The 225,649-nt window shown below is 60.8% G+C and carries 215 protein-coding genes, 1 tRNA gene, 1 pseudogene and 2 riboswitches (2 of these 219 running past the window's edge); of the genes and pseudogenes, 121 read left to right on the forward strand and 96 right to left on the reverse strand.

The window, feature by feature from the left end; all coding sequences use genetic code 11:
• Positions 1-1,408 carry the 5' portion of an ATP-binding protein gene (locus tag ACST81_RS11200; RefSeq protein WP_438747626.1) on the reverse strand. Its footprint begins 644 nt before the window's first position, so the window shows 1,408 of its 2,052 coding nt (coding positions 1-1,408); its start codon is at positions 1,406-1,408; its stop codon lies off the left edge, out of view.
• 324 nt (positions 1,409-1,732) lie between these two features.
• On the opposite strand from ACST81_RS11200, the gene ACST81_RS11205 reads away from it, so the two are divergent.
• Together ACST81_RS11205 and ilvN are read left to right on the forward strand one after the other, a co-directional pair.
• Positions 1,733-3,550: an acetolactate synthase 3 large subunit gene (locus tag ACST81_RS11205; protein WP_438747628.1), complete on the forward strand. Its 1,818-nt coding sequence runs from the start codon at positions 1,733-1,735 to the stop codon at positions 3,548-3,550.
• Positions 3,551-3,572: 22 nt separating this feature from the next.
• Positions 3,573-4,145 carry an acetolactate synthase small subunit gene (ilvN, locus tag ACST81_RS11210; protein ID WP_112407525.1) on the forward strand — a complete coding sequence of 191 codons (573 nt, stop codon included), beginning with the start codon at positions 3,573-3,575 and terminating at the stop codon, positions 4,143-4,145.
• A 50-nt stretch (positions 4,146-4,195) separates the two neighbouring features.
• Here ilvN and ACST81_RS11215 read toward each other — a convergent pair whose 3' ends face one another.
• Complete coding sequence (locus ACST81_RS11215) at positions 4,196-5,041, reverse strand: aldo/keto reductase (protein WP_438747631.1); 846 nt, start codon at positions 5,039-5,041, stop codon at positions 4,196-4,198.
• A gap of 192 nt (positions 5,042-5,233) precedes the next feature.
• On the opposite strand from ACST81_RS11215, the gene ACST81_RS11220 reads away from it, so the two are divergent.
• From ACST81_RS11220 to ACST81_RS11235, 4 genes are read left to right on the forward strand one after another with little or no spacing between them, the layout of a single operon-like run.
• Positions 5,234-5,827, forward strand: a complete 594-nt coding sequence (locus ACST81_RS11220; RefSeq protein ID WP_438747632.1) for a LysE family translocator — start codon at positions 5,234-5,236, stop codon at positions 5,825-5,827.
• Between the two features lie 16 nt (positions 5,828-5,843).
• The gene (gene nthA / locus ACST81_RS11225) at positions 5,844-6,482 is read left to right on the forward strand and encodes a nitrile hydratase subunit alpha (protein ID WP_438747634.1); all 639 of its coding nucleotides are present in this window, start codon (positions 5,844-5,846) and stop codon (positions 6,480-6,482) included.
• Positions 6,479-7,138 carry a nitrile hydratase subunit beta gene (nthB, locus tag ACST81_RS11230; RefSeq protein ID WP_438747636.1) on the forward strand — a complete coding sequence of 220 codons (660 nt, stop codon included), beginning with the start codon at positions 6,479-6,481 and terminating at the stop codon, positions 7,136-7,138. The genes nthA and nthB overlap by 4 nt, the downstream gene beginning before the upstream one ends.
• Positions 7,107-7,496, forward strand: a complete 390-nt coding sequence (locus ACST81_RS11235; protein WP_438747639.1) for a nitrile hydratase accessory protein — start codon at positions 7,107-7,109, stop codon at positions 7,494-7,496. Before nthB ends, ACST81_RS11235 begins: the two co-directional genes overlap by 32 nt.
• A 132-nt stretch (positions 7,497-7,628) precedes the next feature.
• Here the strand turns inward: ACST81_RS11235 and ACST81_RS11240 are convergent, their stop codons facing one another.
• The 5 genes from ACST81_RS11240 to ACST81_RS11260 all read right to left on the reverse strand — a co-directional run bounded on the left by ACST81_RS11240 (position 7,629) and on the right by ACST81_RS11260 (position 10,697).
• Positions 7,629-7,790: a hypothetical protein gene (locus ACST81_RS11240; protein WP_438747641.1), complete on the reverse strand. Its 162-nt coding sequence runs from the start codon at positions 7,788-7,790 to the stop codon at positions 7,629-7,631.
• 10 nt (positions 7,791-7,800) lie between these two features.
• Entirely contained in the window at positions 7,801-8,592 is a 792-nt protein-coding gene (locus ACST81_RS11245; RefSeq protein WP_438747642.1) for an anti-sigma factor family protein, read from the reverse strand.
• Complete coding sequence (locus ACST81_RS11250) at positions 8,589-9,143, reverse strand: RNA polymerase sigma factor (RefSeq protein WP_438747645.1); 555 nt, start codon at positions 9,141-9,143, stop codon at positions 8,589-8,591. The genes ACST81_RS11245 and ACST81_RS11250 overlap by 4 nt, the downstream gene beginning before the upstream one ends.
• Complete coding sequence (locus tag ACST81_RS11255; RefSeq protein WP_438747646.1) at positions 9,127-9,501, reverse strand: COG4315 family predicted lipoprotein; 375 nt, start codon at positions 9,499-9,501, stop codon at positions 9,127-9,129. Before ACST81_RS11255 ends, ACST81_RS11250 begins: the two co-directional genes overlap by 17 nt.
• A 95-nt stretch (positions 9,502-9,596) precedes the next feature.
• The gene (locus tag ACST81_RS11260; protein WP_438747648.1) at positions 9,597-10,697 is read right to left on the reverse strand and encodes an AbrB family transcriptional regulator; all 1,101 of its coding nucleotides are present in this window, start codon (positions 10,695-10,697) and stop codon (positions 9,597-9,599) included.
• Positions 10,698-10,908: 211 nt separating this feature from the next.
• Between ACST81_RS11260 and ACST81_RS11265 the strand changes: the two genes are divergently transcribed.
• Complete coding sequence (locus ACST81_RS11265; RefSeq protein ID WP_438747649.1) at positions 10,909-12,039, forward strand: ATP-dependent DNA helicase; 1,131 nt, start codon at positions 10,909-10,911, stop codon at positions 12,037-12,039.
• Here the strand turns inward: ACST81_RS11265 and ACST81_RS11270 are convergent.
• Both ACST81_RS11270 and ACST81_RS11275 read right to left on the reverse strand, forming a co-directional pair.
• On the reverse strand, positions 12,036-12,719 hold the full coding sequence (locus ACST81_RS11270; protein WP_438747652.1) for a MerR family transcriptional regulator: 684 nt from the start codon (positions 12,717-12,719) through the stop codon (positions 12,036-12,038). The genes ACST81_RS11265 and ACST81_RS11270 overlap by 4 nt on opposite strands.
• A 351-nt stretch (positions 12,720-13,070) precedes the next feature.
• Positions 13,071-14,186: a hypothetical protein gene (locus tag ACST81_RS11275; protein WP_438747655.1), complete on the reverse strand. Its 1,116-nt coding sequence runs from the start codon at positions 14,184-14,186 to the stop codon at positions 13,071-13,073.
• Positions 14,187-14,556: 370 nt separating this feature from the next.
• Here ACST81_RS11275 and ACST81_RS11280 point away from each other — a divergent pair, with 370 nt between their 5' ends.
• Positions 14,557-15,309: a pyridoxine 5'-phosphate synthase gene (locus tag ACST81_RS11280; RefSeq protein ID WP_438747658.1), complete on the forward strand. Its 753-nt coding sequence runs from the start codon at positions 14,557-14,559 to the stop codon at positions 15,307-15,309.
• A gap of 273 nt (positions 15,310-15,582) precedes the next feature.
• Complete coding sequence (locus tag ACST81_RS11285) at positions 15,583-15,810, forward strand: hypothetical protein (RefSeq protein ID WP_438747661.1); 228 nt, start codon at positions 15,583-15,585, stop codon at positions 15,808-15,810.
• 3 nt (positions 15,811-15,813) lie between these two features.
• Here ACST81_RS11285 and ACST81_RS11290 read toward each other — a convergent pair whose 3' ends face one another.
• Positions 15,814-16,092: a hypothetical protein gene (locus tag ACST81_RS11290; protein ID WP_438747663.1), complete on the reverse strand. Its 279-nt coding sequence runs from the start codon at positions 16,090-16,092 to the stop codon at positions 15,814-15,816.
• Between the two features lie 359 nt (positions 16,093-16,451).
• Entirely contained in the window at positions 16,452-17,339 is an 888-nt protein-coding gene (locus tag ACST81_RS11295) for an NmrA family NAD(P)-binding protein (RefSeq protein WP_438747665.1), read from the reverse strand.
• 157 nt (positions 17,340-17,496) lie between these two features.
• Here ACST81_RS11295 and ACST81_RS11300 point away from each other — a divergent pair, with 157 nt between their 5' ends.
• Both ACST81_RS11300 and ACST81_RS11305 read left to right on the forward strand, forming a co-directional pair.
• Positions 17,497-17,901, forward strand: a complete 405-nt coding sequence (locus tag ACST81_RS11300) for a winged helix-turn-helix transcriptional regulator (protein WP_438747668.1) — start codon at positions 17,497-17,499, stop codon at positions 17,899-17,901.
• Positions 17,902-17,985: 84 nt separating this feature from the next.
• Positions 17,986-19,230, forward strand: coding sequence for an FAD-dependent oxidoreductase (locus ACST81_RS11305; protein WP_438747671.1), 1,245 nt, complete (start codon positions 17,986-17,988; stop codon positions 19,228-19,230).
• Between the two features lie 250 nt (positions 19,231-19,480).
• Here ACST81_RS11305 and ACST81_RS11310 read toward each other — a convergent pair whose 3' ends face one another.
• A complete protein-coding gene (locus ACST81_RS11310) occupies positions 19,481-20,197 on the reverse strand; it encodes an aspartate/glutamate racemase family protein (protein ID WP_438747674.1) in 717 nt (238 codons plus the stop codon).
• Positions 20,198-20,363: 166 nt separating this feature from the next.
• Between ACST81_RS11310 and ACST81_RS11315 the strand changes: the two genes are divergently transcribed.
• Together ACST81_RS11315 and ACST81_RS11320 are read left to right on the forward strand one after the other, a co-directional pair.
• On the forward strand, positions 20,364-20,828 hold the full coding sequence (locus tag ACST81_RS11315) for an Lrp/AsnC family transcriptional regulator (protein WP_113564332.1): 465 nt from the start codon (positions 20,364-20,366) through the stop codon (positions 20,826-20,828).
• 111 nt (positions 20,829-20,939) lie between these two features.
• A complete protein-coding gene (locus ACST81_RS11320) occupies positions 20,940-22,229 on the forward strand; it encodes an NAD(P)/FAD-dependent oxidoreductase (RefSeq protein WP_438747676.1) in 1,290 nt (429 codons plus the stop codon).
• 21 nt (positions 22,230-22,250) lie between these two features.
• Here ACST81_RS11320 and ACST81_RS11325 read toward each other — a convergent pair whose 3' ends face one another.
• Both ACST81_RS11325 and ACST81_RS11330 read right to left on the reverse strand, forming a co-directional pair.
• On the reverse strand, positions 22,251-22,610 hold the full coding sequence (locus tag ACST81_RS11325; protein WP_438747679.1) for a DUF4087 domain-containing protein: 360 nt from the start codon (positions 22,608-22,610) through the stop codon (positions 22,251-22,253).
• A gap of 314 nt (positions 22,611-22,924) precedes the next feature.
• Positions 22,925-23,365 (reverse strand): annotated as a pseudogene (locus ACST81_RS11330) (hypothetical protein); the annotation flags it as partial.
• 264 nt (positions 23,366-23,629) lie between these two features.
• Here ACST81_RS11330 and ACST81_RS11335 point away from each other — a divergent pair.
• From ACST81_RS11335 to ACST81_RS11350, 4 genes are all read left to right on the forward strand, one after another.
• Positions 23,630-24,292: a TetR/AcrR family transcriptional regulator C-terminal domain-containing protein gene (locus ACST81_RS11335; RefSeq protein ID WP_438747682.1), complete on the forward strand. Its 663-nt coding sequence runs from the start codon at positions 23,630-23,632 to the stop codon at positions 24,290-24,292.
• Positions 24,293-24,340: 48 nt separating this feature from the next.
• A complete protein-coding gene (gene ilvC / locus ACST81_RS11340) occupies positions 24,341-25,360 on the forward strand; it encodes a ketol-acid reductoisomerase (protein ID WP_438747684.1) in 1,020 nt (339 codons plus the stop codon).
• Between the two features lie 374 nt (positions 25,361-25,734).
• Positions 25,735-26,028: a barstar family protein gene (locus tag ACST81_RS11345; protein ID WP_438747687.1), complete on the forward strand. Its 294-nt coding sequence runs from the start codon at positions 25,735-25,737 to the stop codon at positions 26,026-26,028.
• A gap of 203 nt (positions 26,029-26,231) precedes the next feature.
• Complete coding sequence (locus tag ACST81_RS11350; protein WP_438747690.1) at positions 26,232-27,455, forward strand: PLP-dependent aminotransferase family protein; 1,224 nt, start codon at positions 26,232-26,234, stop codon at positions 27,453-27,455.
• On the opposite strand, the gene ACST81_RS11355 is transcribed toward ACST81_RS11350, so the two are convergent.
• On the reverse strand, positions 27,452-29,119 hold the full coding sequence (locus tag ACST81_RS11355) for a M20/M25/M40 family metallo-hydrolase (protein ID WP_438747692.1): 1,668 nt from the start codon (positions 29,117-29,119) through the stop codon (positions 27,452-27,454). The two genes, ACST81_RS11350 and ACST81_RS11355, sit on opposite strands and share 4 nt — an antisense overlap.
• 158 nt (positions 29,120-29,277) lie before the next feature.
• On the opposite strand from ACST81_RS11355, the gene ACST81_RS11360 reads away from it, so the two are divergent.
• From ACST81_RS11360 to ACST81_RS11370, 3 genes are all read left to right on the forward strand, one after another.
• Entirely contained in the window at positions 29,278-29,694 is a 417-nt protein-coding gene (locus ACST81_RS11360; RefSeq protein ID WP_438747695.1) for an Lrp/AsnC family transcriptional regulator, read from the forward strand.
• A 64-nt stretch (positions 29,695-29,758) separates the two neighbouring features.
• Entirely contained in the window at positions 29,759-30,016 is a 258-nt protein-coding gene (locus tag ACST81_RS11365; protein ID WP_438747698.1) for a type II toxin-antitoxin system Phd/YefM family antitoxin, read from the forward strand.
• Positions 30,017-30,018: 2 nt separating this feature from the next.
• Positions 30,019-30,426 (forward strand): type II toxin-antitoxin system VapC family toxin, encoded by a 408-nt coding sequence (locus tag ACST81_RS11370; RefSeq protein ID WP_438747700.1) that lies wholly within the window; start codon positions 30,019-30,021, stop codon positions 30,424-30,426.
• 1 nt (position 30,427) lies between these two features.
• On the opposite strand, the gene ACST81_RS11375 is transcribed toward ACST81_RS11370, so the two are convergent.
• The 3 genes from ACST81_RS11375 to ACST81_RS11385 form a co-directional block, all read right to left on the reverse strand.
• Positions 30,428-31,483, reverse strand: a complete 1,056-nt coding sequence (locus ACST81_RS11375) for an aldo/keto reductase (RefSeq protein ID WP_438747703.1) — start codon at positions 31,481-31,483, stop codon at positions 30,428-30,430.
• 101 nt (positions 31,484-31,584) lie between these two features.
• Positions 31,585-33,486: a CASTOR/POLLUX-related putative ion channel gene (locus tag ACST81_RS11380; protein WP_438747706.1), complete on the reverse strand. Its 1,902-nt coding sequence runs from the start codon at positions 33,484-33,486 to the stop codon at positions 31,585-31,587.
• A 186-nt stretch (positions 33,487-33,672) separates the two neighbouring features.
• On the reverse strand, positions 33,673-34,056 hold the full coding sequence (locus ACST81_RS11385) for a DUF4189 domain-containing protein (RefSeq protein ID WP_438747709.1): 384 nt from the start codon (positions 34,054-34,056) through the stop codon (positions 33,673-33,675).
• A gap of 208 nt (positions 34,057-34,264) precedes the next feature.
• Here ACST81_RS11385 and ACST81_RS11390 point away from each other — a divergent pair, with 208 nt between their 5' ends.
• The 4 genes from ACST81_RS11390 to ACST81_RS11405 all read left to right on the forward strand — a co-directional run bounded on the left by ACST81_RS11390 (position 34,265) and on the right by ACST81_RS11405 (position 37,343).
• Entirely contained in the window at positions 34,265-35,371 is a 1,107-nt protein-coding gene (locus ACST81_RS11390; RefSeq protein ID WP_438747711.1) for an endonuclease/exonuclease/phosphatase family protein, read from the forward strand.
• Positions 35,372-35,380: 9 nt separating this feature from the next.
• A complete protein-coding gene (locus ACST81_RS11395; protein WP_438747714.1) occupies positions 35,381-36,130 on the forward strand; it encodes an NUDIX hydrolase in 750 nt (249 codons plus the stop codon).
• Between the two features lie 70 nt (positions 36,131-36,200).
• Positions 36,201-37,118: a PhzF family phenazine biosynthesis protein gene (locus ACST81_RS11400; protein ID WP_438753518.1), complete on the forward strand. Its 918-nt coding sequence runs from the start codon at positions 36,201-36,203 to the stop codon at positions 37,116-37,118.
• A 149-nt stretch (positions 37,119-37,267) separates the two neighbouring features.
• Positions 37,268-37,343: transfer RNA gene (locus ACST81_RS11405), tRNA-Lys, on the forward strand.
• Between the two features lie 135 nt (positions 37,344-37,478).
• Here the strand turns inward: ACST81_RS11405 and ACST81_RS11410 are convergent.
• Positions 37,479-37,691, reverse strand: coding sequence for a hypothetical protein (locus tag ACST81_RS11410; RefSeq protein WP_438747715.1), 213 nt, complete (start codon positions 37,689-37,691; stop codon positions 37,479-37,481).
• 470 nt (positions 37,692-38,161) lie between these two features.
• Between ACST81_RS11410 and ACST81_RS11415 the strand changes: the two genes are divergently transcribed.
• Both ACST81_RS11415 and ACST81_RS11420 read left to right on the forward strand, forming a co-directional pair.
• The gene (locus tag ACST81_RS11415; protein WP_438747717.1) at positions 38,162-39,883 is read left to right on the forward strand and encodes an ABC transporter ATP-binding protein; all 1,722 of its coding nucleotides are present in this window, start codon (positions 38,162-38,164) and stop codon (positions 39,881-39,883) included.
• Positions 39,884-39,985: 102 nt separating this feature from the next.
• A complete protein-coding gene (locus ACST81_RS11420) occupies positions 39,986-40,150 on the forward strand; it encodes a hypothetical protein (protein ID WP_438747719.1) in 165 nt (54 codons plus the stop codon).
• Positions 40,151-40,226: 76 nt separating this feature from the next.
• Here the strand turns inward: ACST81_RS11420 and ACST81_RS11425 are convergent, their stop codons facing one another.
• The 6 genes from ACST81_RS11425 to ACST81_RS11450 all read right to left on the reverse strand — a co-directional run bounded on the left by ACST81_RS11425 (position 40,227) and on the right by ACST81_RS11450 (position 45,136).
• A complete protein-coding gene (locus tag ACST81_RS11425; protein ID WP_438747721.1) occupies positions 40,227-40,460 on the reverse strand; it encodes a hypothetical protein in 234 nt (77 codons plus the stop codon).
• Between the two features lie 391 nt (positions 40,461-40,851).
• A complete protein-coding gene (locus tag ACST81_RS11430; RefSeq protein ID WP_438747723.1) occupies positions 40,852-41,895 on the reverse strand; it encodes a sulfate/molybdate ABC transporter ATP-binding protein in 1,044 nt (347 codons plus the stop codon).
• Between the two features lie 14 nt (positions 41,896-41,909).
• A complete protein-coding gene (cysW, locus tag ACST81_RS11435; RefSeq protein ID WP_438747725.1) occupies positions 41,910-42,794 on the reverse strand; it encodes a sulfate ABC transporter permease subunit CysW in 885 nt (294 codons plus the stop codon).
• Positions 42,784-43,641 carry a sulfate ABC transporter permease subunit CysT gene (cysT, locus tag ACST81_RS11440; RefSeq protein WP_438747728.1) on the reverse strand — a complete coding sequence of 286 codons (858 nt, stop codon included), beginning with the start codon at positions 43,639-43,641 and terminating at the stop codon, positions 42,784-42,786. The genes cysW and cysT overlap by 11 nt, the downstream gene beginning before the upstream one ends.
• Before the next feature lie 6 nt (positions 43,642-43,647).
• A complete protein-coding gene (locus ACST81_RS11445) occupies positions 43,648-44,673 on the reverse strand; it encodes a sulfate ABC transporter substrate-binding protein (RefSeq protein WP_438747730.1) in 1,026 nt (341 codons plus the stop codon).
• A gap of 190 nt (positions 44,674-44,863) precedes the next feature.
• Positions 44,864-45,136 carry a hypothetical protein gene (locus ACST81_RS11450; protein ID WP_438747731.1) on the reverse strand — a complete coding sequence of 91 codons (273 nt, stop codon included), beginning with the start codon at positions 45,134-45,136 and terminating at the stop codon, positions 44,864-44,866.
• Between the two features lie 198 nt (positions 45,137-45,334).
• On the opposite strand from ACST81_RS11450, the gene ACST81_RS11455 reads away from it, so the two are divergent.
• The 6 genes from ACST81_RS11455 to ACST81_RS11480 all read left to right on the forward strand — a co-directional run bounded on the left by ACST81_RS11455 (position 45,335) and on the right by ACST81_RS11480 (position 54,427).
• Entirely contained in the window at positions 45,335-45,895 is a 561-nt protein-coding gene (locus ACST81_RS11455; protein WP_438747733.1) for a DUF924 family protein, read from the forward strand.
• Between the two features lie 256 nt (positions 45,896-46,151).
• The gene (locus ACST81_RS11460; protein ID WP_438753520.1) at positions 46,152-48,644 is read left to right on the forward strand and encodes a mechanosensitive ion channel family protein; all 2,493 of its coding nucleotides are present in this window, start codon (positions 46,152-46,154) and stop codon (positions 48,642-48,644) included.
• A 164-nt stretch (positions 48,645-48,808) separates the two neighbouring features.
• Entirely contained in the window at positions 48,809-51,370 is a 2,562-nt protein-coding gene (locus ACST81_RS11465; protein ID WP_438747735.1) for a GcvT family protein, read from the forward strand.
• A gap of 259 nt (positions 51,371-51,629) precedes the next feature.
• The gene (locus ACST81_RS11470; protein ID WP_438747737.1) at positions 51,630-51,893 is read left to right on the forward strand and encodes a hypothetical protein; all 264 of its coding nucleotides are present in this window, start codon (positions 51,630-51,632) and stop codon (positions 51,891-51,893) included.
• Between the two features lie 119 nt (positions 51,894-52,012).
• Complete coding sequence (locus ACST81_RS11475; protein ID WP_438747738.1) at positions 52,013-52,846, forward strand: response regulator; 834 nt, start codon at positions 52,013-52,015, stop codon at positions 52,844-52,846.
• 336 nt (positions 52,847-53,182) lie between these two features.
• The gene (locus tag ACST81_RS11480; RefSeq protein WP_438747740.1) at positions 53,183-54,427 is read left to right on the forward strand and encodes a diguanylate cyclase; all 1,245 of its coding nucleotides are present in this window, start codon (positions 53,183-53,185) and stop codon (positions 54,425-54,427) included.
• Positions 54,428-54,492: 65 nt separating this feature from the next.
• On the opposite strand, the gene ACST81_RS11485 is transcribed toward ACST81_RS11480, so the two are convergent.
• On the reverse strand, positions 54,493-55,497 hold the full coding sequence (locus tag ACST81_RS11485; RefSeq protein WP_438747742.1) for a GlxA family transcriptional regulator: 1,005 nt from the start codon (positions 55,495-55,497) through the stop codon (positions 54,493-54,495).
• Between ACST81_RS11485 and ACST81_RS11490 the strand changes: the two genes are divergently transcribed.
• Positions 55,415-55,693, forward strand: coding sequence for a hypothetical protein (locus tag ACST81_RS11490; protein WP_438753789.1), 279 nt, complete (start codon positions 55,415-55,417; stop codon positions 55,691-55,693). The two genes, ACST81_RS11485 and ACST81_RS11490, sit on opposite strands and share 83 nt — an antisense overlap.
• A 259-nt stretch (positions 55,694-55,952) precedes the next feature.
• On the opposite strand, the gene ACST81_RS11495 is transcribed toward ACST81_RS11490, so the two are convergent.
• The 8 genes from ACST81_RS11495 to ACST81_RS11530 all read right to left on the reverse strand — a co-directional run bounded on the left by ACST81_RS11495 (position 55,953) and on the right by ACST81_RS11530 (position 63,663).
• On the reverse strand, positions 55,953-56,156 hold the full coding sequence (locus ACST81_RS11495; protein WP_438747743.1) for a hypothetical protein: 204 nt from the start codon (positions 56,154-56,156) through the stop codon (positions 55,953-55,955).
• 73 nt (positions 56,157-56,229) lie between these two features.
• Entirely contained in the window at positions 56,230-56,559 is a 330-nt protein-coding gene (locus ACST81_RS11500) for a hypothetical protein (protein ID WP_438747744.1), read from the reverse strand.
• Between the two features lie 312 nt (positions 56,560-56,871).
• Positions 56,872-58,377 carry a tripartite tricarboxylate transporter permease gene (locus ACST81_RS11505; RefSeq protein ID WP_438747745.1) on the reverse strand — a complete coding sequence of 502 codons (1,506 nt, stop codon included), beginning with the start codon at positions 58,375-58,377 and terminating at the stop codon, positions 56,872-56,874.
• A 10-nt stretch (positions 58,378-58,387) separates the two neighbouring features.
• The gene (locus ACST81_RS11510; protein WP_438747746.1) at positions 58,388-58,849 is read right to left on the reverse strand and encodes a tripartite tricarboxylate transporter TctB family protein; all 462 of its coding nucleotides are present in this window, start codon (positions 58,847-58,849) and stop codon (positions 58,388-58,390) included.
• A gap of 118 nt (positions 58,850-58,967) precedes the next feature.
• Positions 58,968-59,951 (reverse strand): tripartite tricarboxylate transporter substrate-binding protein, encoded by a 984-nt coding sequence (locus ACST81_RS11515; protein WP_438747747.1) that lies wholly within the window; start codon positions 59,949-59,951, stop codon positions 58,968-58,970.
• Positions 59,952-60,155: 204 nt separating this feature from the next.
• Complete coding sequence (locus ACST81_RS11520) at positions 60,156-61,511, reverse strand: sigma-54-dependent transcriptional regulator (RefSeq protein WP_438747749.1); 1,356 nt, start codon at positions 61,509-61,511, stop codon at positions 60,156-60,158.
• Complete coding sequence (locus ACST81_RS11525; RefSeq protein ID WP_438747750.1) at positions 61,508-63,334, reverse strand: sensor histidine kinase; 1,827 nt, start codon at positions 63,332-63,334, stop codon at positions 61,508-61,510. The genes ACST81_RS11520 and ACST81_RS11525 overlap by 4 nt, the downstream gene beginning before the upstream one ends.
• Before the next feature lie 101 nt (positions 63,335-63,435).
• Positions 63,436-63,663: a hypothetical protein gene (locus ACST81_RS11530; RefSeq protein WP_438747752.1), complete on the reverse strand. Its 228-nt coding sequence runs from the start codon at positions 63,661-63,663 to the stop codon at positions 63,436-63,438.
• A gap of 118 nt (positions 63,664-63,781) precedes the next feature.
• On the opposite strand from ACST81_RS11530, the gene ACST81_RS11535 reads away from it, so the two are divergent.
• Positions 63,782-64,666: a LysR family transcriptional regulator gene (locus ACST81_RS11535; RefSeq protein ID WP_438747754.1), complete on the forward strand. Its 885-nt coding sequence runs from the start codon at positions 63,782-63,784 to the stop codon at positions 64,664-64,666.
• Positions 64,667-64,688: 22 nt separating this feature from the next.
• On the opposite strand, the gene ACST81_RS11540 is transcribed toward ACST81_RS11535, so the two are convergent.
• The 10 genes from ACST81_RS11540 to ACST81_RS11585 all read right to left on the reverse strand — a co-directional run bounded on the left by ACST81_RS11540 (position 64,689) and on the right by ACST81_RS11585 (position 73,585).
• The gene (locus ACST81_RS11540; protein ID WP_438747755.1) at positions 64,689-65,768 is read right to left on the reverse strand and encodes a DNA topoisomerase IB; all 1,080 of its coding nucleotides are present in this window, start codon (positions 65,766-65,768) and stop codon (positions 64,689-64,691) included.
• Between the two features lie 61 nt (positions 65,769-65,829).
• On the reverse strand, positions 65,830-67,830 hold the full coding sequence (locus ACST81_RS11545; protein ID WP_438753522.1) for an ASKHA domain-containing protein: 2,001 nt from the start codon (positions 67,828-67,830) through the stop codon (positions 65,830-65,832).
• 58 nt (positions 67,831-67,888) lie between these two features.
• Positions 67,889-68,227, reverse strand: a complete 339-nt coding sequence (locus ACST81_RS11550) for a hypothetical protein (protein WP_438747758.1) — start codon at positions 68,225-68,227, stop codon at positions 67,889-67,891.
• A gap of 20 nt (positions 68,228-68,247) precedes the next feature.
• Positions 68,248-69,213, reverse strand: a complete 966-nt coding sequence (locus ACST81_RS11555; protein WP_438747759.1) for a methyltetrahydrofolate cobalamin methyltransferase — start codon at positions 69,211-69,213, stop codon at positions 68,248-68,250.
• A 102-nt stretch (positions 69,214-69,315) separates the two neighbouring features.
• Positions 69,316-70,410 (reverse strand): methylenetetrahydrofolate reductase, encoded by a 1,095-nt coding sequence (locus ACST81_RS11560; RefSeq protein ID WP_438747762.1) that lies wholly within the window; start codon positions 70,408-70,410, stop codon positions 69,316-69,318.
• A gap of 4 nt (positions 70,411-70,414) precedes the next feature.
• Positions 70,415-70,993 carry a methylenetetrahydrofolate reductase C-terminal domain-containing protein gene (locus ACST81_RS11565; protein ID WP_438747764.1) on the reverse strand — a complete coding sequence of 193 codons (579 nt, stop codon included), beginning with the start codon at positions 70,991-70,993 and terminating at the stop codon, positions 70,415-70,417.
• A complete protein-coding gene (locus ACST81_RS11570; protein ID WP_438747766.1) occupies positions 70,986-71,288 on the reverse strand; it encodes a virulence factor in 303 nt (100 codons plus the stop codon). Before ACST81_RS11570 ends, ACST81_RS11565 begins: the two co-directional genes overlap by 8 nt.
• A 112-nt stretch (positions 71,289-71,400) precedes the next feature.
• Positions 71,401-72,174 (reverse strand): formyl transferase, encoded by a 774-nt coding sequence (locus ACST81_RS11575; RefSeq protein ID WP_438753524.1) that lies wholly within the window; start codon positions 72,172-72,174, stop codon positions 71,401-71,403.
• Positions 72,175-72,196: 22 nt separating this feature from the next.
• Positions 72,197-72,838, reverse strand: a complete 642-nt coding sequence (locus tag ACST81_RS11580) for an exopolysaccharide biosynthesis protein (RefSeq protein ID WP_438747767.1) — start codon at positions 72,836-72,838, stop codon at positions 72,197-72,199.
• Positions 72,839-72,964: 126 nt separating this feature from the next.
• Positions 72,965-73,585, reverse strand: a complete 621-nt coding sequence (locus tag ACST81_RS11585) for a DUF1638 domain-containing protein (RefSeq protein WP_438747768.1) — start codon at positions 73,583-73,585, stop codon at positions 72,965-72,967.
• Between the two features lie 37 nt (positions 73,586-73,622).
• Here ACST81_RS11585 and ACST81_RS11590 point away from each other — a divergent pair, with 37 nt between their 5' ends.
• A complete protein-coding gene (locus tag ACST81_RS11590; RefSeq protein WP_209847838.1) occupies positions 73,623-73,781 on the forward strand; it encodes an entericidin in 159 nt (52 codons plus the stop codon).
• 79 nt (positions 73,782-73,860) lie between these two features.
• On the opposite strand, the gene ACST81_RS11595 is transcribed toward ACST81_RS11590, so the two are convergent.
• Positions 73,861-74,559 carry a corrinoid protein gene (locus ACST81_RS11595; RefSeq protein ID WP_438747771.1) on the reverse strand — a complete coding sequence of 233 codons (699 nt, stop codon included), beginning with the start codon at positions 74,557-74,559 and terminating at the stop codon, positions 73,861-73,863.
• Positions 74,560-74,948: 389 nt separating this feature from the next.
• Between ACST81_RS11595 and ACST81_RS11600 the strand changes: the two genes are divergently transcribed.
• The 5 genes from ACST81_RS11600 to ACST81_RS11620 all read left to right on the forward strand — a co-directional run bounded on the left by ACST81_RS11600 (position 74,949) and on the right by ACST81_RS11620 (position 80,871).
• Complete coding sequence (locus ACST81_RS11600) at positions 74,949-76,520, forward strand: trimethylamine methyltransferase family protein (protein ID WP_438747774.1); 1,572 nt, start codon at positions 74,949-74,951, stop codon at positions 76,518-76,520.
• Between the two features lie 107 nt (positions 76,521-76,627).
• Positions 76,628-77,329 carry a ferredoxin gene (locus ACST81_RS11605; protein WP_438747776.1) on the forward strand — a complete coding sequence of 234 codons (702 nt, stop codon included), beginning with the start codon at positions 76,628-76,630 and terminating at the stop codon, positions 77,327-77,329.
• Positions 77,330-77,423: 94 nt separating this feature from the next.
• Positions 77,424-78,143, forward strand: a complete 720-nt coding sequence (locus tag ACST81_RS11610; RefSeq protein ID WP_438747778.1) for a phosphodiester glycosidase family protein — start codon at positions 77,424-77,426, stop codon at positions 78,141-78,143.
• A gap of 77 nt (positions 78,144-78,220) precedes the next feature.
• Positions 78,221-78,742, forward strand: a complete 522-nt coding sequence (locus ACST81_RS11615) for an RNA polymerase sigma factor (RefSeq protein WP_438747779.1) — start codon at positions 78,221-78,223, stop codon at positions 78,740-78,742.
• Positions 78,742-80,871 carry a vWA domain-containing protein gene (locus ACST81_RS11620; protein ID WP_438747780.1) on the forward strand — a complete coding sequence of 710 codons (2,130 nt, stop codon included), beginning with the start codon at positions 78,742-78,744 and terminating at the stop codon, positions 80,869-80,871. Before ACST81_RS11615 ends, ACST81_RS11620 begins: the two co-directional genes overlap by 1 nt.
• A gap of 336 nt (positions 80,872-81,207) precedes the next feature.
• Here the strand turns inward: ACST81_RS11620 and ACST81_RS11625 are convergent, their stop codons facing one another.
• Positions 81,208-81,555: a hypothetical protein gene (locus ACST81_RS11625; protein ID WP_438747781.1), complete on the reverse strand. Its 348-nt coding sequence runs from the start codon at positions 81,553-81,555 to the stop codon at positions 81,208-81,210.
• A 189-nt stretch (positions 81,556-81,744) separates the two neighbouring features.
• Between ACST81_RS11625 and ACST81_RS11630 the strand changes: the two genes are divergently transcribed.
• Positions 81,745-82,770, forward strand: coding sequence for a hypothetical protein (locus ACST81_RS11630; RefSeq protein WP_438747783.1), 1,026 nt, complete (start codon positions 81,745-81,747; stop codon positions 82,768-82,770).
• Between the two features lie 59 nt (positions 82,771-82,829).
• On the opposite strand, the gene bmt is transcribed toward ACST81_RS11630, so the two are convergent.
• From bmt to ACST81_RS11655, 5 genes are all read right to left on the reverse strand, one after another.
• Positions 82,830-83,846: a betaine--homocysteine S-methyltransferase gene (bmt, locus tag ACST81_RS11635; protein WP_438747784.1), complete on the reverse strand. Its 1,017-nt coding sequence runs from the start codon at positions 83,844-83,846 to the stop codon at positions 82,830-82,832.
• A 75-nt stretch (positions 83,847-83,921) separates the two neighbouring features.
• Positions 83,922-85,271, reverse strand: coding sequence for an O-antigen ligase family protein (locus tag ACST81_RS11640; protein WP_438747785.1), 1,350 nt, complete (start codon positions 85,269-85,271; stop codon positions 83,922-83,924).
• Positions 85,272-85,426: 155 nt separating this feature from the next.
• Positions 85,427-86,479, reverse strand: coding sequence for a quaternary amine ABC transporter ATP-binding protein (locus ACST81_RS11645; protein WP_438747788.1), 1,053 nt, complete (start codon positions 86,477-86,479; stop codon positions 85,427-85,429).
• Entirely contained in the window at positions 86,472-87,383 is a 912-nt protein-coding gene (locus ACST81_RS11650; protein ID WP_438747791.1) for an ABC transporter permease, read from the reverse strand. The genes ACST81_RS11645 and ACST81_RS11650 overlap by 8 nt, the downstream gene beginning before the upstream one ends.
• 319 nt (positions 87,384-87,702) lie before the next feature.
• Positions 87,703-88,701, reverse strand: a complete 999-nt coding sequence (locus tag ACST81_RS11655) for a glycine betaine ABC transporter substrate-binding protein (RefSeq protein WP_438747792.1) — start codon at positions 88,699-88,701, stop codon at positions 87,703-87,705.
• 691 nt (positions 88,702-89,392) lie between these two features.
• On the opposite strand from ACST81_RS11655, the gene ACST81_RS11660 reads away from it, so the two are divergent.
• The 6 genes from ACST81_RS11660 (at position 89,393) to cobO (ending at position 98,403) form a co-directional block, all read left to right on the forward strand.
• Positions 89,393-89,623, forward strand: a complete 231-nt coding sequence (locus ACST81_RS11660) for a hypothetical protein (RefSeq protein WP_438753791.1) — start codon at positions 89,393-89,395, stop codon at positions 89,621-89,623.
• A gap of 235 nt (positions 89,624-89,858) precedes the next feature.
• Complete coding sequence (locus ACST81_RS11665; RefSeq protein ID WP_438747794.1) at positions 89,859-91,313, forward strand: cobyric acid synthase; 1,455 nt, start codon at positions 89,859-89,861, stop codon at positions 91,311-91,313.
• Positions 91,314-91,410: 97 nt separating this feature from the next.
• Positions 91,411-91,806, forward strand: a riboswitch (cobalamin riboswitch).
• Positions 91,807-91,966: 160 nt separating this feature from the next.
• Positions 91,967-92,491 (forward strand): bifunctional adenosylcobinamide kinase/adenosylcobinamide-phosphate guanylyltransferase, encoded by a 525-nt coding sequence (gene cobU / locus ACST81_RS11670; protein ID WP_438747795.1) that lies wholly within the window; start codon positions 91,967-91,969, stop codon positions 92,489-92,491.
• A 3-nt stretch (positions 92,492-92,494) separates the two neighbouring features.
• Entirely contained in the window at positions 92,495-93,559 is a 1,065-nt protein-coding gene (cobW, locus tag ACST81_RS11675) for a cobalamin biosynthesis protein CobW (protein WP_438747796.1), read from the forward strand.
• A 215-nt stretch (positions 93,560-93,774) separates the two neighbouring features.
• Positions 93,775-97,710, forward strand: a complete 3,936-nt coding sequence (cobN, locus tag ACST81_RS11680) for a cobaltochelatase subunit CobN (RefSeq protein WP_438747798.1) — start codon at positions 93,775-93,777, stop codon at positions 97,708-97,710.
• A gap of 48 nt (positions 97,711-97,758) precedes the next feature.
• Positions 97,759-98,403 (forward strand): cob(I)yrinic acid a,c-diamide adenosyltransferase, encoded by a 645-nt coding sequence (gene cobO, locus ACST81_RS11685; RefSeq protein ID WP_438747799.1) that lies wholly within the window; start codon positions 97,759-97,761, stop codon positions 98,401-98,403.
• Positions 98,404-98,486: 83 nt separating this feature from the next.
• Here the strand turns inward: cobO and ACST81_RS11690 are convergent, their stop codons facing one another.
• The gene (locus ACST81_RS11690) at positions 98,487-99,272 is read right to left on the reverse strand and encodes a TSUP family transporter (RefSeq protein WP_438747801.1); all 786 of its coding nucleotides are present in this window, start codon (positions 99,270-99,272) and stop codon (positions 98,487-98,489) included.
• Between the two features lie 362 nt (positions 99,273-99,634).
• Between ACST81_RS11690 and ACST81_RS11695 the strand changes: the two genes are divergently transcribed.
• From ACST81_RS11695 to ACST81_RS11755, 13 genes are all read left to right on the forward strand, one after another.
• A complete protein-coding gene (locus ACST81_RS11695; protein WP_438747802.1) occupies positions 99,635-100,162 on the forward strand; it encodes a cobalamin biosynthesis protein in 528 nt (175 codons plus the stop codon).
• Positions 100,162-101,001, forward strand: coding sequence for a uroporphyrinogen-III C-methyltransferase (gene cobA / locus ACST81_RS11700; RefSeq protein ID WP_438747804.1), 840 nt, complete (start codon positions 100,162-100,164; stop codon positions 100,999-101,001). The genes ACST81_RS11695 and cobA overlap by 1 nt, the downstream gene beginning before the upstream one ends.
• A complete protein-coding gene (locus tag ACST81_RS11705) occupies positions 100,998-102,302 on the forward strand; it encodes a cobyrinate a,c-diamide synthase (RefSeq protein ID WP_438747805.1) in 1,305 nt (434 codons plus the stop codon). Before cobA ends, ACST81_RS11705 begins: the two co-directional genes overlap by 4 nt.
• Complete coding sequence (gene cobD, locus ACST81_RS11710; RefSeq protein ID WP_438747806.1) at positions 102,299-103,303, forward strand: threonine-phosphate decarboxylase CobD; 1,005 nt, start codon at positions 102,299-102,301, stop codon at positions 103,301-103,303. The genes ACST81_RS11705 and cobD overlap by 4 nt, the downstream gene beginning before the upstream one ends.
• 11 nt (positions 103,304-103,314) lie before the next feature.
• Complete coding sequence (gene cbiB / locus ACST81_RS11715) at positions 103,315-104,298, forward strand: adenosylcobinamide-phosphate synthase CbiB (protein WP_438747808.1); 984 nt, start codon at positions 103,315-103,317, stop codon at positions 104,296-104,298.
• 147 nt (positions 104,299-104,445) lie between these two features.
• Positions 104,446-104,874, forward strand: a complete 429-nt coding sequence (locus ACST81_RS11720) for a L,D-transpeptidase (RefSeq protein WP_438747810.1) — start codon at positions 104,446-104,448, stop codon at positions 104,872-104,874.
• A 255-nt stretch (positions 104,875-105,129) separates the two neighbouring features.
• Entirely contained in the window at positions 105,130-105,414 is a 285-nt protein-coding gene (locus ACST81_RS11725) for an acyl carrier protein (protein ID WP_092662234.1), read from the forward strand.
• 222 nt (positions 105,415-105,636) lie between these two features.
• Entirely contained in the window at positions 105,637-106,122 is a 486-nt protein-coding gene (locus ACST81_RS11730; protein WP_438747812.1) for a 3-hydroxyacyl-ACP dehydratase FabZ family protein, read from the forward strand.
• A gap of 2 nt (positions 106,123-106,124) precedes the next feature.
• Positions 106,125-107,327 carry a beta-ketoacyl-ACP synthase gene (locus ACST81_RS11735; RefSeq protein ID WP_438747813.1) on the forward strand — a complete coding sequence of 401 codons (1,203 nt, stop codon included), beginning with the start codon at positions 106,125-106,127 and terminating at the stop codon, positions 107,325-107,327.
• Positions 107,328-107,339: 12 nt separating this feature from the next.
• On the forward strand, positions 107,340-108,623 hold the full coding sequence (locus ACST81_RS11740) for a beta-ketoacyl-ACP synthase (protein ID WP_438747815.1): 1,284 nt from the start codon (positions 107,340-107,342) through the stop codon (positions 108,621-108,623).
• Between the two features lie 55 nt (positions 108,624-108,678).
• The gene (locus ACST81_RS11745; RefSeq protein ID WP_438747817.1) at positions 108,679-109,707 is read left to right on the forward strand and encodes a zinc-binding dehydrogenase; all 1,029 of its coding nucleotides are present in this window, start codon (positions 108,679-108,681) and stop codon (positions 109,705-109,707) included.
• Positions 109,708-109,718: 11 nt separating this feature from the next.
• Complete coding sequence (locus ACST81_RS11750) at positions 109,719-110,651, forward strand: lipid A biosynthesis lauroyl acyltransferase (RefSeq protein ID WP_438753526.1); 933 nt, start codon at positions 109,719-109,721, stop codon at positions 110,649-110,651.
• A 390-nt stretch (positions 110,652-111,041) separates the two neighbouring features.
• On the forward strand, positions 111,042-111,755 hold the full coding sequence (locus ACST81_RS11755) for a PAS domain-containing protein (protein WP_438747818.1): 714 nt from the start codon (positions 111,042-111,044) through the stop codon (positions 111,753-111,755).
• A gap of 55 nt (positions 111,756-111,810) precedes the next feature.
• Here ACST81_RS11755 and ACST81_RS11760 read toward each other — a convergent pair whose 3' ends face one another.
• Complete coding sequence (locus ACST81_RS11760; protein WP_438747820.1) at positions 111,811-112,161, reverse strand: VOC family protein; 351 nt, start codon at positions 112,159-112,161, stop codon at positions 111,811-111,813.
• Between the two features lie 9 nt (positions 112,162-112,170).
• A complete protein-coding gene (locus ACST81_RS11765; protein ID WP_438747822.1) occupies positions 112,171-112,569 on the reverse strand; it encodes an SRPBCC family protein in 399 nt (132 codons plus the stop codon).
• A 250-nt stretch (positions 112,570-112,819) separates the two neighbouring features.
• On the opposite strand from ACST81_RS11765, the gene gndA reads away from it, so the two are divergent.
• On the forward strand, positions 112,820-114,250 hold the full coding sequence (gene gndA / locus ACST81_RS11770) for an NADP-dependent phosphogluconate dehydrogenase (RefSeq protein WP_438747823.1): 1,431 nt from the start codon (positions 112,820-112,822) through the stop codon (positions 114,248-114,250).
• Between the two features lie 94 nt (positions 114,251-114,344).
• On the opposite strand, the gene ACST81_RS11775 is transcribed toward gndA, so the two are convergent.
• Positions 114,345-115,382, reverse strand: a complete 1,038-nt coding sequence (locus tag ACST81_RS11775) for a LacI family transcriptional regulator (RefSeq protein WP_438747825.1) — start codon at positions 115,380-115,382, stop codon at positions 114,345-114,347.
• 497 nt (positions 115,383-115,879) lie between these two features.
• Between ACST81_RS11775 and ACST81_RS11780 the strand changes: the two genes are divergently transcribed.
• From ACST81_RS11780 to ACST81_RS11830, 11 genes are all read left to right on the forward strand, one after another.
• Positions 115,880-117,115, forward strand: coding sequence for an ABC transporter substrate-binding protein (locus tag ACST81_RS11780; protein WP_438747827.1), 1,236 nt, complete (start codon positions 115,880-115,882; stop codon positions 117,113-117,115).
• A 227-nt stretch (positions 117,116-117,342) separates the two neighbouring features.
• The gene (locus tag ACST81_RS11785; RefSeq protein ID WP_438747828.1) at positions 117,343-118,248 is read left to right on the forward strand and encodes a carbohydrate ABC transporter permease; all 906 of its coding nucleotides are present in this window, start codon (positions 117,343-117,345) and stop codon (positions 118,246-118,248) included.
• Between the two features lie 37 nt (positions 118,249-118,285).
• Positions 118,286-119,167: a carbohydrate ABC transporter permease gene (locus ACST81_RS11790; RefSeq protein ID WP_438753529.1), complete on the forward strand. Its 882-nt coding sequence runs from the start codon at positions 118,286-118,288 to the stop codon at positions 119,165-119,167.
• Positions 119,168-119,173: 6 nt separating this feature from the next.
• The gene (locus ACST81_RS11795) at positions 119,174-120,262 is read left to right on the forward strand and encodes an ABC transporter ATP-binding protein (protein ID WP_438747830.1); all 1,089 of its coding nucleotides are present in this window, start codon (positions 119,174-119,176) and stop codon (positions 120,260-120,262) included.
• Positions 120,263-120,353: 91 nt separating this feature from the next.
• Complete coding sequence (locus ACST81_RS11800) at positions 120,354-122,825, forward strand: beta-mannosidase (RefSeq protein WP_438747831.1); 2,472 nt, start codon at positions 120,354-120,356, stop codon at positions 122,823-122,825.
• 8 nt (positions 122,826-122,833) lie between these two features.
• Positions 122,834-123,523, forward strand: coding sequence for a D-lyxose/D-mannose family sugar isomerase (locus tag ACST81_RS11805; protein ID WP_438747832.1), 690 nt, complete (start codon positions 122,834-122,836; stop codon positions 123,521-123,523).
• Positions 123,524-123,545: 22 nt separating this feature from the next.
• A complete protein-coding gene (locus ACST81_RS11810; protein ID WP_438747834.1) occupies positions 123,546-124,307 on the forward strand; it encodes a sugar phosphate isomerase/epimerase family protein in 762 nt (253 codons plus the stop codon).
• A gap of 15 nt (positions 124,308-124,322) precedes the next feature.
• Positions 124,323-125,456 carry a Gfo/Idh/MocA family protein gene (locus ACST81_RS11815; protein WP_438747835.1) on the forward strand — a complete coding sequence of 378 codons (1,134 nt, stop codon included), beginning with the start codon at positions 124,323-124,325 and terminating at the stop codon, positions 125,454-125,456.
• 129 nt (positions 125,457-125,585) lie between these two features.
• Positions 125,586-126,617, forward strand: a complete 1,032-nt coding sequence (mgrA, locus tag ACST81_RS11820; protein ID WP_438747837.1) for an L-glyceraldehyde 3-phosphate reductase — start codon at positions 125,586-125,588, stop codon at positions 126,615-126,617.
• 344 nt (positions 126,618-126,961) lie between these two features.
• On the forward strand, positions 126,962-128,068 hold the full coding sequence (locus ACST81_RS11825; RefSeq protein WP_438747839.1) for a TRAP transporter substrate-binding protein: 1,107 nt from the start codon (positions 126,962-126,964) through the stop codon (positions 128,066-128,068).
• A 436-nt stretch (positions 128,069-128,504) separates the two neighbouring features.
• Positions 128,505-129,875, forward strand: a complete 1,371-nt coding sequence (locus ACST81_RS11830; RefSeq protein ID WP_438747840.1) for an IS1182 family transposase — start codon at positions 128,505-128,507, stop codon at positions 129,873-129,875.
• A 142-nt stretch (positions 129,876-130,017) separates the two neighbouring features.
• Here the strand turns inward: ACST81_RS11830 and ACST81_RS11835 are convergent, their stop codons facing one another.
• Together ACST81_RS11835 and ACST81_RS11840 are read right to left on the reverse strand one after the other, a co-directional pair.
• On the reverse strand, positions 130,018-131,808 hold the full coding sequence (locus ACST81_RS11835; RefSeq protein WP_438747841.1) for a TRAP transporter large permease: 1,791 nt from the start codon (positions 131,806-131,808) through the stop codon (positions 130,018-130,020).
• The gene (locus ACST81_RS11840) at positions 131,805-132,380 is read right to left on the reverse strand and encodes a TRAP transporter small permease subunit (RefSeq protein ID WP_438747843.1); all 576 of its coding nucleotides are present in this window, start codon (positions 132,378-132,380) and stop codon (positions 131,805-131,807) included. Before ACST81_RS11840 ends, ACST81_RS11835 begins: the two co-directional genes overlap by 4 nt.
• Positions 132,381-132,703: 323 nt before the next feature.
• On the opposite strand from ACST81_RS11840, the gene ACST81_RS11845 reads away from it, so the two are divergent.
• Positions 132,704-134,326 carry a glycoside hydrolase family 43 protein gene (locus ACST81_RS11845; RefSeq protein WP_438753531.1) on the forward strand — a complete coding sequence of 541 codons (1,623 nt, stop codon included), beginning with the start codon at positions 132,704-132,706 and terminating at the stop codon, positions 134,324-134,326.
• 129 nt (positions 134,327-134,455) lie between these two features.
• Positions 134,456-134,809 (forward strand): RcnB family protein, encoded by a 354-nt coding sequence (locus ACST81_RS11850; protein ID WP_438747844.1) that lies wholly within the window; start codon positions 134,456-134,458, stop codon positions 134,807-134,809.
• A gap of 54 nt (positions 134,810-134,863) precedes the next feature.
• On the opposite strand, the gene ACST81_RS11855 is transcribed toward ACST81_RS11850, so the two are convergent.
• Positions 134,864-135,850 (reverse strand): zinc ABC transporter substrate-binding protein, encoded by a 987-nt coding sequence (locus ACST81_RS11855; protein WP_438747846.1) that lies wholly within the window; start codon positions 135,848-135,850, stop codon positions 134,864-134,866.
• A 104-nt stretch (positions 135,851-135,954) separates the two neighbouring features.
• Between ACST81_RS11855 and ACST81_RS11860 the strand changes: the two genes are divergently transcribed.
• The 4 genes from ACST81_RS11860 (at position 135,955) to ACST81_RS11875 (ending at position 140,548) form a co-directional block, all read left to right on the forward strand.
• Complete coding sequence (locus tag ACST81_RS11860; protein ID WP_438747848.1) at positions 135,955-136,890, forward strand: ATP-binding cassette domain-containing protein; 936 nt, start codon at positions 135,955-135,957, stop codon at positions 136,888-136,890.
• The gene (znuB, locus tag ACST81_RS11865) at positions 136,883-137,716 is read left to right on the forward strand and encodes a zinc ABC transporter permease subunit ZnuB (RefSeq protein WP_438747850.1); all 834 of its coding nucleotides are present in this window, start codon (positions 136,883-136,885) and stop codon (positions 137,714-137,716) included. Before ACST81_RS11860 ends, znuB begins: the two co-directional genes overlap by 8 nt.
• On the forward strand, positions 137,713-138,114 hold the full coding sequence (locus tag ACST81_RS11870) for a Fur family transcriptional regulator (protein WP_438753533.1): 402 nt from the start codon (positions 137,713-137,715) through the stop codon (positions 138,112-138,114). The genes znuB and ACST81_RS11870 overlap by 4 nt, the downstream gene beginning before the upstream one ends.
• A gap of 136 nt (positions 138,115-138,250) precedes the next feature.
• Entirely contained in the window at positions 138,251-140,548 is a 2,298-nt protein-coding gene (locus tag ACST81_RS11875; protein ID WP_438753535.1) for a heavy metal translocating P-type ATPase, read from the forward strand.
• 6 nt (positions 140,549-140,554) lie between these two features.
• Here the strand turns inward: ACST81_RS11875 and ACST81_RS11880 are convergent, their stop codons facing one another.
• Both ACST81_RS11880 and ACST81_RS11885 read right to left on the reverse strand, forming a co-directional pair.
• On the reverse strand, positions 140,555-141,085 hold the full coding sequence (locus ACST81_RS11880) for a gamma carbonic anhydrase family protein (RefSeq protein WP_438747851.1): 531 nt from the start codon (positions 141,083-141,085) through the stop codon (positions 140,555-140,557).
• Positions 141,086-141,353: 268 nt separating this feature from the next.
• Positions 141,354-141,557, reverse strand: coding sequence for a hypothetical protein (locus tag ACST81_RS11885; protein WP_438747853.1), 204 nt, complete (start codon positions 141,555-141,557; stop codon positions 141,354-141,356).
• Positions 141,558-141,843: 286 nt separating this feature from the next.
• On the opposite strand from ACST81_RS11885, the gene ACST81_RS11890 reads away from it, so the two are divergent.
• The 3 genes from ACST81_RS11890 to dusA all read left to right on the forward strand — a co-directional run bounded on the left by ACST81_RS11890 (position 141,844) and on the right by dusA (position 143,969).
• Positions 141,844-142,089, forward strand: a complete 246-nt coding sequence (locus ACST81_RS11890) for a hypothetical protein (RefSeq protein ID WP_438747855.1) — start codon at positions 141,844-141,846, stop codon at positions 142,087-142,089.
• Between the two features lie 251 nt (positions 142,090-142,340).
• On the forward strand, positions 142,341-142,583 hold the full coding sequence (locus ACST81_RS11895; protein WP_438747857.1) for a DUF982 domain-containing protein: 243 nt from the start codon (positions 142,341-142,343) through the stop codon (positions 142,581-142,583).
• A 285-nt stretch (positions 142,584-142,868) separates the two neighbouring features.
• Positions 142,869-143,969 (forward strand): tRNA dihydrouridine(20/20a) synthase DusA, encoded by a 1,101-nt coding sequence (gene dusA / locus ACST81_RS11900; protein WP_438747858.1) that lies wholly within the window; start codon positions 142,869-142,871, stop codon positions 143,967-143,969.
• A 136-nt stretch (positions 143,970-144,105) separates the two neighbouring features.
• On the opposite strand, the gene ACST81_RS11905 is transcribed toward dusA, so the two are convergent.
• A complete protein-coding gene (locus ACST81_RS11905) occupies positions 144,106-144,318 on the reverse strand; it encodes a cold-shock protein (RefSeq protein ID WP_037095903.1) in 213 nt (70 codons plus the stop codon).
• Positions 144,319-144,788: 470 nt separating this feature from the next.
• On the opposite strand from ACST81_RS11905, the gene ACST81_RS11910 reads away from it, so the two are divergent.
• Entirely contained in the window at positions 144,789-145,367 is a 579-nt protein-coding gene (locus tag ACST81_RS11910; RefSeq protein WP_438747860.1) for a J domain-containing protein, read from the forward strand.
• Positions 145,368-145,374: 7 nt separating this feature from the next.
• Here ACST81_RS11910 and ACST81_RS11915 read toward each other — a convergent pair whose 3' ends face one another.
• The 3 genes from ACST81_RS11915 to uvrB form a co-directional block, all read right to left on the reverse strand.
• Positions 145,375-145,803 (reverse strand): hypothetical protein, encoded by a 429-nt coding sequence (locus ACST81_RS11915; protein ID WP_438747862.1) that lies wholly within the window; start codon positions 145,801-145,803, stop codon positions 145,375-145,377.
• A gap of 587 nt (positions 145,804-146,390) precedes the next feature.
• A complete protein-coding gene (locus tag ACST81_RS11920) occupies positions 146,391-148,796 on the reverse strand; it encodes a protein kinase domain-containing protein (RefSeq protein WP_438747863.1) in 2,406 nt (801 codons plus the stop codon).
• 148 nt (positions 148,797-148,944) lie between these two features.
• Positions 148,945-152,079: an excinuclease ABC subunit UvrB gene (gene uvrB / locus ACST81_RS11925; protein ID WP_438747865.1), complete on the reverse strand. Its 3,135-nt coding sequence runs from the start codon at positions 152,077-152,079 to the stop codon at positions 148,945-148,947.
• 246 nt (positions 152,080-152,325) lie between these two features.
• Between uvrB and ACST81_RS11930 the strand changes: the two genes are divergently transcribed.
• Positions 152,326-153,318: a hypothetical protein gene (locus tag ACST81_RS11930; RefSeq protein WP_438747866.1), complete on the forward strand. Its 993-nt coding sequence runs from the start codon at positions 152,326-152,328 to the stop codon at positions 153,316-153,318.
• Between the two features lie 81 nt (positions 153,319-153,399).
• Here ACST81_RS11930 and ACST81_RS11935 read toward each other — a convergent pair whose 3' ends face one another.
• Complete coding sequence (locus ACST81_RS11935; protein WP_438747867.1) at positions 153,400-154,677, reverse strand: GGDEF domain-containing protein; 1,278 nt, start codon at positions 154,675-154,677, stop codon at positions 153,400-153,402.
• A 310-nt stretch (positions 154,678-154,987) separates the two neighbouring features.
• On the opposite strand from ACST81_RS11935, the gene ACST81_RS11940 reads away from it, so the two are divergent.
• The 3 genes from ACST81_RS11940 (at position 154,988) to ACST81_RS11950 (ending at position 158,098) form a co-directional block, all read left to right on the forward strand.
• Positions 154,988-155,341, forward strand: a complete 354-nt coding sequence (locus tag ACST81_RS11940; protein WP_438747868.1) for a DMT family protein — start codon at positions 154,988-154,990, stop codon at positions 155,339-155,341.
• An 82-nt stretch (positions 155,342-155,423) separates the two neighbouring features.
• Positions 155,424-156,908, forward strand: coding sequence for a DUF1800 domain-containing protein (locus ACST81_RS11945; protein WP_438747870.1), 1,485 nt, complete (start codon positions 155,424-155,426; stop codon positions 156,906-156,908).
• Positions 156,909-156,913: 5 nt separating this feature from the next.
• Complete coding sequence (locus ACST81_RS11950) at positions 156,914-158,098, forward strand: DUF1501 domain-containing protein (protein ID WP_438747871.1); 1,185 nt, start codon at positions 156,914-156,916, stop codon at positions 158,096-158,098.
• Positions 158,099-158,110: 12 nt separating this feature from the next.
• Here ACST81_RS11950 and ACST81_RS11955 read toward each other — a convergent pair whose 3' ends face one another.
• The gene (locus ACST81_RS11955) at positions 158,111-158,698 is read right to left on the reverse strand and encodes a hypothetical protein (protein WP_438747874.1); all 588 of its coding nucleotides are present in this window, start codon (positions 158,696-158,698) and stop codon (positions 158,111-158,113) included.
• Positions 158,699-158,727: 29 nt separating this feature from the next.
• A complete protein-coding gene (locus ACST81_RS11960; protein ID WP_438747876.1) occupies positions 158,728-159,108 on the reverse strand; it encodes an acyl-CoA thioesterase in 381 nt (126 codons plus the stop codon).
• Between the two features lie 395 nt (positions 159,109-159,503).
• Here ACST81_RS11960 and ACST81_RS11965 point away from each other — a divergent pair, with 395 nt between their 5' ends.
• The 6 genes from ACST81_RS11965 (at position 159,504) to ACST81_RS11990 (ending at position 166,501) form a co-directional block, all read left to right on the forward strand.
• Positions 159,504-161,318 carry a methyl-accepting chemotaxis protein gene (locus tag ACST81_RS11965; protein ID WP_438747879.1) on the forward strand — a complete coding sequence of 605 codons (1,815 nt, stop codon included), beginning with the start codon at positions 159,504-159,506 and terminating at the stop codon, positions 161,316-161,318.
• Positions 161,319-161,536: 218 nt separating this feature from the next.
• The gene (locus tag ACST81_RS11970; RefSeq protein ID WP_438747881.1) at positions 161,537-162,178 is read left to right on the forward strand and encodes a Kazal-type serine protease inhibitor domain-containing protein; all 642 of its coding nucleotides are present in this window, start codon (positions 161,537-161,539) and stop codon (positions 162,176-162,178) included.
• A 77-nt stretch (positions 162,179-162,255) separates the two neighbouring features.
• Positions 162,256-163,059 (forward strand): endonuclease/exonuclease/phosphatase family protein, encoded by an 804-nt coding sequence (locus ACST81_RS11975; protein ID WP_438747884.1) that lies wholly within the window; start codon positions 162,256-162,258, stop codon positions 163,057-163,059.
• Positions 163,060-163,261: 202 nt separating this feature from the next.
• Positions 163,262-164,527, forward strand: coding sequence for an extensin-like domain-containing protein (locus ACST81_RS11980; RefSeq protein WP_438747886.1), 1,266 nt, complete (start codon positions 163,262-163,264; stop codon positions 164,525-164,527).
• Positions 164,528-164,816: 289 nt separating this feature from the next.
• Positions 164,817-165,743 (forward strand): ABC transporter ATP-binding protein, encoded by a 927-nt coding sequence (locus ACST81_RS11985; protein WP_438747888.1) that lies wholly within the window; start codon positions 164,817-164,819, stop codon positions 165,741-165,743.
• Positions 165,740-166,501 (forward strand): ABC transporter permease, encoded by a 762-nt coding sequence (locus tag ACST81_RS11990; protein ID WP_438747889.1) that lies wholly within the window; start codon positions 165,740-165,742, stop codon positions 166,499-166,501. The genes ACST81_RS11985 and ACST81_RS11990 overlap by 4 nt, the downstream gene beginning before the upstream one ends.
• Before the next feature lie 109 nt (positions 166,502-166,610).
• Here the strand turns inward: ACST81_RS11990 and ACST81_RS11995 are convergent, their stop codons facing one another.
• Genes ACST81_RS11995 through ACST81_RS12005 form a run of 3 tightly spaced genes read right to left on the reverse strand, consistent with a single transcriptional unit; the run spans position 166,611 to position 168,371 of the window.
• Positions 166,611-167,312, reverse strand: a complete 702-nt coding sequence (locus tag ACST81_RS11995; protein WP_438747892.1) for a TIGR02281 family clan AA aspartic protease — start codon at positions 167,310-167,312, stop codon at positions 166,611-166,613.
• Positions 167,309-167,533 (reverse strand): DUF1289 domain-containing protein, encoded by a 225-nt coding sequence (locus tag ACST81_RS12000; RefSeq protein WP_438747894.1) that lies wholly within the window; start codon positions 167,531-167,533, stop codon positions 167,309-167,311. Before ACST81_RS12000 ends, ACST81_RS11995 begins: the two co-directional genes overlap by 4 nt.
• 49 nt (positions 167,534-167,582) lie before the next feature.
• Positions 167,583-168,371 carry an adenosylcobinamide-GDP ribazoletransferase gene (locus ACST81_RS12005; RefSeq protein WP_438747896.1) on the reverse strand — a complete coding sequence of 263 codons (789 nt, stop codon included), beginning with the start codon at positions 168,369-168,371 and terminating at the stop codon, positions 167,583-167,585.
• A gap of 173 nt (positions 168,372-168,544) precedes the next feature.
• On the opposite strand from ACST81_RS12005, the gene cobT reads away from it, so the two are divergent.
• From cobT to ACST81_RS12030, 5 genes are all read left to right on the forward strand, one after another.
• Positions 168,545-169,561 (forward strand): nicotinate-nucleotide--dimethylbenzimidazole phosphoribosyltransferase, encoded by a 1,017-nt coding sequence (cobT, locus tag ACST81_RS12010; RefSeq protein ID WP_438747898.1) that lies wholly within the window; start codon positions 168,545-168,547, stop codon positions 169,559-169,561.
• Between the two features lie 233 nt (positions 169,562-169,794).
• On the forward strand, positions 169,795-170,211 hold the full coding sequence (locus ACST81_RS12015) for a diacylglycerol kinase (RefSeq protein ID WP_438747900.1): 417 nt from the start codon (positions 169,795-169,797) through the stop codon (positions 170,209-170,211).
• Positions 170,212-170,371: 160 nt separating this feature from the next.
• Positions 170,372-171,400: an iron ABC transporter substrate-binding protein gene (locus ACST81_RS12020; protein ID WP_438747903.1), complete on the forward strand. Its 1,029-nt coding sequence runs from the start codon at positions 170,372-170,374 to the stop codon at positions 171,398-171,400.
• Between the two features lie 105 nt (positions 171,401-171,505).
• A complete protein-coding gene (locus tag ACST81_RS12025; RefSeq protein WP_438747904.1) occupies positions 171,506-173,125 on the forward strand; it encodes an ABC transporter permease in 1,620 nt (539 codons plus the stop codon).
• Positions 173,122-174,180 (forward strand): ABC transporter ATP-binding protein, encoded by a 1,059-nt coding sequence (locus ACST81_RS12030; RefSeq protein WP_438747906.1) that lies wholly within the window; start codon positions 173,122-173,124, stop codon positions 174,178-174,180. Before ACST81_RS12025 ends, ACST81_RS12030 begins: the two co-directional genes overlap by 4 nt.
• 6 nt (positions 174,181-174,186) lie before the next feature.
• Here the strand turns inward: ACST81_RS12030 and ACST81_RS12035 are convergent, their stop codons facing one another.
• Positions 174,187-175,722: a sensor histidine kinase gene (locus tag ACST81_RS12035; protein ID WP_438747908.1), complete on the reverse strand. Its 1,536-nt coding sequence runs from the start codon at positions 175,720-175,722 to the stop codon at positions 174,187-174,189.
• A 126-nt stretch (positions 175,723-175,848) separates the two neighbouring features.
• Between ACST81_RS12035 and ACST81_RS12040 the strand changes: the two genes are divergently transcribed.
• From ACST81_RS12040 to ACST81_RS12050, 3 genes are all read left to right on the forward strand, one after another.
• On the forward strand, positions 175,849-176,436 hold the full coding sequence (locus tag ACST81_RS12040; RefSeq protein ID WP_438747911.1) for a thermonuclease family protein: 588 nt from the start codon (positions 175,849-175,851) through the stop codon (positions 176,434-176,436).
• Positions 176,429-177,067: a uracil-DNA glycosylase family protein gene (locus ACST81_RS12045; RefSeq protein ID WP_438747913.1), complete on the forward strand. Its 639-nt coding sequence runs from the start codon at positions 176,429-176,431 to the stop codon at positions 177,065-177,067. Before ACST81_RS12040 ends, ACST81_RS12045 begins: the two co-directional genes overlap by 8 nt.
• A gap of 66 nt (positions 177,068-177,133) precedes the next feature.
• Positions 177,134-177,622 carry an Lrp/AsnC family transcriptional regulator gene (locus tag ACST81_RS12050; RefSeq protein WP_438747916.1) on the forward strand — a complete coding sequence of 163 codons (489 nt, stop codon included), beginning with the start codon at positions 177,134-177,136 and terminating at the stop codon, positions 177,620-177,622.
• Between the two features lie 57 nt (positions 177,623-177,679).
• Here ACST81_RS12050 and ACST81_RS12055 read toward each other — a convergent pair whose 3' ends face one another.
• Together ACST81_RS12055 and ACST81_RS12060 are read right to left on the reverse strand one after the other, a co-directional pair.
• The gene (locus tag ACST81_RS12055; protein WP_438747918.1) at positions 177,680-178,549 is read right to left on the reverse strand and encodes an NAD(P)-dependent oxidoreductase; all 870 of its coding nucleotides are present in this window, start codon (positions 178,547-178,549) and stop codon (positions 177,680-177,682) included.
• A gap of 435 nt (positions 178,550-178,984) precedes the next feature.
• Complete coding sequence (locus ACST81_RS12060) at positions 178,985-180,760, reverse strand: hypothetical protein (RefSeq protein WP_438747920.1); 1,776 nt, start codon at positions 180,758-180,760, stop codon at positions 178,985-178,987.
• Between the two features lie 258 nt (positions 180,761-181,018).
• On the opposite strand from ACST81_RS12060, the gene ACST81_RS12065 reads away from it, so the two are divergent.
• Positions 181,019-181,399 (forward strand): GFA family protein, encoded by a 381-nt coding sequence (locus tag ACST81_RS12065; RefSeq protein ID WP_438747922.1) that lies wholly within the window; start codon positions 181,019-181,021, stop codon positions 181,397-181,399.
• 6 nt (positions 181,400-181,405) lie between these two features.
• On the opposite strand, the gene ACST81_RS12070 is transcribed toward ACST81_RS12065, so the two are convergent.
• Positions 181,406-182,221 carry a methyltransferase domain-containing protein gene (locus tag ACST81_RS12070; protein WP_438747923.1) on the reverse strand — a complete coding sequence of 272 codons (816 nt, stop codon included), beginning with the start codon at positions 182,219-182,221 and terminating at the stop codon, positions 181,406-181,408.
• A 137-nt stretch (positions 182,222-182,358) separates the two neighbouring features.
• Between ACST81_RS12070 and ACST81_RS12075 the strand changes: the two genes are divergently transcribed.
• Entirely contained in the window at positions 182,359-183,084 is a 726-nt protein-coding gene (locus ACST81_RS12075; RefSeq protein WP_438747926.1) for a DUF2270 domain-containing protein, read from the forward strand.
• A gap of 35 nt (positions 183,085-183,119) precedes the next feature.
• On the opposite strand, the gene ACST81_RS12080 is transcribed toward ACST81_RS12075, so the two are convergent.
• The 4 genes from ACST81_RS12080 to ACST81_RS12095 form a co-directional block, all read right to left on the reverse strand.
• Positions 183,120-183,386, reverse strand: coding sequence for an usg protein (locus ACST81_RS12080; protein ID WP_438747927.1), 267 nt, complete (start codon positions 183,384-183,386; stop codon positions 183,120-183,122).
• 147 nt (positions 183,387-183,533) lie between these two features.
• Positions 183,534-184,364, reverse strand: coding sequence for an ABC transporter permease (locus ACST81_RS12085; protein WP_438747928.1), 831 nt, complete (start codon positions 184,362-184,364; stop codon positions 183,534-183,536).
• Entirely contained in the window at positions 184,361-185,152 is a 792-nt protein-coding gene (locus ACST81_RS12090) for an ABC transporter permease (RefSeq protein ID WP_438747930.1), read from the reverse strand. Before ACST81_RS12090 ends, ACST81_RS12085 begins: the two co-directional genes overlap by 4 nt.
• A 113-nt stretch (positions 185,153-185,265) precedes the next feature.
• Positions 185,266-186,048: an ABC transporter substrate-binding protein gene (locus ACST81_RS12095; RefSeq protein WP_438747932.1), complete on the reverse strand. Its 783-nt coding sequence runs from the start codon at positions 186,046-186,048 to the stop codon at positions 185,266-185,268.
• Between the two features lie 380 nt (positions 186,049-186,428).
• On the opposite strand from ACST81_RS12095, the gene ACST81_RS12100 reads away from it, so the two are divergent.
• The gene (locus ACST81_RS12100) at positions 186,429-188,567 is read left to right on the forward strand and encodes an OmpA family protein (protein ID WP_438747934.1); all 2,139 of its coding nucleotides are present in this window, start codon (positions 186,429-186,431) and stop codon (positions 188,565-188,567) included.
• On the opposite strand, the gene ACST81_RS12105 is transcribed toward ACST81_RS12100, so the two are convergent.
• Positions 188,564-188,689 carry a hypothetical protein gene (locus tag ACST81_RS12105; protein WP_438747936.1) on the reverse strand — a complete coding sequence of 42 codons (126 nt, stop codon included), beginning with the start codon at positions 188,687-188,689 and terminating at the stop codon, positions 188,564-188,566. The genes ACST81_RS12100 and ACST81_RS12105 overlap by 4 nt on opposite strands.
• Here ACST81_RS12105 and ACST81_RS12110 point away from each other — a divergent pair.
• Positions 188,688-189,428, forward strand: a complete 741-nt coding sequence (locus ACST81_RS12110; protein WP_438747938.1) for a polysaccharide deacetylase family protein — start codon at positions 188,688-188,690, stop codon at positions 189,426-189,428. The genes ACST81_RS12105 and ACST81_RS12110 overlap by 2 nt on opposite strands.
• An 8-nt stretch (positions 189,429-189,436) precedes the next feature.
• Here the strand turns inward: ACST81_RS12110 and mobB are convergent, their stop codons facing one another.
• From mobB to ACST81_RS12125, 3 genes are read right to left on the reverse strand one after another with little or no spacing between them, the layout of a single operon-like run.
• Positions 189,437-189,973: a molybdopterin-guanine dinucleotide biosynthesis protein B gene (gene mobB, locus ACST81_RS12115; RefSeq protein WP_438747940.1), complete on the reverse strand. Its 537-nt coding sequence runs from the start codon at positions 189,971-189,973 to the stop codon at positions 189,437-189,439.
• Positions 189,970-190,635: a molybdenum cofactor guanylyltransferase MobA gene (mobA, locus tag ACST81_RS12120; protein WP_438747941.1), complete on the reverse strand. Its 666-nt coding sequence runs from the start codon at positions 190,633-190,635 to the stop codon at positions 189,970-189,972. The genes mobB and mobA overlap by 4 nt, the downstream gene beginning before the upstream one ends.
• Positions 190,632-191,537: a DMT family transporter gene (locus ACST81_RS12125; protein ID WP_438747942.1), complete on the reverse strand. Its 906-nt coding sequence runs from the start codon at positions 191,535-191,537 to the stop codon at positions 190,632-190,634. Before ACST81_RS12125 ends, mobA begins: the two co-directional genes overlap by 4 nt.
• 454 nt (positions 191,538-191,991) lie before the next feature.
• On the opposite strand from ACST81_RS12125, the gene ACST81_RS12130 reads away from it, so the two are divergent.
• On the forward strand, positions 191,992-194,544 hold the full coding sequence (locus ACST81_RS12130) for a methyl-accepting chemotaxis protein (protein ID WP_438747944.1): 2,553 nt from the start codon (positions 191,992-191,994) through the stop codon (positions 194,542-194,544).
• Between the two features lie 83 nt (positions 194,545-194,627).
• Here the strand turns inward: ACST81_RS12130 and ACST81_RS12135 are convergent, their stop codons facing one another.
• The 3 genes from ACST81_RS12135 to moaA are packed head-to-tail and all read right to left on the reverse strand — an operon-like array spanning position 194,628 to position 196,350.
• Positions 194,628-194,831, reverse strand: coding sequence for a DUF1176 domain-containing protein (locus ACST81_RS12135; RefSeq protein ID WP_438753538.1), 204 nt, complete (start codon positions 194,829-194,831; stop codon positions 194,628-194,630).
• A 5-nt stretch (positions 194,832-194,836) separates the two neighbouring features.
• Positions 194,837-195,277 carry a hypothetical protein gene (locus ACST81_RS12140; RefSeq protein ID WP_438747945.1) on the reverse strand — a complete coding sequence of 147 codons (441 nt, stop codon included), beginning with the start codon at positions 195,275-195,277 and terminating at the stop codon, positions 194,837-194,839.
• A gap of 23 nt (positions 195,278-195,300) precedes the next feature.
• On the reverse strand, positions 195,301-196,350 hold the full coding sequence (moaA, locus tag ACST81_RS12145; protein WP_438747947.1) for a GTP 3',8-cyclase MoaA: 1,050 nt from the start codon (positions 196,348-196,350) through the stop codon (positions 195,301-195,303).
• A 190-nt stretch (positions 196,351-196,540) separates the two neighbouring features.
• On the opposite strand from moaA, the gene ACST81_RS12150 reads away from it, so the two are divergent.
• Positions 196,541-196,915 (forward strand): gamma-butyrobetaine hydroxylase-like domain-containing protein, encoded by a 375-nt coding sequence (locus ACST81_RS12150; RefSeq protein ID WP_438747949.1) that lies wholly within the window; start codon positions 196,541-196,543, stop codon positions 196,913-196,915.
• 12 nt (positions 196,916-196,927) lie between these two features.
• Here the strand turns inward: ACST81_RS12150 and ACST81_RS12155 are convergent, their stop codons facing one another.
• Positions 196,928-197,413 (reverse strand): MarR family winged helix-turn-helix transcriptional regulator, encoded by a 486-nt coding sequence (locus ACST81_RS12155; protein WP_438747950.1) that lies wholly within the window; start codon positions 197,411-197,413, stop codon positions 196,928-196,930.
• Positions 197,414-197,462: 49 nt separating this feature from the next.
• On the opposite strand from ACST81_RS12155, the gene ACST81_RS12160 reads away from it, so the two are divergent.
• Together ACST81_RS12160 and ACST81_RS12165 are read left to right on the forward strand one after the other, a co-directional pair.
• Positions 197,463-198,371, forward strand: coding sequence for an alpha/beta fold hydrolase (locus ACST81_RS12160; protein ID WP_438747951.1), 909 nt, complete (start codon positions 197,463-197,465; stop codon positions 198,369-198,371).
• 78 nt (positions 198,372-198,449) lie between these two features.
• The gene (locus ACST81_RS12165) at positions 198,450-199,058 is read left to right on the forward strand and encodes a pyridoxamine 5'-phosphate oxidase family protein (RefSeq protein ID WP_438747953.1); all 609 of its coding nucleotides are present in this window, start codon (positions 198,450-198,452) and stop codon (positions 199,056-199,058) included.
• Between the two features lie 145 nt (positions 199,059-199,203).
• Here ACST81_RS12165 and ACST81_RS12170 read toward each other — a convergent pair whose 3' ends face one another.
• From ACST81_RS12170 to fumC, 3 genes are all read right to left on the reverse strand, one after another.
• The gene (locus ACST81_RS12170) at positions 199,204-199,842 is read right to left on the reverse strand and encodes a L,D-transpeptidase (protein ID WP_438747955.1); all 639 of its coding nucleotides are present in this window, start codon (positions 199,840-199,842) and stop codon (positions 199,204-199,206) included.
• 167 nt (positions 199,843-200,009) lie between these two features.
• Positions 200,010-201,077 carry a GGDEF domain-containing protein gene (locus tag ACST81_RS12175; protein WP_438747957.1) on the reverse strand — a complete coding sequence of 356 codons (1,068 nt, stop codon included), beginning with the start codon at positions 201,075-201,077 and terminating at the stop codon, positions 200,010-200,012.
• A gap of 180 nt (positions 201,078-201,257) precedes the next feature.
• The gene (gene fumC, locus ACST81_RS12180) at positions 201,258-202,670 is read right to left on the reverse strand and encodes a class II fumarate hydratase (protein ID WP_438747959.1); all 1,413 of its coding nucleotides are present in this window, start codon (positions 202,668-202,670) and stop codon (positions 201,258-201,260) included.
• Between the two features lie 512 nt (positions 202,671-203,182).
• On the opposite strand from fumC, the gene ACST81_RS12185 reads away from it, so the two are divergent.
• On the forward strand, positions 203,183-205,066 hold the full coding sequence (locus ACST81_RS12185; RefSeq protein ID WP_438747961.1) for a L,D-transpeptidase family protein: 1,884 nt from the start codon (positions 203,183-203,185) through the stop codon (positions 205,064-205,066).
• A 46-nt stretch (positions 205,067-205,112) separates the two neighbouring features.
• Here the strand turns inward: ACST81_RS12185 and ACST81_RS12190 are convergent, their stop codons facing one another.
• On the reverse strand, positions 205,113-205,790 hold the full coding sequence (locus ACST81_RS12190) for an HAD family hydrolase (protein WP_438747963.1): 678 nt from the start codon (positions 205,788-205,790) through the stop codon (positions 205,113-205,115).
• Between the two features lie 220 nt (positions 205,791-206,010).
• Between ACST81_RS12190 and rpiA the strand changes: the two genes are divergently transcribed.
• The 5 genes from rpiA (at position 206,011) to ACST81_RS12215 (ending at position 211,199) form a co-directional block, all read left to right on the forward strand.
• The gene (rpiA, locus tag ACST81_RS12195; RefSeq protein ID WP_438747965.1) at positions 206,011-206,706 is read left to right on the forward strand and encodes a ribose-5-phosphate isomerase RpiA; all 696 of its coding nucleotides are present in this window, start codon (positions 206,011-206,013) and stop codon (positions 206,704-206,706) included.
• 195 nt (positions 206,707-206,901) lie between these two features.
• Positions 206,902-207,453 carry a DUF2059 domain-containing protein gene (locus tag ACST81_RS12200; protein WP_438747967.1) on the forward strand — a complete coding sequence of 184 codons (552 nt, stop codon included), beginning with the start codon at positions 206,902-206,904 and terminating at the stop codon, positions 207,451-207,453.
• A 200-nt stretch (positions 207,454-207,653) separates the two neighbouring features.
• Positions 207,654-209,045, forward strand: coding sequence for a glutathione-disulfide reductase (gor, locus tag ACST81_RS12205; RefSeq protein ID WP_438747968.1), 1,392 nt, complete (start codon positions 207,654-207,656; stop codon positions 209,043-209,045).
• Positions 209,046-209,310: 265 nt separating this feature from the next.
• Positions 209,311-210,684: a class II 3-deoxy-7-phosphoheptulonate synthase gene (locus ACST81_RS12210; RefSeq protein WP_438747970.1), complete on the forward strand. Its 1,374-nt coding sequence runs from the start codon at positions 209,311-209,313 to the stop codon at positions 210,682-210,684.
• Positions 210,685-210,800: 116 nt separating this feature from the next.
• Positions 210,801-211,199 (forward strand): GFA family protein, encoded by a 399-nt coding sequence (locus tag ACST81_RS12215; RefSeq protein WP_438747972.1) that lies wholly within the window; start codon positions 210,801-210,803, stop codon positions 211,197-211,199.
• Between the two features lie 27 nt (positions 211,200-211,226).
• Here ACST81_RS12215 and ACST81_RS12220 read toward each other — a convergent pair whose 3' ends face one another.
• The 3 genes from ACST81_RS12220 to ACST81_RS12230 form a co-directional block, all read right to left on the reverse strand.
• Positions 211,227-212,144 (reverse strand): hypothetical protein, encoded by a 918-nt coding sequence (locus ACST81_RS12220; RefSeq protein WP_438747975.1) that lies wholly within the window; start codon positions 212,142-212,144, stop codon positions 211,227-211,229.
• A 207-nt stretch (positions 212,145-212,351) separates the two neighbouring features.
• Positions 212,352-212,876: a DUF1003 domain-containing protein gene (locus tag ACST81_RS12225; protein ID WP_438747976.1), complete on the reverse strand. Its 525-nt coding sequence runs from the start codon at positions 212,874-212,876 to the stop codon at positions 212,352-212,354.
• A 143-nt stretch (positions 212,877-213,019) separates the two neighbouring features.
• Positions 213,020-214,966, reverse strand: a complete 1,947-nt coding sequence (locus ACST81_RS12230) for an LTA synthase family protein (RefSeq protein ID WP_438747978.1) — start codon at positions 214,964-214,966, stop codon at positions 213,020-213,022.
• A 275-nt stretch (positions 214,967-215,241) separates the two neighbouring features.
• On the opposite strand from ACST81_RS12230, the gene ACST81_RS12235 reads away from it, so the two are divergent.
• The 3 genes from ACST81_RS12235 to ACST81_RS12245 all read left to right on the forward strand — a co-directional run bounded on the left by ACST81_RS12235 (position 215,242) and on the right by ACST81_RS12245 (position 218,621).
• Positions 215,242-216,921: an NAD+ synthase gene (locus tag ACST81_RS12235; protein ID WP_438747979.1), complete on the forward strand. Its 1,680-nt coding sequence runs from the start codon at positions 215,242-215,244 to the stop codon at positions 216,919-216,921.
• Between the two features lie 21 nt (positions 216,922-216,942).
• Positions 216,943-217,782 (forward strand): TolB family protein, encoded by an 840-nt coding sequence (locus ACST81_RS12240; RefSeq protein ID WP_438747980.1) that lies wholly within the window; start codon positions 216,943-216,945, stop codon positions 217,780-217,782.
• 107 nt (positions 217,783-217,889) lie between these two features.
• The gene (locus ACST81_RS12245; protein ID WP_438747982.1) at positions 217,890-218,621 is read left to right on the forward strand and encodes an NYN domain-containing protein; all 732 of its coding nucleotides are present in this window, start codon (positions 217,890-217,892) and stop codon (positions 218,619-218,621) included.
• Positions 218,622-218,977: 356 nt separating this feature from the next.
• On the opposite strand, the gene ACST81_RS12250 is transcribed toward ACST81_RS12245, so the two are convergent.
• Positions 218,978-220,006: a LacI family DNA-binding transcriptional regulator gene (locus tag ACST81_RS12250; protein WP_438747984.1), complete on the reverse strand. Its 1,029-nt coding sequence runs from the start codon at positions 220,004-220,006 to the stop codon at positions 218,978-218,980.
• A gap of 105 nt (positions 220,007-220,111) precedes the next feature.
• Between ACST81_RS12250 and ACST81_RS12255 the strand changes: the two genes are divergently transcribed.
• The 3 genes from ACST81_RS12255 to bluB all read left to right on the forward strand — a co-directional run bounded on the left by ACST81_RS12255 (position 220,112) and on the right by bluB (position 223,197).
• Positions 220,112-221,305: a phytanoyl-CoA dioxygenase family protein gene (locus ACST81_RS12255; RefSeq protein ID WP_438747986.1), complete on the forward strand. Its 1,194-nt coding sequence runs from the start codon at positions 220,112-220,114 to the stop codon at positions 221,303-221,305.
• 80 nt (positions 221,306-221,385) lie between these two features.
• The gene (locus ACST81_RS12260; protein ID WP_438747988.1) at positions 221,386-222,207 is read left to right on the forward strand and encodes an SDR family oxidoreductase; all 822 of its coding nucleotides are present in this window, start codon (positions 221,386-221,388) and stop codon (positions 222,205-222,207) included.
• 42 nt (positions 222,208-222,249) lie between these two features.
• Positions 222,250-222,461: riboswitch (cobalamin riboswitch) on the forward strand.
• Between the two features lie 43 nt (positions 222,462-222,504).
• Positions 222,505-223,197 (forward strand): 5,6-dimethylbenzimidazole synthase, encoded by a 693-nt coding sequence (gene bluB / locus ACST81_RS12265; RefSeq protein ID WP_438747990.1) that lies wholly within the window; start codon positions 222,505-222,507, stop codon positions 223,195-223,197.
• On the opposite strand, the gene ACST81_RS12270 is transcribed toward bluB, so the two are convergent.
• Together ACST81_RS12270 and ACST81_RS12275 are read right to left on the reverse strand one after the other, a co-directional pair.
• Entirely contained in the window at positions 223,198-224,319 is a 1,122-nt protein-coding gene (locus ACST81_RS12270; protein ID WP_438747992.1) for a DUF2865 domain-containing protein, read from the reverse strand.
• A 171-nt stretch (positions 224,320-224,490) separates the two neighbouring features.
• A complete protein-coding gene (locus ACST81_RS12275; protein ID WP_438747994.1) occupies positions 224,491-225,135 on the reverse strand; it encodes an acyl-homoserine-lactone synthase in 645 nt (214 codons plus the stop codon).
• 190 nt (positions 225,136-225,325) lie between these two features.
• On the opposite strand from ACST81_RS12275, the gene ACST81_RS12280 reads away from it, so the two are divergent.
• Positions 225,326-225,649, forward strand: partial view of an IS1182 family transposase gene (locus ACST81_RS12280; RefSeq protein WP_438747995.1) — the start only. 1,047 nt of this gene lie beyond the right edge of the window; the window shows 324 of its 1,371 coding nt (coding positions 1-324); its start codon is at positions 225,326-225,328; its stop codon lies off the right edge, out of view.

The following is a 225,649-nucleotide window of genomic DNA, read 5'->3' on the forward strand; positions in this document are numbered from 1 at the left end:
CGTTGGACAAGCGCATGGCGAACACGGTCGAGCACTGCGACAGGATCGTCGGATCGAGTTCACCCGGACGCTGGGTGATGATCCCGAGCGACACGCCGTATTTACGGCCTTCCTTGGCGATGCGGGCAATCGCCTGTCGCGTCGGGACGAAGCCGAGGCTGGCATCGGCCGGAACGTAACGGTGCGCTTCCTCGCAGACGACCAGCATGTGAACGCCGCCATTGCTCCACAAGCCGATTTCAAAGGCCATGCGGCAAAGGACCGAGGCGACCGAATTGACGACCTCGGAAGGTATGCCGGCCAGTTGAAAGGTCGTCACCGGCTTGCCATCACCGGGAATGCGGAAGATCTTGGCGATCGTCTCGAGGATCGTGTCGGTAATCGTGTTCGAGGAGAACATGAAGGTGTAGCGCGGATCGTTGATCGCGCCGATGACCTTGACTTTGAGCGAGCGCAGATGCGGCTTGTCGGTACGACCTTCGAGCCGGCCGATGCGCTCGTCGATCAGCGCCAGGAGATCGGCCATGCGGTAAGGCACCGGCGTGTCGGCGGTCATCGAGCTTTTTTCGCTGGTCCGGCGGGCAAGGCTCGAATCCGATCCCTTGAAGGCGCGCTTGGCTTCCGGAATGACGTCGCGCAGAATGTCCAGTTCTTCCGGCACCGGCGGCCGGCCGCGGAAGATCACCTCGGCGAATTCTTCCAGCTTCATCAGCCAGAAGGGCAGGTCGAGATTGTCGGTATCGATGACGACGGCGAGATCCGGAAAGGCGGCGGCAAATTCGTTGTGCGGATCGAGAATCAGCACGCGCAGCTTAGGGTCAGAGATGATGGCCTTGCGCAGGAGCAGGGCGACGGCGGTCGACTTGCCGACGCCGGTCGTGCCGACAATGGCGAAATGCTTCGACAGCATCGAGGGGACATGGATCAACGCATCAAGGGTGTCATCCTGTGTCAGCTTGCCGATGACGCAGGATTCGGATTTGCCGGTGTCGTAGATGCGCGCAAGGTCGGCGGCGCGGATGCGATGGGCGATAGCGCCGAGATGCGGATAGGCGCTGATACCGGCGGAGAACTCCTCGCGGCCGGACAAGCCGACATGGACCTCACCCATCAATTCCACTTCGATGCGGAAGACGTTGTCGATTTCCTCGCCCCATTCATTGGTGGCGGTCTGCATGGAATAGACGAGGGCGACGACACGGTTCTCGCCGACAGTGATCGAGATCAGCCGGCCAACGGACCAGAGTTCGCTCAGTGTCGTCTCGCCTTTTTCGGCGATCGCGGCGATCGTCGCGCGCGAACCGCTGCACGCGACAACGCGCCCGAGGAAGCGGTTACCCCTTTTCAGGGTGTCACGCCGCTCCTGCTCGCCCGCGCTGATCGATGAATGTAGATCGCTATTGAGCAATATGAAACCTCAAGTCCAGAAACCGCACAGTATCGGAAGGGATTTAATAAGTAGTTTCTAGGGGTTGGAGGGTCATGTGCCGTTTTGGACCCGTCCCGGTTGTTTTCCGAAAAGCGTTGACGGGGCAGGGATTTGTCGATAACACTCCCGATCATGATACAGATCGTAGCAATTCTTGTGGTGGGACGGCGCATGGGCAGGATGGTGTAACCATCCGGCGATAGCCACCCATGCGCGAAACACGAGGCCCTAACGGGGCCTTTTTTTATGCCTTCAAACACGATAATCACAGCCAAACTCAGAAACATGGACGGAAACAGGCCAATGAGCGGCACAGACAACCAGACGCAGGGCAACCAGACGCAGGGCAACCAGGATAATCGCATGACCGGGGCGGAGATTGTTCTTCAGGCATTGAGGGACAATGGCGTGGAGCACATCTTCGGTTATCCAGGCGGCGCCGTCCTGCCGATCTATGACGAAATCTTCCAGCAGGACGATATCCAGCACATCCTCGTTCGCCACGAGCAGGGCGCCGGCCACATGGCCGAAGGTTATGCCCGCTCGACCGGCAAGGTTGGCGTTTTGCTGGTCACCTCCGGCCCCGGCGCCACCAATGCTGTTACGCCGCTGCAAGATGCGCTGATGGACTCGATCCCGCTGGTCTGCCTGACCGGCCAGGTTCCGACATCGCTGATCGGCTCCGACGCTTTCCAGGAATGCGACACTGTCGGTATCACGCGGCCGTGCACCAAGCACAACTGGCTGGTCAAGGACGTCAACGAACTGGCCGGCATCATCCATGAAGCCTTCCGTATCGCCCAGTCCGGTCGTCCGGGTCCGGTCGTTGTCGATATCCCGAAGGATGTCCAGTTCGCCACCGGCACCTATACGCCTCCGTCCGTCGCTCCGGTCCAGGCGAGCTACCAGCCGAAGCTCCAGGGCGACGCCCGGCGGATCGCCGAAGCCGTCGAAATGATGAAGTCCGCTCGCCGGCCGGTCATCTATTCCGGTGGTGGCGTCATCAATTCCGGCCCGGAATCCTCGCAGTTGCTGCGCGAACTGGTCGAACTGACCAATTTCCCGATCACCTCGACCCTGATGGGGCTCGGCGCCTATCCGGCCTCCGGCAAGAACTGGTTGGGCATGCTGGGGATGCACGGCACCTACGAAGCCAACATGGCGATGCATGACTGCGACGTCATGGTCTGCATCGGCGCCCGCTTCGACGACCGCATCACCGGCCGCCTCAACGCCTTTTCGCCCAACTCCAAAAAGATCCACATCGATATCGATCCGTCCTCGATCAACAAGACCGTTCGCGTCGATGTTCCGATCATCGGCGATGTCGGCAATGTTCTCGAGGACATGGTTCGTCAGTGGCGGGCGTCGGCCAAGGACATCGACAAGAACCGGCTTGCCGATTGGTGGGAAGGCATTGTCCGGTGGCGCGGCCGCAATTCGCTCGCCTACAAGATGAACGACGACGTCATCATGCCGCAATATGCCATCCAGCGTCTCTACGAGCTGACCAAGCATCGCGACACCTACATCACCACGGAAGTCGGCCAGCACCAGATGTGGGCTGCCCAGTTCTATGGTTTCGAACACCCAAACCGCTGGATGACCTCGGGCGGTCTCGGCACGATGGGATACGGCTTCCCGGCCGCGATCGGCGTCCAGGTCGCCCATCCCGACAGCCTGGTCATCGATATCGCCGGCGATGCGTCAATCCAGATGTGCATCCAGGAAATGTCCTGCGCCGTGCAGCATAACCTGCCGGTCAAGATCTTCATCCTCAACAACCAGTATATGGGCATGGTCCGCCAGTGGCAGCAGCTGCTGCACGGCAACCGCCTGTCCAACTCCTACACCGAGGCCATGCCCGACTTCGTCAAGCTGGCCGAAGCCTATGGCGGTGTCGGCATCCGCTGCGACAAGCCGGACGATCTGGATGCGGCGATTCAAGCGATGATCGACAGCCCGGCGCCGGTGATCTTCGATTGCCGCGTCGCCAATCTCGCCAACTGCTTCCCGATGATCCCGTCGGGCAAGGCGCATAACGAGATGCTGTTGCCGGACGAAGCCACGGATGAAGCGGTCGCCAACGCGATCGACGCCAAGGGCCGCGCGCTGGTTTGATGAGATAGAAAGAGCAAAGACAATGAACGCACATCTTCAGCCGACCGGCTCCGCCTATTTCATCGCCAAGGAAACCGAGAAGGCGGAAAACCATACGCTTTCGGTTCTCGTCGACAACGAACCGGGCGTTCTCGCCCGGGTCATCGGCCTGTTTTCCGGCCGTGGCTACAACATCGAGAGCCTGACCGTCTCGGAAACCGAGCACCAGTCGCACCTCTCCCGCATCACCATCGTGACGCGCGGCACGCCGCATGTGCTGGAGCAGATCAAGGCGCAGCTGGAACGCATCGTTCCGGTTCACCGCGTCGTCGACCTGACGGTCCGCGCCGCCGAACTCGGTCATGACCGGCCGATCGAGCGCGAGGTGGCGCTGGTCAAGGTCAACGGGCAGGGCGAGAGCCGGGCGGAAACGCTGCGCCTCGCCGACGCTTTCCACGCCAAGGTGATCGACGCGACGCTGGAGCATTTCATCCTGGAAATCACCGGCAAGTCGTCCAAGATCGACCAATTCATCGCCATCATGAAGCCGCTCGGCGTCATCGAAGTCTGCCGCACCGGCATCGCGGCGATGAATCGCGGCCCGCAGGGGATGTAAGACAAAAGGGGCGCCTCAAGCGCCCCTTTCCAATTGTGAAGGCGATCGTCTCAGATCATCTCCAGAGGCATCTTGCTCACCGGTGGCGGGAATGTCCGGTCGAGAATCGCTAGGTCATCCTTGGTCAGGTGAACTTCCACCGCCGCCCGGTTTTCGCGGACGCGTTCAGGCATGCCGGTCTTGGGGATGACGATGACGCCGGGATTGCGAAGAAGAAAGGCGAGCGCCACCTGGGCGACGGTGGCCTGATGTGCCTTGGCGATATGCACCAGTTCCGGACGGCGCAGCAGGCGGCCTTCGTCGAGCGGCGAATAGGCCATGACTGGGATGCCGCTCTTCCGGCTGTCCTTCAGGAGATCATATTCGATGCCGCGGCGGTTGAGGTTGTAGAGCACCTGATTGGTGGCGACGTTTTTGCCGCCGGGCACATTGCGTAGTTCATCCATGTCGTCTGAATCGAAATTGGACACGCCCCAGGCGCCGATCTTGCCGGTTTGTTTCAGTGTCTCGAAGGCTTCAACGCTTTCGCTGAGCGGATAACGGCCGCGCCAATGGAGCAGATAGAGGTCGATCTGTTCGACGCCGAGCCGCTTCAGGCTGGCTTCGCAGGCCCGAACGGTACCCTCGCGGCTGGCGTTGGAAGGAAGGACCTTGCTGACGAGGAAGGCGTCGTCACGACGTCCCCGGATCGCTTCGGCGACCACGCGCTCGGCGCCTCCGTCAGCGTACATTTCGGCTGTATCAATCAGCGTCATGCCGAGATCCAACCCGTGCCGCAGGCTCTTGGCCTCATCAGTGGCGGTTTTCCTGTTCTCGCCCATATGCCATGTGCCTTGGCCGATGACCGGGACTGTCCTGCCGTCTGGAAACGCGGTCGTGGGAATGGCATCTGGCATGGGATCCTCTCTTGTCGGCATGACTGCCGATCCGTCCTATGGATGGTCGATGTCTCATTTAAGGCGTATCGTTCCGAGGCAAAGGGCAGCGCATGGAAAAACAATGCGCAAGGCTTCTTGTCACCCTGACAAGTTTCGGGTGGTTTGCGCCGATAGGTCAACTAAACTGACCTAAAATATCGGGAGGATTCCATGCAGGTCGACACGTTTTTCGCGTTGTTTCTGTTCGCGTTCACGACGTCGATCACGCCGGGACCGAACAATATGATGCTGTTCGCATCGGGCGTGAATTTCGGCTTTACCCGGACCATCCCGCATATGATCGGCATCGGCGCGGGGTTCCTGACGCTGCTGATTGCCGTCGGCCTTGGACTCGGCGCCATCCTGCATTCCGTGCCGTTGCTGTACACGGCGCTGAAGTTCGCCGGCGGTGCCTACCTGATCTGGATCGCCTGGAAGATCGGGACGTCGCGCAGCCTGTCGGATGGACAGACCGGCACGGCGCCGATGACATTCCTGCAGGCGGCAGCCTTTCAGTGGATCAATCCCAAGGCCTGGGTCATGGCGGTGACGGCGATGGCGACCTATACGAGCGAGCAGTCTTATCTGTTCAGCGTCATGATCGTCGGCATCATTTTTGCCATTGTCAACGTGCCGAGCGTGTCGACATGGGCCGGGTTCGGGTCGGCGCTACGGCAGTGGCTTTCGCATCCGGTGCGGCTGAAATGGTTTAATATTACGATGGCCGTCTTGCTGGTTCTCAGTCTTTGGCCGATGCTGAAATGAATGAGGGATCTACACCATGACGTCTCACGACCATGACCACCATGATGATCACCACCACCACGACAATCATTTCTCCGACATGCAAGCGCGGGTGAAGGCGCTAGAAACCGTTTTGACCCAGAAGGGGTTGATCGATCCCGCCGCCATCGATGCGATCGTCGAGACCTACGAGACCAAGATCGGCCCGCGCAATGGTGCTGTCGTCGTTGCCAAGGCCTGGAGCGAGCCGGATTTTGCCGATTGGCTGCGGCGCGATGCAACTGCTGCCATCGCCAGCCTCGGTTATATGGGCCGGCAGGGCGAGCATATGCGCGCCGTCTTCAACACGCCGGAGACACACAATCTCGTCGTCTGCACGCTCTGCTCTTGCTATCCTTGGGCGGTTCTCGGCCTGCCGCCGGTCTGGTACAAGGCGCCGCCTTATCGTTCGCGGGCGGTGATCGATCCGCGCGGTGTGCTGGCCGAGTTCGGGCTGACGCTGCCGGACGGCAGGAAGATCCGTGTCTGGGATTCGACGGCGGAACTGCGCTACATTGTTATTCCTGAACGTCCGGTCGGGACGGATGGTCTCGACCAAGGCGCGCTGGCTAAGTTGGTCACACGTGATTCCATGATCGGCACGGGCCTGGCGAAATCCTTGGCAGGTGCGGTATGAACGGTGCGCAGGACCTTGGCGGACAGCATGGCATGGGACCAGTCGCGCCGGAAAAGGATGAACCCTATTTCCATGCCGAATGGGAAAAGCGGGCGCTCGGCCTGACGCTCTCCTGCGGAGCCTTTGGCGCCTGGACGATCGATGAAAGCCGGCATGCGCGCGAAAGCTTACCCCCGGCAACATACCTTTCCGCCAGTTACTACGAAATCTGGATGCGGGCGCTGGAAACCCTGTTGAAACGCCATGGTTTCGTGTCGGACGCGGAGCTTGCCGCCGGGCAGATGCTGGAGAAGGACGCGGAGCCGAAGCGTATCCTGAAGGCCGACATGGTGCCGGCGGTCCTGGCCAAGGGCGGTCCGTGCGATCGTCCCGTTCCAGATGGCCCGGTCTTTGCCGTCGGGCAAAGGGTGCGCACCAAAAACTTCAACCCGGAAAGCCATACGCGGCTGCCGCGCTACGCCCGGGCCAAGACCGGTGTCATCGAGGCCGTGCAGGGTTCCTTCGTGTTTCCGGACGATAACGCCCATGGCAAGGGCGAAAATCCGCAATGGGTCTATACCATCGTGTTCGATGCACCGGAAATCTGGGGCGAGGGCGCCGATCCGACCCTGACCGTCTCGATCGATGCCTGGGAGAGCTACCTTGAACGCGCATGAGCCTTCTTCACTGCTGGCGGGATCGCCGGGGCTGCCGAAATCGAACGAAGGCGATCCGGTGTTTGCCGAACCGTGGCAGGCGGAAGCCTTTGCCATGACCGTTCGCCTGCACGAGAAGGGCGTGTTTTCCTGGAGCGAATGGGCCGAGGCCCTGTCGCATGAACTGGTCAAGCCCGGCCGCCGGGATGACGCCGGTGATTATTTCGACTGCTGGGTGGCGGCCCTGTCGCGGCTCGTGACGGAACTGTCGATCACGTCGGCCGATACGCTCGACAGCCTGACGCGGAGCTGGCAGCGGGCGGCGGAAGCGACGCCGCATGGGCAGCCGATCAGGCTGGAAAACGATCCAACTCGATGACGTCAGCGCCGGCGCGTCATCGCACTGGCCCCGAAGCCCGGCTAATTGACGAAGAAGCACCCCACTCTCCGTTATCCTCGCCCTCGTGGCGGGGATACAGCGACCCGACGTCCGTCGGGTCAAAAGACTCTTTCAGCTCAATGACTTGATCTGGCTGGATTCCTGTGGCGGCACAGGAATGAGGGAGGTTGTGGTGGCCGCAGGATGTTTCAGCCGACCTTCAAGGATGCCAGAAAGTACTTTGTTGGCAGTCTGTGCGGGCGCATCGCTGCGCCAGCCGGTCGGTTCGGGCATGTTCGGGTGCTCAACTCTCGAACTGGCGATAACATTCCTCGGCGATTGCCTGCAGTTCGGCGCGGCTGAGTTCGGCAGTCACGGCATAACCGATCGAGCCGTCGATCCAGTAGAAGGTTTCCACGGTCCCTGAGGATTCGAAGCGGAAGCTGGTTTCGGCATTTTCCGGATTTTTTCCGAGCAGCATGGTCAGCCGCTTTCCGGCTGCGTTTTCATACATCAGCATGGCGCCCGCCTTGCCGTTGACCGGTACCAGCCGGCCGCCCACAAGCGAATAGCCCTTAGGCCGAAGATCGGGAGCGACGAGCTTGTAGTCGAGGCGCTTTCCGAGCCAGGTCACCAGATGCTCCTGCTGGTCGGCGCCGACCTCGACCGGATGGCGCTTTTCGCTGGTATAGATGAGAAAAGCGGATTTCGACTGGGCCGGCAGGCTTTCGAGCGCGGAGGCCGTTTCGACCGAAAGAGTGCCGCCCAGGAACCTGTCGGCATAGATACCGGCGGCGGCACCCGACAGGAAGAGGACCAGTGACGCGGCGAGCAGAGCCACCTTGCGCCACGGCGTATTTTGGGTAAGCGAGGGGACGGGGCGCACCATCGTCTCGTCGAATTCATTCGACCGGGCGTAACTGGAAAAGGCTGCCTTGAGGTTCGCCGCCTGCGCCTGCCATGCGGCGACGTCCGCGGCTTCCTGCGGATGGTCCGTCAGAAAGGCCTCGACCGCGCGCCGGTGGTCTTCGTCAAGGAAGCCATCGACATAGGCATGCAGGTCGTCTTCGGTGACCGGTGGTCGTTCGTCTGTCATTTCGGTCTCCGCAGCGTAACGATGTTGTTCTGCGCCAGCTGTGATGCCATCTGGCGGCGCGCCCGCGACAGGCGCGACATGACGGTGCCGATCGGGATCGACATCATGTCGGCGACATCCTGGTATCCATATCCTTCGACCACGACGAGCATCAGCACGGTGCGGTGATCAGCCGAGAGCGCGTTGAGCGCCTGCTGCAGCCGTGTCTTTTCCAAAGGGTCGCCGGAGACGTCCTCGGCTGCCAGGCCGAGGGCATCGTCGAGTTCGACGGACGGGTGCTGGCTGGTGCGGCGATGCCGGTCGCGATAAAGATTGGTCATGATCGTGAAGGCCCAGGCGCGCAGGTTGATGCCGCGCCATTGGCTGCGCCGGACCAGAACTTTCTCGACGCAGTCCTGCAACAGGTCTTCGCCATCGGAATCGGATCTGGCGAGGCTGCGGGAATAGCGTCGCAGCGACGGCACGAGCGTCAGGACCTCGGTTTCGAACGTGTCCGCGGAAGGGGGAACTGCCCCCTTCGCGCGAAGACCGTCATCAGGGACGTGCGGCATCCCAGACCTTTCCGACGCCGTCACCGGTGGCGTCGCCCTGCTTGGTGTCCTTGACCCAGAAATAGAGCGGCATGCCTTTCAGAGCCCATTGCTTCTTGCCGTCCTTGCGCTCGACCAGCGTATAGTCGCCATCGGCGGTCGCGTCGTCGGCGGCCAGATAGGGCGGCCATTTCACGGCGCAGTCATCATAGCAATTGGACTTGCCGGATTCATCCTTCTTGAAGGTGTAGAGCGTCATGCCCTTTTCGTCGGCAATCACCTTGCCCTTGTCGGTATCGACAGTCTGGACGACCGGAGCGGCGAAGGCCGAGGCGGCGGATAGCGTGCAAAATGCGGTCACGAGCGGCAATAGTCTCATCTTGCGTCTCCTCTCTCGATGTTGGGAACCGCTTCGTTGGCGGTTCGGAGTTAAGACCGATGGAGACGGCAACTTATTCCCTGACCACCGAAAACTTATCGGCGGGAAACCGTTTTCGATGCGACGAAGCGGGCAAGCGAGGGGCCGACGGCCATTACCATCAGCAGCCGCGCGGTCTGCAGGGCCATGACGAAGGGCACGTCTACATTGCTTGAGGCGGCGATGATGGCGATCGAATCCATGCCGCCGGGGCTGGTGGCGAGATAGGCCGTCAGCGGATCGATGCCGAGCGTTCTCACCAGAACGAAGGCGAGCAGGCCGGAGAAGCTCATCAGGACAAGGATGGAAATGACCGTCGGCACGAGGGCGCGGCGGGCATGGGCAAGGATCGGGCGGGTGAAGCCGAGGCCGATATTCCAGCCGAGCAGTGCATAGCTGATGGCGAGCAGCCATTCGGGGATTTCTATCACGAGCATTCCCGTGACACTGAGAACGGAGCCGAGCAGGAAGGGCACGAGGAAGACGCCGGCGGGAACGCGCAGCCATTTGCCGAGACAGCCGCCAACGAGGACGACGGCGAGCGTTTCCAGGAACGGGACGACATGGATCGGGCCGAACCAGACGATGGCCGGCCCCGCCCCATCGATGCCGGCCCAGTAGCGCGCCACCAGCGAGGCGGCGGCCGCGACGAAGACCACGCGCAGATATTGCATGAAAGCGACGAGCCGCGTGTCGGCGCCATAGGCGTCGGCCATGACCAGCATGCTGGTGGCGGCCCCCGCCGACGAGCCCCAGATCGCCGTCGTGCCCGGCAGAATGTTGAGCCGGCTGATCGTGTAGCCGCTCAGCGTGCTCATGGCGATGACCGAGAAGACGATGGCGAGAAACAACGGCCAATTGCCGAAGAAGGTCACGAGGATGCCGGGGCTGATCGTCTCGGCGATCATCGTTCCGATCAGCGCCTGGGCGCCGAGAAAGGGCATGCGGGGCAGCCGGATCGTGCCGCCATTCATGCCGACGACGGCGCCGGCGACCATCGGCCCCATCAGAAGCGCCGCCGGAATGCCGGTGAGTTCAAGGAGAGCGGCGAGGATTAGCGACAGAAGAAGCAGACCGGCCCATTGCATGACGGGATGCCAACGCCCGACACCCGTGGCCACGGGTGCGGGCGGCTCTTCGGAATGTTCGGGCGTCACGACATAACTTTCGGATTGCGGATAAGCGCCTAGGAGGCGGCTGGCGGCGTTTTATCATGAGTATGAGCCCCGTGATACGCGCGTCGTGTGGCGGTTTCTTGCCGTTTCCGGCGGATCGTGGCTGAAGACCGGAGTGAGGAAAGCCGGGACGATCGCGCCGTTGCGGTCGCAGAGCGCGACAGGTCAGCGCGAATCGGGCAATAGAACAAACATGGAATTCGCACCGCAACAGGATGAGGCCCTCAAGGCCGTTTCGCGCTGGTTGAAGGAAGGGCGGTCGCCGCTGTTCCGGCTGTTCGGTTATGCCGGCACCGGCAAGACGACGCTGGCCCGCCATTTCGCCGAGCACGTGGATGGCGACGTGCTGTTTGCGGCCTTCACCGGCAAGGCGGCGCAGGTGCTGCGCTCCAAGGGGGCGAGCAACGCCAAGACCATCCATTCGCTGATCTACCGGCCGCGTGGCGAGGAGGAGGTGTCCGACGAGGAAACCGGCAAGACCTCGATCGCGCCGATGTTTTCGATCAACCGCCAGTCGCCCGTCGCCAAGGCGGCGCTGATCATCATCGACGAATGTTCGATGGTGGACGAGGCGCTCGGCCGCGACCTGATGAGCTTCGGCACGCCGATCCTGGTGCTGGGCGATCCCGGCCAGCTGCCGCCGGTTTCGGGCGGCGGATATTTCACCAATGAAGAGCCGGACTACCTGCTGACGGACATTCACCGCCAGGCCCGCGACAATCCGATCATCCAGCTCGCCATGCATGTGCGCGAGGGCAAGGAGATCATGCACGGTGACTACGGTTCGACGGCAAGGGTGATCTCGAAGAACGAAGTGACGCAGAGCCTGGTGCTGGAGGCCGACCAGGTGCTAGTCGGAACCAACAAGACGCGGCGGCGCTACAACATGCGGCTTCGTGAGCTGAAAGGCTTTAGCACCGATTATCCGCAGTCCGGCGACAAGCTTGTCTGCCTACGCAACGACCCGGCCAAGGGCCTGCTCAACGGCTCGCTCTGGCAGGTGATGACGTCGTCGAAGGAAACGGTGAAGCCCGGCATCAACCTGATGATCCGGCCGGAAGACGACGACATGGACCGCGGCGCGGCGAAGATCAAGCTGTTGAAGCAGGCCTTCGAGGATGTCGAGGGCGAGATCCCCTGGACGACGCGCAAGCGTTACGACGAGTTCGACTATGGCTATGCGCTGACCGTGCACAAAGCGCAGGGTTCGCAGTGGAACGATGTCGTGCTGTTCGACGAAAGCTGGGCCTTCCGCGATACCCGCGAACGCTGGCTTTATACCGCGATCACCCGCGCGGCGGAAACGCTGACCATCGTGCGTTAGTCGGCGGAGATGAAACCCATCAGAACGGCCTTGGCGACGGCCTGGAAGCGGTTGTGACCGTTGAACTTCCGGACGATATCGGATTCCAGCGTCAAAACGGCCGTCAAATCCATGTCCATCATCATGGCGATACGATTGGCCGGATAACCCTCGGCCATGAAGCCGAGGCATTTCGTTTCGATCGGTGAAAGGTGGATGGGCTGCAGGATCGAACGATTCTGCGCGTCGCCGTCGGCCGCCGATTCCAGCAATTCGCTGATCCGCTGCATCTGCCGTCTCAGGATCGATTGCTGGGCAGCGAGTTCGCGCTTGCGCGCATGCAGCGCGGTTTCGAATATCTGCGCCGCATCCTGCGGGCTTGTCGCAGCAGTCAGGGCTTCCATCAGGTCCTGGATATCGGCGATCGGCATGTCGATCTCGCGACAGGCATTGATGATCGTCATCCGGCGAATGTCCTCAACGCCATAGACGCGCATCGGACCCATGCGCTCGGCGGAGAGAAGCCCCTTTTCCTCGTAGAAATGCAGGGTGCGGTGCGTAACGCCGAAAGCATCCGCCATGTCGGCGATCCCGACCTGATTGTCCGGAATGGTGCCGGGCAGCGGTAGATGGGGCAGGAAGCCGGCAACCGCCGAACGTGCGCCTGATGCTGCCGATGTTGTCTTGAACTGTTCTGGCATGCTGTGTAATTGCCCTCGCTGCTTACGCCAGCGGGAGAAATATCCTGAAGACCGTCACAGGCCGCTCACGCAAAAACAGCGCTGCCTCATGTCTTGGGTTGCTCCTCGATGTCATGCACGTCATTCGAACAGGAATGGATACGCGTTACCATTGTGCTTGCCTGATGAGCGACCAGGCTTTTCTCCCAATTGCACCATCACGGTACACGTCAGGCGAGAAAATGGATAGTTAGTAACATTAGGGATAAAATCAGCGGGTTTTGATCGAATTTGCGCGTTGCCGATGGGGAAGTGCCATTTTTGATGACACTTTCTGACGGTTTCGAGCGGTTCACCCAAAAATGGTCTGTCTCAGCGGATGAGCGTTATCGGCAGCGCGCCAGCGCTGATCACGAATTTCAGCTTCTGGCGGTGATCGCCGGAAAGTTTCTCCTGGCAGTCCTTTGCTTCCTGAAACGCCTCGCGGGTCTGCAGGTGCCGGTAGCTGTCCGTCATCACCATGCATTTCATCAGCGGACTGTCGGTTTCCTCAGCACTTGCATAGGTGAAGATATGGCCCTGTGACGACAGGGTCTGGGACGCGATCGCGAGGCTTTCGTACAGGATGTCCGCCTCGTCTGCCAACTGCGCGTCCTCGATGAAAGTCTCGTGGACGACGTCGGAGGTGGCATCATTGGTGATGAGCACCCGCAAGCCAGACGGAGACTTCTGCGGAGAGACTTCGATCGTAAAGGCCAGCGGGTCGGCGGTCTTCGCGGGCGATTTCTGCCAAAGCACGGTGGCGGGAACCGGCGCGATCGTACGGTAGTGGGACGCGGCATTGCGCAACGCGTCGGCAAATCGGCCGGCCGTGCTGGTGCGCGGCCATTGCGCCCGCACCGTGATCCTCGGCAGGTCACCGGCAAACCTGCGCTCCAGCACGACGTCATGCAGGCGTGACTGCATGGGAATGTTGACGCTGAGCGCCGGCGACGACAAGGGCAGGAAGACCAGGAGCGGCAGTGCAGACAGGACGGCGATCGGCGAGGACAGGGGTGCCGGCAGCCAGGACAGGCGGCGGCTTAGCGGTTTCCGCGCGGTATAGGCAGAAGCCGGCGGTGAAGCCGATGAAGCGGGCGCAACCTGCTGGCTCCGGTATTCCGGAACATAGGTGCCCTTGGGAATATCGATCCGCCAGGGATCGCCGGCTCCTTCGCCGGCATAATAGGCGGTCAGCAGCTTGCGCAGCTTGCCGGCATGGACACGTACCAGCGGATCGCTATCAGCATTGAAGGCTTGCGGCCGGTCGAAGACGTCGATACCGATCGTATAGCCCTTCAACTGGTGGCCCGTTCCCTCCATCTCCTTTTCGACGACATATTTCAGGAAAGCACGCAGCCGCTCGGAGCGCGCGAAGAGCGCGCTCGACAGCACGGCATCAAGGGCCCGCTGGATGGTTTCATCGTTGGGCCGGATGGTCTGCTTCAACGCTTCTTCCTCTCCGGAAAGCAGACCAACGCCACCGTCCCTTGGTCGAGGGCGGTCGTCGATTCGGTCGGGTCGAGGCAAAAACGAGCGTTCATCGGTTCCGGTTTGCTTGGTTTCGTGGGGTTCGAGCAATGTAGCTCACCAGATGGGTGTACATTGTTCCTGCTTGAATATTCATTAAAGCTGACTTTTGCGGCTTTGTCAGGCCTGCTGACCCTTAAACTTGAGGTTTGGCTGAAATAAGCCCGTCGGGCAACTTTCCGGTTTATTGTCTCGGTTACGCTTTCATCCGGCGCGATTGATTGCGGGTGGTCGAGGGAACCGCTAGAAAGAACGCCAAATGACGGTCGGATTGGTGGAAAGTGCTGAAATGCCTGCGAAACTCTCGGTAAACCTGAATGCGATTGCCATGCTGAGGAATCGGCGCGACCTTCCCTGGCCGTCCGTGACGGGCTTAGGCGAAATTGCATTGAAGGCGGGGGCGAGCGGCCTGACGGTGCATCCGCGGCCCGACCAGCGGCATATCCGCTTCTCCGATCTGGCGCCGATTCGCGCGCTGATCGACGATCTCTACCCGAAGGCCGAGTTCAACATGGAAGGCTTTCCGAACGAGGAGTTCCTGAACCTCGTCGAACAGCACCAGCCGGAACAGGTGACGCTGGTGCCGGACGATCCCGCTCAGGCAACTTCGGACCATGGCTGGGATTTCCGTAATAACCACAACCTGCTCGGCAATGTCGTCGGCCGGCTGAAGAAGAAGGGTTTTCGCGTTTCGCTGTTTGCTGACGGCGATCCGAATCGCGAGGCGCTGACCATTGCCAAGGAAACCGGTGCCGACCGGATCGAGCTTTACACCGGCCCCTATGGCGGCTGCTACGACGATGCCGCGCGCGGCGCCGTGCTGCTGGAGGAACTCGGGCGAACGGCTGATCTGGCCGGAGAACTCGGTCTCGAGGTCAATGCCGGTCATGACCTGACCGTCGCCAACCTGCCGCCGCTCGCCGCCCGCATTTCCAATCTCGCCGAGGTTTCGATTGGTCATGGCCTGACGGCCGATGCGCTGGAATATGGCATGGCGGAAACCGTTCGCCGCTTCTGCCGCGCCTGCGGGCAGGATGTTTGAAGGGGCCATTGGTTAGGCTGTAAGGGCCGGTCAACCAGGGCTTCAGGTTACTGACAACCTCCAAAGTTAATCGCTTGACGAGGTCGCTCCCCATTCTCCATCATTCCTGTGCTCGTCACAGGTGAGAGAGGCTTTACGTCGAACACAGGTTGGCCAGCGGCGCGATAAGTTGCGATATCGGAATATATCCGGGATCTCCTGATTTGACCGCGATTGGTCGGTGAATTTCGATTTATGGAGTGATACGGTCGTGGCGATCGTTGGGAGACCGCCATGAAGTTATTGATTGCCGTAGCCTGCATCTCTGTCATTGCCTTGACGGTGTACGTCATCGGTGGCGACTACATCACCTGGATGGCACAATCCGACGCAGACATGGATCGTCAATGCAGGCAAATTGCTTCCGAGTCCGACACTGTTGATCCCTCGACAATGACGGAAGAAGAGAAGCGGGAGGCGTTGGATTTGGCCCAACGATGCATAGCCTGGCTGAAAAGCTGATCGCTACTTATAGACCGGCAATCCTTCGACCTGATCCGCGTCGCAGTCAAACAGGATGTTTGTGCATCCGTTGGACGTAGCGAATTGCATGACCGCGGATAGATCGGCGGGAATCGTGCCATCGTTCTCGTCGTGGGCGTAGACGAACCAACCATAGTCAGCATAAGGGCCGCCAACAAAAGACCATTGGGAAAAGGGCCTGTTATTCAGCGGGTCGGCGGTTTCCCAGGATACGTGGTATGTTCCCAGCACAAAGATGGTGCGCTTTTCGAGTTCAGCCATTGGCTAGGCCCTCCACCTTGGCGACTGCCACCTACGCGATTTCCCGCCAATTACCGTACCATTCGACCATGTCGTCGCCGTTGATGGGTTCATTGCTATCCCAGTCTGGCCAATCCTCGATTGGCCGCCTCAGCGCGGTCATGACATCGGGGAGAGCGGCGATACGTTGAAATTCTGCGCGTCGATCTTATTGCCGGGGCCGACTTTCTCGGAAGCTTGTTCTTTCACGCGACGGACGTCGCGTGACTGGATCCCCGCCACGAGGGCGAGGATGAGGGAGGATGGAGATGCCACATTCTCAAGCAATACCTTTGAGGAGGCGGTTTGAGGCCCGTGTTTTTTACGGAGCCCTTTCCGCCTCAGCCGGCGAGAGCGGCCTTGTTGGCCGTCAGAAAGTCGCCCAGCGTTGTCAGCGGCGCGCCGGACAGGGCCTTTGCATCGCCGGTGACGAGATCGATATGGCCTTCGCGTGTGTTGGTATCGAAGGAGACGACTAAGGGGATCAGCAAGCCGGGGACGCCGGCTGCCTGCAATCCGCTTGCCAACTGCTCGTCGGTCACGTGCACGACATCAAGGGGCTTGCCGGTCGCGACCGAAACCAGCGCGGCGATTTCGTCCGTCGTGTGGGTCGTCTCGCCGGTCAGCGTATAGGTCCGGCTGTCGGTCGAGCCGGAAGCAAGCGCCGCGGCGATCGCCTTGGCGATATCGGCGCGGGCGATATGGGCGAGCTTGCCCTGGCCCGAAGCGCTGTACCACTTGCCTTCGGAGAGGGCATGCGGCAGGGCCATGAACAGGTTTTCCATATACCAGCCGTTGCGCAGGATCGTGTAGGGGATGCCGGTTGCCTTGATGGCGTTTTCGGTGCCGAGATGATCCGGCGCGAAGGGAATGACCGAGGTTTCCGGGTTCGGCATGGAGGTGTAGAGGATATGCTTGGCGCCGACCTGCTTGGCGGCTGCCACTGCGGCAAGATGCTGGCGCAGGCGCTTGCCCGGCTCGTCCAGCGCATCGGTAGAAATAATCAGGATACGGTCGGCGCCCCCAAAGGCGGCTTGGAGCGAAGCGGCATCGTCGAAGCTGGCCGAGCGGGTCTGCACGCCCTTGGCGGCGGAAGCCGCGAGCTTGCTCGCGTCGCGGCTGGTGGCGATGATGCTGGACGGGGCGACCTTGCCAGACGCGAGGAGTTCGTCGAGCACGAGGCTACCGAGCTTGCCGGTGGCGCCGGTGACGAGAAGAGTTTCGGACATGACTGTTCCTTTGGTTGTCGAACGGCGCCGGTTGTTGCCGGAGCATCCGTCTTGAGATATGGTCTCAAAAAGAGAGCTTCTCTTATTTCGTTATCCCCTGACGAATGTAAAGGAGGCAGTTTTTAATGCGGTGGTTACCTGAAGGATACCAAGGCCCATGAACAAGATGACCGGCAAGATCAAAGGCGAGCAGGCGATCGTCGTGATGGGAATGGTGTTTTCGCGCGAGAATTGCCCGGTGCGCGATGTCATCGACAATATCGGCGGCAAGTGGAACACGCTGATCATTCTGGGGCTGGCCGAAGGGCCGATGCGCTTTTCGGCACTGCGGCGCTTTATCCCGGATATTTCCCAGCGCATGCTGACCCAGACGCTGCGCGACCTGCAGCGCGATGGCTATATCGGCCGCGAGGTGTTTCCGACGCAGCCGCCGAGCGTCGAATACAGCCTGACGCCGCTCGGGCAATCATTCCTCGTTCTGGTGCGAGGACTGGTGGACTGGTCGCTGATCCATCACGACCAGATCAAGGCCGCGCGCGCTTCTTACGATGCGGCCGCGTGACGATCGGTCGTAGGGCTGCATGGCTGGACGCCATGCGGTGACGGCTGTTACTGATGCCGGCGGGAATCAATCCGGAACGCATCAATGAAGCAGCTGAAGATCGGCGTCGCGGGTGCCGGGCCGGCAGGACTGGCGGTGGCGCTTTTCCTGTCGCGTGCCGGTCATTCGGTCGAAATCCTCGAACGTTTCGATACGCCGGCGCCGGTTGGTTCCGGCCTGCTGATGCAGCCGACGGGATTGACCGTACTTGCCGCGCTCGGCCTGTCAGATACCATTCATCGGCTCGGCAATCGCATCGACCGGCTGCATGGCGCGGACGCCGTCAGCGGCCGGACGGTCCTTGACGTCCGCTATGACGCCGGCAGCGGCGGGCGCTATGGTCTCGCGGTCCAGCGGGCGGCGCTTTTCAATACGCTGCACGACGCGGTGATCGCCGACGGGCTTCCGATCCGCACCGGTGTGATGCTCGCCAGCGCCGAGATGCTGCGTGAGCGCACCGTTCTCAAGGACGCCGACGGCGCCGAAATCGGCGATTACGATCTGGTGATCGATGCGACAGGCGCACGCTCCGCCCTGGTCGCGACATCCACGGCCGCGCCCAGTGTCCGGGACCTGACCTATGGCGCCTTCTGGGCAACGCTGGACGGGGCGGGCGCCGTCTATGACCGCAACGCCCTGTCGCAGCGTTATGACAAGGCGAAGGTGATGATCGGCCTTCTGCCGGCGGGGCGGGCGATGCCGGAAGACAAGGAGCAAGTGGCGTTCTTCTGGAGCCTGAAGGTCGCCGATGTCGAGGCTGTGAAAACTGCGGGACTGGACCGCTGGAAATCCGTCATTCGTGGCTATTGGCCGGATTGTCTGCCCTTTCTCGACCAGATCGAGGATTGGGACCAACTGACGCTTGCCCGCTATGCTCATAGGACAGCACGGCCGCCTTTCGCCGGCCGGCTCGTCTTCATCGGCGACAGCGCCCATTCGACCAGTCCGCAACTCGGCCAGGGCGCCAACATGGCGCTGCTCGATGCCGCGGTGCTGAGCCACGCTTTGGCGACATCGTCCGACATTCCCTCGGCGCTGTCAGCCTATGCCGCAGCCCGGCGCAACCATGTGCGGCTGTTCCAGTTCCTGTCGCTGGCGTTTACCCCCTTTTACCAATCGGATTCCCGCGCGATCGCCTGGGTGCGCGACCGCGTGGTGTCGACGATCGCCAGGGTGCCGCCGATGCCCGGACTTCTCGCATCCATCGTTGCCGGCACGCTGATTGATCCTTTTAAAGGTACTGGTCTCCAGGAATGCGATTGGCGTCCGAGCATCTTTCAAGCTGCCTGAACCTCCGGAAGCGTCAGATCCAGCGCCCAGATATGGCCGACCAGATCCTTGCCGAAGGCATGATGTGGCTCTCTCTTCTCCAGCGTGAAGCCGGCGGCAGCGTAGATCCGGCGCGCTCGGCAAAAGCGATTCACTCATCGATCAGCCGCGTGTCGAGGCCTTGGCCGCGCGCGGCGCTGTCGATATGCAGGAGACGCAGTTTTGCCGTCTCTTTCGCATCTTGACGAAGAAGATGCTGCCGAGCAGCCGATCAGGCCGCGCGGGATTCCAGTTTGGCGGCACCGAGCGCGAACTCGATGGCCGCATTGGCATGGATGGCGGTCGAATCGAAGCCCGGCAGCGGCAGGTTGGCGGGATCGAGGATCAGGCAGATTTCGGTGCAGCCGAGAATGATCGCATCCGCGCCTTCAGCCTTTGCCCGCTCGATGACGCCCATCAGGGCCGTGCGTGAACTGTCGAGGATAATGCCGGCGCAAAGTTCGTTGAAGATGATGTCGTGGACAAGCGTACGGTCTTCGGCGCCGGGAACCATGACATCGACGCCATCGGCGGCCATGCGGTTGACGTAGAAGCCGTGCTCCATCGTGTAACGCGTGGCCAGGAGCAGCGGCCGCTTGATGCCGGCCGCCTTCATGCTCGCCGCCGTCTCGTCGATGATGTTGATCAGCGGCACGGAAATCGCGGCCTGAACCTCGTCGGCGATCAGGTGCATGGTGTTGGTGCAGATCAAAACGCAGGCAGCACCAGCGGCCTGAAGGCCCTGCGCGACCTCGGACAGCCGCTTGGCGGCATCGTCCCAGCGTCCGGCCTTCTGCATGTCGACGATCGTCTGGAAATCAACGGAATGCAGCATGACTTCGGCGGAATGCAGGCGGCCGAGACGCGAGCGGACGGCCTCGTTGATCATCCGGTAATAGACCGCCGAACTTTCAAAACTCATTCCACCGATCAGGCCGATCTTGCGCATTATCTGGGCTCCGCTCCGTTGTTCGATAAGGATTGTCGCCGGGATACCGCTGAAAGTGTTCGCTTTGTTTCGTGACATTTGGCACATCGTCGCGTATTTTTTGCGAGATATGAGGCGGAGGCGCAAATTTTTATCGCTTCGCTCAAGACTCTCACGGAGGCAAGGCGTGCTGGACGAAAGAGACCGCAAGATTCTGTCGTTGCTGCAGGAGGATGCGAGCTTGTCGGTGAGCGACCTCGCCGAGAAGGTCAGCCTGTCGATTTCGGCCTGCTCGCGCCGGATCCAGCGGTTGGAGGAAACCGGCTATGTCGCCCGCCGCATCGCCGTGCTCGATCGCGAGCGGATGGGCGTGCCGACCACGGTGTTCGCCCTGATCAAGACGGCCCACCACGCCGACGACTGGATCGATACGTTCCGCAAGGTGATCAGTGACATCCCCGAAATCGTCGAGGCCCATAGGCTGACCGGCAATTACGACTATATCCTCAAAGTGGTGCTGCCGCGTGTCGAGCAATATGACGTCATCTACAAGCAGATCGTCCGCAAGGTCGAACTGTTCGACGTTTCCGCCTCGATTTCGATGGAAATCCTCAAGAGCGGCATGGCGGTGCCGGTTGGATATGCGACGTGAAACGCCGGTGTCTGTGAAACGAACAGCACGGACGCACGTTAGCCATGCCGAGATCGCAGTTGTCGATCATGCCTGAAGGGTAGAGGCTACTCCAAAACAGGAGAAACGGTCATGGCGTTTGAAAACGCTCATCATGTCGTCGTTGTCGGCGGCGGATTCGGTGGTCTTCAACTTGTGAAGGATCTCAAGGGACTGCCTGTCAGGATCACGTTGATCGACCGGCGCAACCATCATCTGTTCCAGCCATTGCTCTATCAGGTCGCGACGACGCTCCTGGCGACCTCCGAAATCGCCTGGCCGATCCGGCGTGTCTTTCGTGATCGGCCGGAGGTCACGACGCTGCTGGGAGAGGTCAGTGGTGTCGATACGGTCTCAAAGACCATCGCGCTCGAAGGTGGCGAAACGATTGTTTACGACACGCTGGTCCTAGCGACCGGTGCCACCCATGCCTATTTCGGCCGCGATGAATGGGCGCCGGTCGCACCGGGGCTGAAGACGCTGGAGGATGCCACGACCATCCGCCGGCGCATGCTTCTCGCCTTCGAACGGGCGGAACTGGAAAGTGACCCCGCTGTGCGGGATGCGCTTTTGACCTTCACCATTGTCGGAGCGGGACCGACGGGCGTCGAACTGGCGGGCGTCATCGCCGAGCTCGCGCATTTCACCCTGCCAAAGGAATTCCGCACTATCGATACGCGCAAGGCGCGGGTGATGCTCGTCGAGGCGGGGCCGCGCGTGCTGGCGAGTTTCGCCGAGGAGCTGTCCGCCTACGCCCGGACGTCGCTGGAAAAGCTCGGCGTCGAGATCCATACCGGCGAGCGGGTGACGGATTGCACGGCTGAAGGTGTGATGATCGGCGAAAAGTTTATTCCCAGCCGGACAATCGTCTGGGCAGCCGGGGTTCAGGCCTCACCTGCCGCGCAATGGCTGAACGTTGCGGCCGACAAGGCGGGGCGCGTTGTCGTGGAAAACAACCTCACTGCACCGGGTTTGCCGGATGTCTTCGTCATCGGGGATACGGCATCTTTCATTCAGGACGATGGAAAACCGGTGCCGGGCATCGCCCCCGCCGCCAAGCAGCAGGGCGCCTATGTCGCGAAGCTGCTTCGAAACCGGCTGGTTGGCAACACGGCGACGCCGCCCTTCCGCTACCGCCATCAGGGTAGCCTTGCAACGATCGGCAAGCGATCGGCGATCATCGATTTCGGCCGGATCAAGCTCACCGGCGCGCTTGCCTGGTGGATCTGGGGAATCGCCCATATCTACTTCCTGATCGGGACACGAACACGGTTCGCCGTCGCCTGGAGTTGGCTGTGGATCTATCTCACCGGCCAGCATTCGGCGCGGCTGATCACGCAGAAGGAGACGCTGGAGGCGGGAGACGGCAAGCCCGGCTTATAGCTGCTGTCTTGTCGGCAGAGCCTATTGTGGCGAGGTGAGATTGCCGTCGTTCTCGCATTTGGAAAGAGCCAGCTGCTTGAACGACAGGATCTGCGTGATGGTGCCGTCGGCGTCGTCGGTCTCGACCTTCATGCAGGCGCAGGCATAGCCGTAATTGCCATTGGTGGCGACATAGTCTCGCTCGGAAATATCCGGAATCAGGTCCATGCCTTCCGGCCCTTCGCCGCCGCCCTGTGACATGATCGTCCAGCTGCCTTCCGCATCGTCCAGCCACCAGTTTGCCGGTGTCGGGTTCTGCAGCCAGCCGCAACGATTTTCGGCGGCAAATACCGGCGTGGCGGCGAGGGCGGCGACAAGAAGGACGGCGAGGAGGAGTTTCATCGGATGGTCCTCGGGGTTGGTCGTGTGTGGGATCAGGGATGGACGCGCTTGCAGTCGAACATGTCGCCGCTCTCCATGGAAAGCCATTGCAACGACTTTGCTGTCACGCTTGAAAGGGCGATCTGGTAATTGTTGTCGAAGGACAGGATGTAGTTGCCGTCCTCCTTCTCGACCTTGCGGATCGGCTGCGATTCTCCGCCGGAATCGTAGGTCTTGTCGGTGAAGGTAAAGACGCCGACGCCACAATCCCAGCTGCCGATATAAGGCTGCGCACCCTGTTTTGCCGACGCCGGCTCGGCGGCGGTTTCCGCCGCATTGATGCTGGTGATCGCCCAATGCGCCTTGCTGCAATCATCGTTGTCGCAGACGGCGGCCATCCAGACTGCACCATCGGCCAGCATGACGCCGTCGCTGTTGACGAAGATGCTGCTGTATTCCTGATTGGCGACCGCGTCGCGCGGCTCCTGCGGCACCAGCGCATCGAAGTGCTTGCGCATGTCCTTGGCATCGCGAATGTCATAGCTCTCGCCGTTGACGTTGACCCGCAGCGGGTATTCGCCGAGCGCCGCGACCCCGGCCGCGTCGCCATCGCCCATTGCCTCCGTCAGCTTTTCCCAGGCCTTATCGAAGGCGTCGGCGTTGCCATGCAACTGCTCGATCCGGTCATAGACGGCATCCTCGGACTGGCCCGCCGCCGGCACGGCCAAGGTAAGCGGCAGGAGGAAGAGGGCGGCGGACAGGCGGGTGCGGATCATCGGGAACTCCAGCGCGGCGGGCAGGAAGGAGAGGGTAGTGGATGCGGTGCAAAAACAAAACCGGACATCCTTCAATGGCCCAATCCATTTTCGGGGGAGTGCGCGTTTTTGCGGGATTTTTTCTCTGTTCAGGCACGTGCGGAGGTCGGCTTTTATTCGTGCCAAAGCCCTCAAGAAAAAATATCCTTTCGGCCATCGCCGTCCTCCTTGACCGGGCAGCGGCTTTGCGGCATACACTACGTACCGTACCGTACGGTACTCTAGTTGGAGACGAAGTTGCAGCTTGCCGCCCACTCACATCAGCCGGATTATTCGCCGCGCCAGAACGACGTTCTGGACAGCGCGTTGCGGCTGCTGGTCGATGGCGGCGAAAAGGCGCTGACGACGGCGGGTGTTGCACGGGCGGCCAATTGTTCGAAGGAAAGCCTTTACAAGTGGTTCGGTGATCGCGATGGGCTTCTGTCGGCGATGATCGGCTTTCAGGCGAGCAAGGTCCGGACCTTCGATGACGATGCCAGGGCGCTGACGGCAGCGACGTTGCATGATCATCTCGTCGTGTTCGCGCGCGATCTGCTCGAGGTTCTGTCGGGCGACGTCTCGCTGGCGCTGAACCGGCTGGCGATCGGGCAGGCAAGCCGCGAAGGCTCCAAGCTCGGGATGATGCTGCAAGAGCGCGGCCGCCGGCAGATCGGCAAGCGTGCGGGCGCGCTGCTGGAAGCGGGTCGCAAGGCAGGACTTCTGGCATTCGACGACCGCGACGATGCCTATGAAACGCTTTACGGTCTGATCGTTTCCGATCTGCATCTGCGCATGCTGCTCGGCGAGGACAGCGTCAACATGGCGAAAGATTTCGGCCGCAGGGCGGAGAGGGCGGTGTCTGCTTTCCTTCGCCTCTACGGCAGTGAAAAGAGTTCGGCCAAGCCTTGAGGCGGCCGGAAGAGTTTTTAAGAGACAAGCAAAGGGAAGGAAATCAAAATGCGCGTCTATTACGATCGTGATGCCGATCTCAACCTCATCAAGTCCAAGAACGTCGTCATCGTCGGCTACGGCTCCCAGGGCCGCGCCCATGCGCTGAACCTCAAGGATTCGGGCGCCACCAACGTCGCCATCGCGCTGAAGGCCGGTTCACCGACCGTCAAGAAGGCCGAAGCCGATGGCTTCAAGGTCATGACCGTTACTGAGGCCGCCAAGTGGGGCGACCTCCTGATGATGGCAACCCCGGACGAACTGCAAGCCGACATCTACAAGGCCGAAATCGCTCCGAATATCCGTGACGGCGCTGCCATCGCTTTCGCGCACGGCCTCAACGTTCACTTCGGCCTCATCGAGCCGAAGGACACGCTCGACGTCGTCATGATCGCACCGAAGGGCCCGGGCCACACGGTTCGCGGTGAATACCAGAAGGGCGGCGGCGTTCCCTGCCTCGTTGCCGTTGACAAGAACGCATCCGGCAACGCACTCGACCTCGCTCTCTCCTACGCTTGCGGCGTCGGCGGCGGCCGTTCGGGCATCATCGAAACCAACTTCAAGGAAGAGTGCGAAACCGATCTGTTCGGCGAACAGGTCGTTCTGTGCGGCGGTCTCGTCGAGCTGATCCGCGCCGGTTTCGAAACGCTGGTCGAAGGCGGCTACGCGCCGGAAATGGCTTACTTCGAGTGCCTGCACGAAGTGAAGCTGATCGTCGACCTGATCTATGAAGGCGGCATCGCCAACATGAACTACTCGATCTCGAACACAGCCGAATGGGGCGAATACGTTTCCGGCCCGCGCATCATCACGGCCGAAACCAAGGCTGAAATGAAGCGCGTCCTCACCGACATCCAGACGGGCAAGTTCACTTCCGAGTGGATGCAGGAATGGAAGGCCGGTGGCGCTCGCTTCAAGGGTATCCGCCGTAACAACGACGCTCACCAGATCGAAGAAGTCGGCGCCAAGCTGCGCGCCATGATGCCCTGGATCGGCAAGAACAAGCTGGTCGACAAGGCCAAGAACTAATTCTTGCTGCACGGCAAAATTAGCGTGTTGCACTTGCGCAATACTGAAAAGGCCGGAGTTTTTCTCCGGCCTTTTTCGCATTTTTTAGTCTAGTTCCATCAATATTTGGAACTTTCGGCCTTTTGGAGTATTCTCTTCATCAGGAGGATACTGCCATGACAACGTTCTTCTACCATTTCGCCCTGTTCGACGCTTTCATTGTCGGCGCCATCGTCGTGCTCGTCGGGGTGAGCATGTTCGGACATCACGAGGCGTAATGGCCGAATTTCATCGAAAGATCGGGCGCCCGGTATTGGACCGGTGAAGTAGACTTCTGTGTCGATAATCTGCTGGCTTGGTTGACTGACTCGGCATCAACAGCATACCTTTGATGCATGCGAGAAGTTGTTGTCGATTGCTCAGGTATCAGATCGCCCGATGAATTTTGGCAACGCTATCTTGATGCCGCGCAGCCGGAAGATGCGGCGTTCTTTGGTCGAAATCTGGATGCATTCTGGGATGCGATCGGCGGCGGGCTGGGGTGGCCGGGTGATGTGACGCTTGTCCTCTTGCACTCCAACAAACTGTCGACGTTACGAACGATGAACCAAAGCGGGTCGTTTCTCGATGCGTTGAAAGAAATTGCCAAGGAAGCGACTCAGATCAACGTAAAGTTTATCGAAGACTAACGGTCTCATCCGCGATTGAGGCTTCTGCAGCAATGATTCGGCCAGTAGGTCGCTCCGAACTTGCTGCTGCACCACTCCAGTTGATTTGCCTCTCGACAACTGATCACAAAATGTGTTCGGAAGGTGAAATATAGGTCAGTATTATTGACTTATCTGGTGGTCCATGATGTGCTCCGGCAAAAGCATAATCTGAGGAAACGTTCATGCTCGATTGGGAAAACATCTTCGCAACGCGGTCTTCGCGGATGCGCGCTTCGGAAATCCGCGAACTGCTGAAATTGCTGGATCGTCCCGACATCATTTCCTTTGCTGGCGGCATTCCGGATCCGGCGCTATTTCCCGACGAAGCGTTCAAGTCTGCCTATTCCGATATTTTCGGCGGTCCGACCGTGAGCGCCGCCTTGCAATATTCCGTCAGCGAAGGTTACTTGCCGCTGCGCCAATGGCTGGCCGGCCGCATGGCCGCGATCGGCATTCCCTGTGAGCCGGAAAACGTCCTGATCACGTCTGGTTCGCAGCAGGCGCTCGATTATCTCGGCAAGCTGTTCCTCTCGCCAAACGATACCGCGCTGGTGACCTGGCCGACCTATCTCGGCGCACTGCAGGCGTTCAATGCCTATGAGCCGACCTATGACCAGCTGTCCGTGACGGGCAATCGCACGCCACAGGCCTATCGCGATGCGGCGTCGGACGCCGGCGGCCGGGTGAAGTTTGCCTATATGTCGGCCGAGTTCGCCAATCCGACCGGCGAGACGCTGGATTTGGCGGCGCGCGAAAAGGTGCTCGATCTCGCGGAAGAACTGGACATCGCGCTCATCGAGGATGCGGCCTACCAGTCGTTGCGGTATGACGGGGACGCGGTGCCGCCGGTCCTGGCGCTCGAAATCGCCCGCAAGGGCTCGATCAACGAGACCCGCACGATTTATTGCGGCAGTTTCTCTAAGACTCTGGCGCCGGGCCTGCGCGTCGGTTTCGTCGTTGCTGCAATGCCGATCATCCGCAAGCTGGTGCTGATGAAGCAGGCGGCCGACCTGCATTCCTCGACCATCAACCAGATGGCCATCTGCCATGTCGCCGAGCGCGGCTTTGACGCACAGGTCGAGAAGATCCGCGCCGTCTACAGCAAGCGCCGCGATGCGATGCTGGCCGCCTTGGCAAAATACATGCCGAAGGACGTCAGCTGGACGGTGCCGGAAGGCGGCATGTTCGTCTGGCTGACCCTGCCAGCCGGCATGGACGGGGCCGAACTGCTTGCCAAGTCTCTCGTCTCGGCCAAGGTCGCCTTCGTGCCCGGCAAGGCCTTCTTTGCCGATGGTTCCGGCGCCAATACCTGCCGCGTCAGCTTCTCCTGCGCCAACGAGGCGATGATCGATGAGGGCATTTCCCGTCTCGGTCGCCTGATCGGCGAGCAGGCACTGGCGGCCTAATCCTCCGCTGCAAGGCTGGCGAGAGCGGCCTCGTAGATCAGGTCGGGGAGCACGTCGAACGTATAAGGCATGTGAACGCGCTCCCATTTCTGATGATAGTCGCGGCCCCAGGGGCCGATATTGACCACCGGATAGGACAGGAGCCCGTCCGGTGCGTCATCGACAAAGGCGGCGCAGGGCGTGTTCTGCGCCAAAAGTTGCGTCTGTTCGGTCGCCGGGCGATGACCGAAGAAGCTCATGTCGGAAATGCCGGCGAAGAATTGCTTGGCCTTGATGCTCGTTTGATACCGATTCGCGCAGATTTCGGCGGCTGCCATCATGCTGCGCTCGAAGTCGGCACCTTGCTCGCCGGCGCTGTCCAAGTGTACGCGCGGATAGTGTAGGGTGGAAAACCCGATGATCACAAGCGGGCCTTCAAGCCCGGCTTCGGCGAGCGTCGCGGCAACGATCTGGCGCGTGACCGACAGCGGATCCTGACCGTTGGATAGGGAACGATCGAGCGCCGTTATCCGATCGAGCGCCGCTTGTCCGCCGCGTTCGAAGGTTAGCGCGCGAAGCTCGGCGTGGAGCAGGACCTGCCCCTCATGCCGGCGCGCCTCACCGCCGCCCTGCCGTGCGAAGAACGCCTTGGCGTTTTCGGTCTGGGCATCAAGCGCCGTCCGCATTGCGCTGGCGACGGTCGCGCGAAATTCACTGATGATGTCCTCGGGCGTGCGGCGGTGCGTCAGCCAGTTGAACGACATCCAGACATGGGCCGGGGTCGTTACTTCGTAGCCGTGGCGCACGTCCTTGGCTTCGAGGCAGACGGGGGCGGGCGAGAGTTCGCCATGCGCCTCGTCGCAAAGCGCGCTGTTGGTCTCCATTGCCCGCATGATTTCGGCACCGATCAGATGGGCGCTGATGCCGTCGTATGCGTAGCCGGCATGGGTTGGCCGGCCGGCGATGAAGGCGAAGGGCGAGAATTTGCCGACGGAACCCAGATAGACGGCGCGGCCTTCCTCGCCGTCCCCATCATCGCCGCTTGCGTCGAGATTGATGCCGCCGATGATGTCGAGACCGAATTTTTCCGCGACTGCGGGCAGGGCGTCGCGCAGGGCGCGCATGCCGCGTGAACGGTTTTCCTCGTCCGGCGTGGTGACGAAGAGCAGATTGCCGGGCGGCTCTTCCAATTCGGCAAAGCGCTCCAGCGCCGCGATGCCGGCCGCCAGACCGCTTTTCATGTCGAGCAGGCCACGGCCGGCGAGGAAGTCGCCACTCATCAGGTCGGCAAGCGCCTTGTCCTCGGACGGCCTGCGGCTTTTCGCCGACAACTCGTCGATCAGCGCCCTCGTCAGTGGCTCCGGATCGCAGGCAAGCGAGGCCAGTGAGCCGTAATTGGCGATTGAGACCGTATCGAAGTGGCCTGCCAACACCAGGCAGCGGCGGCCCTTTCCACGCACCAGCGCCAGCACGTTCTGCCGGGCCGGCGTGCCGTGGCTGTCGAGTGCCAGCAACTGGTCGGGATGGGCGGCGAAATAGGGCGTTTGCCCGAGAAGGTCCATCAGTCGGCCGGAAAAGGCCGCCTCGTCGTCGCTTTCCGTGACGCTCGGCCAACGGGTCATCTCGACCGATAGTTCGCCGGCGCGCGACAGGGAGTTGCGGAGGTTGGCGGTGCTGGATGGCATGGAATGAATCCTGATGGGCGGGAAGCGAGGCGTCTGCGGGAACGGTCACCGGACTGTAGAGGGTGGTTCGACAAGGCGAAATGGCAAAATCATGGAAATTTGCTTGATATTTCGAGCAAAGTGACAGCTAATGTTGGCGTATTGGATCAGAGGGCCACATGGACAGCACGGACCGGCGGCTGCTGGCGATTCTGAGGACGGACGGTCGCGCCTCCGTCTCGAAGCTGGCGGACATGCTGAAGATTTCGCGCGGCACGGTGCAGAACCGTATCGACAAGCTGACCGCCGACGGCGTCATCGTGGGGTTCACTGTTCGCATTGCTGCAGCCGAGGATCCTCACGCGGTGCGTGCCGTGATGCTGATCGAGATCACCGGCCACAAGACGGTTGCGGTGATCAAGACATTGCGTGGCGTTCCCGAGATCAGGGCGTTGCACACGACCAATGGCGCCTGGGACCTCGTTGCCGAAATCCAGACGGAGAATCTGGGGGAGTTCGATCGCGTTCTGCGCTATATCCGCGCGCTCGATGGCGTGTCGAAATCCGAAACCAGCCTGCTGTTGACGACGATATAGGCCCGAGTATTGCAGTCAATCACCGAAATGACTAGATTGCTGACTAGTCAAGAGGAGAAGCGCGATGCGCGAATGGCCGGTTCAGGACGCGAAAGCACATTTCAGCGAACTTCTTGATACATGCTTGAACGAAGGGCCGCAGGTCGTTTCCCGGCGAGGCGAGGCGAAAGCGGTCCTCGTTCCCTTGGAAGAATGGAATGACCTCAACAAGCGGGCAACTCCGAGCTTGAAAGATATCCTGTTGGCTGATGAGCCTCGGTTCGAGATGGATATCTCGTCGCGCACCAACTGGACATGGCGTTCAGTGTCAGTCGAGGAATAGGCGTGTATCTCCTCGATACCAATGTCATTTCCGAACTCCGCCGGCCGAAACCGCATGGCGCTGTTCTGGCGTGGATTGCTGCGACGGACGAACGCATGCTCGCCGTATCAGCAATCACCATAGGAGAAATTCAGCAAGGGATCGAAGCCGCCCGCGAGCAGGACGGCCAGCGGACTCAGATCATTGAGGCATGGCTCCGGCAGATGATGCAAAGCATGAGCGTCCTGCCGCTGGACGGTCCCTGCATGATCGAATGGGCCAAGCTCATGCATCGGCGTTCGCAACATCTCGTCGCCGATGCGATGATCGCCGCGACGGCAATCGTTCACGGTCGCACGGTCGTCACCCGTAACGTGCGGGATTTCGAGCATTTCCCGGTGCGATTGCTCAACCCGTTTGAGGCCCAATAGATTATCCGGGAATATGCGGTCCCAGCAGTGACAGGTCGGCTTCGCCCAGCCTGTCGGAGGCGGTGCGCAACTGGTGCCAGTAGGGATATATAACCGGTGGGGCGCTGACTTCGTCGAGGCGCCGGCGTTCTTCTGCCGAGAGCACGAGGTCGGCTGCAGCGAGATTGTCCCTGAACTGGGCCTCCGTGCGACCGCCGACGATCACCGAGGTGACGGCCTTGCGACCGATCAGCCAGGCAATCGCGACCTGCGCGGCCGAGACGTTGCGGCTCCCGGCAATGTCGCCCAACACATCGACGATCGCCCAGAGGCGGTCCTCGTTGCGGATCGGCGGTTCGTCCCAGCCGGCCAGTTGCCGCGAGCCTTCCGCTGTCTTGTCGCGCCGGTGTTTTCCCGAGAGCAGGCCGCCGGCAAGGGGGCTCCAGACGAGCACGGCGAGGCCTTGGTCGATCGAGATCGGCAGCAGTTCATATTCGGCGTCGCGCGATTCCAGCGTGTAATGAATCTGCTGGCTGACGAAGCGCTGCCGGTGCTCCTGTGTGCTGACGCCGAGCGCCTTCATGATGTGCCAGCCGGAAAAGTTGGAGCAGCCGATATAGCGGACCTTGCCGTGGCGCACGAGCGTGTCGAGTGCTTCCATGGTTTCCTCGACCGGCGTCTGGCCGTCCCATTCGTGCACCTGGTAGAGGTCGATCACATCGGTTTTCAGGCGCCGTAGGCTGTCTTCACAGGCACGGATGAGATGGTGGCGCGACAGGCCGCGATCGTTCGGCCCTTCGCCCATCGGAAAGCGGGCCTTGGTGGCGATGAGAACGCCGTTTTTGCGCTTGCCGCCGAGCGCTTCGCCAATGATCTCCTCGGAAACACCGGCGGAATAGGCGTCTGCGGTATCGATCAGGTTGACGCCGGCATCGAGGCAGATGTCGATCAGCCGACTCGCTTCATCCAGCCCCTGCGTTCCCACCATCGAGGCCCAGCCCTTGCCGCCGATCGTCATCGTGCCCATCGTCAGTGTTGAAACCTTGAGGCCGGAGCGGCCGAGGAGGCGATATTCCATGATGATGTCCTGCTGTTCGTGGCGGGGAGGGTACGCGACAATCTAAGGCAATCGGCCGAAACGGAAAGGGCAAAAGATGGCTTTTGCCCTTTCGCTATCGATTATTCCCTGGCAAGCACGATGACGCGGTCGCTTGCGCTGTAGAGCAGCTTTTCGGATTTCGAGGGATTGACGACGACGCCGCCGAGACGGCGCGGATCCGCGTCGCCCTCACGCTGGCGACGGTAACCGATCGCCACCTCGCCACGGCGCAGGGCGGCGAGGCAGAGCGTATAGAAGGTCACGGGCTCGCCGATCGTGACATATTCGCTGACCGGCCGCATGTAGATTTCCGATCCATCCTCATCAAGCAATTCGTCGAAGATCGCCGCCATGCGCTCGTTCTCGGAGGCCTGCGCCAGCATGAGGCTGACCAGCTTGTTGCTGACGACGAAATCATCGGCGCGAGTGACTTCCGCCAGTTCCCGGTTGCGCACATCCGTCATCTCGCTGACGACGCTGATATGGCGACCGGCCTTTTCGGCGATCTTGCGCAACTGCAGGAGTGTCACGAGGGTGCGGGTGTCGGCCGGCTGCGGCGCCATGTGGTCGCTGTAGCCCAAAACCAGCACATGGTCATAGCTCGGGATATCGAGCGCATCGAGTTCGGCGCGGTTGCTGGTGTCGATGATGTGATGATCGATCGCCATGTTGCCGTTGGCAATGCTGAGCGCGGCGATCTCCGCTTCCAGTTCCGGCGTATCGCCGGCAATGGTCAGCAGCGAGCCGGGCGCGACATAACGCGACAGCTCATAGGCGATGATTGGCCCGCGACGGTTCCAGCCGAGAATGAGGGTCCGTTCCGGCGCCTGTCCGCGCGCCGCGACGGGTAGGATGGCTTCCTTTTCGATGCGGATCTCATTGTTGCCGGATTTGATCGCGTCGTCATCCTCGGCAATGATGATGGCGCGCTCGCCATCCTTGAAGACGCGGCTCGGTGCCGGGTTGAGATGCACCTTGCCCTCTTCGTCGCACAGACCGATCAACGTCGATGTCTCATAGGCCATGACGGCGGCGGCAAAGCTCTTGCCGGTAAGGTCCGGCTGCGCCAGCGTGTAAATCTCGCATCCATCGAAATCGAGCAGTTCGGAATAGACGGCGCTGAGGCCCGACTGGCGGCTGGAATGTACGACGATGCGGGAGATGAGGTCGTCGGCGAGGATCAGCTGCAATTCGTTGCCGCCGACGATGCGGGCGACATCGGCATTGCTGCTGTCGCGGATTTCGGCGGCGATCTGATAGGGCTTCGCCCGCCTGTCCGGACCGTTGACCAGCGCAAGCACACTCTTGATGACCTGGGAATCCGGGTCGTCTCCCTCCGGCGACAAGACGATCACCGAACGCGACGTCTGGGGGTTGACGATGTTGAGGTCGTAGAGGTCGGTCGGGTCGCCGCTACGGCAGATGATCTTGGTGTTCTTCAGATCGGCCACCTTGGTGGCAATCTCGTCTTCCATTTCCACCTTGTCCCTGGAGGCCATGATGACGATGCGGGGTTTCCTGCGGCTGGTATTGGCGATCACAAGTTCTGAAATGACGTCGAAGATCGAGGGCGACCAGTTGAGAATGATGGTGTGGTCGCTCTCCAGCACCTGGGAACGGCCCTTGCGCAAGTCTTCCAGCTTGTTTTCAAGCCCGGCGCTGAGCACGCCGATCAGGGCGGAGAACACGAAGATGCCGGCGATGGTGACGAACAGCGAAACACCGCGGAAGCCCCAGCCGACGTCGCCGCCCATCGCTCCGGCATCCATGGTGCGCATCAGCGATTCCCAAGCGCCTTCGATGAAGCTGACCGGTTCTCCGCCTTCGGGCGCGATCTGGGTTATCGCCAGGAAGGCGCCGGCAAGGATGATGACAATGAGAGAAATGATTGCCAGCCAGCCGATCAGGGCGATCGGGCCTGCTGCCATGCTCCTGTCGAACGCATAGCGCAGCCGCGCCCCCCATGCCGTACCCTTGCTCATTGAAAGTCCCCCAGACGCCGCAATATGGCAGCCATTTTCGAATCGCAGACATTCCTAATGTAATCAATAGGTTTAGACAGCTGAAAAGCGAATCCGCAGGGGTTGTTTGCTGCGCATTTCGCTACAAACCTTCAAATCCGTTTTCGCCGGTCTGTTTCAGAGGGCGACTCCTGCCGGAAAAGCGTTTCAGTATCCGCCGGAGCATTGCCAGCGGATCACCTGGCAGTTGTAGGAGTGGCGCGCGCAGGCCGCGATTGCCGCGCGTTGCGCTCGGCGGCTGTTTTGCGCCCAGTCGGCGCCCCAGCCGCCGTCCGGTCCCCTTGCGACCGCGCCGCAACTGTTCTTGAACCAGATCGCCACGCGGCAGTCGCTGGCATTCTTGTAGCAATAGGATTGGGCGACGCCCTCGGCTTCCCAGCGGGAGCGGTAATCGTGCGACCATCCGGTCGCGCCCGTGGCGGGCGACAGCGAAATCGCCCCGAAACTGTCGGCGCGTGCAGTGGCGATACCGCCGGTCAGGCAAACGGCGGCCGTAAGAATGGTTTTCGTCGCCCAATGGAACGTTCGCATGTTCTCCCCCCGATGCTCCCGAAAAGGTCTTCGACCGATCATGTGCATCGGCAACGGTTGGACAAGAACCTTTATTCAGCCGGATGCGATGGCCCCAATTTTGGTGCAGATGTTGACGTCGCGAAGGCGTGATCGCGATGGGGAGAAAGACGTTCGACTTTTACCGGCGATTGGCTAAAGTCGCGCCAATCGCAGCCGGAATTCGCTGATGTCCCTTCGCCTCGCCACCTTCAATATCGAAAACCTGATGAGCAGGTTCGATTTTTCCGGCTTCCGCAACCAACTCAAGCAGGATCGCGTGCTGCGGCTGTTCGACGTAAAGAGCGAGGCGGAATATCAGCGACTGGAGGAAGCCCGCACGATCGCGCATACCGACGATACGCGGCAGATGTCGGCCTTGGCGATCGCCGACTGCGACGCCGATATCCTCTGCCTGCAGGAAGCCGACAACATGACGGCGCTGCAGGCGTTCGAATATGGCTATCTCTTCCGCATGGTCGGTAATGGCTACCGGCAGAAATACCTGATCGAAGGCAATGACAGCCGTGGCATCGACGTCGCGGTGCTGGTACGCGAGGAGACGCGCGATGGACAGAAGATCGAATGCGTCGAGGTCAAGTCCCATGCCAGCCTCACCTATGCCGATCTCGGTCTGTTCAATGACGCTCTGGCGGCCACCAATGTACCGGGCGACCGGATCTTCAAGCGGGACTGCCTGGAGCTCGACTTCCGCATCGGCGGACGGCCGTTCACGCTATTCGTCGTCCATTTCAAGTCGATGGGGCCGGCGCGAGACGGGGTGGACGGGCGCACCGCGACGATGCCGGTTAGAACGGCGGAAGCCGCCGCCGTCCGGCGCATCATCGAGAACCGGTTCGGGCCTGGCAATCTCGCGGGCAAGATGTTCGCCGTCTGTGGCGACATGAACGACTACCAGGAGCGCGTCGATGTGCTCGGCGACCGGCGCAACGGCTACAGTTTCGAGCCGAAGCAGGAAGCGGTCAGCGCGCTCGATGTGTTCAGCCATGACGGCTTCGTCGAAAACGCGCTGCGGCGGCGCCCGGAATTGGACCGCTGGACCCTGTTTCACAGCCGAGGCCCCGAGGAGCGGCATCTCTGCCAGCTCGATTACATCTGGCTGTCAAAGGCCTTGGCCGAGCGCAATCCGGCCAGCGTGCCGGAGATCATCCGCAGCGGCCAGCCTTACCGGACTATCTTTCCAAAGGGGCAGGAGGTCGAGCGCTATCCGAGAACCGGTTGGGACCGCCCGAAGGCATCCGACCATTGCCCCGTCGTCATTTCCATCAACGTGTGATTCCTCCCCATGCATGACCTGAAATCGAACCTGACCACCAACATGACCGAATGGCCGCCGGAGCGACGGATATTTCCCGTCACCGGCATCGAACTGCGCGTCATGGACGGGCCGCATCCCTATTGTGTGTCCGAACAGAACGCGATCTCGGCCAACTGGGCTGAGGAGATCGCTGCCAATCCCGCGCTTTATGACGGTCGCATGCTGCTGCCGCGTGCGATTGGCATCGAAAACGGTCGCATTCGCGGCGAAAGCCATATCGTGCCGTTCTCGGCCTTCCTGCTGTGGCGCAAGACGCGGCCTGTCGACTTGGCGCTGCACCTGTTCGGCCTGCCGGTGATCGTGTCTTCCGATGGAGCCGTCATTGCCATTCGCATGGGCAAGCACACGTCCAATCCCGGTCGCGTCTATTGTGCGGCGGGCTCGCTCGACCCCGAGGATATTCGCGACGGGATCTGCGACATGGACGGCAACATGGCGCGCGAAGTGCTCGAAGAGACCGGTGTAGCGCTTGCAGATGCCGAGAGCGTGTCGGATTTCCATGCCCTGCATGACCGGGGCGTCATCACGGTGCTGCGTGTCTACCGCTTTGCCGAGACCGCGGACGAACTGATCATGCGCATCGGCCGCCATATCGCCGAAGACCCGGAGCCGGAGATCGACGAGGCGCTGGCGATCCGCCGTGCCGAGCCGGGGCTGCACGCGTATCTGCCCTTCATGCCGCCGATCCTGGACTGGGCTTTGAACGGCGGACGGTGATGGTTTGCGCTTGCCGCCCGTTGTTTGGCGTGCAAGGTCTGTGGCCAAGGAAACAGACAGGGAGCTGATGGTGGCACGACGCTACGCAATCTACGATGTTTTCACCGCCAACACGCTGGAGGGAAACCCGCTGGCCGTGGTCTTTGACGGCGATGGTCTGAGTGACAAGGCCATGCAGGCGATTGCCGGCGAGTTCAACCTGTCGGAGACGGTCTTCATCAGGCCTGCGGAAAACCCCGCACATACGGCACGGCTGCGGATTTTCGCACCCGGCTACGAATTGCCCTTTGCCGGCCATCCGACCGTGGGAGCGGCGATCGCGCTTGCTGAAAATTCACGCAGGTCTGGCGAGGGTGACTACGATCTCGTCCAGATGCTGGAAGAAAATGTCGGCCCGGTACGCTGCGCCGTTCGCCACAAGGCGGGATCGGCGACATTCGCCGAATTCGATGTGCCGCGAAAGTCGGCGCAACTCGAGGCCCGCTTCGATCGCCAGGCGCTCGCCGATGCTTTCAGCCTGAAGTCGACGCAGATTGGGTTCGAGAACCACGTTCCGTCGTTCTGGACCGCCGGCGTGCCGTTTGTAATGATGCCTGTGCACGATGTCGCTGCAGCCGGCGCCATCGAATTCGACGCGGCCGCCTGGGAGCAGGTGACACCGATGGCCGACGGCCGGCTCGCCAGCGCCTATGTCTACTGCCGCGGCGGGGTCAACCACATCGCGCGCTTTCACACGCGCATGTTCGCGCCGGCCATGGGGATCACCGAGGATCCGGCAACCGGGGCGGCGGTCGCCGCTTTTTCAGGCGCCATCCATCATTTCGACCAACTGATCGACGGCCATCATCCCTTCCTGATCGAACAGGGCGTGGAGATGGGGCGACCGTCGCTGCTGCACCTGCACATTGACGTTGCCGGCGGTGAAATCGCGGCTTCGCGGATCGGCGGGCAGGCGGTGAAGATCGCGGCCGGTGAACTTTATCTTTGAAAAACAGGCCTTAAAGCGCCCACACAGATTTTTTTGCAAAATCCGAAAGAAAATCGCCTGGGGAACTGGACAAGCCTGGCGAAGGCCATTATACGCCCCATCAGACCACGGCAACGGCGGTCTTGAGGCCGCAGCGAAGCGGTTTTGGCGGGTGATTAGCTCAGTTGGTAGAGCAGCTGACTCTTAATCAGCGGGTCCACGGTTCGAGCCCGTGATCACCCACCATTCTTCTCTTTTTCCACAGCGAATGAAGGATGACCTTGCGGCGCAAGGTCATCGGTGTTCCGCATTTCACGCGGCGAGGTTCCTGCTGTCCGCGTCGAGAACGCTGCGCGGCGGACCGAGCCCGCCGCTGCGGAATCAGAAGAACTTGCGGCTCTTCAACACTTTGCCCAGAACGCTGACGCTTTCCTTGACGGTGATGGACTTGGGGACCTTCTTTCCGCTGGCATTTTCGGATTCAAGGTGGAAATGAAGCGTTGCTCCTTCCCCGCTTTCGGTGACGTACATGACTTTGGAAAAATCGACCAGTGCCGATTTCCCGGTGCTCAGGGTTACAAAGTGCCAGAACAAAGCGACCTCCTTATATTTGAAAATTCTGTTTCAGTGCAGTATTACATACACATGTTGTGACCATTGGTTGAAACGTTTTTTGTTTTCATCCGTGACGGAATAACGCTGTACAAATTTACACCGGTAAGTCCAGACACAATGCCGGTACCCCACTAACGGGCGGTCGTCACGTTTTATTCATTTAGAATCATGAGCAGAAGCTCAATGCTGTTTATGGGGCAAGCCGGCGCTGAGGTCCAACAGGGCTTGCAGTTGGGTCAATACTGAAGATTTATGTCAAACAGATTGCATGAATTCCAACAGTTGGCACATGGTGTCGACGTCATTTGGGCAAAGTTGCTTGTTGTTCCGCCCGAACCGATTAAAAGAAGCGCCGATTGCAATACAGCGCGCGCGCCCGCGCCCGTCAAGCCCGCGCGTAGATTCCGGCGCCTGTCTCCCGGCCAGGCTCCGAAAAGGACCCAAGACATATGCGCGATCTTATCGGACGCTTCTTTGCCTATTATCGGCCACATCGCCGGCTGTTTCTCCTGGATTTTTCCTGCGCCGTGGCGTCGGGCCTGCTGGAGCTTGGCTTTCCGGTTGCGGTGAAGCTGTTTATCGACGTGCTTTTGCCGACCGGACAATGGGGATATGTCGCGCTTGCCTCCGCCGGGTTGATGGCGATCTACGTCATCAACGGTGGACTGATGGCGATCGTGACCTATTGGGGACATATGCTCGGTATCAACATCGAGACAGAGATGCGGCGCAAGGCTTTCGATCATCTGCAAAAACTCTCCTTCGGCTACTTCGACAACCAGAAGACCGGTCATCTTGTGGCGCGCTTGACGAAGGATCTCGAGGAAATCGGCGAGGTGGCCCACCATGGTCCGGAAGACGTGTTCATTGCCATCATAACGCTGATTGGTGCTTTTCTGCTGATGGCTTCGGTCAATCCGAAGCTCGCGTTGATTACCGCATTGGTGCTGCCGCTGACGGCCTGGCTGACGACACGCTATGGCGGCCGGATGACGCGAAACTGGCAGGCGCTCTATAACCGGGTCGGTGACTTCAATGCTCGCATCGAGGAGAATGTCGGCGGCATCCGCGTGGTCCAGGCCTTCGCCAACGAGGACCACGAGCGCGGCCTGTTCGAGGCGGACAACCAGCGCTATCGTAAGACCAAGCTCGACGCCTACCGGATCATGGCGGTATCGACCACGCTGAGCTACCTCTCGATGCGGCTGGTGCAGATGGTGGTGCTCGTCGCCGGCAGCTATTTCGTCCTGCAGGGAGAATTGACGGCGGGCGGTTTTGTCGGGTTCCTGCTTTTGGTCGGTGTGTTCTTCCGTCCGGTCGACAAGATCAACTCGGTGATTGAAACCTATCCGAAAGGCATTGCCGGCTTTCGTCGTTATGTCGATTTCCTCGATACGCGTCCGGATATCGCCGACCGCCCGGGCGCCCGTGACGTCACAGCGCTGAAGGGAGATATCCGCTATGTTGGGGCAGGATTCGGCTATCAGCAGTCGAAGGCGATCCTGGATGAACTGACGATCGATATTCGTGCCGGCGAGACCATTGCCTTTGTTGGTCCCTCGGGCGCCGGCAAGACGACGATCTGCGCGTTGCTGCCGCGCTTCTATGAAGTGACGACCGGATCAATCACCATCGATGACATCGATATCCGCGATATGAGCCTTCGGTCGCTTCGAAACCAGATCGGCATCGTCAGCCAGGATGTCTTTCTGTTTGCCGGTACGTTCCGCGAGAATATCGCTTATGGGCGGCTGGACGCCACCGAGGCCGAGATCGTCGAGGCTGCGCGCAAGGCGCGGCTGGAGGGCGTCATCGCCGACCTGCCGCAGGGGCTGGATACCGTCGTCGGAGAGCGCGGGGTGAAACTGTCGGGTGGCCAGAAGCAGCGGCTCGCCATTGCCCGCATCTTCCTGAAGAACCCACCGATTCTTATTCTCGACGAGGCGACCTCGGCGCTCGATACCGAAACCGAGCGCGCCATCCAGCAATCCCTGACGGAACTGTCTAAGGGGCGCACGACGCTGGTCATCGCCCACCGGCTGGCGACGATCACCCAGGCTGACCGCATCCTCGTGGTCAACGAAGGCAGGATCGTCGAGGATGGCAGCCATGCCGAGCTTTTGAAGCAGGACGGGCTCTATCGCCGGCTGAGCCAGTTGCAGGCGGGATAGACATCCAGCCCTGCGCAAGAATTCTCTAAAGGAACCTTGGCGGCCACGCGGCGTTTCAATCGTCTACCTGTACCAGTGATGTTTTGAAAAAGGAGGCAGGTCATGACTTCCCGCATGGTGATGATGGGTGTCTATGGTCTCGTGGTCGGCGCGATCCTGAGTATCCTCGTCGTTCAATATTTCGCACCCGACGACAGCAACAAGAGTACAACGCCACCGAACCCTCTGGTGGTGACGCCGGAAAACGCGGCGCAGGAGACCGAGTGACTACAGCGCCGCGCGTCAAAAATGACGCGCAAAGGTCGCTGTAAACTTTGATTATGTAGCAGCTCCTTTTGCGATGTCAGGCGCTGATGGCAAGGTCCGGCTGCAGGGCGGCCTCGCATGCGCGCATCAAAGCTTCCGGATCGCGCTGGCCACCCTGATAGAGCCGCACAATAAGGTTCGCGCAGATTTCCATGTCGGCATCCGACCGGCTCTTTTGACGGTTTTCGCAAAACTGATCGAATACCATCCGAAGCGCATCAATGTCCTCGGCACACAGAGCGTCCATATAGGGGCTGAGAGTCATGGTCATCCATCCTCCAATTGGCGGAAGCAATCGACTTCCCGGGTCCGGCGTCGTTAACGCCAGCCACGATGGTCGCAGTGTATCCCCTTTCGAAATTACCGCCATTCAATAAGACATGATCGGATATTGGCGGATACGTTTTTTCAGATGAACGTTGCCATTCGTCAGTTCTGCTCAAGATAGCCGACAATGACGGCGCAAATCCGGCAGACGAGACTTTTCATTGAATTCATGCCGGTTCCGCTTGGATGGAAAGACCGTCGAAGCCGTGCAACGGCTTGTGGCAACACGTCAGGCCGACAAGCCAAAAACCGATGAACCAGGATCATGTCGCAGCGTGGAAAGGGCAGCCCGGTTCAAGAGAGGACCAGCCGCACGAAGTGCGGCCGGATCATCTTCAAGCCGTCTCCCGAAACAGCTTCCAGCGCGTCGGCCGGAACGAGAGGCGCGAATGGTCCGTGGTTACCCGTTCCGGCGGCAGTTCGATTTCTACCTTGCTCTTCGCCGCGCTGACGTCGAGTTCGACATGACGGGTGCCGGCGACACGGCGCGTCACCGTAACGGTGCCGGAAATGCAGCCGCTGGCGCCATCCAGCAACTCGATATCATGCGGACGGAAATAGAGCTGGGCGGGGCCGTCCTTTTCACCCTGGGCGCTGACGCCGATCGGCTGACCATCGAGCCAGAGTTGCCCGTTTTCGACCTTGACCGGCAGGATGTTCGACTGGCCGATGAAGCCGAAGACGAAGGGCGAGTTCGGCGTGTCGTAGATTTCGTCGGGCGTGCCGATCTGTTCGATCTTGCCCTTGCTCATGACGACGACGCGGTCGGCGAGTTCCAGCGCTTCATCCTGGTCATGCGTGACGAACACAGTTGTGTGGCCAGTGCGGTCATGGATTTCGCGCAGCCAGCGGCGCAGTTCCTTGCGCACCTGCGCATCGAGCGCGCCGAAGGGCTCGTCGAGCAGTAGGACATTGGGTTCGACCGCCATGGCGCGGGCAAGCGCGACACGCTGGCGCTGGCCGCCGGACAGTTGGGCCGGATAACGCCTTTCCAGTCCGCTCAACTGGACGAGATCCAGCAGTTCCAGCGCGCGCTTGCGGATTTCGGCCTTGGCGGGCCGGCGACTGGCGGGTCGGATCGTCAGGCCGAAGGAGACATTGTCCAGCACGGTCATGTGGCGAAACAGGGCATAGTGCTGGAACACGAAGCCGATATTGCGCTGTTGCACGGTCTTGCGCGAGGCATCCTCGTTGCCGAAATAGACCGTCCCGTCGGTAGGGCTTTCCAATCCTGCGATCAGGCGCAGAAGCGTCGTCTTGCCGGAGCCGGACGGACCGAGGAGTGCGATCAGTTCGCCCGAGCGGATGTCGAGCGAAACGTCGTTCAACGCCGGAAAGCGGCTGAATTCCTTGCGTATGTTTTGAACGCGAACTTCCATAGAGACTTGACCTTTCAGTGCCTGCGGCTGGCGGCGATCTGTTCGCTGTACTTCATTTCAAGCAGCGACTTCAGAACGAGGGTGACAAGGGCCAGCAGGGCGAGAAGCGTTGCAACCGCGAAGGCGGCAACGAAATTGTATTCGTTGTAGAGGATTTCCACCTGCAGCGGCATGGTGTTCGTCAGGCCGCGAATATGGCCGGAGACGACCGAGACCGCGCCGAATTCTCCCATGGCGCGGGCGTTGCAGAGAAGAACGCCGTAAAGCAGTCCCCATTTGATATTCGGTAAGGTGACATGCCAGAAGGTCTGCCAGCCGCTGGCGCCGAGCGACAGGGCGGCCTCCTCGTCGCTGGTTCCCTGTTCCTGCATCAGCGGGATCAGTTCGCGGGCAACGAAGGGGAAGGTGACGAACACGGTTGCCAGCACGATCCCCGGGACGGCAAACAGAATCTGGATGCCGTGGCTCTGCAGCCAGGGGCCAAGAAGGCTGTGGGAGCCGAACAGCAGGATGAAGACCAGGCCGGAAATGACCGGCGAGACCGAGAAGGGCAGGTCGATCAGCGTTGTCAGGAACGCCTTGCCCTTGAATTCGAACTTGGCGATCGCCCAGGCCGCGGCAACGCCGAAGACCAGATTGAGCGGCACCGCGATGGCCGCCACCAGCAGGGTCAGTCGGATCGCCGCAAAGGTTTCCGGGTCCGACAGCACGGTCAGGAATTCGCCGGGACCGTTGCGCATCGCCTCGGTGAACACTGCCGCCAGCGGAAGGACGAGAAAGAGCGCCACGAAACAGAGCGCAACGCCGATCAGGCCATAGCGCGCCAGCCGGCTTTCTGACGTGGCGACGCGGACGAGTTCGGTGTTTCCGGTCCGCGAAGAAGTGGCATCATGCGCCATAACCGTACCTCCGTCTGCTCCAGGCCTGTATCGTGTTGATGACCAACAGCATGGCGAAGGAAATGACAAGCATGACGGCCGCGATCGCGGTCGCTGCCGGATAATTGAACTCCTCCAGCCGGATGACGATCAGGAGGGGGGCGATTTCCGAGACGTAGGGCAGGTTGCCGGCGATGAAGATGACCGAGCCGTATTCACCGACGCCACGGGCAAAGGCAAGCGCGAAGCCGGTCAGGACGGCAGGTGCAAGCCCCGGCAGCAGGACGCGCCTGATCGTCTGGAAGCGGTTGGCGCCGAGCGTGGCGGCGGCTTCCTCCACTTCCTTGTCGATCTCTTCCATGATCGGCTGGACCGTCCGGACGACAAAAGGCAGGCCGACGAAGACCAGCGCGAAGACGATGCCGATCGGGGTAAAAGCGATCTTGATCCCGAGCGGCGTCAGCAGGCTGCCGATCCAGCCGTTCGGGGCATAGAGCGTTGTCAGCGCAATACCGGCGACGGCGGTCGGCAATGCGAAGGGCAGATCGACCATGGCGTCGATGATTCGCTTACCGGGAAAGCGATAGCGAACCAACACCCAGGCCAGGATAACTCCGAAGACCACATTGACGAGGGCGGCGGCAAAGGCCGTGCCGAAGCTGATGCGCAGCGCGTTCAGTGTTCGCTGGTCGGTGGCCAGCGTCCAGAACGTGCCCCAGCCGAGAGCGCTTGACCGCAAGGCCAGTCCGGAAAGAGGAATGAGGATGATGAGGATGAGCCATGACAAAGTAACGCCGAGCGCCAATCCGAATCCCGGAATGACGCTCGGCTGTCTGAATTGCCACAGCGAAGCTGTGCGTGCGGTCATTAAGTCTTATTGCCCCGGCTTGTAGATCTGGTCGAAGAGCCCACCGTCTCCGAAGAATTTCGGCTGAGCTTCCTTCCATCCGCCGAATTCGTCAATAGTCGACAGCTTCACATCGGCAAAACGCTTGATGTCTTCCGGATCGGCGACTTCAGGCTTGAAGGGGCGATAGTAGTGCTTGGCCGCGATCTTCTGGCCGACATCCGAGTAAAGGTACTGGAGATAGGCTTCGGCGACCTTGCGGGTGCCCTTGGCATCGACATTGCCGTCAACCAGCGCGACCGGTGGTTCGGCCTTGATCGAGATTGTCGGCGTGACGATCTCGAACTGGTCGGGCCCGAGTTCTTCCAGCGACAGATAGGCTTCGTTTTCCCAAGCGAGAAGCACGTCGCCAAGGCCGCGCTGGACGAAGGTCGTCGTCGAACCGCGCGCACCGGTATCGAGAACCGGAACATGCTTGAAGAGCTGCGTCACATATTCCTGCGCCTTGCCATCGTCACCGCCATTGGCCGCGCGGGCCCAGGCCCAGGCTGCCAGGAAGTTCCAGCGCGCGCCGCCCGATGTCTTGGGGTTCGGCGTGATGACCTGGATGTCGTCCTTGACCAGATCGCCCCAGTCCTTGATGCCCTTCGGATTGCCTTTGCGCACCAGGAAGACGATCGTCGACGTGTAGGGTGCGCTGTTGTTTTCGAACTTGGTCTTCCAGTCAGCTGGAATCTTTCCGGTTTCCTTGGCGATGGCATCGATATCGGCTTCGAGCGCCAGTGTGACCACATCGGCTTCGAGCCCGTCGATAACGGCGCGTGCCTGCTTGCCTGAGCCCCCATGCGACGCCTGGATCGTCACTGTCTCGCCTGTGTCCGCCTTCCACTTTTCAGCGAAGGCCGCGTTGAAATCCTTGTAGAGTTCACGCGTCGGGTCATAGGAGACATTGAGAAGTGTCGTGTCTGCAAACGCGAAACCCAAACCACCCATCTGTATGCTCGTGGCGAGAAGCGCCACCGTGAAAAGTTTTGTGAGTTGTTTCGCTTGCATGTCTACCTCCGTTGTTAGCAGGCATACTCTATTCATTTGGTAGGATATTATAACGCAAATCATTCCGTTTCGCCGGTCACGGGGAGAAAGTCCTGCCTGCGAGCAACGCCAATGCCGAAATCATTTGCCTCATTCCGGTTTGTCTATGTAGCAAACGCTCATGAATGATGTGGCCGGGATAGCCCGTTCGTCAGTCGTATAAACCTATGCGCTGGCGGCGGCGAGCAACGAGTTTGAGCGACCGGTCGGGCATGATCATGTAGGTTTCCTCGATCCGTTCACCGAAGGGACCATAGAAATTGTTGTGCAACGTGCTGCCGATGGGTGCTTTCTTCAGCTTGGTACGGGGCTGGCCATTATAGGTGATGCTGCCGGGAATGGGCTCGAGGCTGTTATAAGGCGTCGGTGCGACACAGGATGCCAGGAACAGGGCGGCAAAGGCCGCAACGACTATGATTTTCATCGTCGGACTCCTTCGGGGTGTTCCCGTCCATCGACAAGATAGCGTTTCCGCGGATATTTTCCAGTCTGCTTTCATTCCTCAGATGTGATCGCGACTTTCCCTCCCTTATGGAAATGCGCGCGCGGATGCCTATGTCATCGGCGCAGGTGCGCTCGTGATGATCGAGTGCCGATCCCTTAAAAGGTGGAGAAGGTAACGATGGCGAATGCAGGCGAACCATGCACACCGGAGGATGTTCTCGCCTTCTGGTTCGATGAACTCAGCCCGGACGACTGGTTCAAGCCCCAGGTTGAAGTGGACCAGCGATGCGAAGAGCTTTTTCGCGGGGCGCATCTGACCATGGCGCGGGCACTTCCTCCGGAATGGCGTGTCACTCCTTCAGCGAGGCTTGCCGCCATCATCCTGTTGGACCAGATACCGCGCAATATCTATCGCGGCACGCCGCTCGCATTCGCGACGGACGGCTTGGCGCTGCGTGAGGCGCGCCTGGCCCTGAATGCCGGCGCGAATCTGGAGGTGGCCGCGAATTGGAGGCCGTTCTTCTATCTGCCGTTCGAACATTCGGAAAATCTCGTCGACCAGACCCTTTCGGTCAAGCTCTTCACCGAGCTTGGAGATGCCGACAATCTCGATTTTGCCATAAGACATTGCGAGATCATCCGTCAGTTCGGCCGTTTTCCGCATAGAAATGCAGCTTTGGGGCGGCTTTCCACGGAAGCAGAAATCAATTTTCTGTCTCAACCGGGGTCCTCGTTCTGATAGGTTCGGGCTACAGCGTCGCGCGTCACGCATGACGCGCAAAGGTCGCTGTAACACTTTAAATATACTGCATAATCCCTTAAATCGATTCCGATTTAAGGGATTATGCAGTAGGCTTTTGCATCTCAACGTGCTCCAGCCTAAGGAGCAGCCAGCAGTGGCGGCATTTCGATTCCATCGAAGCGGCCGACGGCAGGATAAGGATATTTGAATACCAATGATGTTGAAGATCGCCGCCGCCTTTCTTTCGTTGTGGATGTTCGCCGCGCCGCTGCCGGTCATGGCGCAGCAACAGGACCCTGCGAAAGCCGCCGGGCAGTCCGCCGAGGAGGCAGCAAGCCCTCAGGCACAGGCGGCCCAGCAGCTTGAAGAGGCGCGCAAGAACGTGGCGCGGCTGACAGATATAGTCACGCGGGCAAAGAACGACGACAACCGCCTTGCCGAACTGAAGGTCGAGGTCGATGCGGCCGCCAAGCAGATCATCGCGACATCGGTCGCGACCCGGCCGCGTCTGGACGAGATCAAGGCCCGCCTGACCGAACTTGGCGATCCGCCGGCGGAGGGCGCGCCGCCGGAAGCCGACGTCGTCGCGCAGGAGCGCAAGCGCCTGATGACGGAGCGGGGTGAAATCAACGCGCTGACGGGGACCGCGGAAGACCTTTCCATCCAGGCGACCAAGCTTTCGAACAGCATTACCGCGACCCGCCGCGCACTGTTCAGCAATACGCTGCTGAAGCACACCGAACTCAACCGAGCGACGGTGGTTGACGCGATTGCCGCCATCAATCTGGAGCGTCAGGCTTTTACGCGGACGGTCGGCAGTTGGCTGAGCTTTGCTTGGAATTTCAAGCGTATCCAGTTGCTCTCGGCATTGTTCCTGTCGCTCTGCGCGGCCCTGATCCTGCTCGGTGGTACGCGCAAGCTGCTCTCGCCGATGATCGATCGCGAGACGTCGACAGAAGAGCCTGGCTATATAACGCGCTTGTCGGTCGCCTTCTGGTCGACAATGATCCCGACATTGGCGACGGGTGTCTTTGCCGCAATGAGCTATTTCTTTCTGCAGGCGTTCAAGGTTCTGAGGCCCGATATCGCGCCGATCGTCTCCATTCTATTGCTGATCACCGTCGCGCTGGTCTTCGTCTCCAAGTTGGCGAATGCCGTTTTGGCGCCAAAACAACGCGCTTGGCGCCTTGTTCGCGTCTCCGATCACGGAGCCAGGCTGCTGGTCGTGGCGATTATCGCCATGGCGATCGTCAACGGCCTCGATTATCTCGCAGGCACGATCAGCGAGGTCATGGGCTCGCCGGTTGTTTTCACCGTGGTGAAAAGCCTGATCGCTACGGTCATCATCGGCCTGATCCTGATGGCGATGGCGCTGATCAAGCCGATCGTACCGGCAAACGAAACGCTCGATGGTCGCGGCAAGCCCTGGCCACGGGCGGTGTCGCTGCTCTTCGTGCTGACCGGTGCGATCATCATCCTTCTGACCCTGTCCGGTTATGTCGGCCTTGCCCGGTTCATTGCCACCCAGATCGTCATGACCGGTGCCATTCTTGTCACCATGTATATCGGCATCCTCACCGGTAAGGCCGTCGCCAAGCAGAATGCGCTGGCTGATACGGTCGTCGGCCGCCACCTCGAGAAGCGCTACGGGATGGAGCAGGTGGCGCTGGACCAGGCTGGGCTTGCCGCGGGACTGGGCATCTATGCGCTGGTCGGGGCGTTCTTCCTTCCCCTCATTCTGATGCAGTGGGGCTTCAAGATCGCCGATATCGAATCCTCGGCCTACCGGATCTTCACCGAGATCAAGATCGGCAGCATCACCATTTCCATCGTCGGCATTCTCGCCGGCATCCTGCTGTTTGCTGCCGGCTATGTGGTCACGCGCTGGTTCCAGCGCTGGCTCGACGGCAGCGTCATGGCGCGAAGCCGCATCGATGCGGGCGTGCGCAACTCGGTAAAGACTGGCGTTGGCTATCTCGGTGTTGGACTGGCGGGTCTCATCGGCGTTTCGGCGGCGGGTTTCGACCTGTCGAACCTGGCGCTTGTCGCCGGCGCGCTTTCCCTCGGTGTCGGTTTCGGCCTCCAGAATATCGTCTCGAACTTCGTCTCCGGCCTCATCCTCTTGGTCGAGCGGCCGTTCAAGGTCGGCGACTGGGTGGTGACCGGCACGACGGAAGGCTTCGTCAAGCGCATCTCGGTGCGCGCAACGGAGATCGAGACGTTCCAGCGCCAGACGATCATGGTGCCGAACTCCCTGTTCATCAACGCATCGGTCGGCAACTGGACACACAAGAACAAACTCGGACGGTCCGATATTCCGGTGACCGTCAGTTACAACAGTGCGCCGCGTCAGGTCATGGACACGCTGCTGCAGATCGCGGCGACCCACCCGCTGGTCCTGAAGAATCCGGAGCCGCAGGCCGTCTTTGCCGCGTTCGGCGATGCGACGATGACCTTCGAATTGCGCGTCTACCTCGCCGATATCGTCAACGGCAATGGTGTGCGCAACGATCTGAGGCTGGCGATCTACGAGCGGTTCCGCGAGGAGGGGCTTGGCGCGCCGTTCCCCGTCGAGGTGCTGGAACCGGAACCGCTGCCGCTCGGTCCGGAAACCGACGAACTTGCCCGGCAGGCGGACGTGGCCGGACCACCGGAGCCACTTGACCCGGAAGATGCGGTCAAGCGCAGCGGCACACAGCGCCGCCCGCGCAGGGTGTCGGTCGAGCCGGCCAGCGACAAGGGATAGGATGGAAGGTGTAGGCGTCGATCAAAAAATACGATTGCCCGCGCGCCAATCCGTGGACGGACCGGCTCTGGTCGTGCAGCATGATGAGAATGTCGTAGACAGGCTCTAGTCGCGACGGAGCAGGCTCTAAATTCGCTTTCAATAGTCAATCAGGGTTCCACGAAATGGCAGAATTTCCTCAGAAGGCGAAGGTCGTAATCATTGGGCTCGGCGGCATCGTCGGTGCGTCGATCGCGCATCACCTGATCGAGCGCGGATGGGATGACATCGTCGGCATCGACAAGTCCGGCATTCCGACGGATATCGGATCGACCGCGCATGCATCCGACTTCTGCTACACGACCAGCCACGATTATCTCTCGGTCTGGACAACCCAGTACTCGATCGATTTCTACGAGAAGATGGGGCACTACGCCCGCATCGGCGGACTGGAAGTGGCGCGCATCGGCGACGACACGTGGATGGAAGAGATCAAGCGCAAGCTGTCTTCCGCCAAGGCGTTCGGCACCCGGGCGCATTACGTGTCGCCGTCCGAGATCAAGGCCATGTTCCCGCTGATCGAGGAAGATCAGGTCATGGGCGGCATGTTCGATCCGGATGCCGGCCTCGTCATCCCGCGCTCGCAGACGGTTGCCGGCAAGCTGGTCGACGCCGCCGAGAAGTCCGGCAAGCTGCAGATCTACGGCAACACGCCGGCGACGTCGCTGATCGTCGAGAGCGGCCGCATCAAGGGCGTCGTCACCCATCGCGGCACGATCATGGCCGATCACGTCATCGTCTGCGCCGGAATCTGGGGCCGCCTGATCGCCGAAATGGTGGGCGAAGACCTGCCGGTCATGCCGGTCGACCACCCGCTGACCTTCTTCGGCCCGTACAACGAATTCGAAGGCACCGGCAAGGAGATCGGCTATCCACTGCTGCGCGACCAGGGCAACTCCGCCTATATGCGCGACACCGGCGATCCGAAGACCACCGAAGGCGGCCAGATCGAATGGGGTTATTACGAGCAGCACAATCCGCGCCTCTGCCATCCGCGCGACATTCTCGAAAAGCATGAGGCACGCTTGTCGCCCTCGCAGCGCGACCTCGACATGGAGCAGATCCTCGAGCCGCTCGAAAAGGCCATGGAACTGACGCCAATCCTCGGCGAACTCGGCTATAATGAAGGCCATTCCTTCAATGGCCTGCTGCAGGTTTCCGCCGCCGGCGGCCCGTCCTGCGGCGAGAGCCAGAAGGTGCGTGGCCTCTGGTACTGCGTCGCCATCTGGGTCAAGGACGGCCCCGGCTACGGCAAGCTGATCGCCGACTGGATGACCGACGGCCGCACCGAGATCGACCACAATTCGATCGACTATTCGCGGTTCTATCCGCACCAGTTGACGGAAGAGTTCATCGAAGGCCGCGCTCACGAGGCTGCCCAGAAGATTTACTTCCCGGCCGTTCATACCCGCGAACCTTATGCAACGGGCCGCGGCGCCAAGCGCTCGCCCTTCCACGAGCGCGAAAAGGAACTCGGCGGCTACTTCATGGAACTCGGCGGCTGGGAGCGTGCGCACGGCTACGCCGCCAACGAGAACCTGCTCGAAAAGTACGGTAACCGCGTTCCGGTGCGTGAGAACGAGTGGGACAACCGCCATTTCTGGCGCGTCTCGAATGCCGAGCACCTGGCGATGAGCGAAGATTGCGGCATCGTTAATCTCTCGCACTTCCACATGGTCGATATCGAAGGCCCGGATCACGTTGAGCTGCTTGAATGGCTCTGCACCGCCAAGATCGGCGGCGACGGCAATATCGGCAAGGGCATCTACACCCATTTTCTTGATGACGAAGGCATGGTGCGGGCCGATTTCACTGTCTTCCGCATGGCCGATCGTTGCCGCCTGGTCAACGGTGCCGATGCCGGTCCGCGCGACTTCCACTACATGAAGCGTGTGGCTGAGGACCGTGGCCTCGACGTCACCATCACAGACACGTCGGAAAAGTACATCACCATCGGCATCTGGGGCCCGAATGCCCGCGATACGCTGAAGAAAGTGGTCAAGGATCCCGCCGTCCTCGATATCGAGAACTTTGCCTTCGCCGCGATCAAGCCAATCGAGATTGCCGGCAAACAAGTGTCCGCCTTCCGCATCTCCTATGTCGGCGAGCAGGGTTGGGAACTGCATATGAAGTACGAGGACGGCCTGGCTGTCTGGGACGCGTTGCGCGCCACCGGCGTCATGGCTTTTGGTGTCGAAACCTACGCCAATTCGCGCCGCATGGAAAAGAGCCTGCGCCTGCAGAACGGTGACCTGCTCACCCAGTACAATCTCATCGAAGCCGATCTTGCCCGTCCCAAGGTCAAGGAAGCCGATTTCCGTGGCAAGGCCAAGCACCTGGAATACAAGGCGCGCGATCACCAGCCCGCCATGCTTTGCACGCTGGTCATAACCGAGAATACCGATGCCAAGGGCGTGAAGCGCTATCCGGTCGGCTCCATGCCGGTCATGGATCCGGAAACCGGCGAGGTTCTGGTCGATGAACTCGGCCGCCGTTCCTACACGACCTCGGTTGCCTACGGCCCCACCATCGGCAAGAACATCGCGCTTGCCTACCTGCCGCATGCCTATGCCCAGGAAGGCCGCAAGCTGCATGTCGAATATTTTGCTGAGACCTATCCGGTCGAGGTTGCGGGTGTTGGCTACAAGCCGCTGTATGACCCTGAGAACCTGAAGCCGCGTAGCTAAGGCCAGAGGCCATCTCATTCGTGACATTGTTTGGCGTGCTTGCCCTGACTGGCAGGTGCGCCTTTCATCATGACTGGATGATGCAAGACGTGTGAACGCGTCATTCAGCCTCTATTCAGCCGACCCGTCATATTTTGCATGCAATTCTTCCGGCGTCGGATAATCTGATGTCGGGCAGAAGGGGTGTCTCGTCTCGTTCAGGTATGTTGCCTCGAACCGCGAGCCGCCAAGAGGGGCGGCGCCTTGGCGCTGGTAGGCAATGAAAACATTCGTCAATGCATGTGTTTTGACTGTCATCTCGGCGCTTCCGGCGTGGTCCGCCAGCGTCACCAACAAGGATGGCGAGGCGGCCGTGCTTGTTGTGGTCGAGGGCGAGAACCGCATGGAAGTGGCCATCAGCGCCGGCGGCACGGAATCGATCTGCCCGAGCGGCTGTTTCATCACCACCCCCAGCGGTGATCGCATCGGCCTGCAGGGCGACGAAACCATTGAAATCGTCAACGGATCGGCCGTGGTGAAGTAGTCCGGTGACGGCGATATTGCCCGTCGATCCCGGATATTATTTCAGCAAGCAGTTAACCACTGCGAAAACCTTTCTGCGTAGCTTGCCCCCAGGGGACAATCTTTTCAGATAGGCGATCTATGTCATTTTTTGGCGTGTCCGGAATGTACTATTCCGGTGAATCCTTGCAGCAGCACCGCATTGTGCTTGCCGAAGATTCCAATCTTTTCTCGGCCATGGTCTCCAAGAGGCTGAAGGAACTTCTCGATATCGACGTCATCGTCTGCCGCGATTATGACGATCTGCAGTTCGCCGTCGAGAACGCATCCTTCCCGGCGACGCTGGCCATTTCCAACATCAATCTGCCGGGCGCCGAAAATGGCGAGGCTCTGTCCTATCTCATCGACATGAGCATCCCGACGATCGTCTTCACCGGGACCTTCCAGGAGAGCACGCGCGAGACGATCCTTGCCAAGGAACTGGTCGATTATGTCATCAAGGACAGCGTCTTCGCCGTCGACATGCTGGCCGAATCCGTCTGCCGCTTCCTGACCAACCATCAGCATCACGTGCTGATCGTCGATGACAGCCCGACGGCGCGCGCTTTGTTGACGACGCAGCTGAAGCGCTACAATTTCCGCACCAGCTCGGCCGAAAGCGGCGCCGCAGCGCTCGATCTCCTGAAGAAGCATCCGGATATCGGTCTGGTGATCACCGATTACAACATGCCGGATATCGATGGATTCGAACTGACCCGCCGTATCCGCAGCGGCTATGGGCCGCACCAATTGCGTATCATCGGCGTCTCCTCCTCGGCGAACCGGCTGCTGTCGGCGCGCTTCCTTAAGGCTGGCGGCAACGATTTCATGCTGCGGCCCTTCGTCAATGAAGAGTTTTACTGCCGCGTCAATCAAAACCTTGATACGCTCACGAAAATCCAGACTTTGAGTACAAAAGTCGCTCGAAAAGCCTGATTTGTCTTCTGATTTGCTAATTTATACACTTGGACGGCTGGAAATGTGACATTTTTGAGTATCCGGCCGTCATTCTCATCATTTCGCCTGACGATTTAACCAATTCGCAACGGCAAGTCGGTTGAATACATCGACGGGAAAACGGATGGCGTTCTGTGGGGTCAGAGTCGGTATCCGATAAAAAGATAAATATCTGAGAGCCAGCGTCCAGAACCAGGAAACGCCCAAGGCTCACTACGGGATTGACGGAACGTGGGTTTTCGCACAGCGCCGGGGCGGGGGAACGACTTGCAGAAGCATTCGGGCAAACGAATGCTTCTGATCGAGGACTCCCGAATGTTCTCGACAGTCCTCAAGCACGGGCTGGAGACAGCGCATGGTATCGACGTCACCCATTGCGCCTCGCTGACAGCGGTCAAGGCTGTGGTGGAGAGCGGCAACGGTGATTTCTCGCTGGCGGTTCTCGATCTCAATCTTCCCGATGCACCGAACTGCGAGGCGCTCGACTATGTGATCTCCCACGGTATCGCGGCAATCGTCTTTACCGGCTCGTTCAACAGCAAGACGCGTGAAGACATCCTCTCTCGCAACGTCGTCGATTGCGTCATCAAGAGCCAGCCCGATTCGATCAGTCATGTCATCAGCGTCGTCGATCGCGCTTTGACCAATGTCCGCACCAATGTGCTGCTGGTCGATTCGGACGATACGTCGCGCGCCGATCTTTTCGCCCTCTTGCAACAGCAGCAGTTCAGTGTCGTGCAGGCAGGTGCTGGCGCGGAAGCGCTGCATGTGCTCGACAGCAGCGACGCGATCGACCTTGTCATCACCGATATCGCGCTGACCGACATGTCCGCCTATACGCTGCTTGCCGAAATCCGGCAGCGGCATGGCGAGGATGCCTTGAGCGTGATCGCGCTTGCCGCCTGTGACGACCGCCAGCATGCGGCGCGTTTCCTGCAATGCGGTGGCACCGAATTTATCCAGAAGCCGTTCCTGCTGGAAGAGTTTAACAGCCGCGTCTTCCAGGTCGCCAATATCCAGAAGCGCATTCAGGCGCTGCACAGCATCGCCGCGCGCGACTATCTCACCGATATCTACAACCGGCGCTATTTCTTCCAGTCGGGTCCAAGGTTGGTCGAGCAGTGTCTGCGGCGCGGAGAGACGACGTCCATCGCCATTCTCGACATCGACCATTTCAAACGCCTCAATGACACCTACGGTCATGAGGTCGGCGATCTCGTGCTGAAAGCCGTGGCGAAACGCCTGAAGGTCGCGGTGGGCGACGAGCATCTGCTGGCCCGCCTCGGAGGCGAGGAATTCGGCGTGCTCTTCAATGGTCTCGACGCTTCTGCGGCACACGATTATTGCGAAACGCTGCGGCTTGATCTCGCCGGGACGAAAATCGCTGCCGACGACGAGGAATTGTCGGTCACGGTGTCGATCGGCCTTGCGACGATCGAAAGCCTCGAATCCTTTGAGAACTACCTCAATGCCGCCGACCAGTTCCTCTACATGGCGAAATATGACGGCCGCAACCGGATCGTCTCGGAACTGACCCTCCTCAAATCCATGGCGTCCTGAATGCGAAAAGGGCGACCGATCGGGCCGCCCTCGCATTGTAATTCGATTTTACAAGCAGTTTGTCGTCAGCGAACCGCCTGCAGCGTCAGCTTGCGCTCTGCGCGCTCCTGTTGGGGCGAGCGGTTATAGAGTTCGCGATAACACTTGGAGAAGTGCGAGGCGGAGACGAAGCCGCAGGCAACCGCCACCTCGACGACCGGCATGGCCGACTGGACCAGGAGGTGCCGTGCCCGATCAAGCCGGATTTCCAGATAGTAGCGGGCAGGGGAGCGGCCCATTTCCTGGCGGAACAGGCGCTCTATCTGGCGGCGCGACAGGCCGGCGCTATCGGCGATTTCGAGAAGCGATAGCGGCTCGGAGAGATTGCCTTCCATCAGTTCGATGATCGACAGGACCTTGGCGTTTTGCACGCCGAGGCGGGCGCGCAACGGCAGGCGCTGCCGATCATGCGGGCCGCGAACCCGGTCGGTCAGCGCCTGTTCGCAGACGCGGTTGACGAGGTTTTCGCCGAAATCCTGGTCAATCAGGTTGAGCATCATGTCGAGCGAGGCAGTGCCGCCGGCGCAGGTATAGATGTTGCCGTCGATTTCGTAGAGATCGGCATAGACATCGACTTGTGGGAAGCTCTCGGCGAAGCCCGGCAGGTTTTCCCAATGGATGGCACAGCGCTTGCCGGTCAGCAGGCCGGCCGAGGCCAGCACATGGGCGCCCGTACAGAGGCTGCCGACCGAGACACCGCGATTGTAGACTTCGCGCAGCCAGGCATTGACCGATTTGTTGTTGAAGTCCTCGACATAGATGCCGGAACAGACCAGCACCATCGATGGGCGGTTTTCGCCACCAAGAAACTTTCGTTCGTCGGCGAGCGAGGTGTTGACCTCAAGCCCGATCCCGCTGGAGGAGAGAACCTGGGTGCCGTCCGTCGAGGACAGCCGCCACGTATAGGCTTCATAGCCGAGCATGCGATTGGCGATGCGGAGCGTTTCGATGGCGGCCGAAAACGGCAGCATGGAAAAGTTAGGCACGAGAAAGAAAACGAGGGATCGCTTTTTGGTCAGTGGCTTGTTCATCGAGAGTTCCCATGCGCCGCGGATGTCGCATTTGTCACGTGGAAAAGCGTCACTTGGCTTTCCTGATCGCGACATTCGCATGGATTGCTGCGACTGGGAAGAAATAAATGTTTTCGACACGCCGATCGCTGTTGTCGAACATCGAAATTTTATTCATCAAAAGCAAGGACTTGATATGGCGGCGACAGTTTTGTGAATTTATTGTGCGTTATCGGTGAGGCGCTTTGGAACGGTGTCTTTCATTGATGTTGCGGTTTTCAGTTTGCGACGTCCTGTTGTTTTCGTCATGTGTCGGAAACAGGCTATTTTTGTCGTGGGATTCGCAGTGCCGCCGCGCTGCTGCCTTATTCCAGCAAAAAGGGCATTCCGCCATTATCGCAAAATGCCCTTTCACGCACGGTCTACGTCTGTCGAACCGGGAGGATACTCACCCGCTTTGGCCGGTGCGATATCGTTCATCGCGTCGGCGTGTCCTTGTTGAGCATATCGGCGGAAGGAAAGCCGATATCCTTCAACGTGTCATAGGACAGGCCTTCGAGTTCGCGTTCGGTACGGTAACGCTTCCATGATGCGACGGCGCGCGAACGCAGGCTGACGAGGGCCGAGGTAACGGACGGGTGTCCTGCCTGGGGCGAATGTTCTGAGCTGAAGAATGCCATTTCTCTGGTTCCTTTTGGAGTGAGTGCTTCAAAAGGTCGCGACCATGAGACAGTGATGCTCTTGTCCCATTCATCATTCAAGCGAATATAATTGATCCCTTGTATCAAAAACGATGATGCTTGCCGGACACGGAATTTTCATCGCGAGCCTCGGCGCGGCACGGGCATCGCATGCTGCAAAGCCCGCGTTCTCGGGCAATTTTTGCTGATCTTTCGCGGGCGCCGATTGGCGATGCCTGCGAAAAAAAACAAGCGTTCCCGCATTGCAGGGCGGCAAATAATCCGACGATGCCGTCGTTGGCGCTGCGGGATAGAACGCAAAATCACCGTCTTCCCCAGACTGAGATTTATTGTTTTTGCATTGCCATGAAATACTTGGAAAGACTTTGTTGGTTATATCCATATCACCTATTTAGTGATTGCTGAATTATGTTTGGGAATCTGCCGGGAAAATTTGTAAAATAGCTAAAAGGGCTGTTGGATACGGCGACGAACACCGGCTTTGTTCGATTTTTGTTTGAAACTCCGCTTTTTAGGGAGGGAAAGACGATTCACGCGCCGGTCGCATAGGTGCAGCCGGCGCGTGTTACTATTTTCAATATTTGACTAACTTGCGATTGCCGGGTTTCGTTGTGGTGTCCCGCAGGTATAATTCGCCAGCTGTTATTGTGCTGGAATGGGCGATGCCCGTCGGGCAGGCATCGCCAAGGGCCGCTCAGTCCTCTTCCTGAAAGACCGCTTCGCGCTTGGCCTTGATCGACGGGAGGAAGACGATGACAAGGATGGCGGCCGCGACCAGGAGCAGGACGGCGCTGATCGGTCGTGTCACGAAGGTCGTCGCATCCCCGCGGGACAGGATCATTGCCCGCCGGAGATTTTCCTCGAGCAGCGGTCCGAGAACGAAGCCGAGCAGCAGTGGCGCCGGCTCGCAGCGAAGCTTGACAAGCAGGTATCCGGCAAGCCCGAAGAAGGCGACGGCATAGAGGTCGTAGACATTGGAATTGACGCTGTAGACCCCGATCGAGCAGAAGGCCATGATGATGGGGAAGAGGACGTAATAGGGCACAGTGAGAAGCTTCACCCAAAGCCCGATCAGCGGCAGGTTGAGGATCACCAGCATCAGGTTGCCGATCCACATTGAGGCGATGATGCCCCAGAACAAAGCCGGCTGTTCCGACGCGACGTTCGGACCGGGGACGATGCCCTGGATGATCATCGCGCCGACCATCAGCGCCATGACCGGGTTGGCGGGAATGCCGAGCGTCAGCAGCGGAATGAACGATGTCTGGGCACCGGCATTGTTGGCCGATTCCGGTCCGGCGACGCCGGCGATTGCGCCATGGCCGAATTCCTCCGGTGTCTTCGAGATACGTTTTTCGACGGTATATGAGGCAAAGGCGGCCAGAATGGCGCCGCCGCCGGGCAGGATTCCGAGCGCCGACCCGATTGCCGTTCCGCGCAGGACAGGCCCGAACATCTGTCTGAAATCGTCGCGTGTGGGCAAGAGCCCGCTGACCTTGGCCATCAGCAGGCTGCGCGTTTTCTCGCCTTCGAGGTTGCGCAGGATTTCGGCGACGCCGAAGACGCCAACAGCGACGGCGACGAAGTTCAACCCGTCGGCATATTCACGGATACCGAGCGTGAAGCGCGGTGTGCCGGTATAGATGTCGGTGCCGACCAGTCCGAGCAGCAGCCCCAGCGCCACCATGGCCAGCGCCTTGACGATCGAGCCGTGGGCGAGCGCGATGGAGGAGACGAGGCCGACGATCATCAGCGAGAAATATTCCGCAGCACCGAACTTCAGCGCGATGCCGGTAAGCGGAATGGCGAAAATTGCCACCAGGAAGGTCGAGACAGTCCCGGCGAAGAAGGACCCGAGTGCCGCAATGGAAAGCGCTGCACCGGCCCGGCCCTTCCGCGCCATCTGGTAGCCGTCGATGGCGGTGACGGCGGAGGAGGATTCGCCGGGCATGTTGATCAGGATCGCCGTGGTCGAGCCGCCGTACTGGGCTCCGTAATAGATGCCGGCAAGCATGATCAGCGAGGAGACCGGTTCGAGCTGGAAGGTGATCGGCAGCAGCATGGCGATGGTCGCGGTAGCGCCAATGCCGGGCAGTACGCCGATGAGGGTACCGAGCAGCACGCCGATCAGGCAGAAGAGCAGGTTTTCCGGTGATCCGGCAGTGGTAAAGCCGAGTGCGAGATTGCTGAAAAGATCCATCGTGATGTCCTTACAATCTGACCCAAGGGCCGAAGCGCTGGAAGGGCAGGCCGAGCGCATAGCTGAACACGGCCACCGAAAACGCCGTCAACGCGATCGACAGCACGATGGCGGTCAGCGGCTTCATGCGCTGCGAGGCGAAGCAGGCGATGAGGGCGGTGAAGAACAGCGACGGTACGAAGCCGAGACCGCGCACCGTCAGGCCGAAGAAGATTGGCGCCGGCAGGATGAACAGCATGCCGCGCCAGGCGATCGGCCCCAGCGGCTCGCCCTCGACGCGTGTCGACTGGACGAGGATCACCAGGCCGAGCAGCGATAGAATCAGTGCAAGAACGAGCGGGAAGTAGCCGGGTCCCATCTTGAAGGCCGTGCCGAGATCGAGGTTCATGCACTGGTAGATGAAGAAGCCGCCAAGGGCGACGAAGAGTGCGCCGCAGAGCGCATTGGTCGTATCGAAGGATAAGGATTTCATGATGCCTCCTTGAATTCCGGCCGTCCCGCCGGGCTCTCCTGAACGAGATATATCGGCAGACGCCTTCCCCTCGCGGGGAGAGGAAGGCGGGACAGGTGTGGCTTTGCGGGAATGACGATCAGTCGGCGTACTGGCCGGCCGCTTCGATCACCGGCTTCCAGCGAGCGATTTCGCTTTCGAGCTTCGCCTTCAGCGCGGCCGGCGTCGCATCGGCCTCCGAGGAGGGAACGGTGCCGAGTTCGGCAAAGCGGGCGACGACGTTCGGGTCCTTCAGCGCGACCTGCAGGGACTTCGAGAGGCGGTCCGTCGCTTCCGCCGGCGTGCCCTTGGGTGCGTAGATGCCATGCCAGATGCCGACCTGGAAATCAGCCAGCCCGCCTTCCGCAGCGGTCGGCACGTCCGGCAGGACTGGCAGGCGCGCCGGCGAGGTCACGGCATAGGCCTTGATCGTACCGCCCAGGATCTGTTTGGTCGTGTTGGTGGTCTGGTCGCACATGATATCGACCTGGCCGCCGAGCAGGTCAGTCATGGCCGGGCCGGTGCCCTTGTAGGGTACCGTTGTCAGCGGTGTCTGGATGGCGCTCATGAACATCATGCCGCAAAGATGCGAGGCCGCGCCGATGCCGGCATTGGCGACGGTGACCGTGTCCTTGTTGGCCTTGACGTAGTCGATCAGACCCTTGAGGTCGGTCGGCTCGAAATCCTTGCGGGCGACGATGGTCATGGGTACGTCGGTAACGAGGCCGACATATTCGAAGGCATTCAGCGTGTCATAGGCGAGCTTGCGATAGAGCGTGGCCGAGGTCGCCATGCCGATGTGATGCAAGAGGACCGTGTAGCCGTCCGGATCGGACTGCGCAACGCGACCGGCCCCGAGCGAACCGCCGGCCCCGCCGACATTTTCGACGACGATCTGCTGGCCGAGATCCTTTGACATGGATTCGGCAACGAGGCGAGCGACCGTATCGGTCGGGCCGCCGGCCGAGAACGGCACGACCATGGTGATGGTGCGCTCGGGATAACCCTCGGCATGGGCGGAAACGGAAATGAGCGAGATAGTGGCAAGAGCCGTGACGCCAAGCATGGCTTTCAGGATTTTCATCGAAGTCCTCCCGGATGAAATATGGCCAGCCGACGCAGCTCCTCCCGCGCCGTTTCTGGATGAGCCATTTGTGACCCTCATGCGGCAGCGGGCAACCGCCGCAAGGGCGAGGACCACTGTTTTCTCAATGAGTGCGATGCACCATGGGTGAGAATGGGAACAAATGCCGCCGACGATGGGTGGATATCCACCCATCTTTGCTTCTCAGGCAGCGAAGTCGTTGTCCGCGGACGAGAGTTTCCGGTCGAGACCGTATTTCTGCATCTTCTCGTAAAGCGTCTTGCGAGAGATTCCCAGGAGTTCGTAGACCGGCCGCAGGCTTCCGCCATGGGCGGCCAGAGCGCTTGCGATGATACCGCGCTCGTAGCTCGCAACCTTGTCGGCGAGCCGTTGGGATTCCGCCGGCGCCTGTCCCTCCTCGGGTTTCAGGTCGAGGCCGAGCACGAGACGGTCGGCGGCATTGCGCAACTCGCGCACGTTTCCTGGCCAGACCCGCTCCGCGATCTCGGTCATCAGCTCCGGCGGCACGTCAATATCGCTGCGCAGATAGCGGGCGGCGGCCTCGCGGACGAGTTGCAGGAAGAGCAGTGGAATATCGGCCCGGCGCTGCGCAAGCGAGGGGACGCGCAGGGTCGCGACGTTCAGCCGGTAGAGCAGGTCGGCGCGGAACCGGCCGGCGATGACTTCCGCTTCCAGGTCGACCTTGCTGGTGGCGATGAATCGGACATCGAGAGGAACGGGTTCGTTCGAGCCCAGCCGCGTGATCACCCGTTCCTGCAGCACACGCAGGAATTTTGCCTGCAGGTCGTAAGGCAAGGAGCCGATCTCGTCGAGCAGGATGGTGCCGCCGCGCCCATGCTCGAACTTGCCGTAGCGGGGCCTAAGCGCACCCGGAAAAGCGCCGGCCTCATGGCCGAACAGTTCGCTTTCGATCAGGTTTTCCGGAAGGGCGGCGCAATTGATGGCGACGAAGGGGCGGTCGGCGCGGGCGCTGATGTCGTGCAGGGCGCGGGCAACGACTTCCTTGCCGACGCCGGTCTCGCCGATAACAAGCGTGTCCGCGTCGGTGGTGCCGATGGCGCGCAGCCGGTAGCGGAGATCGACCATGGCCTGGGTTCGGCCGGGAAGCCGGGCTTCAATATCGTCGCGCTTGCCGGCCACCGCCCGCAGGCGGCGATTTTCGAGCACGAGGTTGCGCCGGTCGAGGGCGCGGCGGGCGATGCCCGCGAGATTCTGCACAGTGAAGGGCTTTTCCAGGAAGTCGTAGACGCCTTCGCGCATCGCCTTGACGGCCAACTGCACGTCGCCGTGCCCTGTCACCAATATGACCGGGATTTCCACGTCCACCTCGCGGACCCGCTGCAACAACGTCATTCCGTCCATGCCGGGCATGCGGATGTCGCTGATCACCACGCCGGCAAAGCTGTAGCCGACCAGTTCGAGCACATCCTCGGCGCTGGAGAACGTATCGACCTCCAGTCCGAAGAGCTGGAGGGCCTGCGCCGTCGAGCGGCGCATCTCCTCCTCGTCGTCGATCAGGAAAATCCGTGCGTCGCTCATTCGGCCGCCTCCTGCGTCGCGGTGGCCGCCTCAAGCTCGACGCGGAAGACCGCGCCGCCGTCAGGATGCGTGGACACCATCAGGCTGCCGCCGAAATCCTTGATAATATTGTAGGAAATCGACAGGCCGAGGCCGAGGCCCTTGCCGACGCCCTTGGTGGTGAAGAACGGATCGAAGATGCGCTCGCTGATGGCGACAGGAACGCCAGGGCCATGGTCGCGGACCGTCAGCGTGACCCTGCCGCCGAGATTTTCCGCCGTCAGGTGGATGCGCCGGTCAGCGAGCCCTTCAACGGCATCGGCGGCATTGGTGATGATATTGACGAGCACCTGCTGCAGGCGAACCGAGCCGGCCTTGACCATCGTCCCAGGACGGCCGAGATCGATCTGGAGATCGGCATCCGCCGTCTTCAGCCGCGCCGAGACGATTTCGAGCGTATCGGCAACCACCGCGTCGAGCGCCACCGGCCCCAGCTTCTCGTTCGGCTTGCGGCCGAAATTGCGCAAATGCCGGCTGATGGAGGCCATCCGGTCGATCAGGGCGGAGATGCGCCGGACATTGTCGCGGGCTTCCGGGACGCGGTCGAGATCGATCAGCATGGCGGCGCTGTCAGCGTAGGTCTTCGCCGCCGCCAGCGGCTGGTTGAGTTCATGCGACAGGGCGGCCGACATCTGCCCGAGGCCGGCGAGCTTGCCTGCCTGGATCAGGTCGGCCTGGGTCTTGCGCAATTCCTGCTCGGTCAGCCGCCGTTCTGCAATCTCCAGTTCGATGCGCTGGTTGACCAGGGCGAGGTCGGCGGTGCGCTCCTCGACCCGATGTTCCAGTTCGTTGCGAGCCTCGACCTGCATGCGCATGCGCTCCTCGAGCCGGGCGCGCCGCTGCAGGAAGATGGCGAGAGCCAGGCCCGCAAGGCAAAGGAACAAAACGATGGCGACGATCATGGTGCGCGCCTGCGCGCGGGCAGACGACGTGTCCATCAGCACGTTCACCGTCCAGTCGGCTTCCGGCATGTAGTGCGACAGGACCAGGTATTCCCGGCCGTCGGCGGTGGTCGCGGTCATGAGCTCATGATCGTCCAGTGTGCTGCGGGTGATCGGCAAGGGCTTCAGCACGGCTTCGGCGTAACGTCTTGACGCCTGTGTCCGCGCCAGCCGTCCGCTGTTCAGCGGCAGGATGCCCGAATAGAGCCATTCGGGACTGCCGGTCATGAAGATGATGCCTTCGGGGTCGGAGACGAAGATCTTGTATTCACCGCCGCGCCAGGAGGTTTCGATCGAATCGATATCGACCTTGAAGACGATGACGCCGCTGATTTTTTCGTCGACGTAGACCGGCGAGGCGAAATAGTAGCCGCGCTTCAGGGAGGTGGTGCCCAGTGCATAGAAGCGTGACTGGTTTCCCTTTGCCGCATCTTGGAAATAGGGACGATAGCTGAAATTCTGGCCGATGAAGCTTGCCGGCTGGTCATGGTTGCTGGCCGCGATCGTGTTTCCGTCCAGCGTCATCACATAGATGTCGGAGGATTCCAGCAGGGTGTTGATCTCTTTCAGATAGCCGTTGGCCGTGTCGCGTAGCGCTTGGTCCCGCGGATGGGCAACGAGATCCTTGATGCCGTCGTGATCGGCGATCAGGGCCGGCAGTGGTTCGTAGCGGCTGAGGTGGCCACTCAAAGCGGAGACCGCCAAGCGCAACGCCGAGCCGGCCTGCAGCGAAGCTTCGTTCATATAGCTGCGCATCGCCAGCGCGCCGCCCTGAAAGATCACGGCGGCGAGGACAAGGGGAACGAGGCACAGGGCCAGAAGGCGGACTTTGACGGACTGCAAGGCTCCTCCCTCTTTGCTCCCTCGATATCGGAGTTTAGAGATCAACGCCCCCGTTTCCAAGGGGCGTTGATAAGGGGAGGGCGGGAGACGCTTCGGGATCGTCAGGAAAGCGCGATCACTGTTCCGTCGGCGAAGGCGAGATCCTGCTGCAAGCTCAAGGGCAGATGCCGGATTTCGCGGGTCGTCGCCTTGCGAATCTGCGCGATCCGATACCGGTGATGGCCGTTGACGAGAGGGGCCAGCAGGCTTTGAACCGCAGAGGACATACGGGAATCATGCATCGTGGCAGCATTCGAATGGATCGGCGCCGTATCGTGTTGCAGGGACATGGGAGGCTCCTTTCTGATGTCTTGCCTGTTTACAACTTGACTATCCACGTCTGTTGATGTTCAATCAAACGAAATGAAGTGATCATTGTTTTCAGAAAAATTGATCCGTGAGGTTCCCATGAACATGATGATGCGGCATGTCCTTCCGCTCCTCGAACTGGACATCCTCAAGACATTTGTCGCGATCGCCGAAACCGGAAACTTCACCACGGCGGCGGAAACCGTCTACCGAACACCATCGGCTGTCTCGATGCAGATCAAGAAGCTGGAGGAGACGCTGGGTTGCGTCCTCTTCCTGCGCGATGCGCGCTCGGTGTCGCTGACGCCGAAGGGCGAGGTGTTGCTGGGGTTCGCGCGGCGCCTGCTGGCGCTGAACAACGAGGCCGTCTCCCGCTTCCTGCTACCCGACATGAACGGGGTCGTGCGCGTCGGCGCGCCAGAGGATATCGGCGAGCGAATCCTGCCCGAAGTGCTCAAGCGTTTTTCTGAATCCTATCCGAACGTCACCGTCGATGTGACGATCGGCAACAGCAGCGTCATGCGCAAGCGGGTGGAAGAGCACCGCATGGACATCGCCATCTTCAACAGCATGACAGGCGAGAATACCGGCGGCGGAGAAATCCTCGTGTCCGAAAAGCTCGTCTGGGCCGGCATCAAGTGCGGTACGGCCCATACGCGCCAGCCCCTGCCAATTTCGATGTGGGAAGATGGCTGCGTCTGGCGGGCGAACGCTGTTGATCAGTTGAACCAGGCGGGCAAGCCGTTCCGAGTCGCCTTTCTCAGCGCCCATACGACCGGCCAGCGTGCCGCGATCCTCGCGGATCTCGCCGTCGCTCCGCTGCCGCGCTATCTCGTTCAGGGCGAACTGGTGGCTTTGGGCGAGGCCGAAGGCCTGCCGGATCTCGGCCATTACAGCATCGGCCTCCAGTTGATCGACAATGCCTCGGCGCCTGTTCTGGCGGTCGCCGAACATGTCCGGGACGCTTTCGTCGGACTGCAATAATCGCTCCTGGCGACGTTCATGATCAGGTGTTGCTGGCGTCGCCCGCCTTCAGCCAGCGCTGAACCTTGATTTCGTCGTCCTCCATCCAGCGCGTCAACGTTGTGCTCCGGCTCGGCCGCATCTTGAGAAGGTCAGCAAGCGTTCCGTTCTCAAAACCCTCGAACACTTTCGGATGGATATAGGATGAGCGGCAGACGGCGCGGGTGTTGACCAGTCGCGATGCCACCGCATCGATGACATCGTTGACCTGCCGCTTTCTCTGTCGCTCGCTTGGCCCCGGGTCGATGGCGGCGAGTGCCACTGCCGCCATCCGCGTCGCGCCCCAGGTGCGAAACTGGCGCGAGCTGAAATCGGCGGTGGCCGCGTCGCGGATATAGGCGTTGACGTCCTGCGAGCGGATCGGATGCCGGTGGCCGTCCTCGTCGAGATACTGAAACAGTTGCTGTCCCGGCAGTTCCTGCAGCATCCGGATGGCCTTGGTGATGCGCCGGTCGCTATGGCTCAGCCGCCATTCCTTGCCGGATTTTCCCTTGAAGTTGAAATGGACGCTGGAGTCCTCGATCTTAACGTGCCGGTTACGCAGTGTCGTCAGGCCGTAGGAACCATTCTCCTCGGCATAGGTGGCATTGCCGACGCGGATATAGAGATTGTCGAGCAGCCAGACGACGGTCGCCAGTGCCTTGTCCATGCCGGGTTTTCGTAGGCGCAGGTCGGTATCGACCCGCTCCCGGATATTGGGCAGCTTGGCGGCAAAATCGGAGAGCTGGGCAAACTTGGTCTTTCCGCGTTCGGCTGACCAATCCGGATGATAACGATATTGTTTTCGCCCGCGCGCATCGTATCCGGTCGCTTGCAGGTGCGAGTTCGGATCGGCAGAAATCAGCACGTCGGTATAGGCGGGCGGAATGGCGAGAGCGGCGATCCGGTCAAGCTCGCCCCGGTCTTTGATCCGCCTGCCATCGGCATCATAGTAGAGAAATGCCCGCTTTCCCGGTTTGCGGGTGATGCCGCCGTCGAGGTTCGAGAGATAGACGAGCTCGGCCGCTGCCGGTTGCACAGCGGCGATATCGTTGGAGCGTGTGTTGCGGGTGTGAGAAAGCATTTGATCCACAGTGACGCCAGAACGCCATGCCGATCATTTGGTTCCAGCCGCTTCGCTGACCTCAGTCGCGGCTGCGGCGACGGCGTCTGCCTCCGCCGTCACCGCCGTCGTCGGACAGCGCCTTACGCTCCGGCAGGGTAACGACCTTCGCGAGTTCCGGGAACGGATCGACCTTGTTCGGCATCGCCATGGCGTTGACGAAGAGCTGCTGGAAATTGGGTTCCAGCGCGGTCTCGATCTTCTCGATATGGGCGACGGTGTTTTCGATCTCGCGGCGGTGGTCGCGGTTGAGCAGTGCCATCAGAGCGCCGGTCCCGGCGGCATTGCCGACGGCCTTCACCTCGGCAAGATCGCAATCCGGGATGAGGCCGAGTACCATGGCATATTTCGGATCGATGAAGGAGCCGAAAGCGCCGGCAAAGCGGATCGTATCGACATGCTCGACATCCTGTTTTTCCATCAAGAGCTTGATGCCGGCATAGAGCGCGGACTTCGCCAACTGAATGGCGCGGATATCGTTTTGCGTCACCGTGATGCGCTGTTCTCCGTCATGCAGCAGGTAGGAGAAGGTGCGGCCGTTTTGCAGGATGCGCGGGCTGCGCTCCGCCATCGAACCATCGACGACGCCGTCCTCGGAAATGATGCCCGAGAGATACATTTCGGCGACGACCTCGATGATCGCCGAGCCGCAAATGCCAGTGACACCAACGCTGGCCGCCGCCTCGGCGAAGCCCTCTTCGTCGGACCATTTGTCGACGCCGATGACGCGGAATTTCGGCTCCAGCGTTTGCGCGTCGATGCGGACGCGTTCGATAGCGCCGGGCGCTGCGCGCTGGCCGGAGGAGATTTCGGCACCTTCGAAGGCCGGGCCGGTGGGCGAGGAGGCGGCGACGACGCGGTTCTTGTTGCCGAGCACGATTTCGGCATTGGTGCCGACATCGACGAGCAGCATCATGCGATCCTGCCTGTAAGGGCCTTCCGAAAGGGTCGCGCCCGCCGCGTCCGCGCCGACATGGCCGGCGATACAGGGCAGGGTGTAGAGCCGGGCGCCCCGGTTTACCTCGATATCGATCTCATGCGCCCAATATTGCAGCGCCCCGGAGACAGCAAGCGCGAACGGCGCCTGGCCGAGTTCCGTCGGATCGATGCCGAGGAACAGATGGTGCATGATCGGATTGGCGACAAACACCATGTCGAGAATGTCGTGCCGGTCGACTTCGCCTTCGGCGCAGACCTTGCCGATCAGGCCATTGATGGCCTCGCGCACGGCTTTGGTCATGGCTTCCCGGCCATCCGGGTTCATCATGACATAGGAGACGCGGCTCATCAGGTCTTCGCCGAAGCGGATCTGCGGGTTCGACGTACCGGAGGAACCGACGATGCGGCCGGACAGCAGCGAGACGAGATGCATGGCGATTGTCGTCGAGCCGATATCGCAGGCAATGCCATAGGCCTCATTCTTCAGGCCCGGATAGAGGGCAACGATGAAGGGACGCGATGAATCCATGTCGCGATGGATGACGGCGGTGACGCCCCAGTTGCCCTTGCGCAGGATCGACTGGATCTGCGGGATGAGATGTGGCGCGACCAGAAGATCCTTCCAGCCCCAGTCCTTTTCCAACATCACCTTGAGGCGGTCGAGATCGCCGAGCGGTTTGTGCATGTCGGGTTCATCCACCTCGACATAGCAGAGCTGGACGGCGGCGTTGCGCTCGATGACACGGTCGGTCGCGGCCTTGCGAACGACCTGTGCGTTCACCACGGTATCCTGCGGCACGTCGATGACGAGATCGCCTTGAATCATCGCCGAGCAGGACAGGCGGCGGTTTTCCGGAAGGCCGCGGATCTTGTCGTAGCGCTCTTCCTTCGGACCGCGGGCCGAAATGTGGTCGTTGGAGGAGACGATCTTGTGCTTGGCGAAATTGCCTTCCTGCACCTCGATCTGACAGCGTCCGCAGGTGGCGCGACCGCCGCAAACGCTCTCGACATAGACGCCGAGCGAACGGGCGGCATCGAGCACCGGTGTACCGACGGGAAAACGCCCGCGCTTGCCCGATGGCATGAACAGGACGAGGGGATTGCTTTTGTTTTCCTGGGCGGACACGGTCAGATCATTCCTATCAGGTAAGGCGCCGTACATTGGCTCGGATCCTTTTGCCGTATGGTTTGAGGGCAGCCACCGCAACGCGATCGGACGCACCGGAAAGACCGGCACAGGTGCCGGTCGCCAGCGCCGTCGCGGCAATCATGCCCTCGTTCACCATGGCGAGATTGATGGCCATCGTGCTCTCGACGACCGCCGACAGTTTCTCGGTGATCATCTGGCCGACTTCCGCCGACCCAGCCGATGATCCGTTCATGCCGGAGACAGCGAGATCCTGCATCCGCGAGGACATGACCATAGGGGCCTGAAACCAGAGGCTCGCAAATTCCGTGAGCAGATCGGCACTGAAAAACATGATGTCTCTTTTCCGGGCGGTTATTCCGCCCTAGCGCTTGTTCCGGCACGTCCGGCCCGACCGCCACGGCGACCGCCACCGGCACCAGCTGGAGATCCCGCGGCAGCAACAGCGCCACCTTCGGCCGGCTTGTGATCACGATAGGTCATGATCCAGTTGCCGCAATTCGGGTCCGTGCCATTGAGGACGTTGGCCGCGCGAACGGCTTCCATTTCCTGTGGGCGGCAAGGATTCATGATGGCCGACGTCATGCCGGCACCGATGACCATCGGGATGAAGCCGGCATTGATGCCATGGCGATGCGGCAGGCCGAACGAGATGTTCGACAGGCCGCAGGTGGTGTTGACCTTCAACTCGTTGCGCAGGCGGTGCAAAAGCGCGAAGACCTGACGGCCTGCATCGCCCAAGGCGCCGATCGGCATGACGAGCGGATCGACCACGATATCGTGCGGCTTGATACCATAGTCCATGGCCCGTTCGACAATTTTCTTCGCAACTGCGAAACGAACGTCCGGATCCATCGAAATGCCGGTCTCGTCGTTGGAGATGGCGACGACCGGCACATCGTATTTCTTGCAAAGCGGCAGGATGGCTTCGAGCTTTTCTTCCTCGCCAGTGACGGAATTGACCAGCGGCCGGCCCTTGGCGACCTTGAGGGCAGCCTCGATGGCCGCAGTCACGGAGCTGTCGATCGACAGCGGCACGTCGACGAGGCCCTGGACAATCTCCATCGTCTGCACCAGCAGGCCCGGCTCCGTCTCGTTCGGGTTGACCGACGTGACACCGGCATTGACGTCGAGCATGGTTGCGCCCGCCGCGACCTGTTCCAACGCATCCTTGATAACCGTGTCGAAATTGCCCTCGATCATTTCCGCGGCCAGCTTCTTGCGGCCGGTCGGATTGATCCGCTCGCCGATGACGCAGAAGGGCTGGTCGAAGCCGATGATGATTTCACGGGTGGCGGAGGCGACGATGGTGCGGGTCATGTTTGATCCTCTGGTCGTGTGGGGCGCTTGATCTGTGTCATGCGCCGGAACGGATTGTCAAAGGCCCGGCGTCCCGGCCGTGCCTGTTGTGCTCAAATTTGTTCAGTGCGGGCGATGGGCCGCGACATCGGCCATTTCCTGCGGATTTTCGGTCTTGCCGTCCCTCAGCGATTCGAGCCGCTCGGCCACCCGGTGATCGCCCGGGTTCTCTTCGCGCTTCCAGGGAGTACGTCCCTTCAGGACGCCGGATTCATGCACGATCTCGGCGACATATTCTTCCTGGCGATAGGCCATCACATGGACGCCGGAGACGCCCTGGATTTCCTTCACCTCGTTGATGATGTCGATGCAGAGCTGCTTACCTTCCTTCTTCTGGTCCTGCGCGCCTTCCAACCGCTTGATGATCGCGTCCGGGATATGGATGCCCGGCACGTTGTTGCGGATCCAGTTTGCCGTCTTGGCGGATGCGAGTGGACCGACGCCGCAGAGGATGTAGCATTTCTCGTCGAAGCCGAGATCGCGAACCTTGTTCATGTAGTCGCGGAACATCGGCACGTCGAAACAGTATTGGCTTTGAACGAACTGCGCGCCTGCCTCGATCTTCTTGCCCAGGCGATGAGGGCGGAAATCATAAGGCGGTGCGAACGGATTGATCGCCGCACCCAAAAACACCTGCGGCGGTGTCGTCAGCTTGCGGCCGGAGAGAAATTTCGAATTGTCGCGCATGATCCGCACGGTTTCGAGCAGCGACATGCAGTCGAGGTCGAAGACGGGCTTGGCACCCGGCTGGTCGCCGGCCTGCACGCCGTCGCCGGTCAGGCACATGATGTTCGCGACGCCCATGGCGGCGGCGCCGAGCACGTCCCCCTGGATGGCAATGCGGTTCTTGTCGCGGCAGGCGATCTGCATGATCGGCGCATAGCCCATGCGGGTCAAAAGCGCGCAGATGCCGACCGAGGACATGTGGCAGTTGGCGCCGGACGCATCGACCGCGTTGATGCCATCGACCCAGCCTTCGAAAATGGCGGCGCGCTCGTAGACGTCTTCGGGATTGGCGCTGTCAGGCGGGTTCAGTTCGGCCGTGACGGCGAATTCTCCGCGGCGCAGGACGCGCTCGAGACGGCCGCGCGACGAGTGGCCTGGCAGGGGATCGAGCGGAAGATGGCGACCGAGCGGGTTTTCATCGATATGAGCCATGGCGTCAGGCGTCCTTTGCAGCAACGGCTGCTTCACGAGCTTCGGCGGCTTGTGCTGTCACGCGCAGCCAGGACGATGTTTCGCGCAGCGACTGGTTGACAGGTTTCTGCACGTTCAGGATGGCATTGCCGCCGGCCATGTTGCGCGAGCCTTCCCAGGCCTTGACCCAGACGCAGGGCATGTCCGGCTCGACCTCGCAATTGCCGTTGGCGCGCACGCCGCCGCAGGGACCGTTGCGCAACTGTTTTGGACAGTTCATCGGGCAGGACATGCCTGTCGATGACAAGACGCACTGGCCGCACATGCGACAGTCGAACAGCAGCCCCTTGACGTTGCGCTCGACAAACGTGATCGGTGCTTCCACACGATTATAGCCGATGGCTTTCCAGAGCGGGTGCAAGAGCAGGAAGACATCGGCGAAGCGATGATAGAACCATTCGAGGAAGCGTGAATGGCGCACAGCCCAGAGGCGGATCGTGTAGCTGCGGCGGGCGCGACGATTGGGCGATACGCCCGACGGCGTATAGGCGCCGGTCGCGGCCTTCTTGGCGGGAGCGGCATTGCCGGGTTTCGCGTCAGCCATTGTCTTTCCCGCCGGATTTCACCAGGGCCACGAGACGGTCCCTGTCATAGGCTGCTTCCAGTTCGACTGCTGCCTTGTCCGCTTCCATTTCCAGATCGTCGGAAACTGGCGTCGGGTCAGCCTTTCGCCATTCGGCAAGATAGTCGCCACTGTCGGCGGCACCGGTGCGCATGGCGCACATATCGATCGCCTCGGTGAAGCGCAGGCTGAGCTCGCGCTTGGCGGTCTTGCGACCCTGTTTGATGATGACCTGCGCGGGAATGTCACGCCAGTAAACGATGATGCGATCTGCCATATGCCCGAAATCTCCTCTGGCCAGACAATGCGCATCTCCACGCATCGTGGCTCACCTTGGCACGACGCGCGTCATGCTCAAAAGCGACCTGTCTTGTCTGTCGGCGATATATCTACCAGATGCCGCGCGAGAAGCCATTCCAGAGCCATGTCCAGATCGGCGGATGATACCATTGTCGCGAAGTGCCGTTTGTCGTCAACGGTTTGAGCATGCCGGACAGGGCGTCGTCGATGGCCTTGACGACGATGTCGGTGGAGGCCGCCGTCTGCAGCAGCGGATAGGTGTGCATCGTGTCGCTTTTCGATGGCTTCATGCGCGACTGGTAGAGAATGCCTCCGGTATCCACGCCGACATCGACCAGATGCACGGTCGCGCCGAAATTCTCCTCGTCACGCTCGACCCGCGCCCAGTATCCACCCATCAGGCCGCGATATTGCGGATTGATGCCCGCGTGGAAATTGATGACGGGGCAGGGCATGGCCGCCAGCGTCGCCGGCGACAGCATGCGGCAACTGACGAGAAGAATGACCGCCGGCATGAGGGCGTGAATGTGTCGAAGGGCCTCATCGCTGTTGATCGATTCGATGGATGTCGTCGGGATCGATGGATCGTCGCGGTCACTCACGCCGTAGTCGCGAATGATGTCGTCGGCGCGTTGCTCGGTAAACCGTTTGCCCAGCCGCGAGGCGACCATCGTTGCCAATTGCCCGATCGCGGTCATCCAGCCGAGCTTGCGTGCGCGCCGTTTGACGAAGATTGCCTTGGATTCCGGCTGTTCCTGCAACACGGCGACGTCGCCGAAACGCGCCGCCACGGCATTGATGAGGATCTGCGGATTTCTGCCGCCAGCGGTGACGACGAGGATCGTTTTGTTGGCGGCGGGCATTATGCTCGGCATTGTTCCGGTCTTAGAAAATGAAGGTCAGGAGCGCGCCGGCCGCCAACACCACGGCGCCTGCGACGGCAAGCGAGGCGATACCGATGAGGGCGCCGGCGGCAAGACCCAATCCGTCCCGTTCCGTATGGGCAAAACCGATGACCGCGAGCGCGAAAGCCGGAAGCCAGTTGCCGAAGGGGATCGGCAGGAAGATGACGACGGCGAGGAGCAGCGCGAGAAGCCCGACAAGGCGTTCGGCAAACCGGCTGCCGAGAAACCAGGCACGCGGACGGACAAGGGTTTCGGCGCGCTGGAGCCAAGGCGAGATACGGTTGACGAAAACGAAGAATGTGGCGTTTTCGAAGGCGTAGTCGCCCATGCGCTTGGGCAGCCAGATGCGGGTACGGCGCGAGGCGAACATCTGCCAGGCAACGAAGATCAGCGGCAGGCCGAGGATGAAGGTGGCACCGGGTGGCAGCGGAATGAGATTGGGCAGGGCAAAGACGACGAGAAAGGCGCCGAAGGAGCGATCTTCCATGGCAATGGCGAGATCGCGGAGCGTGATCTTCGGGCCGGCATTGAGGGCGAGATTGCGCAGAAGCTGTGAAAGCTGCTGCGGATGCGCGTGTGCCGCCGTTCTCGGTGAAATCCCCGTCGCGAAAGTGTCCGTCATCCCCGTCGTCCTTTTGTTATGTTTGTAGGACGGAGTGTGGGGCTGAGCCCTTACGATGGACTTAATCAAATCCAGCGACGGGCACAAACTGGGCGCAAGGCTAACAGATCGTTGACTTGTTCGGGATCACGCCTGAAGCAGCGCGGGTGTCAGGTCACCATAGCCGGTGAAACGATATTCGTATTCGAGACCAAGCGTTTGCGCGGCCATCCTCGCCTTTTCCTGCAGCTTTTCGTCCTCGACCTGCGAGAGATAGACCAGCTTCCTGTAGTGGCCGAAATACATGTCGCGCAGTTCAGGATGCCGGTCTAGGCCGAGCGGCTCGATCACGAAAGCCTCGAATTGTCGGGCGAGAAAATCGGTCAGGAAGAACGAGGTAAAATCGTCGTCCCAGCCGGTCTGGAACGCCTCGTTGCCGGCGAAGAAGGAAAAACAGTGCGGTCCGGCAATCCGCTCCACCTTCTCCTCTTCACAGAGCTTGTCGAGCAGGCCGCCGGTGCCGCAATCGGCATAGGCGACGAAGATGCGAACGAAACCCTCGGCGCGGGCCTTGTCGATCGCCGCTTTCAGGCCGGGCGCTATCTTTTCCGGCGTGTTGTGCCAGATGGCGGGAAGACAGGTCAGATCGATATGGGCAAGCTTGTTGACTTCACAGACGGCAAGGATTTCGCGGGCAATCGCACCACAACCGATGACGTGAACTTTTTCCGCTTTCGCGCGTTCCATAGCCGAAGATCTTTCTTCCACGTCAATCTACCCGTCAAAAGTGTAAGGAATACAAGTCATGACAGCAAAGACAATCGCCACGATCGGTATCGTTCTGTTCTCGATCACGACTCTCGCCTCGTGCGGCAATACTATTCGCGGCATGGGCGCCGATGCTGCCAACACGGTTGATGCGACCCAGGATGCCGGCCGCAAGGTTGACCGCGCTGCCAACTAACGGCCTCGCCGGAACATAAGAAAGCCGGCCGCGCTTTTCATCAGCGCGGCCGGCTTTTTGCATGCTCAAATTCGCTTGATCAGGCGCCGGACAGCTGATTGTGCTTGCGCTTCATGTATTCCTTGGCCGTTTCAACGGCCACGGCAGCGTCGCGGCAATAGGCGTCGGCACCGACGGCCTTGCCGAATTCTTCATTCAACGGCGCGCCGCCAACCAGAACGATATAGTCGTCGCGCATGCCCTTTTCCTTCATCGTGTCGATCACGACCTTCATGTAAGGCATGGTTGTCGTCAGAAGGGCAGACATGCCGAGAATATCGGGTTGTTCGCGCTCGATGGCGTCGAGATAGTTTTCAACCGGGTTGTTGATGCCGAGGTCGATGACGTCGAAGCCGGCGCCTTCCATCATCATGCCGACAAGGTTCTTGCCGATGTCGTGGATGTCGCCCTTGACGGTGCCGATCACGACCTTGCCCTGCTTCGGCGCGCCGGTGGCGGCAAGCAGCGGACGCAGGATGAACATGCCGGCCTTCATCGCGTTTGCCGAGAGGAGAACTTCCGGAACGAACAGGATGCCATCGCGGAAGTCGACGCCGACGATGCGCATGCCCTCGACCAGCGCCTGTGTCAGCACGTCGTACGGTGCCCAGCCACGCTTCAGGAGGATTTTCGTGCCATCCTCGATCTCTTCCTTCAAGCCGTCATAGAGGTCGTCGTGCATCTGCTGCACGAGCTCGTCGTCGGAAAGATCCTCGAGAATGATTTCGTCATCTGCCATGATAGGTTTCCTCGGTTCCAGGCGGTGTCAGGTCTATGCCTCCCGACGCATTCACTATACTTAGCTTTGTTGTTTCCAAAAGCTCTTTTCGAAAGCGACGTCGCATGCGATGAAAAACGACGGCCATGCGATCGCGTCCGGTGGTATCCGCCCTCGCTTGGCAAAAGCAATCGATTATGTGCCTTACCGGGACGAAGATATGCTATCGGGTCGGCGTGGAACGGGGAGCGGGTTAATGAACGCTGCGGCCGCAACATCGCCGTGGCGTCGCATGAAGGCAATCGTGTTCGAGTTGCGCCACCCGTTGGCGCATTGAGAACCGTTCGGATGCGAGGGCTTGTTAGCATAGGTCCAGCATTGCGCAGACGAGGCGCGGGAGAGGATAAGACATGACTGAGTTGACGGAACAGACCGAAGAGACCGGCGGCCGCCGTTCGCGTGGCGAAGGCCGGGGTGCGGCGGCACGGCGCGCATCGCGCACCGGTGGCGGCGCTGCACCTTCCTTGCCCAACATCACCCGCAGGATTCGCGAATATGAAGTGCTGGACGAAGAGGGCCTGGCGCTGATCGAAGCCAATGCCGACATCATCCTCGAAGAGATCGGCATCGAGTTCCGCGACGACGCCGAGGCGCTGGAACTGTGGAAGCAGGCGGGCGCCGATGTGCGCGGCCAGCGCGTGCATTTCCCCAAGGGCCTCTGCCGTGAACTGCTGAAGACCGCGCCGACGGAATTTACCTGGCATGCGCGCAATCCGGAGCGCAATGTCCATATTGGCGGCAAGGCAACCGTGTTTGCGCCGGTCTACGGTCCTCCTTTCGTGCGCGACCTCGACGGCGTGCGCCGCTATGCGACGATCGAGGACTTTCGCAATTTCGTGAAGCTCGCCTATATGGCGCCGTCGATGCATTCGTCGGGCGGCACGGTCTGCGAACCGGTCGATGTGCCGGTCAACAAGCGCCATCTCGACATGGTCTACAGCCATATCAAATATTCCGACAAGCCGTTCATGGGCTCCGTGACCGCGCCGGAACGGGCGGAAGACACGATCGCCATGGCCAAGCTCGTCTTCGGCGACGATTTCGTCGAAAACAACTGCGTGACGCTGAACCTCATCAATGCCAACTCGCCGATGGTGTTCGACGAGACCATGCTCGGCGCGCTGAAGGTCTATGCCCGTCACAATCAGGCCTGCGTGGTTTCACCGTTCATCCTGTCCGGCGCCATGAGCCCGGTCACGGTCACCGGCACACTGACGCAGATCCTGGCGGAAGTTCTCGCCGGCGCGTCCTTTACCCAGCTCATCCGCAAGGGCGCACCGGTCCTGTTCGGCACCTTCGCCGCCTCGATCTCGATGCAGTCGGGCGCGCCGACTTTCGGGACACCGGAGCCGTCGCTGGTATCTTACGGCGCGGCCCAGCTTGCCCGCCGTCTCGGCCTGCCGTTCCGTACCGGTGGTTCGCTCTGTGGCTCCAAGGTTCCGGATGCGCAGGCCGCCCACGAATCGGCCAACACGCTGAACATGACATTGCTGGCCGGCACCAACTTCGTGCTGCACGCCGCCGGCTGGCTGGAGGGCGGTCTGGTATCGTCCTACGAGAAGTTCATGATCGACCAGGACCAGCTCGGCATGATGCAGAAGATGGCCGAGGGTGTCGATCTCAGCGTCAACGCCCAGGCGCTCGACGCAATCCGCGAAGTCGGTCCGGGCAGTCATTATCTCGGCTGCGCCCATACCCAGGCAAACTTCCAGACGGCCTTCTACCGTTCAGCGCTCGCCGACAACAATTCCTTCGAACAGTGGGAAATCGAAGGCGAAAAGCGGGTCGAGCAGCGTGCCAACGCGCTCGCCCGCAGTTGGCTCGAACATTACGAGCGCCCGCCGCTCGACGCGGCCATTGATGCTGCTCTTCTCGACTTCATCGCCAGGAAGAAGGATTCGATGCCCGACGCCTTCACTTGAAGAGAGCCCGAACAAGCCAGGGAGCAAGGCGGAGCGGCGCAGGTAGCGGATTTCATCCAGAAGGAAGTCTGGCGCCCACATTATGACAGGCAGGGACCGAAACCAAAATGACCGGTCCCGTGGCATCCCATTTTGATGTCTTGAATGAACTCCGTGCCGCGCTTGCGCCGCACGGAGTTTTTTTGCGCGGCGTCGTCAATTTTTCCAAGGATGACGCAGCGCCGTTGTTGAGGGACGGGACGCCTGCCGGCGGCGTCGTGTTGCTGGGTAATGTCGGCGGCTCGATATGGCCGGCGTTTGAACGCTGGCGGGCAGCGATGCCGGACGGCGACAATCCGCTCGATGACTGGTCGAAGGCGGTGATCGAACCGGTGGCACACCTGTTTGGCGCGACTGCCTATTTCCCGTCCGCTCCGCCCTGGCAGCCTTTCCAGCAATGGGCCATGCGGGCGGAGGGTCTGAAAGCTTCGCCGCTCGGCATTCTCATCCACCCGGCCTATGGCCTCTGGCACGGTTATCGCGGTGCGCTCGGCTTCGAACACTCTCTGCCGGTACTCGCGCCACCACTGCCGGCTCGCCATCCCTGTGATCACTGTCCGGACAAACCGTGTCTTTCGACCTGTCCCGCCGACGCCGTCCTGTCGTCAGGCTTTCAGTTGGCGCCATGCCGCTCGCATCTGAAAACCGGAGCCGGGCAGGCGGGTTGCATGCAGGGCGGCTGTCTGGCTCGGAATGCCTGTCCCGTTGGTATCGACTATCGCTACTCGACGGAACAGTTGCGCTTTCATATGGCTGCCCTGACTTTGTAGATTGTCCGCCGCGATTTCGCTTTTGTCGCATGACAAGCCAGCGGAAAACGGAGAAGGGTCAAGTATGTTTCGTTCCCTGTGCATCGGATTGGCCATGATCGCTGTATTACCCTTCACTGACTCAGCCAAAGCCGCCTGCCGCACGGTGACGCATCTGACTCAAGGATATGCCGTCTGCAGCTTCGATCCCGCCTCAAGCGATATCCGTGTCCACCATCGCGGTCGTGACGGGTTGCCCTATGGCGGTTTTGAAAACCTGTCGCGCGATCTCCGGCAGGAAGGGGAATATCTGGAATTCGCCATGAATGGCGGCATGTACGAATCCGACCTGACTTCGGTCGGCTTGCTGGTGACGGACGGCATTGAGCGCAAGCCGATCGATCGGGGACACAGCTGGGGTAATTTCTACCTGAAACCCAATGGGGTGTTCTTCCTAGAGGGTGATCGCGCCGGTGTGCTCGAGACCGAAGCCTATCTGGATGCCGATCCGCATCCGGATTTCGCGACGCAATCCGGGCCGATGCTGGTCATCGACGGTGCCCTTCATCCGGCCTTCCTGCCGCAGAGCGACAGCCTGCAGATCCGCAACGGCGTCGGGGTGGATAGCACTGGCAAGGTCGTCTTCGTCATTTCTCTGCAGCCAGTGCGCTTCCATGATTTCGCGACGCTGTTTCGTGATCAGCTCGATTGCGCCAACGCACTCTTTCTGGATGGCTCGATCTCCAGCCTGTTCGCGCCGGCGCTCGATCGCTATGACAGCACCCATCCGATGGGGCCGATCATCGCGGTGACCCGGAAAATGCCAGGCAGATAAAAATATTTCCAATCCGGCCCAAGGATCGGGCGGGACCGAACGTCTCAGTATCAGTTGCAATCAACCGGGCGGATGACTTGGACGAGGATTTGATCGACAGGGCGCAGCAAGGCGATCGAAATGCCTTCGGGCAACTCGTGCAGCAGCACTATGATTTCGTGCATGCCGTCGCCTGGCGTTGGTCTGGCAATGTCAGCGATGCGGAGGATATCGCCCAGACGGTCTGCCTCAAGCTCGCCAGCGCTATCCGTGGCTTTCGCGGCGCCAGCCGGTTCCGCACCTGGCTCTATACGCTAACGCTCAACGCAGCGCGCGACCATCAGCGCAGCCAGTCGCGGGAGCGTCGCAACGCGGCGAACTTTCTCGCCGACCCGACGAGCGCCGCCGCCAACGACAATCAGGATCAGACCGAGGCACTCTGGGAGGCGGTGCGGCAATTGCCCGACAAGCAGGGCGACGCGGTGCTTCTCGTCTACGGCGAGGGACTGTCCCACTTCGCAGCCGCCGATGTGATGGGATGTTCGGAGGCGACCGTGTCCTGGCATGTGCATGAAGCCCGCAAACGCCTGAAAATCCTGCTTGGCAGGGAGACGATGTGATGACCGACGATCTGAACAGACTTGGCAACATGACCCCGCCGGCACCGTCGCAGGCGGCACGCGAACGTGCGCTGGCGGCTGCCATGCAGGCGTTTGACGACGCTGAAAATAATTTCAAGGCCACCCAAGGAACCGCCGGTGCCCGGCGTCAAAGCTCCATCATCAACTGGCTATGGAGCCCCGTCATGAACAGGAAATTTCTCGCAGGCTCGGCACTTGCCACGCTTCTCGTCGTTCCCGCCGCCGCCTTCCTCACGCTTGAACTGACGCGTGGCGGGCTGCCGGTCGATACCGGCGGCCAGCAGGTTGAGGTCGCCGGCAAGGACGTGCCGAAAGAGGCGAAGAAGGAAGAGCTTGTAAAGTCGAAGATCGATACGGCGACCGACAAGAATTTTGTTGAGGACAAGCCTGTCCCCCAACCATCTGGCGGGCTGACCCAACAGATGGGTGCGCAGTCGCTTCCAGAGCCGGTAACGCGCGGCAGGGCCGACCGTGACACTGCTTTGAGCAAGCAAGCGCCGCCGGAGATGTCGCAACGGGAAATGGAAGCGGCCGCCGCAATGAAACCGGCTGGGCGCACGCAATTTGCCGCACCGCCTTCCACTGTCGCAACAGAATCGTTGGTCGGTGGCTCGATCGCCGAGATCATGCCGTCGCCGCTGCCGATGCCGCAGGACACCGTCGCCCGGCCGGAGGAAAACCGTGATCGCTTCACCGAAACCGACACCAATCCGGTCAAGTCGGTTGCGACCGATCCGGTTTCGACCTTCTCGGCCGATGTCGACACGGCGTCCTATTCCTTCGTGCGCAAGGCGTTGATGGCGGGGCAGATGCCGGATCGCGACAGCGTGCGTGTCGAGGAGATGATCAACTATTTTCCCTATGACTGGGCGGGTCCCGATGACAAGGATCAGCCGTTCAAGGCGACGGTCACCGTCCTGCCGACGCCGTGGAACGCCAATACGCGGCTGATGCATGTGGGGATCAAGGGCTACGACGTTGCGCCGGCGACAGCGCCGCGCGCCAATCTTGTCTTCCTCATCGATGTTTCTGGCTCCATGGATGAGCCCGACAAGCTGCCGCTCCTGAAAAGCGCCTTCCGGCTGCTGGTCGAGAAGCTGAATCCGGAGGACACCGTCTCGATCGTCACCTATGCCGGCAATGCTGGCATCGTGCTGGAGCCGACGGCAATCAAGGACAAGGCAAAAATCCTGTCGGCGATCGACACGCTGCAACCGGGCGGATCGACCGCCGGCGCGCAGGGATTGGAAGCCGCGTACGATCTGGCCCAGCGCGCCTTCGTCAAGGGCGGCGTCAATCGGGTGATGCTGGCGACCGACGGCGATTTCAATGTCGGGCCGTCCAGCGACGAGGAGTTGAAGACGACGATCGAGATCAAGCGCAAGAGCGGCATCTTCCTCTCGGTCCTCGGTTTCGGCAGGGGCAATTACAACGACGCCCTGATGCAGACGCTGGCGCAGAACGGCAACGGCACGGCGGCCTATATCGATACGCTCGCCGAGGCACGGAAGTCGCTGGTGGAAGAGGCGGGTTCCTCGCTCTTCCCGATCGCCAAGGATGTGAAATTCCAGGTCGAGTTCAATCCGCAGCAAATCGCCGAGTACCGGCTGATCGGCTACGAGACCCGGGCGCTGAAGCGCGAGGATTTCAACAATGACAAGGTCGATGCCGGCGATATCGGCTCCGGCCATCGGGTTACTGCGATCTATGAGGTCACCCCGAAGGGAAGCCCCGCCGTCCTCAACGACGATCTTCGTTACGGCAGGAAGCCGGCCGAGGTCGTGGACGCACCGGTTGCCGCCAATGGTGAACTCGCCTTCCTGAAGATCCGCTACAAGCAGCCGGACAGCGATACCAGCAAGCTGATCACGACGCCGGTAACCGAGGCCAATGCCGTGGCGTCGCTCGACGCGGCAAGCCAGGACATCCGTTTCTCGGTCGCGGTCTCCGCCTTCGGGCAGAAGTTGCGCGGCACCGATGCGGTCTCCGCCTATTCCTACGGCTCGATCCTCGATCTCGCCTCCGGCGCCCGTGGCGAGGATACCTATGGCTACCGGGCAGAGTTCCTGAACCTGGTCCGTCTCGCCAAGAGCCTTGGCGGCGAATAGACGTCCTTAAAATGAAACGCACTCCGGCCGTGCGGAGGGTGTTAGCCTGCTGACAAACCCCTAAACTGATTGTTTGAGGAGGTGGCAACCCCACTCTCCGTCATCCTCGCCCTCGTGGCGGGGATCCAGCGACCCGACGTCCGTCGGGTCAAAAGACTCTTTCAGCTCAAAACTTGAGCTGGCTGGATCTCTGTGACAAGCACAGAGATGACGGAGGCAAATGCTGGCCGCAGAACGTCCCGAGCAACCTTCAGAGTCGTTAGAAAGAACTTTGTCAGCAGCCTGACGCCCACCGGTCATGCGGAGGGCGTTTCGCTTGTCATATGGCGTTTGGTTTCAGGCCTTCGGATAGGCCTTTTCCAGTCCGCCGGACCTAACGAGCCCTGTGCGAAAGGCAACATAAGCCGCGTGCTGGCCGGATTTCGCGGCTTCCATCAGCCGGATCTGCAGGCGGGCAGGGGCATTGGCGCCCAGCCATTCGCCGAGCTTCTCCAGCTTCAGCGAATTAAGCAGTCGGGACTCGGCGGCGAGATCGAGATGGCGGTAAAGACCCTCGACCAGATTTTCGTCCTGCGCGGCGTTTTCCATCAGCAGCAGAAGATAGGATCGTTCAGTCTCGCCAAGTGTCGACAGCTTGGCTGCGACCGAATCGCGGTCCGGGAATGTGGCGGAGGCGCCGTTCATGAGTGCTCCTTTGTCCTTTGGGGCGGGCAGATGGGGCCGCAATGCCTGACGTCATCCACACCAATTATGTCAGTCATGTAGAAGGCAATGCTGGAGTAAAACTGGCGTGAGGTCCAACCATCAGCCTGGCACAGGCCTTGCTGTATTAGGTCGTGGTTGCTTTCGAATGCCAGGAAATACCTGCGATCCGTGGATATCATGATGCCGCTTCTCTCCATCTGCATGCCCAGCAATCGTGATCTCTCCCGTTCGCGAAAATCGATCGAGAGCGCGCTGGCCTATGCGATGCGCGTCGGGGCACAGCTTATCGTGTCCGATAATTCGGGGGATCTGGAAAAGCGAGTCTTCTTCGAAGGTCGTTCATCCAACCTTCGCTACATCGTCTCGCCCGATCAAGACGCCTCCGCCAACTGGATGCGGGCCCTGTCGGGCGCCGACACGCCGTTCCTGCTGCCCATGGGCGACGACGACGAGATCCGCTTCGTCGATGGCAGAGAACCGATCGATCTGGCGGGGCTGCCGGCTGACGTCGCCGGTGTGCGCCCGACCACCGAAATCTGGACGGCTTCCGGGGGAACCCTCACGACCGAAACTTTTACCATCGATTCCATGGCGCCGGATGAGCGGCTGGCGGAATACAACCGCAAGGCCGAGGGTAATAACAGCATCTATTACAGCATTTTCCGCACCGATCTGTTCGTGCCAACGATGCGCCTCTTCGTTGAGGCCCACCCGACCAACGGCGGTTACTGCGACTGGGCAATTGTCCTGTCATTGTTTACCGCCGGCCGGATGCTGCATGATCCGTCGCTGGTCTATCGCTACGATCTGGGGCCATGGGCGAACGATCTTGCCGAGATGCAAGCGTCGCAATACCGGAAAGTCGGCCTGCCGGAAGAAACGGGAAATTTTCTCACGTTCCTGATGTTCCTCGACCTGCATATTTTCAGCCTGCGGCCCTCCCTGCCGCTCCTGCCGGAAGAGCGTCGTCGGGTTCTGATGATGAACTGCCGGGTCCTCTTGGCCGACTTCCTGCGGCAGGTCCCCCAGTCTCCGGAAAAATACGACGAGACGGTCACCTACATCGCCGGGTTGATCGCAGCGGAACGGAATATCGATTCGATTATCCAGCTCAGCATCCTGCTGACCGATTGCATCCAGCCGGGGCTGAAGGATCGCTACGTCCGGTTCCTGCAGGCGGCACTGAATGCGTGAAAGGCCGGAAGCATCGCGCTTCCAGCCTTTCATCTCATGCGAATGCCAGGTTTCGCTCTTCAGCGGCGACGGCTGCCGCGTTCGCGCGCCGGGGCCGAAGGGCCTTCGTTCGCGGTCTTGTTGCGCATCGGGCCAATGCGCTCGATGATCGTTTCGACCGTCGGACGTTCGCTTGGCGTATAGGTGTCGAGGGCAACGCGCATCGCGGCCAGATGCTCGCACGACGTGCCGCAGCATCCGCCGATGATCTTGGCGCCGGCATCGCGGGCAAGGCGGGCATAGTCGGCCATCAGCGGCGGCGTGCCGGAATAGTAGATTTCCGAGCCGCGAAATTCCGGAATACCGCAATTGCCCTTGACGATGATGGCGGCCGACGGATTGGCGTCGGTCATGTCCAGCAGCGAGGACAGGATGTCGGAAGCGCCGACGCCGCAATTGGCGCCGGTGGCGACCGGGCCGTCGCCGATATCCTGACCGACCGCGAACATGTCCTTCGGATGCAGGCCCATCATGGTTTTGCCGGCGGTATCGAAGGACCCGGTATAGACGTAGGGCAGGCCGGCCTTGACGGCTGCTTCCGCCGCAGCCCGGATTTCATCGGGGGCCGACATGGTTTCGATCCAGGCAACTTCGGCGCCGCCATCCTTCAGACCCTCGATCTGTTCGACGAAGGCGGCGACGGCATCGTCATAGCTCATCGCACCGAGTGGAATGAGCAGTTCCCCGGTCGGGCCGACTGAGCCTGCCGTGATCACCTTGCGCGGTGCGGCGTCTGCGACCGCACGGGCAATCTCGGCGGCGCGCTTGTTGAGATCGTAGACGCGGTCCTGTGCCTGGTGCAGCTTCAGCCGGTGGCGCGTGCCGCCGAACGAATTGGTGAGGATGATGTCGGCGCCGGCGTCGACGAAATCCTGATGCAGCTTGGTGATGTTGTCCGGTTTGCTTTCGTTCCACAGTTCCGGCGCTTCGCCGGCCTCCAGCCCCATGGCGAACAGTGATGTGCCGGTGGCGCCGTCTGCAAGCAGAACGCCCTTTTCGGCAAGAAGGTCGGAAAGCGGATTGGCGTGAACGGTCATGGCGGTTCCTGATTCAAACGAGCTATACAATCATATAAAGATATCTTTATGTGATTGCAATGACTTTGGCTTGGATCAGCGCGGCACGCGCACGCCCATTCGCGCCACGAGCCCCAATCCAAAGATCGCAAGTGCCGTCAAAAGCCACATCGGATCCGCCCGGTTGAGGAAGAAGCTCTCCATCATGCCGTTATAGGTCATGAAGATGATCACCATGATGCAGAAATCGGCGAAATGCCGGCTCTGTGCTTGCCGGTTCGCGCGCATATAGTCGTGGAACGGCTTGACGAACAGCATCAGGATGATGATCACGCCACCCGGCAGACCGAAGGTCAGCACCGCATCGAGATAGCTGTTGTGGCCTGAGACGATGCCGCGCACGTCCCAGTTCGCCTCGAAATTGGCTTCCATCCCCCGGATGACCGGCGACAGCCAGAAGCTGGCATAACCATGCCCGAACCACAAATGGTGCGGAAGGCTGGCACTGGCGAACTTCCAGATGTCGTCGCGACCGGTGAATGTCGAATCTTCCAGCAACATCGACGTGATCGACAGGAACGTTTCGGAATAGATTGTGCCGAGCGTCAGGCAGAAGATCAGGATGGTGAAGATGAAATGGGCCAGCACCATCAAGCCAGGCTTGCCGACGGCGCGACCGCCGAGCACCAGCATGATCGCCAGTGGGAGGAAGCCGATTGTTGTCTTCGAGCCGGTATGAAGAACGAAATTGGCGGCGAGCAGGGCGATCAGCGCGCCGCGAACGCTCGCGCCGGCGCGATAACAATAGATGCCGAACATGCACAGCACGGAGAAAACGGGCGCCGTCACGTTCTTGTGGATCAGGTGGCCCTTCCAGAACCCGGCATGCCATGGCTCTCCACCGCTCGCCGAATGGATTGCCCTGTCGGGGGCGATGACCAGCGCCGCATAGTTGATCAAGAGGAGGAACAGGATGGCATTTGCCCCGGCATTGACGAAATCCGTTTCGCTGCGCGGCAGGACCAGGACGCCGGCGACGAGAATCATGGCGATCAGGCTGAGCATGAGTCCGCGCGCCGATGCGGTCGGGTCGTAGGACTGCAGGCAGGACAGGAAGGCGACGGCAAAGATGATGACCCAGGTCGGCGACACCACCCGCTTCAAAACCCTCTTGTCGACCACCAGCAGCATGGCGAAAAGATAGATGCCGCCCAGGCCGAGATAACCAATCTGGTTGATAATATTGCCGTCGTTGGATGCGCTCGTGTCCGTATCGTACGGGCTGGGAAACGGCATCAATGTCAGCGCGATCAGAAAGAGGCCGGCGCCGGACAGGAAGGCAGCGAGGCTCGGCATGATCCGGGTCGTCAGCAGGCTATCCCCGGGCAGGGGAGGAACGGCAAGGCGGTGATAATCCCGCGAGGCTGTCGAAGCATGACGTTGCATGGGACCGGCCGGATTGAGGAAAGCGCTATGGCGCCACCGCCCTGAAGGCGTGTCCGCCATCATGCTCGATCATGGTTAATTCGCGGTGAATCGCGCTGCGCAATCGAAAAGGCGCCTGTCTCCGGGCGCCTTTTCCACACACCATCAATCGCGGATTATTCCGCGGCTTGGGGCATCTTTTCGTGGCTGATCGGCGTGACCATCGCGGCGATGATGGTGCCGAGGTCGATCGAGCCGATCGGGCGGCCGTTGTTATCGACGACATGTGCGATGCTTTGGTTGGACACCGTCATCAGGCGGGCGGCGCTTTCGAGCACTGTTCCCACGACGATCGGCGTGCCTTCCGGATTGCCCGATAGCGGCTTCATGATCGTCTCGACATTGATGACGCGCCCGCGGTTCACTTCCTTGACGAAGGCAGTGATGTACTCGTCCGACGGCTTCAGGACGATTTCCTGGCCGGTGCCCTGCTGGATCACCTTGCCGTCGCGCAGGATGGCGATCTTGTCGCCGAGGCGAAGGGCTTCGTCGAGATCGTGGGTGATGAACACCACGGTCTTCTTCAGTTCCTTCTGCAGGTCGAGCAGAACGGTCTGCATATCGACGCGGATCAGCGGGTCGAGCGCCGAATAGGCCTCGTCCATCAAAAGGATGTCGGCATCGTTGGTCAGCGCACGGGCGAGACCAACGCGCTGCTGCATGCCGCCCGAGAGCTGGTTGGGGTAGTGGTTTTCAAATCCCTTGAGCCCGACGCGCTCGATCCAGCCTTGCGCCCGCTTGCGGCTTTCCGCATCCGGAACACCCTGGATTTCCAGGCCGTAGATGGTGTTTTCGATGATCGTGCGGTGCGGCAGAAGCGCAAACTTCTGGAACACCATCGCCGTCTTGTGGCGACGGAATTCGCGAAGATCGTTCTCGTTCATCTTGCAGACGTCGACGCCGTCGTAGAGCACTTCGCCAGCGGTCGGATCGATCAGCCGGTTGATGTGACGGATCAGCGTCGATTTGCCGGAACCCGACAGGCCCATGACCACCATGACGCCGCCGGCGGGCATGGAGATGTTGATGTCCTGCAAGCCGAGCACGTGGCCGTGCTTCTCATTGAGTTCTCCTTTACCCAGGCCTGCCTTGACCTGGTCTACGAACTCCCGTCCGCGCGGGCCGAAGATCTTGTAGAGGCTCTTGACCTCGATTGCGTGACTAGCCATGGATCACCTCCGAATGCTTCTGCAGCCGTCTGCCGTAAGCTTGGCTGGTCCGGTCAAAAATGATGGCGATCGCAACGAGCGCAAAGCCGTTGAGGAAGCCGACGGTGAAAAACTGGTTGTTGATTGCCTGAAGGACGTTGCGGCCGAGACCGCCGACACCCACCATTGATGCGACCACGACCATGGCCAGCGACATCATGATCGTCTGGTTGATACCGGCCATGATGGTCGGAAGCGCCAGCGGAATCTGTACGTTCTTCAATCGCTGCCACTGTGACGACCCGAAGGCATCGGCAGCTTCCAGCACTTCCTTGTCGACGAGCCGGATACCGAGATTGGTCAGGCGGATCATCGGCGGCACCGCATAGATGACGACGGCGATCAGGCCCGGAACCTTGCCGATACCGAAAATCATGACGACGGGGATGAGGTAGACGAAGCTCGGCATCGTCTGCATGACGTCGAGAATCGGATTGATGATCGATTGCGCCCGCTCCGACCGCGCCATCAGGATGCCGATCGGAATGCCGATCAGGATGGCGATCAACGTACAGACCGTGACCATCGCCAGCGTGATCATCGTGTCGTTCCACAGACCGACAAGACCGATGGCGACCATCGACAGGGCGGTGCCGACGGTGATGCGGATGTTGCGGCTGCCGTAATAAACGATCGCGACCATGAGGGCCAGGATGACGATCCATGGTGAATTGACGAAAAGATTTTCGAGAAAATTCAAGAATACCTGGAGCGGCTGAACCAGGACATCGATCGCGTTGGTGTAGGCGCGGACAAGTCCCTTGAAACCGTCATCGACGCTCTTGCGCACGACGCGGATGGTTGTTTCATCGATAGCCGGAAATTTACAAAGCAGATCTGGTAAGAAACTGCATACTGACGCCATGTCGTTCCCCTTTTTAAACCGGAAATTTTATAGGCCGGCTGCGTCACCGAACTGAGTTGATCAGTTCCAGCGCAGACTTTTGACTGGTCTCTGCGGACCCCGGCATGGTGATGCGTTGCGCACTTGCGAAAATTCGCGTTTCAGCCCTTCGGCATGAAACGCCGGAAACGGTGCTTTCCTCCCGTCCCGGCGGAAATCTCGCAGGTTCCTGTCGCAACCACTTTGTTGTTTGCGACCTGGACCGGCTTCTGCGCATTGCACTTATATCCAGAGGCAAAAAAGCAGCGGGCCTTGCGGACCGCTGCTCCGTCATGAAGGCTCAGAGAGCGGCCTTGACCTTCTCGGCGACGTCCGGGGCAACCCACTTCGTCCACATATCCGGGAAGGTTTCCAGGAAGTACTTGGCGGCATCTTCGTTGGTGCCCTGGTTTTCATCCATCCAGGCCAAAACCTTATTGACCGTACCGTTGTCCCAGTTGCGTGCCTTGACATAGTCCATGGCAACGCCTGCCTTTTCGGAGAATGCCTTGGTGACGACCGTGAAGACGTCCGAAGTCGGGTAGGAGTTGACCTTCGGGTCCGCGCAATCCGGAACGGCCGTGCAGGCGTCCCAGTCGGCCTTGTTGTGCTCGACGCCGAACGACAGGCGGGTCATCTCGTACTTGCCGAGGATAGCGGTCGGTGCCCAGTAGTAGCCGAGCCAGCCCTTCTGTGCGCTGAAGGCGTTGGAGATCGACCCATCGAGGCCGGCAGCCGAGCCGGTATCGACAAGCGTGAAGCCTGCGTCTTCGGCCTTCAGGGCCTTGTAAAGGTTGGCAGTCGAAACCTGGCAGTTCCAGCCCGACGGGCAGTTGATGACGGCGGCCTTAGACGGATCTTCCGGAGCCGGGAACAGTTCAGGATGCTTAAGCGCGTCCTGGACCGTCTTGATGTCCGGGTGAGCGTCGGCGAGGAACTTCGGAATCCACCAGCCTTCGACGCCACCCTCGTTGAGGATCTTGGCAGCTTCGATCAGGCGACCTTCCTTGATGGCGGCGTCGAGCGGCGTGCGAACGGCGTTGACCCACATTTCCGGGGCCATGTCCGGCTGGCCCTTTTCGTTCATCGAGGTGAAGGTCGGCATGGTGTCGCCGGTTACCAGGGTGGCGGTGCAGCCATAACCGTTCTCGAGGATGAACTTGTCAACCTGAGCTGCGACGCCGGCGGATGCCCAGTTCATTTCTGCGATGCTGACTTCGCCGCATTCGGCGGCCGAAGCCGAGCCGGCGATTGCGTAGATGCCAGCGGCGATGATTGTGGAAGCGAGGAGCTTCTTCATGTTTAAGACCTCCCAGTCTCAATGCAGCCATAAATCTTTGGGGTCGGCCAGGACACTGCACCCCTGGGAACCCGATTGTTCAGGTCGAAGCAGGCCGGGGGGTCTTGGAGGCAAGGCCATTCTTTCATCCCCGCTGCGACGGCGTCAGATTTTTTTGTCTGGCCAGACAAGTCGATGCTGGCCATCCCTCTTTTTACCGTTGAAGGTAGCGTAAGTGTTCCGCCGGATAAATCAACCTCTGGAATGTTCCAACGGAGTACACAGTGTTCCGAACGGTGCAAAAACGCACGCGCAAGCTGTTGAATTTTAATGAGGCGGCTGATGACTTCGTGCAAAACGACCGCTTGGCGGCCTCATTTTAGGGATGGTTCACAAAGGTGCCGGAAGGCCCGTTTTGTCGTAGACAGATTCTGTTCCGTATGCGCCGTAGGGAGCTTTTTTCGCCGCGATGAAAAAAAGTGAAAAAAAAGACGAATTCACCTTTGGTTAAGGTCTCACTAACCATCCGGTAACTCCTCCCGGGCTAATTGTGTTGCTGCGGCAGGGCATCCTGTCGCCAGCCCGGATCAGGTTTTGCGTCCCGGGCTGGAGCGATCTCCGGGTGTTTGCCGGGGTGGCCATGCGTCTATTGTGGCAAGCCGCACAGTCCTTGAATGGATTGGTGCGGTTTTCGCGTTTGACGGGGTAACTCATGCCGTTGGCCCATCATGACGCAAAAAAAACCGCGCCACTTGCGGGGCGCGGTTTGAAAGTCTGCTGGGAGATGTATCAGCCGACGCTGCGCGTGCGGACGAAGCCGAGCGGGCCGAAAGGCGCCGACATCACGACGTTGCGTTCACGGGACTGGTTTGCCGGAACAACCGAGTTCCATGCGATCTGGACGAAATTGGGCTTGCTGAAGATGAACAACATCGGACTTTGACCTTGCGGGTGGAGCGACCCTTCGCTCCTTGTTTGATAGCGCTGATATACGCCTCCTTTGGCGCAAAGCAACCAGTGTTTTTGTCACGCCATGTCGCTTTTCGGATAGTGTGGCATCAAGGGCATACAAACCTTGCCGCAGTGCGAAAAAGTGCGTGAACGCAGTGTCTCAAATAGGGCGAGAATGCGGCGAAATATGGCTTTTCCTGTGCGAGGCGCGATGTTACACGGGCGTCATGACAAAGACGATCATGCTTCAGGGAACCGGCTCCGATGTCGGAAAAACAGTACTCGTCGCGGGCCTCTGCCGTGTCGCATCCAATCGCGGCCTGAAGGTCGCGCCGTTCAAGCCGCAGAACATGTCGAACAATGCCGCCGTCTCGGATGACGGCGGCGAGATCGGCCGTGCCCAATGGCTGCAATCGATGGCGGCGCGCATCCCGTCCTCGGTGCACATGAACCCGGTGCTGCTCAAGCCGCAATCGGAGACGGGCAGCCAGATCATCGTCCAGGGCAAGGTGGCCGGACAGGCGAGGGGGCGCGACTATCAGGCGCTGAAACCGAAGCTCATGGGCGCGGTGATGGAAAGCTTCGAGACGATCCGGGCCGGAACCGATCTCGTGGTGGTCGAAGGCGCGGGATCGCCGGCCGAAATCAACCTCAGGGGCGGCGATATCGCCAATATGGGCTTTGCCACTCGCGCCGGCGTGCCGGTCGTGCTGGTTGGCGATATCGACCGGGGCGGCGTCATCGCTTCGCTGGTCGGCACGCATACGATCCTGCCTGCCGAGGATCGGGCAATGATCAGCGGCTACATCATCAACAAGTTCCGCGGCGACGTGTCGCTTTTCGATGACGGCATCGCCGCGGTCGGCGGTTTTACCGGCTGGCCCTGTTTCGGCGTCGTTCCCTGGCTGAAAAGTGCCGGTCGCCTGCCGGCCGAGGATTCCGTGGTTCTGGAGAAGCTGGCGCGCGGCGGTGGCAAGGCCTTGAAGGTCGCGGTCCCGGTCCTGTCGCGCATCGCCAATTTCGACGATCTCGATCCGCTCGCCGCCGAGCCGGAAGTCGATCTCGTCTTCGTGCGTCCGGGCGACCGCATTCCGGCGGATACCGGGCTGGTGGTCATTCCAGGCTCGAAGGCGACGATCGCCGATCTCGCCGATTTCCGCGCACAAGGCTGGGATCGCGACCTGCAGGCGCATGCGCGCCGGGGTGGCCGCGTCATCGGCATTTGCGGCGGCTACCAGATGCTCGGCGAGCGCATCACCGATCCCAACGGTATCGAAGGGAACGTGCGCGAGATCGAGGGACTGGGACTGCTGTCCGTCGAGACGGTCATGGCGCCGGAAAAGACCGTGCGCAACAGCAGCGCTCGCTCGACGGTCTATGACGTTGCACTCGAAGGCTACGAAATCCATCTCGGCCGCACGACCGGCGCCGATTGCGCCCGCCCGGCCGTGATCATCGACGGCCGTGCGGACGGCGCGGTGTCCGCCGACGGCACGGTCAGCGGCACCTATCTGCACGGGCTCTTCACCAGCGACGCCTACCGCGCGGCGCTGCTCAGGAGTTTCGGCATAGAGGACGGCGGTCTCAACTATCGGCAGTCCGTTGATCAGGCGTTGGATGATGTCGCGGCGGAACTGGAGGCCGTTCTCGACCCGAAATGGCTCGACGGATTGATGTCATGATGATCGGGGATATCCCGTCCGACGCATTGTCGCATAGGGCCATTTTCGACCATGTCCCGGCAGGGGGCTCCGATTGACAGGCTCCAGCCAAGCGCCTAATCATCGATCATTGGATGGTTCCCGGCATGCCGTTGTATGTCGGGAGTAAATGGGAATGTGACGGGATGGACCCAAGCCGGGCATCCTTATCGCAGCCGACCCCGCGACTGTAGAACGGTCAGGGTTCGCCATTCGGGAAAACCGGACTTCCGGACGGGCCGCATCGGGCGGCCGCGGGAGACAAGGTCCAACCGGAAAAGCCACTGGAGTGTCATTGCGATCAGCCGGGGCCGGACGCCTCTCATTTCTACGAATCGTCCACCTCTTCGCAATGCCAGCCGATTGCGGTCACGCAATCCGGCGTCAAAACTCCGGGAAGGCGAGGCGAACCCGTTCGTGCCTTTGGGCACGTGGCGCCGTGAGCCAGGAGACCTGCCAGCCACAAGGGTATCGTGCCCGAACCAGGGAGGGAGACTCCCGATGCCAGCACGGAGGTTGTCATGGCTTCATCGATCCGTTCCACGAACGGCGCATATCCTATATCCGGGCCTGCCAAGGCGCGACCGTCCGTCATGTTCGTGCATCGCGCTTCAGCCTGAGGCCGGGATCGTCCGATGACATCGACAGAGTCAGGACCCGTCCTGGTCCTCGGCGGCGCCCGCTCCGGAAAGTCGACCTTTGCCGAAAAACTCGTCGTCACGTCGGGTCTCGCCATGCATTACGTCGCGACCGGGAGGGCCTGGGATGGCGAGATGCAGGCAAGAATTAACGAGCATCGCGACAGGCGCGGGCCGGACTGGCGGACCCATGAGGAACCGCTCGATCTCGTCGCCTGCCTGTCGGCGATCGACGCGCCGGAGCGGATCGTTCTCATCGATTGCCTCACTCTGTGGGTGACCAATCTGATGATGGAAGACCGCGACATGGTGAAGGAATTTACAAGGCTTGCGGCTCACCTGCCGCAGGCGAAGGCCCGGCTGGTGTTCGTTTCGAACGAGGTCGGGCTGGGTATCGTGCCGGAAAACCGGATGGCGCGCGATTTTCGCGACCATGCCGGCCGGCTGCACCAGATCGTTGCGGAGAAATCCGCTGAAGTCTATTTTATCGCGGCCGGATTGCCGCTGAAAATGAAGGGTTGATCCATGACCACCGCAAAGTCCGCTCACGGCAAGATCCCGGCAACGGTCATCACCGGCTTTCTCGGAGCTGGCAAGACGACGATGATCCGCAACATCCTGCAGAACGCCGAAGGCCGCCGCATCGCGCTGATCATCAACGAGTTCGGCGATCTCGGCGTCGATGGTGATGTCTTGAAGGGCTGCGGCGCGGACGCCTGCACCGAGGACGATATCATCGAACTGACCAATGGCTGCATCTGCTGCACCGTCGCCGACGACTTCATCCCGACCATGACGAAGCTTTTGGAGCGCGACAACCGCCCGGACCACATCGTCATCGAAACCTCGGGCCTCGCTTTGCCGCAGCCGCTGATCGCCGCCTTCAACTGGCCTGATATCCGCAGTGAGGTCACCGTCGATGGCGTCATCACGGTCGTCGATAGCGCCGCTGTCGCCGCCGGCCGTTTCGCCGACGATCACGACAAGGTCGATGCGCTGCGCGTCGAAGACGACAATCTCGACCATGAAAGCCCGATCGAGGAGCTTTTCGAGGACCAGTTGACAGCCGCCGACCTCATCATCCTCAACAAGACCGACCTTCTGGATTCGACCGGCCTTGCCTTCGTGCGCAACGAAGTCTCTTCGCGCACCAGCCGCAAGCCGGCGATGATCGAAGCCAGGAACGGCGAAGTCTCCGCAGCCGTGCTGCTCGGTCTCGGCGTCGGAACCGAAAGCGACATCGCAAACCGCAAATCCCATCACGAGATGGAACATGAGGCAGGCGAGGAGCATGACCATGACGAATTCGACAGTTTCGTCGTCGAACTCGGCGCCATCGCCGATCCCGCCGCCTTCATCGAAAAATTGAAGCCGATCATCGCCGAACACGACGTGCTGCGCCTCAAGGGTTTTGCCGACGTTCCCGGCAAACCGATGCGCCTGTTGATCCAGGGCGTCGGCAGCCGCATCGACCAGTATTTCGACCGTGCCTGGGCCGCCGGCGAAGCCCGCCGCACCCGCCTCGTCGTCATCGGCCTGCATGACATGGACGAAGCGGCGGTACGGGCGGCGATTGCCGCGGCGGTTTGAGGTCTTTCGATCGTGCTTGTGAATTTCCCCTCCCCAACCCCTCCCCACAAGGGGGAGGGGCTTGACCTGCGTTTGCCGCTCTTGAGCGAGTCCGCGATCCGGACATGCTTCTTGACCGAGGGGAACTTGCGTGTCGCGAGAGCACGGCAGGTTAGCCCCGCCCCCTTGTGGGGAGGGGTTGGGGAGGGGACTTCTTCCCGCGCACGGGGGGTAACATGCATCTCCTCCTAGCCCAGAAGGGCACGATCACGGATGGCGAGGAGGCGATCGACCTCGGTCAGTCACCGGCCGATATCCTGTTCCTGTCCGCCGCCGATACCGAACTGTCGTCGATCGCGTCAGCGCATCGGACGCGGGGTGGCAAGAGCCTGCGCGTGGCGAGCCTGCTGACGCTGAAGCATCCGATGTCGGTCGATACCTATGTCGAGCGCACCGCCCGCCACGCCAAACTCATTATCGTGCGCGCGCTCGGTGGTGCCAGTTATTTCCAGTATGTGTTGGAAGCGCTGCATGCGGCGGCCGTGATACACAAGTTCCAGATCGCCGTACTGCCGGGCTACGACAAGCCCGATCCGGGCCTTGAGCCATTCTCGACCGTTTCCGCCGAGGACCGCAACCACATGTGGGCCTATTTCACCGAGGGCGGGGCCGACAATATGGTTCGTCTGCTGGCCTATGGCGAGGCGCTGGTCGATGGCTCGGAAAAGCCGGAACAGGCGGCCCCCCTGATGAAGGCGGGTATCTGGTGGCCGGGGCAGGGTGTGATCGGAGTGGATGTTTGGCGGAAGCTTTCGAGCGCCGGCACAGTGGTGGGCCCGGAGGGCCTCGAACCCCCTACCGTCGCTGTCTGCTTCTACCGAGCCCTTGTACAGAGCGGCGAAACCAAACCGGTCGAAGCCCTCATCGAGGCATTGCAATCCGAGGGCATGGCGGTTCTGCCGGTCTTCGTTTCCAGCCTCAAGGATGCCGTGTCGATCGGCACACTCGAAGCGATTTTCGGCGACGTGCCGCCCGCCGTCGTGATGAATGCGACGAGCTTTGCAGTCTCGGCGCCCGGCGCCGATCGCCAGCCGACCGTACTGGAAATCACCGATGCGCCAGTGCTGCAGGTGATCTTCTCCGGATCGTCGCGAGCCGCCTGGGAAGCCTCGCCGCAAGGCCTGATGGCGCGCGATCTGGCGATGAACGTCGCACTGCCGGAGGTCGATGGGCGCATCCTGTCACGTGCCGTGTCCTTCAAGGCTGCCGCGATCTATGATACCGCCGTCGAGGCCAATATCGTCGGCCACGAACCGCTGCCGGACCGCGCCGCATTCACCGCGAAACTGGCAGCCAACTGGGCGCGATTGCGCGGGACAGCGCCACGTGACCGCCGCGTCGCGATCGTCATGGCCAACTATCCGAACCGCGACGGACGGCTCGGCAACGGCGTCGGTCTCGACACGCCTGCCGGCACCGTCGAGGTGATGAACGCGATGGCGGCGGCTGGATATCCGGTAGACGGTGTTCCCCCGGACGGCGATGCGCTGATCACCTATCTGATGCAGGGCCCGACCAATTCGGCGCGCACTGATTGCGAGCTGCGAGAGACCCTTTCCTTGAGTCGATACAAAGACTTCCTGTCGTCTCTTCCTGTTCAGATTCAGAATCAGGTTGCCGCGCGCTGGGGCGAGCCGGAAAGCGATCCATTCTTCCGCGATGGCCGTTTCGCGCTACCCTTGACCCGCTTCGGCGAGACGCTGGTCGGCATCCAGCCGGCGCGCGGCTACAATATCGATCCGAAGGAAACCTATCACTCCCCGGATCTCGTGCCGCCGCACGGTTATCTCGCCTTCTACGCCTTTCTGCGCCAGGAGTTCGGCGCGCATGCGATCATCCACATGGGCAAGCATGGCAATCTCGAATGGCTGCCGGGCAAGTCGCTGGCCTTGTCGCAGACCTGCTATCCGGAAGCCATCTTCGGCCCCATGCCGCATCTCTATCCCTTCATCGTCAATGATCCGGGCGAGGGGACACAGGCCAAGCGCCGGACCAGCGCCGTCATCATCGATCACCTGACGCCGCCGCTGACGCGCGCCGAATCCTACGGTCCGCTCAAGGATCTCGAAGCGCTGGTCGATGAATATTACGACGCTGCTGGCGGTGATCCTCGGCGATTGCGGCTGCTGAGCAAGCAGATCCTCGACCTCGTCCGAGACATCGGCCTCGACCACGATGCCGGCATCGCCGGAACCGACGGCGAGGAGAAGGCGCTGGAAAAGCTCGACGCCTATCTCTGTGACCTCAAGGAACTGCAAATCCGCGACGGCCTGCATGTGTTCGGGGTGGCGCCGGAAGGCCGCCTGTTGACGGACCTGACGGTGGCCCTCGCGCGTGTTCCGCGCGGACACGGTGAAGGCGGCGACCAGAGCCTGCAGCGGGCGATTGCGGCGGATGCTTTTCAGTGGGAAAACCCCTCCCCAACCCCTCCCCACAAGGGGGAGGGGCTTGACGCAGCGGCTGCTGCAGATGGGACGAATCAGACTTCCGAACGCGCTGCCAATTCCGGGGACAGTGCTTCAAGTGGGAGTTCGCCGCGAGTTAGTCCCTCCCCCCTGTGGGGAGGGGGTGGGGAGGGGACTTTCACCTTCGATCCGCTCGACTGCACCCCCTCCGACCCATGGACCGGCCCGAAGCCCGCGATCTTGTCCGACGTCACCGACGCCCCCTGGCGCACAGCGGGCGATACGGTCGAACGCATCGAACTGCTCGCCGGCAAGCTGGTCTCCGGCGAAACGCCATGCCCGGACGGCTGGAATGCTACCCTTGCGGTGCTCGACCAAATCGAATCCCGCCTCCAGCCATCGATCGTGCAGTCCGGCCCGGCCGAAATCGCGGCCCTGATGACGGGGCTCGATGGCCGCTTCGTCGCCCCCGGCCCCTCCGGCGCTCCGACGCGGGGACGGCCGGACGTGCTCCCGACGGGTCGCAACTTCTATTCCGTCGATAGCCGCGCGGTGCCGACACCGGCGGCTTTCGAGCTCGGCAAGAAATCGGCCGAACTGCTGATCCGGCGCTATCTGCAAGACCATGGCGACTGGCCGACCTCGTTCGGACTGACCGCCTGGGGCACCTCGAACATGCGCACCGGCGGTGACGATATCGCCCAGGCGATGGCGCTGATCGGCACCAAGCCGGTCTGGGATATGATGTCACACCGGGTGACCGGATACGAGATCGTGCCGCTCGCCGTGCTCGGGCGTCCGCGCGTCGATGTCACGCTGCGCATTTCCGGTTTCTTTCGTGATGCGTTTCCGGAGCAGATCGCTTTATTCGACACGGCGATCCGCGCGGTCGGCGCACTCGACGAGGACGATGCCGACAACATGATTGCCGCCCGGATGCGGGCGGAGGCTGTGCGACTGGTGGCTGCGGGTGTTGATGCCAAGGAGGCGCAACGACGCGCCTCCTACCGCGTCTTCGGTGCCAAGCCGGGCGCTTACGGCGCCGGCCTGCAGGCGCTGATCGACGAGAAGGGCTGGGAGAACAGAGCCGATCTCGCCGAAGCCTATCTCACCTGGGGCAGCTATGCCTATGGCGCCGGCGAGGACGGCAAGGCAGAGCGCGGCCTGCTGGAGGCACGGCTGAAGACGGTCGAAGCGGTCGTCCAGAACCAGGACAACCGCGAACACGATCTACTCGACAGCGACGACTATTACCAGTTCGAGGGCGGCATGAGCCTTGCCGTCGAACAGGCAACCGGCGCGCGCCCGGCGATCTATCACAATGATCATTCCCGCCCTGAAAAGCCGGTGATCCGCTCGCTCGAGGAGGAGATCGGCCGGATCGTGCGCGGCCGCGTCGTCAATCCGAAATGGATCGAGGGCGTCATGCGCCACGGTTACAAGGGCGCCTTCGAGATGGCGGCGACCGTCGACTACATGTTCGCCTTCGCCGCCACGACCGGCGCGGTGCGCGATCATCATTTCGAAGCCGTCTATCAGGCCTATGTGCTGGACGAGCGCGTGCGCCAGTTCATGGAAGACAAGAACCCGGCGGCGTTGCGCGAAATGACCGACAAGCTGATGGAGGCGATCGATCGTGGCTTCTGGTCGCCGCGTTCCAACTCCGCCCGGTTTGAGCTTCACGGCTTGTCGGCGGCGGCGGAATAGACCGGTATCGCGGCACCGAAAACATTTGCAATTTCAGGGAGACATACAATGAGCGAAGACGAAACACAGGCAACGGAAACCGGCCCGGTCAACGACGAGGCTCGCCATGCCATGAAGATGGCGAAGAAGAAGACCGCGCGCGAAAAGATCATGGCGACGAAGACGGACCAGAAGGGCCTGATCATCGTCAATACCGGCAAGGGCAAGGGCAAATCGACGGCCGGCTTCGGCATGATCTTCCGCCATATCGCCCATGGCATGCCTTGCGCAGTCGTCCAGTTCATCAAGGGCGCCTGGGAAACCGGCGAGCGTGACCTGATCGAAAGGCATTTCGGTGATGTCTGCCAGTTCTACACGCTCGGCGAAGGCTTCACCTGGGAAACACAGGATCGGTCGCGCGATATCGCCATGGCTGAAAAGGCCTGGGAAAAGGCCAAGGAACTGATCCGCGACGAGCGCAATTCCATGGTCCTGCTCGACGAGATCAATATCGCGCTGCGTTATGATTATATCGACGTTGCGGAAGTCGTGCGCTTCCTCAAGGAAGAAAAGCCGCATATGACGCATGTCGTGCTGACCGGCCGCAACGCCAAGGAAGAACTGATCGAGGCCGCCGATCTCGTCACCGAGATGGAACTGATCAAGCATCCGTTCCGCTCCGGCATCAAGGCGCAGGTTGGTGTCGAGTATTGAGGCCGGCTGCTGCTCCACGGCAGCGCGCTTCGGTCAGGGACAACAAGGCGCGCTTGCGCGCTGAGACCGTCCCTGGTGTCGTTTCAGATTCCGAGCCAGAGGCGAAGCGGATGAACGGGATCTGAGAGCAGCTTGATCGCGAGCACCATGCAGGTGGTGACCAGCAATGGCTTGATGATCTTCGCACCGTTCTTCATGGCGAAGCGCGAGCCCACTTGGGCGCCAGCGAATTGTCCGGCGCCCATCAGGAAACCGACTTTCCAAAGCACCACGCCGTACAGCACGAAGACGATGAAGGCGCCTATATTGGAGCCGAAATTGAGGAATTTGGTGTGCGCCGTTGCCTTCAGGACACCGAAGCCGGCGAGCGCGATGAACGCCAGCATGAAGAACGAGCCGGTGCCGGGACCGAATACGCCATCATAGAAGCCGATCATTGGCACAATCGTCAGCGAAAACAGGAATGGCGTGATCCGCTGTGCCCGGTCGACATCGCCGACGCTGGGCTTGAGCGCAAAATAAAATGCGATGGCAACCAGCATGAAGGGCAGGATGGCTTTCAGCACGTCGCCCGGCACGACCGTCGCGAGCACGGCGCCGAGCGCGGCGCCCAGCGCCGACATGACAGCCATCGGCAGTTGTTCCCTAAGGTTGACATGCCCCTTGCGGGCATAGGCCAGGCTCGCCGAGCCTGAGCCGAACAGCGACTGGAGCTTGTTGGTTCCGAGCGTTTCCAGCGGTGGAATGCCCGCAAGAAGCATGGCCGGCACGGAGATCATGCCGCCGCCACCGGCAATGGAATCGATGAAGCCGGCGAGGAAGGCCGCAAGGAAGAGAAGGGCGAGGAATTGGAATGCAAGGTCGTGCAAGGCGGGACTCTGGACGTAAGGCTGAAGCGGCAAGATCGAAAGCCTGTTTGTCAGAGCTTGGCTTGAAATGCAAAGGCCGAGGTGAGAATCGGTCTCTTTCCCTGCTTGCCGCTGGTTCCTGCGCCGGAAATCGCCTCGATGCCGTTGCCCGCATGCAGGATGACGCAATCCGGTTTGACCGCTCCTGCCTGCTTCGGTAAAAAGACTATATGTGCGACGGTGCCTGCTTTGGTGGGCTGAAAGAGCGTCCGGTGCGGCCGACCCAGTCAGGGGGCCTTATCCGGTGCTGTCCAGACCGCTTCGACGCCTCGGCGCTCGAAGGCCCCGGCGCATCTTGAATATGCGCGTGGGAGGTCCTTTTCGTGATAAGCCAGGACAACGATTATCGACCGGCTCCGTCGGGTTTCGTACTCGGATTGGGCTGCGAACGTGGCGCGCCAAGCGACGAAGTCATTGCACTTGCGGAGCAGGCGCTGCAGTTGGCCGGCATCGACCGCCGCGCCGTGACCTGCGTTGCGACCCTTGATGTCCGCCGTTCCGAACCTGCCATGCTCGCGGCCGCCGCGCATTTCGTCGTGCCCCTGAATGTTTTCCCCGCAGCCATTTTGGAAGACGCGAAACCCCGTTTAAAGACCCCATCGGAGCTCGTCTTCTTGCTTACCGGCTGCCACGGCGTGGCGGAGGCGGCGGCCCTGGTGGCAGCGGGCGAGGCGGGTGATCTCGTCGTTCCGAAGCTGAAGTCGGCGCATGCGACGGCCGCCGTCGCCGGCTGTTTTTCAGAATCGGATCAGGATTTTGCCGCAGTCTCCTCAATGATTGATTCCGGGTCTTCGCGTTTCGATTCAAGAGTTCGACCGACGTCGCCAGCTATTGCAGGGGTCTCTCGCTGATGGACAAGCTGTTTTCAGGCTTGCCGGATCTGGAGCCGGGTTCCGTCTGGCTGGTCGGCGCCGGTCCGGGCGATCCCGGCCTGTTGACGCTGCATGCCGTCAACGCGCTGCGACAGGCCGATATCGTCGTCCATGATGCCCTGGTCAATGCCGAGTGCCTGACGATGGTGAAAACCGGCGCCGTGCTGGAATTTGCCGGAAAGCGCGGCGGCAAGCCGTCGCCGAAGCAGCGGGACATTTCGCTGCGGTTGGTTGAACTGGCGCGGCAAGGCAAGCGGGTGCTTCGCCTGAAAGGCGGCGATCCCTTTGTCTTCGGTCGCGGCGGGGAGGAGGCGTTGACGCTGGTCGAAAACGGCATACCCTTCCGCATCGTGCCGGGCATCACCGCCGGCATCGGCGGCCTTGCCTATGCCGGCATTCCGGTGACCCATCGCGAGGTCAATCATGCGGTGACGTTCCTGACGGGACACGATTCGTCCGGCGTCGTCCCGGATCGCATCCATTGGGAAGGGATCGCCAAGGGGTCGCCGGTCATCGTCATGTATATGGCGATGAAACATATCGGCCAGATTGCCGCGAACCTGATCTCCGCGGGCCGTTCCCCCGACGAACCCGTCGCTTTCGTCTGCAACGCCGCGACGCCGGAACAGACGGTGCTTGAAACGACGCTGGAGCGGGCGGAAGCGGATGTAACGGCATCCGGGCTGGAGCCGCCGGCGATCGTCGTTGTCGGCGAGGTGGTGCGCCTGCGCCCGGCGCTCGACTGGCTGGGAGCGCTCCAGGGCCGCACGCTTGAGGCTGATCCACTGTTGAACCGTGCCTTCAAGGATCCGGCATGAGCGGTCTGTTGATCGCGGCTCCATCCTCCGGTTCCGGCAAGACGACTGTCACCCTCGGTCTGCTGCGGGCCTTGCGCAACCGTGGTGTGGCGCTCTCGCCGGGCAAGGCCGGTCCCGATTACATCGACCCGGCCTTTCACACTGCGGCCAGCGGCAAGCCCTGCCTGAATTACGATCCCTGGGGCATGCGGCCCGACCTGCTGTTGGCCAATGCAGCCGCCGCCACGAATAATGGCGAGGCTCTGATCGTCGAAGCGATGATGGGTCTTTACGACGCGGCGATCGACAGGCGGGGCTCGCCGGCCGATCTTGCGGCCTTGCTCGGATTGAACGTCGTTCTGGTGATCGATTGCGGCCGCATGGCGCAGTCGGTCGCCGCACTGGTGCGCGGCTATGCGGGACATCGCGACGATGTCCATGTCTCCGGCGTCATCCTCAACAAGGTTGGCAGCGACCGGCACGAGGTGATGTTGCGCGCTGCACTGGAGGCGATCGGCATGCCGGTCTTTGGCGTCCTGCGCCAGAACGCCGCCCTGACGCTTCCTGAACGGCATCTCGGGCTCGTCCAGGCGGGCGAACATGCGGAACTCGATCTGTTCATCGAAGCGGCGGCTACCCATATCGAGGCGGGCTGCGACCTCGACCGGATACTGGCGGCAGCGCGATCGCAAGCAACGCGAAAAGCCGTGGCGGATGCCGCGCCTTTGAAACCGCTTGGCCAGAGAATCGCCATTGCCTGCGATACCGCCTTCGCCTTCACCTACGAACACCTGTTGTCCGGATGGCGCCGGACGGGCGCAGAGCTGTCGTTTTTCTCGCCGCTGGCCGATGAGGCGCCGGCTGGCGAGGCCGATGCGGTCTATCTGCCGGGCGGCTATCCGGAACTTCATGCCGGACAACTCGCCGAAGCTGGCCGTTTTCGGGTCGGCATGATCGAGGCAAGGGATCGCGGCGCGCGAATCTTTGGCGAATGCGGCGGCTACATGACCCTCGGGGAGGGACTTGTCGCGACGGATGGCAAACGTTACGCCATGCTCGGTTTCCTGCCGCTCACCACCAGTTTCGCTGAGCGCAAGCGGCATCTGGGCTATCGGCGGGTGAAGCCGGTCGATACGAGTTTTTTTGACGGTCCGCTGATGGCGCATGAATTTCATTATGCCTCGATCCTTTCCGAAGGCGATGCCGAACGGCTGTTCGAGACGACGGATGCTGCCGGCACGGCGCTCGGGCTGACGGGCCTGAGACGCGATCGCGTGGCCGGATCGTTCATGCATGTCATCGACAGGACGCAGCCCTCATGAGCAAGCCGATCGTGCATGGCGGCGGCGTGACCGAGGCGGCTGCACTCTTCGGCGGCAATCCAACGGATTGGCTGGACCTGTCAACGGGCATCAATCCCAATCCCGTCGCCTTGCCGGATATTCCGATCAGCGCTTGGCATCGATTGCCGGATCGGCATCTCGTCGATGCGGCGCGGCAGGCTGCGGCGCGCTATTATCGCTGTAATTCCGGTCAACCCGTGCCGGTTCCCGGCACGCAATCCGTCATCCAACTCTTGCCGCGCCTTGTCCCGTCCGGACGTCGGATCGCGATCTTCGCGCCGACCTATGGAGAATATGCCCGCGTGTTTTCCTTGGCCGGATATGCCGTGGACGCAATTTCCAGTCCCGACCAGCTGACGCCGGATCACGGCCTTGCTATTGTCGTCAACCCCAATAACCCGACCGGCCGCGCCTATCCGCCATCGGAACTGTCAGCATTAGCAAAGCAGCTAGAAAAGAGCGGCGGTCTTCTCCTTGTTGACGAGGCCTTCGGCGATGCGCAGCCGGATCTCAGCATCGTGCCGGTGGCCGCCGGGCACGACAATCTCATCGTGTTCCGTTCCTTCGGCAAGTTCTTCGGGCTGGCCGGCCTGCGACTGGGCTTCGTCATCGCGACAGACGCCGTGTTGTCGAATTTCGCCGAATGGCTAGGCCCCTGGTCCGTGTCCGGTCCGGCGCTGGTCATATCCCGCGCATTGATGGAGGGTGGTACCGCCCCGGTGCAGGCCGCTATCCTCGAACGCAAGGCCGGCCTCGACACCGTGCTTCGTCAAGCGGGTTTGTCGATCATCGGCGGCACCGTTCTGTTCACGCTGATCGACCATCCGAGGGCCGAGCAACTGCACGAACAGCTTTGCCACTCGCATGTTCTCACGCGAAAATTCAGCTATGCGCCGACATGGTTGCGGATTGGGCTTGCGCCCGATGCCGCAGGCGATACACGGTTGGAGGACGCCCTGCGTCTCGCCGACCTCGCCTGAACGGACCTTCCATGTCGACTGAAATCCTTGTCGTACTGATCGCGGCGCTTGTCCTCGACCGCATTGTCGGCGATCCCGAATGGCTGTGGCAGCGCGTGCCGCATCCCGTGGTGCTGTTCGGCACGATGATCGGCTGGTTCGATCGGACCTTCAACCGCAAGCGTTTCGAACATGACGTGCTGCGGATCGGCGGCGTGCTGACGATCGTGGTCCTTTTGCTCTGGAGCCTCGTCTGCGGTTGGCTGATCCATTGGCTGCTGTCGGAGCTTGGCATTGTCGGCTGGCTGCTGGAGATCGTGCTGGTCGCGGTTTTCCTGGCGCAGAAGAGCCTTGCCGACCATGTCTCGCGTGTCGCCACCGGCCTTCGCACTGGTGGCCTGGAAGGGGGGCGCAAGGCCGTCTCGATGATCGTCGGGCGTGATCCGGAAACGCTTGATGAACCGGCGGTCTGCCGCGCGGCAATCGAAAGCCTGGCGGAGAATTTTTCCGATGGCGTCGTAGCGCCGGCCTTCTGGTATGCGGTACTCGGCCTGCCGGGCCTGCTGGCCTACAAGATGCTGAACACGGCGGATTCGATGATCGGCCACAAGAGCCCGAAATATCTCTATTTCGGCTGGGCCTCGGCCCGCCTCGACGATCTCGCCAATATTCCCGCTGCCCGCCTGTCGATCCTGTTGATCGCCGCCGGCGCGGCCTTGAAGAGCGGCTTGAATGCCGCCCGCAACGCGCTGGGCACCGCGCTTCGGGACAATGGCCTGCACCGCTCGCCGAATTCCGGTTGGCCGGAAGCGGCGATGGCCGGAGCGCTCGATATTCAATTGGCCGGTCCTCGCATCTATGCCGGAGCATTGGTGGCCGAACCGATGATCAATGGATCGGGCCGGGCGGTCGCTGTTGTCGGTGACGTCGAGACGGGCGTTTCGATATTCTACGGCGCTTGCACGGCGCTCGCTGTATTGACCGTTTTTGCAGCGGCAATCGTCAGTATTATATAAAACCGTTATTGCGGCCGAAAAAACTCTCCGGTTTTCATTAAGGCAGAATTTTCCATTTGTCTTAAACGTCTATCATTGCAATGAATGTAAGGTCTGTGTCGTGTTGGAACACCAGTAAAAAGGTGCATACATTCGGAGAGAACTTTCATGCGTAAAATCTTCGTGGCCTTCCTAGCCTTGTTGTTCATGCAATTTAACGCCCCTTCTGCCTTTGCCACCAATCTTATTGCCAAAGTAAGCCTTTCTTCTCAAACCATGACAGTATCGCAGAACGGCTTCGTCAAATACCGCTGGAAGGTGTCGACGGCGCGCAAGGGATATGTCACGCCGCAGGGCAGCTGGAGCGCCAAATGGCTGTCGCGCAATCACCGCTCGCGCAAGTATGACAACGCGCCGATGCCCTATGCGGTCTTCTTCAACGGCGGCTACGCCGTCCATGCGACGTTTGACTTGAAGCGCCTCGGCCGGCCGGCGTCCCACGGCTGCATTCGCCTGCATCCGGACAATGCCGCCGAATTCTTCTCGCTCGCCAGCCAGTATGGCCTGAAGAACACCAAGATTGTCGTCACCCGCTGAACCCGGGTGATTGAACCGACAGTAGCGCCAATCACCGAGACCGGCCGCGACTCCAGCCTCGACAATCGATTCCTGCGTCCGTTGAGCTCAGCGACGATCTTGCCGACCGCGACGGCGTTCTGAGAGACGGTCTGCGCGGTTCAGTTGACGTTTGCGCAACACCGCCGCCGCTAAATGCAACTCTTGCTGTCAAGGCCATTGGCTTTTCAGCCGCATTTACCTATAGGTTCGCCAAAACATGTATTCGAAAGAGGTATGGGCGTGACAGCTACATTCGACAAGGTTGCCGACATCATCGCAGAAACCAGCGAAATCGATCGCGAGACGATTACGCCCGAAAGCCACACGATCGACGATCTCGGCATCGACAGCCTTGATTTCCTCGACATCGTCTTTGCGATCGACAAGGAATTCGGCATCAAGATCCCGCTCGAGCAGTGGACCCAGGAAGTCAACGAAGGCAAGGTTTCGACGGAAGAGTATTTCGTCCTGAAGAATCTCTGCGCCAAGATCGACGAACTGAAGGCCGCCAAGGGCTGACGGTTTCCCCGCGGGAACACGTGCGTGCACGACATCAATGCCGCCTGTCGCGTGGTCTGCGCTTGACAGGCGGCATTTGCGTTTTTACTTGACGGTCGCATGATCACGCCGCTGGCCGGTTTTGAACCGGGCACGTTGGGGCGGGATCGCATGATTTGAAATCCGGAGCATTCCTGGCGCTGTCTTTCGCGCCGCGCTCCGGGCCAAGCTGGATTCATCCTGATGCTCCTTGAATATTTCCAGATGATCGATCGGGTCGAGGCGGTCGATCTCACCGCCAAGACGCTGAAAGCGCGTTCGGTCGTTCCCGCCAAGAGCCCTGTGTTCGAAGGCCATTTTCCCGGCTATCCGCTGGTGCCGGGCGTGCTTCTGATCGAGACGATGGCGCAGGCCAGCGGTTTTCTCGTCCTCGCCGCCACCGATTTCGCCGCCATGCCGTTCCTGATGTCCGTCGATAGCGCCAAGATGCGCACCTTCGTCGAGCCGGAAACGGTGCTCGATATCGAGGCTTTTCTTGAGCACGACGGTTCCGGCTTCGCGGTCGTCAAGGCGAAGATCACGTCCGAGGGCAAGAAGGTCTGCGATGCGCAATTAAAACTGCGCACCATGCCGTTCGATCAGGTTCCGCTTGGGCCGATCGTCAGGAAACGTGCGGAAGAAGTAGGGTTGATGGCGGCGATTGCGCTGTCGACTGCCACGGGGGAATGACGATGGTGAAGGCTGCCAATGACGTTGTAATCACCGGTGTCGGCATCGTCACCAATCAGGGTGTCGGCACGGACGTGCATACCGCTCTTCTGACATCAGATCAGTCGCCGGTCGCGCGTGTCGAAACCGAGCGTTTCGCGCCCTATCCGGTGCATCCGCTGCCGGAAATCGACTGGTCGCAGCAAATCCCGAAGCGCGGCGACCAGCGGCAGATGGAGAACTGGCAGCGCCTCGGTGTCTTCAGTGCTGGACTGGCGCTCGACGATGCCGGGTTCAAGGACGATCTCGAAGCCTGCGGCAGCATGGACATGATCGTCGCGGCCGGCGGTGGCGAACGCGATATCAATGTCGATTCGCTGATCGTCGACGAGGCGCTGAAACGCAATGACCGCGAGCAACTGCTCAATGAAAAGCTGACGACCGAACTGCGTCCGACCCTGTTCCTGGCGCAGCTGTCCAATCTTCTCGCCGGCAACATTTCCATCGTTCACAAGGTGACCGGTTCGTCGCGGACCTTCATGGGCGAGGAGGGCGCCGGTATTTCGGCGATCGAAACCGCCTTTGCCCGCATCAAGGCCGGTCAATCGACCCACACGCTGGTCGGCGGCGCGTTCTCGGCCGAACGGCTCGACATGATCCTGTTGATCGAGGCGATCCAGGGCCATGCGCTCGGCGATTATCACCCGATCTGGTCACGCAAGCCGGAAGATGGCGGCGGCATGATCCTGGGTTCCGTCGGTGCGTTTCTGATGTTGGAATCGCGCGAACACGCCGAGGCCCGTGGCGCGCGCATTTACGCGACGATCGAGGAGATCGGCGGCGACCGCGGCAGCCGTGAGGGCGACCGGCTGGAGCAGCGCCTGCAATATCTGTCAAAGCCTGCGGCTGGTGCCGATCCGGATGCGACGATCGTGTTTTCCGGCACGACCGGCTTCCATGATCTCGCCACCCGCGAAAAAGCCTTTCTCGATGCGCAGTTCCCGAAGACCGCCATTCGCGCCTATGGCGGGCTCGCAGGCCACGGCCTGGAAGCGCATTTTCCGCTTGGTCTCGCCTTCGCGGCACTGTCGCTGGGTGCTGGCGCCATCGTTCCGCCATTCGACCCGGCTGAAACACAGATGAAGACCCCGGCCAGGACCGCCATCGTCACGACGATCGGCCATGCGCGCGGCGAGGGTATTGCCGTTCTCTCGGCCGAAGAATAAGGAGCGGCAGCCATGAGCAATGCTTATAAGGATCATCTCGGCCGGCCGCTGGTCGCCGTCACCGGCATGGGTGTCATCACCTCGCTCGGCCAGGGCGTCGAGGATAACTGGAAAGCGCTGACATCCGGCGTTTCCGGCATTCACAAGATCACCCGCTTCCCCACCGAGGGGCTGTCGACCAGGATCAGCGGCACCGTCGATTTCATCGAACTTCCCGTCCAGAACGCCGTCGAGCGCTCCTATGCCTTTGCTCGCGAGACGACAGCCGAAGCGCTGGCGCAAGCTGGTCTCTCAGGCGATTTCAACGGCCCGTTGTTTCTCGCCGCGCCGCCGATCGAGCCGGAATGGAGCGCGCGTTTCGAACTGGCCGACCGCGCAAAACCGTCGGAAAAGCCGGGCGATGCCTATAACCGTTTTCTCGCTGCCATGCGCGACCGCGCCGATGCCGATTTCCACGAAGCATCTTTGTTCGGCGCCATCTCCGAGCGCCTCTCGGACCGGTTCGGAACGCGCGGCCTGCCGGTCACGCTCTCGACCGCCTGTGCCTCGGGTGCAACCGCAATCCAGCTCGGCGTCGAGGCGATCCGCCAGGGCCGCACGGACCGGGCGCTGACGGTTGCGACGGATGGTTCGGTCAGTGCCGAGGCGCTGATCCGGTTCGCGCTCCTGTCGGCGCTGTCGACGCAGAACGATCCGCCGGAAAAGGCTTCGAAGCCTTTCTCCAAGGATCGCGATGGGTTCGTCATCGCCGAAGGCGCGGCAACGCTGGTGCTTGAATCGCTGGAAGCGGCGATTGCCCGTGGCGCCAAGGTGTACGGCATCCTGAAGGGGTGCGGCGAGAAGGCCGATTCCTTCCACCGTACGCGCTCGTCGCCGGATGGCGGGCCGGCGATCGCGACAATTCGCGCGGCACTTGCCGATGCTGGTCTCAGCGAAGGTGACATCGGTTATATCAACGCCCATGGCACCTCAACGCCTGAAAACGACAAGATGGAGTACGGTGCGATGCTGTCGGTGTTCGGCGAAGCGCTGTCGCGCATTCCGGTGTCTTCCAACAAGTCGATGATCGGCCATACGCTGACGGCGGCAGGCGCCGTGGAAGCCGTGTTCTCGCTGCAGACGATCCTGACCGGCACGCTGCCACCAACGATCAACTACCAGAACCCGGATCCCTCGATCGTTCTCGATGTCGTGCCCAATGTGAAGCGGAATGCGCAGGTCAATGCCGTTCTGTCGAACTCCTTCGGCTTCGGCGGCCAGAACGCCAGCCTTGTCATGGCGGCTGAACCGGCTTAATCGGACGCGGATACCTTTTTGAAGAAAGACGCCTCCGGGCTCAAGGACTTACATCATGCGCGCTTTGCAACTGGTCGACGACCGTAAGCTGGAAATGACCGATCTCCCCGAGCCCGATGCACCGGGTCCGGGTGAGGTGACGCTGCGCGTCAAGGCGGTTGCGCTCAACCATATCGACGTCTGGGGCTGGCGCGGCATGGCCTTTGCCAAGCGTAAGATGCCGCTCGTTATTGGCGCCGAAGCCTCCGGCGTGGTCGACCAGATCGGCCCCGGCGTCTCCAATGTCCTGCCGGGCCAGCTGGTTTCGATCTATGGCGCCCGCACCTGCGGTCTCTGCCGTCCGTGCCGCGAAGGCCGCGACAATCTCTGCGAACATGTCGGCGGCGTGCATGGTTTCCATCTCGACGGCTTTGCCCAGGAGAAGGTCAATCTGCCGGCCCGCCTGCTGGTTCCGGCGCCTCCGGGCGTTGACGCGATCGGCGCGGCTGTTGCGCCGGTGACCTTCGGCACCGTCGAGCACATGCTGTTCGACAATGCCAAGCTCGAACCGGGTGAAACCATCCTGATCCACGCCGGCGGTTCCGGCATCGGTTCGGCGGCGATCCAGCTTGCCAAGAAGATCGGCTGCACGGTCATCACCACCGTCGGCTCGGACGACAAGATCGAAAAGGCCAAGGCGCTCGGCGCCGATCACGTCATCAACTACCGCAAGGACCGCTTCGAGGGCGTGACGCGCAAGCTCACCAAGAAAAAGGGCGTCGACGTCGTCTTCGAACATGTCGGCAAGGATACCTGGGCAGCCTCGATGTTCGTCCTCAAGCGCGGCGGCCGTCTGGTCACCTGCGGCTCGACTTCGGGCGTCTCGACCGAGATGAACCTGATGATGCTGTTCCAGCAGCAGTTGAAGCTGCTCGGCTCGTTCGGCTGCCGTATGGAAAACATGGCGGATGCCATGCAGAAGATGGCGCGCGGTCTCGTCTATCCTGTCATCGATACCGAAGTCGGCTTTAACGAGATCGACAAGGCGCTGGAGCGGATGGAAACCCGCCAGGTGTTCGGGAAAATCATCCTGCGAATGGACTGACGATCGTGCGCATGCTGATCACACGACTGGTTCTGGCGGTGGAGCATTTCCGCCAGTGGTCGATTGCGCAATTCGTCTTCTTGCTGCTCGGCACGCTGAAGCTGTTTCCGGCCAATGCGGCCATCGAGTTTTCCGAACGCTTCACCCGCTGGCTCGGGCCGAAGCTGAAACATCGCCACAGGCTAACGCTCACCAATTTGCGCAATGCCTTTCCTGAAAAGAGTGAAGCCGAAATCCTGTCGATCGCGCTCGACAGTTGGGGCAGCATCGGTCGGCTTGCCGCCGAATACGTTTTCCTCGACGATATCTTCGATTTCGATCCGACTGATCCAAAGCCTGGCCGCATTGAGGTTTCCGGCATCCCGCTATTCCTTGAACTGCGCGACAATCCGCGACCGTTCATCGTCTTTACCGCGCATACCGGAAATTTCGAGCTGTTGCCGGTCGCAAGCAACGCCTTTGGGCTCGACGTGACCGTGCTGTTCCGTCCGCCGAACAATCCGTATGTCGCCGACAAGGTCTTCAACTTCCGCAAGCAGCGCATGGGCAATCTGGTGCCGTCGCATGCCGGTTCGTCCTTCACGCTTGCCCGCAAGCTGGAACGCGGCGGCGGTGTCGGGGTTCTGGTCGACCAGAAGTTCCGCAAGGGGCTGACGACCAAGTTCTTCAACCGTGACGTCCGCACCAATCCGCTCCTCGCCAAGCTGGTACGCCAGTTCAACTGCGAGGTCTATCCCGCCCGCTCGATTCGTCTGCCCGGCGGTCGGTTCCGTCTGGAGCTGGAACCGGCGATCGAAATCCCCCGCAAGCCCGACGGCGCCGTTGACGTCAACGCCACGGCACAGTTGCTCAACGACAAGGTGGAAAGCTGGGTGCGGGAATATCCGGGCCAGTGGCTCTGGTATCATGATCGCTGGGCGATCAAGAAAAGCCTGAAGGATTAGGCTTTCCTCATCTGCATGCCGTCGCGATATCCGGGCTATTCCGGCAACGGAATCAGTCGGGATATTCGCGTAAATAGTTTCATTATATGGGTTTCGGTACAGACTGTGGTTGTGCCGGATATTGGCGGCGTGGCGGCCCAAAAATATCTCAGGAACTATACAATTCCTTACTTCGGACATTAATTATTTTAACGGAAACGTTTCAGGTCGTGTTCAAACGGTTGAATGGCATTTTATAGAGTGTAAACTCCATCTCACTTGAGAGGGATTGCAAGCGCTTCGGGGACAAAGGCAAGCGCCGATCAATCGATTTAGGTCCGGTCGATCCGGGAGTGCAGCTGCTCGTTCCACTCAGGAGCAATATTGGCTGCGGGGGGGTGGGTTAAGCAATTGAAGGCACTGATAGACCTTTTCTGGTTCAAGTATTCGCAGCTACAATACGCCGTCAAATCCGGTGATGACCTGCTGATATCCATTCTCGACCGCGAGATTGAGCCGGTCCTCACCGCCATTTATCACGACGAAGCATCTTGCGTCGCCGATGCGCGCCTGCAGTTCCAATTCGTTCTGGACCTCCTGCGCAAGGAAGCGGACGACGCGGCCAGCGTATTGCGGCAGCAAAGCGTGCTGCAATCTCTGTCCGATCGCTATTTCGCCGGAGAAAATGGCAATATTCTCGGCGGAAAATGGCAGCAAGCCGCCGCGCCGGTGACAGTCCATCGAGGACGCGTCGATGAAGGTTTTCTCAACGAGGCCATCCTCGATTGCCTGCCGGACCGCATCGCCGTAATTACACCGGACTACCGTTACCTTTACACCAATCCGGTGAATGCGGCGCGGCTGGACGAACGGCCGATGGATCTCGTTGGCCGCCATATCGTCGAGTTTGTCGGAATCCAGCGGTTCGAACAGCGGGTGAAGCCCAATCTGGACAAGTGCTTCGCGGGCGAGACGGTCGAATACACCTTCTCCAAGGATGTCGATAACCGCGTCGTCGTGGTGCGTTGCCGGATGACGCCATGCATGTCGAGTACTGGCAAGATCATTGGCGCGATTCTCATCCTGCAGGAAATCGCCGATCGCCGCCGCTCGATCGCGGCCTGATACCGGACATTGTCGTTCGAAAGGCGAGGGCGGTTTGCCCTCGCGTCGGTTCTCTCTATTTGTCCGACCAGACTGCCAGTTCGTAACCGTCGGGATCAAGGAACTGGAATCGCCGGCCGCCGGGAAAGGAAAATGTCTCGACGACGATGCGGGCGCCGGCTGCTTCCAGCCGCGCCTGAGCCGTGACGAGATCGTCGGCATAGAGAATGACCAGCGGACCGCCCGGCTTCGGTGTTCCCGTCGTCAATCCACCGGTCAGTCTCCCGTCGGTGAATTCGCAATAGTCCGGGCCATAATCGGTGAACGACCAACCGAAAGCCGCACCGTAAAATGCGCGCGAGCGGGCGATGTCGCTGACGGCGAATTCGATATTGTCGATCTGTCTGTCGATCCCCTTCTGGCCCATCGGTCTCTCCTATTCTTCCAGAATCTTCTTCAGTGCTTGGAGGTCCTTCTTCACCCATTCGGCGTCGGAGGCAAACTGCTCGTCGCCCATATCCGGCAATTTCAACAAGGTGAACATGACCTCCGCGCCGTCGCCATTCGGTACCACCCGCAGCGCATTGTGGACCTTCAGCCCCGATTCCATTGTGACGAGGTGATCGAGCACGCCGAAATCGTTGGGCGGAGAGAAGGTGACGCGGGCATTGCCGAGCGGGCCGCTGGTGATCCAGTCGGCGCCATCCGGCTCCAGTCCCGCGCTCAATCCTGAGGCCCAGAGCGGCATGTTTTCCGGCTTGGCGGCAAAGGCGTAAACGTCGCGCCAGCTTCTCTCGATGCCGATATGGACGATTGTGGATTTCATCACGGTCATGATTCTGTCTTCCCTCCTTGCTTGCATCGGCCGTCGCTTGAGAGCCTACCCGGCTCCTCCGGAAAAGTCTCACTTTTGACAACAATCACTTGTCGTTAATCGATTTGAATGCCAAAACTCCGTCAGAATTCGCAGGGCGCGTTCCGGTGTGAATTGCCGGAACCGTTGCCCTGCGCATCTCAATCTGGTGGAGTTGTTGCGCATGTCCAGCCGGGCACTGGCCGCTTCACCGTCTAACGGAGGCATATACGTGGCACAGGCGGAAATCGGACTTATCGGTCTTGGCGTTATGGGATCGAATCTGGCGCTCAATATTGCCGAAAAGGGCAACAAGATCGCAGTTTTCAACCGCACGGTGGAAGCGACCCGGAAGTTCTACGCCGAAGCCGGCGAACTCCAGGGCCAGATCGTTCCTTGCGAAACCATCGAGGAATTCGTCGCGGCCATCCGCCCACCGCGCCCGATCATCATCATGATCAAGGCCGGTGAACCGGTCGATCAGCAGATGGAGCTCTTGAAGCCCTATCTCGAGAAGAACGACATCATGATCGATGCCGGCAACGCCAATTTCCGCGACACGATGCGCCGCTTCGACAATCTCAAGGATAGCGGCCTGACCTTTATCGGTATGGGCGTGTCCGGCGGTGAGGAAGGCGCCCGCCACGGCCCGTCGATCATGGTCGGCGGCAAGGAAGAGTCCTGGAAGCGCGTCGAAAAGGTTCTGACCTCGATCGCCGCCAAATACAACGACGATCCATGCGTGGCGTGGCTCGGTGAAAACGGCGCCGGCCACTTCGTCAAGACGATCCACAACGGCATCGAATATGCCGACATGCAGATGATCGCCGAAATCTACGGCATCCTGCGCGACGGCCTGAAGATGAGCGCCACCGAGATCGGCGAAGTGTTCGGCGAGTGGAACAAGGGACGCCTGAATTCCTACCTGATCGAGATCACCGAGAAGGTCCTGAAGGCCGCCGATCCGATCACCGGCAAGCCGATCGTCGATCTCATTCTCGACAAGGCCGGCCAGAAGGGCACCGGCAAGTGGTCGGTCATCGAAGCGCAGAACATGGGTATTCCGGCGACAGCCATCGAGGCAGCCGTTGCCGCGCGCAGCATCTCCTCGGTCAAGGGCGAGCGCGAAGCGGCCGAGAAGGTCCTCGGTCTGCCGGACGTCGGCGAGTTCAAGGTTGCCGACAAGGCCGCTTTCCTGAAGGATCTGGAAAGCGCGCTGTTGGCCGCCAAGATCGGCGCCTATGCCCAAGGCTTCGCTGTCCTGGCGCAGGCCTCGCGTGAGTTCAACTGGAACCTGCCGATGCCGACCATCGCCCGGATCTGGCGCGCCGGCTGCATCATCCGCTCGGTCTTCCTCGATGAAATCACCACGGCCTTCACCAAGGATCCGAACGTCGCCAACCTGATCGTCACACCGGCGTTTTCCGCGATGGTCAAGGAAACCGATGGCGCCCTGCGCCGCGTTGTTTCCGCTGCCGTTCTCGGTGGCCTGCCGGCTCCGGCGCTCGCCTCGGCTCTCGGCTATTTCGACAGCTATCGCCGCGCCCGTGGCACGGCCAATGTCATCCAGGCGCAGCGCGACTTCTTCGGTGCCCATGGCTTCGATCGCGTCGATGGCGCCGATTCGCATCACGGCCCCTGGGGCAGCGGCCTGAACGCCTGATCTTCGCTTCCCTTGGGACCGCATGAATGAAACGAGAACGGCCGCTGATCTTCCAGCGGCCGTTCTGCTTTGTGTCTGGTGATGGGCAGGTCCGTCAGACCTCGTCCGGCGGATAGCTCAAGGTCTGCAATTCGCTTGCCGACTGCCCCTCGATCCGGGCAATCACGGCCTTGGCCAGTTCGCGTCCCGCAAGCCGGAAATTTTCCCGCACTGTGATCACCTCCGGCCTGAGCCACTGGAGAATGTCATTGGACTGCTTGGAGACCATATCAACGTCGTGTCCAAGCTGCAGGCCTGCCGCTTCGATCCCCGCAACCAGGGCGACGGCCCCGCCGCCGCTGCCGGAAATCACGCCATCGGGAGAATCTGGTGCCCGCATCGCCGCTTCGCAGGCGACACGAATTTGATCGAGGCTGTTGTCGAGATCGACCGTGTTGAACGGAACGGCGGTGGCGCCGAAATCGCGCAAGCCCCGTTCGAAGCCGGTCCGCATGTGCATGTGGTAGCTCAGCCCTGCCGGAGGATGCAGCAGCATGATCCGTCGCCGGCCACGCTCGACCAGCATGCGCACGGCATCATAGGCGAAGCGCTCGTTGTCGAAGTCGTGATACGGGTGGGCGAGGCCCATCTCGGTGCGGCCATGCGTGCCGAAGGGGAAGTTGCGCTCGATCATCAGCGCCACGCGCGGGTCCTTCGGTTCCGTTCGCGAGATGATGACGCCGTCGGCCGCACCCGTTTCCAGCACATAACGCACGGGATCGAGCGGATCGCTTTTCATGCTGTAGGGCGTGATGACGAGATGATACTGGGTGGCGGCCAGGATTTCGGAAATCCCGACCACCATCGGGCTCGTCAGGCCGATGAACTCCTCCTCGAGACTGAGGATCAGGCTGATGACGTTCGTCTTGCCCGTGCGCAGCCTGACGCCGGCGCGGTTCGGATGGTAGCCGACCTGGGCTGCGACCAGCCGTACGCGCTCCTTGGTCTCGGCTCCGATGTCGGGGGCGTTCTTCAGGGCTCTGGACACTGTCGTGATGCCGAGGCCGGTCATGAAGGCAATCGTCTTCAAGGTCGGGCGTTCGTTCGCTGAGGTCGGTGCTGCCGCCTGCCTGCCTTTTGTCTTCTCGTCCATTCCCCCGCCCATCGCTTCCCATGTTCAGGCAGACATGTCGCAAGGACAGCGTTGCCTGCAGCCAGATCCTTTCTGGTCTTTCAGCGCCTTATATATGAAATGTTACAAAGGGGCACCCTTTGCCCCATCTCCCACTTTTCAGAAAATCTGTAACGATACAGTAGACTTGTCGAGGGTTTTTTTAGTCTCTCCGGTGATGTCTCTCGGCCGGGTTGAATCATGCATTGCACGACAAGGTTTATTGCATCTGCGAAGTGGTCGCGTTACCGCAAAACATTGCAATACGTCATTTTTCGACGAAATATCGGCATTTAAAGCATTTTCTTGAGGTGATCGTGCCGCAACATAGTGCACTGTGCGGAAGGCAGGGAATCTGATGCGTGCATCTTTTGATTGTGGTAAATATTTTTTCGGGAATTGTGCGTTGTGGCTGTTGCGTCTGCAAATCGATTGAACTAAGTTTTTCCGGTAACGTTACAGTGAGGGAGGAAAAACTCATGAAACTGCGTTTGTTGGCTGCTGCTCTGGCGGCAACTGTGGTGCTTCCGCTCGGCGTGGCTAACGCGACCGATCTCGAAGTCACCCATTGGTGGACGTCCGGCGGCGAGGCTGCGGCCGTTGCCGAGCTTGCCAAGGCATTTGATGCGACCGGGAACAAGTGGGTCGATGGTGCTATTGCCGGTTCCGGTGGCACGGCCCGTCCGATCATGATCAGCCGTATTACCGGCGGCGACCCAATGGGCGCCACCCAGTTCAACCATGGTCGTCAGGCCGAGGAACTGGTGCAGGCGGGCCTGATGCGTGACCTGACTGATGTCGCGACGAAGGGCAACTGGAAGGATGTCATCAAGCCGGCGAGCCTGCTCGACAGCTGCACGATCGATGGCAAGATCTATTGCGCGCCGGTCAATATCCATTCCTGGCAGTGGCTGTGGCTCTCGAATGCTGCGTTCAAGACGGCAGGCGTCGAGGTTCCTAAAAACTGGGACGAATTCGTCGCAGCCGCTCCGGCGCTTGAAAAGGCCGGCATCGTGCCGCTCGCCGTTGGCGGTCAGCCGTGGCAGACAGCCGGTGCATTTGACGTGCTGATGATTGCCATCGCCGGCAAGGATACCTTCCAGAAGGTCTTTGGCGACAAGGATGCCGACGTTGCGGCAGGGCCGGAAATCGCCAAGGTCTTCAAGGCGGCTGACGATGCCCGCCGCATGGCCAAGGGCAGCAATGTCCAGGATTGGAACCAGGCGACCAACCTTGTCATCACCGGCAAGGCAGGCGGCCAGATCATGGGGGACTGGGCGCAGGGTGAATTCCAGCTTGCAGGCCAGAAGGCCGGCACGGATTACGCCTGCCTTCCGGGTCTCGGTGTCAACGAAGTCATCTCCACCGGCGGTGACGCCTTCTACTTCCCGGTCCTGAAGGACGAGGAAAAGTCGAAGGCGCAGGATGTTCTGGCGGAAACGCTGCTTGCTCCGGCAACGCAGGTCGCTTTCAACCTGAAGAAGGGTTCGCTGCCGGTTCGAGGTGACGTCGATTTGGCTGCTGCCAACGACTGCATGAAGAAGGGCCTCGATATCCTTGCCAAGGGCAACGTTGTCCAGTCCGTCGACCAACTGCTTTCGGCCGACAGCCAGAAGCAGAAGGAAGACCTGTTCTCCGAGTTCTTCGCCAATGCGTCGATCACCCCGGAAGACGCGCAGAAGCGTTTCGCCGACATCATTGCCTCTGCTGACTGATCACAAGGCTCGTCGTCACAAATCCGGCTCCGTGATACGGGGCCGGTCCTTCCTTCGCAAGCCGGCGCTCAAAGGCTGTGCTGCGTGTGAAGGGTGACGGCATTCCCTATCCGCAACGACAAGGTCGCCTGAAGACGACCGTTTGCGGTGGGAAACGATAGGATGCCTCGCGCTCTAGCCGTTGGCTCCTGATTGCGAACGCGCTTGTGTTACCGGAGGAAATCATAATGGCGGAACAAGCGAAAGCCGGCCGACCAAATCAACTTTTTCGCAATCTGAATGCAAAGATTGCTTCCATCCCGATGATCCTGACCGCCGTCGTCATCTTTCTTGGCGGGACACTCTGGACGGTCCTCTATTCCTTTACCAATTCGAAGCTGCTGCCGCGGCTGAAATTCGTCGGCCTCGACCAGTATGAGCGCCTTTGGGCAGCTCCGCGCTGGGTCGTCTCGATCGAGAACCTTGCCATCTACGGCTTTTTCTCACTGATTTTCAGCCTGGTGATCGGCTTTCTTCTGGCCGCGCTGATGGACCAGAAGATCCGTTTCGAAAACACCTTTCGAACGATCTTTCTCTACCCCTTCGCGCTGTCCTTCATCGTGACAGGCCTCGTTTGGCAATGGATCCTGAACCCGGAGTTCGGCATCCAGTCAGTCGTGCGTTCGCTGGGCTGGACGAGCTTCGTCTTCGATCCGCTCTATACGCCAAGCATCGTTATCTACGGCATCCTGATCGCCGCCCTGTGGCAGGGCACGGGTCTCGTCATGTGTCTGATGCTGGCCGGCCTGCGCGGCATTGACGAGGATATCTGGAAAGCCTCGCGCGTCGATGGCATCCCGGCCTGGAAGACCTATCTGCTGATCATCATCCCGATGATGCGGCCGGTGTTCATCACCACGCTCGTCATCATCGCGTCTGGTATCGTCAAGGTCTACGACCTCGTCGTCGCCCAGACCAGCGGCGGCCCGGGCATCGCGTCCGAAGTGCCAGCCAAATACGTCTATGACTACATGTTCCAGGCGCAGAACCTGGGGCAGGGCTTTGCCGCCTCGACCATGATGCTGATCACGGTCGCCATCATCATCGTGCCTTGGGCCTATCTGGAATTTGGGGGAGGGCGCAAGCGTGTCTGATATCGTCATCAACAACCCGGCCGGCGGCGCTGCCGCCATGGCAGGCCCAAACGGCAAGAAACCTCGTCCGCTGCTCTCTGCGCGCAACATCATGATCTACGGCACGCTGTTCGTCGCCGCCGCCTATTATCTCCTGCCGCTCTACGTAATGGTCGTCACCTCGCTGAAGGGCATGCCGGAAATCCGTCTCGGCAACATCTTTTCCCCGCCGGTGGAAATCACCTTCGAACCATGGGTCAAGGCCTGGTCCACTGCTTGCACGGGCCTGAACTGCGACGGTCTTTCACGCGGCTTCTGGAACTCGGTGCGGATCACCATTCCTTCGGTGATCGTCTCGATCGCCATCGCCTCGGTGAATGGCTATGCGCTCGCCAACTGGCGGTTCAAGGGCGCGGAACTGTTCTTCTCCATCCTCGTCGTCGGCGCCTTCATCCCCTACCAGGTGATGATCTACCCGATCGTCATCGTGCTGCGCGAAATGGGCATCTATGGTACGCTTACCGGCCTGATCCTCGTGCATAGCATCTTCGGCATGCCGATCCTGACGCTCTTGTTCCGCAATTACTTCGCCTCGCTGCCGGAGGAATTGTTCAAGGCGGCGCGCATCGACGGGGCGGGGTTCTGGGCGATCTATTTCCGTATCATGCTGCCCATGTCGCTGCCGATCTTCGTCGTGGCGATGATCCTGCAGGTCACCGGCATCTGGAACGACTTCCTTTTCGGCGTCGTGTTCACCCGGCCGGAATATTACCCGATGACCGTGCAGCTCAACAACATCGTCAATTCGGTGCAGGGCGTGAAGGAATACAATGTCAACATGGCGGCAACGATCCTCACCGGCGCTGTCCCGCTTATCGTCTACTTCGTCTCCGGACGTCTCTTCGTCCGCGGCATCGCCGCCGGTGCTGTGAAAGGCTGATCCCCAATGAATTCAAGTGTATCCATCAAGGACCTGTCTTTGAACTTCGGCGCGGTCCGTGTGCTCGAACATCTCGACCTGGAAATCAGCGATGGCGAGTTCCTGGTGCTTCTCGGCTCGTCCGGCTGCGGCAAGTCCACGCTCCTCAACTGCATCGCTGGCCTGCTCGATATTTCCGAAGGCCAGATCTTCATCAAGGGCAAGAACGTTACCTGGGAAGAACCCAAGGACCGTGGCATCGGCATGGTGTTCCAGTCCTACGCGCTCTATCCGCAGATGACGGTCGAGAAAAACCTCTCCTTCGGGCTTCAGGTCGCCAAGGTGCCGCAGGCCGAAATCGACAAGCGCGTGGCACGCGCCGCCGAAATCCTGCAGATCCAGCCGCTCCTGAAGCGCAAGCCTTCCGAACTGTCCGGCGGCCAGCGCCAGCGCGTCGCCATCGGCCGTGCGCTGGTGCGCGATGTCGACGTCTTCCTGTTCGATGAACCTTTGTCGAACCTCGATGCCAAGCTGCGCTCGGAACTGCGCGTCGAAATCAAGCGCCTGCACCAGTCGTTGAAGAACACGATGATCTACGTCACCCACGACCAGATCGAGGCGCTGACGCTGGCCGACCGCATCGCCGTCATGAAGAGCGGCGTTATCCAGCAACTCGCCGATCCGATGACGATCTACAATTTCCCGGAAAACCTCTTCGTCGCCGGCTTTATCGGCTCGCCGTCGATGAATTTTTTCCGCGGAGAGATCAAGGACAAGGGCGGCCGCAAGGTTGTCGAGGTCAACGGCGTCGATTTCGGCCTCGAAGCCTATCCGGCCCGTGGACCGCTGGAGGCCGGTCGCAAGGTTATTCTCGGCGTTCGCCCCGAACACGTGAAGGTCGATGAAAACGTGCCCGGTCGCGAAGTCCACGATGCGATCGTCGATATCGAGGAGCCGATGGGCGCCGACAATCTCCTCTGGTTGAAGCATGCTGGGCAGACCATGTCGGTGCGTATTGCCGGCTCGCGGCGCTACGCACCGGGAACGGCGCTGAAGATCGGCTTCGACATGTCCATGGCCTCGCTCTTCGATGCGGCGACGGAAAACCGGATATGATCCTCTGAAACACAAGGGCCGCGCCTTGGCGCGGTCCATATCCGAATGATGGCGTCGGTCCAGCCGGACTGACCGGGAATGGATTGCGACAATGCCTGCTCTTTCGTCCTCTCAAGCCGAAACGGTCGATCTCTCCGGCACCTGGCAGCTGGCTTCGTCCGACAACAGCCATGCGCTGACGATCGCCATTCCCGGCGACGTCCACAGCGCCTTGCAGACGGCCGGCGTCATTGCCGATCCCTATGCTGGGCGCAACGAGGATGACGTCCAGTGGGTCGCGCACAAGGACTGGGTGCTGGAGCGAACGTTCCTGCTCGACACGGATGATGTGCCGGGTCACTGGTATCTCGATATAGAAAGCCTCGACACCATCGCCGACGTCTATGTCAACGATCGCCTGGTCCTGCAGGCCGACAATTGCTTCCGCCGTTATCGCCCGGATGTCGGTGCAGCACTGATGGCCGGTGAAAACCGGCTGCGCGTCGTCCTGCATTCCTCGATCGCGGCGGGTGCAGAGCGGCAGGCGGCGCAGCCCTTCTACATTCCCTATTCGACCGGCAATTCGCCGATCGCCAATGGCAACATGCTGCGCAAGCCGCAATGCCATTTTGGCTGGGACTGGAACATTGCCATTGCGCCGCTCGGCATCTACGGCACCATCGCCCTGAAGAAGCTCGCGGTTGCCCGTATCGAGCATGTGACGACGCGGCAGGTGCCGCAGGCCAACGGCGCTGTTGATCTGCAGGTCACGGTTACGCTCTTTGCCAAAGAACCGGGTATTACCGGCCTTGATTTCTTGCTCGATGGCCAGCGCGAACATCTCGATTGCGCCGTCAATGCCGGTGAAACCCGCATCACCCATGTCTTCACCGTCGACAAGCCGTCCCTCTGGTGGCCGGCCGGCAGTGGCGAACAGGCGCTTTCCGAGCTCACCGTTTCGCTTGCTGGCGACACCGTCACCCGGCAGATAGGCTTTCGTACGATCGAGCTTCTGACCGATCCGGACGAGGCAGGCAGCCGCTTTGCCTTCCGCGTCAATGGCCGGGAAATCTTCTGCCGCGGCGCCAACTGGATCCCGGCCGACGCCCTGATGTCCCGTGTCACGCCGGAGGGTGTCGAGGATCTCTTGCAATCGGCTGTCGATGCCAACATGAACATGATCCGCATCTGGGGCGGCGGCTTCTACGAGCCGGACTGGTTCTACGATCTCTGCGACCGTCTCGGCCTGATGGTCTGGCAGGACTTCATGTTTGCCTGCAACCTTTATCCCTCGACGCCGGATTTCCTTGAAAACGTCGCCGCCGAGGTCGCTTACCAGGTCAAGCGCCTGTCCTCGCATCCCTCGATCGCGCTCTGGTGCGGCGACAACGAACTCGTCGGTGCGCTGACATGGTTCGAGGAAAGCCGCAGGGATCGCGACCGGTATCTTGTTTCCTATGACCGGCTGAACCGGGTTATCGAGAACAGCATCAAGGCGGCCGCACCCGAGGCGATCTGGTGGCCGTCGAGCCCGTCGGTCGGCCCGTTGAACTTCGGCGATGCCTGGCATGCCGATGGCTCCGGCGACATGCACTACTGGTCCGTCTGGCACGAGAACAAGTCGTTCGACAATTACCGCACCGTGAGGCCGCGCTTCTGCTCGGAATTCGGTTTCCAGTCCTATACGTCGATGTCGATCGTCCGTCAGTTTGCGCAGCAGAAGGACCTGAACGTCGCGTCGCCGGTGATGGAAGCGCACCAGAAAAATGCCGGCGGCAACGAGCGCATCGCCGCGACGATGTTCCGCTATTTCCGCTTCCCGAAGGATTTTTCCAACTTCGTCTATCTCAGCCAGATCCAGCAGGGCCTGGCGATCCGCACGGCGGTCGATTATTGGCGGTCGCTGAAACCGCATTGCATGGGCACGCTCTACTGGCAGCTCAACGATACCTGGCCGGTCGCGTCCTGGGCGAGCCTCGATTACGGCGGCAACTGGAAGGCCATGCACTACATGACCCGCCGTTTCTTCCAGCCGGTCGCGATCGCCGCTGTTCCATCCAGCGATGGCAAGAATATCGCCTTCTCGATGGTCAACGACACCGCCGAACCGGTGACCGTCGAACTACAGACCTTCCTCGTTTCGTTGTCCGGCGAAAGGCAGCCGTTGATGGCTGCTGCGGGTACCTGCAGCCCGGATCGCGCCAATACGCTGCTGACCATGGCCGCCTCGGATGTTCCGAAGGACATGCTGCTGTTCTGGACCTTCGAGGCGTCGAACGGCATGCGCGGCGAGGGACATCATATCCATGGCACCTACAAGGCGCTTGATCTCGAACCGTCGGGCCTTTCCATCAACGCCCTTTCCGGCGGCGAGGGCGCCTACGATATCACGGTTGCAGCGACTGGCCTTGCCCTGCATGTGATGATCGAGGCCGATATCGAGGGACGTTATTCCGACAATGCCTTCGATCTGACGGCGGGCGAAAGCCGTACTATCCGCTTCACGCCGAAACAGGCGCCGGCGGCGGACCGGGTTCCGGTGTTTACCGGTTATGACCTGCATTCCTGCCAAGGTAACGGGTAGGGGGCGTCATGCTGCGCAGCGAAGTCAACGCCATCATCGAACGAAGCGACGCGTTCATGCGCCAGCATGGTTTCGTGCTGCCGCCATTCGCGTACTGGTCGCCGGAGGAAATGAAGGCCCGCGTCGCGTCCGATACGCCCTCTATCCGCGACGCCCGCCTTGGCTGGGATATCACCGATTACGGCAAGGGGCGCTTCACCGAACTCGGCCTGGTGCTCTTCACGCTGCGTAATGGTTCAGCCGCGGCGCTCGCCGATGGTCGCGGCATGCTCTATGCCGAAAAGCTGATGATCACCGCCAAGGATCAGATCAATCCGCTGCATCGCCATGCGGTCAAGACCGAGGATATCATCAATCGCGGCGGCGGCACGCTGGTGCTGCAGATGTACAATTCACTTGCGGATGGCTCGGTTGACGAAATCTCCGACGTCGTCGTCGTGACCGATGCCCGCATCCGAACGCTGTCGGCCGGCGCCTTGCTGCAATTGGCGCCGGGGGAAAGCGTCACGCTTCTGTCCGGCAACTGGCACGCCTTCTGGGCTGAGGGCGCTGATGTGCTGATGGGCGAGGTCTCGACCGTCAACGACGATCTCACCGACAACTATTTCCGCGAACCCGTCGGCCGCTTTTCCACCATCCAAGAGGATTCAAGTCCCACCCATCTCCTTGTGTCGGATTACGACACCTGGCTCTCATAAAACTCCCAAGGAAGGATACACCATGCAGAACGTGAGCTTTCAGCTTTACAGCGCCCGCAATTTTCCGCCGCTTTCCGATGTCCTGAAGACGGTTGGCGCTGCCGGTTATACCGAGGTCGAGGGTTATGGCGCGCTCTATGCGTCGCTGGACGATGCAGCCCTTGCGGCGCTGAAGGACGACATGACGAAGAGCGGCGTCACAATGCCGACGGCCCATTTCGGGCTCGACCTGCTCGAATCCGATCCGGCCCGCGCCGTCCACATCGCCAAGACGCTCGGCATCAAGGCCATCTATTGCCCGCATATCGCCGCAGATCAGCGGCCGACCGATGCGGCCGGCTGGAAAGCCTTCGGCGAGCGCCTGGAAAAGGCCGGCAAGCCGTTCTGGGACGCCGGTTTGGACTTCGGCTGGCACAACCATGATTTCGAATTCGTGGCGCTGCCGGACGGATCGATCCCGCAGGATCACATCTTCGCCGGCGGTCCGAACCTCAGCTGGGAAGCGGATATCGCCTGGGTCATCCGCGGCGGCGCCGATCCGTTCGCCTATATCGAGAAATACGGCAAGCGCTTGACCGCCGTTCACGTCAAGGACATCGCACCGGCCGGTGAAAACACCGATCAGGACGGCTGGGCCGATGTCGGCCACGGCACGGTCGATTGGGCGAAGCTGTTCAAGGCGCTCGCGTCGACGCCCGTCAAATATTACGTCGTCGAACATGACAATCCCAAGAATTACAAGGCGACGGCCGAGCGCTCGATCGCTTCGATCAAGACCTACTGATAGAAAGAACCTGTGATGATAAAGGAACTCGGCGTCGGCATCATCGGATGCGGCAACATTTCCACCACCTATTTCAAGCTTTCCCCCCTGTTCAAGGGCATCAAGGTCGTCGCCTGCGCGGATATCAATCCGGCCGCCGCCGAGGTCCGGGCCTCCGAATATGGCGTCACGGCCCAGAGTATCGAGGCACTGCTCGCCAATCCCGAGGTTGACATCGTCGTCAACCTGACGATCCCGGATGCGCATTTCCCTGTCTCCAAGATGATCCTCGAGGCCGGAAAGCACGTCTATTCCGAAAAGCCGCTGGTCTTGTCGCTGGAGCAGGGCGAGCAGTTGCGCGGCATCGCGATGGCGAAAAACCTCAAGGTCGGCTGCGCGCCAGACACGTTCCTCGGCGGTGCGCATCAACTCGCCCGCAATTACATCGATGAAGGCCGGATCGGCCGCGTCACGTCAGGCACTTGCCACGTGATGAGCCCGGGCATGGAAATGTGGCATCCGAATCCGGACTTCTTCTTCCTGCCTGGCGGCGGCCCCATTCTTGATCTCGGCCCATACTATATTGCCAATCTCGTCAACCTGATCGGCCCGGTCAAGCGCGTGGCGGCGCTCACCTCCATGGCCAACCCGACCCGGACCATCACCAGCGAGCCGCGCGCCGGCGAGGTTATCCCGGTCGAGACGCCGACCAACATCCACGCTTTGCTCGAATTCCAGAACGGTGCGATCATCACGCTGTCGGCAAGCTGGGACGTCTGGTCGCACAACCATGCCAATATGGAGCTTTACGGCACGGAAGGCTCGATCTTCGTTCCGGATCCGAACTTCTTCGGCGGCACGGTCTCGGCCAGCGGCCGCGACAAGGACATCCAGCCGCTCGAAACCTGGGATCATCCGTTCTCGGTTCCCAACCAGGAACACAAGCAGGGTCCGATGGCGAACTACCGGACGGCCGGCCTTGCCGACATGGCGATTGCGATCCTCGAAGGCCGCGATGCCCGGTGCTCGCTGGAACGCGCGCTGCACGGCGTCGATGTCATGGTTTCGATCCTGAAGTCCGGTGAAACCGGCCAATTCATCGAACTGACCACGACCTGCACCCAGCCGGCTTCCCTCGGCATTGAGGAAGCCAAGGCTCTGCTGCGGTGAGGAAAATGACGGCGCGGGACGGCAAAGTCTTGCGCTGTCATCACAATAAAATATACCGATAATCCACGTCATTCCCGGGGCATATCTGCTCCGGGAATTCCGTTTTTCAAGCGCAGGCAGGACGAGACGATGAGCTGGCAACCGGCGGAAAACCGCTATGAGACGATGAAATACAACCGCTGCGGCAAGACCGGGCTGAAGCTGCCGGCGATCTCGCTTGGTCTCTGGCACAATTTCGGCCATGACACGCCGCACGAGCGCAAGCTCGACATGTGTCGCACGGCCTTCGACCTCGGCATTATCCATTTCGACCTCGCCAACAATTACGGACCACCTCCGGGCTCCGCCGAAACCGCCTTCGGCGAGATCATGCGCACCGATTTTGCCGGCCTGCGCGACGAACTGATCATCTCGTCCAAGGCCGGCTATGACATGTGGCCGGGTCCCTACGGCGAGTGGGGCAGCCGCAAATATCTGATCGCGTCCTGCGACCAGAGTCTCGCCCGCATGGGGCTCGACTATGTCGATATTTTCTATTCGCACCGCTTCGATCCGGACACGCCACTCGAGGAAACTTGCGGCGCGCTCGATCATATCGTTCGCTCGGGCAGGGCGCTCTATGTCGGTATCTCCTCCTACAATTCGCAGCGCACCCGCGAGGCCGCCGCGATCCTGAAGGGTCTCGGCACGCCCTGCATCATCCACCAGCCGAGCTATTCGATGCTCAACCGCTGGGTCGAGGATGACGGCCTCGTCGATACGCTGGAAGAACTCGGCATCGGCTCGATCGTCTTCTCGCCGCTGGCGCAGGGCATGCTGACGACGAAATATCTCGGCGGTATTCCCACCGACAGCCGGGCGGCGCAGAATCATTTCCTGAAGAAGGATTTCATCCGTCCGTCGATCATCGACAATATCCGCAAGCTCAACGAGATCGCGGAAAGACGCGGCCAGACACTGGCGCAGATGGCAATCGCCTGGGTCCTGCGCGGCGGCCGCATCACCTCGGCCCTGATCGGCGCCAGCCGTTCGGCGCAGATCGTCGATTGTGTTGCGGCGCTGAAAAACGACACGTTTACGGCAGAAGAGCTGGCCGAGATTGATGTCTACGCCAGGGAAGCCGACATCAATCTGTGGGCATCCTCCGCCGAACGCGACTGATCCTGTTTTCATGGGCCGTCGTCACCGATGGCGGCCCATGGATTTCTCATGGCACCGTTGCGTGTATCGAAACCTGGCGGGCCTTTTCACGCCCGGCAGATCATTCCCCGCCCATGGGTCGATTCCGCTGGGTGGATAGCCCATTCAGCGTGGCGTTTTCACCCAGCCTATTGATTTGCCTAAGGTTTAAGCAAAATTTCAACTGCCCCACGCCTTAGACAAAAGTCGAAGATTTCGATCTGCCGCATGGCTGGACAAGGCAAGGTGAGCGTGTAAGGTGCCGGATGGGAGGAGATGCTGCGGCGACAATCGCGGTATCGCCAGATGTTTTTAAGGAGGAAAGCATGGATCGTCGTCTATTCATCAAACGCGCGGGTCTCGGGGGCATTGGTGCCGCTGCCGCAACCACGCTTGCAGCGCCCGCCATTGCGCAGACCAGCCCGAAGGTCACCTGGCGTCTGGCATCGTCGTTCCCGAAGTCCCTCGACACCATCTATGGTGGGGCTGAAGTCCTATCGAAATACCTGTCGGAAGCGACCGACGGCAATTTTCAGATCCAGGTCTTTGCCGCCGGCGAAATCGTCCCGGGCCTGCAGGCCGCTGACGCGGCAGCGGCCGGCACGGTCGAGGCCTGCCACACGGTATCCTATTATTACTGGGGCAAGGACCCGGTCTGGGCGCTGGGTGCCGCGGTCCCGTTCGCGCTCAATGCGCGCGGCATGAACGCGTGGCACTATCACGGCGGCGGCATCGACATGTTCAACGAGTTCCTGGCGACCCAGGGCCTTGTCGGTTATCCCAGCGGCAATACCGGCGTGCAGATGGGTGGCTGGTTCCGCAAGGAGATCAAGACCGTCGCGGACCTGTCGGGGCTGAAAATGCGCATCGGGGGTTTCGCCGGCAAGGTCGTCGAGAAGCTCGGCGTCGTGCCGCAGCAGATCGCCGGCGGCGATATCTATCCGTCGCTGGAAAAGGGTACGATCGACGCGGCCGAATGGGTTGGTCCTTATGACGACGAGAAGCTCGGCTTCTACAAGGTTGCGCCATACTACTACTATCCGGGTTGGTGGGAAGGCGGACCGACGGTCCATGCCATGTTCAACAAGGCTGCCTTCGACGGTCTGCCGAAGAATTACCAGTCGCTTTTGCGCACCGCCTGCCAGGCGGCGGACGCCAACATGCTGCAGAAATACGACTACCTGAATCCGGCCGCCATCAAGCGTCTCGTCGGCGCCGGCGCCAAGCTCAGCCCGTTCAGCCCTGAGATTCTTTCGGCCTGCTTCGACAAGTCCAACGAGGTCTACGCCGAAATGGAAGCGTCGAACCCGACCTTCAAGAAGATCTGGGACTCGATCAAGGCTTTCCGTGGCGAGTATTACCTCAATGCGCAGATCGCCGAATACAATTACGACACGTTCATGATGATCCAACAGCGCGGCGGCAAGCTGTAAGCCTCACCGGATCACATAGCCTGAATAAAGAACCCCGGAGTTTTTAATGCTCCGGGGTTTTCTTTGCTCGCCTCGAAGGGCAGACCACACCGCACACACCGTCGTTTTCAACATTGAGCCGTAATGGAGAACACGGCGATATAAACAACCTCCGTCATTCCTGTGCTTGTCACAGGAATCCAGCCACGGCGCGTCCGCGCCGTGAAAAGAGTCTTTCGCGTTCAAGGACTTGAACGCACTGGATCCCCGCCACAAGCCCGAGGATGACGGAAAGTGGCTGGCTGGATTGTCGAGAAGCCATTTTGCGGTTTTCGCTGACGGGATGACCGATAAACGTCTACCCACGAGTCGATAACAAAAAAGGCCGGTTCGAAAACCGGCCCCAGACTGCTGACAAACCTCTGGCCACAGCCAGGGGTTTGTGATTCAGTGGGACATGTTGAAGAAACCTGCTCCCGAACAGACGGCTCTCGAGATGGTGACGCTCGATGAGCTGGTGCCAAAGGATCATCTGCTTCGCAAGATCGATGCGGTGATCGACTTCTCCTTCATCCATGACCGCGTTGCCGGGCACTACTGCGCCGACAACGGCCGGCCGGCCCTCGATCCGACCTGCATGTTCAAGGCGCTGTTCATCGGCTACCTGTTCGGGATACGCTCGGAGCGGCAGTTGGTGCGCGAGATCGAAGTCAACGTCGCCTATCGGTGGTTCTTGCGGATGAAGCTGACCGACCCGGTCTTTGATGCCTCGACGCTGTCGCAGAACCGCCGCCGTCGCTTCAAGGATACCGACGTGGCGCAGGATATCTTCGATGCGATCGTCGAGCAGGCGATCCGGCACGGCCTGGTCGATGGCACGGTGCTGTACACGGATTCGACGCATCTGAAGGCCAATGCCAACAAGGGCAAGTACGACTTGGAGATGATTGCCAAGTCACGCGCCGACTACTGGACCGATCTCGACCGGGCAATCGAGGCGGAGCGCGCCGCCCATGGCCAGAAGCCGTTGAAGGAAAAAGAGCGCGAGCCTATGGTGAAGGAAACCAAGGTCAGCCGCACCGACTCGGACAGCGGCTATATGGTGCGCGACGGCAAGCCCAAGGGCTTCTTTTACTTGGATCATCGCACGGTGGATGGCCGCCATGCCATCATCACCGACACCCATGTGACACCTGCCAATGTGCATGACAGCATCGTCTACCTCGAACGCCTCGACCGGCAGCGCGCGCGCTTCGACTTCAACGTCGGTGCGGTGGGGCTCGACGCGGGCTATGCCACGTCGGGCATCGCCAAGGGACTGGAGGACAGAGACATCCTCGGAGTGACCGGCTATCGCAACCCGACACCGCCCAAGGCCGGGATGATGCGCAAGTCGAAGTTCGTCTACGAGCCCGAGACGGACGGCTATCGCTGCCCTCAGGGCCAGTTGCTGACCTATGCCACCACCGACCGCACCGGCTACAAGCATTACGGCTCCGACCCCGCCCTCTGCCGTGACTGCCCGCTGCTTGCCTCCTGCACCTCTAACGCCAAAGCAGAGCGCACCATCACCCGCCATGTCTGGCAAGATGCCCGCGAGCGAACAGACGCTCATCGCAAGACGCCTTGGGGCAAGGCGATTTACAAGCGGCGAAAGGAGACGGTCGAGCGCTCCTTTGCCGACGCCAAACAGCTTCACGGCCATCGTTATGCACGCTTCCGCGGCCTGATCAAAGTCAGATGGCAATGCCTTCTCGCCGCCGCCGCGCAGAACATCAAAAAGATCGCAACCGCAATGACCAAGGCTTCAAAGCCCGCCTGGGGATAAGGCCATGGCCCGCTTCGGATAACACTACCCGGCCGCACAAACACTACCTGAGCGCGCACTCCACAAACAAGAAAACCCGCCGAGAAAAATCGACGGGTTTGTCAGCAGTCTGAGGCCGGTTCGAAAACCGGCCCTTTGATTGTCAGTTGAACGACGGCGGCGCGCTGAGGTCGTTGGCGGGCTTCTGCTGCCCTCCAGCGCCGTTCTGGTCGGCCGGTTTCTGGCCATCGAGAGGATTGCCGCCCGGAAGCTGCAAGCCACCCGGCAGCCCCAAGCCGCCACCATTGTCCGGTAGTGTCAGGCCACCACCGCCTGCGCCGAAACCTGGAACCTCGATCTTGATCGTGTTCGGATCCACCACCGCCGCGTCGCCCTTGTAGTGCATGACCATCTGCGGGAACGCGATGGTCAGTCCGACCATGATGACCTGGATACAGACAAACGGCACCGCACCCCAATAGATCTGCCCTGTTGTCACAGGCTCGATGCGCTTGCCGGTGATCCTGTCGAGATAGGGGACCTTGGCTGCGACGGAGCGCAGATAGAACAGCGCGAAGCCGAAAGGCGGATGCATGAAGCTCGTCTGCATGTTGATGCCGAGCAAGACGCCGAACCAGATCAGGTCGATCCCCAGCTTGTCGGCGGCCGGCGCAAGAAGCGGCACGATGATGAAGGCAAGCTCGAAGAAATCGAGGAAAAATGCCAGGAAGAAGACGAGCAGGTTCACCGTGATCAGGAAGCCCGTTTCGCCACCCGGCATGGCAACAAGAAGGTGCTCGACCCACAGGTGACCATTAACGCCATAGAAGGTCAGCGAAAAAACGCGGGCACCGATCAGGATGAAGATAACAAAGGCCGAGAGCCGCGTGGTTGCCGTCAGGGCCGAGCGGACTACGTCCATGGTCAGCCGGCCCTTGGCGGCCGCCATGACCAACGCGCCGACAGCGCCCATGGCGCCGCCTTCCGTCGGCGTGGCGATGCCGAGGAAGATCGTGCCGAGAACGAGGAAGATCAGCGCCAGGGGCGGGATCAGCACGATGATGACCTGCTGGGCAAGCCTGGACATCGCATTGATCTTCATGGTCCGGTCGGCGAGCGCGACGACATAGATGAAGGCAACGCCGACAGTTGCGCCGAGAATATCGGCATTCTCGCCATGTGTCGGCGACAGATAGACATGCGCGGCATAGGCAATGGCACCGGCCACGATCAGGGCGATGATGAGCGACGTGACACCGGATCCGAGCGTGCGGGCCTCAAGCGGCAGGGCCGGCATGGAGTCGCGCCGGACGAATGTCATCAGCAGGATATAGCCCATATAGAGGCTGGTGAGGACCAGACCCGGAATGAGCGCGCCGGCATACATGTCGCCGACGGAGCGGCCCAACTGGTCGGCAAGCACGATCAGCACCAGCGATGGCGGGATGATCTGGGCAAGGGTTCCGGACGCGGCGATGACCCCGGATGCAACGCGCCGGTCGTAACCGTAGCGCAGCATGATCGGCAGCGAGATCAGGCCCATGGCGATGACGGAGGCGGCGACGACACCGGTGGTCGCGGCAAGCAATGCACCGACGAAGATGACAGCGTAGGCAAGGCCGCCGCGAACCGGGCCGAACAACTGGCCAATCGTATCCAGCAGGTCTTCCGCCATTCCGGATCGTTCCAGCACGATCCCCATGAAGGTAAAGAACGGGATGGCGAGCAGCGTGTCGTTCGACATCACCCCCCAGAACCGTTCCGGCAGTGCATTGAGCAGCGGCCAGGAGAGATTGATGGAGCCGGCGGACAGGGGGGCGAGTTCCACACCGATGATGAAGAACAGGAGGCCGTTGGCTGCCAGTGAGAACGCAACCGGGTACCCCAGGAGCAGGAAAACGATCAATGAGACGAACATGATCGGTGCGAGGTTGACCGCGATGAACTCGATCATGGGCGCACCTCCGGGCTGACCGCTTCGTCGAGCGGCGCATGGGTCGGTATGTAGGGTGTCGGATCTTCCATATCGCCGCGCATGATGGCGACCTTCTTGATGATCTCCGAAATGCCCTGCAACAGGAGCAGGATGAAGCCGAACAGCAGGACTGCCTTGGCCGGCCAAACGATCAGACCGCCGGCGCTGGACGAGCCTTCCTGCGAGCGGACCGACATCAGCACATACGGCACGAGATAGTAGGTCATCAGCAGCACGAACGGCATCAGGAAGAAGACATGGCCGAACAGGTCGATCCAGTGCTGGGTGCGGCGCGAAAATTTGCCATAGACCACGTCGATGCGGATGTGTTCGTTCTGGCTCAGCGTATAGGCTGCGGCGCCCATGAAGGCCGCGCCGAACAGATACCACTGCGCCTCGAGCCAGGCGTTCGATGACATGTTGAACATTTTGCGGATAATGGCATTGCCGGCGCTGACCAGCACGGCCACCAGGATCAGCCATGAGACTGATTTGCCGATGATTTCCGTGACACGGTCGATGAGCCTGCTGATACCGAGCAGTGCGGTCATACGTGTTTCCTCCCCGCCAAGCTGGTTTTGATTTTTATTGCTCAAGCATAGCCACAGTGCCGATTTCAAGCCTCGATTCAAGTCTGGCCGGTCATTTTCCCGCATAGTCTGGCGACGTCATACCAAAGTCGCATAGGGGTTACGGGAAGTGCTCAAAGGTTAGGCAGAAATCGTCCGGCACCGTTCGCGCGGTCGAAGACACTTGATCCGGTGAGTCGTTTATTCCCCACCGGAATTGTTTCCGGGATGGGGTTGAAATGGCGTTGCCTTTCAGGCTTGGATACGCGCTCAAGAATCCGTGAGGTACGTTCGTCATGACCGCGATGATCCGCAATCCCATCTTGCCTGGTTTCAATCCGGACCCGTCCATCTGTCGTGTCGGTGACGATTACTACATCGCCACCTCCACCTTCGAATGGTATCCGGGCGTGCAGATCCACCATTCGCGCGATCTGGTGAACTGGACCCTGGTACGCCGGCCGCTGGAGCGGGCAAGCCAGCTCGACATGCGCGGCAATCCCGATAGTTGCGGTGTCTGGGCGCCATGCCTGTCCTATGCCGACGGGCAGTTCTTTCTGGTCTATACCGACGTCAAGCGCTTCGACGGCAATTTCAAGGACGCCCATAATTACATCGTCACCTCGCCGATCATCGAAGGCGAATGGTCGGAGCCGATCTACGTCAATTCCTCCGGCTTCGATCCGTCGCTGTTTCATGATGATGATGGCCGCAAGTGGTTCCTCAACATGCAGTGGAACCACCGCACCGAAAGCTTCGGCGGTGCGCCGAAATCGCCTGCCTTCGACGGCATCCTGCTGCAGGAATGGGACCCGGCGACGAAGTCGCTTGTTGGCCCAATCCGCAATATCTTCGCCGGCAGCACACAAGGGCTGGTGGAAGGGCCGCATCTCTTCAAGCGCAACGGCTGGTATTACCTGACCACGGCCGAAGGCGGAACCGGCTATGACCATGTCGTCACCATGGCCCGATCCCGCACGATCGAGGGGCCGTATGAAATGCATCCAAAGACGCATCTGATCACCTCCAAGGATCACCCAGGCGCCGTCTTGCAGCGGGCAGGGCACGGCCAATATGTCGAAACGCCGGATGGGCAGGCCTATCACACCCATCTGACCGGCCGGCCGCTGGCGCCGCAACGGCGCTGTACGCTCGGCCGCGAGACGGCGCTGCAAAAATGCGTCTGGCGTGACGACGACTGGCTCTATCTCGAACAGGGCGGCGTTGTTCCCGCCGTCGATGTGGCAGCTCCCGGTGAAGCCGAGGCTGTCGACAAGCCGGCGAAGATCCAGACCGAGTTCGACGGGCCTGATTTGCCGATGGAGTTCCAGTGGCTGCGAACGCCCGTTCCAGAGCGGATATTCTCACTGGCTGATCGGCCTGGATTCCTGCGGCTGTTTGGGCGCGAAAGCATCGGCAGCTGGTTCGAGCAGGCATTGGTGGCGCGCCGGCAGGAGCATCATGCCTTCCGGGTGGAAACCGTCGTCGAGTTCGAGCCGGACACCTATCAGCAGGCTGCCGGATTGACCCACTATTACAACCGCCACAAGTTCCATGCGGTGGCGGTAACGCTGCACGAAACGCTCGGCCGTGTCGTGACGATCTTTTCCTGCAACGGTGATTTCCCGCATAGCCGCATGACTTTCCCGGTGGAAAGCGGCGTTGCCGTTCCCGTCGGTCGGGTGCATCTGGCAATGGAAATCCGCGGCAACGATCTACGGTTCTTCTGGCATGCCGATGGCTATCGCGCATGGCGCGAGCTCGGCCCGGTGCTGGACGCCGGTGTCGTCTCCGACGAGGGCGGACGGGGCGAGCACGGTTCGTTCACCGGCGCCTTTGCGGGTGTCTTCGCCTTCGACACATCCGGCCGGGTTCAGGTCGCCGATTTTGATCGTTTCAGCTATGAGGTTCTGGATATCGGTGGTTGAATAACGAAGTCGTTTATCAGGTATTTCTCATAATTAACTGATATCATTACAATTTTGTAATTCTTGATTTCAGTTTCCGTTCATCTTTGGGGCGGTAGTTTCAGGGTGTCAAAAACGAAAGGACACCCAATGAAACGTCTGTTGATTGCACTGGTCGCCAGTTCCTTCCTGGCTACGCCGATGGCTTTCGCGCAGCCGGCAAAGCCGTTCGAAGTCGCTCAGATGAAGGAGCGTCATGTCGAAAAGAAGGTCTATCGGCACGGCAACAAGAAGGTTGTCGAAAAGCATGTCGTCGTGAAGAAGCGCTGGGCGCGGGGGCATCGCCTGTCACCGGCCGAGCGCCGCCATATCGCCGCGGTCAATGATTATCGCCGATACAAGCTGCGCGCCCCGCCGCGCGGACAAAGATGGGTTCGTGTCGACAACGACTTCCTGCTGATCAGCGTCGCCACCGGCGTCATCGTCAATCTGGCGACGCGCTAAGCGCACTGTCCAAAGAAGCGAAAGGCGGCGTGGGCCGCCTTTCGCGGAGATCACTCAGCTGCCCGATGACAGGCAGGACTTAAGCGATGCGCCGATCGATTCCATCATCTGGAAATAGAGATTCGGCCCGGCCTCGAGCGTGGCGGCTTCCGGATCCAGTGTGCCGGATTTCGCCGGTGTGCCTTCGAGCACCACGTTGACCAGCTTGGGCTCGAATTGCGGTTCGGCGAAGACGCAGGTCGCACCCAGATCGACGATCTTGGCATGGATATCCGACAGGCGTTGCGCGCCGGGGAGGGTTTCCGGGCTGACGGTGATCGAGCCCGCCACCTTCACGTGATAGCGATGTTCGAAATACTGGTAAGCGTCGTGGAAGACGATGAAGGGCTTGTCCTTGATCGGCGCGATCGTCTCTGCAATCGTCTTGTCGAGCGTGTCGAGGCGGGCATTCAGCGCGTCGCGATTGGTCTTGTAGGCTGCGGCATTGGCGGGATCGGCCTCGGCCAGCGTTTTTTCGATTTCGGCGGCCATTGCCTTGGCATTGGCAGGGTCCAGCCAGAGGTGCATGTCATATTCGCCCTCGTCGTGATGATGGGCTTCCTCGCCGGAATGGGCGTGCTCCGCGCCGGCCTCATGCTCGTCCCCGTCGTCATGCGCCTCGAACGCGCCGCCTTCGCGGAACTTCAGTTTTTCAAGGCCCGGGGCGTCGTCGAGTTCGACGATGGTGGCGCCGTTGCCGAGCGTTTCCAGTGGCTTTTCCAGAAAGGCTTCCAAGCCGTGGCCGACCCAGAAGACGATCTTGGCATTTTCGAGCGCCGATGCATTCGACGGCTTCATGCTGTACGTGTGTGGGGAGGCGGCCCCTTCGACGATCAGTGACGGCTCGCCCACGCCCTGCATGATCGAGGCGACCAGCGAGTGGATCGGCTTGATCGACACCACCACGTTCGGTACTTCGGCATGGACGGTGCCGGCGGTCAGAAGCTGGAAGGGGGCAAGGAAAAGGGAGGATGTAAGGAGAAGGGATTTTTTCAGGCTCATGCGGGAACTCCTGTCTTGTAAATCAATGTAATGTTATTACATCAATTGCGTTATGCTATAACGTGTGGCATAGCGGCTGGCAACACCTCATTCGGATTTTTTCGATGCTGAATTTTTCCAGGACTTCCCAGACGCCACTGGTCACGCTGAGCAACGCCGGAGTGCGGCGCAACGGCCGCTGGCTGGTGCGCGGCGTCGAGTTTTCGATCCGCCGCGGCGAGATCGTCACGCTGATTGGCCCGAACGGCTCGGGCAAATCGACCACAGCCAAGGCCGCGATCGGCGTGATGAAGCCCGACGAGGGTTGGGTCGAGAAGAAGCCGGGCCTGAAGGTCGGCTATGTTCCTCAAAAACTCTCGATCGACTGGACATTGCCGCTGACGGTAGAGCGCCTGATGACCCTGACCGGGCCATTGAAGGGGCGTGAAATCGAAGAGGCGCTGCATTCGACCGGCATTTCCCATCTTGCCCGGGCCGAGGTGCAACACCTGTCCGGCGGCGAATTCCAGCGGGCGCTGCTCGCCCGCGCCGTTGCCCGCAAACCCGATCTCCTCGTTCTCGATGAACCGGTGCAGGGAGTCGATTTTTCCGGCGAGATCGCGCTCTATGATCTGATCAAGTCGATCCGCAATCAGACCGGCTGCGGCATTCTGCTGATTTCGCACGATCTTCACGTGGTCATGGCCGAGACCGATACGGTGATTTGCCTGAACGGTCATGTCTGCTGTCGCGGCACGCCGCAAATGGTGAGCCGCAGTCCGGAATATCTGCGGCTGTTCGGAAGCCGTGCCGCCCAGACCCTCGCCGTCTACAGCCACGACCACGATCACACCCATCTACCGGATGGCCGGGTGCTGCACACTGATGGCACTATTACCGAACACTGCCATCCCGGCGACGGCCACCATCATGGTGATGCCGACCACGATCATGTGCACGATCACGTCCATGGTCCCAATTGCGGCTGCGGCTTCAAGAGCCGCCTGCACGGCTTCGACGACAAGAAGCCGGATCTGAACAAGGAGCAGGGCCGTGTTTGACGATTTCTTCACCCGCGCGCTCATCGCCGGCATCGGTCTTGCCATCACTGTGGGCCCGCTCGGCTGCTTCGTCATCTGGCGTCGCATGGCCTATTTCGGCGATACGATGGCGCACTCCGCCCTGCTGGGCGTGGCTCTGTCGCTGCTGTTCGATCTTAACCTGATGCTCGCAGTCTTCATCGTCGCGGCTTCCGTCTCGCTTCTGCTGCTGCTCCTGCAAAAACGCGGCGCGCTATCGACGGATGCATTGCTCGGAATCCTCTCCCATTCGGCCTTGTCGATCGGCCTCGTCATGGTCGCCTTCATGACCTGGGTGCGGATCGATCTCGTCGGTTTCCTGTTCGGCGATATTCTGGCGGTGTCCGAGGCCGACATCGATCTCGTCTGGGGCGGCGGCATCCTGGTACTGGCGGCGATCGTCTATCTGTGGCGACCGTTGCTGGCCTCGACCGTCAATCCGGAACTCGCGGAGGCCGAAGGCCTGCGGCCGGAGCGGGCGCGGCTCTATTTCATGCTGTTGATGGCGCTGGTGATCGCCATTGCCATGAAGATCGTCGGCATCCTGCTCATCACCTCGCTGCTGATCATCCCGGCCGCCACGGCGCGGCGTTTCGCGACCTCGCCGGAGATCATGGCCGTGCTCGCCTCGGTGATCGGCGCGCTGGCCGTCACCGGCGGGCTGTTCGGGTCGCTGCATTTCGATACGCCGTCGGGTCCGTCGATCGTGGTCGCCGCGATGGGGCTGTTCGTGCTCAGCCTTCTGCCGTTCCGGCGCAATGTGGAGACCGAGACGGCCATACATTCAACGCATGGGGGACACCACTGATGGCGCAGCAACTAACCAAGAACCAATCGCTGGTGTTTGACACGCTGACTCATGCCGAAGGTCCCCTCAGCGCCTATACGATCCTCGACAAGCTGCGCGATCACGGGTTTCGCGCGCCGTTGCAGGTGTACCGGGCGCTCGACAAGCTGTTGGAATTCGGTCTCATCCATCGGCTGGAAAGCATGAACTCCTTCGTGGCCTGCACCCATCCGGATCACCATCACCATGATCACGGCGTGACGGCTTTTGCCATCTGCGAGGATTGCGGCATGGTCACGGAGATGCACGATACAGCCATGGAGGAGCGGCTTTCCGTTCTCGCCGGCAGCCGGCATTTCAAGACCGAGAAGACGACGATCGAGATTCGCGGCCATTGCCAGAACTGCACCTGCGCATAGCAAGCGCGGCCAACGATCAAAGTCTCGTTTCATCTCAGCCTGTCGAGGTTCATCCGTGAACAATCACGATTCGATTGCCGATTTCCTGTTCTCCGCCCATGCGCATGGGCACGATGAAACGCACCACACGGATGACATGGCCGACACAGCAATCGACCCGGTCTGCGGCATGACCGTCAGGCTGAATGCCGGAAAACCCAGCCTCGACTATCACGGCACGACCTATCACTTCTGCAGCCAGCGCTGTCATGGCCGTTTCGGCGCGGATCCCTGGTTCTTCCTGTCCGGCCATGCGAAGAACAAGCCGAAGGTCGCCAGGAAAGTCACGCAGTATACGTGCCCGATGGATCCCGAAATTGTCCGCGATGCACCCGGAGCCTGCCCGATCTGCGGCATGGCGCTGGAGCCGATGGGCACTCCGGTTGACGGGCCGAACCATGAACTGATCGATTTCATCTGGCGCTTCTGGGTGAGCCTCGCCTGCGCCTTGCCACTGGTTGTCCTTTCCATGGGGCCGATGCTTGGCCTGCCGATCCGCGACTGGATTGGTGGTCGCCTGTCGTCCTATATCGAATTGATCCTCGCCACTCCGGTCGTGCTCTGGGCCGCCAAGCCGTTCTTCGAGCGCGGCTGGGTCTCGGTCCGCACCGGCCATTACAACATGTGGACGCTGATCATGCTCGGCGTCGGGGCAGCCTATCTCTACAGCGTCGTCGCGACGCTGTTCCCGAGCCTCTTTCCCATGGAACTCGGTGGGCATCAGGGGGATGTCGCCGTCTATTTCGAAGCGGCGACCGTCATCGTCGCTCTTGTCTTCGTCGGCCAAATCCTCGAACTGCGGGCTCGCGAACGAACCGGCGACGCGATCCGCGCGCTGATGGACCTTTCGCCAAAGACGGCGCGTCGCATCCAGCCTGATCGCACCGAGCAGGATGTGCCGCTCGAAAACATCCTGTCCGGCGACCATGTGCGCGTGCGTCCCGGCGAGGCTGTTCCGGTCGATGGTGTCGTCACCGAAGGCCGCTCCAGCATCGACGAAAGCCTGATCACCGGCGAACCTCTGCCCGTCGAGAAGGCTGCGGGCGCCACGGTGACCGGCGGCACCATCAATCGCAACGGCACTCTGGTGGTGCGCGCGGAAAAAGTCGGCAGCGATAGTGTCTTGTCGCAGATCGTCGAGATGGTCGCATCTGCCCAGCGGTCGCGTGCGCCGATCCAGAAACTGGCCGACCGGGTATCGGGCTGGTTCGTGCCGACAGTGGTTGCCATCGCGGCACTTGCCTTCGCCGCCTGGCTTATCCTTGGCCCGGAACCATCCTTCATCTACGGGCTGGTGGCCGCCGTTTCCGTGCTGATCATTGCCTGCCCCTGCGCACTGGGTCTGGCGACGCCGATTTCAATCATGACGGCGACGGGCAGGGGTGCGCAGTCGGGCGTGCTGGTCCGCGAGGCCGCGGCGCTTGAACGTCTTGCCGCCGTGGATACGCTGATCGTCGACAAGACCGGAACACTGACCGAAGGCAAGCCACGTCTGACCAAAGTGCTCGTGCACCCTTCCTTCCCGGAGAACCGGTTGCTGATGCTCGCCGCGTCGCTCGAAAGGGCATCAGAACATCCGCTGGCCGAAGCGATCGTCGCGGGAGCGGAAGCACGCGACGTGGCGCTTTCGGATGTCACCAAATTCAACGCGATCAACGGCAAGGGTGTCTCCGGCCAGGTGGAAGGGCAGACGGTGCTGGCCGGCAATTCCGCGATGATGGCCGATGCCGCAGTCGATATCACTGTCTTTTCCCATCATGCAGAGAGTTTGCGCCAGAACGGCCATACGGTGCTGTACATCGCTGTCAACGGTCAGCCCGCCGGATTGCTGGCGCTGGCCGATCAGATCAAGCTGAACGCGGTCGAGGCCATCCGTGCGTTGCGGGCCGAAGGTGTCCGAATCATCATGGCGACGGGCGACAATGCCGTTACAGCACAGGCGGTGGCAAAGGCGCTGGGAATCGATGAGGTCGCCGCCGATCAACTGCCGGAATACAAGAGGACACTGGTCGAGCGTTTGAAGGCCGAGGGCAGGGTGGTTGCCATGGCGGGCGACGGCATCAACGACGCGCCGGCACTGGCGGGTGCCGATGTCGGCATTGCCATGGGCACCGGCGCCGACGTCGCGCTGGAAAGCGCCGGCATTACCCTCCTGAAGGGCGATCTCTCCGGCATTGTCCGGGCGCGCGCCCTGTCGAAGGCAACACTGTCGAACATTCGCCAGAACCTGATGTTCGCCTTTGGCTATAACGCCATCGGCGTGCCAGTCGGTGCGGGGCTGCTTTATCCCATCACCGGACACCTGCTTTCGCCGATGCTGGCGGCGGCGGCCATGAGCCTCTCCTCGGTCTCGGTTATCGCCAATGCGCTGCGGTTGAAGCGATTGAAACTGTGAACTCGCTCAGTCGATGACCGAAAGCGTGGTGGCAAACAACTGCCACTTGCGCACATAGTTGTCCGCGGATTTTTTAAGGCCGGCGATAGCGGTTTCGTCCAGTTGGCGGACGGCTTTTGCCGGCGCACCGACGATCAGCGAATTGTCCGGAAAGACCTTTCCTTCCGTTACCAGAGCATTGGCGCCGACCAGGCAATTATTGCCGATCACGGCGCCGTTGAGAATCGTTGCCCCCATGCCGATCAGCGAATTGTCGCCGATAGTGCAGCCGTGCACGATGGCGCGATGGCCGATCGTGCAGCCTTCGCCGATCGTCACTGGAAAGCCGGGATCGACATGGATGACGACGCCTTCCTGGATATTGGAGCGATCGCCGATCCTGATCGGCTCGTTGTCACCACGCAGCACCGCGCCGAACCAGACGCCGACATCCTCGCCCAACGTCACATGACCGATCACGTGCGCATCGGGCGCTATCCAGTAGCTGCCTTCGGCGGGCGTTTCGGGGCGATGGGAACCGAGGGCGTATCGCGGCATGGCTTTCCTTCTCTCGTACGAATGGTCACGACCGCAATCGGCATAAAGCGGATGCAGCAGAATAGCATGTCATGGATATGTGGGGATCGGCAGCAAGAACTCTTCGCGCCGCGCGCCTCTATGCCCATCTTCAAAAGGATATCGTCAATGTCGAAACTGGGTGAGGCCAGGCCGGATTGACGGGGGCGGACGAAAGAATGGTACAATCTGCGGCGGGAGCGGGCACTCGATTGCGAATGCCGGAAGGCTGTCTTTGGCAGTCGATGCGTTAGCTGCAGACGTAAGCCTGTAGCTGATCGCGCGTGAGGAACCGGCCGCCCGTGCGGGAATTGCGTTCGGGATGTGTATATTCCAAGCTGGGGACATCTGGCAATTCCAGAGCCTGGCGGACCGTCATGATGCCGACGTCGCGGCGATCGGCTCCGCGCTTCAGGCTCACTTCAACGATGCGGTACAGATTTTCCTCAACCATGTTTTCCACTCCCGTCTTTCGTTTTTTTGATTCTGAGCCTTAGTAACTACTCCGAAATTGGTTTTTATGAGGCACCTCAATGAATACTGAGCCACACATGAAGGAAGTGCAACAATAATTCTCGGCAAATGCTTGGATTCATATCGCGATGATGCGGGATCGACGGTCTTGACCATGCAGTACATAGTTGCTTTGCGAGCACGTGCCCATCGGAAGGGCATATCTTCTGCTTTGCCCGGAACATTCCTGTGTTCGGCGCGTTTCAAATTGCGGAACACAGGAGCGCATGATGGCGAATATCAAGAATCTGCGAACCGGGTTTACCGGCGAACTCGACGAAAACAGCGGTATGACAGCCAAGGCAAAGCAGGCGGCGGGCTATGTCCGCGACGAAGCGGGTGCCGTGGTACAAACCGCGCAGGATCATCCTTCAGCTACCGGCACGCTCCTGCTGGTTTTCGGCGCCGCGGCTTTTGTCGCCGGATATATGATCGGTAGCGCATCGGCGCCGACACGACGAAGTTACTGGTGAATGTTGCGTTGCGTCAAATTTCTGTTGAAGATGATGCGGCGCAGCATTATATTTGAAATATCGCAGTGATTCACCTCCTCCCGGAAAACTGCGATCGATCGGCGGTCACCCTCCTCCCGACCGTGGATCATCTTCGGAAGCCTGCCGCACCTCCTCCCGCGGCAGGCTTTTTTCGTCTGATGGGACTGCCCAGCGGGAACCAAATCGACTATCCTGTGTTTGTAGTGGCAAGACAATCGGAGGAGACGCTCATGCCAAATACAAAATGGACAAACCCCGTCGAAGTTGGTTTCGCCCACCAGGGATCTCAGATGGTCCAGGGCCCGTTCGACGCTCTCATCTGCCTCATGGATACTTGGCCCGACCTTCGCGGCCCTCGTTACGTCGCCGCACGCAGCTTCTGCCGCGCAGCGCTCGACGGACGAAAATCGGCCGAGGAGGCAAGGGAAGTTTTCATTTCGGCCGCAAAGGAAGCAAAGCTTCAAGCCCATTAAGCATGGGCCGCACAATCTGACAGCCACCTTGCCTGCGGTGGTATGTTGACGGTCACTATAGGCCATATATGTGCGGCGGGGAAACTGGCGTGCGGCGCGGGGACATGTTTTTCGCGATATGCCCCGCAGCAGTCGCTACAGTTGTAACTCCTGCCGCAACCGTCACAATGATGGTCGCAGGGCCCCTGTTTTCGGCCACTCGCTTTTCTCTCGTGCGCGCTGTATATCGGCGCGAAGCCGGCTTGATGCCGCGTTTGTCGAGCGCAACAATCCGAGACCAGCGATATGACGATCCCATCCGAAACAACACGGCGCGACAGCCGGTATTTTCATGCGCCGGTCTTCGCGGTCGCCCCGATGATCGACTGGACGGACCGTCATTATCGGTTCTTCGCCCGAACGCTTTCGAAACATGCGCTGCTCTACACGGAGATGATCGTGGCAGAGGCGATCCTGCGCGGTGACCGGCAGCGGCTCTTGGGGTTTGATGATGCCGAACATCCGGTGGCGCTGCAGCTGGGCGGCAATGATCCCGCGAAGATGGCGGAAGCGGCCCGGATCGGCGAAGAATTCGGCTATGCCGAGATCAACATGAATGTCGGCTGTCCGTCGGACCGGGTGCAGTCCGGCACGTTCGGCGCCTGCCTGATGCGCGAGCCGGCGGTGGTGGCCGAATGCGTTGCGGCGATGAAGGCGAAGGTTTCGATCCCGGTGACGGTGAAGTGTCGGATTGGCGTCGATGACCAGGATCCGGAGCTGGCATTGCGCGATCTCGTTTCCCGCGTGGTCGAGGCCGGCACGGATGCCGTCTGGGTTCATGCGCGAAAGGCCTGGTTGCAGGGACTGTCGCCGAAGGAGAACCGGGATATTCCGCCGCTGGATTATGCCTTGGTTCACCGGTTGAAAGCCGAAAACCCGAACCTTTTCATCGGTATCAACGGCGGTCTTGGCACTTTGAATCAGGCCCTTGACGAACTGAACCAGGATGCGCCGCTTGATGGGGTCATGCTTGGCCGGGCCACCTATCATGATAGCGCCATGCTGACGGAAGTGGACGGATTTTTTCCGCATCCGCTGACGGGGGCCGGCCCGATCGACCAGACTGCCGAGGCCTTTACCGCCAACGGCCACCGGCAGTCGCTGGACTTCTGGGCCGGTGTTCGCGACGCGATGATGGTCTATTCGGCCGGCCATATCGCTTCCGGCGGCCGGCTCATTCATGTCACCCGGCACATGGTCGGGCTGTTCCAGGGCTGGCCGGGCGCCCGCCGTTTTCGTCAGATCCTGTCGACCGATGCGACGCGGGCGGGGGCCGGACCCGAGGTGATCGCCGCCGCCTTCGAGGCGATCTTTACCGCTGCGGAAGCAAAGCAGGCGGCGGAATAAAACCGGGCGGCCCCGATCTTTGTCACCCGATAATCATCCCATGGTTTTCCGCTGCGGGGATGATCTTGCCCCAGAAAAAAACGGCGCCCCGAGGGACGCCGTTGAAATCGATATCGCGAGGCGATCAGATCGAGGCTTAGTCGGCCTGGATGTTGACGGCCTTCGGGCCCTTGCCCATGCGATCCGGCTCGGTGTCGAAGGTGACCTGCTGGCCGTCCTTCAGGGTCTGGAGACCAGCGGCCTGCAGCGCGGAGATGTGGACGAAAACGTCCTTGGCGCCGCCTTCCGGCGTGATGAAACCAAAACCCTTGTCCTGGTTGAAGAATTTTACGGTGCCCTTGGTGGCCATGGGAGAAGTCCTTTTTTCCCTCAAATGATGTGTCCTCACCCCTGCCAGGGTGGAGACGCTTTTTTCTTTCCGGTTGTGTCTTTATTTCGGAAAGCCAGTCGGTGAAGTCACGATAACGGGGAAAGAACGTCTACAGTGCCGTTTGAGCGACACGCCCGGATGTCTCCGGGACCATACAGCCAGTCCAGTCTCCGGGATTGAAAACGCCCGAACGCCGAAATATTTGCAGCAAAAAAAGAAAATAGCAAGCGTTTAATCCTGCTCATTCAACCAGCCGTCGATACTGTTTCATTCTGCACCAAGCCCGTGCTTTGGCGCATATCCGGGGATTTCGCCCACCATCCCGATCTGACCACAATTTGGTCCCGACCATGACGGAAAAGGGAGCGGTGGGCATCGCCGCGTCGGGGTTGATGCCGGCCCGGCAAGGCGTTACGTCGGGTGTTCGGAATGCTGGAATGAGGTAGGTTGTGATCGATCCCTATGAAACGCTCGGTGTCGGGCGCGACGCAGACGAGCAGGCGATCAAGGCGGCCTGGCGCAAGACCGCCAAGACCGCCCATCCCGACAGCGGCGGCGATACCGAGGCCTTCGGCCGGCTGCAGGCCTGCTACGACCTCTTGAAGGATCCCGTGCGCCGCAAGGTCTACGACAATACCGGCTACGACCCGCAGCTCGCCGACCCGCGCGACCTGCAGGGCATCTTGCGGCTCGAAACGCTGGTCAACGACTTCATCCTCGACGAGCGCGAGCCCGGCAGCTTCGACCCGGTCGCCGCGATGCGCCGCAAATTGTCCGACGATATCGTCAAGAGCCGGTTCCACATTCTCGAACTGGAGCGGCACCGCGCCCGTGTGCGCCAGCATATCGATCGGCTGGGCCGCCGCCCGTCCGCCGATATCCTCGGTTCGATGCTGCGCACCCGCTCCCAATCCATCGCCGACGCCATCCGCACGGCCGAGGCGCAGATCGAGGCGACAGAGCAGGCCTATGTGATGCTCGAAGGCTATTCCTATGAGCTGGATCTGCTGGAGCAAGCGGCGGAATAGGGGCACGTCACCGTCCAACCCGTTTCCATGCCTCCATGGCCGCCGGCAGGTCCGGCAGGTGCGGGGCCCGGTCGCCGTGGATGCGATACCACCTTGGCAGGGCCGCATGCAGCCAGTGGCCGCGCGGCTGGACGCGGCGGACAAGCTCGAAGATCAGCACCAGACAGGCATTGGACAGCGCCTTGCCGGTGTCGGAGATGATGTCGAGCTTGCACTGCTCGTAGCGCACGCATGTCTCCAGCAGACGATCGTAGAATTTCCGCCTGGGGGCGTCGAGCCTTGCCAGGCACGGCGGTGCAAGGGGCGTTTCGCTGCAGCAGCGGCCAAGCCGGCGGCAGGCGGGCCGGTGGCAGTGCGCGACCGGCAGCAGGACCTCCATGATGCGGGCCGGCAGTTTCGCCTGCTCGCGGTTCTTCGGGTCGACGTTGTACATCATGGGGCTCTCCAATCTGCTGGACGTGACGATGCGGTCACGCGACCGCGGCGGTCCGTGTCATGCCTCATTCCTGTCCTCCGGCCGCCTTCGGGCCTCGGGGTATCGTCCGTCCGCCGGCGGATGGCCGGCAATCGGACGCGGCGCTCGCGAGAGCCTCGTTGGGGAATGGGAAAGTGGCTCTCGCCAGCGCCCCGTTCGGCGGTTTTTGCCCAGTCACTTTTTCCACTACGGCCTGATCGGCCCTCTGTGCATCGCACGCCCGCAGCAGCAACAGCCTGCGGAGGGGAAATTTCGCCTGGACCCCGGCTGTGGGGACTTCCGTCCTTCCCCCAAACCCGGCGCCGGCCCCGCCTCGCTGCCACGGCTGGCAGTGTATCCGTGGCGGGACGACAAGGATTATGGCATGGGGGATGGGGGCGGGGATGGACGGGGAGGTTAGTTCATTGAGATTTGTACGTCGTTGGCTCTCTTTTTTACAACTCCATAGAAATTCATTCAACATTGTGCCAAAATAAAAATTATTTTTACATCGAATACATTCATAATTTATATCTACGTGAAAATGTTACATATGTAATTTCCATTAATCAGTCCTTCGATATCTCTACGACCGCAAAGTCTATGCCCGAAAACATCGTATTAAATTTCCTTATGTCACTTGGTGGAGTAATTATAAATTTTAGATGGCTACCGCCTTTTACAACGGAAGTAAACTTTTCATCTACCTTAGCAAAGGTTTCGATCTTGCTTTTTGCTTTAAACAAAGCCTCAGTTAAAGCTTTTGGCCTGTTATGTCGATTGGCACTTTCGCCTACGGTATGGGAAATGCTGCATGTTATGGTTGAACCATTAGTAATGAGATCAACACGCGTACCAGCTCCGGTAATGTGCGTTCCACGTCTGGCGGCTGCATCATAATCGATTGAGGCTCCGCCAGCCGCGAGTCTGCACAGGAATTCGATGATGCACGAATCGCAGTCAAATGGATATTTCTCACCAAACACATCAATCAGTGTTTCTAGTCGCTCCTTAAAGTCCGGGAGCTGAGGTCTAATCTTTTGATTTTCGTTAGTCGCCGCCAAAACTAACTGCGAGAAAAGATACTTTGATGATTTCCAATCTTTCGTAAAAAGCTGGGAGCTAGATTGACTAACTCGTTGCTCCCAATCAATCCGAGTTGAGGCATTAGCGAGTGGAGTTTCCCCAGAAACTATAAAATAGAGAAGCATTCCTACGCCATAGACATCAACTAGTGCGCTTCTATTGCTAAAATTAGACTTCATATTTAGTTGCTCTGGCGCCAGAAATCCCAACGCTTGAGATGCATTCATGTAGAATTCCGCGCCATCGGCGCCTTTGAACCAGGACAAATCAAAGTCCAGAATTATTATATTGTCCTTTTCAACGCGTTCCCAATATGGGCCTGATATCATTATATTGCTTGGTCTAAGATCTCTATGTAGTATTATCTTTTCATGAGAATGACATTCAAATAGTATGTCGCAGATCCATAGGCATATTTCTAATTTTGATCTCAAATTTGAATGGCTGTATTCATTAATGTATTTCTGAAGGTCTATTCCTTCAATGTACTCCATGGTTATGCTGGGGGGGAGCTCGGAAGCATCTAGTAGTCTGACCACGCCGCGAATTCCGCTGTCGCTAAGTATCCGCATGGATTGAACACCTCTTCTGAAGCTATTCAGCATAGCGGGGTCATCCCGCACTTCCATATGTGCCACTTTAATTGCTATGGATTTTTCATCTGGTGTAAAGGCTTGGTAAACTTTGCCAAAATTACCTTTACCTAGCTCGCTCGAAATTCTATTTCCCAGCCACTTCTGTTCAGCATCATTTGGATTAACGCGAGTTGATATATGTATTGCGGTATCGTAGCGTTTGCAAAATTCAGAGTAAGACTCGTAGTCAAAGGCGTCATTCTTGTAAAAATTCTTGGTAGTTGATGCCAGATGCGATCGTATTTGATCGGGGTCAAGCTTTAATATCTCTATAGGAGAAGGAATAGACCCGCTGATATTTACGCTCGATACAACTGGATAGGCAATTGAATCGGCAGAAGAACCTTTATTGAGTTCCGAAACTAAATGAATAAAGCCTGCTTCCCAAGTTTTATCGTCCCCGGTGTAAACAATGCTGACGGGGAGATTTTTAGCCAGCTCCATGTCTTCATCGTCCGGCTTCCTTTTGATAAGGAAATAATCGCCTGTGACGAATCCTGTTTGATGCAGATAACCGAGCTGCCCAGATACCGTCAGGTCTTTTAGCCCAACACCATAAAATATAACTAAATTATGGCTGAACATGCTTTTCAGAAACTCGGCGTAGCCGTGCTGGGCCAGAAGAGTGTCTCGCTCCTCTCGCGCGAGAATCCATGATCTAGGGTTGTCAATTTGCCCATGTAAATCAACGATCAGTGGCCTACTGTCACCCAGAGCCAATCTTGATAAGGGAGCGTCGACGCCCAAAAGATGGTTGGGAACAATCCCCGTTTTTCTTTTAGCGTAAGAATTGGCCGCGAAGCCGTCAAGATTGAAAGAAAGCAATGCATGTGGGTTTAAATGCCACACGTGTTCAAAAAATGTAGGGCAATTAATTGATTTCGGAGTTAGTATACGTCTCGCCTCAATTTCAAATTGAGCGCCCATCTGGTTTTTTAAGTATGAAATTTTTGACCAGTTATCTGGTATATATTTAACAGTATTACTTATCTCATCCGCCAATTTTTCACTTACCGCCGTGTTTGCAGCTAGTGATAAGTAAGATTCCAATAGCTGATCTACTAATTCATCCCAATTCGGTAGGCCTGCTTCCCTTGAGGACCCGGCGCCGCAGAAAATTACTAATCGTTTCGTTTCTTCTTTATAAATTTTAGCAAGTCTTGCGAAATTTGGTTGTGCTTCTAGCTTCATAAAGCGCCGCTCGTTGTTCATGAATCGGTTTGTATAACGTAATTTTGTTTCAAATTTTTTCACAATTCAAGGTCGAAGTTTACTCCAGCAAGCGGAGGTCCGCTCCGCCGTGCAAGGTAGGAGAGTTAGCCGGCTAAGCGCTGCATTCATTACGAGTTAGCTAAGTGTCAGAAGTTGCAGGTGAGGGGTAACGCCGGAGTTTGCCGACGGTCTACTGCCCCGGCCGTCCCGTCTTGCCCTTGGTGCGGCCCTTGCGCTTCTGTTCGCCCGGATCCTCGTAGGAGCCGGCGCCGATCTTGCCGCGCAGGAGGGGGCGGGGGTCGTCGGTGGATCCTCGGGTCAGGCCCGAGGATGACGGAGTGGGGGATAAGTCCTTTTCCGGCTGGCCTTCCAGGAGCGGGGAGAAGCGTTTGCTCGCCTTGGCGGCGTCGGGCTTGTCTGGCAGGGCGCCCTTGGTGTTGACCGGCTTTTCGGTGCGGCCGACGGTCATTTCGTCCAGGGTGTTCTTGCGGAACAGGGATTTGCCGGCGGGCGTGGCGACGTCGCGGCCCATGTCGTCGAGGGCGGGTTTGGTGAAGAGGGAACGGCCTGGCTGATCTCCCCCCTTGTGGGGGAGATGGCCCGAAGGGTCAGAGGGGGGTACTGCGGCAGACTCGGAGGTTGGGGTGGCACCCCCCTCTGTCAGCTTTGCTGACATCTCCCCCACAAGGGGGGAGATCCGGCCGGAGTTTGTGGCTTTCCCCTCCCCAACCCTCCCCACAGGGGGGAGGGAGTCGACGGAGGATGCCGCAGCCTTCTTCTTGCCGGCCCCTTCCATAGCCCGCGCTTCTTGCCGTGCCATCGGGTCGTCCATGACGGCGAGTTCGGCGGCTTTCAGGCGTTTGATTTCGTCGCGGAGGCGAGCGGCGGTTTCGAAGTCGAGGTCGGCGGCGGCGTTGCGCATCTGTTTTTCGAGCGCTTCGAGATGGGCGGCGAGGTTGTTGCCGACCAGGCTGGTGATGCCGCCCTTGACGCCCTTGATGCCGATATCGGCGCGGACATGGTCCTTTTCGTAGACACTGTCGAGGATGTCGGAAATCTTGGCCTTGACCGATTCCGGGGTGATGCCGTGGGCCTCGTTGTAGGCCACCTGCTTTTCGCGGCGGCGGGAGGTTTCCTCCATGGCGCGCTGCATCGAGCCGGTGATCTGGTCGGCATAGAGGATGACCTTGCCATCGACGTTTCGCGCGGCGCGGCCGATGGTCTGGACCAGCGAGGTTTCCGAGCGCAAAAAGCCTTCCTTGTCGGCATCGAGGATGGCGACGAAGCCGCATTCGGGAATGTCGAGGCCTTCGCGCAGCAGGTTGATGCCGACCAGCACGTCGAAGGCGCCGAGACGCAGGTCGCGGATGATCTCGATGCGCTCCAGCGTGTCGATGTCCGAATGCATATAGCGAACGCGAACACCCTGTTCGTGCAGATATTCCGTGAGGTCTTCGGCCATGCGCTTGGTCAGCACGGTGACGAGGGTGCGGTAGCCGGCCTGGGCTGTTTCCCGGATTTCGCCCAACACGTCGTCGACCTGGGTTTTCGCCGAGCGGACCTCGACGGGCGGATCGATCAGGCCCGTGGGGCGGATGACCTGTTCGGCAAAGACGCCGCCGGACTGTTCCAGCTCCCAAGCGGCCGGGGTGGCAGAGACGGCGATCGTATCGGGGCGCATGGCGTCCCATTCCTCGAAGCGCAGCGGCCGGTTGTCCATGCAGGAGGGCAGGCGGAAACCGTATTCGGCCAGCGTCGCCTTGCGGCGGAAGTCGCCGCGATACATGCCGCCGATCTGGCTGACGGAGACATGGCTTTCGTCGATGAACAGCAGGGCGTTGTCGGGGATATATTCGAACAGGGTCGGCGGCGGCTCGCCGGGCTGGCGGCCGGTGAGGTAACGCGAATAGTTCTCGATGCCGGCGCAGGAGCCGGTGGCTTCCAGCATCTCGACATCGTAGCGGGTGCGCTGCTCCAGCCGCTGGGCTTCGAGCAGGCGGCCGCCCTTTTCCAGCTCGGCCAGGCGGAGTTTCAGCTCCTCCTTGATCGACTTGATCGCCTGATTGAGCGTCGGGCGCGGCGTGACATAGTGGGAATTGGCGTAGATTTTGACGCTCTTCAGATCGTCGGTCTTCTGGCCGGTCAGCGGGTCGAACTCGGTGATCGAATCGATCTCGTCGCCGAACATCGAGATCCGCCAGGCGGCGTCTTCCAGGTGGGCCGGAAAGATTTCAATCGTGTCGCCTCGGACGCGGAACGAACCGCGCTGGAAATCCATGTCGCGGCGCTTGTATTGCTGGGCGACGAGGTCGGCGAGCAGCTGGCGCTGGTCGAGCCGGTCGCCGACTGTCATCTGGAAGGTCATGGCGGTATAGGTCTCGACCGAGCCGATACCGTAGATGCATGAGACGGAGGCAACGATGATGACGTCGTCGCGCTCAATCAGCGAGCGGGTGGCCGAGTGGCGCATGCGGTCGATCTGTTCGTTGATCGACGATTCCTTCTCGATGAAGGTATCCGAGCGCGGCACATAGGCTTCCGGCTGGTAGTAGTCGTAGTAGGAGACGAAATATTCGACCGCATTGTCGGGGAAGAAGTTCTTGAACTCGGAATAGAGCTGCGCCGCCAGCGTCTTGTTCGGCGCCAGGATGACGGCGGGGCGCTGGGTGGCCTCGATCACCTTGGCCATGGTAAACGTCTTGCCGGAGCCGGTGACGCCGAGCAGAACCTGGGAGCGGTCGCCGTTGTTCAGGCCCTCGACGAGATCCTTGATGGCGGTCGGCTGGTCGCCGGCGGGCTCGAAATCGGCCTTCATCACGATCTGGATGCCGCCCTCGGACTTTTCCGGCCGGGCGGGCCGATGCGGCGTCCAGAGTTTGCCGTCCTTGAACAGCGGGTTGCCGCTCTCGATCAGCGCGGACAGGGCCTCGACGGTCGCGGTGACGCTGCCGGACGCCAGCGTGCCGGCCTCCTCGAGCGAGACGTCGAGGCCGGAGACCGGATTGAGGCCGGCGGCGGCGCGGGTCTTGGGATCGGTGCTGCCGCCCATCGAGGTGCCGCGGCCCGACCGGCTGGCGGTGACGCCGTCGCCACCCTTGGCCGTTTTTGCCTTCTGGGCTGCGATCTCGACCGTCTTGCGGTGCTTGCCGGCCTTGGAAGCGACGTCATGGCGGGTCTCGATCGTCTCGGCCTCGGCCATGCGCTGCAGTTCCTCGGCCCAGTCGGCGACGTTGGAAGACAGGGGGGAGCCTTCGAACGAGGCCTGCGGGGCTTCCTCGAAGCCGTCAGGGTCGGGGCGGAGGGATTTTTTCGGTGCTTTCGACATGGTCGGAATATGGAGAGAGTCCGGCCGAAAGTGAAGGGGTGCATGAGTACAAAAAGGCAACGGGGTAGTGGCCTGCTGCCAGTTTTTGTCATGAATTGCGGGCCGGCGTCACAGCCCGGCTCGTTCGGCGCCGCCATCGAACGAACAAGCTGTTCTGAACGCCCGGCTGTCATGTTAGCATGGCCGCATAAGCGCTGCCGCGAATATTCCGGACAGCATGGCCGTCCTTGAACAGGAGGTGTGTTCATGAGCGATCAGGCATTCGATGTCGCCAGGGTGATGCCGGACGAGGCTGCGCTGGCGTCGGTGCGCACGGCGATCGGCGACTACAACGATGCGCGGCCAGGCCTCGAGCGAGCGATGGAATGGCGGCTGACGATTGTCATGGGCATCTACGCCGTCGTTGCCGTGGTGGTTTTCTTCATGCTGGTCAAGGAGATCGGTTGGGGCGAGGGGCTGGGCGTGGTGATCGCCATCCTGTTCGGCATCGGCTGGGGGCTTTACAATTTCTGCATGAAGCCGGTCCGGGATTTCCAGCAGAACCTGCGCAACCGCATGCTGCCGCTGATCTTCGGCTTCGTCGAGGAGATGCGCTATACGAAGGGCCTTGTCCCGCGCTTCATGGAGAAGTTTCCGAAGTGGGCGCTGCTGAAATACGGCGTGGCGGAGCATGACGACGCGATCTCGGGACAGCATGACGGCATGCATTTCATGCTGTCGGAAGCGGAACTGAAGACCGGCGGCAAGAACAAGACGACGCTGTTCGACGGTGTGATTTTCCATTTCTATCTCGACCGGCCATTTCCGGGCATCCTGGCGGCGGCCAAGCGGCCGACCGGCATGCAGAAATTGGCACGGGAACTGTTCGGAACGGGTGACCTGCGCATCATCGAGAGCGGCGACCCCACGATCGACGCGACGCATGAATTCCGCACCGACAACACGACGGCCGCGCGACCCCTGATCGAGGGGCCGCTGGTCAAGGCGCTCGATTATCTCTCTGACGTCTGGCGCGACGATGTCGTGCGCATTGCGCTCTCCAGCCATGAATGCTTCCTGCTGGTGCCGACCAAGAGGAACTTCTTCGAACTGCCCGACATTGCGCATGACATCGATTTCGACCGGCATGTATCATCGATGATCCGGGATCTGGTGACACTGCTGGTCACCGCGCGTCTCGTGAGCCGGATCGGGATCGAGGAAGCGGCGAAAGCGCAGCACGACGCGGGGGTGAATTGAGAGAGGGCATCACCCGGCCCGGTCATCGCTCCTCGAAGGGGTGCTATCCGTGACCCATCGTGAAACTGTTCGCGACCGGCTTCAGGACCCGATATCCGGCGCATAAACCACCACCCGGTTGCGCCCGCTTTCCTTCGCCCGATAGAGCGCCACGTCGGCGCGCTTTTGCAGGCGCTCCGCCGACACGGCTTCGGAATTTTGCGCCAGCACCGCCACGCCGATGCTGACGGTTACATAGGGGATGACGCTGGATGCGGGATTGGGAAGCGCCGCGGCTTCTATCTCGCTGCGAATTCTCTCGGAGACGACCCTCGCCGCCTGTTCATCCGCACCCGGCAACAGAATCAGGAATTCCTCTCCGCCATAGCGGGAGACCTGATCGATCCCGTCTCGCAGACAAGCGCGAATGAGCTTCGCGACCGCGACCAGACACCGGTCTCCCTCGGCATGTCCGAGAGTGTCGTTGAGCCGCTTGAAATGATCGATATCGCACATCAGGATCGCGACGCCCTTTCCGTTCCCGATATTGTCGGTCCAGAAGGCGTGGAGCGATTGTCCCATGGAACGCCGGTTGGCAACCCCGGTCAGGGGATCGGTTCCGGCGAGACGTTCAAGTTGCGTATTCGCGTCGGTGAGATCCGCGAGACGATTGCGATCCCGCAATTCCAGCAGGAACGTCTTGTGCGCGAGGATATTGGCAGTCCGCCGCGCGACGACTGTCGCGAGCACGCCGATCGAGAAGAACAGCGTGTCCGAAAGGGCGCTGCCGGTCCCGATTGCCGGATTTTGGAGTTGAAACACGAGGCAGAGCCCAATCGAAAAAACGGCGGTCGCCACCGCGAATATGAGCGGAAGGGGAAATATGATGATGGCCGTCACCGCGACGAAAAGCATGATCGTCAAGTGCCGCTCGTAAAATTCCGCGCCGGCATGGACGCCTAGCTGGGCCAGGCAAAGGAGGATGACAAACAGGCCCGAAAGAGCCGTAAGTCTTCGCTTGCGCAGGGATACAGGTCTGGTGAAAGCCACTGCTGTCGCAAGAGCGACCGGCGGAACGATCGCTGCAGGAAGAATCATCGACGTGACTGTCTCTGCCGGGAGCAGGATGGCATTCATGCCCAGCGTCAGGATATCGATGACAGCGACCCAAATCAGCCAAGCGCGGATGATCTTGGAAGCCTGTGGCCACGACCGTTGCCGAAAAAGTTCGGCCAGTTCCTTGTTGAGGCGAATATCACGCGTACGACCGGCGAGTTGTCGCTCGACCTCGGCCGCCAGGGCAGGGCTCAGTTGTTGGGGTGTGTTCAGCGATGCCACCGGTGCCGGCATGACGAGGTTCGCATTGTTCTTCACGTCCATTGTTCAGAATTAACACATGGAGATAGGTCTGGGCGATCTCTGTTCCAGTAACGTAATTGCATCGTTTTGCCTGTTTCGATCTGAAACACCATAAAAGGGTGGAAAAAGTGCCGATGGCATGCGTGCATGCCGGACGCCCAAGTCATGACTGGACCGATGACCGGCACCGCGCTGGCTGCACGGGCCATTCATCAAGGCTCGCTGATCACGCATGCGATCTGCTCGCCATCCCCCACGAATTCCAGCTTGAACTCGCGGCGGACGGAGGTACATGCTTCGCTCCATCCACCTCGTCTCCCAAGGATTCGTTATGCCATTTTCCCTGAACGCGGCCGCCGTCTGGCCGATCCTGCTGCTGCTGCTGTCCAACGTCTTCATGACTTTCGCGTGGTACGGGCATCTGAAATATACGTCCTCACCGCTCTACATGGCCATCATCGCAAGCTGGGGCATTGCCTTCTTCGAGTATTGCCTGGCGGTGCCGGCCAATCGGATCGGCCACGAGGTCTATACGGCGGCGCAACTGAAGACGATGCAGGAAGTCATCACGCTGGTGGTTTTTGCCGGCTTTTCGGTGTTCTGGTTGAAGGAGTCGCTGACCTGGAACCATGCCATCGGTTTCTGCCTGATCGCCGGCGGCGCGGCTTTCGTTTTCAAAGGTTAAATTTCCGCAAGGTTTCGGTTGATCCGCAGAATTGCCACAAGCACTCTTTACGCCTGACCGGGATGAATGAGGGCAGGGGCCGATGAGTCTGACGTTTTCAACCATGGCGGCGATACGCTTCGGCACGGGCTTTCGGCCGGGGCAGATGCCGCCTGAGAATGTCGAGGACATCCTCATGCAGCTCGATGCCGGGCTTCGCGCGCCTCCCGTTTTTCCGGCGGGCGGACTTGCCGCCGGGCGGCAGCGGATTTCCGATGCGGTCGTCGAACTGGCAGCCCTGCGGGAGTTCAACAAGACCGTCGATGATGTCACCAAGCGGCGGTACCGCATCCGCTTCCTGACTGGCCTGAACAATACGCTGGCGGCTGACGAGCATGCCCGTTTCATGCAGGCCGTATTGTCGCCGAACGGCTTCAACGAGCGGCTGGCTTCGTTCTGGCTCAATCATTTCAGCGTCAGCTCCCGCAAGGAGGATTTTGCGCGGCTGCTGGTGCCGGTCTACGAGGCCGAGGCGATCCGGCCCCATATGGCCGGCCGCTTTGCCGATCTGGTCAAGGCGGCGGTGCTGCATCCGGCCATGCTGATCTATCTCGATCAGGTAAAATCCTTCGGGCCGTCCTCGCCGCAGGGGATGAAGCGCAAGACCGGGCTCAACGAGAATCTCGGCCGCGAACTGCTGGAACTGCATACGCTCGGCGCGGGCAGTGGCTATGACCAATCGGATGTGCGCAACGCCGCCTTCATCCTGACCGGCATGACTGTCGATCGCAGGACGTATCGGGCGCGCTATGCGGTAAACATGGCGGAGCCCGGCGAGCGCATGGTGTTCGGCAAGACCTATGGCGGCGGCGGGCGCGGGCAGCGCGAAATCGGCGCGATGATCGAGGATCTCGTCGCTGCGCCTGAGACACGCAAGCATATCTGTCACAAGATCGCCCGGCATTTCCTCGCCGATACGCCTCCAGTGGACGTGGTGGATGCGATGACGACCGCGTGGCAGCGCAACGATGGCGACCTGACCGCCGTCTATGCCGCCATGCTGAAGCATCCGGCAAGCTGGCACGATGAGGGACAGAAGGCCAAACTACCGTTCGACTATATCGTTTCCGGTCTGCGGGCGCTGGAAACCGACGAGGATGCCATGCGTGACCTGGGCCTCAGCAAACCAAAGCCGACGATACCCGCGGCGGACGAGGCGATGGCATCGGCGTCGCAAGAGAATGCAGATCCGATGCTGGCCGACCCCGAGGTCCGCAAGGTGCGGCCCAATCCCCTGACCGTGCAGGCCGTCGCTCGCCTCGGCCAGCCGGTCTGGCGGCCGCCGAGCCCGGCCGGATTCGACGACGGTTTTGCCGCCTGGATCGCCGGCGGGCCGCTTGCCGACCGGATTGCCTGGGCACGGCTGGCGGCAACGAAGCTCGGTGGGGATATCGATCCGCGCGACTTCCTGCGCGACACCCTGCGGGATGCCGCCCGGCAGGACACGATCGACATCGTCTCGAAGGCGCCCAACCGGCAGATGGGGCTGGCGCTGGTGCTGGCGTCGCCGGAATTCAACAGGAGATAGGCCCGATGGAGAACAAGGACCGGATGACGATCAGCCGCCGCGCTTTCCTGACCTCGGCCTGCTGCGCGGCCGCCGCGCCGCTGATGACATCGATGACGCTGGCCGCAGCACCCGGCGACAAGCGGCTGATCACCATCGTCCTGCGCGGCGCCATGGACGGGCTGCATCTGGTCCAGCCCTACGGCGATCCGTTGTTGCAGCGCCATCGCCCGACCCTGGCGATGACGCCGGATACGGGCCTGATCGATCTCGACGGGTTCTATGGATTGAACCCGCATGCGAAGGACCTGCTGCCGCTGTGGAAGCGCGGCGAACTGACCTTCGTGCAATCGATCTCGACGCCCTACCGCGACGCTCGCAGCCATTTCGACGGGCAGGACGTCCTGGAAAATGGCGGCATCAGCGTCGGCGACGAAAAGACCGGCTGGCTGAACCGGGCGCTGTCAACCATTCCCTCGGTCTCGTCGCGCAAGGCAATCGATGTCAACAGTTCGGCCGAACTGCTGCTGTCGGGCACGAACGATGTCGAGGTCTGGTCGCCGCGAACCGATCTGGCGATGCAGACGGACGAGCGGAACTTCTTCGAGCGGCTCTATCGCAACGATCCGCCGTTCGCCAAGGCGATGGCGGACGCCGGTATCACGGATTTTTCCGCCGATGCCCTCTACGCCGACGTCAAGCGCGGCGCGCGAGCCGCCGACGTGGCGCGGCTGGCGGCGGGCATGCTGATGCAGGACTACCGCATCGCCAGCTTCTCGATCACCGGGTGGGACACACATGCCGGCCAGAAGAATGCTTTTAGGGCGCCGGCGACGGAACTGATGACTGCGATCCAGACGATCCGCCAGACCCTGTCGCCGGATGTCTGGCGCCAGACGATCGTCGTCGCCATCACCGAATTCGGCCGCACCGTGCACGAAAACGGCTCCGGCGGCACCGACCACGGCACCGGCGGCATGGCCGTGATCGCCGGCGGCGGCATCGACGGCGGCAAGGTGATCGGCCGCTGGCCGGGGCTCGATGAGGCGAGCCTGCTCAACGGCCGCGACCTGATGCCGACCGGCGACGTGCGCGAACTGGCGGCGGCGATGCTATACCGTCAGTTCGATATCTCGGCGGACAGCCTGACCGGCACGATCTTCCCCGGCCTCGATTTCAACCGGTCGTCGATCTATCTCAAGTCGGTGTAGCGGGCTCGCCATTCAGTCCAGGAGATCGAAGGCGCGGAAAATCCAGATGAGTTGGTAGGCGAGGCCGGCCGTCAGGAAGACGGCGTGGAAGCGGCGGTTCGGGGTGATCGCGGCGATGATGCACAGCGCGATATAGGCGGCGTTGCGTAGCGGATATTCCAGCCCGTAGGACAGGAAATAGGCCTTGCCCTTCAACGCGGTGTCGATGAGGTCGAGGGCGTAGGCGAGCGCAAGGAAGCCGAAGAACCAGGCGCGGCGCGACATAAAATAGTGTTCGTAACCGCTGTAATCCTCCATGGTCGTCGGAAACAGCAGGACACACAGAAAGAAGAAGATGCAGCAATAGGCGATGACGAACAGATAAACGCTGAAATCGATCACCGGCACCATATGCAGCCGGTATTCCCACCACCAGAAATAGATCAGGTACAGGAACATGAAAAGCACCCAGCCGAGGTGCAGCCAGTAGATCCTGGTCTTGCCAGGATGCTGGACGAAGATGGCGAGTCCGCTCAGCAGCCGCGCCATCGAAAGACTGATGACCATGCCCATGACGACGCGGATATGGGAGAAGATCTGCGGATCGACGAGCTGTTCCATCGCTAGGCTCCCTTGTTACCGGGCTGGGTTCACGCCTCGGGTGGAACCGGCTTCGGATGGCCGTTCTCGTCGAGCGCCACCATGACGAATAGTGCGTCGGTGACCTTGTCCATGCGGTCCGACAGATAGCGCTGGGCCCAGGCTTCGACCTTCAGCGTCATCGACGTGCGGCCGACCTTGACGACATCGGTATAGATGCAGAGGGTATCGCCGATCTTCACCGGCATTTCGAAGGCCATTTCCTTGACTGCGGCGGTGACGACGCGGCCACGGGCGCGCTCGGCGGCGCGGATGCCGCAGGACAGGTCCATCTGCGCCATGACCCAGCCGCCAAAGATGTCGCCGGCGGCATTGGCATCAGCCGGCATGGCGAGGGTGCGCAAGGTCAGGTCGCCATTCGGCTTGGTCATGTCCATCGTCTCCATTCGAATCCGATGTAACCCGAGGGGACGGGATCGGAAAAGACCCTACAGCGCCGCGCGTCAAATATGACGCGCAAAGGTCGCTGTAGCACTTTCAATATGCTGCTCAATTTTATCCTTAAATTGATTGTGATTTAAGGAATTATGCTGCAGGCGGAAATATCCGCCGGTAGCGGGTACCGATGATCACACCGGGCAAGATAGGGATTCCACGTTTCGCGACAACTTCCGATGCGTGGCGCCTAAAGGCGAATGTATCCCTGGATTGAACCTTAACGGAAGGTAAGCGAAAACACATCAATTTTAGCAGTCTTCCGTTAGGAAGTTGGCAAATTCCGCTCCGTATCTTTCGCCTTACGAAGATTTGAGGGGGATTGGGCTTAATGAAACATTTCCGCATTTCCGTGCGCCTTTATGCGCTGGTGGCCTTGGCGCTTGTGACCATGGCCGCCGTCATGACGCTCGGCCTGTTCCAAGAGCAGGACAAACTCGTGGCACAGCGCAAGGCCATGCTCGAAGCCATGAACGAGAACGCGGTGACCGTTTTCGAGGCTTATTACAAGCAGCAGCAAGCCGGCACGCTCAGCCAAGCGGATGCGCAGGCGCGCGCCATCGAGGCCATCAGCGCGATGCGCTATCAGGACAGCGGGTATTTCTGGATCAATGACATGCATCCGAACATGGTGATGCATCCGATCAAGCCGGCGATGAACGGCACCGATCTGACGGAAAACAAGGATCCGAACGGCAAACATCTGTTCGTCGAATTCGCCAATACGGTGAAGGCTTCCGGCAAGGGTTTTGTCGATTACTACTGGCCGAAGCCCGGCGCCGAGGAGCCTGTATTGAAATATTCGCATGTGGCCGGCTTCAAGCCATGGGGCTGGGTGGTCGGCACCGGCGTCTATGCGGACGACCTGGCGGCCATGTTCCGCGAGGGACTGATCCAGGTCGCGGTCATCTGTGGTGTCGCGGCTCTCATCATCCTGCTTGCCGCCTTCTCGATCGTGCGCAGCGTCGTCGGCCCTGTCGAGCGCCTGAAGGCTTCGATGCGTGCCATTGCCGACGAAGATGTTTCCGGCGATGTTCCCGAGACCGACCGCAAGGACGAGATCGGCCAGATGGCCGGCGTGCTGGTGGTTCTGCGCGACTCGGTCAAGGAGCGCATCGGCTTGCGTGAACGTGAAGCCGAGCAGCAGAACCGTCTCGACGACGAACGCCGCAGCAACGAAAATCGCCTGCAATCCGGCGCCCAGGCGCAGGCCGAAGCCATGGCCACGGTCGGCGGTGCGCTCGAAAAGCTCGCGAGCGGCGACCTGACGGCGGAAATCAGCCGCATCGCGCCGGAATATTCCAAGCTGCGCGACGACTTCAATACGGCGGTCAACGCGCTGCGTGGCGTCATCCAGTCGATCGCTCAATCGACCGAAGTGGTGTACGAAAGCGCCGGTGACATTTCGGAAGCGGCCAACAACCTGTCGCGCCGGACCGAACAGCAGGCCGCAGCACTCGAGGAGACGGCCGCGGCCCTCGACGAAATCACCTCGACGGTGAAGAGCGCCTCCGAACGGGCTTCCGAAGCGCGCGAAATGGTCAACGAGACCAAGGGAAGCGCTGCCAGGTCCGGCGACATCGTCCGCAACGCGGTCGCCGCCATGAGCCGGATCGAAGGTTCATCGACCAAGATCAGCCAGATCATCGGCGTGATCGACGAGATCGCCTTCCAGACCAACCTTCTGGCGCTCAACGCCGGCGTCGAGGCGGCCCGTGCCGGTGAAGCCGGTCGAGGCTTCGCGGTCGTGGCGCAGGAAGTGCGCGAACTGGCGCAACGTTCCGCCGGTGCGGCCAAGGAGATCAAGGAATTGATCCGCAACTCCGCTACCGAAGTCGAGACCGGCGTGTCGCTGGTGCGCTCGACCGGCGATGCGCTGATGGAGATCGAAGGTCTGGTCAACCGCGTCAACGAGCATGTCGCCTCGATCGCGACGGCGGCCCGCGAACAGGCGACAGGCTTGGCCGAGGTCAACACCGCCGTCAACAGCATGGACCAGATGACCCAGCAGAACGCCGCGATGGTCGAGGAGACCACGGCGGCGAGCCAGACGCTGGCGCAGGAAAGCCGCGAGTTGAAGAGCCTGCTGCAGACCTTCCGGCTCTCCGGCGACCCAAGCCAGAAGGGCTACAGCCGCGCAGCCTGATCATTCAAAAGACGGAAATGCCGATTGCCCGCGTTCGAAAGGACGCGGGCTTTTTCTTGCCTCCGGTTGCGTGCCATTATCCCGAAACTGGATCGCCGATTTTGCGTTGCGTGCCTTGACCGCGCTTCAATTGCCGCGAGAATGGCGCAGTGATTCAAGGTGTTGCGGCCGATCTTGCAAAAGTGTGAAACGGCCTCACGCAAGGGGAGGACTATTGCATGATGTCGTTTCAACGCGCCCTTATCCGCGTCGGCGCTTTGGCTGCGCTGTCGCTGGCGACACTCACGGCCTGCACGGTGGTCGATGAAGGCGGCGGCCCGCGTCCGCGCCCGGAGCCATCCTTGCCGCAAATGTGCACGATGGAATATGATCCGGTCTGCGCCAGCGATAACGGACGGCGCCGGACGTTCTCCAATGTCTGCCAGGCGCGAGCCGATGGTTACCGCATCGTCGGGCGTGGCGAGTGCCGCCCGGAGCGTCCAGATATCGGCAATGATCGGCCGCAAGTCTGCACCCGCGAATATGATCCTGTCTGCGCACGACAGGGGCGGCGCGAGCAAACCTTTTCCAATGCCTGCATGGCCGAAGCGCAAGGATTCCGGGTGATCGCCAAGCGCGAATGCCGCCGTGACGATACGCGGCCGGTCGATGACAGCGACATGCGGCCGCCGCAGGGCCGGCCAGATCGTGATCCGAACGCGCGGCCGGGTCGTGATCCCGAAAGCCGTCCGCAGCGGGCCTGCACGCGGGAATTTGCGCCGGTTTGTGCCCGTCAGGGCCGCCAGCGTCAGACCTTCCCGAATGCCTGCACGGCTGAGGCCGAAGGGTTTCGCGTGATCGACAACAATCCCTGCCAGTAAGGGCGGATCTTGCCGAAACCAGGCCGCCTTCCATCGCGGGAGGCGGCTGATTTTTTAAGATGACGCCGGAGCCAGCAATGCGCATCCTTTCGCTGAATACCTGGGGTGGAAGGCTGCATGAGTCGCTGATGGCTTATCTCGCCGATGTCGATGCGGATGTGCTTTGCCTGCAGGAAGTGGTGCGCACACCGGACAGGCCGGCCGGCTGGCTCTCCTATCGCGATATCGGCGTCGAGCTGCCGCAACGCGCCGCGCTGTTCGAAGAGATCGCCGCCCTGCTGCCCGACCATCAGGCCTTTTTCGCACCCACCGCACGCGGGCTTCTGCATGACGGCGACACACCGGTTTTCTCGGAATTCGGGCTCGCCACCTTCGTGCGCAAATCGTTGGGGGTGATCGGTCAGGCGATGGATTTCGTCCATGGCGCATTTTCGCCGGATGGCTGGGGTCCGCATCCGCGGGCGCGGAATGCGCAGTGCCTGCGGCTGTTCGACTATGACCAAGGCTTTGCGATCACCGTCGCGCAGATGCATGGATTGCGGGATCTGGCCGGCAAGGGCGATACGCCGGCGCGCGATGCGCAGACGAAGGCCTTGACAGCGCTGATCCGGCGGATCTGGCCGGGCGACGAGCGGCTCATCGTCTGCGGCGATTTCAATGTGCTGCCGGATAGTTCCATGTTTCCCGCCCTGGCGGAACTCGGGCTGACCGATCTCGTCGTGTCGCGCGGCCATACGGATACACGGACATCCTATTACGAGAAGCCGGGTCGCTATGCCGACTACATGCTGGTGACTCCGGACGTGGAGGTTATCTCTTTCGATGCCGTGGCGGAGCCGGAAGTGTCCGATCACCGGGGCTTGCTGCTGGAGACTCGGTAAAGGTTGGCTTACTTCTGGCCCACGCCAATGCTGGTACCAGCGCCGAAAGGCTTCGTTTACCCTGTTTGCATAAAATCCTGAGACATCACGGCCTTTCGCCACCAGCGCCCGCCTTTCGACACAGGCGGTCCGCAGGCTGGAGAAGGCGCGGGGCGAGTGCGGATGATGCATTTCGATGCATTTTGAGAGGCAGCAATCAGGTATGGCGTATGTTTCCCTTTTCCCGCGTTTGACGCTGACCTGCCTGCTGTCGCTGGCAATCGCCGGCTGCTCGACCGATGACTTGAGCCCGTCCGCCCGGATTGATTCGTCGGCGCGGGTCAGCGCCATTCCTCCGGTTCGCGAGGGGCGCGTGCCGCGCGAAACCGCCTATCCTGTACAGGAAGCGCCGGTCGCGACCTTTTCGGAAAATTCCGATGATGCCGTGCCGGTCGATTCGCGGGCGACCGGCCAGCGTTTGCCAATGATTGACAGCGAGCCCGACAATGGCGCCCAGCAATCGCTCGGTGCGACGCAGTCGATGACCGTGCCGCCGGAAGGCGTCAACATGGACGCGATGCTGGGTGTCGAGCCCGCATCACAGCCGGTGGTCGGTCTTGCCGAGGAACAGAACCGCGATATTGCCGAAGGCAATGCCAGCCAACCGGTCGTCGGCGGGATCGGTGAAGATACGGTCCAGCAGGTGGGCGGGCCGCAAGGTGTCGCCAGTGCCGTTGACGCCGATCCGGGTTACGATCCCGACCTGCCGCCGCTGAGCCCGGAAAAGATCGCAGCCGAGGAAGCGCGCAAGGCGCAGTTCCTCGACCAGCAGCAGCGCGTCATGCTGCAGAAGCGTCAGGTACAGGAGGAGCGGCAGGTCGCTTTCCTGCCACGTGCTGAAAACCCGGTTTCCGAGCCGGATTTCACCGGCCGCATGCCGGCCTCCGAAGTCGCCTGCCGGCAGCGGCTGAAGAAGCTCAGGGTGGAATTCAGCGACATCCCGCGCATTTCAAACGGCAAGGCTTGCGGCATCGACTATCCGATCGAGCTTTCGGGCCTGTCGGGCGGCATCGAGGTCAAGCCGGCGGTCAAGCTCAATTGCGAGGTGACAGAAGCCTTCGCCAAATGGGTGAAGAACGAACTGGCCCCATCCGCCCGCTACCGCTATCTCTCCGGCATCAAGCGGATCAAGCCGCTCGGCGGCTATTCCTGCCGGACGATGAACTCGCGGCGCGGCAATCCGATGTCGGAACATGCCCATGGAAATGCCATCGACGTCGGCAAGTTCGTGCTGAATTCCGGCAAGGAGATCGACGTGCGCAAGCCCGGCTTCTTCGCCTTCCGTGAAAAGGGGCTGCTCAAGGCCGTGCGCAGCGACAGCTGCAAATATTTCAACACCGTGCTCGGCCCCGGCAGCGATCCGCATCACAAGGATCACTTCCATTTCGACCTCAGAAGCCGCAAGTCCGGCTACCGCCACTGCGACTGACGCTTGGATGCGCAAAAAAAATGGCCGGCATCGCGCCGGCCGAAATGAACCTGCCTGAAGGGGGGACTGCGGATCGGTTCGTGCAAATCATACGAGCGTAGAATGTGTTCCACGACGCGAACATGCGATATGACCGTCACGGTTTGATGACAGATGCCGGGATCGTGGGTGCCTGTGTCGGGTGCGAATTGTTTTTTCGCTTCTTTCTCATTTTTCAGCTGAAATTCGCTGCGGGACGCCCCATATAAGGCATCTCTTTGCGCACCCGTCCCCTCCGGAATCCCTTTTCATGGCTCCCATCGTTTCCGTTTCCAATCTCGTCAAGACCTATGCATCCGGGTTTCAGGCGTTGAAGAATGTCAGCCTCGAGATCGAGGAGGGCGAAATCCTCGCGCTGCTTGGGCCAAATGGCGCCGGCAAGACGACACTGATCTCGATCATCTGCGGCATCGTCAATCCTTCCGGTGGAACGGTGCTGGTCGGCGGCCATGACGTGGTCCGGGATTTCCGGGCGACGCGGTCGATCATCGGGCTGGTGCCGCAGGAACTGACGACGGACCAGTTCGAGACGGTCTGGAACACCGTTTCCTTCTCGCGCGGCCTGCATGGCAAGAAGCCGGATCCGGCCCATATCGAGAAGGTGTTGAAGGACCTGTCGCTCTACGACAAGAAGGACAACATGCTGCGCGAGCTCTCCGGCGGCATGAAGCGTCGCGTGCTGATCGCCAAGGCGCTCTCCCACGAGCCGCGCATCCTGTTTCTCGACGAGCCGACGGCAGGCGTCGATGTCAACCTGCGCAAGGACATGTGGAAGGTGGTGGAGAAACTGCGCGAGACCGGCGTGACCATCATCCTGACAACCCATTACATCGAAGAGGCCGAGGAGATCGCTGACCGCGTCGGCGTCATCAACGGCGGCAAGATTTTGCTGATCGAACAGAAGACCGAGCTGATGAAGAAGCTTGGCCGCAAGCAGTTGCGCGTCGATCTCGCCGAACCGATCGCGGCCATTCCCGACGCCCTGTCGTCCTACAGCCTGACGATCGAGGACGAGGGGCATGCGCTGAGCTACGACTACGACACGTCGGGCGAAAGAACCGGCATCACGACGCTGCTGACGGCACTGGCGGAGGCGGGCATCCGGCTCAAGGACATCTCGACGCGGCAGAGTTCGCTCGAGGATATTTTCGTGGAACTGGTGGGAGCGCAGGCATGAATTTCGAAGCGGTCAAGTCGATCTATCTCTTCGAGATGGCGCGCACCCGGCGCACACTTTTGCAGAGCGTCGTTTCCCCGGTCATTTCCACCTCGCTCTATTTCATCGTCTTCGGCGCCGCCGTCGGGTCTCGCATCCAGGAGATCGAGGGCGTGTCCTACGGCGCCTTCATCACGCCGGGCCTGATCATGCTGACGCTTCTGACGCAGTGCATCGGCAACGGTTCGTTCGGCATCTATTTCCCGAAATTCACCGGCACGATCTACGAGCTTTTATCCTCGCCCGTGTCGATGACCGAGATCGTGCTCGGCTATGTCGGCGCGGCGGCGACCAAGGGCATGATGATCGGGCTGATCATTCTCGCGACCGCCTGGATGTTCGTCGACCTGTCGATCGCGCATCCCCTCGTGATGCTTTTGTTCTTCGTCTTGACGGCCGTGACCTTCAGCCTGTTCGGCTTCATCATCGGCATCTGGGCCAAGGACTTCGAGCAACTGAACCTGATCCCGATGCTGGTCATCCCGCCGCTCGTCTTCCTCGGCGGCAGCTTCTACTCGATCGACATGCTGCCGCCCTTCTGGCAGGCGGTCAGCCATTTCAACCCGGTGCTCTACCTGATCAGCGGCTTCCGCTGGAGCTTCTTCGAGATCGCCGACGTCAACCCGATCGTCAGCTTCACGATCATTATCGTGTTTTTGGCGATGCTGATGGGGTTGCTGACATGGATTTTCCGGACGGGCTATCGGTTGCGGAACTGAGCAAATAGGTGAGTAGTGATTTGTGATTAGCGTAGAATATTGCAAAACTCGTAAGGCGGTAGTGGTGCTACTCACTGCTCACTGCTCACTGCTCACTGCTCACTACTCACTAATCCCTCAGCCGCAATTCATCCGTCTGCATCTGCAGGAAATCCAGAGTGGAAAGGAAGCTCATGCCGAGCAGGCTCTGGTCGAGCTTGCCTTCCTCGGTCACCATTGCCTTGATGTCCTTGCGCACGATTGGGCCGATCGCGACTTCGGCGAGCGTCACCGGGGCTGCCCTAGCTTCACCGTTGGCGGTGAGGACCGACTGGGTAAAGGAAAGCGTTTCCGGATTGAGGCCGAGCGTCCTTGCATCTTCATAGGACAGCGCGACCCGGCTGGCACCGGTATCGACGAGCATTTGCACGCTGACGCCATTCACCGCGACATTCGCTTCGAAATGGCCGTTCATGACCTTGTGCAGCACGACTTCCTGAATGCCTTCGCTATCCGTGAAAACCGCCGCGCGGCCGGGGATAAGTCCGCCTGCCAAACGGTTGCCGAAGGACTGCAGGTCATGGCGGTAGAGATAGCCGGACACGAGCAGGAGGGTAATCAGCACCCAGATACCGAACTGGCGCAGGCTCTGGCCGATATCGCGCCGGCTCTGGACGACGCCGGCGCCGATCATTGCCGCGATCGCGCCGAGCGTAACAAGCCGGCCGAAATCGTCGTTCATGATGCCGAAGGTCTGGCCGCTGTCATGATTCAGGATCAGCAGAGCAAGACCTGCCGCCAGGATGACGAGAAGAATGGTCAGCTTGTTCATTCGGTGTCAGCCCGTTCGCGTGCCATGCGCGTCCGGCGTGTCTCGCGGCGCGGCTTGCGCTCGACCGTTTCCAACCGGGCCGGCAGGCTCGCCATGATCACGCGGCGCTCTTCAGATGTGTAGAGCGTCCATGCGCCGATCTCGTCGCGGGTGCGGCCGCAGCCGAAGCAATATCCGGTTTTCATGTCGATCGAACAGACGAGAATACAGGGCGATTCCATGGAGGCGTGGGGTCCGGACTGAAGAGCGGTTTGAACTTATATCGGCGTTTCAGATGGTCAGTGCAAGAGCGGCGAGCACCGCGATTTCCGTCAATTGTTGTGTGGCTCCGATTGTGTCGCCCGTATGGCCGCCGATCTTGCCGTCGACGATTTCGCTGAAAGCTGGCACGGTTGCCGCAAACGCCGCGATCGCCAGCACCGCAGAGAGCAGTGATGTGCCTGACAGGGCCAGGAGGAGGGCGGCGGAGACGACGCCGATCACAAGCGCCACCGTAACCGAGGAGGCGTCGGGTTCGCCGGCGGAGGCTGCGACGCCGTCCCGACGGGCCGGCGGCAGGCGAGACCAGTGCCAGACCATGGCCGTGCGGCTGAGTGCCGCCGTTGCCAGGACGAGGAGCCCGGCGCCGCTCGGCGTTACCAGCGGCAGGACGGCTGAGAGGGCCGAGACGCGCAGGCCGAAGGACAGGATGAGGGCGACGGCACCATAGGAGCCTATCCGGCTATCCTTCATGATCAAAAGTGCGCTTTCCTTGGTCTTACCGCCGCCGAGGCCATCGGCCGTGTCGGAGAGGCCATCCTCGTGTAGGGCGCCGGTGATCAGCGCCTGGATGCTGAGGGCGACGAAGGCCGTGAACAAAGGCGAGGCGTTGATCGCGGTGAAGATCGAGACGATCGCCGCAGTCGGCAGCACGATCAGCAATCCGGCAATGGGAAAGGCACGCACCGCCCGGCTGAGCCGGCCGTCGAAATTGACGAAATGGCGCTGCGGCATGTGGATACGGCTGAGGAACGCAACCGAGCGCGCCACGTCGTCGATGAAGTTTCGGATATCGAACATAGATGCTCCCATGCCCGTTTCGCCCCCGCGAATCGGTGATTTCAAACCGATCATGCGACGGCGACACGAACCGGCGCAAATGCCGTTGCCGGATTTGTCGGCGCGCTCTATGAGGAAGCACCTTTGCGGAGCCCTATGCCCGCTTGCGACGAGACGAGACAAGGAAAAAAATCATGAGTGCCAGCGGCCTGCCGTTCGACGATTTCCGGGAATTGTTGCGCAACCTGCCGGGTCCCGACGGCGCGGCTCTGGCGGCGGCACGCGAGCGCGATGCGCAGCTGACCAAGCCGCCGGGCGCGCTCGGGCGTCTCGAGGAAATCGCCTTTTGGCTGGCGGCCTGGACGGGCAGGGCGCCTGCGGTCAACCGGCCGCTGGTGGCGATCTTCGCCGGCAATCACGGCGTGACGAAACAGGGCGTGACGCCGTTTCCGCCATCGGTGACGGCGCAGATGGTGGAGAATTTTGCCGCCGGCGGCGCCGCCATCAACCAGATCTGCGTCAGCCACGATCTCGGGCTGAAAGTGTTCGACCTGGCGCTGGAATATCCGACCGGCGACATCACCGAAGAGGCGGCACTCTCCGAGCGCGACTGCGCCGCCACCATGGCCTTTGGTATGGAAGCCGTGGCCGGCGGGACGGATCTGTTGTGCATCGGCGAAATGGGCATCGGCAACACGACGATCGCGGCCGCGATCAACCTGGCGCTCTATGGCGGCACGGCTGAGGACTGGGTCGGACCGGGTACGGGATCGCAGGGCGAGGTGCTGGCCCGCAAGATTGCCGCCGTCGACAAGGCGGTCGCGCTGCACGCCGATCATCTGGGTGATCCGCTCGAAGTGCTGCGCCGCCTCGGTGGCCGCGAGATCGCCGCCATGGCCGGCGCGATCCTGGCAGCCCGCATGCAGAAGATCCCGGTCATCATCGACGGTTATGTCGCGACGACGGCGGCAGCCATCCTCAAGGCCGCCAATCCGGCCGCGCTCGATCACTGCCTGATCGGCCATGTCTCGGCGGAACCCGGACACATGGCAGCGATCGAAAAGCTCGGCAAGACGCCGCTGCTGGCGCTCGGCATGCGGCTGGGCGAAGGCACCGGCGCTGCCCTTGCGGCCGGTATCGTCAAGGCGGCGGCCGCCTGCCATTCCGGCATGGCGACTTTTGCGCAGGCCGGCGTCAGCAACAAGAGCTGACGTTTCGTCGGGATTTCCCGTCCTCCGGTGGGAATCATGCATCCGACACCGTTAATCGCAGGCGTTGTGTGTTGTTCTGTCGTGCCGGGGCTTGATAGGTTCTGTCTTCTCACCTATTCGGATGCGGCATTGCCTATCAACTGCCGCATGCATCGTCCGTGTTCACGGCGCATTCAGGCTGATGTCAGTATCGCGTGTTTCCTGCAGCACTTTGCTGGAATTACGGAGTAAGCATGTATTCGGACAGGAACTATCGTGACATGGGCAGTGAAAAGCCGGTAAAAAAGCTGACGGGAATCCGGCATTTCTTCGCAGCCGCGACCTATTCCTTCGGCGGCGCCAAGCGTCTTCTCGGCGAAGCGGCGTTTCGTCATGAACTTGGCGCGTTTGCCGTCGCGATGATTGCTTTCGTCATCAGCGGCGCGAACCTTTTTCAATATGTCGCGATGCTCGTTCTCTTCCTGCTGATGATCGCGTTCGAGGCGCTGAACACGGCGATCGAGGAAATCGTCGATCGCGTCTCCCCGGAAATCTCCGAGATGGGCAGGAACGCCAAGGACCTCGGATCGCTGGCCTGCCTGTGCCTGATCCTCGCCAATGGCGGCTATGCCATCTATGTCGTCTTCCTGTCTCATTTCTTTGCGGTCTGACGCGGGAAAAGCCTGGTCTCGATTTATTCCCTCCAAATGTCTCAAAATAATGTGAGTGGCTTGGGCGCCGGAATGATCGATCAAAGTTGACGGATCAGATCATGATTATATACCGGCTGCACCGGACATTCAGCGTCCGGACCAATTTTGAGAGGCTGTCATGAAAAACTCCTTCCCACGTTCCGCCGGTGCATTCTCGGCAACACTCATCGGGGCGTCGATGCTGGTGCTGGGCGCGACCGCTGCCTATGCCAGCGACGATATCGGCATCGTGGTCTACAATGCGCAGCACGAAAGCCTGGGCGTCGCCTGGGCCGAAGCCTTCACCAAGGAAACCGGCATCAAGGTGACGCTGCGCAAGGGCTCGGACATGGAGTTCGCCAACCAGATCGTCCAGGAAGGGGCCGCATCCCCGGCCGACGTCTTCCTGACCGAAAATTCGCCGGCCATGGCGTTGGTCGATGGTGCCGGCCTGTTCGAGCCGGTCGCGGCCGAGACGCTGGCGCAGGTTCCGGAAAACTTCCGTCCGTCCAACGGTCACTGGATCGGCGTTGCTGCTCGTTCGACGGTGTTTGCCTATGACAAGACCAAGCTGACCGAAGACAAGCTGCCGAAGTCGCTGCTCGACCTTGCCGATCCGAGCTGGAAGGGCCGCTGGGCCGCATCTCCGTCAGGCGCCGATTTCCAGGCGATCGTCAGCGCGCTGCTGGCTCTGAAGGGCGAAGAGACGACCGCGTCCTGGCTGGCCGCGATGAAAGAGAACTTTACCGCCTACAAAGGCAATTCGACAGCCATGAAGGCCGTCAATGCTGGCGAAGTCGAAGGTGCCGTGATCTATCATTACTACTATTTCGGCGACCAGGCGAAGACGGGAGAGAACTCGAAGAACGTCGCGCTGCATTATTTCAAGAACGAGGATCCGGGCGCTTTCGTCAGCATTTCCGGCGGCGGCGTGCTTGCCGCCAGCCAGCACAAGGAAAATGCCCAGAAGTTCCTCGCCTGGGTAACCGGCAAGGGCGGGCAGGGCATTCTGCGTGACGGCACCTCGTTCGAATATGCCGTCGGCAGTGGCGAAGCCTCGAACGCATCCCTGACGCCACTGGCGGATTTGCGCTACCCGAAGGTCGATCCGGCCGCGCTCAACAGCGCAAAAGTCACAGACCTAATGACGGCGGCCGGTCTGCTGTGATAGGCAGCCTTTGATCGATCGTAAACCTGAACGGAAATCTCCGCTTAGGTCGTGATCTTCGAATATAAAGATATTCGCAGTCGCCCCTTGGAAGGCCGGCTGCGAATGTCGATTTCGTTTGAAAGCTGCCCCTTGAGCGCCAACGCGTTTCCCGCCGAATCGTCCTCCACTGCCCGCCGGTTGCTGACCGCCGCCCGTGGCAGGACGCGTGTCCCCTATCTCTGGGTCACAGTTGTCGCGGCGCTGGTTTCCCTCGTCAGCCTGGTGCCGCTCGGTTTCATCGCAATCATCACCGTGCAGACCGGCTGGGAAACCGCTTCGAAGCTGATTTTCCGCGGCCGTGTCGGCGAGTTGCTGATCAACACGGCGCTGCTCGAAATCTGCACCCTGCCGTTGACCATCGCGCTGTCCGTGGCGCTGGCCTGGCTGACGGAGCGGACGGATCTTCCCGGCGCCCGCATCTGGTCCTGGCTCGCCGTTGCCCCGCTGGCGGTGCCTGCGTTCGTGCATTCCTATGCCTGGATCAGCCTGGTGCCCGGCCTGCACGGTTTGACAGGCGGCGTGCTGGTTTCGGTGCTCGCCTATTTTCCCTTTCTCTACCTGCCGGTCGCCGCACAGTTGCGGCGGCTCGACCCTGCGATCGAGGATGCGGCGGCTTCGCTCGGGCTCAATCCATGGCAGGTCTTCTTCCGGGCGATCCTGCCGCAATTGCGGCTGGCGATCTGCGGCGGTTCGCTGCTGGTCGGACTGCACCTGCTGGCGGAATACGGCCTCTATGTGATGATCCGTTTCGACACCTTTTCCACCGCCATCGTCGACCAGTTCCAGTCGGCTTTCAACGGACCGGCCGCCAACATGCTGGCCGGCGTTCTGGTCGCCTGCTGCCTGCTGCTGCTGATGATCGAGGCGATGCTGCGCGGTCGCGAGCGCTACGCGCGTGTCGGCTCGGGGGCCGCGCGTCCGGCCGACAAGCGTGTCCTCGGCTGGCTCGCGTTTCCAGCGCTGGTGCTGAATGTCGCCGTCGCGGCGCTCGCGCTCGGCGTGCCCTTCGTCACGCTCAGCCGCTGGCTCTATATCGGCGGAACGGACATCTGGCGGGTCGACCTCGTCGGCAGTGCCTTCCTGCAGACGGTCATTCTGGCGATTGCCGGCGGCGTGCTGGCGACGATCGCGGCCGCGCCGATGGCCTGGCTGTCGGTCAGGGCGCCCGGCCGGCTGCAGCGGGTCTTCGAGGCCTGCCACTATTATGTCGGTTCGCTGCCGGGCGTGGTCGTGGCGCTGGCGCTGGTGACGATCACCGTGCGGCTGGTATTGCCGCTTTACCAGACATTCGCGACCCTGTTCGTCGCCTATATCATGCTGTTCCTGCCGCGCGCCATGGTCGGCCTGCGCACCAGCATCGCGCAGGCGCCGGTGGAGCTAGAACGTGTGGCGATGGCGCTGGGCCGCACGCCGTTCCAGGCGGTGCGTCAGACGACGATGCGGCTTTCCGCACCCGGCGCCGCGGCCAGCATCGCGCTGGTGGCACTCGGCATCACCAACGAACTGACGGCAACGCTGATGCTGTCGCCGACCGGCGTCGAGACGCTGGCGACGAAATTCTGGTCGCTGACCAGCGAAATCGATTATGTGGCGGCAGCGCCGTATGCGGTGATGATGGTGCTTCTCTCGCTGCCGCTCACCTACCTTCTCTACGTGCAAGCCAGACGGGCGACCGGACAATGACGTTTCTGACGATCGACGCCATCAGCAAATCCTACGGTGCGACGGTGGCGCTGGATGCCATCCGGATGAGCATCGAAGCGGGCGGACGAACCGCGATCGTCGGTCCGTCCGGTTCCGGCAAGACGACGCTGTTGCGCATCATCGCGGGCTTCGAGACGCCGGACAGCGGGTCGTTGATGCTCGACGGAAAGATGCTTGCCGATGACGGACTGCTGGTTCCCGCCCACAAGCGCGGTATCGGCATCGTTTCGCAGGACGGGGCACTGTTCCCGCATCTGACCGTCGCCGAGAATATTGGCTTCGGCATGGACAAGCGTGCCAGCGACCGCACGCAGCGCATAGCCGATCTGATGGACATGGTGGAACTCGACGGCATCATGGCGACGCGCCGACCGCACCAGTTGTCCGGCGGCCAGCAGCAACGCGTGGCGCTCGCTCGGGCGCTGGCGCTGAAGCCACGGCTGATGCTGCTTGACGAGCCTTTTTCCGCGCTCGACACGGGATTGCGCGATACCATGCGCCGCACCGTGGCTCGGGTTCTACGGGCATCCGGCACGACTGCGATTCTCGTCACCCACGATCAGGCGGAGGCGCTGTCCTTTGCCGATCAGGTGGCGGTGTTGCGGCAGGGCAGGCTCATCCAGTTCGGACCGCCGCGCGCGCTCTACAGGCGGCCGGCGGATCGCGAGACGGCGGCATTTCTCGGCGAGGCGATCCTGCTCGACGCCACCATCAATGACGGCCGCGCCGACTGCGCGCTGGGATCGCTGGAGGTCGATGGCACGCCCAAGGCGGGCAGGGCAACGGTCATGCTGCGGCCCGAGCAAATCCGGCTGACCATGCAGGCCAAGGGCACGAAGCCGGAAAGCCCGTTCGGCCGCATCGACGACGTGGAGTTCGGTGGCGGCAACTGCATGGTTCTGGTGCGGCTCGACCGCAACGATCGCGCCATGCCGGATTTCCTGTCGATCCGCTGCGTCGGTTTCGAACTGCCGGAACCAGGCGATTTCGTGCGCATCTCGGTGCACGGCACAGCCCATGTGCTGGCGGACTAAGATTTCCTAGGCAAAACTCTTCCTGCGGCGTTCGATAGCCGGGGCGTCCTCGACGGCAGGGATGCTCTGCAGGACGCGTTTCGACGGCAGGATGGCGATGGCTTCCGTGCCCTCGCGCAGCTTGGAGCGCAGGATGAATTCGCCATTATGCTTGGCGAGGATCGCCTGAACGATCGGCAGGCCAAGGCCGGTTCCCTGTTCGGCGCTCTTGATGGCGATGGAGCCTTGGCCGAAGGCCGAGAGCACGACCGGAATTTCGTCTTCCGGTATGCCGGGGCCGTTGTCCTTGATCGACAGGTACTGGCCGCCGCCGGCCGTCCAGCCGCATTTCACGGAAATCTCGCCGCCGGCGGAGGTGAACTTGACCGCGTTGGAGAGCAGGTTCAGCGTCACCTGACGCATCGATTTTTCGTCCACCCAGACGGCAGGCATGCCGTGTTCGAACTGCTCGGTGATGGTGATGTTCTTGGTGCGGGCCCGCAATTGCACCATGCCGATGCAATCCTCGGTGATCTCGACCAGATGGATGGCTTCCTCGTTCAGGTCGTATTTGCCGGCTTCGATGCGCGAGAGGTCGAGGATTTCGTTGATCAGGTCGAGCAGGTGCTGGCCCGAGCGGTGGATATCGCCGGTATATTCCTTGTAGATCGGATTGTTCAGCGGGCCGAGCACTTCCGTCGACATGACCTCGGAGAAGCCGAGGATGGCGTTGAGCGGCGTGCGCAATTCATGCGACATCGAGGCGAGGAAGCGGGACTTTGCCAGGTTGGCCTCTTCGGCGCGGCGGCGCGCCTCGTCGGACATGGACTTCGCGACCTCCAGTTCGGCGATCAGGTCGTCCTTTTCCGACTGGACGGACAGGATATGGACGTTGGCGCGGTGCATGCGATTGGTCATGAAGACCAGGAAGATCAGTGAGGTCGTCAACACGGCCGTCAGGGCCATGTAGCCCGGGCTCGCCGATTTGATGGTCAAGCCCGCAAGAGCCACGACCACCGGAAGGAAGGTGACAAGCAGGGCGTTGCGCAGCAGGAACGTGCCCATGGCGGTTGCCGCGAGCACGATCAGGATCACCGCGGCCTTGTAGAATTCGAAATTGACTTCGCCGCAATTATCGCAACCCTGCAGGATGAAGGCGGCCCAGCAGATGCCGAGAGCGGCTTGTACGGCCAGCAGGCGGCGGCGCCAGTAGGAAACTCTCTCGGTCGTGATGTCATCGCTCTTGGCCTTGCGTGCCACCAGGATGCCGATCGAATGAACGCAGAGCGCCATGATGGCCCAGGCGATGAGCGCCGTACGCTCCGAAAGATAAACCCCGACGCCGGTGATCAGGAACAGGAAGAGCGGCATGCCGATCGCGCCCCGCAGCATCGCATCGATGTGCAGCGCCAGCATTTCCTTGTCGAAGCCGGACGCGTTGGAAGGGCCCGATTGCAGGCGTTCTCTGGTCGTGCGCACGGCTTTCGCCACAGCCGCGTTGCGATGGCTGCGCGATTTGTCGACGATGATCTTGTCTGTCGAGGTGCTGACGCCCTTGCTCATGATCTCAAACGCTGGAACCGGATAGCTTGAAGTTTAAGGGCGAATCCTTAAGAAGTTGCTGCTTTTGCAAGTCTTTGCACCCTCCTTCCGTAACGTGAACCGGCACCGAGTGCCGCCGGGAAGACCATGAACCGCACAGCTCGCGTCATTCGGGATTTGCTTCTGACAGCGCTGATTTTCCTGTTTCTCGGGCTTGTCGTGGTGCGGCTCGACGAGCGCAACCGCGCGGCTTTGAGCGGACAGGCACGCGTCGTCGATGGCGACACGCTGGTGATTGGCGGACAGCGTATCCGGCTGGTCGGTATCGATGCGCCGGAACTGCGCCAGGTCTGCGAACGCGAGGGCCAGCCATGGACATGCGGTCGAGCGGCGAAGGATCACCTGGAGGCGCTGATCGGCGAGGGCAGGGCCGCCTGCGCAGCTGATGGTAGCGACCGCTATGGACGGCTCCTGGCTATCTGCCTGGTTCGCGGCCTTGATCTCAATGCCGCAATGGTCGGCAGCGGCTATGCCACTGCCTTCGGTGCATACGACGTGGAGGAGGAAATGGCGAAACGCAATCGGCTGGGACTGTGGGCTGGCACGTTCGATGCACCGCGCACCTGGCGGCGGACCCATGGCGGTATGGACGAGCTACCCCATATGCCGAATGGGACATTGCGGATCATGCTGTCGCGGCTTGGCGACTGGTGGGTGGAATTTTGGAATGACTGACGCTGAGGATAAACGGTTGGAGGATTTGCGCGTGGCGATTGCCGCCTGCCGGATCTGTCGGGACGCGCCGGCGCGCGGACCCGAATATCGATTGCCGCATGAACCCCGGCCGGTGGCGGTGATCTCGTCGAAGGCGCGCATCCTGATTGCCGGGCAGGCGCCGGGGCTGCGCGTCCACGAAAGCGGCCTGCCGTTCGACGACGCTTCCGGAAACCGGTTGCGCGACTGGCTGGGTGTGACACGGAACGAGTTCTACGATCGCGACCGCTTTGCCATCGTGCCAATGGGCTTCTGTTTTCCCGGCTATGACGCCCATGGTAGCGATCTGCCGCCGCGCCGTGAATGCGCGCCGCGCTGGCGTCAGCCGGTAATCGACGCCATGCCGCAGGTCGAATTGGTGCTGGCGATCGGTCAGTATGCGCAGGCCTGGCATCTCGGTGCGCGCAAGGCTGCTTCCATGACCGAGACCGTGCGCAACTGGCGCGCCTATCTGGGGTCGAATGCCGGCCCGGCGGTGCTCGCCCTGCCGCATCCGAGTTGGCGTAACACCAGCTGGCTGAAGAAAAATCCCTGGTTCGAGGCCGAGGTCCTGCCGGTCTTGCGAGAGCGGATAAAAAATCTGTCTTCCTGAAACAATTTTCTTTCATCGATCTTTTTTCGCGATATAGAGAGAATATTATTCGAAGGGGGCTTCTCTATGGATCGTCTTGATCGCAAAATCCTGCGTCTTCTGCAGGAAGATTCAACGCTGGCGGTGGCGGACCTCGCCAAGAAGGTCGGCCTGTCGACGACGCCGTGCTGGCGCCGAATTCAGAAAATGGAAGAAGACGGCGTCATCCGTGGCCGCGTGGCGTTGCTCGATCCGGTCAAGGTCAACACCAAGGTCACCGTCTTCGTGTCGATCCGCACCAACACTCATTCGATCGAATGGCTGAAGCGTTTTTCCGAAGTGGTCGGCGAGTTTCCGGAAGTGGTGGAGTTCTACCGCATGAGCGGCGACGTCGATTATCTGCTGCGCGTCGTCGTTCCCGATATCGCGGCTTATGACGCCTTCTACAAGCGGATGATCGCCAAGATCGAAATCCGCGCCGTCTCGTCCGCCTTCGCGATGGAGCAGATCAAGTACACGACGCAGCTGCCGCTCGATTACATGCAGATCGATCAGGCGAAGTCCAGCGAGGAGTAAGCCGAAAATCAGGCTGCGCCGCTGCGGTTCCAGCAGCGCCGCCTGACGCGTATTTTTCTACTTCTCCAACCGCGACAGCAGCGACGACGTGTCCAGCCGGTTGCCACCCGCTGCCTGCACGTCCGCATAGAACTGGTCGACCAGCGCTGTCACCGGCAATCGCGCGCCGTTGTTGCGCGCTTCGGTCAGGACGATATCCAGATCCTTGCGCATCCAGTCGACGGCGAATCCGAAGTCGTATTGTCCGGCATTCATGGTCTTGTGGCGGTTTTCCATCTGCCAGGAGCCGGCCGCCCCCTTGGAAATGACCTCGATAACCTTCTCGATGTCGAGGCCGGCCTTCTTGCCGAAATGGATGCCTTCGGCGAGCCCTTGGACGAGGCCGGCAATGCAAATCTGGTTGACCATCTTGGTCAGTTGCCCGCTGCCGGCGGGTCCCATCAGGCCGACCATGCGCGCATAGGCGTCGATGACCGGCCGGGCGCGCTCGAAGGCGGCCGGATCGCCGCCGCACATGACCGTCAACACGCCGTTCTCGGCGCCCGCCTGGCCGCCGGAGACGGGGGCATCGATGAAATGGGCGCCGCGCGCGGCGGCGGCGGCGTCGAGTTCGCGGGCGACCTCGGCCGAGGCGGTGGTGTTGTCGATGAAGACGGCGCCGGACTTCAAGGTCTCGAACGCGCCGTCCCTGCCGGTGGTGACGGAGCGCAGGTCGTCGTCATTGCCGACGCAGCAAAAGACGAACGCGGCGCCTTCGGCGGCTTGCGCCGGCGTCGCGGCGGCCCGCCCGCCGAACTCAGCGGCCCATTGCTCGGCCTTGGCGGCGGTACGGTTATACACCGTGAGTTCGTGCCCGCCCTTGACCTTGAGATGGCCGGCCATCGGATATCCCATGACGCCCAGACCAATGAATGCGACTTTTGCCATTCCAAACTCCTGAAGTTCCTGTGCCCGAGACTTAGCTGATGAGGGAGAAGCGGGGAAGGGGCTTGGCGACAGTCACAGGTCGGGACAGTGGATTCCGAGAGGCTCACGGCCGTGAAAACGACGCTTTTGAGCGCGCCGTTTTCGAGGAGCTCATTGTCTGGCGATCTAGAGCATCGTTCCCTTAATACGATCCATTCTGTTGGCTCAAAACGGCCGATCCACAAGAAGGATGGCGCAGAGCGATGCGACATCCATCGGTCCAGCCATCCGCCGCAGTGGGCGGCCGTTTTCAGCCAACCCGAAGGGCTGGATGAATTTTGGCCACGACCGGCGGTGGCCGTCTCAACCGCAGCTTTTGCTGCGCTTTTCGCCAGTCGCCTTGGTTCTGGCCAAAATTCCTTCCAGCAGAATGGGTCGTATTAAGGGAACGATGCTCTAAGGGGTAGGTGTTATCGGCTCGGCGGGTTGTACCGGCTGAACCGGTTGTGCCTCGGCCTTCCTTCTTTCTTCCTTCTCGCGTTCTTCCTGTTCCTCGTTCGCCTTCTTTTCTGCTGCTTTCTGTTCTTCCCTCTTCTTCGCCAGTTCGTCAGGATTAATCCCATCCGGCAATGCGTTGGATTCGTCCCCGAGGCTTGCGGAAATATCGAGCCAGAGCCGGCGCAGGCGGCGGACATGCAGATCGTCGGCGATCCATCTCAGGACATGCTCTGTCGCCGCTGAATCGTCGTCGCGCATCATGCGATTGCGTGCCCAGAGGCAGTAGGCGTCCGCTTCCATGGCCTGCGCCTTCCCGTCATCGACGGCGACGGGTTTGGTGACGCTGATCCGCACCGTTTCGCGCATGCTGCTGGTCGAGGCCATCAGCACGCCGGAGCAGATTTCATCGAAGGCCTTGACCGAGTATTTGCTGTTGATGGCGCGTTCGAGATCGAAAATGGTGCGGATATTCAACTCCCGGAAGATCAGGAATTTCTCCGGCCCGAGGATATGGCAGAGCTGCGCCTGCGCGATCCAGTCAAAGACCTGGTAGATGCCAAAGGGCGATTCGATATGCAGCATGATCGGATTGTACGTTGCCAGGTTCTGGACGTCGTAGATGCCGCATTCCTCCAGACGGAAGCGGGTCTCGTAGTCGATGCCGTCGATGATATCGAGCGACACGATCTTGGTGACGCTGACGAAGCGATCGTCCGTGGTCTTGATCCAGTTGATCAGCGACTGGAACTTGATCAGCAGGAACTTGGTCGCACTCTGCGGTATGAGACCGAGAAGCGGCGCGAGACCAAACCAGATGGGCTGGATATGCTCTCCCGTTGCATTGCCTGCACCGGGTGTCGCGGAGTTGGCGGTGGTCGCACCGGGCACGATCGTCGCGACGAGGTCGGTGATATAGCTCATGGGGTCGCGAAACACGGCGAAGAGGACGATCGTGAAGATGACCGAGGCGACAATCTCGGCCGTATGCCGCAAGAACGTATATGGTGACAGGTCAAAGACCGCTACCGACCGAACGAAATTCCGGATGGCCGCAACGAAGGCACCGGCAAATGCGAGGGAGCCGATCACGGCAAGCTGGCCCCAATTGCCATAGATTTCGGCGGTTTGGGTTCCTGCGGCATCTACTGTCGGCTGGAGGCAATTGCTGGTGTTGGCTCCCAAGCCGCAGATCAGCGTCTGGTGCAGGGCGGAGAAGCCAAAATAACAAAGAAGGACAAAGCCGAAAGCCGACAGGAATATCTTCCAGTCGTTGCGCGAGCCAAAGCGTCCGATGCTCTTGATGATCCAATTGATCTGCTCAATGTCGTTCATCTGGTCGAAGGTCTTGCCTTGGGCGGGGTCCCTCACATGCAGATCGGAAATGTACTTGGATTTCACGAATTCAAAGGAAGGATTGTTGGTCAATCGGGTGTTGATGGCGGTTCCGGCCGACCCCGGCGATTTGGGATTGGTAATGGGGGCGGCGCCATTGGCAGCGCCGATTTTCCTGTCATCCGCCGCCCTGATCGTATTGGTGCTGAAGGACATCAGAAAGTCCTTGATCGAGCGCAGGCGTCGAAGCCGGACCTCATGTCGCGCATAGAGCAGAAGTGTGGGCGTCATGATCGTCAGCAGCAGGGCGATTGCGTCAAGTCCGAGGAAATTTTCGATGAAGGTCACGACAAGCCCGAAAATTCCGCCGGCAGCGGTAAGCCAAGTCAGAGAAGTATCCATTGATTTTCCCCCTTAAGTTGTGCCTGCAGCGTAAGGGCGGAGCTTTGCCGGCGTCCATAAACCGAGAGCACCAAAAGGTTGAATTATCCATTTCTGATTGTGTTCTGCTTAAATAATTTCCATCGACATGCTGGAAAGTGTGGTCGATTGCGGGAGACAAGACGCTTGAAGTGTCGCCGTTGCGCCGTATGTCTGTCTGCTAACGCGGCCGTTGCCGGGTTCGCAGACCTGCTTTTCACGACCCGGAGGACCGTTTCCATGGCTGAACGACTGAACGCTTCCTGCCGCTGCGGCGGTGTCAAATTTTCCATTCCGGCGGAATCGGCGGGTGTCTTCTGCTGCCATTGCGGCGATTGCCGCAAGGCGCACGGCAACTACATGGCCGTGATCGGCGCACCGCGCAGTGACGTGCGCTTCGAGGCTGATGGCACATTGCAATGGTGGGGCTATTCGGACAAGGCTCGCCGTGGCTTTTGCGCGACCTGCGGCAGCCGGTTGTTCAAGGACAATATCGGCACGGACCTCTTGATGGTGTCAGCCGGCGTCATCGACGGCGATACCGGCAAGAAGATCATCAAGAACATCCTGACGGAGTTCAAGGGTGACTGGTACGAGATACCCGAGACACACGACGCCTGAACGGGATCAGCCCCGCAGCTTTGCGATCACAAGATGGCCGGCGATCGGCTGGCCGTCCTCCATGCGCACGGTGATATCCGTCAGTTCGACGACATCGAAGCCGATCGCGTTCAACCGGTCGCGGACATAGGACTGCGCGTGGGCGAAGCGCTGGTTCGGACCGACCATGAAGGTGCGGCCGTCTAAGGTCTCGTCGGGTAAGGTTTCGCTCGAGAAGATCAGCAGGCCGCCCGGGTTCAAGTTCTCTGCGACGCCGAAGAACAGGGCTTCGAGAGCGCCGAGATAGGGCAGGACGTCGGTTGCCGTGATCAGGTCGAAAGGCTCGTCGTCATTGTCCTCGAGGAAGTCGACGACCTCGGCAACGTAGAGCGTTTCGTAGAGGTCCTTTTCATGGGCGATCTCGACCATGTTTTCCGACAGGTCGATGCCGGTGATATCCTCCGCCATGTCGCGCAGCGCGCCGCCTGTCAGCCCCGTGCCGCAGCCGAGATCGAGCACGCGGGCGAATGGCCCGAGGCCAAGCGCCTGCAGCCGCTGGCGCACCAGAAGCGGCACGTGATAATCGAGTTGTTCGACGAGCACGTCCTCGAACACTTCGGCGTGCTGGTCGAACAGCGTCGTGACATAGGCGTCCGGCGCCTTGTCCGGCGTTTCGCCGCGCCCCATCGATGCGATGCGGACGGTCGCGCCGCCATGATCCTCGGGATCGATGGCGAGCACATCCGCATAGGCTTTGACGGCCGCGTCGATATCGCCGGATTTCTCCAGCGCAAGGGCGCGATTGTAGGCTTCGGCGAGGGCTTCTTCATCAATCTTCTGCATGGCCGCGTCTTTACGGCGCCGATCCCCGTTTGGCAATGCGAAACCCGCTTCGCAGGCGTTTGCCGCTTGAAAATCGTTTCCTGATGGCGAAATCGGGCGCATGATGCTGAAAACAACAAAATCCGGAGGAAATGACCATGGCTGCGGAATTTAGCCCGATCGGGCTCCTGAAGGACAATGCCGAGCCGAAGAGCCCACCCTTGCCTGCGACCTCGTCGGAGACGATAACCGCACTCATTCACTACTACCGCGGCGAAATGGCACGCATGGCGGGCTGGCGCGACCGGATCGACCGAACTTCGAACTGGGCCATCACGGTGGTTGCCGCGCTGCTATCCGTTTCGCTGTCGACACCGTCCTCGCATCATGGCGTGCTTCTGTTCGCGATGCTGCTGATCACGCTGCTTTTGTTCATCGAGGCGCGACGCTATCGGTTCTTCGATGTCTACCGCGCCCGCGTGCGCCAGATCGAGCGCGGCTATTTTGCCCAGATGCTCTGTCCGCAGGCAACATTCACCGCGACCTGGGCCGCCCCCATCGCCGACAGCCTGCGCCGCCCGGCCTTCCTGATGAGCTATCGCCAAGCCGTCTGCCGGCGGCTCCGGCGCAACTATTGCTGGATGTATCTCATCCTGGCGCTCGCCTGGGCGCTGAAAATCTCCTCGCCGGTGCTGCAGGCCGAGGGCGGGGCGCCGCGTGCCGTGTCATCCCTGCGCGAGATGGTCGGCAATGCCGCGCTCGGTCCCGTTCCCGGCTGGCTGGTCATCGGGATCGTCGCGATCTTCTACGGTATCATGGCCTATGCCGCCGTTCACAGGGAGCCGGGCGAGGGCGAACTGGCGCATGGCGAGGTGCATGTCTGACACGCCGATCTCAGTCGGCACTCCCGAGGCAACGATCAGTTGATGATGAACTCGCCCTTGAGCGCGCGCCAGTCGGAAGCCGAGATCAGCTTGCGGTGGACGTAGCGCACTGAATGCAACGGACCTTCCAGCGTCTCCTGCCAGAATTTCAGGAAGCTGTTCATTTCCGGAAAATGCGGCGCGAGATCGTAGTGCTGCCAGATATAGGTTTGCAGGAAGTTTTGATGATCGGGCATGCGATAGAGAATTTGGGCCGTCGTGAGCCCATAGCCCTTGAGCTGCAGTTCCATTTCGTTCGTCATGGTAGACCTCATTCTGCTCAATGATGGTCTCTACAATTGAAGCGCTCGATTGGTTGATGAATCAACAACGATTCACGGCTTCGTCATGAATATTTACGGATTACAAGGGGTTAGCAGCATTCAAGAGCGAGTGCTGCCAGCGGCTCCCTATCGTTTCAGGTGGCGCGTCAGGCGGGCCTCGATCCAGGCCCACAGATTGCGCAGCATTTCCACCATGATCAGATAGAGAACTGCTGCCCAGAGATACATCTGGAAATCGTAGGTGCGCGAGAAGGCGCGGCGCGTTTCTCCCATCAGGTCGAAGACGGTGACGATGGCGACGATCGCGGAGCCCTTGATCATCAGGATGATCTCATTGCCATAGGGGCGCAGCGCCACGATCATCGCCTGCGGCAGGATGATCTTGAAGAAGGCGATACGCTTGGGCAGCCCAAGGGCTGCTGCGCCTTCATGCTGGCCGCGCGGTACGCTTTCGATGGCGCCGCGCAGGATTTCGGCCTGGTAGGCGGCGGTGTTCAGCGTGAAGGTCAGGAGCGCGCAGAACCAGGCGTCACGGAAGAAGGTCCACAGACCGATGGCCTCGAGATAGGGACGGAAGCTGCCGAAGCCGTAATAGACCAGGAAGAGTTGGGTGATCAGCGGCGTGCCGCGGAAGAAGTAGACATAGACATAGGCGATCCAGGACAAGATCCTGTTCTTGCTCATCCGGCCATAGGCGATCGGCAGGGACAGGATGCCGCCGAGCACGATCGAGATGCTGACCAGCGTCAGGGTGACGCCGAGACCGGAGATGAAATTCGGACCATACTTGGTGAGTTTCTCGATGCTCCAGCTTTGGACGACAAAGAGGAAGATGCCGACGGAAGCCGCCAGCCAGAAGCCGAGCGCGACAATGCCAATGTAGTGGGAGAGAGACGCGCGCCGCATTGCCTCGGGCGGTGGCGGCAGGGCCGGCAGCATGGTTTCGCGATGGCTCATCGTCCGACCTCCGAGCGTTTGGTATGTCGTTCGAGCGCGGAAAAGACGACCGAAGACACCATCGCAAGCACCAGGAAGAGCAGGCAGGCCATCGAGAAGAACTCGAAGGCGTGTTTGGTGACGCGTGCCGCGACACCCGTCTGGCGCAGGATGTCCGGCAGACCGATGATGGAGACGAGCGCCGTGTCCTTCAAGAGCGCCATCCAGAGATTGCCGAGGCCGGGCAGGGCGATACGCACCAGTTGCGGCAGGATGATCAGCCGCATGGTACGGCCACGGTGGAAACCGAGCGCATCGCCGGCTTCATACTGCCCGCGCGGAATGGCCTTGAACGCGGAGAGCAGGACTTCGGAACAATAGGCTGAGAAGACGACGCCAAGCGCGATCATGCCGGCGACGAAGGTGTTGATCTCTACCGGACCTTCATAGCCTAAGCCCGCCATGACCTGTTGCACGACGATCTGCAGGCCGTAATAGACGATGAACAGCGTCAGGAGTTCCGGCAGGCCGCGAAAGATAGTGGTGTAGATGTTGGTGGCCAGCCGCAGTGATCTTTCCTCGGACTGTTTGGCAAGGGCAATGAAAAAGCCGAGGAAGAGGCCGACCGGCAACGTGCAGATCGCAAGGCTCGCGGTGATCATGAAGCCGTAGGCGATCTCGTCGCCCCAGCCCGTGTCGCCGCAGGACAGCAACGAATCCGATGATAGAAGCTGGAAGATTCCCACCGGCCCGCAGAACGGATCAAACCACGAGACAAAAGAAGAGAGGGCAGCAAAAGCAGCCTGCATATGTCCGATTTCCCCTGCGCGGCCTTGAGGCTTGTTTCTTGTTATTCTGTTTGTCCGGCAAAAATGGCGGAAGGGCAAGCCTTCCGCCATCGTATTTTAGCGGCGGATAAAAATTAGTCGCCGTAAACGTCGAAGTCGAAGTACTTGTCGTTGATTTCCTTGTACTTGCCGCTGGCGCGGATCGCCTTGATGGCGGCATCCAGCTTGCCCTTCAGCTCGGTGTCACCCTTGCGCACGGCAATGCCGGCGCCAACACCGTTGATCTCCAGATCCGGCTTGAGCGCCTTGAGCAGCTTGCAGCAGGCGCCGTCTTCGGTCTTCAGCCAGGACGACAGAACGACGACGTCGTCGATGACGGCATCGACACGGCCGTTCGCCACGTCGAGCTTGTACTCGTCCGGGGTCGGATAGAGCTTGAGCTCGGCATCCTTGAAGAAATGTTCGGCATAGTTGGAGTGAGTCGTCGACGACTGCGCGCCGAGCGTCTTGCCGGCCAGGCCTTCGGCCGTTGCGTCGGTAATGGGCGAATCCTTCGGCACGACGATCGCCGGGCCGGTGTTGTAATATTTCTCGCTGAAATCGACCTTTTCCATACGCTCCGGGGTGATCGACATCGAAGCGACGATCGCGTCGAACTTCTTGGCGAGCAGGGCCGGGATGATGCCGTCCCAGTCCTGGGTCACGAAGGTGCACTCGGCCTTCATTTCGACGCAGAGCGCCTTGGCGATGTCGATGTCGAAGCCGGTCAGGGTTCCGTCGGCTTCGAGATTGTTGAAGGGCGGGTAGGCACCTTCCGTCCCGATGACGATCTTTTCGCCGTCGGCCATGGCGGTGCCGGCCATGAGCGCGAAAACGGCTGCCGAAGCGGCCATGGCGAGACGTCTTGAAATACGCATGTTGATCCTCTCTGTTTGGCTGGCGCCCGGTTTCTTTCTTCTTTGCGGGCGCCCTCATCCCTGCCATCGTTGTGGCGGGTTGGGCGGATATTCCTACGCTTTAATCGGAAAAATCAACAGAAAACCAATGTCCTCTTGATGAAATCCCTGCACATCTTCATGTCCTGGGCTGGCTTCCGGCAAAAGCCGGCCTATGTCTCCCGGCAGATGAACAGAGCATTCATCCCGAGTTAATGCAGGTTTCGCTAATCATTGAACCGCTGATTTGAACCGGTGCGCCTTTTTTTGACCGCTTGGGTCTGCCCAAACGGCGAAGGAAAGAAGGCCGGGCCGTCCTGCCGGTTGAAAACGACGAAACGAGACCTCTGAAGGAGGAAGACATGACTATCCGATCCAGACTTTTCGCGACCGTGGCGTTTCCGATGCTGTCGATGTCCATTGCCATCCAGCCGGCGCTCGCCGATAGCCTGATGAAACCGTTCGAGGTCGCGCAGGAAGATGGCGCCGCGCAAGCGGACGGCGGCGGTGAGCAGGTGCCGGAAGAGCTGCTGCGCAAGAAGCGCAAGCAGCGCGCCGAGCAACCGGCCGAAGAAGCGCAACCCGCCGAGGAGGCGCAGCCGCAGGAGGAAAAGCCGCGCCGCAAGAAGCGCCAGGAGGCAGAGCAGCAGCAGGAACAGCAGCAGAAAGCCCAGCCAGCGGAGGAACAGCAGCCGAGCCGTGCCGAACGCAAGAAGCGCCAGCAGGCCGAGCAACAGCAGGAGAAGGCACAACCTTCCGCCGACGATGAAGCGGCAAAGGCCGCCGAGGAGAAGGCCAGGGCCCGCGCCGAGCGCAAGAAGCGTCAGCAGGCTGAACAGCAACAGCAGGAAGAGGCTCAGCCCTCTGCTGATGACGAGGCGGCAAAGGCTGCCGAGGAAAAGGCCAAGGCCCGCGCCGACCGCAAGAAGCGTCAGCAGGCTGAACAGCAGCAACAGCAAAAGGAAGCCCAGCCCTCTGCTGATGACGAAGCGGCAAAGGCTGCCGAGGAAAAGGCCAAGGCGCGCGCTGAGCGCAAGAAGCGTCAGCAGGCCGAGCAGCAGCAGACAGAGGAAGCCCAGCCTTCCAGCGATGACGAAGCCACCCGGAAGGCTGCCGAGGAGCGCAACCGCATCCGCGAAGAACAGAAGGCCCGTGCTGACGCCGAACAAAACGGCGAGAAGCCGGTGACCGAGGACGAAATGCGTCCCGCCATCGACGGCGACGAGGCTAACCAGGAAGGCCGCAAGCCGCGTGATCGCCGTGAGCCGATCCCAGAGGTGGTCGATAAACGCACCAAGGAAGAAAAGCAGAAGATCGCCCGCGATCCTTCGAAGACCGACGAGACGGTGGTGTTGCCGGTCGACAATGGCGCGGCCGTGCTCGACAGCGACAAGGAAGCCGACAATTCCGGTGACACCGGTACGCGTGAGAAGCGGCGCAAGCAACGTGAACGGGTCCGCGCCGAAGAGAATCAGAATGTCGAAGTTCCGAAAAGCGACGAGGAAGCCCAGCGCGGCCGCAAGGATCGCCGGCCGAGCCGCGATGAACTGGAAGCCGCGACACGCGAAAAGGGCCGCCGGATCAATGATGTGCCGGAATTCAACATTCCCGACCTGATCGATGCCTTCACCGGCAATGATCGCCGCCGCCCACGGATCGACGACACGCGCGACGACCGGACGGTACTGGATTTCGGCGACAAGATTATCGTTCGTGGCGACGACCGGCCGCGTCTGCGCCGCAATGCGACCGAGACATACTATGAAGAACTGTCCGGTGGACGGTCGCGCGAAACGATCGAGCGCGCCGGCGGTGTTCGTGTCGTGACGATCTACAACCGCTATGGCGACGTCATCCAGCGCTCGCGCATCGATGCGTCCGGCCGCGAATATCTGATGATCTATGCGCCGCAAGCCGACGACGGCCCGCGTCCGCCGGCCTTCGATGCTGGCGAGGATCTGCCGCCGATGCGCCTGCGGGTTCCCGTCGAGGATTACATCATCGACACGTCGAGCGAGCCGGACCGCGATTATTATGAGTTCCTGGCCGAGCCGCCGGTGGAGCAGGTCGAGCGGACCTATACGATCGATGAGGTGAGGAGCTCTGCCCGTATCCGCGACAAGGTGCGCCGTATCGATCTGGATACGATCACCTTTGCGACGAACAGCGCCGAAGTTCCGTTGTCGCAGGCAAAAACCCTGCGCAAGGTCGCCGATGCCATGCTCGAAGTCATCGAAAAGGATCCGGGTGAAACCTTCTTCATCGAGGGACATACGGATGCGGTCGGCGGCGACAAGCCGAACCTGGTACTCTCGGACGAACGCGCCGAATCGGTCGCCTCGCTGCTGACGGAAGTCTACGACATCCCGGCGGAAAACCTGGTGCCCCAGGGCTACGGCGAGCGCTTCCTCAAGGTCCGCACGCTGGAAGCCGAGCAGCAGAACCGGCGCGTGACGATCCGTCGCGTGACGCCGCTGGTTCGGCCCGTGGCCCAGAATTAGCCATCATTCGGCGTCTCATTGGGATGCCGCTGCAAACGGCCCGGTGCAACCAGCACCGGGCCGTTTGCTCGACTTCCCCTCCTTCCGGCAGCCTTGCCGATATCGATCTTCGAGACGTCCATGAAAATCATCCTCGCCGCTCTCGCACTGGCCGTTTCCGCCGGTCAGGTTTCCGCTACCAAGACCCGGCTGGTGGAACCGCAGTTGAAGCTTGAGGCGCGGGAAAAAGGCGAGGGGACAAAGCCACGCGTGGCGCTGACCTTCGATGCCTGCAGCGGCAAGACCGACGAGCGCATCCTGTCGGCGCTGATCGACAACAATATTCCGGCGACGATTTTCGTGACCGCCCGCTGGCTGAAGCGCAATGCAGCGACACTCGCCCGGTTCAAGGCGCGGCCGGACCTGTTCGAGATCGAGAATCACGGCGCGATGCATGTGCCCGCCGTCGACCAGGTTGTTTCCATCTACGGCATTCCCGCAGCCGGCAGCCCCCAGGCCGTCGAGGCGGAAGTGGCGGGCGGTGCGGCTGCGATATCGGCCGAGGGCCTGACCTCGCACTGGTTCCGTGGCGCGACCGCGAAATACAGTCTGACGTCGATCGGCCAGATCCGGCAGATGGGTTTTCGCGTCGCCGGTTACTCGATCAATGGTGACGGTGGTTCGCTGCTCGGGGCTGCCCAGGCCGAGCGGCATATCGCCCGCGCGAAGGACGGCGATGTCATCATCGCCCATATCAACCAGCCGACCCATGAGGCCGGCGCCGGCGTCGTCAAAGGTATTCTCGACCTCAAGGCCAAAGGCTACGAATTCGTCCGGCTGGACGATGCGACGGAAGATGGCAGTGACGACACGACCAACTGACAGCGTGATTACGCATTTTTGCGCGTCAGGCCCGTCGTCGTTTCAATGAAGTCGGCAATCGCGTTGGTGTCGTTCAGATCGAAGACTGCGAGTGCAGTGTCCTCCACCGGATGATCGGCGGCGACAGCGAGGATGTGCGGATCGGATGGGGCAAGCGGCTCGCGATTTTTCGAGTCCAGCCGGCGGGCTTCGATCTTCGGGATCGGTTCGCGCTTGTAACCTTCGATCAGCACGAGGTCGCAGGGCGCCAGACGGGCAAGAATTTCCGCAAAGCTCGGCTCGGGTGCGCCGCGCAGTTCGTGCATGATCGCGTAACGCGTTCCGGAGACGATGGTCACTTCATGGGCACCGGCCTCGCGGTGGCGAAAACTGTCGGCGCCGACCTTGTCGATATCGAAATCATGATGGGCATGCTTGACCGTCGAGACACGATAGCCGCGCGCCGTCAGTTCCATGACCAGCCGCACGGCGAGGCCGGTCTTGCCGGAATTCTTCCAGCCGGCGATGCCGAAAACCTTTGGCGCTTGCCCGTCGGGTAGGGTCATCGTTCGTTCTCCCGGATCAGGGGTAGCCAGCGTTCGGCCGTTTCCAGGTCCGCCGGCGTGTTGATGTTGAAAAATTGATCGATTGGTCCATCAGCGGTGTCGAGCGGCGCGAAGGGGACGGCGGACATCGGGTGACGTTCGATAAAGCTGCGCACCCGGCGTTTTTCGTCGGTGAGCAGCCAGGTCTCCAGTGCGTCGGCGAGGGCGATGGGCCACAGAGCAAAGACCGGATGCATGGTCTCGCCGGAGAAGGCCACGGCGATCTCGTCAGGACCGCTGATCGCCATTTGCAGGCGAGCGACGAGGTCCCTCGGAAAAAACGGCGTGTCGGTCGGAACGGTCGCGACATGGCTTCCCGTTGGGGTAAAGACGCGCGCGTGGCGCATGGCCGCCAGCACCCCGCCCATCGGTCCGACATGGCCCGGCACCGTATCGGCAAAAACGGGGATGGTAGGGGCAAAGTCAAGCTTGTCGCTGATGTTCCTGTTGACGCCGACCATGGAGGTTTGCGGTGCAAATCGTTCGATCACATGCTGCAGCAGCGGAATGCCGCCAAGCAGGCGCGCGGACTTGTCGCTGCCCATGCGCGACGACCGGCCGCCGGCAAGGATGACGCCGGGCGGATACTCGGAGCGTCCGGCTGCGGGATATCCTGCGGTCATGGCGAGCCCGGCTCCGATTCCTGCGCGGGTGTCGCCATACGCCGCTTTCTTTCACGCGCGAAAGTATAGAGGCCGGAAGCGACGATGATGGCGACGCCGGTCACCATCCAGATATCCGGCTCTTCGGAAAAAAACAGGATACCGATGCCGATCGACCAGATCAGGCTGGTGTAGCGGAAGGGGGCGATGATGCCGATCTCACCGTTGCGCATCGCGAGCACGATGAACTGATAGCCGACCAGAAGCAGGATGCTGGCGACGGCGAGCGTGCCGACCGTTCCGGCCGACATCGGTTGCCAGCCGCCGAGCGGCACGATCAGGACGGCGCCCGTCGCGGTGATCGCCGTTGCGGTGATGACCGCGATGAACAGCGACGGGATGGCGTGATCGATCCTGCGGGTACAGAGATCGCGGATGGCGGCGAAGACAACGGAAGCAATGACGCTCAAGGCGGCGCCGGTGAAACCATCCGGGCCGGGGCGAAGCACGATCAGCACACCGAGAAAGCCGATGAGGATCGCCAGCCACCGGCGCCAGCCGACCGGCTCGGACAGGAACAGAGCGGCTCCGAGCGTCACCGCCAGCGGCAGGGCCTGCAGGATGGCGGAGGCATTGGCGAGCGGAAGCTGGCCGAGCGCACTGATATAGGCGATGGAGGCGGCGACCTCGGCCGCGATCCGCATTGCCACCGCCGGCGAGAGGACCAGCCGGAAGGAGCGCATGGCGCCGAAATGGCGCGCCAGCAACAGGACGAGGATGTAGGTGAAGAAGCCGCGTACCAGCATGATCTGGCCGCTGTTCATAACCCCGGTCACGGACTTCACAAGGGCGTCGTTGCAGGTAAAGCCTGCCATGGCCAGGCACATGAAGATCGCGCCACGAAAATTGGCGGTGGAATGCATTATTTTTCAGGTCCGTTCTGGCCGCCGCCCTTGTGCACGCCGGCGATTCTGCAGCCTCGACCGGACTGCGTCGCCGTTGATGCCCATCTGTAAAGCATCGGCATTTCTTTTATGCAACCGCTAACCTTCGGAGGTCTCTTTTCGGCGCAAATCCGGGCAAAAACCAAATCAATTCAGTTGTTACGAATATGATGACATGCCTTCGCGCATTTCCGCCACATTTGCCTAAGCCACCGGATTTTTGGCGAAATATTAAGCTTCCGTGCCTATCTTTCCGATATTCCGCTACCCGTCGCATGACGCGATTATGGTTGACGTAACGTGAAGTCTTCACGTTCAGAGCAACCGGATGACATTCCGGACAGGCGCCATGATGCGTCCCGGTTTGTCCGTCCTCCAATCCGGAGGACAGTCTGGCGGGAATGTCCGGTTTGCTCAACATCTGGAGTTCGGAATGTCCCTAATCGATCGTTCTTTGCAGCGTCTGCGCATCGTCACCAAGGTTCTGCTTTTCGTCGTGCCGCTGGTTGCCCTCATCGCCGGTATCGGCCTTGTCGGCTATTTCACGGCGAGTACGCTGAATGGCCATATGACCGTGACGCGCGAAACGATCAACAATCTCTCCGATTTCCAGGCGCTGCGCACCAGCCTGCAGAGCTTTGTCGATGGTCCGACGGAAGAGACGCGCAACGTGCTGAAGAGCCGGATCGACGATCAGGAAGCCGGCATCCGGACGCTGAACGACCTTCTGACGGCGGGTGCAGATAAGGCCAAGGTCGCCACCGTCGTCGCGCTCGGCGAAACGATGCGCGGCCAGGAGGAGAAGCTCTGGACGATCAAGACCGAGCGCGACGGCGTCACCGCGTCGCTGGACGCCGCCATGGCCGACATGACCGCGCAGGGCAATTCCGCCTATAAGCAGATCGACATCGTCCGCAAGGAGTCGGGCGACAAGGAAGCCTTCGCCAAGGCGATGCTGTTCGATGCCGCCGCCTACCAGGGCCTGGCCGAGCGCATCAAGAAATTCCGCCTGCCGGTCACCATGGCGATCGCGCCGGATGCCAAGGTCGAGCAGGCCACCAATCTCCTGCCGCATCTGCTGAAACAGATCGCTGAAGCTGAAAAGATCGCGTCTGACAAGGTTCAGAAGCAGATCGCCGGGATGAAGGTCGATGCCAAGGTCATCCAGGACATCCTGGCAAGCGGCGATACCAATGAGGTCAAGAAGGGCCTTCTGAGTGGCGCGCTGATCAAGCTTTCCAAGTATGAGGCCGATTTCGCCAAGCAGGCCGTGACCAATTCGGACGCCGCCGCCAAGCGCTTCGTCGGCATGGACAACGAAATCTCGACTCTGAAGACCCTGATCTCGTTGATGAACGATACCTTCAAGGGCCTCGACGATACCCGTCTGCATATCAGCGAACTGCACCGCAAGCTCGATTCCGCCAGCCGCGACAGCGTCATTGCCGACATCGGCGCCGTTCGCGAAAGCGTCGCCAAGCTTTCGGAACTGGGCGCGAAATATGCCGCGCTGCGCGATCTCGCCGGCAAGCTGACGCCTTCGCTCGCTGCCATCGACATCGGCACCGCGCAACTGATCGATGTCGGCGCACGTTGGCAGGCCGCCAAGGCCGAGGCTGCGACGTTGGTCGCCGATGCCAGCCAGACGCTCGAAAACTTCGTCAGCAGCGCCCAGGAAGCCGGCAAGCAGGACAGCCAGCGCTCGGCCAATGTATCGATCATCGCCATGGTCGCCGGCACGCTGCTTGCCATTGTCGGTGGCCTGATGCTGATCGAGACCCTGCGCGGCCCGCTGAAGCGCGTCACCGAGACGATGACTCGGCTTGCCAATGGCGACCTCGAGGTCGCAATCGAAGGCCGTAACCGTGGCGACGAAATCGGCGACATGGTCCGCTCGGTCGCGGTCTTCCGTGACAACGCCGTCGAAAATGTCCGTCTGGGGCAGGAGGCTGAAGCCGCCCGCACCCAGACCGCCGAAGAGGAAGCCCGTCGCCGCCAGGAGCGCGCCCGTATCGAGGCCGACCAGATGGAAGCGCTGACGGCTTTGTCCGACGTGCTCGCCAAGCTTGCCGACGGCAACCTGGAAGAAGGCATGGCCGAGGATCTCTCGGAAGACTATGTAGTCATGGCACAGACCTACAACAACGCCGTCGAGGCCCTGCGCGCGACGTTGATCGATGTGCGCGGCGTGACCGACGAGATCACCAGCGGCACTGGCAACCTCGCATCCTCCGCCGACGATCTTGCCCGCCGCACGGAGCAGCAGGCGGCAGCCCTCGAGGAAAGCTCGCGGGCACTTCGCCAACTCACCGAGATCGTCCGCTCGACGGCCGAAAGTGCTCGCAAGACGACGGTGTCGGTCGACGAGACCCACAGCTATGCCCGGCATTCGGGCGAAGTCGTCGCCAAGGCGATCGATGCGATGGCCGCGATCAACAAGTCCTCGGACAAGATATCGACCATCATCGGCGTGATCGACGAGATCGCATTCCAGACCAACCTTTTAGCGCTCAATGCCGGCGTTGAGGCTGCTCGTGCCGGCGAAGCCGGCCGTGGCTTTGCCGTCGTGGCACAGGAAGTCCGCGAACTGGCACAGCGCTGCGCCGGTGCGGCCCGCGAGATCAAGGGCCTGATTTCCGACAGCTCGCAGCAGGTTCGCAGCGGCGTCGAACTGGTTCAGGAAACCGGCACGGCGCTCACGGTCATCAACAACCATATCTCGACCATTCACCAGTTGGTCAGCAATATCGAAGCGGCGGCCGCCGACCAGTATCGCGGCCTCAACGAAGTCAACCAGGCCGTCCACGAGGTCGAGCTCCTGACGCAGCAGAACGCTGCCATGGTCGAGGAAAACACCGCCGAAATCCACGGCCTGCGCCATCAGGTGGACATCCTCAACGAGAAGATCGAGCGCTTCAAGACCGGAACCAGCCGTTCGATGTCCGGTGGCGGCATGCATGGCTACGGCCGCAGCTACGCCGCCTGAGACAGGAGCAATCGCATCTGAACAGACCCGTGCCGGAAACCGGCGCGGGTCTTTCCGTTTTTTGTGGCTGAATTTGTCGCGCGCTATTGCGGATAGACGACGTAGCTCTTCTGCTTGTCCGGTCCGGGCGCGCCGTCGAAGGTGGGATCGACCTCGTATTTCGACAGAACGAAATCGGAATCCGCAAACGTCCATTCGCCGCTGTCCCAAGCATCCCCGATACCGCGCCAGAAACCGTGGCTGGCGATCGTGTGGCGTGCGGGGTCGTAGGTCGCATTGATCAGGATATGCCTTACGTATAGCCCGAAATCGTTGGTGCGGCGTTGAGCTTTGTCATGTCCGCGTCGGCATAGTCATAGGCAAGCTTCGGCTGCGCGAAGGCGACGAGCTGAAACCGGCCGCTTTCGTCGTCGCGCAGCAGGAAAGCGTGCTGGAGGTTATAGGCGCCCATGCCGCAGAACATCTGGTAGAGTTCAGCGCGCTTTTCCGGCTCGTCGGCGGCTTGGTAGGAGGCGCTGTATTTGATTTCGTAGACGAAATGGCTGACGTCTTCCGACTCGGTCGAGTTCAGCGGAATGTCGGTGCGGCTGTTCATTTCGCAGTCGTCGCCAAGCGCTGCCCGGACGAATGTTTCAGCTTCCTTGATTTGGTTCTGGCCAACAGGTGTGGATTGCGCCAGTGCCGGCAGTGTTGAGACGAAAAGCAGGCTGAGAGTGAGGGGGGACAGTTTCAATGGAACCTCCTGACTGCGCAAATTCAGCCGCCTGTGACGCTCATGTGCCTTGCGACGGCGGGCTTGTTGCGGGTGCGATCGATGATGAAGTCGTGGCCCTTGGGCTTGCGGGTGATGGCTTCGTCGATCACGGATGACAGATAGGTATCGTCACTGGACGCCCTGAGCGCGGTGCGCAGATCAGCGGCGTCGTTCTGGCCGAGGCACATGTAAAGCGTGCCGGTGCAGGTGAGGCGGACGCGGTTGCAGCTCTCGCAGAAATTATGGGTCATCGGCGTGATCAGGCCGAGCCTGCCGCCGGTCTCCGCGACCTCGAGATAACGAGCCGGGCCGCCGGTCTTGTAGGCGATATCCGACAGGCTGAACTGAGCGGCCAGCCGGTCGCGCATTTCGCTGAGCGGCATGTATTGGTCCGTCCGGTCCTCGTCGATCTCGCCCATCGGCATGGTCTCGATCAATGTCAGATCCATGCCGCGTCCATGCGCCCAGCGCAGCATATCGGGGATTTCGGCGTCGTTGAAGCCCTTCAGCGCAACGGCATTGATCTTGACGTGGATTCCAGCCGCCTGCGCTGCGTCGATGCCCTCCATCACCTTCGATAGTTCACCCCAGCGAGTGATCTGCTTGAACTTGTCGGGATCGAGCGTGTCGAGCGAGACATTGATGCGCCGCACGCCTGAATCGGCGAGTTCAGCAGCGAATTTCGACAGTTGCGAGCCATTGGTTGTCACCGTCAGCTCGTCGAGCGTACCGGCATGGACATGCTTGCCGAGTTCGCGGATCAGGAACATGACGTTCTTGCGCACCAGAGGCTCGCCGCCGGTCAGCCGCAGCTTGCGCACGCCCTTGGCGATGAAGGCGGAACAGAGGCGGTTGAGTTCCTCCAGCGTCAGCAGGTCCTTCTTCGGCAGGAAGGTCATGTTTTCCGACATGCAATAGGTGCAGCGGAAGTCACAGCGATCCGTCACCGAAACCCGCAGATAGGTAACGGCGCGCCCGAACGGGTCGATCATCGGGGCCTTGGCATTGGCCAGCGGTTGAACGCCGGTCCTGTCGATGGTGACGCTATTCAATGCAATTCTCCCTGTCCCGCCAATGTCGTAAGCAAAGGCGGCGGCGTCAAGACATAGGCTCTTAAAAGCATCAGAAATCCGGTTTGAAACAGTTTCCTTCTATCAGGGGCAGGTATCGAGATGCCACAGGTAATTCCCTCCGAGGGAAATCTGCGCTAGTGCTCCGGCAAAACAATGGAGACCGTTTATCATGAGCGACATCTGGCCGACCGAACTGCGCGTGTCGAAGGATCGTCACCGGCTGACGGTTGCCTTCAATGATGGTGCTTCCTTCGACCTTTCCGCCGAAATGCTGCGCGTGCTGTCACCCTCGGCGGAGGTGCAGGGCCATGGGCCGGGGCAAGGGCTGACCGTGCCCGGCAAGCGCAACGTTACGATCATCTCGATGACGCCGACCGGCAATTACGCGGTGCGCATCGGCTTCGACGACACCCACAATACCGGCATTTTCACCTGGACCTATCTGCGCGAGCTCGGCGAAAACGGCGAAACGCTGTTTGCGGCCTACGAGAAGGATCTCGCCGACAAGGGCATGACCCGCGACAAGGCGGAAAAGCCGCGCTGAGCGGCGACGCGCTTAATCTGCGTCACCCTCATCCTTCAGCAGGATGCCGACCAGGCGTTCCATGGCCTGCGCGACAATCATGCATTCCTCGATCGGTGAATCTTCCATCGATTTGTCGATCACCTTCGTCTGGATGTCCATCGCCTGTTCGCTGAGCGCGCGGCCGCTGTCGGTCAGCGACAGGCGCAGGACGCGCTTGTCCTTGTCGTCGCCGCGCCGCTCGATCAGTCCGCGCTTTTCAAGTTGCGGCAGCAGCATGCTCATGTTCGAGCGCCCCACCAGCAGTTTGCGCGCCAGTTCCTGCTGGGTGATTCCGTCGAAGCGGTAGAGATTGACCAGGATGTCCAGATGCGGCGGCTTGATGTCGAGATCGGCGAGCGCGCGCGTCAGGGTCTGCTGCATGAGCTGGCAGGCACGGGCAACGGCGATCCAGCTGCGAAAACGCGGGTGGTCCCACGGGAAGTGATGCTGTTCGATAGGAGCTTGCTTTTTGTTCATCGTTGTACAATAATGTTCATCATTGAACATTTATAGAGAGACTCCCACTATGGCATCCTTTGCGATCGAGGTCACCCGTCTCGTCTTCAAAACGCTTTCGGTCTTTTCTCCGCAGACGGCGGGGCGTTTGGCTTTCCGGCTGTTCAGCGTGACGCCCGGGCGCAAACCGAAGAACAACAAGGAAAGGGCCGCGGTTGCTACGGCAGCACCCGTCATGGCGCGGGGAAAGCCTGTGTCGCTCTCCTTTTCCGGCGGCTGGGCCATGGCCCGGCATTTCGAGGCCAAGCCCGGGCGGGCGCCGGCGAAACGCATCCTGCTCGTCCATGGTTGGGGATCACGCATCGATTATCTGGCGACGATGATCGACGGGTTGGTGGCCGGCGGCGCCGACGTGGTCGCGCTCGACCTGCCGGGCCACGGCGCCTCGCCAGGACGAACGCTGACCATGCCGACGGCGGTGAGGGCAATCGATGCGGTCTGGCGGCATTTCGGTGGCTTCGATGTCGCGGTCGGCCATTCCTTCGGCGGCGCGAGCCTGGCTTGCGCGGCCGGCGGGCTTGTCTGTGACGTGCCTTCGCACGTTGCCAAGCGCATGGTGCTGATCGGGGCGCCGAGCGATATGACGTGGCTTTTCAAGGGTTTCGGGAGATATCTTCGTCTTTCGGAGAAAGGGCAGGACGCGCTCGAGGGCATGGTCGTGCGCCTGTCCGGCCGGCGTATCGAGGAGCTCGACGCCGCTCGCGTGCTGAGCATCCTCACCGTGCCGACGCTGGTTGTCCATGCTGAGGACGACAAGGAGGTTTCGGCCGATCACGCCCGGCGTTACGCCGCCGCAGGACCGAATGTCGAGCTCCACTGGGCAAATGGCTTCGGCCATCGCCGGATTGTCTCCGCGGCTCCCGTGATTGAGCACATCAACGCCTTCGTTCACGCGCAAGACCGACAGGCGGCCGCCTGATTGATTTTTCGCACGCCGTCATGAGGATGTCATGCTATCCGTCGAAAGAAACGCCTCGACGGAAAGGAGCACGGTGGCATGACGATCATTCGCACGGTTGAGGAACTGAACGCGCTCTACGGCGGCACCAGCGAGGCATCGATGGTCAAGGTGACAACCCGGCTGACGCGGGAATATGCCACCATGATCGAGGCGTCGCCCTTTGCAGCCTTGGCAACCGTCGGGCCGGAAGGGCTCGATTGTTCGCCGCGCGGCGACGACGCCTGTGTCGTGCGCATCGCCGACGACAGGACGGTGCTGATGCCTGACTGGCGCGGCAACAATCGCGTCGATTCGCTTGCCAACATCGTTCGCGACCCGCGCGTGGCGCTGATGTTTCTCGTTCCGGGCTCGACCACGACCATGCGGATCAACGGTACAGCGGTCGTCAGCGTCGATCCGAACCTCACCGCATCCTTCACCGTCGACGGCAAGCATCCGCGCAGCGTCATCGTGGTCACCATCGGCGAGGTCTATTTTCAGTGCGCCCGGGCGCTCATCCGTTCGCAATTGTGGAATGCCGAGCGTTTTGTCGACCCGCAAAACCTGCCGACGCCGGGAACGCTGCTGAAGGCCGCCAAGGCGGATTTCGACAACGAAACCTATGACCGGGAATGGCCGGAGCGGGCCGCGAAGACGATGTGGTAGTCTTGCTGCATCTGGCTGCCAAACTGCAGCATGGAAATGTTCCCGCGGGGCGTTGATCAATTCCCGAAACTCCGTGGCCTGCCGGCAATGCCGACAGCGGCCGGCGTTTTCGCCTGCCGCTGAAATCCCTCCGATCGGGCCGCGATCAGTCGCGGACAATGACCTGGGTGCCGATCGTGACGGCGGCGTAGAGGTGCTCGACATCCTCGTTGGCCATGCGGATGCAGCCGGACGACATCGCCTTACCGATCGAGGATGGCTGGTTGGTGCCGTGGATGCGGTAGATGGTCGAGCCGAGATACATGGCGCGGGCGCCGAGCGGGTTGTTGATGCCGCCCTTCATGCTGACGGGCAGGAAATGGCCCTTCCGGGCTTCGCGGGCTCGCATCTGCGCCGGTGGGTTCCAGGTCGGCCATTCGGCCTTGCGGCTGACCGTATTGCTGCCGGTCCAGATGAAGCCGGCGCGGCCGACGCTGACGCCGTACTGCATCGCCACCCCATTACCGAGCACGTGGTAGAGGCGGCGGTCGGAATTGTCGACGATGATCGTGCCGGGCGCGACGTTCTCGTTGAAGGCCACCAACTGGCGCTGGATCGGCGACAGGTTGATATTGGCCTTGGCGGCCTTCGCCTTCGGCTTTGCTCCCGACAAAGCCGGCAATGCGCTGGTCTTCGATGTCGCCGACTGGAGCGAGGCGACTTCGTAGGAGCCGTTCTGTCCGGCCGCATGTGCGCCGGTGGTCAGCAGGGCGGTGGCGATCAGCGCTGTGAAAATGGTCTTCATGGTTCTATCTCCCGTTTGTTTCGGGAGATTTTCCGGTTCATTCCGGTGCGCTCCCTGTATGGAGCCTTTCTAGACAATCGCTTTTGGGCCGGCTGTTTCCTTTGGAACGGGGCAGAAACAAACGAGGCGCCCGATGAGCGCCTCGCCCTGTTTTGATTTCGACCGAATTATTTCCGGTAAATCAGCCAGTTCTTGCCTGTGTCTTTCTTCATGCCTTCTTCGAACAGGATGGTCCTGTTGCGGCCGGCGTTCTTGGCGCAATAGAGCGCCACGTCGGCCTTGTTGTAGAGGTCGATCGGATCGTCCGCATGCGAGGCCTGGCAGACGCCGACGGAAAGCGTGATCGGGCCGTAATTGACGCCGGTCTTGGAATTCTTGAACGGCGTGGTCGCCAGCGCATTGCGGATCCGCTCGGCCACCTGCAGGCTTTCCTCAACGCCGCTATCGTTGAGGATGATGGCGAATTCCTCGCCGCCCGTGCGGGCAACGAAGGCATCGCGGCGCAAGTTGGAGCGTATGACGGTGCCGACGGTCGCGAGAATCTTGTCGCCGACCGGATGGCCGTAGGTGTCGTTGACCTTCTTGAAATGATCGATGTCGGCGATCAAGAGGCCGGTATAGGTGCGCAACTGCTCGGAATTGTAGACGCCCGCAAGCTTCTCGTCGAAGGCACGGCGGTTGGCCAGACGCGTCAGCGAATCGGTGTTGGCGATCCGCTTGTACTCGTCGAGCTCCTGCCGGATGACTTCCATCTCCACGGACTTCAGCGAGACGTTTTCAGCTCTCTCTTTGCCCTGGTTCATCGTGTCGGCGGTGGCTTCGGTCAGAATGCCCACCGCCTGGCGCAGGATTTCAACGCTGGAATGGCTCTTGCTGCTGATGTTCTGAAAGGTTTCGCCGAGCACGCGGTTGTAATTTTCGAGCGCGAACTGCTCTTCCTTGAGGAGCGCCAGCAGATCGCCCAGCTCGGTGGCAAGATGCGTGTGGACGCGATCGACGCCGACGGCGTGGTGGTGATGGGCAAAATAACGCGCGCCGATCGAATCCAGTTCTTCCTGGGTTGCCCGGCTGCCAAGCGCCGCCAGTTCCTTGGTCAGCTTTGGATTGGAGCCGATATAGGCTTCGTAATAGAGCTCGTAATTGCGCGGGAGCGGTGAGATGCCCATGATCCGCATCGCGTAGGTCACCTGCGCGGCAATATCGGGAATCTGCGCCTTGTTCGAAGCCGCTTGCATGGCAAGCTCCTGTTGTCCGGTTATATCCAGTCGCTAATTCTAGGGATAAATCATTTTGGAAGACTTAACGTTTGGCAAAACGGAACGATAAGATTCGATAAATCCGGTGGTTGCAGACCAAAAACGCATTCGGGCAGCGTTTCCGCTGCCCGAATAGCCTCGATCCTCAGAATGAAGCCCTCAGGAGGGGCTGATCATCGTTTCCGGGCGAACGTATTGGTCGAATTCCTCATTCGTCAGGTAGCCGCCGCCAACGGCTTCCTCGCGCAGTGTCGTACCGTTCTTGTGCGCGGTCTTGGCGATCTTGGCGCAGGCGTCGTAGCCGAGCCTGGAATTGAGCGCGGTGACCAGCATGAGGGAGTTCTCCACGCCCTTGCGGATGTTGTCTTCGCGCGCTTCGATGCCGACGACGCAATTGTCGGTGAACGAAACAGCGGCGTCGCCGAGCAACTGGACCGACTGCAGGAAGTTGTAGGCCATCATCGGATTGTAGACGTTGAGTTCGAAATGGCCCTGGCTGCCGGCGAAGGTCAGTGCGGCATGGTTGCCGAAGATGTGGGCGCAGACCTGGGTCAGGGCTTCCGACTGGGTCGGGTTGACCTTGCCCGGCATGATCGACGAGCCCGGCTCGTTTTCCGGCAGCGACAGTTCGCCCAGACCGGCGCGCGGGCCGGAGCCGAGGAAGCGGATGTCGTTGGCGATCTTGAAGAGGGCGGCCGCGGCGGCGTTAATGGCGCCGTGCGAGAAGACCATCGAATCATGCGAGGCGAGCGCCTCGAACTTGTTCGGCGCGGTGACGAAGGGCAGGCCGGTGATCCTGGTGATCTCGTCGGCGACCTTTTCGGCAAAGCCGATCGGGGCGTTGAGGCCCGTTCCGACGGCGGTACCGCCCTGGGCGAGCTTGGAAAGTGCCGGAAGCGTCAATTCGATATTGGCGATCGCCGAGCCGACCTGTGCGGCATAGCCGGAAAATTCCTGGCCAAGCGTCAGCGGCGTCGCATCCTGGGTGTGGGTGCGGCCGATCTTGATGATGTGCGAGAACGCCTGGACCTTGGCTTCGAGCGCCTGGTGCAGGTGCTTCAGCGCGGGCAGGAGGTGGTGGACGATCTGCTCGACGCAGGCGATGTGCATGGCCGTCGGATAGGTGTCGTTCGACGACTGGCTCATGTTGACGTGGTCGTTGGGATGCACCGGCTTCTTCGATCCCATGACGCCGCCGAGCATTTCGATCGCGCGGTTGGAGATCACTTCATTGGCGTTCATGTTCGACTGCGTGCCGGAGCCGGTCTGCCAGACGACGAGCGGGAAATGATCGTTGAGCTTGCCATCGATGACTTCCTGCGCTGCCGCGATGACGGCGTTGCCGATTGCGGGGTCAAGACGCTGCAGATCCATGTTGGTGCGTGCGGCGGCCTGCTTGACGATGCCGAGCGCCCGAACGACGGCGAGCGGCTGCTTTTCCCAACCGATCTTGAAATTGCCCAGCGAGCGTTGCGCCTGTGCGCCCCAGTAGCGGTCGCTTTCGACGTCGATCGGGCCGAACGTATCTGTTTCCGTGCGCGTGGATGTCATCGTGTTGCCTGCTTTCGTCATGCGGTGTCGAAACCGGAAGGTGGATACGGCCGTGTTGGCGCGGCCACTCTAAGCCTTGATGCCGTTCTCTCTGGCCCAGGTGCCGGGTGGTTGTAAAGGGGTTCGACGCCCACGTTCCATGCTACAATCGTTTAAATACCGGGCCTTGCGACGACATGGCGCGCTCCTTAAGCGCCGGCTGCGAGGCCATCGGGCGCAGGACAGGTTTCTGTGCCTTTTCAGACACAAGCACGGGGATAGTTTGGGCGGTTCAGGGTGATTTTGGTTCGTCGTCAGCTGGTTTCTCCTGGATCTGAAAAAAATACGCAGGAAATTCAAATTTTTGCCTTGGCTCGCCCGTTTCCCTGCAGCGCCGCCTCTCACGGATTTGTGACGCCTGGAGAGGGGGTGGGATAAGTGCCGTTTGCTTTTCATTCACCATCCTTTCTTATAAGTACGAAAGCTCGGTGACATGACGGACATCGGGCGCGAACCGCAGATTGCGGCAATGCGATACAGGGACAGAGACACCGATGAAATTGATCAGAACTGCAGCGATCGTGAGCCTTTTAACCGGGTGTGCGTTCACGTCTTTCGGGGTTCAGCAGGCCGAGGCCCTGAACCTGCTCGATCTTTTTCGCAAGAAGAAGCCTGTCGCCGTCGAAGAATACCAGCCGCTGCCGGGCGTCGAACAGGGGCAGCCGGCCCAGAAGCAGCAGGTTGCCAAGCCGCTGCCGAAGGTAAAGTCGCCACAATATTTCACTTACAAGGCCGAGCCGATGCGTCGCATCGCGACCGCCAAGATCGCCGATCCGGTTGTGACCGGATCGGTGCAGAAGGTCGCGCTGCCGCCGATGCAGCGTTCCTCGCTTGCCGACGCACGCCAGTTCCTGCCTGATGTCGCGGTCTATGCGCCGAGCGATATCGCCAAGGCCGTCGAAACCTTTTATGCCGAACATGACGGATTCGTCTGGATCGACAATTCCGGCCCGAATGCCGCTGCCAAGGCTGCGCTGTCGGTTCTTGGCGAAGCAGCGAGCGTCGGCCTCGATCCGCTCGACTATGCAGTCACCGTACCCTCCGATGACTATGACCGCGGCGACCTGCTGGTGCGCGAGAAGGCGCTGGTCGAGTTCGAAATCCGCCTGTCGGCCGCGACGCTGACCTATATCGCCGATACCGTTCGTGGACGTATCGATCCGAACAAGATTTCCGGCTACCACGATTTCAAGCGCAAGGACGTCAAGCTGACGGCAAAGCTCGAGAATATGGCCCGCAGCCGTGACGTTGCCGCCTATCTCAACGGCCAGACGCCGTCAGGTCCGCAATTCGTCGCGTTGAAGCAGGAGTTGCAGACGCTGGAGGCCACGACGGGTGACGCGCCGCGTATCGTCATCGCGCCCAACACGCTGTTGAAGCCGGGCATCAGCAATCCGGAACTGGCCAATGTCGTCGCAGCCATTCGCCAGAAGGGCTCGGACGCGCTGAAGGTCGAGCATTCCCTGACGCTGTCGGCCTATCAGGACACGCCGAATTATACGCCGGAACTGGTGGCACTGGTCGAAAGCTTCCAGAAGGAAAACGGCCTGAAGCCGGACGGCATCGTCGGCAAGGCGTCGATCCGCATCCTGACCGGTGGCGATACGACCGCCGACAAGGTCGGCAAAGTGCGCATCGCCATGGAGCAGGCGCGCTGGCTGCCGGCCGATCTCGGCAGCCGCTACGTTTTCATCAACCAGCCGGCCTATACCGTCTACTACCACGACCAGGGTGCCGAGCAGTTCTCGATGCGAGTCGTCGTTGGTTCGAAGGCGCATCAGACCTTCTTCTTCGAGGACGAGATCCAGACGGTCGAGTTCAATCCTTACTGGGGCGTGCCGCAGTCGATCATCATCAACGAGATGCTGCCGAAGCTGCGCAACGATCCGGGGTATCTCGATCGGCTCGGCTATCAGGTGGAAGTCGGCGGCAGGCCGGTGTCGTCCTATGACGTCAACTGGCATGGATCGACGAAGTCGGTTGCCGTCCGCCAGCCGCCGAGCAGCGACAACGCGCTGGGCGAGCTGAAAATCCTGTTCCCGAACGCGCATGCGATCTACATGCACGATACGCCCTCGAAGAGTTTCTTCAAGAAGGATATGCGGGCGCTGAGCCATGGTTGCGTCCGCCTTGCCGAACCGCGCAAGATGGCAGCGGCGGTGCTCGGCACGACGGTCGAGGACGTGGCCAAGGAAATCGCCGGCGGCCGCAACAAGGGTGTCTCCGTCCTACACAAGATCCCGGTCTATGTGGCCTACTTCACCGCATGGCCGAACAAGGACGGCACGGTCGAATATTTCGACGATGTCTACGATCGCGACATGTATATGAACCGCGCGCTGGACGCCACCCGGACGGCACGCCGCGCCGAAGGCTGAGGCTGGACGGTGCTAGATTGAAAAGGCGGCTGCGAAGCCGCCTTTTTCATGCCCGGACGAAAAGACCTTCGATCAGATCGACCGTGAGATCGTCGAAATGGTGCATGACGAGATCGGGGCGCAGGCTTTCGACCGGTACGTCGGAATAGCCGAAGGGCACGGCAATCGAGCGGACGTCGGCGTTTCTCGCAACCAGGATATCGTTGAGGCTGTCGCCAATCATCACGGATTTGCGCGGATCGCCGCCGGCAAGGCGGATAGTGGAAAGCAGGTGCTGGGCATCCGGCTTGCGGACGTCGAACGTGTCGCCGCCGGTGATGGCGGCGAAACGCGCGGTCAGGCCGAGGCCGTCGAGCAGGCTTCTCGCGAGCATTTCCAGCTTGTTGGTGCAGACGGCGAGCCGGTAGCCGGCCGAGGAAAGACGGTCCATGGCGTCGATGACGCCGGGATAGGGAAAGGATTCGCCCGGCATGGAGCCGTGGTAGAAATCCACGAATTCCTTCATCTGCCAGTCGAGGTCGCTGGCGCTCAGTTCCTTGCCCCGCAGCGTGAACGTGCGCTCGATCATCGCCTTTGCGCCATGGCCGACCAGATGGGTGAGGTCATGATAGGTGACGGGCTGAAGGCCTGCCTGCACGACGGCGTGGTTGAGACTTGCAACCAGATCCGGAGCGGTATCGACGAGGGTTCCGTCAAGATCAAAAACGACAACGGGTGCGGTCAAGGTAACCTCTGAAATTTCCATGAGTAGGTGATCCGGGTAGGGGAAGCCCGGGCAAAAAGCAATCGCGACTTTACGCGATGGCGCGTCGACCCCATTTGCGTCTGGCGCGCTATTTGGGCTTTTGTTTGCCGTTGCGCCCGTGTAAACGTCTCATCGGACGAAAAGTCGGCGTGGTTTCGCAGCCGTCATCCTGATGAAACTTTTGGGGAGAGCGTGGCGCATGGACGCCCGTCAAATGAAAATCAAGGCTGCCCAGGCAGCGCTCGATTATGTCGAGGATGGGATGCGGCTCGGCATCGGCACGGGATCGACGGCGGAGGAGTTCGTTCGTCTGCTGGCCGAAAAGGTGGCTTCCGGCTTTCGCATCGAAGGCGTTCCGACGTCGGAGCGGACAGCGCGCCTTTGCCTCGATCTCGGCATTCCGCTGAAGTCGCTCGAAGAATTGCCGGAACTGGACCTGACCATCGACGGCGCCGATGAGGTCGATCCGAAGCTGCGGCTCATCAAGGGCGGCGGTGGTGCGTTGTTGCGCGAAAAGATCGTTGCCTGCGCCTCGGCACGGATGATCGTGATCGCCGACGAGACCAAGGTGGTTGATACGCTCGGCGCCTTCAAGCTGCCGATCGAGGTCAATACTTTCGGCCTTCGCGCCACGAGGATCGCGATCGAGAAGCTGGCGGCGCGGCATGGCCTGTCGGGTGAGATCGTCGTTCGTTCCTCGGGCGACGGCCCGTTCACGACGGACGGCGGGCATCTCATTCTCGATGCATCTTTTGGCCGCATTCCTGATGCAGATGCGCTGGCGCGTGACTTGAACGCCATTCCCGGTGTGGTCGAACATGGGCTGTTCATCGATATTGCCTCGCTCGCCATCATCGCCGGTCCTGCCGGCGCACGGGTGATGACTGCGGTCTGATGGGCACTATTGGCCGATGTGCGCAGCGGTCACGACGAAATTGACCTGCAACTTTCGGGTTGCGGAGGAGTGATACGGCGATTGCGGCGGTCTGGGATTTCGGGCGCTGGTGATTGCCTTGAAACCGGCTTATGCAGGGGTCGCAGATGCAAGGCGCACGCGGACCCGGCGTCAACTGACAGGAGCATTACAGACATGATCAATCTCGCAGGTCTCGGCCGTACAATGGCTGCAACCGCCATCATTCTTTCTGCCGTTATGGTTCCCGCGCGGGCCCAGGACGTGACCGAAGACCAGATCAAGGCAGCCCGCGCCGCGATCGCCGCGATCGCCGCGACCAACGGTTTCGACAACATCCTGCCGAATCTGGCGGAACGGCTGAAGACCACGCTCATCCAGTCGTCGCCGAACTATCAGGAACTGATCACCAAGACCGTCGATGACAAGGCTCTGGAACTGGCTTCGCGCCGCTCCGACCTGGAACGCGAAGCCGCGACCATCTACGCCAAGACCTTCACTGTCGATGAACTGAATGCGATTGCGACTTTCTACGCGTCGGACGCCGGCAAGAAGCTGCTCAACGACGGCCCGATCGCGCAGCGCGAAATGATCAAGGCCGCCGACATCTGGGCTGCGGGCGTTTCCCGTGACCTCAATGCAGCTGCGTCCAAGGAACTGGGTGCGACCCTGAACGCCGGCCAGCAGCCGATCGACGGCGCCGCGACGACCGAGAAGCCTGCGCAATAAGGCGCTGTCGCCCGAAAAGACGAGATCATCACGACGAATTGCAGAGCCCGGGTTCAGTCCGGGCTTTTCATTTTGTGCTTGGCCACCCTATATCAGGCATCGCAATCGCGGAATTCGCTGGCGGTCGTGCTGTGATGGTCAGTGGCGCTCCTCGAAATTCCGCATCCCCTCGCATATGACCCGTCCGGGAGTGTTTCAGCATGGCTTCTTACGATTATGACCTCTTCGTTGTCGGCGGTGGTTCCGGCGGGGTTCGCAGCGGACGCGTCGCGGCATCCATGGGCAAGAAGGTCGCGATCGCGGAAGAATTCCGCTACGGCGGCACCTGCGTCATCCGCGGCTGCGTGCCGAAGAAACTCTATGTCTATGCCTCGCAGTTCGCCGAGCATTTCGAGGATGCCGCGGGTTTCGGCTGGACGGTTGGCGAAAGCACGTTCGACTGGCAGAAGCTGGTCGCGGCCAAGGAACAGGAAATCACCCGCCTGGAAGGGCTCTACCAGAAGGGGCTCGCCAATGCCGGCGCCGAAATTCTCCATACACGGGCCGAACTGACCGGCCCCAACACGATCAAGCTGCTCTCCACCGGCAAGATCGTGACCGCCGAGCGCATCGTCATCGCCGTCGGCGGTCATCCGACCCCGCACGAGGCGCTTCCGGGCCACGAGCTCTGCATCAGCTCGAACGAGGCCTTCGACCTGCCGGAACTGCCGAAATCGATCCTGATCGCCGGCGGCGGCTATATCGCCGTCGAATTCGCCAACATTTTCCACGGCCTCGGCGTCGAGACGACGCTGATCTATCGCGGCAAGGAAATCCTGTCGCGCTTCGACCAGGACATGCGGCGCGGGCTTCATGCGGCGATGGAACACAAAGGGATCAGGATCCTCTGCGAGGACGTGCTGCAGTCGATCAAGAAGACTGAGGATGGCTGGCTTGCGGCTGAAACCAAGAAGCACGGCGTCGTCACGGTCGACCAGGTGATGCTGGCGCTTGGCCGCGTTCCGAATACGAAGGGCCTGGGCCTGGAAGCCGCCGGCGTTACGGTCAACGAGCGCGGCGCCATCATCGTCGATGCCTTTTCCCGCACCAGCGCGCCGGGCGTCTATGCGCTGGGTGACGTCACAGACCGGGTGCAACTGACACCGGTGGCGATCCATGAGGCCATGTGCTTCATCGAGACCGAATACAAGGGCAACCCGACCTCGCCGGATCACGAAACGATCGCGACCGCCGTCTTCTCCCAACCGGAAATCGGCACCGTGGGGCTGTCGGAAGAGGACGCGGGCAAGAAGTTCGAGGACCTGGAGGTCTACCGCGCCGAATTCCGGCCGATCAAGGCGACGCTCTCCGGGCGCAGCGAAAAGACCATCATGAAGTTGATCGTCAATGCAGCCGACCGCAAGGTCGTCGGCGCCCATATCCTGGGCCATGAGGCCGGCGAGATGGCGCAGTTGCTCGGGATCACGCTCAAGGCGGGCTGCACCAAGGACGATTTCGACCGCACCATGGCGGTGCATCCCACCGCCGCCGAGGAATTGGTGACCATGTACAACCCGAGCTATCGAGTGAAGAACGGGCAGAAGGTGGTCTGATCCTTCGGGAGCAGCTCCGTTCCGCCGCAATCTGTGCGCGCCTAAACGGTTGCGCACACTTTGGTGGTACAATGGCTTTGCAATCCTCATGTTAACGTTTATAAGCCCGCATCCGCAAAATCGCCGTTTCTTCCGTCAAGAAGAGCGGCGATTGGCGACAGCGTCGCAGACAGACGGCTCAAATCCGGTTTCAGGCAGCACTTGATGGCGGCAATCCGCTGATGTGACTGGAGGCGGATCCCGTGCAAGGAAACAGGTGATCGAAATGGCACAGAATTGGACCCCGAACAGCTGGCGGCAGAAGCCCATTCAGCAGGTTCCGGACTATCCGGACAGCGCAGCCTTGGCTGCCACCGAGGCGCAGCTTGCGACCTATCCGCCGCTGGTCTTTGCAGGCGAGGCGCGCCGTCTCAAGGGCGCTCTTGCCAATGTTTCGGAAGGCCGCGGCTTCCTGCTGCAGGGCGGCGATTGCGCCGAGAGCTTTGCTGAGCATGGCGCCGACAATATCCGCGACTTCTTCCGCGCCTTCCTGCAGATGGCTGTCGCCCTGACCTTTGGCGCCCAGCAGCCGGTCGTCAAGATCGGCCGGATCGCCGGCCAGTTCGCCAAGCCGCGCTCGTCCAACATCGAGAAGCAGGGTGAGGTCGAGCTGCCGAGCTATCGCGGCGACATCATCAACGGCATCGAATTCACCGAGAAGGCCCGTATTCCGGATCCGGAGCGTCAGATCATGGCATACCGCCAGTCGGCGGCGACGCTCAACCTGCTGCGCGCCTTCGCCCAGGGCGGATATGCCAATCTGGATAACGTGCACCAGTGGATGCTCGGCTTCGTCAAGGATAGCCCGCAGGCGGAGCGTTACCGCAAGCTCGCCGACCGCATTTCCGAAACCATGGATTTCATGAAGGCGATCGGCATCACGCCTGAGAGCAATCCGAGCCTGCGCGAGACCGATTTCTTCACCAGCCACGAGGCTTTGCTGCTCGGCTACGAGCAGGCGCTGACGCGTGTCGACTCGACCTCGGGCGACTGGTACGCCACCTCCGGCCACATGATCTGGATCGGCGATCGCACCCGCCAGCCCGATCACGCGCATGTCGAATACTGCCGTGGCATCAAGAACCCGATCGGCCTCAAATGCGGTCCTTCGCTGACCGGCGACGGATTGCTCGAGCTGATCGACATCCTGAACCCGAACAACGAAGCCGGCCGCCTGACGCTGATCTGCCGCTTCGGCCACGACAAGGTTGCCGAACACCTGCCGCGCCTGATCCGCGCCGTCGAGAAGGAAGGCCGCAAGGTCGTCTGGTCCTGTGACCCCATGCACGGCAACACGATCACGCTCAACAACTACAAGACCCGTCCCTTCGAGCGGATCCTGTCGGAAGTTGAGAGCTTCTTCCAGATCCACCGCGCGGAAGGTTCGCATCCGGGTGGCATCCATATCGAGATGACCGGCAACGACGTCACGGAATGCACTGGCGGCGCCCGTGCGCTATCCGGCGCCGATCTGGCCGATCGCTATCACACCCATTGCGATCCGCGTCTCAACGCCGATCAGGCGCTGGAACTGGCCTTCCTGCTTGCCGAGCGCATGAAGGGCGGCCGTGATGAGAAACGCATGGTCGTCAACGGCTGATCAGCTCTGCTGACGCTTGATTGAGCGAATTGAAATTGACAGAACCGGGCCGGCTGACGAAGCTGGCCCGGTTTTTCATGCTCGGATGACGGGCCAATAAATATTCGGGGATCAAGATGGCTGACGAACATGCGGGCTCGTGCAATTGCGGATCGGTGACGTTTCGCACACGCGGCAGGTTGCGGGAGGTGATCGCCTGTCATTGCTCCCAGTGCCGCAAGCAGACGGGGCTCTACTACGCTGCAACCAACGTCCTCGACAGCGAGCTCGATCTGGAAGGGGCTGAGAACATCACCTGGTACCAGTCGAGTCCGGAGGCGCGTCGTGGCTTCTGCAAGACCTGCGGGTCGGCGTTGTTCTGGAGAATGAATGACGCCGATTATACGTCGATCATGGCCGGCGCGTTTGACGGCCCGACAGGATTAGCGTTCGGCTATCATATCTTCTGCGCCGACAAGGGGGATTTCTACGAGATTGATGACGACTTGCCGAAGTTTGCGCAGTCGAACACGTGACATCCGTCGGTACCAGAAGCCGGAGCGTCAGGAAGTTTTCGGCGCTTCTTTCGCAATAGCAATCGATTGCACGGCCTGGCGATAGGCCCGGTCAAGCGCGCTGAACTTGACGGCCTGCCAGCGCTGGTAATCCCGGATGAACGAGGCGGCGGCCAGTATGGTCTTGCGCGTTCCCTTGCCATCCTTGATCTCGATCGATCCCTGCGCCTCCGCTCGGCCGAACAGGCGGCGCACATGGGTGCGCGACAGGGAATAGTGGGTGGACAATTCGGAGAAGCGCAGGCCCTCGATCCGGTGATAACCGTCCTCCGGTATGAGGTTGATCAACCGTGCAACGAAATCGTCGAGAATCAGGCCGCCATATTCGGTCCAGACGAAACAGGAAATGCTAAGGGGTGGCTCGCGCCATGCCCTGTCGGCGATCAATCGCTTGGCGGCGATTGGCTGTGCACGTCGGAAAATCTCCGAATTGGCTTCGAGTGTCTCGACGCGATTTCCCTGATCGAGCAGATCGAGGCTGCGCATCTGGCCGCGAAACCACAGCCCCATCGCCTCATGGCTCGCCTCGGTCGGCTCCAGCGGGCGGCTGCGCTTGCTGGTGCTGCCGGGCACGTCACGGATGAGCTTGTAGGCCAGCAGTTCGGAGAGGAAGGCAGTCGCCGTATTGCGGCTGGCCGCGCCGAAATCCGTGATGCTGTCGAGAAGCCTGGACGCGGTGATCCCGGACAGAGGGTCGGCCGGATCACGCTCCAGATGCAGGGCATAGGCCGCCTGAGTCAGCAACCATTTCTGCTGGGCCGAAACCAGGCGGGCGGTGCGCGGGAACCGGTCATAGAGCTCGATCATGTGCCGTGCGCCCTGCTGCAGGACGCTCAGGAACTCCGGATTGGCAACCAGTGCATCCGCTTGCGGGTCGGAGACTGCTATGGGTACTGTGCCGGTCATGGATATCGAAAGTCCGGTGAATGCGGGCATCGCGGTTAGAATCAGCGAGGGCTGATTGAAAGCTATGTCGCCGGGCAAACGATCAAAGTCCATCTTTTGTTGCATCGATCTCATCGATGGTGGATGTTGCCTAACATTTTCACAGGAAGTGCCGAGGAACGAGATCGTGTCTCAAGCGCCCCGGATTGGCGGATCACCGTTCTCCCCTTAATGCTCCAACTGCGCCTGCAGGCGGCCGACATCGGCGCGCAGCTCGGCGATCTCGCGCAGCAGGACTGTATCGATCTTGTGATGCAGCGAAATCAGCTCGACCTCGGACTTGAGATTGACCTCGTAGTCCTTCGAGGCATCGAACCGGTCCTTCATCGCCTGCCGGTTCTGCGACATCATGATGATCGGCGCCTGCAACGCAGCGATCATCGACAGGAGCAGATTGAGGAAGATGAAGGGGTAGGGGTCGAAGGCATCCCGCATCAGCAGGATCGTATTGGCCGTCGTCCAGACAATGAGGAAAATGATGAACCCGATGATGAAGCCCCAGGAGCCGCCGAAACGGGCAATTCCATCCGCCAGCCGGTCACCGAAGCCTTGGCTCGCCACGAACGCCGCGTTGGTGTCCTCGGACAGGATCTTGCGCTCTTTCGCCTTGTGAAGGACGCGACGCTCGACCGCGCCGAGTTCGTCGCTCATCTTGCCGAACAGAAGGTGGGATATTTCATCAAGGTGCGACATGGGCAGGCTCCGTTTTGAACGTCGCCCTTTCTAGCCCATGCCGGCGATCTCGTGAAACGCCGGCTAGAGTGCCGCGCGTCAAATATGACGCGCAAAGGTCGCTGTGACCCCTTAAATGTGCAGTAGGGCGTTCCGCCAGTTTTTCACATCGCCGCCGGGAACAGGTCCGAGTGTGATTCGAAGAAGCGTTCCGTACCGTAACGCTTGCCGAACATCATGTCGTGCTGCAGGAAACGGTAGTCGCGGATCAGCGGCGGAGTGGTCTTCTGGCGCGACCAGGCGGCGGTGTCCTTGCCCTTGGCATCGACGAGCATGTAGCGGTCGATAACGCGGTACCGGTCGAAAACATTGCCGAGGAAGCCGGTATAGTAGGGATGCTCGAATCCGCCCTGCTTGAGGATCTGGTAGGACAGGAAGGCCGGGCTGATCGTGCCGATATCCTTGACCGGGCCGGTCTTGTTCGACCAGACGACCAGCGGCGTTTCGTGCTGCGCCTTCATCTGCTCGAGCGAACCCTTACGTGATGCCGTGACCTCATTCATGAAGCCGGTGTTCGGATAGACCGTGTTGAGCGGCGGCAGGTGGTCGCCGAACAGAACGATGATCGTTTCGCGGTCACGCTCGCTGGCCCAGTCCATCAGCATCTTGAGGCTGTCGTCGGCTTCCTTGACGCCCTGCGCATAGGTGGCCAGCACCTGGCGATCGACCTCCGGCAGATTGCCTTCGACCTTGATCGTGTTCTTGGCGTAGCGATTCGCCTCATAGGGACCATGACCCTGCAGCGTCACCGTGAAGAAGAAGAAGGGATCGCGCAACTGGTCGGCCTGGCGGATGATTTCCTTGGTCAGCGATTCATCGGATGCGAAGATGCCGCGCTTCTGCATGACCGGCATGTTCTCTTCCGACTTGAATTGCTCGAAGCCGAAAGCCTTGTAGACGGCGCTGCGGTTCCAGAACCATTTCTGGAACGGATGCACGGCGCGCGCGACATAACCTTCGCCGCGGAAGAAGGTCGCAAGCGAGGGGATCGGATTGCGGATATACTGCTGGTAGGGAATGCTGCCATAGGGCAGGAACGCGTTGGAAAAGCCCGTCAGCGCTTCGAATTCGACATTGGCGGTCATGCCGCCGAATTCCGGCGAGAAGACGTTGCCCGACTGCATGGCGCGGATTGTCGGCATCGGATCGGGCGACAGCTTGACGTTGGGCAGGCGCGTCGGATCCCAGAAGGACTCGCTCATCAGCACGATGACATCGGGCTTGCCGCGGTGGGTCGTGCCGGCCGGAACCGGCTTCACCGGGATCGTGTCGATCGCATCCGACATATAACCGGCGGGGGCGGTGACATTCGCCATTGGCAGGTTGAGGGCAAAGGCCATCAGGAAGCCGTTGTGGCGATAGTTCTCCGTCTGGTCCCACATGATCGGGATGATCCGCAGGCGATCGCGCACCCAGGAGAAATTGTTGTAGTCCATGATGTGGTAGAAGAAGCCGAGCAACGGGAGCGCGACGGCCAGCCGCGCCATCCGCTGGCGGCGGGTGAGCACCGGAAAACGGCGCCAGGCGAAGCGCACGAGCCAAGCCAAGGCCATCAAGGCAACGATGATGCCGACCACCACGCCGACGAACGTCCACGGGCGGTCTTTCACGAGAACCGGCATCAGTTCCATGATCTGCCGGCCGAAGAGGAAGTCGGTCGGGTAGAGCGGATCGGACAGGAAGATCTGCTTCTGGCGGCTGACGAGCGCCGGGATCAGCGCCAGCGGCGCGACCAGGATCACACCGTAATTTTCGCGCGAGAACAATGCATCGAGCGCGATGAAGACGAGGAAGAAGACCCCGATCGTCGTCCAGGCCGGACGGGCCGGATCGAGGAAGAAGGACACGACCTGGCTCACCGAATCGCGGGCGATCCATTCGACGACAAAGATCAGGGAAATGGAGAACAGCAGCGTCACCGCCAGCCGCCGGGCGATGGAAAGCGCCTTGCCGGCGCGAACGCCCGTGCCGATCTGGGGGACGTAGACATCGGAAACGCTGACCGCGGTTACTGCCGATTCAAAACTGGCCAAGGCCGTCTCCAATTTCACAAAACTTTCGTCAGGCTGTCATACAGATGTCATCTTGAACGCAAGATGAATAAGTCAAGCGGGATGCCTTCCCCACAATGTCTTGAGAGGCTGAACGCCCTGCTGCGTCGGGATTTCGTGATCTGTGGAAACGAATCCGGATAAGATTCTCGTGAGCAATTCGCTGATTTTCTCTGTTTTGCGGAACGGCAAGCAGGTATTCTGGCGCGGAATGCGATAAACAGCTTCGCGGATGCCGCCGCATCCGCGAAAGCAGATCCAGCACAGGCCTGTTCATGACCGCGCAAAAGACCATTTCCAACACGTTCCGTATCGCCGTTGCCCAACTCAATCCGACCGTGGGCGATGTTGCCGGCAATCTTGCCAAGGCCCGCGAGGCGCGCGCCGATGCAGCGCGCAGCGGCGCCGACCTGTTGCTTCTGACTGAACTGTTCATCTCCGGTTATCCGCCGGAAGACCTGGTGCTGAAGCCGGCCTTCCTGAAGGCCTGCCAAAAGGCGGTCGATACGCTGGCGGCCGATACGGCCGATGGTGGGCCAGGCGTGATCGTCGGTTATCCGCGCCAGGGGGAAACGGGACGGCACAATTCCGTTGCCGTTCTCGACGGCGGTCGCGTCCTTGTCGTTCGCGACAAGGTGGATTTGCCCAATTACGGCGAATTCGACGAAAAGCGCGTTTTCACGGAAGGCGCGATGCCAGGACCGGTCAATTTCCGCGGCGTGCGGCTCGGCATCCCGATCTGCGAGGAAATCTGGAACGAGATGGGCATCTGCGAGACGCTGGCGGAAAGTGGTGCGGAAATCCTGCTCGTTCCCAACGGTTCGCCCTATTATCGCGGCAAGGTCGATGTCCGCCACCAGGTTGTCCTGCGCCAGGTGATCGAGACCGGTCTGCCAATGGTGTTCGCCAATCAGCTTGGCGGCCAGGACGAGCTTGTCTTCGACGGTGCGAGCTTTGCCTTCAATGCCGATAGGACACTTGCTTTTCAGATGAGCCAGTTCGAAGAGAGCATTTCCATCTCCGAGTGGCATCGGAACGGCGACGGCTGGGTGTGCAGGCAGGGCATGATGTCCCGGTTGCCGCAGCAGGAGGAGGCCGATTATCGCGCCTGCCTGCTGGGGTTCCGCGACTACGTTAACAAGAACGGTTTCAAGAACGTCGTGCTTGGCCTCTCCGGCGGCATCGACTCGGCGATCTGCGCCGCGCTGGCGGTCGATGCGCTGGGCGAGGAGCGGGTGCGCACGGTGATGCTGCCCTATCGTTATACCTCGTCGGATTCGTTCAAGGACGCAGAGGATTGCGCCAAGGCGCTGGGCTGCCGCTACGACACCATTCCGATCGAGGAGCCGGTTCAGGGCTTTCTCAATGCGCTGTCGGAAACGTTCGAGGGAACCGAGAGCGGCATCACCGAGGAAAACCTGCAGAGCCGGACGCGCGGCACGATCCTGATGGCGCTGTCCAACAAGTTCGGCTCGATGGTTGTCACCACCGGCAACAAGTCGGAAATGTCGGTTGGGTACGCGACCCTCTACGGTGACATGAACGGCGGCTTCAATCCGATCAAGGATCTCTACAAGATGCAGGTCTACGGCCTGTCGCGCTGGCGCAACACGACGGTGCCGCCGGGTGCGCTCGGCCCCTCCGGCGAGGTCATTCCGAAAAACATCATCGACAAGGCACCCTCGGCGGAGCTTCGCCCGAACCAGACCGACCAGGATTCGTTGCCGCCCTATCCGGTGCTCGACGACATTCTCGAATGCCTGGTGGAAAAGGAGATGAGCACGGAGGAGATCGTCGCGCGTGGCCATGAAGAGGCAGTCGTGCACCGGATCGAGCATCTGCTCTACATCGCCGAATACAAGCGCCGCCAGTCTGCACCGGGCGTGAAGATCACCAAGAAGAACTTTGGCCGCGACCGTCGCTATCCGATCACCAACCGGTTCCGTGACCGATAGACTTTCGAATTTGGGGATGGCATGCGCAGTTCGGTGGAAATCTACACTCTGGAAAGCGGCAGGAGCCGCGTCGTTTGGCAGACGGACCGGCTGGTCGAAGCGCCGAATTTTTCGCCCGACGGTACCGCGCTGGTGATCAACGGAGACGGCTTGCTCTATCGGCTGCCTCTCTCCGGTGGAGAGCCCGTGCTGATCGACACTGGCTTTGCGCGGGAATGCAACAACGACCACGGCATTTCGCCTGACGGCCGGACGATCGTCATCAGCGACAAGACCGAATTCGGCGCCTCGTCCATCTACACGCTGCCGGCAATCGGTGGTACGCCGAAGCTGGTGACGCAAAACAGGCCGTCCTACTGGCATGGCTGGTCGCCGGACGGATCGACGCTCGCCTATTGCGGCATTCGCGACAACGTGTTCGATATCTACACCATCCCCGTCGAGGGCGGCGAGGAGAGCCGGCTGACTTTCGGTGAAGGACGCAATGACGGTCCGGACTACAGTCCCGATGGCGAATGGATCTATTTCAACTCCAGCCGCACCGGCCGCATGCAGATCTGGCGGATACGCCCCGGTGGTTCGGATGTCGAACGCGTCACCGACAGCGAATACGGCGACTGGTTCCCGCATCCGTCTCCCGACGGGCGCCATCTGCTGGTGCTTTCCTATGACGGCGACGTCTTCGACCACCCGCGCGACCTAGATGTCCGGCTCCGCTTGATGGATCCTGATGGCGGCAACGCGCGCGTGCTGTTCGACTTGTTCGGCGGGCAGGGCACCATCAACGTCCCCAACTGGTCGCCCGACGGCGCTGAATTCGCTTTCGTGCGCTATGAGGCGGAAGCATCGCAGTCGAGCTAGTCTGCACAGTATGTCTTAACGATATCGCGTCAAAGTTGCGCGCGTCTGCTTGCGCGTCATGACGTCTCTCCCCATTGTTTCTGTCAAAGCCGGGGAGAGATCAGGACATGCAGTCGAGAGTGGTCATTTTCATCGATTCGGAAAACGTTTCGGCGGCGCGTGCGGCCCAGGTCTTCGGAGTGATCAGTTCCCAGGGAGTGCTGGTGGCCCGGCGTGCCTACGGGGATTTTGCCAAAGGCGCCGGCAGTGCCTGGCTTGACAAGGCGCCGCAATACGCGATCGACACGGTGCAGGTTTGCAGTCCGGCCAAGGGAAAGAATTCCAGCGACATCCGCCTGACGATCGATGCCGTCGAGTTTCTCGCTGGAGATCGAGCCGACACGTTCTGCCTCGTCTCGGGTGATGCCGATTTCACACCGCTGGCGATCCATTTGCGTGGTGCAGGCAAAAGGGTTATCGGTATCGGCGGTGAAAAGGCCTCGCTATCGTTTCGACAGAGCTGCGACATCTTCCATGTCATCGGCCAGCCGGAAAAGGCGGCGAAACCTTCCGCCAACCCAGTTCCTGTAAAAAAGGCTGTCGTTCCCACGACGCCACCCCTGTTGCCGCTTGTTCAAAAAGCTATTCGCACGCTCGACGGAGAGGTGACGGATGGATGGGTCTTTCTCGGCAAGTTGGGGGCGGCTTTGCGGGTGGTAAAACCCGGTTTTCAATTGAAGACATATGGCGCAGCGACCCTCAAGAAGGCGCTCCGAAAGGAGCCTGCCTTGGAACTCGAAACGCGCGAGGCGGGCGATTTCGTGCGCATCAGGCGAAAGGTTGCTATCCTTTCCGCCTGAGGCTTGCCTAAACCAGCCTGTTTAAATGAAACTCGCGCTTGAGCAGGGAACACGGCAGCCGCGTGGCTCAAAACCGATCTCGCGTTGAAACCGCCCAGCCGCAGGCCGCGCCAATAGCTATGCCCATGGCAATCCCCACTGGAGTATTGCCTAACGCGGTTCCTATGACCGCTCCAGCGCCGACGCCGAATGAAATCCCTATGACCATTGCAAAAGCATAAAGCCTGGTTGTGACCACAAGGTGGCGCTGATCCGCCATCTTGCCAAACCGCGCAGCCGCAACCGTGTCCAGATGGTCTTCGACGTCGAGCAGGACGCGGACAAGGTCATGCCGACCGAACAGGCGGCTGACCGTCTTAACCTGCTTGGCTTGGGATGTTGTAGGGCGTGATGACTTCGACCGCCGAGAGCGACGGCATGCCCGGAATGGAAAGCGCATTGCGTCGGCCCATGATCGCCCGGAAAGCGGCGCGGACATCCTTCTTCAAGTCATGGTGCAGCACGTAGTGAATCCGACGTGACATGAGCAGGTCGAGATTGGCGGCGTCGAGGTCATGCGCGACAAAGATTGCGCAGGAAAACCCCGCTGCCGCGAAGGCTGCAAGCACCGCCCGGTTGCCGCCGCCGATCGAATAGACCGCGTTGATCGCAGGATTGGCCGCGAGCGCCTCGGCGGCAAGCGCGCCGGTTGCCGCATCACGGCCAAGGCCTTCGCTGATCTCGACGATTGCGATCGACGGATACCGTTCGCGCAATGTGCGGCGAAAGCCGATCTCACGTTCCTCCTCGCCCCTGAAACGGCTGCTTGACAGGGTAACGAGCACAGTTGCTTGCTGTCCGGCAAAGCGCTCGCCGATCAGATAGGCGGCCGTTTCACCGGCGGCCCGGTTGTCGGCGCCGGCATAGGCGGTGCGCGGCGCGTTTGGCAGGTCGGTCACCAGTGTCACGACGGTGATGCCTGCCTGTTCAGCCCGCGCGACGGCGGCACCGATATCCGGCACGTCAGGCGCCTTCAGCACGATGCCGTCGGTGCCGCGCAGGCGAATGCGATCGAGGCGCTGGACGATCTCCTGCGGCCGCATCGACTCGGCGAAATGAAATCGGCAGCGAAACACCGTTGGCATGAATGTGGCGTTCTCGCTCTCGAAGGCGGCGCGCACCGTATCGGTGAACCGGTCCGGCGCTTCCATGATCACGTCGATACCGAACTTCCGGCCCTGGATTTCGATGCCAGCCTGCTGGTTTTCCAATTCGCGGATGGCGGCATGGACCCGCAGTTCTGTCTGCTTGCGGACGCCGTCGCGGCCGTTCAGCACGCGGTCGACGGTCGCGATGCTGAGGCCAGCCTGGAACGCGATGTCCTTGACCAGAAATTCGTGCGCCATGCAAGAGCCTTTCTGATGTGTTTTTGATGTGTTTCTGCTCTATATCAGCTTTTTCCGGCGGGTATAGTTCATCCATCAAACATCACTCGCCGGGAGGAAAACGGCATGAAATCCGACAATCCGCTGAAACTGCGTTCCGATCGTGTCTGGCTGACCGAGGCGGCCTGCGATCTCGACGACTTCCGCGCTGAGGTTGAGCGCACGACGCAATTGAGCGACTATCCGCATGCGGCAGCGGTCGAGAAGAACGTGCTGGTCTATGACGGTGCGAGTGTGCTGAAGGCTGCAGCGACGACGGAAGGCCGCCGTGCCGTGCTCGCCGAAATCTGCGAGGCCTTTGCCACCGGTCCCGGCATTGTCGTGCTCAAACAGGCTTTCACCGATACGTCCGTGATCGACGCGGCAAGCGCCATCTTCGACGAGATCATCAACGAGAAGCATCGGACGAACAGCGGCGGCGGCGATCATTTTGCCAAGCCAGGCGCCAATGATCGTATCTGGAACTCGCTGGAAAAGCATTGCCTCAAGGATCCGGAGAATTTCGCCGCCTATTACGGCAATGCGCTGATCGCGCTGGTCAGCGAAGCCTGGCTCGGCCCGAGCTACCAGATGACGGCTCAGGTCAATCGGGTCAATCCGGGTGGTGCGGCCCAGTCGGCGCACCGCGACTACCATCTCGGCTTCCAGAGTTCGGCGGTGATCGAACAATTCCCGGCACATGTGCACCGGCTGTCCCCGGTTTTGACGCTGCAGGGGGCGGTCGCCCATTGTGACATGCCTCTGGAAAGCGGGCCGACATTGTTCCTGCCCTACAGCCAGACCTATGTGCCCGGCTATCTTGCGCTGAAGCGCCAGGAGTTCCGCGATTATTTCGATCGCCATCACGTCCAACTGCCGCTGTCGAAGGGCGATCTGGTGTTTTTCAATCCGGCGCTCTATCACGCCGCCGGCACCAATCGCTCGGAAAACATCAAGCGTGTCGCCAATCTCCTTCAGGTTTCCTCGGCCTTCGGCCGGGCGATGGAGACCGTCAATCGCGAACGGATGAGCGGAACGCTCTACCCGGCGCTGAAGGCCATGCTGGCCGATGGACGCCTGACGCAGGCCGAGGCCGCCTGCGCCATCGCCTCCTGCGCGGAAGGTTATTCCTTCCCGACCAATCTCGACCGCGATCCGCCGCTCGGCGGGCTGGCGCCGAAGACACAGGCACAGCTGATGCATGAAGCGCTGGCCGCGGACTGGGACGCCGCGGCTTTCAACGTGGCACTGGCGGCTCAATCCGAGAAGAAGTTGAGCTGATCTCGAACACAAATTGTATGTCACGCTTCCGCCGGCAACCGGGCGGACGTTTTGTGCGTCATGACCAATGGAGGAATGAAATGAGCAAGGATCATGGCCGGCTTGACGGCAAGATTGCCATCGTTACCGGGGGGACGCAGGGGCTCGGGGCAACGATCGCATCGCTGTTTGCCGAGCGGGGGGCAGCCGGCATCGTGATCTGCGGCCGGAATGCCGCAAAGGGCGAGGCCAAGGCCGCCGAGATCGGCAAGGCGACCGGTACACGCGTTGTTTATGTGCAGGCTGATCTCGGCGAGGTCGCCGATGCGGCCAAGGTGGTCGCCACCTGCGACAGGGAGTTCGGCCGCGTCGATGCGCTGGTGAACGCGGCCGCGATCACCGATCGTGGCACGATCCTCGATACCAGCCCGGAACTGTTCGACCGCATGTTTGCCGTCAACGTCCGCGCACCGTTCTTCCTGATGCAGGAAGCGATCAAGGTCATGCGTCGCGAGAAGATCGAGGGCACGATCGTCAATATCGGTTCGATGTCGGCCAAGGCCGGCCAGCCGTTCATCTCCGCCTATTGTGCCTCCAAGGGGGCGCTGGAGACCCTGACCAAGAACACGGCCTATGCCGTGCTTCGCAACCGCATCCGTGTCAACGGCCTCAACATCGGCTGGATGGCGTCGGAAGGCGAGGACCGCATCCAGCGGGAATTTCACGGCGCTGCCAGCGACTGGCTGGAAAAGGCGGCCGCGAGCCAGCCGTTCGGCCGTCTTGTCGACCCGGCTGAAGTGGCGCGCGCCTGCGCCTATCTGTCGTCGGATGAGTCCGGGCTGATGACCGGTTCGGTGATCTGCTTCGACCAGTCGATCTGGGGCGCCTATGACGGTTCGCCGCATCCGGAAGCGGCCATGTGATATCGCATGAGCGGACCGCCTTGCATTCGGCGGCCCGCTATGGGCATATCTGAGGCGTCAGGTGCCCGCGAAAGCGGGAGAATCGGGAATCCGGTGAAAATCCGGAACGTGCCCAACGCTGTGATGGGGACGACCTTGTATTGGGGAACCTTGAATATTTTCAGGTTCCTGCCACTGAATCCTCAATGGATTTGGGAAGGCGGCAAGGTCGGGTGATCCGCAGTCAGAAGACCGGCCTGGTGAGATAGACTGCCCCGCGCGGACGGCGGGAGGTTGCGCATTGTTGGGGATCGAACGATGCTGGCTGAACCACAAGACCGCCTTGTAAAGGCGGACGCATTTTCATCGGACGAGCGCGCCGCCGTCTACCGCGCCATCGAAACCCGCCGTGACGTTCGCGACCAGTTTCTGCCAAAACCTGTTCCAGACGAATTGATCACGCGATTGCTGGCCGCCGCCCATAGCGCGCCTTCGGTCGGCTTCATGCAGCCCTGGAATTTCATTGTCGTGCGCGACGAGGAGAAACGCTCCGAGGTGTTTCGGGCCTTCCAGCGTGCCAACGAGGAAGCGGCGTTGATGTTCGAGGGCGCCGCGCGAGACACCTATCGTTCGCTGAAGCTCGAAGGCATTCGCAAGGCGCCGGTCAGCATCTGCGTGACCTGCGACCCAACCCGCGCCGGCAAGGTCGTTCTCGGCCGCACCCACAATCCGCGCATGGATGCCTTCTCAACGGTCTGCGCCGTGCAGAACCTGTGGCTTGCCGCCCGCGCCGAAGGCGTCGGCGTCGGCTGGGTCAGCATCTTCCATGAGCGGGATATCAAGGCCGTGCTTGGCATTCCGGAGCATATCGAGATCATTGCCTGGCTGTGCCTCGGTTATGTCGATACGCTCTATTCGGAGCCGGAACTGGCCGTCAAAGGCTGGCGCCAGCGCCTGCCGTTGGACGAACTCGTGTTCAACGATGCCTGGGGTGTTCGACCCGGCGAGTGATCAGTTGGTCTGCTGCGGCTGGTAGCCGGGGCCGGTCGGATGTCGCAGGTCGATCGCGCTTTCCTGCGAGGGCAGGAAGCTTGGGCCGACCACCCGAACCTTGCTGTTGGCCGGGTCATAGGGGCGATCGACGACCATGCTTTTCGGGATCTGCTTTTCCGGCGGCTTGCGCGTCGTGATGATGACGATGCCGCTGCCGTCATCCGGCGTGCTCTGGTTTGTCGCTATCTGACCGGCCGGCGTGCAACCGCACTGGCCGGGCTGGCTCAGGTCCCGGGTCTTGTAGGCAAAGGCTGTCGGCAGGTCGGCATAGGGTTCGCCGGTCGCGGCGGAGACCATCTGGTCTGTCTCCTCGGTGGCCAGTGCATGGTAGTAGAGCGACGTCTCCGCGCCCGGGCAACGCCGCTGGCAGGTTTCGGCATCGCGCTGGAAATCGGCCGGGCCTGCATTGGACGAAATCGGGAAGAAGGCGCCATCGCAGGTTCGCACACAGAGGGTGCGAAGGCTGCCCTCATAATCTCCCGAAAGCCCGGAAATATCCGGGAAACCGCTGCCGCCCCGCATCGTGGCGAAGCCCTCGCTGATCGGCGGCAGGTCGCTGAGGATATTGCGGTGGGTTTCCGGCTCTTCGGCCGCGGTCTTCAGGATTTCCTCCTGCTCGTCGGCGCAGCCGTTGACATCGAGGGCGGCCATGATGCGGCGGCGGCTGATTTCGCTGTCGCCGCCCGAGACGAGATACTCGCGCCGCGCCTTCAGCGTCTGGAGGTTCATCTCCATCTGCGAAATGTCGGTGCTGAGGTTTTCGCAGGCCTCCTCCTTCGGGTCGCCGACGATGATGATACTGCTGTGGAGGCTGCATCCCAGCCGCCGGCGCTCACCGCGCGCCTTACGCAGGTCGAGGTTCTGGCGGGAGATGGCGCCGGTATAGTCGCGCAGATTGGCGTTAGAGGCGATGATTTTCGGCAGGCTCGATAGGCGCGCATTCAGCCGCTCGCACACGGCCGAGGCATCGGCGGTGGTCGTCATGACCATCAGAAGCGGCGCAAGCAGCGCTGCGAAGCGAACCGAACGGAAGACCACTGTTCTCTCTCGCCTGGATGAACGTTTTTTGCTTTTTGCCATGCGCGCCGCGGGTTCATGACGGCTGCAATGGATCGTCGTTCACATCATAGCCTCATTCGAAAACGGTGCAATGACGACCATCGGTGAGCGTTAACGGGCGGGCGGAAAACTTTGGAAATGTGGCGTGAGAGCCGCGATGGCCGCTCTCCGCTTCAGGTTCTGTTGCCCGCTTTATGCTGCCCGTGCCATATCGAGCGACATCGGCCACTCAAGCACCGGCCCGCCGATTTCCGCCACCGCTTTCATCGTGTCGAGCAGATCGGTGGTCACCTCCCAGGCGACGGCGACGGCATGGACAGAGCCGAGGCGATGGGGATCGCCGATCCGCTCGCCGGGGCAGCCCATGCGCCGGAACATCCGCTCCAGAAAGACGTCGGTGACGGTGACGATATGGCTGAGGCCGGAGGCCAAGCCAAGCTCGCCGACGCCGCACATCAGTTCTGCAGCTGCGATCGTTACCTGATTGGACCCGCGATCCTGGGAAATCATCGGATCGATGCAGAAGCGGCTGGATTCCCAGACCGAGGCGCTGCGAATTTCAGGTGAGTCGCCGAGCAGGATCGGGAAGGTGTCGTCGAGCATATTGGGGCCGAGCGTCGGCAACAACCGCAGAGCGCCGCGGAGCCGCCCGGTTTCGTCGGAATGGGAAAGCACATAGATCGGGTTGGCATCGTCATAATGGTCGATCTCCCAATCGTCGCGGACGGAGACGTCCCATTTCAGCAGGTCGTGGAAAACTTGCTTGCGCAGCTTGAACATGGCGTCGAGTTCAGCCGGGTGCCGCCGGGCGGCGTGGGCGTTCAAAATCCTGATCATCGTTTGCTCCTGTGATCGAAAGCCAGGAGCAAATGCTGTCAGGAAACGGCGGACGGCAAAACTGTCGGTAGTGACAGGTTTGGAATGCACGCCGGCATGCTACGAAAACCAGTGCGTCCTGTAAGGACGCACTGGAGCAGACTGCTGACAAACCTCTGGCCACAGCCAGGGGTTTGTGATTCAGTGGGACATGTTGAAGAAACCTGCTCCCGAACAGACGGCTCTCGAGATGGTGACGCTCGATGAGCTGGTGCCAAAGGATCATCTGGTTCGCAAGATCGATGCGGTGATCGACTTCTCCTTCATCCATGACCGCGTTGCCGGGCACTACTGCGCCGACAACGGCCGGCCGGCCCTCGATCCGACCTGCATGTTCAAGGCGCTGTTCATCGGCTACCTGTTCGGGATACGCTCGGAGCGGCAGTTGGTGCGCGAGATCGAAGTCAACGTCGCCTATCGGTGGTTCTTGCGGATGAAGCTGACCGACCCGGTCTTTGATGCCTCGACGCTGTCG

The sequence above is a fragment of the Pararhizobium sp. O133 genome (assembly GCF_051669845.1).
Lineage (GTDB): Bacteria > Pseudomonadota > Alphaproteobacteria > Rhizobiales > Rhizobiaceae > Pararhizobium.

What these genes read in the sequence shown, in the direction of transcription:
- ACST81_RS11220 (WP_438747632.1), top strand. Translation starts at nt 5,234, where the DNA reads ATGCAGGTCGACACGTTTTTCGCGTTGTTTCTGTTCGCGTTCACGACG.
- cobW (WP_438747796.1), top strand. Translation starts at nt 92,495, where the DNA reads ATGACCACCGCAAAGTCCGCTCACGGCAAGATCCCGGCAACGGTCATC.
- ACST81_RS11510 (WP_438747746.1), bottom strand. Translation starts at nt 58,849, where the DNA reads ATGAAATCCTTATCCTTCGATACGACCAATGCGCTCTGCGGCGCACTC.
- ACST81_RS11625 (WP_438747781.1), bottom strand. Translation starts at nt 81,555, where the DNA reads ATGAACGGCGCCTCCGCCACATTCCCGGACCGCGATTCGGTCGCAGCC.
- ACST81_RS11845 (WP_438753531.1), top strand. Translation starts at nt 132,704, where the DNA reads ATGATCCGCAATCCCATCTTGCCTGGTTTCAATCCGGACCCGTCCATC.
- ACST81_RS11240 (WP_438747641.1), bottom strand. Translation starts at nt 7,790, where the DNA reads ATGCCCGAACCGACCGGCTGGCGCAGCGATGCGCCCGCACAGACTGCC.
- ACST81_RS11415 (WP_438747717.1), top strand. Translation starts at nt 38,162, where the DNA reads ATGCGCGATCTTATCGGACGCTTCTTTGCCTATTATCGGCCACATCGC.
- ACST81_RS11325 (WP_438747679.1), bottom strand. Translation starts at nt 22,610, where the DNA reads ATGAAACTCCTCCTCGCCGTCCTTCTTGTCGCCGCCCTCGCCGCCACG.
- ACST81_RS12035 (WP_438747908.1), bottom strand. Translation starts at nt 175,722, where the DNA reads ATGAGCAAGGGCGTCAGCACCTCGACAGACAAGATCATCGTCGACAAA.
- ACST81_RS11980 (WP_438747886.1), top strand. Translation starts at nt 163,262, where the DNA reads ATGGCGTATGTTTCCCTTTTCCCGCGTTTGACGCTGACCTGCCTGCTG.
- mobA (WP_438747941.1), bottom strand. Translation starts at nt 190,635, where the DNA reads ATGACCGCAGGATATCCCGCAGCCGGACGCTCCGAGTATCCGCCCGGC.
- ACST81_RS12100 (WP_438747934.1), top strand. Translation starts at nt 186,429, where the DNA reads ATGACTATCCGATCCAGACTTTTCGCGACCGTGGCGTTTCCGATGCTG.
- ACST81_RS12175 (WP_438747957.1), bottom strand. Translation starts at nt 201,077, where the DNA reads ATGCAAGCGGCTTCGAACAAGGCGCAGATTCCCGATATTGCCGCGCAG.
- ACST81_RS11270 (WP_438747652.1), bottom strand. Translation starts at nt 12,719, where the DNA reads ATGCCAGAACAGTTCAAGACAACATCGGCAGCATCAGGCGCACGTTCG.
- ACST81_RS11975 (WP_438747884.1), top strand. Translation starts at nt 162,256, where the DNA reads ATGCGCATCCTTTCGCTGAATACCTGGGGTGGAAGGCTGCATGAGTCG.
- ACST81_RS11620 (WP_438747780.1), top strand. Translation starts at nt 78,742, where the DNA reads ATGACCGACGATCTGAACAGACTTGGCAACATGACCCCGCCGGCACCG.
- ACST81_RS11990 (WP_438747889.1), top strand. Translation starts at nt 165,740, where the DNA reads ATGAATTTCGAAGCGGTCAAGTCGATCTATCTCTTCGAGATGGCGCGC.
- ACST81_RS12105 (WP_438747936.1), bottom strand. Translation starts at nt 188,689, where the DNA reads ATGGACGTCTCGAAGATCGATATCGGCAAGGCTGCCGGAAGGAGGGGA.
- ACST81_RS11590 (WP_209847838.1), top strand. Translation starts at nt 73,623, where the DNA reads ATGACAGCAAAGACAATCGCCACGATCGGTATCGTTCTGTTCTCGATC.
- rpiA (WP_438747965.1), top strand. Translation starts at nt 206,011, where the DNA reads ATGGACGCCCGTCAAATGAAAATCAAGGCTGCCCAGGCAGCGCTCGAT.
- ACST81_RS11935 (WP_438747867.1), bottom strand. Translation starts at nt 154,677, where the DNA reads ATGGACGTGAAGAACAATGCGAACCTCGTCATGCCGGCACCGGTGGCA.
- ACST81_RS11665 (WP_438747794.1), top strand. Translation starts at nt 89,859, where the DNA reads ATGACAAAGACGATCATGCTTCAGGGAACCGGCTCCGATGTCGGAAAA.
- ACST81_RS12025 (WP_438747904.1), top strand. Translation starts at nt 171,506, where the DNA reads ATGTCGATTTCGTTTGAAAGCTGCCCCTTGAGCGCCAACGCGTTTCCC.
- ACST81_RS11450 (WP_438747731.1), bottom strand. Translation starts at nt 45,136, where the DNA reads ATGAAAATCATAGTCGTTGCGGCCTTTGCCGCCCTGTTCCTGGCATCC.
- ACST81_RS11720 (WP_438747810.1), top strand. Translation starts at nt 104,446, where the DNA reads ATGCGTAAAATCTTCGTGGCCTTCCTAGCCTTGTTGTTCATGCAATTT.
- ACST81_RS11890 (WP_438747855.1), top strand. Translation starts at nt 141,844, where the DNA reads ATGATGGCGAATATCAAGAATCTGCGAACCGGGTTTACCGGCGAACTC.
- ACST81_RS12210 (WP_438747970.1), top strand. Translation starts at nt 209,311, where the DNA reads ATGGCACAGAATTGGACCCCGAACAGCTGGCGGCAGAAGCCCATTCAG.
- ACST81_RS12245 (WP_438747982.1), top strand. Translation starts at nt 217,890, where the DNA reads ATGCAGTCGAGAGTGGTCATTTTCATCGATTCGGAAAACGTTTCGGCG.
- ACST81_RS12225 (WP_438747976.1), bottom strand. Translation starts at nt 212,876, where the DNA reads ATGTCGCACCTTGATGAAATATCCCACCTTCTGTTCGGCAAGATGAGC.
- ACST81_RS11515 (WP_438747747.1), bottom strand. Translation starts at nt 59,951, where the DNA reads ATGAAAATCCTGAAAGCCATGCTTGGCGTCACGGCTCTTGCCACTATC.
- ACST81_RS11560 (WP_438747762.1), bottom strand. Translation starts at nt 70,410, where the DNA reads ATGGCTCATATCGATGAAAACCCGCTCGGTCGCCATCTTCCGCTCGAT.
- ACST81_RS11850 (WP_438747844.1), top strand. Translation starts at nt 134,456, where the DNA reads ATGAAACGTCTGTTGATTGCACTGGTCGCCAGTTCCTTCCTGGCTACG.
- ACST81_RS11760 (WP_438747820.1), bottom strand. Translation starts at nt 112,161, where the DNA reads ATGGGCCAGAAGGGGATCGACAGACAGATCGACAATATCGAATTCGCC.
- ACST81_RS11265 (WP_438747649.1), top strand. Translation starts at nt 10,909, where the DNA reads ATGGAATTCGCACCGCAACAGGATGAGGCCCTCAAGGCCGTTTCGCGC.
- ACST81_RS11555 (WP_438747759.1), bottom strand. Translation starts at nt 69,213, where the DNA reads ATGACCCGCACCATCGTCGCCTCCGCCACCCGTGAAATCATCATCGGC.
- ACST81_RS11830 (WP_438747840.1), top strand. Translation starts at nt 128,505, where the DNA reads ATGTTGAAGAAACCTGCTCCCGAACAGACGGCTCTCGAGATGGTGACG.
- ACST81_RS12110 (WP_438747938.1), top strand. Translation starts at nt 188,688, where the DNA reads ATGAAAATCATCCTCGCCGCTCTCGCACTGGCCGTTTCCGCCGGTCAG.
- ACST81_RS11530 (WP_438747752.1), bottom strand. Translation starts at nt 63,663, where the DNA reads ATGTCCCTGCAACACGATACGGCGCCGATCCATTCGAATGCTGCCACG.
- ACST81_RS12060 (WP_438747920.1), bottom strand. Translation starts at nt 180,760, where the DNA reads ATGGATACTTCTCTGACTTGGCTTACCGCTGCCGGCGGAATTTTCGGG.
- ACST81_RS11970 (WP_438747881.1), top strand. Translation starts at nt 161,537, where the DNA reads ATGATGTCGTTTCAACGCGCCCTTATCCGCGTCGGCGCTTTGGCTGCG.
- cobA (WP_438747804.1), top strand. Translation starts at nt 100,162, where the DNA reads ATGGACAAGCTGTTTTCAGGCTTGCCGGATCTGGAGCCGGGTTCCGTC.
- ACST81_RS11365 (WP_438747698.1), top strand. Translation starts at nt 29,759, where the DNA reads ATGCGCGAATGGCCGGTTCAGGACGCGAAAGCACATTTCAGCGAACTT.
- ACST81_RS12220 (WP_438747975.1), bottom strand. Translation starts at nt 212,144, where the DNA reads ATGACCGGCACAGTACCCATAGCAGTCTCCGACCCGCAAGCGGATGCA.
- ACST81_RS11500 (WP_438747744.1), bottom strand. Translation starts at nt 56,559, where the DNA reads ATGGATATAACCAACAAAGTCTTTCCAAGTATTTCATGGCAATGCAAA.
- ACST81_RS11800 (WP_438747831.1), top strand. Translation starts at nt 120,354, where the DNA reads ATGCCTGCTCTTTCGTCCTCTCAAGCCGAAACGGTCGATCTCTCCGGC.
- ACST81_RS11735 (WP_438747813.1), top strand. Translation starts at nt 106,125, where the DNA reads ATGGTGAAGGCTGCCAATGACGTTGTAATCACCGGTGTCGGCATCGTC.
- ACST81_RS12090 (WP_438747930.1), bottom strand. Translation starts at nt 185,152, where the DNA reads ATGCAGGCTGCTTTTGCTGCCCTCTCTTCTTTTGTCTCGTGGTTTGAT.
- ACST81_RS11535 (WP_438747754.1), top strand. Translation starts at nt 63,782, where the DNA reads ATGAACATGATGATGCGGCATGTCCTTCCGCTCCTCGAACTGGACATC.
- ACST81_RS11885 (WP_438747853.1), bottom strand. Translation starts at nt 141,557, where the DNA reads ATGGTTGAGGAAAATCTGTACCGCATCGTTGAAGTGAGCCTGAAGCGC.
- ACST81_RS11470 (WP_438747737.1), top strand. Translation starts at nt 51,630, where the DNA reads ATGAAAACATTCGTCAATGCATGTGTTTTGACTGTCATCTCGGCGCTT.
- ACST81_RS11480 (WP_438747740.1), top strand. Translation starts at nt 53,183, where the DNA reads ATGTTCTCGACAGTCCTCAAGCACGGGCTGGAGACAGCGCATGGTATC.
- ACST81_RS12270 (WP_438747992.1), bottom strand. Translation starts at nt 224,319, where the DNA reads ATGGCAAAAAGCAAAAAACGTTCATCCAGGCGAGAGAGAACAGTGGTC.
- ACST81_RS12015 (WP_438747900.1), top strand. Translation starts at nt 169,795, where the DNA reads ATGTATTCGGACAGGAACTATCGTGACATGGGCAGTGAAAAGCCGGTA.
- ACST81_RS11550 (WP_438747758.1), bottom strand. Translation starts at nt 68,227, where the DNA reads ATGTTTTTCAGTGCCGATCTGCTCACGGAATTTGCGAGCCTCTGGTTT.
- ACST81_RS11350 (WP_438747690.1), top strand. Translation starts at nt 26,232, where the DNA reads ATGCTCGATTGGGAAAACATCTTCGCAACGCGGTCTTCGCGGATGCGC.
- ACST81_RS11660 (WP_438753791.1), top strand. Translation starts at nt 89,393, where the DNA reads ATGCCGTTGGCCCATCATGACGCAAAAAAAACCGCGCCACTTGCGGGG.
- ACST81_RS11750 (WP_438753526.1), top strand. Translation starts at nt 109,719, where the DNA reads ATGCTGATCACACGACTGGTTCTGGCGGTGGAGCATTTCCGCCAGTGG.
- ACST81_RS11310 (WP_438747674.1), bottom strand. Translation starts at nt 20,197, where the DNA reads ATGCGCAAGATCGGCCTGATCGGTGGAATGAGTTTTGAAAGTTCGGCG.
- ACST81_RS11300 (WP_438747668.1), top strand. Translation starts at nt 17,497, where the DNA reads ATGAACAAGATGACCGGCAAGATCAAAGGCGAGCAGGCGATCGTCGTG.
- ACST81_RS11360 (WP_438747695.1), top strand. Translation starts at nt 29,278, where the DNA reads ATGGACAGCACGGACCGGCGGCTGCTGGCGATTCTGAGGACGGACGGT.
- ACST81_RS12095 (WP_438747932.1), bottom strand. Translation starts at nt 186,048, where the DNA reads ATGCGTATTTCAAGACGTCTCGCCATGGCCGCTTCGGCAGCCGTTTTC.
- ACST81_RS11815 (WP_438747835.1), top strand. Translation starts at nt 124,323, where the DNA reads ATGATAAAGGAACTCGGCGTCGGCATCATCGGATGCGGCAACATTTCC.
- ACST81_RS11345 (WP_438747687.1), top strand. Translation starts at nt 25,735, where the DNA reads ATGCGAGAAGTTGTTGTCGATTGCTCAGGTATCAGATCGCCCGATGAA.
- cobD (WP_438747806.1), top strand. Translation starts at nt 102,299, where the DNA reads ATGAGCAAGCCGATCGTGCATGGCGGCGGCGTGACCGAGGCGGCTGCA.
- ACST81_RS11595 (WP_438747771.1), bottom strand. Translation starts at nt 74,559, where the DNA reads ATGGCAGATGACGAAATCATTCTCGAGGATCTTTCCGACGACGAGCTC.
- ACST81_RS11765 (WP_438747822.1), bottom strand. Translation starts at nt 112,569, where the DNA reads ATGACCGTGATGAAATCCACAATCGTCCATATCGGCATCGAGAGAAGC.
- ACST81_RS11355 (WP_438747692.1), bottom strand. Translation starts at nt 29,119, where the DNA reads ATGCCATCCAGCACCGCCAACCTCCGCAACTCCCTGTCGCGCGCCGGC.
- ACST81_RS11725 (WP_092662234.1), top strand. Translation starts at nt 105,130, where the DNA reads ATGGGCGTGACAGCTACATTCGACAAGGTTGCCGACATCATCGCAGAA.
- ACST81_RS11605 (WP_438747776.1), top strand. Translation starts at nt 76,628, where the DNA reads ATGACCGGTCCCGTGGCATCCCATTTTGATGTCTTGAATGAACTCCGT.
- ACST81_RS12065 (WP_438747922.1), top strand. Translation starts at nt 181,019, where the DNA reads ATGGCTGAACGACTGAACGCTTCCTGCCGCTGCGGCGGTGTCAAATTT.
- ACST81_RS11730 (WP_438747812.1), top strand. Translation starts at nt 105,637, where the DNA reads ATGCTCCTTGAATATTTCCAGATGATCGATCGGGTCGAGGCGGTCGAT.
- ACST81_RS11945 (WP_438747870.1), top strand. Translation starts at nt 155,424, where the DNA reads ATGAGTCTGACGTTTTCAACCATGGCGGCGATACGCTTCGGCACGGGC.
- ACST81_RS11290 (WP_438747663.1), bottom strand. Translation starts at nt 16,092, where the DNA reads ATGGCTGAACTCGAAAAGCGCACCATCTTTGTGCTGGGAACATACCAC.
- ACST81_RS11640 (WP_438747785.1), bottom strand. Translation starts at nt 85,271, where the DNA reads ATGCAACGTCATGCTTCGACAGCCTCGCGGGATTATCACCGCCTTGCC.
- ilvN (WP_112407525.1), top strand. Translation starts at nt 3,573, where the DNA reads ATGAACGCACATCTTCAGCCGACCGGCTCCGCCTATTTCATCGCCAAG.
- cobN (WP_438747798.1), top strand. Translation starts at nt 93,775, where the DNA reads ATGCATCTCCTCCTAGCCCAGAAGGGCACGATCACGGATGGCGAGGAG.
- ACST81_RS12075 (WP_438747926.1), top strand. Translation starts at nt 182,359, where the DNA reads ATGGCTGCGGAATTTAGCCCGATCGGGCTCCTGAAGGACAATGCCGAG.
- ACST81_RS11775 (WP_438747825.1), bottom strand. Translation starts at nt 115,382, where the DNA reads ATGGACGAGAAGACAAAAGGCAGGCAGGCGGCAGCACCGACCTCAGCG.
- dusA (WP_438747858.1), top strand. Translation starts at nt 142,869, where the DNA reads ATGACGATCCCATCCGAAACAACACGGCGCGACAGCCGGTATTTTCAT.
- cysT (WP_438747728.1), bottom strand. Translation starts at nt 43,641, where the DNA reads ATGACCGCACGCACAGCTTCGCTGTGGCAATTCAGACAGCCGAGCGTC.
- ACST81_RS11485 (WP_438747742.1), bottom strand. Translation starts at nt 55,497, where the DNA reads ATGAACAAGCCACTGACCAAAAAGCGATCCCTCGTTTTCTTTCTCGTG.
- ACST81_RS11295 (WP_438747665.1), bottom strand. Translation starts at nt 17,339, where the DNA reads ATGTCCGAAACTCTTCTCGTCACCGGCGCCACCGGCAAGCTCGGTAGC.
- ilvC (WP_438747684.1), top strand. Translation starts at nt 24,341, where the DNA reads ATGCGCGTCTATTACGATCGTGATGCCGATCTCAACCTCATCAAGTCC.
- ACST81_RS11455 (WP_438747733.1), top strand. Translation starts at nt 45,335, where the DNA reads ATGGCGAATGCAGGCGAACCATGCACACCGGAGGATGTTCTCGCCTTC.
- ACST81_RS11285 (WP_438747661.1), top strand. Translation starts at nt 15,583, where the DNA reads ATGAAGTTATTGATTGCCGTAGCCTGCATCTCTGTCATTGCCTTGACG.
- ACST81_RS11860 (WP_438747848.1), top strand. Translation starts at nt 135,955, where the DNA reads ATGCTGAATTTTTCCAGGACTTCCCAGACGCCACTGGTCACGCTGAGC.
- ACST81_RS12055 (WP_438747918.1), bottom strand. Translation starts at nt 178,549, where the DNA reads ATGGCAAAAGTCGCATTCATTGGTCTGGGCGTCATGGGATATCCGATG.
- ACST81_RS12080 (WP_438747927.1), bottom strand. Translation starts at nt 183,386, where the DNA reads ATGACGAACGAAATGGAACTGCAGCTCAAGGGCTATGGGCTCACGACG.
- ACST81_RS11985 (WP_438747888.1), top strand. Translation starts at nt 164,817, where the DNA reads ATGGCTCCCATCGTTTCCGTTTCCAATCTCGTCAAGACCTATGCATCC.
- ACST81_RS11390 (WP_438747711.1), top strand. Translation starts at nt 34,265, where the DNA reads ATGTCCCTTCGCCTCGCCACCTTCAATATCGAAAACCTGATGAGCAGG.
- ACST81_RS11565 (WP_438747764.1), bottom strand. Translation starts at nt 70,993, where the DNA reads ATGGCTGACGCGAAACCCGGCAATGCCGCTCCCGCCAAGAAGGCCGCG.
- ACST81_RS11380 (WP_438747706.1), bottom strand. Translation starts at nt 33,486, where the DNA reads ATGAGCAAGGGTACGGCATGGGGGGCGCGGCTGCGCTATGCGTTCGAC.
- ACST81_RS11540 (WP_438747755.1), bottom strand. Translation starts at nt 65,768, where the DNA reads ATGCTTTCTCACACCCGCAACACACGCTCCAACGATATCGCCGCTGTG.
- ACST81_RS11905 (WP_037095903.1), bottom strand. Translation starts at nt 144,318, where the DNA reads ATGGCCACCAAGGGCACCGTAAAATTCTTCAACCAGGACAAGGGTTTT.
- ACST81_RS11930 (WP_438747866.1), top strand. Translation starts at nt 152,326, where the DNA reads ATGAGCGATCAGGCATTCGATGTCGCCAGGGTGATGCCGGACGAGGCT.
- ACST81_RS11805 (WP_438747832.1), top strand. Translation starts at nt 122,834, where the DNA reads ATGCTGCGCAGCGAAGTCAACGCCATCATCGAACGAAGCGACGCGTTC.
- ACST81_RS11740 (WP_438747815.1), top strand. Translation starts at nt 107,340, where the DNA reads ATGAGCAATGCTTATAAGGATCATCTCGGCCGGCCGCTGGTCGCCGTC.
- ACST81_RS11245 (WP_438747642.1), bottom strand. Translation starts at nt 8,592, where the DNA reads ATGACAGACGAACGACCACCGGTCACCGAAGACGACCTGCATGCCTAT.
- ACST81_RS11320 (WP_438747676.1), top strand. Translation starts at nt 20,940, where the DNA reads ATGGCGTTTGAAAACGCTCATCATGTCGTCGTTGTCGGCGGCGGATTC.
- ACST81_RS12000 (WP_438747894.1), bottom strand. Translation starts at nt 167,533, where the DNA reads ATGGAATCGCCCTGTATTCTCGTCTGTTCGATCGACATGAAAACCGGA.
- ACST81_RS12155 (WP_438747950.1), bottom strand. Translation starts at nt 197,413, where the DNA reads ATGAACAAAAAGCAAGCTCCTATCGAACAGCATCACTTCCCGTGGGAC.
- ACST81_RS12130 (WP_438747944.1), top strand. Translation starts at nt 191,992, where the DNA reads ATGTCCCTAATCGATCGTTCTTTGCAGCGTCTGCGCATCGTCACCAAG.
- ACST81_RS11305 (WP_438747671.1), top strand. Translation starts at nt 17,986, where the DNA reads ATGAAGCAGCTGAAGATCGGCGTCGCGGGTGCCGGGCCGGCAGGACTG.
- ACST81_RS12235 (WP_438747979.1), top strand. Translation starts at nt 215,242, where the DNA reads ATGACCGCGCAAAAGACCATTTCCAACACGTTCCGTATCGCCGTTGCC.
- ACST81_RS11875 (WP_438753535.1), top strand. Translation starts at nt 138,251, where the DNA reads ATGGCCGACACAGCAATCGACCCGGTCTGCGGCATGACCGTCAGGCTG.
- ACST81_RS11250 (WP_438747645.1), bottom strand. Translation starts at nt 9,143, where the DNA reads ATGCCGCACGTCCCTGATGACGGTCTTCGCGCGAAGGGGGCAGTTCCC.
- ACST81_RS12045 (WP_438747913.1), top strand. Translation starts at nt 176,429, where the DNA reads ATGACTGACGCTGAGGATAAACGGTTGGAGGATTTGCGCGTGGCGATT.
- ACST81_RS12250 (WP_438747984.1), bottom strand. Translation starts at nt 220,006, where the DNA reads ATGGCGCACGAATTTCTGGTCAAGGACATCGCGTTCCAGGCTGGCCTC.
- nthB (WP_438747636.1), top strand. Translation starts at nt 6,479, where the DNA reads ATGAACGGTGCGCAGGACCTTGGCGGACAGCATGGCATGGGACCAGTC.
- ACST81_RS11490 (WP_438753789.1), top strand. Translation starts at nt 55,415, where the DNA reads ATGGCGGCCGAAAACGGCAGCATGGAAAAGTTAGGCACGAGAAAGAAA.
- cobU (WP_438747795.1), top strand. Translation starts at nt 91,967, where the DNA reads ATGACATCGACAGAGTCAGGACCCGTCCTGGTCCTCGGCGGCGCCCGC.
- ACST81_RS12255 (WP_438747986.1), top strand. Translation starts at nt 220,112, where the DNA reads ATGAAATCCGACAATCCGCTGAAACTGCGTTCCGATCGTGTCTGGCTG.
- ACST81_RS11855 (WP_438747846.1), bottom strand. Translation starts at nt 135,850, where the DNA reads ATGAGCCTGAAAAAATCCCTTCTCCTTACATCCTCCCTTTTCCTTGCC.
- ACST81_RS11395 (WP_438747714.1), top strand. Translation starts at nt 35,381, where the DNA reads ATGCATGACCTGAAATCGAACCTGACCACCAACATGACCGAATGGCCG.
- ACST81_RS12200 (WP_438747967.1), top strand. Translation starts at nt 206,902, where the DNA reads ATGATCAATCTCGCAGGTCTCGGCCGTACAATGGCTGCAACCGCCATC.
- ACST81_RS12165 (WP_438747953.1), top strand. Translation starts at nt 198,450, where the DNA reads ATGACGATCATTCGCACGGTTGAGGAACTGAACGCGCTCTACGGCGGC.
- bmt (WP_438747784.1), bottom strand. Translation starts at nt 83,846, where the DNA reads ATGACCGTTCACGCCAATCCGCTTTCCGACCTTCTTGCCGAAAAGGGC.
- mgrA (WP_438747837.1), top strand. Translation starts at nt 125,586, where the DNA reads ATGAGCTGGCAACCGGCGGAAAACCGCTATGAGACGATGAAATACAAC.
- ACST81_RS12050 (WP_438747916.1), top strand. Translation starts at nt 177,134, where the DNA reads ATGGATCGTCTTGATCGCAAAATCCTGCGTCTTCTGCAGGAAGATTCA.
- ACST81_RS11545 (WP_438753522.1), bottom strand. Translation starts at nt 67,830, where the DNA reads ATGCCATCGGGCAAGCGCGGGCGTTTTCCCGTCGGTACACCGGTGCTC.
- ACST81_RS11645 (WP_438747788.1), bottom strand. Translation starts at nt 86,479, where the DNA reads ATGGCTAGTCACGCAATCGAGGTCAAGAGCCTCTACAAGATCTTCGGC.
- ACST81_RS11420 (WP_438747719.1), top strand. Translation starts at nt 39,986, where the DNA reads ATGACTTCCCGCATGGTGATGATGGGTGTCTATGGTCTCGTGGTCGGC.
- ACST81_RS11785 (WP_438747828.1), top strand. Translation starts at nt 117,343, where the DNA reads ATGGCGGAACAAGCGAAAGCCGGCCGACCAAATCAACTTTTTCGCAAT.
- cobT (WP_438747898.1), top strand. Translation starts at nt 168,545, where the DNA reads ATGAGTGCCAGCGGCCTGCCGTTCGACGATTTCCGGGAATTGTTGCGC.
- ACST81_RS11520 (WP_438747749.1), bottom strand. Translation starts at nt 61,511, where the DNA reads ATGAGCGACGCACGGATTTTCCTGATCGACGACGAGGAGGAGATGCGC.
- ACST81_RS11385 (WP_438747709.1), bottom strand. Translation starts at nt 34,056, where the DNA reads ATGCGAACGTTCCATTGGGCGACGAAAACCATTCTTACGGCCGCCGTT.
- ACST81_RS11600 (WP_438747774.1), top strand. Translation starts at nt 74,949, where the DNA reads ATGACTGAGTTGACGGAACAGACCGAAGAGACCGGCGGCCGCCGTTCG.
- mobB (WP_438747940.1), bottom strand. Translation starts at nt 189,973, where the DNA reads ATGACCCTACCCGACGGGCAAGCGCCAAAGGTTTTCGGCATCGCCGGC.
- nthA (WP_438747634.1), top strand. Translation starts at nt 5,844, where the DNA reads ATGACGTCTCACGACCATGACCACCATGATGATCACCACCACCACGAC.
- ACST81_RS11880 (WP_438747851.1), bottom strand. Translation starts at nt 141,085, where the DNA reads ATGCCGCGATACGCCCTCGGTTCCCATCGCCCCGAAACGCCCGCCGAA.
- ACST81_RS11825 (WP_438747839.1), top strand. Translation starts at nt 126,962, where the DNA reads ATGGATCGTCGTCTATTCATCAAACGCGCGGGTCTCGGGGGCATTGGT.
- ACST81_RS11570 (WP_438747766.1), bottom strand. Translation starts at nt 71,288, where the DNA reads ATGGCAGATCGCATCATCGTTTACTGGCGTGACATTCCCGCGCAGGTC.
- ACST81_RS11575 (WP_438753524.1), bottom strand. Translation starts at nt 72,174, where the DNA reads ATGCCCGCCGCCAACAAAACGATCCTCGTCGTCACCGCTGGCGGCAGA.
- ACST81_RS11505 (WP_438747745.1), bottom strand. Translation starts at nt 58,377, where the DNA reads ATGGATCTTTTCAGCAATCTCGCACTCGGCTTTACCACTGCCGGATCA.
- ACST81_RS12185 (WP_438747961.1), top strand. Translation starts at nt 203,183, where the DNA reads ATGAAATTGATCAGAACTGCAGCGATCGTGAGCCTTTTAACCGGGTGT.
- ACST81_RS11460 (WP_438753520.1), top strand. Translation starts at nt 46,152, where the DNA reads ATGTTCGCCGCGCCGCTGCCGGTCATGGCGCAGCAACAGGACCCTGCG.
- ACST81_RS11425 (WP_438747721.1), bottom strand. Translation starts at nt 40,460, where the DNA reads ATGACCATGACTCTCAGCCCCTATATGGACGCTCTGTGTGCCGAGGAC.
- ACST81_RS11215 (WP_438747631.1), bottom strand. Translation starts at nt 5,041, where the DNA reads ATGCCAGATGCCATTCCCACGACCGCGTTTCCAGACGGCAGGACAGTC.
- ACST81_RS11580 (WP_438747767.1), bottom strand. Translation starts at nt 72,838, where the DNA reads ATGACGGACACTTTCGCGACGGGGATTTCACCGAGAACGGCGGCACAC.
- cysW (WP_438747725.1), bottom strand. Translation starts at nt 42,794, where the DNA reads ATGGCGCATGATGCCACTTCTTCGCGGACCGGAAACACCGAACTCGTC.
- fumC (WP_438747959.1), bottom strand. Translation starts at nt 202,670, where the DNA reads ATGACGAAAGCAGGCAACACGATGACATCCACGCGCACGGAAACAGAT.
- gor (WP_438747968.1), top strand. Translation starts at nt 207,654, where the DNA reads ATGGCTTCTTACGATTATGACCTCTTCGTTGTCGGCGGTGGTTCCGGC.
- ACST81_RS12070 (WP_438747923.1), bottom strand. Translation starts at nt 182,221, where the DNA reads ATGCAGAAGATTGATGAAGAAGCCCTCGCCGAAGCCTACAATCGCGCC.
- ACST81_RS11495 (WP_438747743.1), bottom strand. Translation starts at nt 56,156, where the DNA reads ATGGCATTCTTCAGCTCAGAACATTCGCCCCAGGCAGGACACCCGTCC.
- ACST81_RS12240 (WP_438747980.1), top strand. Translation starts at nt 216,943, where the DNA reads ATGCGCAGTTCGGTGGAAATCTACACTCTGGAAAGCGGCAGGAGCCGC.
- ACST81_RS12085 (WP_438747928.1), bottom strand. Translation starts at nt 184,364, where the DNA reads ATGAGCCATCGCGAAACCATGCTGCCGGCCCTGCCGCCACCGCCCGAG.
- ACST81_RS11705 (WP_438747805.1), top strand. Translation starts at nt 100,998, where the DNA reads ATGAGCGGTCTGTTGATCGCGGCTCCATCCTCCGGTTCCGGCAAGACG.
- ACST81_RS12160 (WP_438747951.1), top strand. Translation starts at nt 197,463, where the DNA reads ATGGCATCCTTTGCGATCGAGGTCACCCGTCTCGTCTTCAAAACGCTT.
- cobO (WP_438747799.1), top strand. Translation starts at nt 97,759, where the DNA reads ATGAGCGAAGACGAAACACAGGCAACGGAAACCGGCCCGGTCAACGAC.
- ACST81_RS11235 (WP_438747639.1), top strand. Translation starts at nt 7,107, where the DNA reads ATGCCTGGGAGAGCTACCTTGAACGCGCATGAGCCTTCTTCACTGCTG.
- ACST81_RS12275 (WP_438747994.1), bottom strand. Translation starts at nt 225,135, where the DNA reads ATGATCAGGATTTTGAACGCCCACGCCGCCCGGCGGCACCCGGCTGAA.
- ACST81_RS12040 (WP_438747911.1), top strand. Translation starts at nt 175,849, where the DNA reads ATGAACCGCACAGCTCGCGTCATTCGGGATTTGCTTCTGACAGCGCTG.
- ACST81_RS11745 (WP_438747817.1), top strand. Translation starts at nt 108,679, where the DNA reads ATGCGCGCTTTGCAACTGGTCGACGACCGTAAGCTGGAAATGACCGAT.
- ACST81_RS12020 (WP_438747903.1), top strand. Translation starts at nt 170,372, where the DNA reads ATGAAAAACTCCTTCCCACGTTCCGCCGGTGCATTCTCGGCAACACTC.
- ACST81_RS11950 (WP_438747871.1), top strand. Translation starts at nt 156,914, where the DNA reads ATGGAGAACAAGGACCGGATGACGATCAGCCGCCGCGCTTTCCTGACC.
- bluB (WP_438747990.1), top strand. Translation starts at nt 222,505, where the DNA reads ATGCTGGCTGAACCACAAGACCGCCTTGTAAAGGCGGACGCATTTTCA.
- ACST81_RS11610 (WP_438747778.1), top strand. Translation starts at nt 77,424, where the DNA reads ATGATCGCTGTATTACCCTTCACTGACTCAGCCAAAGCCGCCTGCCGC.
- ACST81_RS11895 (WP_438747857.1), top strand. Translation starts at nt 142,341, where the DNA reads ATGCCAAATACAAAATGGACAAACCCCGTCGAAGTTGGTTTCGCCCAC.
- ACST81_RS11955 (WP_438747874.1), bottom strand. Translation starts at nt 158,698, where the DNA reads ATGGAACAGCTCGTCGATCCGCAGATCTTCTCCCATATCCGCGTCGTC.
- ACST81_RS11940 (WP_438747868.1), top strand. Translation starts at nt 154,988, where the DNA reads ATGCCATTTTCCCTGAACGCGGCCGCCGTCTGGCCGATCCTGCTGCTG.
- ACST81_RS12215 (WP_438747972.1), top strand. Translation starts at nt 210,801, where the DNA reads ATGGCTGACGAACATGCGGGCTCGTGCAATTGCGGATCGGTGACGTTT.
- ACST81_RS11810 (WP_438747834.1), top strand. Translation starts at nt 123,546, where the DNA reads ATGCAGAACGTGAGCTTTCAGCTTTACAGCGCCCGCAATTTTCCGCCG.
- ACST81_RS12150 (WP_438747949.1), top strand. Translation starts at nt 196,541, where the DNA reads ATGAGCGACATCTGGCCGACCGAACTGCGCGTGTCGAAGGATCGTCAC.
- ACST81_RS12030 (WP_438747906.1), top strand. Translation starts at nt 173,122, where the DNA reads ATGACGTTTCTGACGATCGACGCCATCAGCAAATCCTACGGTGCGACG.
- ACST81_RS12005 (WP_438747896.1), bottom strand. Translation starts at nt 168,371, where the DNA reads ATGTTCGATATCCGAAACTTCATCGACGACGTGGCGCGCTCGGTTGCG.
- uvrB (WP_438747865.1), bottom strand. Translation starts at nt 152,079, where the DNA reads ATGTCGAAAGCACCGAAAAAATCCCTCCGCCCCGACCCTGACGGCTTC.
- ACST81_RS11840 (WP_438747843.1), bottom strand. Translation starts at nt 132,380, where the DNA reads ATGACCGCACTGCTCGGTATCAGCAGGCTCATCGACCGTGTCACGGAA.
- ACST81_RS11205 (WP_438747628.1), top strand. Translation starts at nt 1,733, where the DNA reads ATGAGCGGCACAGACAACCAGACGCAGGGCAACCAGACGCAGGGCAAC.
- ACST81_RS11475 (WP_438747738.1), top strand. Translation starts at nt 52,013, where the DNA reads ATGTCATTTTTTGGCGTGTCCGGAATGTACTATTCCGGTGAATCCTTG.
- cbiB (WP_438747808.1), top strand. Translation starts at nt 103,315, where the DNA reads ATGTCGACTGAAATCCTTGTCGTACTGATCGCGGCGCTTGTCCTCGAC.
- ACST81_RS11650 (WP_438747791.1), bottom strand. Translation starts at nt 87,383, where the DNA reads ATGGCGTCAGTATGCAGTTTCTTACCAGATCTGCTTTGTAAATTTCCG.
- ACST81_RS11430 (WP_438747723.1), bottom strand. Translation starts at nt 41,895, where the DNA reads ATGGAAGTTCGCGTTCAAAACATACGCAAGGAATTCAGCCGCTTTCCG.
- ACST81_RS11995 (WP_438747892.1), bottom strand. Translation starts at nt 167,312, where the DNA reads ATGAACAAGCTGACCATTCTTCTCGTCATCCTGGCGGCAGGTCTTGCT.
- ACST81_RS11445 (WP_438747730.1), bottom strand. Translation starts at nt 44,673, where the DNA reads ATGCAAGCGAAACAACTCACAAAACTTTTCACGGTGGCGCTTCTCGCC.
- ACST81_RS11255 (WP_438747646.1), bottom strand. Translation starts at nt 9,501, where the DNA reads ATGAGACTATTGCCGCTCGTGACCGCATTTTGCACGCTATCCGCCGCC.
- ACST81_RS11375 (WP_438747703.1), bottom strand. Translation starts at nt 31,483, where the DNA reads ATGGAATATCGCCTCCTCGGCCGCTCCGGCCTCAAGGTTTCAACACTG.
- ACST81_RS11915 (WP_438747862.1), bottom strand. Translation starts at nt 145,803, where the DNA reads ATGATGTACAACGTCGACCCGAAGAACCGCGAGCAGGCGAAACTGCCG.
- ACST81_RS11965 (WP_438747879.1), top strand. Translation starts at nt 159,504, where the DNA reads ATGAAACATTTCCGCATTTCCGTGCGCCTTTATGCGCTGGTGGCCTTG.
- ACST81_RS11790 (WP_438753529.1), top strand. Translation starts at nt 118,286, where the DNA reads ATGGCAGGCCCAAACGGCAAGAAACCTCGTCCGCTGCTCTCTGCGCGC.
- ACST81_RS11780 (WP_438747827.1), top strand. Translation starts at nt 115,880, where the DNA reads ATGAAACTGCGTTTGTTGGCTGCTGCTCTGGCGGCAACTGTGGTGCTT.
- ACST81_RS11795 (WP_438747830.1), top strand. Translation starts at nt 119,174, where the DNA reads ATGAATTCAAGTGTATCCATCAAGGACCTGTCTTTGAACTTCGGCGCG.
- ACST81_RS12170 (WP_438747955.1), bottom strand. Translation starts at nt 199,842, where the DNA reads ATGAAGACCATTTTCACAGCGCTGATCGCCACCGCCCTGCTGACCACC.
- ACST81_RS11960 (WP_438747876.1), bottom strand. Translation starts at nt 159,108, where the DNA reads ATGACCAAGCCGAATGGCGACCTGACCTTGCGCACCCTCGCCATGCCG.
- ACST81_RS11280 (WP_438747658.1), top strand. Translation starts at nt 14,557, where the DNA reads ATGCCTGCGAAACTCTCGGTAAACCTGAATGCGATTGCCATGCTGAGG.
- ACST81_RS12260 (WP_438747988.1), top strand. Translation starts at nt 221,386, where the DNA reads ATGAGCAAGGATCATGGCCGGCTTGACGGCAAGATTGCCATCGTTACC.
- ACST81_RS11835 (WP_438747841.1), bottom strand. Translation starts at nt 131,808, where the DNA reads ATGATCGAGTTCATCGCGGTCAACCTCGCACCGATCATGTTCGTCTCA.
- ACST81_RS11655 (WP_438747792.1), bottom strand. Translation starts at nt 88,701, where the DNA reads ATGAAGAAGCTCCTCGCTTCCACAATCATCGCCGCTGGCATCTACGCA.
- ACST81_RS12125 (WP_438747942.1), bottom strand. Translation starts at nt 191,537, where the DNA reads ATGCATTCCACCGCCAATTTTCGTGGCGCGATCTTCATGTGCCTGGCC.
- ACST81_RS11465 (WP_438747735.1), top strand. Translation starts at nt 48,809, where the DNA reads ATGGCAGAATTTCCTCAGAAGGCGAAGGTCGTAATCATTGGGCTCGGC.